Annotated in this window: 210 protein-coding genes, 1 other RNA gene, 3 pseudogenes and 1 riboswitch (2 of these 215 only partly in view); of the genes and pseudogenes, 105 read left to right on the top strand and 109 right to left on the bottom strand. The window is 72.0% G+C overall.

Annotated elements, in window-relative coordinates; genetic code table 11:
- The 5 genes in view from SMD20_RS01600 to SMD20_RS01580 are tightly spaced (at most 26 nt apart) and all read left to right on the top strand, a layout consistent with a single transcriptional unit that may run on beyond the window.
- On the top strand, positions 1-631 hold the 3' portion of the coding sequence (locus SMD20_RS01600) for a DUF418 domain-containing protein (RefSeq protein ID WP_329574087.1). 299 nt of this gene lie to the left of the window's left edge; 631 of the gene's 930 nt are visible here — the last part of the coding sequence; the start codon falls outside the window, past its left edge; it ends in the stop codon at positions 629-631.
- Positions 591-1,367 (top strand): carbon-nitrogen hydrolase family protein, encoded by a 777-nt coding sequence (locus SMD20_RS01595; RefSeq protein WP_329574084.1) that lies wholly within the window; start codon positions 591-593, stop codon positions 1,365-1,367. The genes SMD20_RS01600 and SMD20_RS01595 overlap by 41 nt, the downstream gene beginning before the upstream one ends.
- Positions 1,368-1,393: 26 nt before the next feature.
- On the top strand, positions 1,394-1,840 hold the full coding sequence (locus tag SMD20_RS01590) for a hypothetical protein (protein WP_329574083.1): 447 nt from the start codon (positions 1,394-1,396) through the stop codon (positions 1,838-1,840).
- Complete coding sequence (locus SMD20_RS01585; RefSeq protein ID WP_329574081.1) at positions 1,837-2,232, top strand: hypothetical protein; 396 nt, start codon at positions 1,837-1,839, stop codon at positions 2,230-2,232. Before SMD20_RS01590 ends, SMD20_RS01585 begins: the two co-directional genes overlap by 4 nt.
- Entirely contained in the window at positions 2,229-2,789 is a 561-nt protein-coding gene (locus SMD20_RS01580; protein ID WP_329574079.1) for a GNAT family N-acetyltransferase, read from the top strand. Before SMD20_RS01585 ends, SMD20_RS01580 begins: the two co-directional genes overlap by 4 nt.
- Positions 2,790-2,832: 43 nt before the next feature.
- On the opposite strand, the gene SMD20_RS01575 is transcribed toward SMD20_RS01580, so the two are convergent.
- Both SMD20_RS01575 and SMD20_RS01570 read right to left on the bottom strand, forming a co-directional pair.
- Positions 2,833-4,320 (bottom strand): carboxyl transferase domain-containing protein, encoded by a 1,488-nt coding sequence (locus SMD20_RS01575; RefSeq protein ID WP_329574078.1) that lies wholly within the window; start codon positions 4,318-4,320, stop codon positions 2,833-2,835.
- Positions 4,321-4,420: 100 nt separating this feature from the next.
- Positions 4,421-5,614, bottom strand: a complete 1,194-nt coding sequence (locus SMD20_RS01570) for a CaiB/BaiF CoA transferase family protein (RefSeq protein WP_442942434.1) — start codon at positions 5,612-5,614, stop codon at positions 4,421-4,423.
- Positions 5,615-5,653: 39 nt separating this feature from the next.
- Between SMD20_RS01570 and SMD20_RS01565 the strand changes: the two genes are divergently transcribed.
- Positions 5,654-6,184: a uridine kinase family protein gene (locus SMD20_RS01565; RefSeq protein ID WP_329574074.1), complete on the top strand. Its 531-nt coding sequence runs from the start codon at positions 5,654-5,656 to the stop codon at positions 6,182-6,184.
- Between the two features lie 4 nt (positions 6,185-6,188).
- On the opposite strand, the gene SMD20_RS01560 is transcribed toward SMD20_RS01565, so the two are convergent.
- From SMD20_RS01560 to SMD20_RS01545, 4 genes are read right to left on the bottom strand one after another with little or no spacing between them, the layout of a single operon-like run.
- The gene (locus SMD20_RS01560; RefSeq protein ID WP_329574073.1) at positions 6,189-6,857 is read right to left on the bottom strand and encodes a histidine phosphatase family protein; all 669 of its coding nucleotides are present in this window, start codon (positions 6,855-6,857) and stop codon (positions 6,189-6,191) included.
- A 2-nt stretch (positions 6,858-6,859) separates the two neighbouring features.
- Positions 6,860-8,668: a hydantoinase B/oxoprolinase family protein gene (locus tag SMD20_RS01555; RefSeq protein ID WP_329574071.1), complete on the bottom strand. Its 1,809-nt coding sequence runs from the start codon at positions 8,666-8,668 to the stop codon at positions 6,860-6,862.
- A complete protein-coding gene (locus tag SMD20_RS01550; protein WP_329574069.1) occupies positions 8,661-10,679 on the bottom strand; it encodes a hydantoinase/oxoprolinase family protein in 2,019 nt (672 codons plus the stop codon). The genes SMD20_RS01555 and SMD20_RS01550 overlap by 8 nt, the downstream gene beginning before the upstream one ends.
- Before the next feature lie 7 nt (positions 10,680-10,686).
- Positions 10,687-11,058 carry a hypothetical protein gene (locus SMD20_RS01545; protein WP_329574067.1) on the bottom strand — a complete coding sequence of 124 codons (372 nt, stop codon included), beginning with the start codon at positions 11,056-11,058 and terminating at the stop codon, positions 10,687-10,689.
- Positions 11,059-11,133: 75 nt separating this feature from the next.
- Here SMD20_RS01545 and SMD20_RS01540 point away from each other — a divergent pair, with 75 nt between their 5' ends.
- The gene (locus SMD20_RS01540; RefSeq protein ID WP_329574065.1) at positions 11,134-11,862 is read left to right on the top strand and encodes a thymidine kinase; all 729 of its coding nucleotides are present in this window, start codon (positions 11,134-11,136) and stop codon (positions 11,860-11,862) included.
- 8 nt (positions 11,863-11,870) lie between these two features.
- Here SMD20_RS01540 and SMD20_RS01535 read toward each other — a convergent pair whose 3' ends face one another.
- The 3 genes from SMD20_RS01535 to SMD20_RS01525 all read right to left on the bottom strand — a co-directional run bounded on the left by SMD20_RS01535 (position 11,871) and on the right by SMD20_RS01525 (position 14,222).
- Positions 11,871-12,542 (bottom strand): DsbA family oxidoreductase, encoded by a 672-nt coding sequence (locus tag SMD20_RS01535; protein ID WP_329574064.1) that lies wholly within the window; start codon positions 12,540-12,542, stop codon positions 11,871-11,873.
- Between the two features lie 53 nt (positions 12,543-12,595).
- Complete coding sequence (locus tag SMD20_RS01530; protein ID WP_329574063.1) at positions 12,596-13,492, bottom strand: hypothetical protein; 897 nt, start codon at positions 13,490-13,492, stop codon at positions 12,596-12,598.
- Positions 13,493-13,559: 67 nt separating this feature from the next.
- Positions 13,560-14,222 (bottom strand): SRPBCC family protein, encoded by a 663-nt coding sequence (locus tag SMD20_RS01525; RefSeq protein WP_329574061.1) that lies wholly within the window; start codon positions 14,220-14,222, stop codon positions 13,560-13,562.
- Between the two features lie 136 nt (positions 14,223-14,358).
- Here SMD20_RS01525 and SMD20_RS01520 point away from each other — a divergent pair, with 136 nt between their 5' ends.
- The 3 genes from SMD20_RS01520 to cydB all read left to right on the top strand — a co-directional run bounded on the left by SMD20_RS01520 (position 14,359) and on the right by cydB (position 17,654).
- Positions 14,359-15,207 carry a polysaccharide deacetylase family protein gene (locus SMD20_RS01520; RefSeq protein WP_329574059.1) on the top strand — a complete coding sequence of 283 codons (849 nt, stop codon included), beginning with the start codon at positions 14,359-14,361 and terminating at the stop codon, positions 15,205-15,207.
- A gap of 204 nt (positions 15,208-15,411) precedes the next feature.
- Positions 15,412-16,758 (top strand): cytochrome ubiquinol oxidase subunit I, encoded by a 1,347-nt coding sequence (locus SMD20_RS01515; RefSeq protein ID WP_329574057.1) that lies wholly within the window; start codon positions 15,412-15,414, stop codon positions 16,756-16,758.
- Positions 16,759-16,775: 17 nt separating this feature from the next.
- Positions 16,776-17,654, top strand: a complete 879-nt coding sequence (gene cydB, locus SMD20_RS01510; protein ID WP_329574056.1) for a cytochrome d ubiquinol oxidase subunit II — start codon at positions 16,776-16,778, stop codon at positions 17,652-17,654.
- 8 nt (positions 17,655-17,662) lie between these two features.
- On the opposite strand, the gene SMD20_RS01505 is transcribed toward cydB, so the two are convergent.
- From SMD20_RS01505 to cutA, 4 genes are read right to left on the bottom strand one after another with little or no spacing between them, the layout of a single operon-like run.
- Positions 17,663-18,085: a hypothetical protein gene (locus SMD20_RS01505; RefSeq protein ID WP_329574055.1), complete on the bottom strand. Its 423-nt coding sequence runs from the start codon at positions 18,083-18,085 to the stop codon at positions 17,663-17,665.
- Positions 18,086-18,138: 53 nt separating this feature from the next.
- Entirely contained in the window at positions 18,139-18,564 is a 426-nt protein-coding gene (locus tag SMD20_RS01500; RefSeq protein ID WP_329574053.1) for a hypothetical protein, read from the bottom strand.
- 32 nt (positions 18,565-18,596) lie between these two features.
- The gene (locus SMD20_RS01495) at positions 18,597-19,613 is read right to left on the bottom strand and encodes a leucine-rich repeat domain-containing protein (RefSeq protein ID WP_329574051.1); all 1,017 of its coding nucleotides are present in this window, start codon (positions 19,611-19,613) and stop codon (positions 18,597-18,599) included.
- Between the two features lie 10 nt (positions 19,614-19,623).
- The gene (cutA, locus tag SMD20_RS01490) at positions 19,624-21,975 is read right to left on the bottom strand and encodes an aerobic carbon-monoxide dehydrogenase large subunit (RefSeq protein WP_329574049.1); all 2,352 of its coding nucleotides are present in this window, start codon (positions 21,973-21,975) and stop codon (positions 19,624-19,626) included.
- Positions 21,976-22,127: 152 nt separating this feature from the next.
- Here cutA and SMD20_RS01485 point away from each other — a divergent pair.
- A pseudogene (locus SMD20_RS01485) lies at positions 22,128-23,326 on the top strand (RNA-guided endonuclease InsQ/TnpB family protein); the annotation flags it as partial.
- Between the two features lie 35 nt (positions 23,327-23,361).
- Here SMD20_RS01485 and SMD20_RS01480 read toward each other — a convergent pair.
- The 4 genes from SMD20_RS01480 to SMD20_RS01465 form a co-directional block, all read right to left on the bottom strand.
- Entirely contained in the window at positions 23,362-23,838 is a 477-nt protein-coding gene (locus tag SMD20_RS01480; protein WP_329574046.1) for a (2Fe-2S)-binding protein, read from the bottom strand.
- Positions 23,828-24,667, bottom strand: a complete 840-nt coding sequence (locus SMD20_RS01475) for an FAD binding domain-containing protein (protein ID WP_329574044.1) — start codon at positions 24,665-24,667, stop codon at positions 23,828-23,830. Before SMD20_RS01475 ends, SMD20_RS01480 begins: the two co-directional genes overlap by 11 nt.
- Positions 24,664-26,085, bottom strand: a complete 1,422-nt coding sequence (locus tag SMD20_RS01470; RefSeq protein WP_329574042.1) for a uracil-xanthine permease family protein — start codon at positions 26,083-26,085, stop codon at positions 24,664-24,666. The genes SMD20_RS01475 and SMD20_RS01470 overlap by 4 nt, the downstream gene beginning before the upstream one ends.
- Before the next feature lie 288 nt (positions 26,086-26,373).
- Positions 26,374-26,853 carry an ATP-binding protein gene (locus SMD20_RS01465; RefSeq protein ID WP_329574040.1) on the bottom strand — a complete coding sequence of 160 codons (480 nt, stop codon included), beginning with the start codon at positions 26,851-26,853 and terminating at the stop codon, positions 26,374-26,376.
- 148 nt (positions 26,854-27,001) lie between these two features.
- On the opposite strand from SMD20_RS01465, the gene SMD20_RS01460 reads away from it, so the two are divergent.
- A complete protein-coding gene (locus tag SMD20_RS01460; protein ID WP_329574038.1) occupies positions 27,002-28,273 on the top strand; it encodes a helix-turn-helix transcriptional regulator in 1,272 nt (423 codons plus the stop codon).
- Between the two features lie 219 nt (positions 28,274-28,492).
- Here SMD20_RS01460 and SMD20_RS01455 read toward each other — a convergent pair whose 3' ends face one another.
- The 3 genes from SMD20_RS01455 to SMD20_RS01445 form a co-directional block, all read right to left on the bottom strand.
- On the bottom strand, positions 28,493-28,960 hold the full coding sequence (locus SMD20_RS01455) for a hypothetical protein (RefSeq protein ID WP_329574036.1): 468 nt from the start codon (positions 28,958-28,960) through the stop codon (positions 28,493-28,495).
- Positions 28,961-29,044: 84 nt separating this feature from the next.
- Positions 29,045-29,254 (bottom strand): RNA-binding S4 domain-containing protein, encoded by a 210-nt coding sequence (locus SMD20_RS01450; protein WP_020540721.1) that lies wholly within the window; start codon positions 29,252-29,254, stop codon positions 29,045-29,047.
- A gap of 10 nt (positions 29,255-29,264) precedes the next feature.
- Positions 29,265-30,890, bottom strand: coding sequence for a PucR family transcriptional regulator (locus SMD20_RS01445; RefSeq protein ID WP_329574033.1), 1,626 nt, complete (start codon positions 30,888-30,890; stop codon positions 29,265-29,267).
- A gap of 131 nt (positions 30,891-31,021) precedes the next feature.
- On the opposite strand from SMD20_RS01445, the gene SMD20_RS01440 reads away from it, so the two are divergent.
- From SMD20_RS01440 to SMD20_RS01405, 8 genes are all read left to right on the top strand, one after another.
- A complete protein-coding gene (locus SMD20_RS01440) occupies positions 31,022-31,906 on the top strand; it encodes a DUF2877 domain-containing protein (RefSeq protein WP_329574031.1) in 885 nt (294 codons plus the stop codon).
- On the top strand, positions 31,903-33,252 hold the full coding sequence (locus SMD20_RS01435; RefSeq protein ID WP_329574028.1) for an FdrA family protein: 1,350 nt from the start codon (positions 31,903-31,905) through the stop codon (positions 33,250-33,252). Before SMD20_RS01440 ends, SMD20_RS01435 begins: the two co-directional genes overlap by 4 nt.
- A complete protein-coding gene (locus SMD20_RS01430) occupies positions 33,249-34,658 on the top strand; it encodes a DUF1116 domain-containing protein (RefSeq protein ID WP_329574026.1) in 1,410 nt (469 codons plus the stop codon). The genes SMD20_RS01435 and SMD20_RS01430 overlap by 4 nt, the downstream gene beginning before the upstream one ends.
- A gap of 144 nt (positions 34,659-34,802) precedes the next feature.
- The gene (locus SMD20_RS01425; protein WP_329574023.1) at positions 34,803-36,851 is read left to right on the top strand and encodes a serine/threonine-protein kinase; all 2,049 of its coding nucleotides are present in this window, start codon (positions 34,803-34,805) and stop codon (positions 36,849-36,851) included.
- Between the two features lie 44 nt (positions 36,852-36,895).
- Complete coding sequence (locus tag SMD20_RS01420) at positions 36,896-37,468, top strand: TetR/AcrR family transcriptional regulator (RefSeq protein WP_329574022.1); 573 nt, start codon at positions 36,896-36,898, stop codon at positions 37,466-37,468.
- 51 nt (positions 37,469-37,519) lie between these two features.
- Entirely contained in the window at positions 37,520-38,722 is a 1,203-nt protein-coding gene (locus tag SMD20_RS01415; RefSeq protein ID WP_329574020.1) for a Cmx/CmrA family chloramphenicol efflux MFS transporter, read from the top strand.
- The gene (locus SMD20_RS01410) at positions 38,719-39,531 is read left to right on the top strand and encodes an MOSC domain-containing protein (RefSeq protein ID WP_329574018.1); all 813 of its coding nucleotides are present in this window, start codon (positions 38,719-38,721) and stop codon (positions 39,529-39,531) included. Before SMD20_RS01415 ends, SMD20_RS01410 begins: the two co-directional genes overlap by 4 nt.
- A gap of 99 nt (positions 39,532-39,630) precedes the next feature.
- Positions 39,631-40,893, top strand: coding sequence for an MFS transporter (locus tag SMD20_RS01405; RefSeq protein WP_329574016.1), 1,263 nt, complete (start codon positions 39,631-39,633; stop codon positions 40,891-40,893).
- 9 nt (positions 40,894-40,902) lie between these two features.
- On the opposite strand, the gene SMD20_RS01400 is transcribed toward SMD20_RS01405, so the two are convergent.
- Both SMD20_RS01400 and SMD20_RS01395 read right to left on the bottom strand, forming a co-directional pair.
- Entirely contained in the window at positions 40,903-42,471 is a 1,569-nt protein-coding gene (locus SMD20_RS01400; protein ID WP_442942433.1) for a bifunctional 3'-5' exonuclease/DNA polymerase, read from the bottom strand.
- 21 nt (positions 42,472-42,492) lie between these two features.
- A complete protein-coding gene (locus SMD20_RS01395) occupies positions 42,493-43,899 on the bottom strand; it encodes a metallophosphoesterase family protein (RefSeq protein ID WP_329574014.1) in 1,407 nt (468 codons plus the stop codon).
- 211 nt (positions 43,900-44,110) lie between these two features.
- Here SMD20_RS01395 and SMD20_RS01390 point away from each other — a divergent pair, with 211 nt between their 5' ends.
- Positions 44,111-44,524 (top strand): hypothetical protein, encoded by a 414-nt coding sequence (locus tag SMD20_RS01390; RefSeq protein WP_329574011.1) that lies wholly within the window; start codon positions 44,111-44,113, stop codon positions 44,522-44,524.
- Between the two features lie 4 nt (positions 44,525-44,528).
- Here SMD20_RS01390 and SMD20_RS01385 read toward each other — a convergent pair whose 3' ends face one another.
- A complete protein-coding gene (locus SMD20_RS01385) occupies positions 44,529-46,097 on the bottom strand; it encodes an FAD-binding oxidoreductase (RefSeq protein WP_329592389.1) in 1,569 nt (522 codons plus the stop codon).
- A 31-nt stretch (positions 46,098-46,128) separates the two neighbouring features.
- Here SMD20_RS01385 and SMD20_RS01380 point away from each other — a divergent pair, with 31 nt between their 5' ends.
- The 5 genes from SMD20_RS01380 to SMD20_RS01360 all read left to right on the top strand — a co-directional run bounded on the left by SMD20_RS01380 (position 46,129) and on the right by SMD20_RS01360 (position 50,475).
- Complete coding sequence (locus SMD20_RS01380; RefSeq protein ID WP_329574009.1) at positions 46,129-46,668, top strand: TetR/AcrR family transcriptional regulator; 540 nt, start codon at positions 46,129-46,131, stop codon at positions 46,666-46,668.
- Positions 46,631-48,169, top strand: a complete 1,539-nt coding sequence (locus SMD20_RS01375) for a glycerol-3-phosphate dehydrogenase/oxidase (protein WP_329574007.1) — start codon at positions 46,631-46,633, stop codon at positions 48,167-48,169. The genes SMD20_RS01380 and SMD20_RS01375 overlap by 38 nt, the downstream gene beginning before the upstream one ends.
- Before the next feature lie 60 nt (positions 48,170-48,229).
- Entirely contained in the window at positions 48,230-49,159 is a 930-nt protein-coding gene (locus SMD20_RS01370; protein ID WP_329574005.1) for a sucrase ferredoxin, read from the top strand.
- A 100-nt stretch (positions 49,160-49,259) separates the two neighbouring features.
- Entirely contained in the window at positions 49,260-49,571 is a 312-nt protein-coding gene (locus tag SMD20_RS01365; protein WP_080036407.1) for a WhiB family transcriptional regulator, read from the top strand.
- A 262-nt stretch (positions 49,572-49,833) separates the two neighbouring features.
- Positions 49,834-50,475, top strand: a complete 642-nt coding sequence (locus SMD20_RS01360; RefSeq protein ID WP_329574004.1) for a maleylpyruvate isomerase N-terminal domain-containing protein — start codon at positions 49,834-49,836, stop codon at positions 50,473-50,475.
- A gap of 15 nt (positions 50,476-50,490) precedes the next feature.
- Here SMD20_RS01360 and SMD20_RS01355 read toward each other — a convergent pair whose 3' ends face one another.
- Both SMD20_RS01355 and SMD20_RS01350 read right to left on the bottom strand, forming a co-directional pair.
- Positions 50,491-50,724, bottom strand: a complete 234-nt coding sequence (locus SMD20_RS01355) for a DUF397 domain-containing protein (RefSeq protein WP_020540739.1) — start codon at positions 50,722-50,724, stop codon at positions 50,491-50,493.
- Between the two features lie 134 nt (positions 50,725-50,858).
- Positions 50,859-51,737: a helix-turn-helix domain-containing protein gene (locus SMD20_RS01350; RefSeq protein WP_329574000.1), complete on the bottom strand. Its 879-nt coding sequence runs from the start codon at positions 51,735-51,737 to the stop codon at positions 50,859-50,861.
- Between the two features lie 129 nt (positions 51,738-51,866).
- Between SMD20_RS01350 and SMD20_RS01345 the strand changes: the two genes are divergently transcribed.
- Positions 51,867-52,340 (top strand): ATP-binding protein, encoded by a 474-nt coding sequence (locus SMD20_RS01345; protein WP_329573998.1) that lies wholly within the window; start codon positions 51,867-51,869, stop codon positions 52,338-52,340.
- 15 nt (positions 52,341-52,355) lie between these two features.
- On the opposite strand, the gene SMD20_RS01340 is transcribed toward SMD20_RS01345, so the two are convergent.
- Both SMD20_RS01340 and rsgA read right to left on the bottom strand, forming a co-directional pair.
- Positions 52,356-52,982, bottom strand: a complete 627-nt coding sequence (locus SMD20_RS01340; protein ID WP_329573996.1) for a phosphoribosyltransferase — start codon at positions 52,980-52,982, stop codon at positions 52,356-52,358.
- Positions 52,983-53,063: 81 nt separating this feature from the next.
- The gene (gene rsgA, locus SMD20_RS01335; protein WP_329573994.1) at positions 53,064-54,164 is read right to left on the bottom strand and encodes a ribosome small subunit-dependent GTPase A; all 1,101 of its coding nucleotides are present in this window, start codon (positions 54,162-54,164) and stop codon (positions 53,064-53,066) included.
- A gap of 247 nt (positions 54,165-54,411) precedes the next feature.
- Between rsgA and SMD20_RS01330 the strand changes: the two genes are divergently transcribed.
- From SMD20_RS01330 to SMD20_RS01320, 3 genes are read left to right on the top strand one after another with little or no spacing between them, the layout of a single operon-like run.
- Positions 54,412-55,023 carry a sigma-70 family RNA polymerase sigma factor gene (locus SMD20_RS01330; RefSeq protein ID WP_442942432.1) on the top strand — a complete coding sequence of 204 codons (612 nt, stop codon included), beginning with the start codon at positions 54,412-54,414 and terminating at the stop codon, positions 55,021-55,023.
- A complete protein-coding gene (locus SMD20_RS01325; protein ID WP_329573992.1) occupies positions 55,020-55,751 on the top strand; it encodes an anti-sigma factor family protein in 732 nt (243 codons plus the stop codon). Before SMD20_RS01330 ends, SMD20_RS01325 begins: the two co-directional genes overlap by 4 nt.
- 15 nt (positions 55,752-55,766) lie before the next feature.
- Complete coding sequence (locus SMD20_RS01320; protein WP_442942431.1) at positions 55,767-56,333, top strand: DUF3455 domain-containing protein; 567 nt, start codon at positions 55,767-55,769, stop codon at positions 56,331-56,333.
- 180 nt (positions 56,334-56,513) lie between these two features.
- Here SMD20_RS01320 and glyA read toward each other — a convergent pair whose 3' ends face one another.
- From glyA to SMD20_RS01295, 5 genes are all read right to left on the bottom strand, one after another.
- Complete coding sequence (gene glyA / locus SMD20_RS01315) at positions 56,514-57,764, bottom strand: serine hydroxymethyltransferase (RefSeq protein ID WP_329573988.1); 1,251 nt, start codon at positions 57,762-57,764, stop codon at positions 56,514-56,516.
- A 24-nt stretch (positions 57,765-57,788) separates the two neighbouring features.
- Positions 57,789-57,871, bottom strand: a riboswitch (ZMP/ZTP riboswitch).
- 66 nt (positions 57,872-57,937) lie between these two features.
- Positions 57,938-59,041, bottom strand: coding sequence for a serine/threonine-protein kinase (locus tag SMD20_RS01310; RefSeq protein ID WP_329573986.1), 1,104 nt, complete (start codon positions 59,039-59,041; stop codon positions 57,938-57,940).
- Positions 59,042-59,047: 6 nt separating this feature from the next.
- Entirely contained in the window at positions 59,048-59,908 is an 861-nt protein-coding gene (locus tag SMD20_RS01305; RefSeq protein ID WP_329573984.1) for a YihY/virulence factor BrkB family protein, read from the bottom strand.
- Positions 59,909-60,047: 139 nt separating this feature from the next.
- Entirely contained in the window at positions 60,048-60,422 is a 375-nt protein-coding gene (locus SMD20_RS01300) for a YccF domain-containing protein (RefSeq protein WP_329573982.1), read from the bottom strand.
- Positions 60,423-60,496: 74 nt separating this feature from the next.
- Positions 60,497-61,270: a TIGR03084 family metal-binding protein gene (locus tag SMD20_RS01295; protein ID WP_329573980.1), complete on the bottom strand. Its 774-nt coding sequence runs from the start codon at positions 61,268-61,270 to the stop codon at positions 60,497-60,499.
- On the opposite strand from SMD20_RS01295, the gene SMD20_RS48310 reads away from it, so the two are divergent.
- The 5 genes from SMD20_RS48310 (at position 61,260) to SMD20_RS01275 (ending at position 65,038) form a co-directional block, all read left to right on the top strand.
- Entirely contained in the window at positions 61,260-61,613 is a 354-nt protein-coding gene (locus SMD20_RS48310; protein WP_442942430.1) for a putative leader peptide, read from the top strand. The two genes, SMD20_RS01295 and SMD20_RS48310, sit on opposite strands and share 11 nt — an antisense overlap.
- Positions 61,614-61,726: 113 nt before the next feature.
- Complete coding sequence (locus tag SMD20_RS01290; protein WP_329573978.1) at positions 61,727-63,415, top strand: nitrite/sulfite reductase; 1,689 nt, start codon at positions 61,727-61,729, stop codon at positions 63,413-63,415.
- Complete coding sequence (locus SMD20_RS01285; protein ID WP_329573976.1) at positions 63,412-63,555, top strand: Insertion element protein; 144 nt, start codon at positions 63,412-63,414, stop codon at positions 63,553-63,555. The genes SMD20_RS01290 and SMD20_RS01285 overlap by 4 nt, the downstream gene beginning before the upstream one ends.
- Positions 63,552-64,280 (top strand): phosphoadenylyl-sulfate reductase, encoded by a 729-nt coding sequence (locus SMD20_RS01280; protein WP_020540752.1) that lies wholly within the window; start codon positions 63,552-63,554, stop codon positions 64,278-64,280. Before SMD20_RS01285 ends, SMD20_RS01280 begins: the two co-directional genes overlap by 4 nt.
- Positions 64,262-65,038: a sirohydrochlorin chelatase gene (locus SMD20_RS01275; RefSeq protein WP_442942428.1), complete on the top strand. Its 777-nt coding sequence runs from the start codon at positions 64,262-64,264 to the stop codon at positions 65,036-65,038. The genes SMD20_RS01280 and SMD20_RS01275 overlap by 19 nt, the downstream gene beginning before the upstream one ends.
- Before the next feature lie 19 nt (positions 65,039-65,057).
- Here SMD20_RS01275 and SMD20_RS01270 read toward each other — a convergent pair whose 3' ends face one another.
- A complete protein-coding gene (locus SMD20_RS01270) occupies positions 65,058-65,798 on the bottom strand; it encodes a DUF1707 SHOCT-like domain-containing protein (protein ID WP_329573971.1) in 741 nt (246 codons plus the stop codon).
- Positions 65,799-65,940: 142 nt separating this feature from the next.
- Here SMD20_RS01270 and SMD20_RS01265 point away from each other — a divergent pair, with 142 nt between their 5' ends.
- Positions 65,941-67,284, top strand: a complete 1,344-nt coding sequence (locus tag SMD20_RS01265) for an ankyrin repeat domain-containing protein (RefSeq protein WP_329573969.1) — start codon at positions 65,941-65,943, stop codon at positions 67,282-67,284.
- Positions 67,285-67,314: 30 nt separating this feature from the next.
- On the opposite strand, the gene SMD20_RS01260 is transcribed toward SMD20_RS01265, so the two are convergent.
- The 3 genes from SMD20_RS01260 to SMD20_RS01250 all read right to left on the bottom strand — a co-directional run bounded on the left by SMD20_RS01260 (position 67,315) and on the right by SMD20_RS01250 (position 69,426).
- Positions 67,315-67,899, bottom strand: a complete 585-nt coding sequence (locus SMD20_RS01260; protein WP_329573967.1) for an HD domain-containing protein — start codon at positions 67,897-67,899, stop codon at positions 67,315-67,317.
- An 85-nt stretch (positions 67,900-67,984) separates the two neighbouring features.
- A complete protein-coding gene (locus SMD20_RS01255; RefSeq protein ID WP_329573965.1) occupies positions 67,985-68,875 on the bottom strand; it encodes a maleylpyruvate isomerase family mycothiol-dependent enzyme in 891 nt (296 codons plus the stop codon).
- Positions 68,875-69,426 carry a sigma-70 family RNA polymerase sigma factor gene (locus tag SMD20_RS01250; protein WP_329573964.1) on the bottom strand — a complete coding sequence of 184 codons (552 nt, stop codon included), beginning with the start codon at positions 69,424-69,426 and terminating at the stop codon, positions 68,875-68,877. Before SMD20_RS01250 ends, SMD20_RS01255 begins: the two co-directional genes overlap by 1 nt.
- A 175-nt stretch (positions 69,427-69,601) precedes the next feature.
- On the opposite strand from SMD20_RS01250, the gene SMD20_RS01245 reads away from it, so the two are divergent.
- Both SMD20_RS01245 and glgX read left to right on the top strand, forming a co-directional pair.
- Positions 69,602-70,027 (top strand): OsmC family protein, encoded by a 426-nt coding sequence (locus tag SMD20_RS01245; protein ID WP_329573962.1) that lies wholly within the window; start codon positions 69,602-69,604, stop codon positions 70,025-70,027.
- A gap of 100 nt (positions 70,028-70,127) precedes the next feature.
- Entirely contained in the window at positions 70,128-72,251 is a 2,124-nt protein-coding gene (gene glgX, locus SMD20_RS01240; protein WP_329573958.1) for a glycogen debranching protein GlgX, read from the top strand.
- Positions 72,252-72,261: 10 nt separating this feature from the next.
- Here glgX and SMD20_RS01235 read toward each other — a convergent pair whose 3' ends face one another.
- Positions 72,262-72,657, bottom strand: coding sequence for a hypothetical protein (locus tag SMD20_RS01235; protein WP_329573956.1), 396 nt, complete (start codon positions 72,655-72,657; stop codon positions 72,262-72,264).
- 177 nt (positions 72,658-72,834) lie between these two features.
- On the opposite strand from SMD20_RS01235, the gene SMD20_RS01230 reads away from it, so the two are divergent.
- From SMD20_RS01230 to SMD20_RS01220, 3 genes are read left to right on the top strand one after another with little or no spacing between them, the layout of a single operon-like run.
- Positions 72,835-73,563 (top strand): pyrimidine reductase family protein, encoded by a 729-nt coding sequence (locus tag SMD20_RS01230; RefSeq protein ID WP_329573955.1) that lies wholly within the window; start codon positions 72,835-72,837, stop codon positions 73,561-73,563.
- Positions 73,560-74,720: an ATP-dependent DNA ligase gene (locus tag SMD20_RS01225; protein WP_329573953.1), complete on the top strand. Its 1,161-nt coding sequence runs from the start codon at positions 73,560-73,562 to the stop codon at positions 74,718-74,720. Before SMD20_RS01230 ends, SMD20_RS01225 begins: the two co-directional genes overlap by 4 nt.
- A 26-nt stretch (positions 74,721-74,746) precedes the next feature.
- Positions 74,747-75,088, top strand: a complete 342-nt coding sequence (locus SMD20_RS01220; RefSeq protein WP_329573952.1) for a hypothetical protein — start codon at positions 74,747-74,749, stop codon at positions 75,086-75,088.
- Positions 75,089-75,107: 19 nt separating this feature from the next.
- On the opposite strand, the gene pgeF is transcribed toward SMD20_RS01220, so the two are convergent.
- Entirely contained in the window at positions 75,108-75,815 is a 708-nt protein-coding gene (gene pgeF, locus SMD20_RS01215) for a peptidoglycan editing factor PgeF (protein WP_329573950.1), read from the bottom strand.
- Between the two features lie 77 nt (positions 75,816-75,892).
- On the opposite strand from pgeF, the gene SMD20_RS01210 reads away from it, so the two are divergent.
- Positions 75,893-77,326: an aldehyde dehydrogenase family protein gene (locus SMD20_RS01210; protein ID WP_329573948.1), complete on the top strand. Its 1,434-nt coding sequence runs from the start codon at positions 75,893-75,895 to the stop codon at positions 77,324-77,326.
- A gap of 18 nt (positions 77,327-77,344) precedes the next feature.
- Positions 77,345-78,226, top strand: a complete 882-nt coding sequence (locus SMD20_RS01205; RefSeq protein WP_329573946.1) for a tetratricopeptide repeat protein — start codon at positions 77,345-77,347, stop codon at positions 78,224-78,226.
- 116 nt (positions 78,227-78,342) lie between these two features.
- Here the strand turns inward: SMD20_RS01205 and SMD20_RS01200 are convergent, their stop codons facing one another.
- Positions 78,343-78,753, bottom strand: a complete 411-nt coding sequence (locus tag SMD20_RS01200; protein WP_329573944.1) for an RNHCP domain-containing protein — start codon at positions 78,751-78,753, stop codon at positions 78,343-78,345.
- Between the two features lies 1 nt (position 78,754).
- Positions 78,755-79,123, bottom strand: a complete 369-nt coding sequence (locus tag SMD20_RS01195; protein ID WP_329573943.1) for an RNHCP domain-containing protein — start codon at positions 79,121-79,123, stop codon at positions 78,755-78,757.
- A gap of 358 nt (positions 79,124-79,481) precedes the next feature.
- Between SMD20_RS01195 and SMD20_RS01190 the strand changes: the two genes are divergently transcribed.
- A complete protein-coding gene (locus SMD20_RS01190; RefSeq protein WP_329573941.1) occupies positions 79,482-81,587 on the top strand; it encodes an acyl-CoA dehydrogenase in 2,106 nt (701 codons plus the stop codon).
- A gap of 4 nt (positions 81,588-81,591) precedes the next feature.
- Here SMD20_RS01190 and SMD20_RS01185 read toward each other — a convergent pair whose 3' ends face one another.
- Together SMD20_RS01185 and SMD20_RS01180 are read right to left on the bottom strand one after the other, a co-directional pair.
- Positions 81,592-82,326 (bottom strand): class F sortase, encoded by a 735-nt coding sequence (locus SMD20_RS01185; RefSeq protein WP_329573939.1) that lies wholly within the window; start codon positions 82,324-82,326, stop codon positions 81,592-81,594.
- Positions 82,316-82,918, bottom strand: a complete 603-nt coding sequence (locus SMD20_RS01180; protein ID WP_329573937.1) for a hypothetical protein — start codon at positions 82,916-82,918, stop codon at positions 82,316-82,318. Before SMD20_RS01180 ends, SMD20_RS01185 begins: the two co-directional genes overlap by 11 nt.
- Before the next feature lie 183 nt (positions 82,919-83,101).
- On the opposite strand from SMD20_RS01180, the gene SMD20_RS01175 reads away from it, so the two are divergent.
- Together SMD20_RS01175 and SMD20_RS01170 are read left to right on the top strand one after the other, a co-directional pair.
- Entirely contained in the window at positions 83,102-83,296 is a 195-nt protein-coding gene (locus SMD20_RS01175) for a hypothetical protein (RefSeq protein ID WP_329573936.1), read from the top strand.
- A 9-nt stretch (positions 83,297-83,305) separates the two neighbouring features.
- Entirely contained in the window at positions 83,306-84,118 is an 813-nt protein-coding gene (locus tag SMD20_RS01170; RefSeq protein WP_329573935.1) for an MBL fold metallo-hydrolase, read from the top strand.
- Positions 84,119-84,141: 23 nt separating this feature from the next.
- Here the strand turns inward: SMD20_RS01170 and ligD are convergent, their stop codons facing one another.
- Complete coding sequence (ligD, locus tag SMD20_RS01165; protein WP_329573933.1) at positions 84,142-85,146, bottom strand: non-homologous end-joining DNA ligase; 1,005 nt, start codon at positions 85,144-85,146, stop codon at positions 84,142-84,144.
- A 367-nt stretch (positions 85,147-85,513) separates the two neighbouring features.
- Between ligD and msrB the strand changes: the two genes are divergently transcribed.
- Complete coding sequence (gene msrB, locus SMD20_RS01160; RefSeq protein ID WP_020542927.1) at positions 85,514-85,915, top strand: peptide-methionine (R)-S-oxide reductase MsrB; 402 nt, start codon at positions 85,514-85,516, stop codon at positions 85,913-85,915.
- A gap of 163 nt (positions 85,916-86,078) precedes the next feature.
- Here the strand turns inward: msrB and SMD20_RS01155 are convergent, their stop codons facing one another.
- Entirely contained in the window at positions 86,079-87,230 is a 1,152-nt protein-coding gene (locus SMD20_RS01155; protein WP_329573930.1) for a hypothetical protein, read from the bottom strand.
- A 73-nt stretch (positions 87,231-87,303) separates the two neighbouring features.
- Here SMD20_RS01155 and SMD20_RS01150 point away from each other — a divergent pair, with 73 nt between their 5' ends.
- Genes SMD20_RS01150 through SMD20_RS01140 form a run of 3 tightly spaced genes read left to right on the top strand, consistent with a single transcriptional unit; the run spans position 87,304 to position 90,543 of the window.
- Positions 87,304-88,242: an ABC transporter ATP-binding protein gene (locus tag SMD20_RS01150; RefSeq protein WP_329573929.1), complete on the top strand. Its 939-nt coding sequence runs from the start codon at positions 87,304-87,306 to the stop codon at positions 88,240-88,242.
- Between the two features lies 1 nt (position 88,243).
- Complete coding sequence (locus tag SMD20_RS01145; RefSeq protein ID WP_329573927.1) at positions 88,244-89,383, top strand: ABC transporter permease; 1,140 nt, start codon at positions 88,244-88,246, stop codon at positions 89,381-89,383.
- On the top strand, positions 89,380-90,543 hold the full coding sequence (locus tag SMD20_RS01140) for an ABC transporter permease (RefSeq protein WP_329573925.1): 1,164 nt from the start codon (positions 89,380-89,382) through the stop codon (positions 90,541-90,543). The genes SMD20_RS01145 and SMD20_RS01140 overlap by 4 nt, the downstream gene beginning before the upstream one ends.
- Positions 90,544-90,549: 6 nt before the next feature.
- Here the strand turns inward: SMD20_RS01140 and hemQ are convergent, their stop codons facing one another.
- Positions 90,550-91,251, bottom strand: coding sequence for a hydrogen peroxide-dependent heme synthase (hemQ, locus tag SMD20_RS01135; RefSeq protein WP_329573923.1), 702 nt, complete (start codon positions 91,249-91,251; stop codon positions 90,550-90,552).
- Between the two features lie 152 nt (positions 91,252-91,403).
- Here hemQ and SMD20_RS01130 point away from each other — a divergent pair.
- A pseudogene (locus SMD20_RS01130) lies at positions 91,404-92,600 on the top strand (RNA-guided endonuclease InsQ/TnpB family protein); the annotation flags it as partial.
- Positions 92,601-92,634: 34 nt separating this feature from the next.
- Here the strand turns inward: SMD20_RS01130 and hemG are convergent.
- Positions 92,635-94,047 carry a protoporphyrinogen oxidase gene (hemG, locus tag SMD20_RS01125; protein ID WP_329573921.1) on the bottom strand — a complete coding sequence of 471 codons (1,413 nt, stop codon included), beginning with the start codon at positions 94,045-94,047 and terminating at the stop codon, positions 92,635-92,637.
- A gap of 107 nt (positions 94,048-94,154) precedes the next feature.
- On the opposite strand from hemG, the gene SMD20_RS01120 reads away from it, so the two are divergent.
- Complete coding sequence (locus SMD20_RS01120) at positions 94,155-95,231, top strand: DUF4349 domain-containing protein (RefSeq protein WP_329573919.1); 1,077 nt, start codon at positions 94,155-94,157, stop codon at positions 95,229-95,231.
- 6 nt (positions 95,232-95,237) lie between these two features.
- Here the strand turns inward: SMD20_RS01120 and hemE are convergent, their stop codons facing one another.
- Positions 95,238-96,236, bottom strand: coding sequence for a uroporphyrinogen decarboxylase (hemE, locus tag SMD20_RS01115; RefSeq protein ID WP_329592385.1), 999 nt, complete (start codon positions 96,234-96,236; stop codon positions 95,238-95,240).
- 620 nt (positions 96,237-96,856) lie between these two features.
- Between hemE and SMD20_RS01110 the strand changes: the two genes are divergently transcribed.
- From SMD20_RS01110 to SMD20_RS01085, 6 genes are all read left to right on the top strand, one after another.
- Positions 96,857-97,453: a DUF3000 domain-containing protein gene (locus SMD20_RS01110; protein WP_329573918.1), complete on the top strand. Its 597-nt coding sequence runs from the start codon at positions 96,857-96,859 to the stop codon at positions 97,451-97,453.
- A 45-nt stretch (positions 97,454-97,498) separates the two neighbouring features.
- A complete protein-coding gene (locus SMD20_RS01105; RefSeq protein ID WP_329573916.1) occupies positions 97,499-98,725 on the top strand; it encodes a ribonuclease D in 1,227 nt (408 codons plus the stop codon).
- 77 nt (positions 98,726-98,802) lie between these two features.
- Positions 98,803-99,294 carry a DUF5946 family protein gene (locus SMD20_RS01100; RefSeq protein WP_329573914.1) on the top strand — a complete coding sequence of 164 codons (492 nt, stop codon included), beginning with the start codon at positions 98,803-98,805 and terminating at the stop codon, positions 99,292-99,294.
- A gap of 78 nt (positions 99,295-99,372) precedes the next feature.
- The gene (locus SMD20_RS01095; protein ID WP_329573912.1) at positions 99,373-100,518 is read left to right on the top strand and encodes a Gfo/Idh/MocA family protein; all 1,146 of its coding nucleotides are present in this window, start codon (positions 99,373-99,375) and stop codon (positions 100,516-100,518) included.
- A complete protein-coding gene (locus SMD20_RS01090; RefSeq protein ID WP_442942427.1) occupies positions 100,515-101,666 on the top strand; it encodes a dihydrodipicolinate synthase family protein in 1,152 nt (383 codons plus the stop codon). Before SMD20_RS01095 ends, SMD20_RS01090 begins: the two co-directional genes overlap by 4 nt.
- On the top strand, positions 101,663-102,505 hold the full coding sequence (locus SMD20_RS01085) for a sugar phosphate isomerase/epimerase family protein (RefSeq protein ID WP_329573910.1): 843 nt from the start codon (positions 101,663-101,665) through the stop codon (positions 102,503-102,505). Before SMD20_RS01090 ends, SMD20_RS01085 begins: the two co-directional genes overlap by 4 nt.
- Here SMD20_RS01085 and SMD20_RS01080 read toward each other — a convergent pair.
- From SMD20_RS01080 to SMD20_RS01055, 6 genes are all read right to left on the bottom strand, one after another.
- Complete coding sequence (locus SMD20_RS01080) at positions 102,481-105,087, bottom strand: PEP/pyruvate-binding domain-containing protein (RefSeq protein WP_329573909.1); 2,607 nt, start codon at positions 105,085-105,087, stop codon at positions 102,481-102,483. The two genes, SMD20_RS01085 and SMD20_RS01080, sit on opposite strands and share 25 nt — an antisense overlap.
- Before the next feature lie 80 nt (positions 105,088-105,167).
- Positions 105,168-106,115, bottom strand: coding sequence for an alkaline phosphatase family protein (locus tag SMD20_RS01075; protein WP_329573908.1), 948 nt, complete (start codon positions 106,113-106,115; stop codon positions 105,168-105,170).
- A 46-nt stretch (positions 106,116-106,161) separates the two neighbouring features.
- Positions 106,162-106,935: a sugar phosphate isomerase/epimerase family protein gene (locus SMD20_RS01070; protein ID WP_329573906.1), complete on the bottom strand. Its 774-nt coding sequence runs from the start codon at positions 106,933-106,935 to the stop codon at positions 106,162-106,164.
- A 22-nt stretch (positions 106,936-106,957) separates the two neighbouring features.
- Complete coding sequence (locus SMD20_RS01065; protein WP_245774834.1) at positions 106,958-107,953, bottom strand: LacI family DNA-binding transcriptional regulator; 996 nt, start codon at positions 107,951-107,953, stop codon at positions 106,958-106,960.
- Positions 107,954-108,071: 118 nt separating this feature from the next.
- Positions 108,072-109,271: a hypothetical protein gene (locus SMD20_RS01060; RefSeq protein WP_329573902.1), complete on the bottom strand. Its 1,200-nt coding sequence runs from the start codon at positions 109,269-109,271 to the stop codon at positions 108,072-108,074.
- A gap of 149 nt (positions 109,272-109,420) precedes the next feature.
- The gene (locus tag SMD20_RS01055) at positions 109,421-110,806 is read right to left on the bottom strand and encodes an LCP family protein (protein WP_329573900.1); all 1,386 of its coding nucleotides are present in this window, start codon (positions 110,804-110,806) and stop codon (positions 109,421-109,423) included.
- A gap of 374 nt (positions 110,807-111,180) precedes the next feature.
- Here SMD20_RS01055 and SMD20_RS01050 point away from each other — a divergent pair, with 374 nt between their 5' ends.
- From SMD20_RS01050 to SMD20_RS01035, 4 genes are all read left to right on the top strand, one after another.
- Entirely contained in the window at positions 111,181-111,906 is a 726-nt protein-coding gene (locus tag SMD20_RS01050) for a hypothetical protein (protein ID WP_329573898.1), read from the top strand.
- Between the two features lie 60 nt (positions 111,907-111,966).
- Positions 111,967-113,130, top strand: a complete 1,164-nt coding sequence (locus SMD20_RS01045; RefSeq protein ID WP_218155836.1) for a thiolase family protein — start codon at positions 111,967-111,969, stop codon at positions 113,128-113,130.
- On the top strand, positions 113,127-115,214 hold the full coding sequence (locus tag SMD20_RS01040) for a 3-hydroxyacyl-CoA dehydrogenase NAD-binding domain-containing protein (RefSeq protein WP_329573896.1): 2,088 nt from the start codon (positions 113,127-113,129) through the stop codon (positions 115,212-115,214). Before SMD20_RS01045 ends, SMD20_RS01040 begins: the two co-directional genes overlap by 4 nt.
- Positions 115,215-115,313: 99 nt before the next feature.
- On the top strand, positions 115,314-115,697 hold the full coding sequence (locus SMD20_RS01035) for an SSI family serine proteinase inhibitor (RefSeq protein ID WP_329573895.1): 384 nt from the start codon (positions 115,314-115,316) through the stop codon (positions 115,695-115,697).
- A gap of 48 nt (positions 115,698-115,745) precedes the next feature.
- On the opposite strand, the gene SMD20_RS01030 is transcribed toward SMD20_RS01035, so the two are convergent.
- On the bottom strand, positions 115,746-117,212 hold the full coding sequence (locus SMD20_RS01030; RefSeq protein WP_329573894.1) for an amino acid permease: 1,467 nt from the start codon (positions 117,210-117,212) through the stop codon (positions 115,746-115,748).
- A gap of 82 nt (positions 117,213-117,294) precedes the next feature.
- Complete coding sequence (gene dxs, locus SMD20_RS01025) at positions 117,295-119,178, bottom strand: 1-deoxy-D-xylulose-5-phosphate synthase (RefSeq protein ID WP_329592378.1); 1,884 nt, start codon at positions 119,176-119,178, stop codon at positions 117,295-117,297.
- A gap of 159 nt (positions 119,179-119,337) precedes the next feature.
- On the opposite strand from dxs, the gene SMD20_RS01020 reads away from it, so the two are divergent.
- The 3 genes from SMD20_RS01020 to SMD20_RS01010 are packed head-to-tail and all read left to right on the top strand — an operon-like array spanning position 119,338 to position 121,831.
- Complete coding sequence (locus SMD20_RS01020; RefSeq protein ID WP_329573892.1) at positions 119,338-120,195, top strand: neutral zinc metallopeptidase; 858 nt, start codon at positions 119,338-119,340, stop codon at positions 120,193-120,195.
- Between the two features lie 45 nt (positions 120,196-120,240).
- Positions 120,241-121,041, top strand: coding sequence for a neutral zinc metallopeptidase (locus SMD20_RS01015; protein ID WP_329573890.1), 801 nt, complete (start codon positions 120,241-120,243; stop codon positions 121,039-121,041).
- Positions 121,042-121,075: 34 nt separating this feature from the next.
- Positions 121,076-121,831, top strand: coding sequence for a neutral zinc metallopeptidase (locus SMD20_RS01010; RefSeq protein WP_329573888.1), 756 nt, complete (start codon positions 121,076-121,078; stop codon positions 121,829-121,831).
- Between the two features lie 8 nt (positions 121,832-121,839).
- Here SMD20_RS01010 and SMD20_RS01005 read toward each other — a convergent pair whose 3' ends face one another.
- The 5 genes from SMD20_RS01005 to SMD20_RS00985 form a co-directional block, all read right to left on the bottom strand.
- Positions 121,840-123,045: an ROK family transcriptional regulator gene (locus SMD20_RS01005; RefSeq protein ID WP_329573886.1), complete on the bottom strand. Its 1,206-nt coding sequence runs from the start codon at positions 123,043-123,045 to the stop codon at positions 121,840-121,842.
- Between the two features lie 35 nt (positions 123,046-123,080).
- Positions 123,081-124,343 (bottom strand): sugar ABC transporter permease, encoded by a 1,263-nt coding sequence (locus tag SMD20_RS01000; RefSeq protein ID WP_329573884.1) that lies wholly within the window; start codon positions 124,341-124,343, stop codon positions 123,081-123,083.
- Positions 124,340-125,104 carry an ATP-binding cassette domain-containing protein gene (locus SMD20_RS00995; RefSeq protein ID WP_329573882.1) on the bottom strand — a complete coding sequence of 255 codons (765 nt, stop codon included), beginning with the start codon at positions 125,102-125,104 and terminating at the stop codon, positions 124,340-124,342. Before SMD20_RS00995 ends, SMD20_RS01000 begins: the two co-directional genes overlap by 4 nt.
- A gap of 63 nt (positions 125,105-125,167) precedes the next feature.
- Entirely contained in the window at positions 125,168-126,283 is a 1,116-nt protein-coding gene (locus SMD20_RS00990) for a sugar ABC transporter substrate-binding protein (protein WP_329573880.1), read from the bottom strand.
- Positions 126,284-126,491: 208 nt separating this feature from the next.
- The gene (locus SMD20_RS00985; RefSeq protein ID WP_329573878.1) at positions 126,492-127,232 is read right to left on the bottom strand and encodes a sulfite exporter TauE/SafE family protein; all 741 of its coding nucleotides are present in this window, start codon (positions 127,230-127,232) and stop codon (positions 126,492-126,494) included.
- Between the two features lie 107 nt (positions 127,233-127,339).
- On the opposite strand from SMD20_RS00985, the gene SMD20_RS00980 reads away from it, so the two are divergent.
- From SMD20_RS00980 to SMD20_RS00970, 3 genes are all read left to right on the top strand, one after another.
- On the top strand, positions 127,340-127,663 hold the full coding sequence (locus SMD20_RS00980; RefSeq protein WP_329573877.1) for a hypothetical protein: 324 nt from the start codon (positions 127,340-127,342) through the stop codon (positions 127,661-127,663).
- Positions 127,629-127,958: a type II toxin-antitoxin system PemK/MazF family toxin gene (locus SMD20_RS00975; RefSeq protein ID WP_329573875.1), complete on the top strand. Its 330-nt coding sequence runs from the start codon at positions 127,629-127,631 to the stop codon at positions 127,956-127,958. The genes SMD20_RS00980 and SMD20_RS00975 overlap by 35 nt, the downstream gene beginning before the upstream one ends.
- An 82-nt stretch (positions 127,959-128,040) precedes the next feature.
- Positions 128,041-128,784 carry a neutral zinc metallopeptidase gene (locus SMD20_RS00970; RefSeq protein ID WP_329573873.1) on the top strand — a complete coding sequence of 248 codons (744 nt, stop codon included), beginning with the start codon at positions 128,041-128,043 and terminating at the stop codon, positions 128,782-128,784.
- Between the two features lie 148 nt (positions 128,785-128,932).
- On the opposite strand, the gene acnA is transcribed toward SMD20_RS00970, so the two are convergent.
- Positions 128,933-131,689 (bottom strand): aconitate hydratase AcnA, encoded by a 2,757-nt coding sequence (gene acnA, locus SMD20_RS00965; RefSeq protein ID WP_442942580.1) that lies wholly within the window; start codon positions 131,687-131,689, stop codon positions 128,933-128,935.
- A gap of 136 nt (positions 131,690-131,825) precedes the next feature.
- Positions 131,826-132,554: a metal-dependent hydrolase gene (locus tag SMD20_RS00960; protein WP_329573870.1), complete on the bottom strand. Its 729-nt coding sequence runs from the start codon at positions 132,552-132,554 to the stop codon at positions 131,826-131,828.
- Between the two features lie 410 nt (positions 132,555-132,964).
- Between SMD20_RS00960 and SMD20_RS00955 the strand changes: the two genes are divergently transcribed.
- The 3 genes from SMD20_RS00955 to SMD20_RS00945 all read left to right on the top strand — a co-directional run bounded on the left by SMD20_RS00955 (position 132,965) and on the right by SMD20_RS00945 (position 135,076).
- Positions 132,965-133,714 carry a PadR family transcriptional regulator gene (locus tag SMD20_RS00955; protein ID WP_329573868.1) on the top strand — a complete coding sequence of 250 codons (750 nt, stop codon included), beginning with the start codon at positions 132,965-132,967 and terminating at the stop codon, positions 133,712-133,714.
- A gap of 32 nt (positions 133,715-133,746) precedes the next feature.
- The gene (locus SMD20_RS00950) at positions 133,747-134,268 is read left to right on the top strand and encodes a DUF1707 SHOCT-like domain-containing protein (RefSeq protein ID WP_329573865.1); all 522 of its coding nucleotides are present in this window, start codon (positions 133,747-133,749) and stop codon (positions 134,266-134,268) included.
- A 91-nt stretch (positions 134,269-134,359) separates the two neighbouring features.
- Positions 134,360-135,076 (top strand): DUF6879 family protein, encoded by a 717-nt coding sequence (locus SMD20_RS00945; RefSeq protein WP_329573863.1) that lies wholly within the window; start codon positions 134,360-134,362, stop codon positions 135,074-135,076.
- Here SMD20_RS00945 and SMD20_RS00940 read toward each other — a convergent pair.
- From SMD20_RS00940 to SMD20_RS00915, 6 genes are all read right to left on the bottom strand, one after another.
- Positions 135,066-137,438: a glycosyl hydrolase 2 galactose-binding domain-containing protein gene (locus SMD20_RS00940; RefSeq protein WP_329573861.1), complete on the bottom strand. Its 2,373-nt coding sequence runs from the start codon at positions 137,436-137,438 to the stop codon at positions 135,066-135,068. The two genes, SMD20_RS00945 and SMD20_RS00940, sit on opposite strands and share 11 nt — an antisense overlap.
- 4 nt (positions 137,439-137,442) lie before the next feature.
- Complete coding sequence (locus SMD20_RS00935; RefSeq protein ID WP_329592376.1) at positions 137,443-138,318, bottom strand: ABC transporter ATP-binding protein; 876 nt, start codon at positions 138,316-138,318, stop codon at positions 137,443-137,445.
- Complete coding sequence (locus tag SMD20_RS00930; RefSeq protein ID WP_329573859.1) at positions 138,318-139,259, bottom strand: ABC transporter ATP-binding protein; 942 nt, start codon at positions 139,257-139,259, stop codon at positions 138,318-138,320. The genes SMD20_RS00935 and SMD20_RS00930 overlap by 1 nt, the downstream gene beginning before the upstream one ends.
- Complete coding sequence (locus tag SMD20_RS00925; protein WP_329573857.1) at positions 139,256-140,140, bottom strand: ABC transporter permease; 885 nt, start codon at positions 140,138-140,140, stop codon at positions 139,256-139,258. Before SMD20_RS00925 ends, SMD20_RS00930 begins: the two co-directional genes overlap by 4 nt.
- Complete coding sequence (locus tag SMD20_RS00920; protein ID WP_329573855.1) at positions 140,137-141,132, bottom strand: ABC transporter permease; 996 nt, start codon at positions 141,130-141,132, stop codon at positions 140,137-140,139. The genes SMD20_RS00925 and SMD20_RS00920 overlap by 4 nt, the downstream gene beginning before the upstream one ends.
- A 63-nt stretch (positions 141,133-141,195) precedes the next feature.
- A complete protein-coding gene (locus tag SMD20_RS00915; protein WP_329573853.1) occupies positions 141,196-142,962 on the bottom strand; it encodes an ABC transporter substrate-binding protein in 1,767 nt (588 codons plus the stop codon).
- Positions 142,963-143,396: 434 nt separating this feature from the next.
- Between SMD20_RS00915 and SMD20_RS00910 the strand changes: the two genes are divergently transcribed.
- Positions 143,397-144,266, top strand: coding sequence for a CAP domain-containing protein (locus SMD20_RS00910; protein ID WP_329573851.1), 870 nt, complete (start codon positions 143,397-143,399; stop codon positions 144,264-144,266).
- Here SMD20_RS00910 and mug read toward each other — a convergent pair.
- The 5 genes from mug to SMD20_RS00885 form a co-directional block, all read right to left on the bottom strand.
- Positions 144,263-144,766: a G/U mismatch-specific DNA glycosylase gene (gene mug / locus SMD20_RS00905; RefSeq protein WP_329573849.1), complete on the bottom strand. Its 504-nt coding sequence runs from the start codon at positions 144,764-144,766 to the stop codon at positions 144,263-144,265. The two genes, SMD20_RS00910 and mug, sit on opposite strands and share 4 nt — an antisense overlap.
- Before the next feature lie 8 nt (positions 144,767-144,774).
- Entirely contained in the window at positions 144,775-146,178 is a 1,404-nt protein-coding gene (locus tag SMD20_RS00900; RefSeq protein ID WP_329573847.1) for a sugar porter family MFS transporter, read from the bottom strand.
- 68 nt (positions 146,179-146,246) lie between these two features.
- On the bottom strand, positions 146,247-148,709 hold the full coding sequence (locus SMD20_RS00895) for a polynucleotide kinase-phosphatase (RefSeq protein WP_329573845.1): 2,463 nt from the start codon (positions 148,707-148,709) through the stop codon (positions 146,247-146,249).
- Entirely contained in the window at positions 148,693-150,279 is a 1,587-nt protein-coding gene (locus SMD20_RS00890) for a 3' terminal RNA ribose 2'-O-methyltransferase Hen1 (RefSeq protein ID WP_329573844.1), read from the bottom strand. Before SMD20_RS00890 ends, SMD20_RS00895 begins: the two co-directional genes overlap by 17 nt.
- Positions 150,280-150,325: 46 nt before the next feature.
- Positions 150,326-151,240: an LLM class F420-dependent oxidoreductase gene (locus SMD20_RS00885; RefSeq protein ID WP_329573842.1), complete on the bottom strand. Its 915-nt coding sequence runs from the start codon at positions 151,238-151,240 to the stop codon at positions 150,326-150,328.
- A 117-nt stretch (positions 151,241-151,357) separates the two neighbouring features.
- Here SMD20_RS00885 and SMD20_RS00880 point away from each other — a divergent pair, with 117 nt between their 5' ends.
- Genes SMD20_RS00880 through SMD20_RS00865 form a run of 4 tightly spaced genes read left to right on the top strand, consistent with a single transcriptional unit; the run spans position 151,358 to position 155,461 of the window.
- Positions 151,358-152,458, top strand: coding sequence for a hypothetical protein (locus SMD20_RS00880; RefSeq protein ID WP_329573840.1), 1,101 nt, complete (start codon positions 151,358-151,360; stop codon positions 152,456-152,458).
- Positions 152,459-152,506: 48 nt separating this feature from the next.
- On the top strand, positions 152,507-153,664 hold the full coding sequence (locus SMD20_RS00875) for a sensor histidine kinase (protein WP_329573838.1): 1,158 nt from the start codon (positions 152,507-152,509) through the stop codon (positions 153,662-153,664).
- Complete coding sequence (locus tag SMD20_RS00870; protein ID WP_329573836.1) at positions 153,661-154,845, top strand: sensor histidine kinase; 1,185 nt, start codon at positions 153,661-153,663, stop codon at positions 154,843-154,845. Before SMD20_RS00875 ends, SMD20_RS00870 begins: the two co-directional genes overlap by 4 nt.
- 16 nt (positions 154,846-154,861) lie before the next feature.
- Positions 154,862-155,461 (top strand): response regulator transcription factor, encoded by a 600-nt coding sequence (locus tag SMD20_RS00865; RefSeq protein ID WP_329573834.1) that lies wholly within the window; start codon positions 154,862-154,864, stop codon positions 155,459-155,461.
- 23 nt (positions 155,462-155,484) lie between these two features.
- Here the strand turns inward: SMD20_RS00865 and SMD20_RS00860 are convergent, their stop codons facing one another.
- A complete protein-coding gene (locus tag SMD20_RS00860; protein ID WP_091082015.1) occupies positions 155,485-156,144 on the bottom strand; it encodes a potassium channel family protein in 660 nt (219 codons plus the stop codon).
- On the bottom strand, positions 156,144-156,809 hold the full coding sequence (locus SMD20_RS00855; RefSeq protein ID WP_329573831.1) for a potassium channel family protein: 666 nt from the start codon (positions 156,807-156,809) through the stop codon (positions 156,144-156,146). The genes SMD20_RS00860 and SMD20_RS00855 overlap by 1 nt, the downstream gene beginning before the upstream one ends.
- A 102-nt stretch (positions 156,810-156,911) precedes the next feature.
- Here SMD20_RS00855 and SMD20_RS00850 point away from each other — a divergent pair, with 102 nt between their 5' ends.
- On the top strand, positions 156,912-158,948 hold the full coding sequence (locus SMD20_RS00850) for an APC family permease (protein WP_329573829.1): 2,037 nt from the start codon (positions 156,912-156,914) through the stop codon (positions 158,946-158,948).
- Here SMD20_RS00850 and SMD20_RS00845 read toward each other — a convergent pair.
- A complete protein-coding gene (locus SMD20_RS00845; protein ID WP_329573827.1) occupies positions 158,935-160,572 on the bottom strand; it encodes an alpha/beta hydrolase in 1,638 nt (545 codons plus the stop codon). The two genes, SMD20_RS00850 and SMD20_RS00845, sit on opposite strands and share 14 nt — an antisense overlap.
- 65 nt (positions 160,573-160,637) lie before the next feature.
- On the opposite strand from SMD20_RS00845, the gene SMD20_RS00840 reads away from it, so the two are divergent.
- On the top strand, positions 160,638-161,888 hold the full coding sequence (locus SMD20_RS00840; RefSeq protein ID WP_329573825.1) for a class I SAM-dependent RNA methyltransferase: 1,251 nt from the start codon (positions 160,638-160,640) through the stop codon (positions 161,886-161,888).
- Between the two features lie 31 nt (positions 161,889-161,919).
- On the opposite strand, the gene SMD20_RS00835 is transcribed toward SMD20_RS00840, so the two are convergent.
- The 6 genes from SMD20_RS00835 to SMD20_RS00810 are packed head-to-tail and all read right to left on the bottom strand — an operon-like array spanning position 161,920 to position 165,856.
- Positions 161,920-162,588, bottom strand: a complete 669-nt coding sequence (locus SMD20_RS00835) for a DUF3159 domain-containing protein (protein WP_329573823.1) — start codon at positions 162,586-162,588, stop codon at positions 161,920-161,922.
- A 4-nt stretch (positions 162,589-162,592) separates the two neighbouring features.
- Positions 162,593-162,979 carry an OB-fold nucleic acid binding domain-containing protein gene (locus SMD20_RS00830; RefSeq protein ID WP_026214276.1) on the bottom strand — a complete coding sequence of 129 codons (387 nt, stop codon included), beginning with the start codon at positions 162,977-162,979 and terminating at the stop codon, positions 162,593-162,595.
- Positions 162,980-163,007: 28 nt separating this feature from the next.
- Positions 163,008-163,649, bottom strand: coding sequence for a DUF3710 domain-containing protein (locus tag SMD20_RS00825; protein WP_329573820.1), 642 nt, complete (start codon positions 163,647-163,649; stop codon positions 163,008-163,010).
- A 40-nt stretch (positions 163,650-163,689) separates the two neighbouring features.
- The gene (gene dut / locus SMD20_RS00820) at positions 163,690-164,130 is read right to left on the bottom strand and encodes a dUTP diphosphatase (protein WP_329573818.1); all 441 of its coding nucleotides are present in this window, start codon (positions 164,128-164,130) and stop codon (positions 163,690-163,692) included.
- A complete protein-coding gene (locus tag SMD20_RS00815) occupies positions 164,127-164,681 on the bottom strand; it encodes a PaaI family thioesterase (RefSeq protein WP_329573816.1) in 555 nt (184 codons plus the stop codon). The genes dut and SMD20_RS00815 overlap by 4 nt, the downstream gene beginning before the upstream one ends.
- 11 nt (positions 164,682-164,692) lie before the next feature.
- Positions 164,693-165,856 (bottom strand): AI-2E family transporter, encoded by a 1,164-nt coding sequence (locus SMD20_RS00810; protein ID WP_329573814.1) that lies wholly within the window; start codon positions 165,854-165,856, stop codon positions 164,693-164,695.
- A 123-nt stretch (positions 165,857-165,979) separates the two neighbouring features.
- Here SMD20_RS00810 and SMD20_RS00805 point away from each other — a divergent pair, with 123 nt between their 5' ends.
- On the top strand, positions 165,980-168,136 hold the full coding sequence (locus tag SMD20_RS00805; RefSeq protein ID WP_329573813.1) for a DUF6351 family protein: 2,157 nt from the start codon (positions 165,980-165,982) through the stop codon (positions 168,134-168,136).
- Between the two features lie 43 nt (positions 168,137-168,179).
- Here SMD20_RS00805 and valS read toward each other — a convergent pair whose 3' ends face one another.
- Positions 168,180-170,693: a valine--tRNA ligase gene (gene valS, locus SMD20_RS00800; RefSeq protein ID WP_329573811.1), complete on the bottom strand. Its 2,514-nt coding sequence runs from the start codon at positions 170,691-170,693 to the stop codon at positions 168,180-168,182.
- A gap of 78 nt (positions 170,694-170,771) precedes the next feature.
- Here valS and SMD20_RS00795 point away from each other — a divergent pair, with 78 nt between their 5' ends.
- Entirely contained in the window at positions 170,772-171,056 is a 285-nt protein-coding gene (locus SMD20_RS00795; RefSeq protein WP_329573809.1) for a DUF4235 domain-containing protein, read from the top strand.
- On the opposite strand, the gene SMD20_RS00790 is transcribed toward SMD20_RS00795, so the two are convergent.
- From SMD20_RS00790 to paaN, 3 genes are read right to left on the bottom strand one after another with little or no spacing between them, the layout of a single operon-like run.
- Positions 170,989-172,422, bottom strand: coding sequence for an alpha,alpha-trehalose-phosphate synthase (UDP-forming) (locus SMD20_RS00790; protein ID WP_329573808.1), 1,434 nt, complete (start codon positions 172,420-172,422; stop codon positions 170,989-170,991). The two genes, SMD20_RS00795 and SMD20_RS00790, sit on opposite strands and share 68 nt — an antisense overlap.
- A gap of 21 nt (positions 172,423-172,443) precedes the next feature.
- Complete coding sequence (locus tag SMD20_RS00785; RefSeq protein ID WP_329573806.1) at positions 172,444-173,982, bottom strand: FAD-dependent monooxygenase; 1,539 nt, start codon at positions 173,980-173,982, stop codon at positions 172,444-172,446.
- A 14-nt stretch (positions 173,983-173,996) separates the two neighbouring features.
- A complete protein-coding gene (paaN, locus tag SMD20_RS00780; protein ID WP_329573804.1) occupies positions 173,997-175,655 on the bottom strand; it encodes a phenylacetic acid degradation protein PaaN in 1,659 nt (552 codons plus the stop codon).
- 83 nt (positions 175,656-175,738) lie between these two features.
- Between paaN and SMD20_RS00775 the strand changes: the two genes are divergently transcribed.
- Complete coding sequence (locus tag SMD20_RS00775; RefSeq protein ID WP_329573802.1) at positions 175,739-176,356, top strand: TetR/AcrR family transcriptional regulator; 618 nt, start codon at positions 175,739-175,741, stop codon at positions 176,354-176,356.
- A gap of 18 nt (positions 176,357-176,374) precedes the next feature.
- Here SMD20_RS00775 and SMD20_RS00770 read toward each other — a convergent pair whose 3' ends face one another.
- From SMD20_RS00770 to SMD20_RS00755, 4 genes are all read right to left on the bottom strand, one after another.
- Complete coding sequence (locus SMD20_RS00770; RefSeq protein WP_329573800.1) at positions 176,375-177,172, bottom strand: hypothetical protein; 798 nt, start codon at positions 177,170-177,172, stop codon at positions 176,375-176,377.
- A gap of 80 nt (positions 177,173-177,252) precedes the next feature.
- On the bottom strand, positions 177,253-177,552 hold the full coding sequence (locus SMD20_RS00765) for a DUF4193 domain-containing protein (protein ID WP_020542847.1): 300 nt from the start codon (positions 177,550-177,552) through the stop codon (positions 177,253-177,255).
- 308 nt (positions 177,553-177,860) lie between these two features.
- Positions 177,861-179,114, bottom strand: a complete 1,254-nt coding sequence (locus tag SMD20_RS00760; protein WP_442942579.1) for a sensor histidine kinase — start codon at positions 179,112-179,114, stop codon at positions 177,861-177,863.
- Positions 179,115-179,152: 38 nt separating this feature from the next.
- On the bottom strand, positions 179,153-179,806 hold the full coding sequence (locus SMD20_RS00755; RefSeq protein WP_091081992.1) for a response regulator transcription factor: 654 nt from the start codon (positions 179,804-179,806) through the stop codon (positions 179,153-179,155).
- A gap of 233 nt (positions 179,807-180,039) precedes the next feature.
- On the opposite strand from SMD20_RS00755, the gene SMD20_RS00750 reads away from it, so the two are divergent.
- Complete coding sequence (locus tag SMD20_RS00750) at positions 180,040-180,204, top strand: hypothetical protein (RefSeq protein ID WP_329573795.1); 165 nt, start codon at positions 180,040-180,042, stop codon at positions 180,202-180,204.
- Positions 180,205-180,266: 62 nt separating this feature from the next.
- On the opposite strand, the gene SMD20_RS00745 is transcribed toward SMD20_RS00750, so the two are convergent.
- Both SMD20_RS00745 and SMD20_RS00740 read right to left on the bottom strand, forming a co-directional pair.
- Complete coding sequence (locus SMD20_RS00745; protein ID WP_329573793.1) at positions 180,267-181,055, bottom strand: inositol monophosphatase family protein; 789 nt, start codon at positions 181,053-181,055, stop codon at positions 180,267-180,269.
- Positions 181,055-183,037 (bottom strand): S9 family peptidase, encoded by a 1,983-nt coding sequence (locus tag SMD20_RS00740; protein WP_329573791.1) that lies wholly within the window; start codon positions 183,035-183,037, stop codon positions 181,055-181,057. Before SMD20_RS00740 ends, SMD20_RS00745 begins: the two co-directional genes overlap by 1 nt.
- Positions 183,038-183,093: 56 nt before the next feature.
- Here SMD20_RS00740 and SMD20_RS00735 point away from each other — a divergent pair, with 56 nt between their 5' ends.
- Complete coding sequence (locus SMD20_RS00735) at positions 183,094-184,041, top strand: ferrochelatase (protein ID WP_329573789.1); 948 nt, start codon at positions 183,094-183,096, stop codon at positions 184,039-184,041.
- Here the strand turns inward: SMD20_RS00735 and SMD20_RS00730 are convergent.
- Positions 184,038-185,234 (bottom strand): lytic transglycosylase domain-containing protein, encoded by a 1,197-nt coding sequence (locus SMD20_RS00730; protein WP_329573787.1) that lies wholly within the window; start codon positions 185,232-185,234, stop codon positions 184,038-184,040. The two genes, SMD20_RS00735 and SMD20_RS00730, sit on opposite strands and share 4 nt — an antisense overlap.
- Before the next feature lie 94 nt (positions 185,235-185,328).
- Between SMD20_RS00730 and SMD20_RS00725 the strand changes: the two genes are divergently transcribed.
- From SMD20_RS00725 to SMD20_RS00715, 3 genes are all read left to right on the top strand, one after another.
- Positions 185,329-186,531: an MFS transporter gene (locus tag SMD20_RS00725; protein WP_329573785.1), complete on the top strand. Its 1,203-nt coding sequence runs from the start codon at positions 185,329-185,331 to the stop codon at positions 186,529-186,531.
- A gap of 55 nt (positions 186,532-186,586) precedes the next feature.
- A complete protein-coding gene (locus SMD20_RS00720) occupies positions 186,587-187,318 on the top strand; it encodes a polysaccharide deacetylase family protein (RefSeq protein WP_329573783.1) in 732 nt (243 codons plus the stop codon).
- Positions 187,319-187,381: 63 nt separating this feature from the next.
- The gene (locus tag SMD20_RS00715; RefSeq protein WP_329573780.1) at positions 187,382-188,659 is read left to right on the top strand and encodes a D-arabinono-1,4-lactone oxidase; all 1,278 of its coding nucleotides are present in this window, start codon (positions 187,382-187,384) and stop codon (positions 188,657-188,659) included.
- Here SMD20_RS00715 and SMD20_RS00710 read toward each other — a convergent pair.
- The gene (locus SMD20_RS00710; RefSeq protein WP_329573778.1) at positions 188,635-189,387 is read right to left on the bottom strand and encodes a hypothetical protein; all 753 of its coding nucleotides are present in this window, start codon (positions 189,385-189,387) and stop codon (positions 188,635-188,637) included. The genes SMD20_RS00715 and SMD20_RS00710 overlap by 25 nt on opposite strands.
- Before the next feature lie 113 nt (positions 189,388-189,500).
- Between SMD20_RS00710 and SMD20_RS00705 the strand changes: the two genes are divergently transcribed.
- Entirely contained in the window at positions 189,501-190,448 is a 948-nt protein-coding gene (locus SMD20_RS00705) for a S8 family serine peptidase (protein WP_329573776.1), read from the top strand.
- 160 nt (positions 190,449-190,608) lie between these two features.
- Positions 190,609-193,416 (top strand): septation protein SepH, encoded by a 2,808-nt coding sequence (gene sepH, locus SMD20_RS00700; RefSeq protein ID WP_329573774.1) that lies wholly within the window; start codon positions 190,609-190,611, stop codon positions 193,414-193,416.
- Positions 193,417-193,484: 68 nt separating this feature from the next.
- On the opposite strand, the gene SMD20_RS00695 is transcribed toward sepH, so the two are convergent.
- Together SMD20_RS00695 and SMD20_RS00690 are read right to left on the bottom strand one after the other, a co-directional pair.
- Entirely contained in the window at positions 193,485-195,089 is a 1,605-nt protein-coding gene (locus SMD20_RS00695) for a PH domain-containing protein (protein WP_329573772.1), read from the bottom strand.
- Positions 195,086-195,601, bottom strand: coding sequence for a PH domain-containing protein (locus SMD20_RS00690; RefSeq protein WP_329573770.1), 516 nt, complete (start codon positions 195,599-195,601; stop codon positions 195,086-195,088). The genes SMD20_RS00695 and SMD20_RS00690 overlap by 4 nt, the downstream gene beginning before the upstream one ends.
- 503 nt (positions 195,602-196,104) lie before the next feature.
- Here SMD20_RS00690 and SMD20_RS00685 point away from each other — a divergent pair.
- The 5 genes from SMD20_RS00685 (at position 196,105) to SMD20_RS00665 (ending at position 202,690) form a co-directional block, all read left to right on the top strand.
- Positions 196,105-196,626 carry a YbhB/YbcL family Raf kinase inhibitor-like protein gene (locus tag SMD20_RS00685; RefSeq protein ID WP_329573768.1) on the top strand — a complete coding sequence of 174 codons (522 nt, stop codon included), beginning with the start codon at positions 196,105-196,107 and terminating at the stop codon, positions 196,624-196,626.
- Between the two features lie 198 nt (positions 196,627-196,824).
- Complete coding sequence (locus tag SMD20_RS00680) at positions 196,825-198,462, top strand: hypothetical protein (RefSeq protein WP_329573767.1); 1,638 nt, start codon at positions 196,825-196,827, stop codon at positions 198,460-198,462.
- A gap of 152 nt (positions 198,463-198,614) precedes the next feature.
- The gene (locus SMD20_RS00675) at positions 198,615-200,870 is read left to right on the top strand and encodes a SulP family inorganic anion transporter (protein ID WP_329573765.1); all 2,256 of its coding nucleotides are present in this window, start codon (positions 198,615-198,617) and stop codon (positions 200,868-200,870) included.
- Complete coding sequence (locus SMD20_RS00670) at positions 200,867-201,883, top strand: NAD-dependent epimerase/dehydratase family protein (RefSeq protein WP_329573763.1); 1,017 nt, start codon at positions 200,867-200,869, stop codon at positions 201,881-201,883. The genes SMD20_RS00675 and SMD20_RS00670 overlap by 4 nt, the downstream gene beginning before the upstream one ends.
- Before the next feature lie 201 nt (positions 201,884-202,084).
- Positions 202,085-202,690 (top strand): dihydrofolate reductase family protein, encoded by a 606-nt coding sequence (locus SMD20_RS00665; protein ID WP_329573761.1) that lies wholly within the window; start codon positions 202,085-202,087, stop codon positions 202,688-202,690.
- A 21-nt stretch (positions 202,691-202,711) separates the two neighbouring features.
- On the opposite strand, the gene SMD20_RS00660 is transcribed toward SMD20_RS00665, so the two are convergent.
- The 3 genes from SMD20_RS00660 to SMD20_RS00650 all read right to left on the bottom strand — a co-directional run bounded on the left by SMD20_RS00660 (position 202,712) and on the right by SMD20_RS00650 (position 204,836).
- Complete coding sequence (locus SMD20_RS00660) at positions 202,712-203,269, bottom strand: NUDIX domain-containing protein (RefSeq protein WP_329573759.1); 558 nt, start codon at positions 203,267-203,269, stop codon at positions 202,712-202,714.
- Entirely contained in the window at positions 203,266-203,805 is a 540-nt protein-coding gene (locus SMD20_RS00655) for an NUDIX hydrolase (RefSeq protein WP_329573757.1), read from the bottom strand. Before SMD20_RS00655 ends, SMD20_RS00660 begins: the two co-directional genes overlap by 4 nt.
- A gap of 179 nt (positions 203,806-203,984) precedes the next feature.
- On the bottom strand, positions 203,985-204,836 hold the full coding sequence (locus tag SMD20_RS00650) for an alpha/beta hydrolase (protein WP_329592374.1): 852 nt from the start codon (positions 204,834-204,836) through the stop codon (positions 203,985-203,987).
- A gap of 113 nt (positions 204,837-204,949) precedes the next feature.
- Here SMD20_RS00650 and SMD20_RS00645 point away from each other — a divergent pair, with 113 nt between their 5' ends.
- The gene (locus SMD20_RS00645) at positions 204,950-206,125 is read left to right on the top strand and encodes a helix-turn-helix domain-containing protein (RefSeq protein ID WP_329573755.1); all 1,176 of its coding nucleotides are present in this window, start codon (positions 204,950-204,952) and stop codon (positions 206,123-206,125) included.
- Positions 206,126-206,200: 75 nt separating this feature from the next.
- The gene (locus tag SMD20_RS00640; protein ID WP_329573753.1) at positions 206,201-206,644 is read left to right on the top strand and encodes a hypothetical protein; all 444 of its coding nucleotides are present in this window, start codon (positions 206,201-206,203) and stop codon (positions 206,642-206,644) included.
- 797 nt (positions 206,645-207,441) lie between these two features.
- Here SMD20_RS00640 and SMD20_RS00635 read toward each other — a convergent pair.
- The 3 genes from SMD20_RS00635 to SMD20_RS00625 form a co-directional block, all read right to left on the bottom strand.
- Positions 207,442-207,939, bottom strand: a complete 498-nt coding sequence (locus tag SMD20_RS00635; RefSeq protein WP_329573751.1) for a topology modulation protein — start codon at positions 207,937-207,939, stop codon at positions 207,442-207,444.
- Positions 207,940-208,196: 257 nt separating this feature from the next.
- Positions 208,197-208,769: a hypothetical protein gene (locus SMD20_RS00630; RefSeq protein ID WP_329573749.1), complete on the bottom strand. Its 573-nt coding sequence runs from the start codon at positions 208,767-208,769 to the stop codon at positions 208,197-208,199.
- A 748-nt stretch (positions 208,770-209,517) separates the two neighbouring features.
- Positions 209,518-209,940 carry a hypothetical protein gene (locus SMD20_RS00625; protein WP_329573748.1) on the bottom strand — a complete coding sequence of 141 codons (423 nt, stop codon included), beginning with the start codon at positions 209,938-209,940 and terminating at the stop codon, positions 209,518-209,520.
- 332 nt (positions 209,941-210,272) lie between these two features.
- Here SMD20_RS00625 and SMD20_RS48305 point away from each other — a divergent pair.
- Positions 210,273-210,587 (top strand): annotated as a pseudogene (locus SMD20_RS48305) (transposase family protein); the annotation flags it as partial.
- Between the two features lie 386 nt (positions 210,588-210,973).
- On the top strand, positions 210,974-211,228 hold the full coding sequence (locus tag SMD20_RS00615) for a tyrosine-type recombinase/integrase (RefSeq protein ID WP_329573746.1): 255 nt from the start codon (positions 210,974-210,976) through the stop codon (positions 211,226-211,228).
- On the opposite strand, the gene rnpB is transcribed toward SMD20_RS00615, so the two are convergent.
- The 4 genes from rnpB to SMD20_RS00595 form a co-directional block, all read right to left on the bottom strand.
- Positions 211,225-211,615, bottom strand: an RNA gene (rnpB, locus tag SMD20_RS00610) — RNase P RNA component class A. The two genes, SMD20_RS00615 and rnpB, sit on opposite strands and share 4 nt — an antisense overlap.
- Positions 211,616-211,772: 157 nt before the next feature.
- A complete protein-coding gene (locus SMD20_RS00605) occupies positions 211,773-213,029 on the bottom strand; it encodes a bifunctional RNase H/acid phosphatase (protein WP_329573744.1) in 1,257 nt (418 codons plus the stop codon).
- Positions 213,026-213,766 carry a zinc ribbon domain-containing protein gene (locus SMD20_RS00600; RefSeq protein ID WP_329573743.1) on the bottom strand — a complete coding sequence of 247 codons (741 nt, stop codon included), beginning with the start codon at positions 213,764-213,766 and terminating at the stop codon, positions 213,026-213,028. The genes SMD20_RS00605 and SMD20_RS00600 overlap by 4 nt, the downstream gene beginning before the upstream one ends.
- A gap of 2 nt (positions 213,767-213,768) precedes the next feature.
- Positions 213,769-214,569 carry a Nif3-like dinuclear metal center hexameric protein gene (locus tag SMD20_RS00595; RefSeq protein ID WP_329573741.1) on the bottom strand — a complete coding sequence of 267 codons (801 nt, stop codon included), beginning with the start codon at positions 214,567-214,569 and terminating at the stop codon, positions 213,769-213,771.
- 94 nt (positions 214,570-214,663) lie between these two features.
- On the opposite strand from SMD20_RS00595, the gene SMD20_RS00590 reads away from it, so the two are divergent.
- From SMD20_RS00590 to SMD20_RS00570, 5 genes are all read left to right on the top strand, one after another.
- Positions 214,664-216,118 carry a flavin-containing monooxygenase gene (locus SMD20_RS00590; RefSeq protein ID WP_329573739.1) on the top strand — a complete coding sequence of 485 codons (1,455 nt, stop codon included), beginning with the start codon at positions 214,664-214,666 and terminating at the stop codon, positions 216,116-216,118.
- 9 nt (positions 216,119-216,127) lie between these two features.
- Positions 216,128-217,159 (top strand): dipeptidase, encoded by a 1,032-nt coding sequence (locus SMD20_RS00585; protein WP_329573737.1) that lies wholly within the window; start codon positions 216,128-216,130, stop codon positions 217,157-217,159.
- 4 nt (positions 217,160-217,163) lie between these two features.
- Positions 217,164-217,949 carry a GNAT family N-acetyltransferase gene (locus SMD20_RS00580; RefSeq protein ID WP_329573735.1) on the top strand — a complete coding sequence of 262 codons (786 nt, stop codon included), beginning with the start codon at positions 217,164-217,166 and terminating at the stop codon, positions 217,947-217,949.
- 66 nt (positions 217,950-218,015) lie between these two features.
- Positions 218,016-219,443, top strand: a complete 1,428-nt coding sequence (locus SMD20_RS00575) for an Nramp family divalent metal transporter (RefSeq protein WP_329573733.1) — start codon at positions 218,016-218,018, stop codon at positions 219,441-219,443.
- A 42-nt stretch (positions 219,444-219,485) separates the two neighbouring features.
- On the top strand, positions 219,486-220,493 hold the full coding sequence (locus SMD20_RS00570; RefSeq protein WP_329573731.1) for a helix-turn-helix transcriptional regulator: 1,008 nt from the start codon (positions 219,486-219,488) through the stop codon (positions 220,491-220,493).
- Here the strand turns inward: SMD20_RS00570 and SMD20_RS00565 are convergent.
- The 3 genes from SMD20_RS00565 to SMD20_RS00555 are packed head-to-tail and all read right to left on the bottom strand — an operon-like array spanning position 220,488 to position 224,175.
- On the bottom strand, positions 220,488-221,978 hold the full coding sequence (locus SMD20_RS00565; RefSeq protein WP_329573727.1) for an AMP-binding protein: 1,491 nt from the start codon (positions 221,976-221,978) through the stop codon (positions 220,488-220,490). The two genes, SMD20_RS00570 and SMD20_RS00565, sit on opposite strands and share 6 nt — an antisense overlap.
- Positions 221,978-223,012 (bottom strand): acyl-CoA dehydrogenase family protein, encoded by a 1,035-nt coding sequence (locus SMD20_RS00560; protein WP_329573725.1) that lies wholly within the window; start codon positions 223,010-223,012, stop codon positions 221,978-221,980. Before SMD20_RS00560 ends, SMD20_RS00565 begins: the two co-directional genes overlap by 1 nt.
- On the bottom strand, positions 223,009-224,175 hold the full coding sequence (locus SMD20_RS00555; protein ID WP_329573723.1) for an acyl-CoA dehydrogenase family protein: 1,167 nt from the start codon (positions 224,173-224,175) through the stop codon (positions 223,009-223,011). The genes SMD20_RS00560 and SMD20_RS00555 overlap by 4 nt, the downstream gene beginning before the upstream one ends.
- A gap of 204 nt (positions 224,176-224,379) precedes the next feature.
- Here SMD20_RS00555 and SMD20_RS00550 point away from each other — a divergent pair, with 204 nt between their 5' ends.
- From SMD20_RS00550 to SMD20_RS00540, 3 genes are all read left to right on the top strand, one after another.
- Complete coding sequence (locus SMD20_RS00550; protein WP_329573722.1) at positions 224,380-224,979, top strand: TetR/AcrR family transcriptional regulator; 600 nt, start codon at positions 224,380-224,382, stop codon at positions 224,977-224,979.
- 66 nt (positions 224,980-225,045) lie between these two features.
- Entirely contained in the window at positions 225,046-226,032 is a 987-nt protein-coding gene (locus tag SMD20_RS00545) for an AurF N-oxygenase family protein (protein ID WP_329573720.1), read from the top strand.
- Positions 226,029-226,242: the 5' end (the start) of an SDR family NAD(P)-dependent oxidoreductase gene (locus SMD20_RS00540; protein ID WP_329573718.1), read on the top strand. The gene runs 611 nt beyond the window's last position; only the first 214 of its 825 coding nucleotides appear in the window; it begins with the start codon at positions 226,029-226,031; its stop codon lies off the right edge, out of view. The genes SMD20_RS00545 and SMD20_RS00540 overlap by 4 nt, the downstream gene beginning before the upstream one ends.

Below are 226,242 nucleotides of genomic sequence, written 5' to 3'. Positions count from 1 at the left end.
GCTCTGGGGCGCGGTGGCGCTGCTGCCCGCCTCGTTCATCCCCGGCGGCTGGGCGCAGCTCGCGCTCGGCGTGGCCGGGCTGGCGTGGGGGCTGCTCGCCAAGGGCGGCGGCTCGTGGCTGATCCCCGGCCTGCTCCTGGTGGGCATGGGGCTGTGGCGGCTGGCGCCGCCCCGGTCGCTGCTGCTGCCGGGGTTCGCGGCGAGCGCCCTCGTCTCGGCGGTGCTCGGCTACGTCGCCTTCACCACCGGCGGCTGGAACGCCTACAGCGTGGCCGCGCTGGCGGGGGCGCTGGCGTACTCGCTGGGGCTGCTCCTGGTGCTGCGGCCGGGGCTCTCGGCGGTGCTGGAGCCGCTCGGCCGGATGGCGCTGACCAACTACGTGACCGGCACCGCGTTGATCGTGCTGACGCTACCGCTGGTCAGGGCCGACCCGACCCGCTGGGCGGTCGTGGGGCTCGCCGCCGTCACCATCGCCGCGCAGGCGCTGGGGAGCAGGTGGTGGCTGGCCCGCTACCGGTACGGGCCGCTGGAGTGGGTCTGGCGGTGCCTGACCTTGTTTCGGCGGGTGCCCAACCGGTTAGAGTCGGGCCGTGACCACAATCGCCCTCTGCCAGATTCCGGTCTCCACTGATCCCTCGACCAACCTCAAGAGGGCCAGGGAGGCGCTGTCCCGCGCCGAGGGGGCCGACCTCGCGATCTTCCCCGAGGCGACGCTGACCCGCTACGGCCGGCGCATCACGGGCCTCGCCGAGCCGCTGGACGGGCCGTTCGTGTCGGGCCTCGCCGAGGCGGCGCGCGAGCACGGCCTGGCGGTGATCGCCGGGACGTTCGAGCCGGGCGACGGCCGGGTCCGCAACACGGCCGTGGCGCTCGACGCCCAGGGGGAGCTGCGGGCGGCATACCGCAAGATCCACCTGTTCGACTCCTTCGGCGCGAAGGAGTCCGACCTGGTCGAGCCGGGCACCGAGCCGGCGGTGGTCGAGCTGGCCGGCCTCAGGATCGGGCTGATCACCTGCTACGACGTACGCTTCCCCGAGCTGGGCCGGGCGCTGGTCGACAGGGGCGCCGAGCTGTTCGCGGTGATCGCCGCCTGGGGGTCGGGGCCGCTCAAGGAGGACCACTGGACGACCCTGGTCCGCGCGCGGGCCCTGGAGAACACCATGTGGACCGCCGCCGTCGGCCAGGCGCCCAACCCGGGCGAGTCCTCCGACGGCTACGGCGTGGGCCGCAGCATGCTGGTCGACCCGCTCGGCGTGGTCCGCGCCGACCTGGGCACCGCGCCGGGGGTGCAGGTGGTCAGGGTCGACCGGGCGTACACCGAGTCGGCGCGGGCGACGCTGCCCTGCCTTCAACACCGGGTCTTGTAGGGGTCAACCGACCGTAAAGTAGTAGCGTGAGCGGAACGCAGATGCAGAAAGTGATCCCGCCGCGTCTGCTCGTCCCCTACCTGTCGGGCAAGCGGACGGTGATCTCCGGATATGTCTACCGGGTGCAGGACTGCGTCAGGCTGACCACCCCCGAGGCGCTCTACTGGGGCCTCGACCTGTCGTTCGACGGCTCGGAGCTGTTCCCGGAGGTGCCCGAGGTGTACGTGATGCGCTGGAATGCCCGCGACGTCGACACCTACGCGGTGCCGTACGGTCCGCACATGGGCGGTGACTGGAGCGACGCTCCACCGTTCGCCGGCAACGGCTTCACCACCTCGCCCGACCACGTCGTGCCGCAGTTCCACACCGTGCCGATGCCGATCCCCGCCGGGGCGGAGATCGTGCACGTCACGCGCGACGGCGAGCGGCCCTTCGCCGGCTACGACGGGCTGACCTGGCGGCCCGCCGCATGAGCGAGGAGATCACGCCGGTCGCCTCCGGCTTCGTCGCCCGTTTCGGTGAGCACACCCTGCCCGCCGCCGTGGGGCCGGACGACGGCCAGGTGGTGCTGTTCAGCGAGGCCGAGCTGCCGGGCTTCGAGCCGGCCAGCGGCTACTGGCGGCGGCAGGTGGCGCGGGCCGAGGTCGAGTGGCTGGTGCTCATCCGCACCGTGGGGGCCTTCGGCGGCGAGCCGTGCGTCATCCTCGACGAGGACGAGGACGGCCTGCACATCGCCTACACCGGGCACAGCGGGATGAAGGCGGAGGCGTTGGGTTACTGGATGGTGGATCACGGGGCCTACGAGGTCGTGGTGCCCCGCGAGGAGGTCTTCTCCATCAGGGTCGAGCGGATCCCGGTGCCATGAAGCAGCTCTTCGCGGTCGAGCTCGGTGACGACGGCGCGCTGCTGGCGGCCCTGGAGCCGTGGCGGGCGGAGGAGTTCCTGGCGCACATGGAGCGCGGCCGGGAGCACATCGGGCGCTACACCGGCCTCGCCGACGTCGTGACGGACCTGGAGTCCGCCCGCTCATACCTGGTGTCCTACGCCGACAAGGCCGCCACCGACACCGGCCGGCTCTACGGCATCTGGCTGGACGGGCTGCTGGTCGGCGGGGTGCTGTTCCGCACGATGGACGTCGGCGGCGGCCTCGCCGAGGCGGGCTGCTGGCTGGAGCCCGCGGCCGTGGGCAAGGGCCTGGTCACCCGGGCGGTGCGGGTGATCATCGACTGGGCGGTCGAGGAGCGCGGCATCCATCGCGTGGAGTGGTGGGCGGCGGCGGACAACACCGCGAGCCTCGCGGTGGCCCGGCGGCTCGGCATGTCCCGCGACGGGGTGCTGCGGGAGCACTATCTGCATCGGGGGCGGCGGCTCGACATGGAGATCTGGTCGGTGCTCGCGCCGGAGTGGCGCGCCACCCGCTGACCCCGGAGGCCGACGCCTCCAGGCGCCCAGGTAGTGGCGGCGGTCAGGTGCCGAGGTTGCGGTAGCGGGCCAGGCGGGTCGCGAGGCGGTCGGCCGGGTCCTGGCGCAGCAGCACGGCGATCTCGTGCTCCAGCGCCCGCCCCACCCGCTCGCAGAACTGCCGCGGCTCGTAGGCGGCGTCGGGCATCTCCGGGATGACCCGGTCCACGATGCCGTCGCGCCGCAGGTCGGTGGCGCGGACGCGCTGCAGCCGGGCGATCTCGGGCGCGAAGTCGACCGAACGGTAGAGGATCGCCGAGGCCCCCTCCGGCGGCAGCGGCGACAGCCAGGCGTGCTGGGCGCACAGCACCCGGTCGGCGGGCAGCAGGGCCAGCGCCGCGCCGCCCGCGCCCTCGCCGAGCAGCAGGCAGACGGTCGGCACGTCGAGCATGACCATCTCGGCCAGGCAGCGGGCGATCTCGGCGGCCAGCCCGCCCTCCTCGGCCGCCTTGGACAGGTCGGCGCCGCCGGTGTCGATGACGGTGACCAGCGGCAGGCCCAGCTCGCCGGCCAGTCGTACGCCGCGCCTGGCGACCCGCAGGGCGGCCGGGCCGAGCGGCGCGCTGACCCGCTGGATCCGCCGGTCCTGGCCGAGCACCACGGCCGGCGCGCTGCCGAACCTGGCCAGCGCGAGCAGCAGGCCGGGCTCGTTGTCGCCGGTGCCGGTGCCGCTCAGCGGGGTGGTCTCGGTGGCGGCGAGCTTGAGCAGGCTGCGTACGCCGGGCCGGTCGTCGCGCCGCGAGCGGGTGATCGCCTCCCACGCCTCGGCCGGGCGGAGGTCCTCCTCCGGCGGCTCGCCCGCCTCGACCGCGCTCATGTCGGCGGCGAGCACGCCGAGCGCGCGGATCGCGACGGGGCGCAGGGCGTCGGCCGACACCACGGCGTCGAGCAGGCCCTTGTGGAAGAGGTTCTCGGCGACCTGGACGCCCTCGGGGAACGGGTAGCCGTGCAGCGCCTCGAACACCCGCGGCCCCATGAACCCGATCAGCGCGCCCGGCTCGGCGGCCGTGACGTGCGCGAGCGACCCCCACGAGGCCAGCACGCCGCCGGTCGTCGGGTGGCGGAGGTAGACCAGGTAGGGCAGGCCGAGCGCGCGGTGCCCCTGGATCGCCGCGGTGATCTTCACCATCTGCACGAACGCCTGCGCGCCCTCCTGCATGCGGGTGCCGCCCGAGGCGGGGGCGGCCAGCAGCGGCAGGCGCTCGCGGCCGGCCCGCTCGATCGCGGCGGTGATCCGCTCGGCCGCGGCCACCCCGATGGAGCCCGCCATGAACGAGAACTCGGAGGCGACCACCGCCACCCGGCGGCCGTCGAGCAGGCCCTCACCGGTGATCACGGCCTCGTCGTAGCCGGACTTGACCCGGGCGGCGGCGAGCTCGTCGGCGTAGGGGGAGCCCGGCTCGGCCGGGTCGGCGGGCGGCGCGTCCCACGACTTCCACGACCCCCTGTCGAGGACCGTTTCGATCAGTGTGCGCGCGTCCGGACGGCTCACTCTCGCTCCCTCGTGGTCGGCCCTGCAGTGTTGACGCGCGAGCGCCCGCGCGGGTGGCATCGCGTGGCGGTCATCGCTCGCAGGTGGCATCGCGTGGCGGTCATCGTTCGCGCTCCTCCAGCCAGGCGAGCACCGCCTCGCCGTCCTGGCCGAGCATCGGGGGCGCGGTGTGCTCGCGGGCGGGCAGGCCGTCGAAGCGCAGCGGCGGCCCCGGCAGCTCGACCCGGCCGAGCACCGGGTGGTCGACCTCCACGACCAGGCCCTGGGAGCGGGTCTGGTCCCACGTGTAGACCTCGTCGATGGAGCGGATCGCGCCCGCGGGCACGCCGGCCGCGCCGAGCTCGGCCAGCCAGTGGGCGCGGTCGTGGGCGGCCAGCGCCTTCTCCATCTCGGCGACCAGCTCCTCGCGGTGGGCGCGGCGGTCGCGGTTGGTGCGGTAGCTCGGGGTGTCGGGGTCGATGCCGAGCAGCCCGGCGACCTTGCGCCACTGGCCGTCGTTGGCGGCGGCGATCTGCAGCATGCCGTCGGCGCAGCGGAACGAGCCGTAGGGGGTGATCGAGGCGTGGTGGTTGCCCGCGGCGCGGGAGACCTGGCCGCCGACCGTCCAGGCGGTGCCGTGGTAGGAGTGGACGCCGGTGACGGCGGCCAGCAGGGACGTACGCACGACGCGGCCCTTGCCGGTGTGTTCGCGCTCGTAGAGTGCGGCGGCGACGCCGTACGCGCCGTGGATGCCGGCCAGCAGGTCGGCGATCGAGGCGCCCACGCGGTAGGGCTCCTCGGGTGAGGGGCCGGTCAGCGACATCAGCCCGGCCTCGCCCTGGGCGATCTGGTCGTAGCCCGGCCGCCCGCCCTCGGGGCCGTCGTGGCCGAAGCCGGTGATCGACAGGACGACCAGGCGTGGGTTGAGCTCGTGCAGGCGCTCGACGGAGAAGCCGAGGCGGTCGAGCACGCCGGGGCGGAAGTTCTCGACGAGGACGTCGCTCTGGCGGACCAGGCGTTCGATGACGGCTTTGCCCTCGGCGGACTTGAGGTCGAGGGCGATGGACTGCTTGTTGCGATTGGCTGCCAGGAAATAAGTCGATATTTCGTGATCAGGACCTACGAACGGCGGGCCCCAGCCCCGCGACTCGTCGCCGCCGTCAGGATGCTCCACCTTGATCACCCGTGCGCCGAGGTCGCCCAGCATCTGCGCGGCGTGCGGCCCGGCCAGCGCCCTGGACAGGTCCAGCACGACGATGTCGCCGAGGGGTCCGAGCACGGTCAACCTCCTGCTTGCGTCCGGGTGAAAGAACATTCTCTCAGTTGCGGGTGATCCGTCACCTACCCTGGGTCGGTGAATTCGCTGGCCGCCCGCATCCGGAGCCTGCCGCCCTCGTGCGGCCCCGTCCGCCTGGTCGCCGTGGACGGGCCGGCGGGGTCGGGCAAGACCACGTTCGCCGGGCGGCTGGCGGGGGCGCTGGCCTGCCAGGTCGTCCACAGCGACGACTTCCCCGTGCCGTGGGAGGAGGGCCCCGGCGGCTGGTTCCACGCGCTGGAGGAGCAGGTCCTGAAGCCGCTGCGGGACGGGCGGCCCGGCGGGTTCCGCCGCTACGACTGGGTGCGGGGCGAGTACGCCGAGCAGGTGGCGGTGCCGCCCGCGCCGGTGCTCGTCGTCGAGGGCGTCGGCACCGCCCGCGCCTCGGCCGCGCATCTGGTGGCGTACACGGTGTGGGTGGAGGCGGCCGAGCCGGTGCGCCTCGCCCGCGTGCTGGAGCGGGACGGGCCCGAGCTGGCCCCGCGCTGGCGGGAGTGGTTCGCGGCCGAGCGCGAGTGGTTCGCCGCGGACGGCACCCGCGAGCGCGCCGACCTCGTCGTCCGCACCTGAGCGCTCACGCCAGGTGCCCGACGTCGTTGAAGCGCACCGGCTCGAAGGAGCCCTCCCCGGCGCGCCAGACCGACACCGAGGCGTTGAGCACCGGCGCGAGGGGCGGGCCGGTGCTCTGGACGCCCTCCAGGACGTGGCGGAGTGCCAGCACCACCGAGTCGTGCGCGACGATCAGCACCGGCCGGCCGCCGGCCCGCCCGTCCAGGTCCCGTACGAACGCCCGCACCCGCGCCACCACGTCCGCCAGCGACTCGCCGCCGGGCGGGCGGAAGGCGTAGACGCCCGCCGCCTCGCGCCGCGCCGCCTCCTCCGGGAAGCGCTCGCGGATCGCCGCCGCGTTGAGCCGGTCGAAGGCCCCCTGTTCCTGGTCCCTGAGCCGCTCGTCCACGGCGACCGGCAGCGTGTCACCCCAGGCGTCGCTCGCGACCTCCCACGTCTCGCGCGCCCGCAGGTAGGGCGAGCACCACACCGCCTCGGGCCGCTCGCCGCCGGGCAGCGCCGCGAGCAGCCGCCCGAGCGCCGCCGACTGCCGCCGGCCGAGCGCGGTGAGCCGTACCTCGTCGTCGCCCAGCCCGTAGACCAGCGGCCGGTCGCCCGCCTCCCGGTGCGCGAGGTTGGCCGCGCTCTCGCCGTGGCGTACCGCGATGATCCGCGAAGGTCCCGCGCCGGCCATGGTCAGAGCTCGTCCACGTCCGCCTGGGTCCGGCCGCCCGACAGCCTGGCGAAGCCCGGCCCGCGGTCGAAGAAGCGGTTCGACGGGGGCCGCAGCGTGGCCCGCAGCTCGGCGGTGCCCCGCTCGTCGATGCGGTCGCCGTCCAGCACCACGCCGTAGTCGCCGAGCGCGCCCGCGATCGAGACCTTCCCGTCGCGGACGTCGGCGGCGACGGCGCGCGGGTCGCGGTCGTAGGGGGAGCCCCAGCCGCCGCCCCCGGTGGTGCGGATGCGGATGATCTCGCCGGCGTGCACCGGGAAGTCGTCGACCAGGCCGTCCATCTCCTTGCCGTTGACCTCGACCCGGAACGGCCGCCCGGCCAGGCCGCCGTTGACGCCCCAGCACGACAGGATCGAACGGTCGGCGATCGACATGTACGAGGCGTCGCGCAGCATCCGGATGTGCTTGTCGTAGCCGAGCCCGCCGCGGAACGTGCCCGGCCCGCCGGAGTCGCAGGCGAGCCCCAGCCGCTCGACCCGGAACGGCCAGCGGGCCTCGGCGAACTCGACCGGGATGTTGCGCGAGTCGGGCACGACGTGGATGGTGTCCTCGCCGTCGGCGTACCAGCGTCCGCCGGAGCCGCCGCCCAGGACCTCGCGCATGAGGTAGGGCTGACCGTCGGCGTCGGTTCCGTACACGCCGGTGTAGCGGATCGTCTCCTGGTCGGCCGGCATGCGCCCGCCGGTGGCCTTGGCGAGCACGCCGGCGAGCACGCCGAGCAGGCGCAGGATGACGAACGTGCGGGCGTTAGTCGGGGCGGGGAAGACGGGCGTGAGCAGCGTGCCCTTCTCCGGGAAGACCATCTTGATGAGCGGCACGACGCCCTCGTTGACGTCCAGCTCGGCCATCCGCTCGGGCGTGTCGGCCAGGTTGCGCAGGATCGGGGCCAGCCACTTCTTGAGGAACACGCCGTCGGCGTAGTCGCCCGCGTGGTTGATCGGGCCCTTGGCCTGCGGCGAGGTGCCGGTGAAGTCGATGGTCAGCGGCGTCTCGGCCGCGTGGTCCACCGTGAGGGTGATCCGCTGGGCGTGCAGGCGGGGGTCGTCCACGCCGTCGTGCTCGGCGTAGTCCTCCCACACGTACGTCCCCTCGGGGATCTTCGACAGCAGCTCGCGGCGGAAGGTCTCGGTGGTCTTGCCGATGATGGCGTCGAAGCACTCCTGGACCGCCTCGCGGCCGTAGCGCTCGAACAGCTCGCCCAGCCGCCGCGCGCCCATCAGGCAGGCCGAGCACTCGGCGTCGAGGTCGCCGGCCAGCGAGTCGGGCATGCGGGAGTTGCGGGTCATGATGCGCAGCGCGGCCTCGTTCGGCACGCCCTGGTCCCACAGCTTGATCGGAGGGACCATCAGGCCCTCCTCGAACACCGAGCGCGCGTGCGAGGGCATCGACCCCGGCACGCTGCCGCCGATGTCGTCGTGGTGGCCGAACGCCTGCACGAACGCCACCACCTCGCCGTCGTGGAAGACCGGCACGGTGACGCACAGGTCGGGCAGGTGGCCGATGCCGCCCTCGGACAGGTAGACGTCGTTGTGGAAGTAGACGTCGCCGGGCCGCATCGTCTCGATCGGGAAGTCGCGCACGACCGGCTGGACCAGCGCGCTGTAGGAGCGGCCGGTCAGCTTGCGCAGGCGGGCGTCGTGGATGCCGGCGCGGAAGTCGTGCGCGTCGCGGATCATCGGCGAGCGGGCGGTGCGCGCGATCGCGGTCTCGACCTCCTTCTCGACCGACGCCAGCGTGCCCTCGACGATCTCGATGAGGATGGGATCAGTCACGCTTGACCTCCACGTTGCCGTACGCGTCCACCGTCGCCGTGAAGCCCGGATGGATGGGGATGGTCGAGCCGTACTCCTCGATGACCGCGGGGCCGGTCACCGTCGCGCCGGGGCCGAGCGCGGCGCGCTGGTGGATCGGCGTGTCGCGGGTCTCGTCGAAGTGCACGGCCCGTACGGAGGTCGCGCCCGCGCCCGGCTTGTCCAGGGGACGCAGGGCCGGGCGGGTGATGGGCCCGACGCCCGAGACGCGCAGGTTGACCCATTCGACCCCGTGGCGGGGGTCGTCGCGGTAGGCGTAGCCGTACAGCTTCTCGTGCGCCTCGTGGAAACGCTCGACGACCTGGGCCTGCCACCCGTCGTCGATCTCCCCCGCCGGAGCCGGGACCCGGACCTCGTAGCCCTGGCCGTAGTAACGCAGGTCGGCGCTGCGGATGTGGACGGGGTCGGCGAAGCCCTCGCGCTCCAGCGCCTCCGCCGCCTGATGCTCCAGGTCCTGGAAGATCTCCGCGGCCTTGCCGAGTGACAGGTCGCGGGTGACGTACGTGCGCACGTAGTCGTTCCTGACGTCCACCGTGAGCAGCCCGAACGCCGAGACGTTGCCCGGGTCGCGCGGGACGACGACCGAGGGCAGCCCCAGGATGTCGATGAGCCGGCAGGCCAGCAGCGGCCCCGAGCCACCGAAGGTCACCAGCGGGAAGTCCCGCACGTCCAGCCCCCGCTTGACGGTGAGCTGGCGGATCGCGTTGCTCTGGTTGAACGCGCTGATCTCCAGGATGCCCGTCGCGGTGCGCTCAGGGGTGAGGCCGAGCTTGTCGGCCAGGGCCTCGATGCCGGCGCGGGCGGCCTCGGCGTCCAGCGGGATCTCGCCGCCCAGCAGGTGCGGCGGCACCCGGCCGAGGAAGACGTGCGCGTCGGTGACCGTGACCTCGGTGCCGCCCCTGCCGTAGCAGATCGGGCCGGGGTCGGCTCCGGCGGAACGCGGGCCGACCTTGAGCGTGCCCTCCGGCGAGATCCACGCGACCGAGCCGCCGCCCGCGCCGACCGTCACGATGTCGATCATCGGGATCTTGCACGGGTAGCGCCCGATCGTGCCCTCGGTGGTGATGGACGGCTCGCCGTCGATCACCACGGCCACGTCGGTCGAGGTGCCGCCGCCGTCCAGGGTGATCACGGACTCGTGGCCGGCGGTGGAGGCGATGAGCGCCGCGCCGAGCGCCCCGGCCGCCGGGCCCGACAGGACGGTGGTGATCGGCTGGTTGACGACCTCGCGGGCCGACAGGATGCCGCCGTTGGACTTCATCACCGAGAACGGGCGGCCGAGCCGGGTGGACAGGTTGGCGAGGTAGCCGCGCATCGCGGGCTTGACGGCGGCGTCCACCAGCGTGGTCACCGAACGTTCGTACTCGCGGTACTCGCGCAGCACGTCGCTGGAGAGCGAGATCACCGCCTCCGGGTGCTCACGCCACAGCACCTCGCGCATGCGCCGCTCGTGCTCCGGGTTGGCGTAGGAGTGCAGGAAGCAGACGCCGATCGCGTTGATGCCCTTGCCGCGGAACCAGCGGGCCGCCTCGACGGCCTGCTCCTCCGAGAACGGCCGCACCTCCTCGCCCAGGTGGTCGAGCCGCCCGCCGACGGTGCGTACGTGGTGCACCGGGACGATCCGGGGCGGCTTGACCCAGAAGTAGGAGTTGCCGTAGCCGTCGGGGACGCTCTGCCGGGCGATCTCCAGGATGAACTCGAACCCCTCCGTCGTGATGAAGCCGAGCCCGGAGATGCGGTCCTCCAGGAGCTGGTTCGTGGCGACGGTCGTGCCGTGCACGATGCCGCCCACGTCGAAGCCGCCGCCGCCGTCGAGCTCGCTCAGCTTGGCGATGCCCGCGAGGAACCCGTCGGCCGGGTTCGCGGGCGTCGAGGGGGTCTTGGTGGTGAGGATCTCACCGGTCTGCTCGTCCACCGCGACGACGTCGGTGAACGTCCCCCCGGTGTCCACTCCGATTCGTACGCTTCGCATGGCTCCTCTAGCCCCGGCGCCGGCCGAGCACTTCGTCGACGACCCTGGGCGCGTTGGCCGTGCCGACGTGCGCGGCCAGGCGGATCGCCAGCTCCTGTGTCCTGGCCAGCTCGGCCTCCACCCTGGCCTTGCCCGATTGGCCGGCCTGCACTCCGAAGTACGCGCCGACGATCGTACCGATCACCCCCGCCACCCCGGCGAACAGCGACGCGAACTCGCGCGTGGCGAAGACCGCCGCGGCGAAGGCGATCAGGACCGCCACGATTCCCACCACGACCACATAGAAGCCGTAGCGCCATCGGGTGGCGTCGGCCTGCGCGGCGGTAAGGTCGTCCTGCTGCAACATCGCGTCGAGCGGGGACGGTTTGTCGGTGACCACAGTTCCTCCTGAAACCTCAGGGGGAAAATGTCCCACGAGGTCATGGAACAAGCCAAGCCACTAAGCTGGCGGCCCGTGACCCAATCGTCTGCCTTGTCGCCGGTGCCGTCCGGGGCGCGGGATGCCGTGCTGAAGTTCTACTTCGGCCCCATGGACTGTGGGAAGTCCACCCTCGCGCTTCAGATGAACTACAACCACGCGAGACAGGGCCGGCGCGGCCTGGTGCTCACCAAGCACGACCGCTCGGGCGAGCCCCAGGTGACCAGCCGCATCGGGCTCGGGCTGGAGGCCGTCGAGGTGGAGGACGGCCTCGACCTCGTCCGGCTGGTGACCTCGTACGACCGCGTCGACTACCTCATCTGCGACGAGGCGTGCTTCTACGACGTCGAGCAGATCGAGCAGCTCGCCGACCTGGTGGACGAGCACGGCGTGGACGTCTACGCCTTCGGTCTCGCCTCCGACTTCCGCTCGGTGATGTTCCCGGCCGCGCAGCGGCTGTTCGAGCTGGCCGACGAGGTGTGCCGGCTGCAGGTCGAGGTGCTGTGCTGGTGCGGGCGGCCCGGCCAGCTCAACGCGCGGGTGGTGGGCGGCGTGATGGCGCGGACCGGGGAGCAGGTGGTCATCGGCGACACCGACGACTCGCCGGTGCGCTACCAGGTGCTCTGCCGCCGCCACCACCGGTCCGGGCAGCTCGGCGAGGGCTCCCCCGCCGAGCGGCCCGGTCAGCTCGATGAGGGTTCCCCCGCCGACCGGTCCGGCCGGCTGGACGACGTCCTCGCGCCGGCCGCTCAGACGGCGCAGTAGCCGTCGTCTCAGACCGCGCAGTAGCCGTCGTCGTCGCAGCCTTCCGCGGGCGCGGCGAGCTGCGTGATCGGCTGTTGCCCGGTGCGCTCGGCCACCTCGTCGATGGCCGCGTCGAACGCCTCCTGCGGCTGCGCGCCCGACACCGCGAACTTGCCCTCGAACAGGAACAGCGGCACGCCCGTGATGCCGAGCGAGCGCGCCCGCGCGATCTGCTCGCGTACCTGCTCGGCGCCCTCCCCGGTGTCCTCGACGCCGGTCTCGGCGGCCAGCTCGGCGAGCACCGCGGGGTCGGCGACGTTGCGGCCCTCGGCGAAGTGCGCGCGGAACAGCCGCTCGGCCATCTCGCCGCCGCGGCCCTGCCGGGTGGCCAGCTCGATGAGGCGGTGCGCCTCGAACGTGTTCGCGCTCACGCCCTTGTCGTAGTCCATGGCCAGGCCGTCGGCGGCGGCCACGCCGGCCACCCGCTGCACCATCTGGGAGGCGTTCGGCCCGAACTTGCGCTCCAGCATCGGGATCATCGGCTCGCCCTCGTGCGAGGCATCCGGATCGAGCTGGAACGGGCGCATCGTCACCTCGATCGTGCCGCCCCTGGCCCGGAACCGCTCGGCCGACTTGAGGAACCTGGCATGCCCGATGTAACACCAGGGACACGCGACATCGGAGAATATTTCCACCTTCACGCCAGGGGACAACCCCGGCGACCCGCGGCCGATTCCTGCCCGCCGGCGGGGCGTCAGCCGGCGGCCAGCTCCTCCAGCCGGTACGGCAGGTACGCCGAGTCGTCCACCAGCGCCGACACCCCCCGCCACCACCCGAACCACTCGCCGCTGCGCCACATCCAGTCGACCCGTTCGATGGCCGCCACCACGTCGCCGACCGTCTCCCAGGTCTCGCCGAGCTGGGCGCGGGTGGCCCCGTGACGCAGCGCCCAGGCGCGCAGGATGCCGGAGGCCCGCGCGGGGACCTCGCGGGCGTACGGGTCGGGGTGCTCGCCGGGCAGCCGGTGCGGCCCGAGCCCGGCCGCCACGCCCCAGCTCCACTGGGCCTCGGCCGGACGGGAGTAGCGCAGGGACTGGAAGTCCAGGTTGGAGCCCAGGTCCTCGTCGGCCCGCCGGGTGACAACGGCGTCCAGCCGGCCGCCGGCGTCGAAGTGCACGACGAGCCGCTGCCCCGGCCGGACGCCGGGCGGCAGCGCGAAGCGGTCCTCCGCCTGCCAGGAGTTGAGGTCGACCTGGGCGACCGGCGTGCCCCAGAGCTGGTCGGCGGCGTCGTCGGCGATCCAGGCGGCGAGCATCTCCAGCGCGGTCAGGTCGGTCCACGGCTCGATCGCCACGGCGGTGCGGATCACCTCGTCGGGCGGCGGCAGCTTGCCGCCCCGCGAGCTGGTCCACCATTCGGCGCCCAGCTCGCGGGTGCCGACCAGCAGCGCGGCGAGGGCGGCCAGCTCGGCCGAGCGCCGGGTCAGCGCGGCGCCGATCGCCAGGTCGAGCGCGCGGCCGGTGCGCTCGTCCCCCAGCACCGGACGCACGGCGGCGATCAGGGTCTGGGCGGACGGCCGCTCCTCGCCCAGCAGGTCACGTACGATTTTCCTGGCTTCGGTCCGTGCGTCTTCAGCGTGTTCCTGCCGCATATCGCCACGTTACGCCGGGAGATCCTTTTCCGCGAGAGGCCGCCCGGCCCTCCAGGAGAGCGAACTCTCAGGCGCGGGAGCGGCCGAACCTGGAGAGCAGCCAGCCCACCGCGACGCCCGCGAGCGCCACGCCCGCGCCCGTGCCGAAGGAGGCGAGCATCACCCACGGACGGGTGGTGGTGTGGGTGTCCGGCTTGGGTGGCCGCTCGTAGACGGCTCCGGCCGCCGTCTCGGCCGCAGCCACCTCGGTGAGCACAGGGGCGGGCGCTTCGGAGGGTGCGGCGCAGAGGTGCTGCTCGACGGCCGAGAAGAACTCGCCCGCCGTCCGCTTGGCCACCGAGCCGAGCATGCGCTGCCCGACTCCGCCGATCATCCCGCCGATCACCGCCTCGGCGTCGTAGTCCACGCGGGTGCCGTCCGGGCCGCCCGCGCCGTCCGCCTCGCTGAGCCGGAGCTGTACGGTCGCCTCCACGGTGCCGGGCGCGCCCTGCCCCCGCGCCCTGAGCGTGAAGCCCTCGCCCGGCACGGGCTCGGTCAGCACGACCTCCCCTTGGTAGACGCCTTTGATGGAGGCCACCCCCGCGTTGACCGTCATCCGGTACGCCCCGGGCCCGGTCTCCTCCAGCCGTTCGCAGCCGGGGATGGTGCGCACCAGCACCGCCGGGTCCTGGAGCGCCGCCCACAGCCGTTCCTTCTGCACGCCGATCACGGCGCTGCCCGCCACTCGCATGCCGCCACTCTAGGCAGCGGAAGCCCGCCGGATAAGGGCAACACCTGCCAGACGGCGGCGGTGTCGCACCGACAAGGGTCGTCCCCCGAGAGCCCTCGGAGAGATGGCAGGATGGTCCCTCGTGCGTCCAAGATCCGTGTTACCAGCGTTCAGGCCCGCCTGCGTCGCGCTCGCGCTGCTGGCCGCCGCCTGCGCGCCGGGCGGCGACGCCACGCCCGACCAGGCCGGGCCCTCCGCCGCGCCCACGGGATCCGCGCCGCGCTCGTCCGCCCCGCCCCGCCCGCAGGGCCCGCCGGGCGCGCTCCCCCGCGCGGGCGAGGTACGCCCCCTCCGCACCGGCGCGCTCCCCCCGGTGATCAGCTCGATCCCCACCAAGCGCAAGGTCGTCTTCCTCACCATCGACGACGGCTGGGAGCAGGACCCCGGCCTCGTCCGCCAGGTACGCGACCAGCGCATCCCCCTCACCGTCTTCGCGATGCGCGACGCGGTGGAGGCGAAGGGCACCCCCGACCAGTCGGGCGGCCAGGCCCGCTACGTCGGCGCCGGCAAGTGGGACTACTTCCGCGAGCTGCGCGACGCCGGCGCCCCCGTCGAGAACCACACCCTCGCCCACCCCGACCTGCGCACCCTCCCCTACGCCGCCCAGCGCCGCGAGCTGTGCGGCGCCTCCCGGCTGATCGAGAAGGAGCTGGGGGCCCGCCCGGCCCTGTTCCGCCCGCCGTACGGCTCCTACAACACCGACACCCTGCGGGCCGCGAAGAGCTGCGGCATGTCGGCCGTGCTCCTCTGGACCGCCACCGTCCAGCCCGGCGGCAAGATCGCCTACCAGGTGCCCGACAAACAACTGCGTCCCGGCGACATCCTCCTCCTGCACTTCCGCCCCAACCTGGCGCGCGACTTCCGCGTCCTGGTCAAGAAGATCAAGCGCCGCGGCTACGAGCTCGGCAATCTCCAGGCCTACCTGGACGCCACTCTGGCCCGCTGACGCCAGGGTCCGCCGAGCGGGGTACCCCGGAATCAGCCCGGCGGGTGACGCCCCGGACCGCCCCTCGGCGGCATTCTCGATACTCGGCAACCAGCACGTACGTAAGCGGATGTGACCAACGTCGCATCGCGTTGCTCTACGGCCTGTAGTACTACTGAAGGTAGATGTACTACAGCGTGTAGAGCTCAGGAGTCGACGGGGAAGATGGACGCACTTGACCTGGCACGGTGGCAGTTCGGGGTCACCACCGTGTACCACTTTCTGTTCGTGCCCCTGACCATCGGTCTGGGGATCTTCGTGGCCGGGCTGCAGACCGCCTGGCACCGCACCGGCAAAGAGCACTACCTGAAGCTCACGAAGTTCTTCGGCAAGCTGTTCCTGATCAACTTCGCCATGGGCGTGGTCACGGGCATCGTGCAGGAGTTCCAGTTCGGGATGAACTGGAGCGAGTACTCCACCTTCGTCGGCGACGTCTTCGGGGCTCCGCTGGCGATGGAGGCGCTGCTCGCCTTCTTCATGGAGTCCACGTTCCTGGGCCTGTGGATCTTCGGCTGGGACCGGCTGCCGAAGAAGGTGCACCTGGCCTGCATCTGGGCCGCGGCCATCGGCTCCAACCTGTCGGCGTACTTCATCCTGGCCGCCAACGCCTGGATGAAGCACCCCGTCGGGTACGAGGTCGTGGACGGCAAGGCCCGCATGACCGACCTGTGGGCGGTGCTGACCAACTCCACGGCGCTCGCCCAGGTGCCGCACGTGGTCGGGGCGGCGTTCATCGTGGCGGGCGGGTTCGTGCTGGCCGTGTGCGGCTACTGGATGCTGCGGAACAACGCGCCCATGTGGCGCAGCGCGGCGCGGGGAGCGCTGGTCATGACGGCGATCGCGGGGGCGGTCGTCGCCGGCACGGGCGACATGTCGGGCAAGCTGCTGTACGAGCAGCAGCCCATGAAGCTGGCCGCCGCCGAAGGTCTCCAGCACGACACCGCGGGCGCCGGATTCAGCATCGTCCCCGGCATCGAGATCCCCCACGTCCTCAGCTTCCTCGCCACCAACGACCCCAACGCCACCGTCCAGGGCACCGAGGACCTGCAGCGCCGCTTCGAGCAGCAGTTCGGCCCCGGCGACTACCGCCCGGACCCGACCGTCGTCTTCTGGTCCTTCCGCGTGATGATCGGCTTCGGGATGGCCACCGTGGGCCTGTCGGTCCTCGGGCTCTGGCTGACCCGCCGCCGGCGCGAGTTCCCCCGATGGCTGTCGCGGGCGCTGGTCGCGGCCCTGCCGCTGCCGCTGCTCGCGGTGATCGCCGGCTGGCTGCTGAGCGAGATCGGCCGCCAGCCGTGGACGGTGGCCGGCGAGCTGCTGACCGCCGCCAGCGTCTCCCCCGGCGTGTCCCTGGCCGAGGTGGCGGTCTCGCTCGCCGTCTTCACCCTCCTGTACGGCGCGCTCGCCGTGGCCGAGGCCGTGCTGCTGACCCGGCACGTACGCGAGGGCGTCCCCGAGCCCCAGCCCGCCCCCCTGGCCGAGCAGCGGCGCGAGCCGTCGCTCATGTACTGAGCAGAGGCACACCGACCATGATCGATCTCTGGTTCGTCATCATCGCCTTCCTCTGGACGGGTTACTTCGTGCTGGAGGGCTTCGACTTCGGCGTCGGCCTGCTGGCGCCCCTCCTCAGCAGGAACGACGCCGAGCAGCGGCAGAGCCTGCAGACCATCGGCCCCGTGTGGGACGGCAACGAGGTGTGGCTGATCACCGCCGTGGGCGCGATGTTCGCCGCCTTCCCCGCCTGGTACTCGGGGGTGTTCAGCGCGTTCTACCTCCAGGTCACGCTGATCCTGGTGGGACTGATCCTGCGCGGCGTGGGCCTGGAGTGGCGCGGCAAGGTGCGCAACCCGGCCTGGTGCGACATGGCGGTCATGGTGGGCAGCGGGCTGCCGGCGTTCCTGTGGGGCGCGGTCTTCGCCGACCTGCTGTTCGGCAGCCCGGTCGCGGCGGTGCTGGGCGGCGCGTTCACGCTGGCCGTGTGCGTCCTGCACGGCGCGGTGTTCCTGGCGCTCAGGACCACCGGCGCGATCCGCCGGCGGGCCCGCCTCGCCGCCATGGCCGCCGGCGCCGCGGTCATCCCGGTCGCCGTGCTCGCGCTGTCCAACCTGGGGACGTTCCCCGCCCTCGTCGCCATGGCGGCGCTCGCCGCGGCGGCGGCACTGATCTGGCGGCGCAGGGAGGGCTGGGCGTTCACGGCCACGGCCGCCGCCATCGTGCTGTCCACGCTCGCGGTCTTCATGGAGCTACGGGTGCGTCCGCTGCCGGGGCTGACCCTGGCGGAGGCGGCCTCCGGGGCGTACACGCTGACGATGCTGAGCTGGATCGGGCTGATCGCGCTCCCGTTCGTCCTCGTCTACCAGGGCTGGACGTACTACGTGTTCAGGAAGCGGGTCCGGGTGACCGCCTGAGAGGCGGCTCAGCCGACCACCTTCATCTGCTTCGTGCGGTGGTCGGTCAGGTGGAGGTCGCCGCCGAGGCGTTCGCGCAGCAGGTCGAGCACCTGGCGGCCGGACAGCACCGTCCACAGGTTGCCGACCAGGTGCGGGTTGTACTCGGGTGCGGCGTCCATCCAGGCATCCTTGCCCGCCTGGGACGCGAACGTGGTCACGAAGAACTCGCCGTCGGGGGTCCTGCAGTAGCCCGTACGGAGCTCGGCGGCGTCGACCTGGATGCGCGGCTTGCAGCCGACCTTGGCGGCGAGCTGCTCGACGGAGGGCGGGGCGGCGGCGGCCCGGCCGCCCGCGCCGGCGGGGCCGCCGCCGCTCCCGCTGCCCTGGGAGCAGGCGACGGCCAGCCCGGCGAGCAGCACTACGGCCGCCAGACGTGGAAATGTCGTCATGTGCGGAGGTACGCAGCCCTCCCGGCCCCGGTTCGGCCCCATACCGGTTCGGGCTACTTGGGGGACGGCGTCTGCGAGACCCGGTGGTCCATGAGGTGCAGGTCCCCGCTGAGCGGCGACTTGAGCTGCTCCAGCACCTCCAGCGGGCCGAGCACGGTCCAGCGCGGGCCGACCAGGTGCGGGTTGTACTCCGGCGCCTGGTCCATCCACTGATCCTTCAGCTTCTCGGACTTGAAGGTGTTGACGAAGAACTCGCCGGCCTCGGTCTTGCAGTGGCCGGTGCGGATCTCCTCGCTGTCGACCTGCATCTTCGGCGTGCAGCCCACCTTGGCGGAGAGCTGTTCGACGGAGAGCGGGGTGGCGTTCGCCTGTTGCTGGTCGTTGCCCGCTGCGACGTAGCCGCCCCAGCCCCCTGAGGAGCATCCGGCGACCAGTCCGGCCAGCAGCGCGAAAGCGGCCAGACGTGGAAATGTCGTCATGTGCGGAGGTACGCAGGGATCGGGGGTCCGGTTCAGCGCAGGACGACGCAGCCGCGCCCGGCGAGCACCCGCAGCACCTCGGGGTCGCCGTCGAGCTTGTTCCAGCGCAGGTCCAGCTTCTCCAGCCCGGTCAGCCGGGCGAGGCCGGCGGGCAGCTCCCGCAGCCGGTTGGCGCGCAGGTCGAGATGGGTGAGGCGGGGCGGCAGGGCGTCCGGCAGCGCGCGGAGGTGGTTGCCGCGCAGGCCGAGCACGCGCAGCTCCGCGCAGGCGGCGAGGGCCGCGGGCAGGTGGGTGAGCCGGTTGCCCTGCAGGTGCAGCTCACGCAGCCGGCCCAGCCGGCCGAACGACTCCGGCAGCGCCTCCAGCCGGTTGTTGTAGAGGCGCAGCTCCACGAGCGCGGCCATGTCGCCGAGGGCGTCAGGGAGGCGGGTGAGCCGGTTGTCGGTGAGGTTGAGGTAGGCGAGCCGGTCCAGCCGCCCGAGGGCCGCCGGCACCTCCGTGAAGGCGTTGTCGCTGAGGTAGAGGTAGTCGGTGAGCGGCAGGTCACCCAGCTCGGGCGGGATCGTGGTGAGGCGGTTGTGGCCGAGGTCCAGCATGCGCAGCCGGGTCAGGCCGCCCACGGCCGCGGGGAGGTCCGTCAGGGCGTTCTCGGCCAGGTTGAGCGAGCGCAGCCCGGTCAGCTTCCACAGGGCGCCGGGGACGGCGGTCAGGCCGTTGGCGCCGGCGGCCAGGTGGCGGAGCGCGGACGGCAGGCGGTCCGGGAGCTCGCGGACGCGGTTGCCGTACAGGAAGAGCGTCTCCAGGCCGGGCGGGCAGGAGGGGAAGGCCGTGAGCCGGTTACCGTCCAGGTGCAGCGCCCGCAGCGCGCCGAGACCGGACAGGTCGGGCAGGGCGGTGAGGGCGTTGCCGTCGAGCCGCAGCTCCTCCAGCGCCGCGAGCTCGCCCACCCGGTCGGGCACCTCGGCGAGGTCGTTCCAGGCCAGATCGACCACCCGGACGTCGTCCGGCACCTCGGGGAACACGGTCAGCCCGGAGGCAGGCGCACGCATGCCGCCGATCTTATGTGCCGCGCAGGTGGAACAGGTCGGAGGGAGAGATGGGCATCCGGTCGATGGGGAAGCCCTCGGCGTCCTCGATGGCCGAGGCGATGACGGCGGAGACCGGGATCACGCCCGCCTCGCCGGCGCCCTTGATGCCGAGCGGGTTGAGCGGCGACGGCGTCTCCAGGTGGGCGGTCTCGACGTGCGGCACCTCGGTGGCGTACGGCATGAGGAAGTCCATGAAGGAGGCGTTGAGCAGCTGCCCGTGCGGGTCGTAGACCATCCGCTCGTAGAGCGCGCCCCCGATGCCCTGCGCCACTCCCCCGTGGATCTGCCCCTCCACGATCATGGGGTTGATGAGCCGCCCGCAGTCGTGCACCACGGCGTAGCGCAGCACGCGGATCTCGGCGGTGTCGGGGTCGGTCTCGACGACGGCGGCGTGCATCCCGGCCGCGAACGTGGACCGGATCGGCGAGTAGTAGTCGCGCCCCTCCAGCCCCGGCTCCTCGCCCTCGGCGACCGGCGGCCGGTCGGGCGCGGCGGCCCCGGCGAACTGGGTGGCCTTGGCGGTTTCCTCGTCGAAGGCGTAGCGCAGCGGGTTGGCCAGCACGGCGACCGTGGACAGGGGGACGGCCGCGTTCGGCGCCCCGGCCACGTGCACGATCCCGTCGGTGATCTCCAGGTCGGACGGGTCGGCCTCCAGCGCGTCGGCGGCGATGCGCAGCGCCTTCTCGCGCACCTTGCGGCAGGCGAGCGCGATGGCGTTGCCGCTGACGACGGCGGCGCGGGAGGCGAAGGTGCCGACCGCGTAGCCGAACCTGCGGGTGTCGCCGGTGACCACGCTGATCCGCTCGATGGGCACGCCCAGCTCGGTCGCGGCGATCTGGGCGAAGGCCGTCTCGTGGCCCTGCCCCTGGGAGGTGAGCCCGGTGGAGACGTGCACGCGCCCGTCGGAGGTGATCTGCACGTGCCCGCCCTCGTACGGCCCCACGCCCGTGCCCTCGACGTAGCAGCCGATGCCGATGCCGCGCCCCGGCACGCGCTCGAAGGAGTCCCAGCCGATGAGCTCCTTCAGCAGGCGCAGCATCTCGGGGTAATCGCCGCTGTCGTAGATGAGCGGCCGGCCGTCCTGGAAGGTCATCCCCTGGTCGTACGGGAACTCGCCGGGCCCGATGAAGTTGGCCGCGCGCACCTCGGCGCGGTCGCGCCCCAGGTGGCGGGCGATCTTGTCCATGGTGCGCTCCATGCAGAACACGCCCTGCGGGCGGCCCGCCCCGCGGTACGGCGTGACCTGCACGGTGTTGGTGTAGACGGCGCTGAACTCGACCCGGTACGCCCCGATCTTGTAAGGCCCGAGCAGCTGCGTCGAGGTGACGATCGGGACGATGATCCCGTACGGGGTGTAGGCGCCGTGGTCGTGCAGGATCGTCACGTCCAGCCCGAGCACGCGCCCGTCGTCGTCGAACCCGACGCGGACGTACTGCACCTGCCCGCGTTCGTGCGCGGAGGAGATGAAGTGCTCCCTGCGGTCCTCCGTCCACTTGATCTCGCGGCCGAGCGTCATCGCCGCCCACGGCACGAGGATCTCCTCCGGCCACGGGTGCACGATCTTGACGCCGAAGCCGCCGCCGACGTCCGGCGCGATGACCTCGACCTGCGGCAGCGGCAGGCCGAGCGCGGCGGCGACCGCCATGCGCACGCTGGTGGAGGTCTGGGTGCTGGAGTGGACGCGCAGGTCGCGGCCGTCCCAGCGGGCGTGCACGCCGCGGCCCTCCAGCGGCATGCTGGCGCTGCGCTCGATGTCGAGCCGGAAGGCGAGCGTGTGCGGCGCGGTCTCGATGGCCTCGCGGGCGCCGCGCCCGTCCGCGCCGGGCACCTCCTGGACGAGGTGCGCGCCGACGTTGCCGGGCACGTCCTCGTGGACGAGCGCCGCCCCCTGCACCGCCTCCTCCAGGCCGACGACCGGCTTCAGCACCTCGTAGTCGACCTCGATGAGCGCGCAGGCGTCCTCGGCGGCGTAGCGGTCGGCGGCCACCACCATGACCACCGGCTCGCCCACGTGCCTGACGACGTCCCTGGCCAGCGGGTAGGCGGTGCGGCCGTGGGTGAGAGCCGGGTGCGGGATGAGCAGCGGCAGCGGCCGGCCGACCCGTTCCGGCAGGTCCTCCCACGTGTAGATGGCGACCAGGCCCTCGACGTCGAGCGCCGGGCCGACGTCGATGTCGCGGATGCGGGCGTGCGCGTGCGGGGCCCGGACGAACGCGGCGGCGAGCGCATCGGGCCCGAGGTCGTCGAGGTAGCGGCCGCCTCCGGTCAGCAGCCGCGGGTCCTCGCGCCGCTGGACCGGCTCCCCGAACAGCCTCGTCGTCATCAAGAACCTCCGAGGAGACCCCCGCCTTCAGGCGGGGGAGGAATCGGACTCCTGCGGAGCAGGGCAGGAGCAGGCGGTGCGCCGTCAGGCGGACCGCCGTCGTCTTTCGGAATCGGCCGGTGCGCGAATGATCTCGCACCTAGGATCGAAAGGTGGCGCAGCTGGTGAAGCGGGGCTACAAGTACCGCTTCTATCCGACTCCTGGGCAGGCCGAGGAGCTTGTCCGGACGTTCGGTTGCGTGCGGTTGGTCTACAACAAGGCTCTGGAGGAGCGGTCCCGCGCCTACAAGCTGGAAGGCCGTGGCATCTCCTACGCCGAGTCGTCGGCTGCGCTGACCGCGTGGAAAAAGACACCGGAGCTGGCGTTTCTGTGTGAGGTGTCGTCGGTGCCGTTGCAGCAGGCGCTGCGGCATCTGCAGGCGGGGTTCGCGAACTTCTTCGCCCGCCGCGCGAAGTATCCGACGTTCAAGAGCAGGAAGAGGTCGCGAGCGTCCGCGGAGTACACCCGTTCGGCGTTCCGCTGGCGCGACGGCCGGCTCACCCTGGCGAAGATGGGCGCGCCGCTGGACATCGTGTGGTCGCGTCCGCTGCCAGAAGGGGCCGAGCCGTCCACGGTCACCGTGTCCAGGGACCCGGCCGGGCGGTGGTTCGTGTCCATTCTGGTGGAGGAGAAGATCGCGCCGTTGCCGCCGGTCGCGCAGTCCGTCGGTATGGACGCCGGTCTCACCACGCTGCTCACGCTGTCGTGCGGCGAGCAGATCGCCAACCCGCGTCACGAGCGTCGCGAGCGGCGCAGGCTGGCCAAGGCGCAGCGGACCCTGGCCCGTAAGGAGAAAGGGTCGAAGAACCGGGCCAAGGCCCGCCTGCGCGTGGCGAAGGTCTACGCCCGGATCGCCGACCGCAGGCGCGACTATCTGCACAAGGTCACCACACGGCTGGTTTCCGAGAATCAAGTGATCGCCGTGGAGGACCTGGCCGTCCGCAACCTGGTCAAGAACCGCAGACTGGCCCGCGCCATCTCGGATGCCGGCTGGCGGGAGCTGCGGCGCATGCTGGAGTACAAGACGGACTGGTACGGCCGCACGCTGGTGGTGGTGGATCGGTTCTTTCCCTCCTCCAAGTTGTGCTCGGTCTGCGGGGCGCTGCGGGAAGAGATGCCGTTGAGCGTCCGTGTGTGGGTTTGTGCGTGTGGCGCGGTGCATGACCGGGAGGTGAACGCGGCCCAGAACGTGCTGCTCGCCGCCGGGCCGGCGGAGAGCTGAAACGCCTGTGGAGCTGGTGTAAGACCTCAACGGGAGTCCTCCTCTCGGGCGGGCGACCGGCGGCGAAGCAGGAAGACCGACCGGCGACGGTCGGAATCCCCCTCGTTCACGCGGGGGGAGGAGGTCAAGCTTCCTCCGCGAGCAGCTCGGCGGCCCGGTGGACGGCCTTGACGATGTTCTGGTAGCCGGTGCAGCGGCACAGGTTGCCGGAGATGCCCTCCAGCACCTCCTCCTCCGTGGGGGCGGGGTTCGCCTCCAGGAACGCGGTCACCGTGCACAGGAAACCGGGGGTGCAGAAGCCGCACTGCAGGCCGTGGCACTCGGCGAAGGCCCGCTGCACCGGCGACAGCCCGCCCGGCCCGGCCAGCCCCTCGACGGTGGTGATCTCGCGGCCGTCCACGGTGACGGCGAACGTCAGGCACGAGCGCACCGGCTCGCCGTCGAGCAGCACCGTGCAGCAGCCGCAGACGCCGTGCTCGCAGCCGACATGGGTGCCGGTCAGCCCGAGGTCGTGGCGCAGGCAGTCGGACAGCAGCCGCCTGGCCGGGACGCTCACCCGCCGGGCGGCGCCGTTCACCATGAGCGTGATCTCATGCTCCACGATTCTCCGCCTCCTGTGCGGCCTCGCGCAGGGCCCGCTCGGCCAGCACGCCGACGAGGTGGCGGCGGTAGGCGGCCGTGGCGTGGATGTCGTCGTCGGGTTCGGTCTCCGCCCGCACGGCACTCGCCGCCGCCGCCCAGTCGGGGGCGAGGGCGCTCACGTCCACCACGACGGGGACGGGGCCGACGCCGACGCAGGCCACCCGGGCGGCGCCGTCCGGGCCGACGACGGCGCACACCCCGGCGAGCGCGTAGTCGCCGTGCCTGCGGGACACCTCGGCGAAGGCGCATCCCGCGCCCGGCGCGAGGTCCGGGAACCAGGCCGACACGGCCAGCTCGCCCGGCAGCACCGCCGACTCCATCGGCCCGGTGAAGAACGCGGCGGCCGGGATGTCACGCTCCACCGCGCCGCCGTCGTGCCAGCGGGCCACCCGTACGGACCCGCCGAGCACCGCCAGCACGGCGGGCAGCTCGGCGGCCGGGTCGGCGTGGACGAGGCTGCCCACCACGGTGCCGCGGTTGCGGATCACCGGGTGGGCGACCAGTTTGAGCGCCCGCGTGAGCAGCGGGTGCGCGCCGGAGCGCTCGGCCTCCGCGTGCCGGGCCAGCGCCCCGACCCGTACGCCGCCGGGCTCGCGCCCGATGCCGCCGAGCCCGGCCACCCGGTTGACGTCCACGAGGTGGGCGGGCGCGACCAGGCGCATGTTGAGCATGGGGATGAGGCTCTGCCCGCCGGCCAGCACCTTGCCCTCCGCCCCGACGTCCGCGAGGGTGCGGAGCGCCGCGGCGAGGTCGCGCGGTGCGTGGTAGTCGAACGGCGGCGGCTTCACCCGGCCTCGTTCCCCGCCGGCGTGGCCGGTTGGAGCGGCCGTCCGGCGATGGCCCGCAGCAGGTGGTAGCCGCCGAGCACGACGATGGTGCCGAGCGCGATGCCCTCCAGGGTGAGGTCGCCGCCGACGTAGTGGCTGACCGGGCCGATGGCGAGGATGATGCCGGCGCCGGTCGGCACCATGTTGACCGGGTCGGCGAAGTCCACCCGGTTCTCGATCCAGATCTTCGCGCCGAGCAGGCCGATCATGCCGTAGAGGATGACGGTGACGCCGCCGAGCACGCCGCCCGGCGTGGCCGCGACGAGCTGGCCGAACTTGGGGCACAGCCCGAACAGGATCGCGATCACGGCCGCGATGTAGTAGGCGGCCGTCGAGTAAACCTTGGTGGCGGCCATGACGCCGATGTTCTCGGCGTAGGTGGTGGTGGGCGAGCCGCCGACCGCGCTGACGACCACGGTGGCGACGCCGTCGGCGGCGACCGCGCGGCCGACGTAGGGATCGACGTCCGTCCCGGTCATCTCGCCGACGGCCTTGACGTGCCCGACGTTCTCCGCGACGAGCGCGATGACCGCGGGCAGCACCAGCAGCACCGCCGAGAAGCGGAAGTCCGGCCCGTGGAAGCTCGGCAGCCCGAACCAGTCGGCCTTGGCGACGCTGTCGAAGCTCACCCGGTCGTGCGGGAAGGCCGTGGCCAGGCAGTACGGGCCCTCGGGGGCGCACACGTTCCCGGCCGCGTCGCGCAGGTTGGCGCCGGGCAGCACGGAGGTGAGCGGCCCGGCCAGGCGGTCGAGCACCCACGACAGCACGAACCCGGCGACCAGCCCGATCAGCACCCCGATCCGCCCGATGAAGCCCTTGAAGGCCACGATCACCACGAACGTGATGAGCATCGTGAGCAGCGCCACCCAGTGGTCCTGGGGCCAGTAGACGTCGGCGACCACGTACGCCAGCCCGAACCCGATGAGCATGACCACCGCGCCGGTGACGACGGGCGGGAACACCCGGTGGATGATCTGCACGCCGAGGAAGTGGATGGCGACCCCGATGAGCGCCAGCACGAAGCCGACGATCAGGATCGCGCCGGTCACGACGGCGTCCGCGCCCGCGGTGTCGCCGCCCGCGACCGCGCGGATGGCGAGCACGCCGCCCACGAACGAGGCGCTGGTGCCGAGGTAGCTGGGCACCTTGCCCTTGACGATCAGCAGGAACAGGATCGTCGCCACGCCCGACATCATCACCGCGACGTTGGGGTCCAGCCCCATGACGAGGGGGAAGACGAACGTCGCGCCGAACATCGCGATGACGTGCTGAGCGCCGAACCCGATCATTCTGGGCCAGCTCAGGCGCTCGTCGGGCCTGACCACCTCGCCGGGCGCCAGATGCTTGCCGTCTCCGTGTCTGGTCCATCCCCAAACCATGAGCGCCCCTTTTGCGCTGGGCCTTGCCGGCGACCCGTTTACCGTTGCGGGCACATTAGGCCCGCCCCGGTAGTCCTACACGGGCATGATCTGCCAAATCTGCGCGGCCCACCAGTGGGAACCTCGCGCACATGCCGATCTAGGCGACGTGAATGGAGAAACCGTCACCGCTCATGACGCCCGAGGAAGTCGAGCTTCGACCGCCGGCATGCGCCGGTCGGTGGCGCGGGCCATGGTCTGAAGCTCCGCGAGGTCGGGCGGCGGCCCAGGTCATGAGGGGAGCTCGTACTAGCCGGTCAGCGTCGCCCAGACCCGGTGACCCACCTGGTCGTCCCCCTCATGACCGACGTCATCGGCGACCGCCGCGACGATGACCAGCCCTCTGCCCCGTACGGCATCGAACCGGCAGCGCCGTCCGAAGCGGGGAACACCGCCCCAGCCGCAGTCGTAGACGGCGACGGTGACCGCGGCCGTCGTCCGGGCCAGTTCCACGATGAACGTGCCCTTCGGGCGGCCACTGCCGGTGTGCCTGATCGCGTTCGCGGCCAGTTCGGCGACGACGAGCTCGGCATCGTCACAGCGGGACGAGTCGGCGAGGAGATAGCGGGCGAAGTGCCGGGCTCGCGGTACCTGATCCTCCGTCCCGGGGAACGTCCGCCGCCATATCAGGCCGCCCGGAGTGAGGTCGATCATCGCCTCGACGAGTACGGGCGCAACGGCATGCGATTCCCGTTGTGCGGGGATGAATGCGGTGATGACCTCGGGCATGGGAATTCTCCCTTCGCAGTGCTTTTCTCTTTCCACTCTCAGCGCGTACGAGTAGCGTGATCGATATGCGCGACCAGTCGCGCGCATTTCGCGTTCAGATCGTTCAGGGCTGTTCAGGGATCGCGAATCAGCGGAGGGGCGGCAGTCGATGGGAAGCAGATTCGGCCAGGTCATGCGGTGCCTGCGGGGCGACTCGACGGTGCGCGCGTTCGCGCGGCGCGCGAACATCAGCGCCAGCTACGTGTCCATGCTGGAAAAAGGCGACATAAACCCTTCCGTGAAGCTCGCCATATCTCTGGACAGAGACCTGGCCGCGAACGGCGGACTACTAACGGCATTTGTGGCAGATGCGATAGAAAACCGTAATGTCCCGTCCGACACGCCTATCCAGCAGAACGGTTTCGTGCCTACCCTGGTCACGGATAACGCGGGCGACGAGGACGGGGAGGACGCCACGAACCGCCGACGCATGCTGCAACTGGCCACCGCCGCCGCTGTGGGGACCGTCATCGACGACGAGGCGACCAGACGACGACTCAACGACGCCATGGGCGCACACCGCAGCCTCGACGAATGGAGCACCGCCCACGAGGACCACCTGCACGCCCTCCGGACCCGCCCACCCGTGCAGGTCGCCCACGACCTCTCCATCGACCTGGACACCCTCTCCCGGCAGATCGAGCTCGCCAAGGGCAGCGAACTCGTGGAGCTGCACCGGGTGACCGCGCTGCTCGCCGCCATCCAGGCCAACGCCTTCACCCGGATGGCCCAGCACGGCACGGCCCTGCGCTGGTGGGAGACCGCCCGCTGGGCGGCCGACGCGAGCCGCGACCTCGACATCCGCCTCCTGGTACGCGCAGAGGAAGCCGGCCACGGCCTGTACGGGCAACGGTCACCGCAGTCCGTCCTGCGCCTCCTGACCGAGGCCGAGCACCTCGCCGGTCAACGACCGATGCTGAAGCTGGCCGCGATCAGGGCCAAAGCGCTGTCCAAGGCGGGCCGCCACGCCGAGGCCGAGGAAGTGCTGAACAGGATGACCGACCTGGCCGATCGGGGCGTGCGCGGCGACGCACAGGGCTTCTGGACCCCGAACGAACTCTACTTCTCCCAGAGCTGGGTGTACGCCGCCATGGGCAGGGAGGAAGCAGCGGCACGAGCCCGCGAGGAACTGCTCCGCCGGACGCCCGACTATGTGTACGAGACCAACATCCAACTGCACGCGGCATGGGCCGCCGTCATCAGCAGCGGCGTGGAGCAAGGGGCGAGCCAGGCGGCCACGACCATAGCCGCCGTCCCCGAACAATTCCGCACCGTCCACGTCCTGGAGACCGCCAGGATGACCCTCAGGGCAGTGCCTGTCGAACACCGGACACGCCCAGCGGTGGGCGAACTGCGCGCGATCCTGGCCGACAGCGCATGACCACCGCCTGAGCTGGAAGATGCGGAAGCGTCGCGGCCGGACAGGAGATCCCGAATACGCTCCGCAACCACACGAGAGCCAAAAACGCGCGATTTCCCACCTAACTCTCGAGAGCCGCCAAAGTGCACGCCTTCCAGATCGCCTCCCAAATGCCGCCTCACCCCTGCCAACCCCTGACACTTCAACAACCGAGATCAGCCGTTGAGTTGAAACTCCTGTCTACGGCCAGAGTTGCAGCGTGAGAAGGGTGACCTCGTAGATGTCGCGGGGGAAGAGCGGTTCTCGATCGTTGTCGACGAATTTCGAGAGCAGGCGGGCACTCCACTGCGTCATCTCACGTCCGAGGTCGAATACCGGGAAGTAACCCTTCTCTCCCTGATTTTCCTGCACGGCGCAGACCCGCCCCGAGGCGAGGAAGAGCGGGCCGTTCCACACCATCTCCCATTCCGCATACGGGTCGGGCGGGCCGTCCCAACACTCGTAACGTACGAACACGCCGACGTCCGGAGCGACATCCACGATGATCGCGTTGGGTCCCACCGCGACCCGCCGGCCCCGGCCAGGCCCGCTGAGGTCCCAAATGCTCTGCTGACGGGGACGGAGATCCTTTACGGCCTCGACGTCCGCGAACCCGTGGAAACTCCTCATCTCTATACCGTCGGAGCGCTCAGCAATGATCTTTGTCATGACAGCTCTTCTTATCCGGGTCCAGCGGGGACCGCGGCCCCCTTCCTGGCTACGGGAAGCGGGCCGCGGCGGGCGTTAGGGCTGCTAGGCGACGTGGATGGAGAAACCGTCGCCGCTTACGACCTGGCCGGCCCGGATCTTGGCGGTCTTGCGCAGCTCCACCTCCCCGTCCACGAGGACCAGGCCCTCGGCGATGAGGTGCTTGGCCATGCCGCCGGTCTCGGTGACGCCGCAGTACTTCAGCAGGTCGCAGAGCGGGATGAAATCGGAGCGCAGTTCGAAGTCGAGGTCCACGGGGACAAGCCTAGATACCTCTCATGCGCAGGACGTGCAGGGCCAGCGTCAGGTTGAGTCGCAGGTGCGGGTCGTCGGTGAAGTTGCCGAGCATCCGCTCCAGCTTGCCGATGCGGTAGCGCAGCGTGTTGTAGTGGAAGTGCAGCCGGCGCGCGGTCTCGGCCACGTTGAGGTTGGTCTCCAGCAGCACGTGGAGGGTGCGGCGCAGGTCAGCGTTCTCGGCGTCGTCGTCGGCGGCCAGCGGGCCGAGCGTCTCGCGGACGAACGCGTACAGCTCGTCGGTGTCGTTGACCAGCGACAGCAGCCGGTAGACGCCGAGCTGGTCGAAGTGGGCGACCGCGCCGGGTCCGTGGAGCTGGCGGCCGACGCGGGCCGCCTTGAGCGCCTGCGCGTACGCCTCGGGCAGCGCGTCCGCCCCGGGGCTCGGCCGGGAGGTGCCGGTGGAGAACGTCGCGGGCGGCAGGTCGGCGAAGGCCGCGGCGGCGTCCTTGGCCACCCGCGCCGCGTCGAGCCCGGCGTCGATCACCGCCACCACCTCGTGCGAGAACCCGGCCACCGCGCCGCGCTGGTCGTGCCGCCGGACGGCCGCCGTCCAGCAGGCGACGAGCCGGTCCTGGGCGCTGCGCTCGTCGCCGTCGGGGTCGAGCTCGGCCACGAGCACGGTCACCGGCCGCGACAGGTCCCATCCGAACGCCCGCGCGCGGCCGTTGACCCGTTCGGCCGTGCCGGCCCGGCCGGTGAGCACGTCGCGCAGGAAGTCGGCGCGGTATTTGCTCTCGACGGCGTTGACCGCCTCCTGCCGGGTGACGACGAGCGCGGCCACGGTGGCGGCCCGCTCCAGGATGCCGACGTCGCTGTCCCTGATCGCGGTCGAGGCGCTGTAGGCGACGATGCGGCCGTGGTGGTGCCCGCCGGCCAGCACGGGCACGGAGGCGAACTCCCGGCCGCGCCCGCCGGTCCCGGCCCGCGTGGGCGCGCGGGCGGCCGTGGTGGGCGGCCCCTCGCGGGAGATCGACTCGCGCAGCGCGGCCACGTGCTCGGCGGGCCCCGCGGTGGCCAGCACGGCGCCGGCGCCGTCCACGACCGCCACCGACACGTCGAGGAGCTGCGCCACCTCGGCGGCCACCTCGCGCAGCCCGCCGCCCGCCAGCACGACCTGCACCAGGGCGCGGTGCGCCTCCTCGGCGCGGGCCAGCACGGCGGCCTGCCGGTTGAGAATGTCGGTGAGCACCTGGTTGAGGATGTCGTCGAAGCCCACGTCGTTGGGCAGCAGGATGAGCGGGAAGCCGAGCCGGTCGGCCTGCTCCACCATGTCGCCGGGCAGTTCGTCGACATACCTGCCGAGTTTGATCGCCAGGGCGGCGAGGCCGCGCTCGTCGAGGTCGGCGACCAGCCGGCCGAGCGACTGCGGGGTGTTGCGCAGCGGGTAGCCGGTGGTGAGCAGCAGCTCGTGCGGCTTGACCCAGGCCAGGATGTCGGGGACCTCCATGACGTTGAGCCGCTGCACGATGCGGCCGAGCCCGCTCTCCCCCGCGATGAGCCTGGCCTCCGCGAGGGTCGACACGCCCAGCACCTCCCCGACGGAGACACCGTGAATGATGGTGCCGGTGCTGGCGAGACGGACTGGGGGCTCCATGGGGAGATTGTGACCCCCGGAACGGTCTGTCAGGAAGAGCCAACCTTCCCGCGCACTGTTGGCAAATTTCTCCGTACGGAGGGTTCGCGGACCGTTCTACGGTCAGGTCCAAGGTCGGTCAGGGAGGTCCGGTGCCCGTCGGTGTCCATGTCAGCACGTCCGCGCGGCGCAACCGCGTCCGTGTCTCGGCCCACGTCTCGGGAGCGGCCAGCACCGCGGTCCGTCCGCTCCTGGAGGCGTCGCGGCGGCCCGCGCGGGTGCTCGCGGCGTTCCCCGCCGGGGTCTACCTGGAGGTGCGGACGGAGCTGGAGCCGACGGTGATCGCGGTCATCACCGGCGAGGCGGTCCGGCTCCCCAACTCGGTGCTGCTGGCGGGCGGACTGCCCAGGGTCGAGGTGGGCGAGGAGGCGTGGGTGGGCGACCGGGGCGTGGACCTCGGGCCGCTGAGCCTGCGCGTACGGCGCTGGTGGGATCCCGCCCCGCCGCTGGGCCAGGTGAACCTGGCGGACCTGGAGGGGGCCGCCGCGGTCCTGGCCCGGCCGGCGGAGCCCGCTCCCGGGCTGCCGGGCAACGGCGCGGTGGCCGCGCTCGCGGCGGCCTGCGGGCGCGGCTGGCTGCTGGGCATGGCGACGGCGGCCGAGCAACTGGTCGGGCTGGGTCCCGGGCTCACGCCGAGCGGCGACGACGTGCTGGCCGGGCTGCTGGTGACGCTCCGGCATCTCGGGACGGCGACGGGGACGGAGCGGGCGCTGTGGCTGGCGGGCTGGCTGGCGGCGACCGTGACGTTCGACGCGCGCACCCGTACCACTCCCCTGTCGGCGACGCTCCTGCACTGCGCGGCCAGAGGCGAGGCGAGCCCGGAGGTGACGGCGGTGCTGCGCGGCGTCGCCGGCGCGCAGCAGCTCGAACCGGCGCTGCGGCGGCTGCGCCGGGTCGGCCACACCTCGGGGGCCGACCTGGCGCAGGGGATCGCGATCGGCGTGGACGCGGTGCTCGCACTCGGCGGGCGTCCGTGAGCGGGGAGGTCGTCGTCGTCCGCAAGGGCGCCTACCACGACTCGGTACGGCTCATGCGGGTGAGCAGGGCGCTGTCGGCGACGCCCGGCGTCGAGGCGGCCATGGTCGCCATGGCGACGGAGCTGAACGTGGCGGTGCTCGGCGACCTCGGCTTCACCGTGCCGCCGTCCGGTCCGGGCGACCTGCTGATCGCCGTACGGGCCGACGATCCCGGCGCGGCCGTGGCGGAGGCGGACCGGCGGCTCGCCGAGCTCGAACGGCCCGGCGAGGCGGGGGCGGACGGGCAGCCGCCGCTGACGACCGGGTCGGCGATCCGCCGCGAGCCCGCCGGGCTGGCGCTGGTCTCGGTGCCGGGCGAGCACGCCTTCTGCGAGGCGTACGACGCGGTGGTGGCCGGGTTGCCGGTCATGATCTTCAGTGACGGCGTGCCGGTCGCGCTGGAGCGGCGGCTGAAGGAGCTGGCCGAGGAGCGGGACGTCCTGGTCATGGGCCCCGACTGCGGCACCGCCTCGATCGGCGGCGTGGGGCTCGGCTTCGCGAACGTGCTCGCGCCGGGGCCCGTCGGCGTGGTGGCGGCGTCCGGCACCGGCGCGCAGCAGGTCACCTCGCTGCTCGACTGGGCGGGGGCGGGCGTCAGCCACATCCTTGGGGTGGGAGGCAGGGACCTGTCGGCCGAGGTCGGCGGCCTGTCCACGCTGCGCGCGCTGCGCCTGCTGGACGACGATCCGGCCACCGAGCTGATCGTGCTGATCTCCAAGCCGCCCGCGCCGGAGGTGGCGCGGGCCGTGGCGGAGGCCATGGCGGGGCTGCGTACCCCGGTGATCAGCGCGCTGCTGGGGCGGGACGCCACCGACCTGACCGACGCGGCCGAGGCGGCGCTGCGGGCGCTCGGCCGGTCGGTGCCGGAGTGGCCGTCCTGGCCCGGCCCGGTGCGCGGCGGCGCGCGCAAAACGCTCAGGGGCCTCTACTCCGGCGGGACGCTGAGCGCGGAGGCCGCGCTGGTCGCCGGGCAGGGCGACTTCGTGGACTACGGCGACGACGCCTACACGCGGGGCCGCGCGCACCCGATGATCGACCCGGCGCTGCGCGTGGAGGCGCTGGCGCGGGCGGCGGATACGGACGTGGTGCTCATGGACGTCGTCCTCGGCCACACGGCCGACCCCGATCCGGCCGTGACGCTCGCTCCCGCCATCGCCCGTACGCCGGCCACCGTGGTCGTGGCGCTGGTCGGCACCCAGGGCGACCCGCAGGACCTGCACCGCCAGGCCGCGGCGCTGCGGGAGGCGGGCGCGGCCGTCTATCTCTCCAACGCCCAGGCCGCCCGGCACGCCAGGAGCCTTTTGTGACCGTCTCGCCGTTCCTGTCCGCCCCGTCCCGCGTCGTCACGACCGGGGCGGGCCTGCTCGACGAGTCCCTGACCGCGCAGGCCGTGGCCACCACGCCGGTGGACTGGCGCCCGCCGCTGCCGGGCACCGCCGAGGCGCTGGTCGCGGTGCTGTCCGACCCGCGCAGGCAGGCCGCGAACGAGCTGGCCGCCCGCCGCCTGACCGCCGCCAGGCCGCACCTGGTGGGCGTCCGGCGCGCCTCGGAGGTGCTGGGCGAGGCGCTGGCGGGCGGCGCGTTCCTGCACGCGGGGCCGCCGATCACCTGGGAGCGGGCGTCCGGGCCGCTGCGCGGCGCGCTGATCGGCGCGATGCTGCTGGAGGGCCGGGCGGGCGACGAGCGCGACGCGGAGCGCAGGCTGGCGGCCGGCGAGGCGGCGCTGCGGCCCTGCCACGAGCACGGCGCGGTGGGGCCGATGGCGGGCGTGGTGAGCCCGTCGATGTGGATGTTCGAGGTGCGCGACGAGGAGCACGGCGGCCTCGCGTACTGCTCGCTGAACGAGGGCCTGGGCAAGGTCCTGCGGTACGGCGCGTACGGCCCCGAGGTGCTGGAGCGGCTGCGCTGGATGGACGAGGTGCTCGGCCCGGTGCTCGCCGCGGCGCTGGCCGCGACCGGGCCGCTCGACCTGCGCGCTCTCGTCGCGCAGGCGCTGCAGATGGGCGACGAGCTGCACAACCGCAACCGCGCGGCCACCTCGCTGCTGCTGCGCGAGCTGGCCCCGGCCGTGGTCGAGGCCGCACCGGGGCGGGCGGCGGAGGTGCTGCGCTTCATGGGCGGCAACGACCACTTCTTCCTCAACGCGGGCATGGCCGCGGCGAAGGCCGCCACGGATGCCGCCCGCGACGTGCCCGGCTCGTCCATGGTCGTGGCGATGGCCCGCAACGGCACCGATTTCGGCGTGCAGGTGTCGGGGCTCGGCGGGCGCTGGTTCACCGGCCCCGCCGGGGTGCCCGACGGGCTCTACCTCGGCTCGTACGGCCCCCAGGACGCCAATCCCGACATCGGCGATTCCACGATCACCGAGACCGCGGGCCTCGGCGGTTTCGCGATGGCGGCCGCGCCGGCGATCGTGCGTTTCGTGGGCGGCGAGGTGGCCGACGCGGTGCGGGCCACCCGCTCGATGTACGAGATCACGCTCGCCGAACATCCGGCGTACCAGATTCCGGGGCTCGGCTTCCGCGGCACGCCGGTCGGCATCGACGTGGCGCTGGTCGCCAGGACGGGCGTGCTGCCGGTGGTCAACACCGGTATCGCGGGCCGCGTCGCGGGAACCGGCCAGGTCGGGGCAGGTCTGGTCGAACCACCCGCGCAGGCGTTCGTGGCCGCTTTGCTGGGATTGGCCGCAGCGGTAAATGATCCAAATTCTTGAAATTGACCATTTCTGCACGTCAAGCGGGATGTAACGACGTATCAGCTTCCCTTGCGCATTCGCCGCCGTTATTGTAACGAACCTCATAATCTGCAAGTAGCGTGATGAACGCACGTGACGGATGAGGGAGATGGGGGCGGGATCATGGCAGCCGACCGCTTGCTCAGCGGATCCGGCCAGGAAGGGGACGCCGTGAGCGGCGCCGCCCAGGGCCAGGGCCGGCTGGTCGGCCGGCGCTACCGCCTGATGTCCCCGGTCGGCAGGGGCGGCATGGGCATGGTGTGGCACGCCCACGACGTGCTGCTCGACCGGGACGTCGCGGTCAAGGAGCTCATGCTGCCCTACGGGCTCGACCACGCGGGCAAGCAGCTCGCGCACCGCCGGATGCTGCGCGAGGCGAGGTCGGCCGCCCGGCTGCAACATCCCGGCATCGTGACCGTCCACGACGTGGTCGAGGAGGACGGGCGGCCCTGGATCGTCATGGAGCTGGTCCGCGCGTGGTCGCTGGAGCAGGCGGTGCGCCAGAGCGGGCCGCTGCCGGTGATCCAGGCGGCCGAGATCGCCATCCGGGTGCTCGACGCGCTCATGCACGCGCACGCCGCCGGCATCCTGCACCGCGACATCAAACCCGGCAACGTGCTGCTGACCTCCGACCGCGTCGTCCTGACCGACTTCGGCATCGCGGCGATCGAGGGCGACGTGACGATCACCCAGACCGGGCTGCTCATGGGGTCGCCGGCGTACATCCCGCCGGAGCGGCTCTCGGGGCAGACGATCACGCAGGCGGCCGACCTGTGGTCGTTCGGCGCCACCCTGTACGCCGCCGTCGAGGGGCGGCCGCCGTACGAGGGGCCGGACCCGGTCGCGGTGCTCGGCCAGGTGCTCACCCAGCCGCCGATCACGCCGTCGCGCGCCGGCTCGCTCATGCCGGTGATCGAGGGCCTGCTGCGCAAGAACCCCGAGGAGCGGCTGACCGCCCCGCAGGTCGTCGAGATGCTGGAGGCGGTGCTGCGGGCGCACGGCTCGGTCCGGCCGCGTACGCCCGAGCCGCTGCCGAGCCCGGTGGAGCCGGTGCCCGCCGACCTGCTGCCGCCGCTGGACCCGCCGTCGGGGCCGATGCCCTCGCGGATCGTGGAGACGCCCTCGGGGCCGGTACGGATCCCCTACGACCCGCTCACCAGCCCGTCGGGCGGGCACGCGATGCCGTACGACGGGCTGGGCACGCCGTCCGGCAGCCACCGCACCGACCAGATCCCGCGCCCGCAGGGCTTCGGCGACCCCGCCCACCCCGGCGGGCCGCTCCCCGGCAGGTCCGCGGGCCCGTCCATGGGCCCGTCCATGGGCCCGGACGACGACCTGATCGACGGGTCCGGCCCGCATCCGCGCCCGATCCTGCCGCTGACCACGGACAGCCGCTCCGCCGGCCCGGCGGACACCCCGTGGCCGCTGGCCTCCCCCGACGACCTGCGCGAGCACTCGCGCGGCCTGACCGACGACCTGCGCCCCGGCCGCCTGACCCGGCTGCCCTCCGCCGCGCCGCGCACGGGCAGGAGCCGCCGGAGGACCGAGGACGACGACGGCCTGTGGATGCGCGACGGCCGGCCCACGCCGCTCACGATCGCCGGATCCCTGGTGGTGGTGGGCGGCGCCATCGTCGCGGCCGTCCTCGGCCTGTCGAGCGGCGGCTCCCCCACGCCGGTGGCCGAGCAGACCGCCGCCACGGCCACCGCCCGCACCCTGCAGAGCGAGCCGTCGGCGGCGCCCGACGGCTACCGGCAGCAGACCGCGGCCGGGTTCACGGTCGCGGTGCCCGAGGGCTGGAAGCTGGCGGCGGCGGGCGGCGTGGCGACGTTCACCGGGCCCAAGGACTCCGGCCTGCGCGCGGTGGTCGAGGAGGCCGGCCCGGAGGCCGACGGCGGCCTGGCGGAGCTGAGCCGCCGGGAGGCCGAGGGCGGGCGGGAGAGCTACATCCAGGTGCAGCTCCAGGGCGTGAAGTACCGGGGCTGGAAGGCGGCCGACTGGGAGTACACGTACACGACCGACGCGGGCGTCCCCATGCACGCCCTGACCCGGTACGTCACCGTGGACGACACCACCGCCTTCACGATCACCTTCGACGTGCCCGAGCTGAAGTGGGACGAGCAGGCCGACATGCGCAAAGTGTTCCTGGACACCTTCCGGCAGACCACCTGACCTGTTTTGCACTGATCGTTCCATAACGTGCTAGCGTGGCCGTCATGGCACGACCGAGGACGTTCGAGGAGGAGGCCGCGGTCGAGGCGGCGATGCGCGCGTTCTGGCGGGCGGGTTACGAGGCCACCTCGACGCAGGACCTCTGCGCGGCCACCGGGCTCGGGCGCAGCAGCGTCTACAACGCCTTCGCCGGCAAGCACGACCTGTTCCGCAGGGCGCTGCGCCGCTACATGGACCAGCGCGACGCCGCGCTCATCGAGCTGATGGACGGCGAGCTGCCCATCAGGGAGAAGATGGCCGTCGTGCTGGGCTGGGCGGTCGCGCCCGATCCCGACGACCCGGACGGCTGCCTGGTGGTCAACTCGATGATCGAGCTGGGGCCGCGTGACGCGGAGGTCGCCGAGATGTTGCGGCGCGACACCGAGCTGCGGGTGGGGATCATGCGCGCGGCGTTCGAGGACGCCAGGGCGCGGGGCGAGCTCGCGCCGGACAAGGACCCGCTGGAGCTCGCCAGGTTCGTGACCGCCACCGTCTCCGGGCTGCGCGTGCTGGCGCGCGGCGGAGCCGACCGGGCCGCGCTCGAGTCCGTCGCGCGAACCGCGCTGGGCGTGTTCTGATTTTTTCGTGCCCGAATTTTGTACTGAACGATCTAAAAAAGGGAGGCCGCCGTGCCCTTGGCGGTTTACGTACTGGGCCTGTCGATCTTCGCGCAGGGCACCTCGGAGCTGATGCTGGCCGGGCTGCTGCCCGAGCTGGCCGCCGACCTCGGGGTGTCCGTGCCGCGGGCCGGACTGCTGATCTCGGCGTTCGCGATGGGGATGCTGGTGGGCGCTCCGGTGCTGGCCGTGGTGACGCTCCGCTGGCCCAGGCGCACGGCGTTGCTGACGTTCCTGGTGATCTTCGCGCTCTCCCACGTGGTCGGCGCGCTGACCAGCGACTACACCACGCTCTTCGTCACCAGGGTGGCCGGCGCGTTCGTGTACGCCGGGTTCTGGGCCGTGGCGGCGGGCACCGTCATCAGCCTCGTGCCGGCCGGCGCCCGCGGCCGGGCGATGAGCGTGCTCGCGGGCGGGCTGACCGTCGCGACCGTGCTCGGGCTGTCCCTGGGCACCGTGCTCGGGCAGCACCTCGGCTGGCGGGCGGCGTTCTGGGCGGTGGCCGCGATGACGCTGCTCGCGGGCGCGGGCGTGCTCGCCACCATCCCGGGCGGCGGCGGGCGCGGGGACTCTGCGCCGCGGGTCGGGGCGGAGCTGCGCGCGCTGGTCAACCCCCGGCTCTGGCTCGCCTACGGCACCACCGCGCTCGCCACCGCCGCGCTGCTGGCCACCTTCAGCTACCTGAGCGCGCTGCTCACCGTCACCACCGGGCTGGCCCCCGCCTGGGTGCCCGCCGTGCTGGCCGGCTACGGCCTCGGAGCGCTCGCCGGCATCATGATCGGCGGCAGGACCGCCGACGCGCGGCCGTTCCCGACCCTGTTCCTCGGCGTCACGGGCGTGGTCGTCGTCTCGGCGGCGCTGGCGCTGGCCGCCCCGGTCCCGGTGCTCGCCGTCGTGCTGGTGGTCCTGCTCGGCGGGTTCGGCTTCGGCACCAACCCGGCGCTCCAAACCCGCGCCTTCGCGCTGGCGGAGGGCGCGCCGACGCTCGCCGCCGCGGGCAACGTCGCCGCCTTCAACGCCGGCATCACGATAGGCCCCTGGCTGGGCGGCCTGGTCATCGACGCGGGCCTCGGTTATCCGTCGGTCTCGTGGCTCGGCGCGGCGATCGGCGTCGCGGCCCTCGCCGCGGTCGCGCTGTCGGCGCGTCTGTCCCGCGGCGAGACTCCCGCGACCCAGGACCAGGCCGTGCCCGGTGCGGTACGGTCTGCGCTATGAGGCTGGCCAGCATCCACCGATACCCCATCAAATCGACTGCCGGGCACGACCTCACCGAGGCCGAGGTGCAGCCCTGGGGCCTGGCGGGCGACCGCCGCTACCTGATCATCGACGAGCGTGGAGACATGCTCACCGCCCGCGACGAGCCCCGGCTGCTGTCCTGCGTGGCCCGGCTCGACGGCGAACGGCTCACCCTGACCGGGCCGCACGCCGATCCGTTCCCCGTGGTCCCGGACGGCACGCTGTCCACGGTGGACGTGTGGGGCACCCCGGTGGAGCTGACCGACTGCGGCGACGCGGCCGCGCGCTGGCTGTCGGAGCTGGCCGGGCGGCCGGTCCGGCTGAAGTGGCTCGACGACCCCACGCGCCGCCGCATCGGCCCGCCGTACGGGAAGCCGGGCGACAGCGTGAGCCTGGCCGACGGCGCTCCGCTGCTGCTCACCACGACCGCCTCGCTGGCGCGGCTCGACGAGTGGGTCGCGGAGGGCGCGCTGGAGCGCGGCGAGGAGCCGCCCGCGCCCCTGTCCATGCGCCGGTTCCGGCCGAGCGTGGTCGTGGACGGCGCGACGGCCTTCGCCGAGGACGAGTGGAAGCGGCTCAGGATCGGCGACGTGACCTTCCGGGTCACCAAGGGCTGCGACCGCTGCGTGCTCACGACCATCGACCCGGAGACGCGCACGAAGGGCAAGGAGCCCATCCGCACCCTGTCCCGCCACCGCAAGTGGGACGGCAAGGTCTGGTTCGGCATCAACCTGATCCCGGACACGACCGGCTGGATCAAGGTGGGCGACGCGATCACCGTCCTCTGACCGCTGTTCCTGAAATATCGCAGAAAAAGGTCTTCCCAGCCGGAAAAGGGTTGCTGTCCTTCTTTGGGGTGTTGTTGGGGTACATGCGAGACTTCACAGGTGACCAGCGCCCCTACCACGCCCGCCCAATCCCCGCCTGACCGGATCCGGAGCATCCAACGCCGCACCTTGGGCGTGTTGTCGGCGGCCCAGATCATGGGCGGCGTGGGCGTCGCGGTCGGGCTCGCGCTCAGCTCGGTCGTCGTGGACGAGCTGTCGGGGTCCACGGTCATCAGCGGCTTCGCGGGGACCGCGACCACGCTCGGCGCGGCACTGCTGGCCCTGCCCACCGCCAAGGCCTCCGGCAGGGGCGGGCGCCGCGCGGGGCTCACCCTCGCGTACGCTGCCGCACTCACCGGCTGCGCGATCTCGGTGACCGCCATCAGCCTGCGCACCTGGCCGCTGCTCCTCGCCGGGCTGGTGCTGGTGGGCGGCGGCAGCGCGGGCGGCCTGGCGGCGCGTTACTCGGCCACCGACCTGTCGCCGAAGGGCCGCTCGGCCCGGCACCTGTCGCTGGTCGTCTGGGCCGCGACCATCGGCTCCGTCGCCGGCCCCAACCTGGCAGAACCCACCGACCTGATGGGCATCAGGCTGGGGCTGGTGGACAAGGCGGGCCCGTTCGCGTTCGCGGCGCTCGCCTTCACCGTGGCGATGATCATCATCCTCGGCCTGCTGCGCCCTGACCCGCTCCGGCTGGCCCGCCGCCTCGACGGCACGGCCGAGGACGGACCCGCCGGGAACCGGACGATCCGCACCGCCTGGGACACCCTGCGCACCACCCCGGCGGCCCGCCGCGCCCTGGTCATGATCGCGGTGAGCCACACGGCCATGGTGTCGGTCATGTCGATGACCCCGGTCAAGCTCCACCACGACGGCTCCACGCTGGACGTCATCGGCCTGGTGATCAGCCTGCACATCGCCGGGATGTACATGCTCTCGCCGCTCGTCGGCTGGCTGGCGGACAAGGTGGGCAAGGTGCCCGTGCTGCTGCTCGGCACGGCGCTGCTGGTGATCGCCGCCGCGCTCGCCGGCACCGCCGGGCACCGGGTCGGGCAGGTGACGGCGGCGCTGTTCCTGCTCGGCCTCGGCTGGTCGTGCGGGCTGGTCGCCGGCTCGGCGCTGGTCACCGAGTCGGTGCCGATCGAGCGCCGCCCCTCCGTCCAGGGACTGTCCGACCTGATCATGAACGTCTGCGGCGCGACCGGCACGATCGTCGCCGGCGCGATCGTCGGCGCGCTGTCCTACGGCGTCCTGGGCCTGGTCGTCGGCGTCATGGTCGCCCTCGCCGGGCTCTGGCTCCTGGCCGTGCGCTCCCGCCCGTGACCGGAAGGCTCATTTGGCGTCGCCGTAACAGGTGACGGCCACCGCCTCCATCGGAAAGCGGACCGGGGTGCCGCCGAACAGCAGGCGGGTGGCCTCGGCGGCGGCCGCCTGCACCGCCGCGATCACCTCGTCGGCCTGCTCGCGCGGGCAGTGCACCATCACCTCGTCGTGCTGGAAGAACACCAGCCTGGCCGGCTCGGGCAGCAGCCCCCGCAGCACCGCGAGCAGCGCGAGCGCCCACTCCGCCGCGGTGCCCTGCACCACGAAGTTGCGGGTGAAGCGGCCCCGGTCGCGGGCCGCGCGCCCGCCCTCGGGCCCCGACACGAGCTCACGCCAGCGCGCCGACGGCGGCGGGCTGGTGCGGCCCAGCCACGAGCGCACCAGCCGGCCCTCCTCCCCCGCCTTGGCGGCGTCCTCCACGAACTGGTAGGCCTTCGGGAAGCGCTGCCGCATCACGGCCAGCAGCTTGGAGGCGTCGCCGCTGGTGCCGCCGTACATCGCCGACAGCATGGCGATCTTGGCGTGGTCGCGCTGCCCGCCGAAGGACGTGGCGAGCGCCGAGTAGAGGTCGATCTCGCCCGCCGCCCTCGCCAGCCCGACGTCACCGGCCATGGCGGCGAGCACCCGGGGTTCGAGCTGGGCGGCGTCGGCCACGACCAGCGTCCAGCCCTCGTCGGCCACCACCACGCGGCGCATGACCTTGGGGATCTGCAGCGCGCCGCCGCCGCTGGTGGCCCACCGCCCGGACACCACGCCGCCCACCACGTATTCGGGGCGGAACCGCCCGCCGCGCACCCACTGGTCGGCCCACGCCCACCCGTGCGCGCTGAACAGCCTGGCCAGCTCCTTGTAGGCCAGCAGCGGCGTCACGGCGGGATGCTCGACCCGCTTGAGCTCCCACGAACGGGTGCTCTTGAGCTCGACCCCCGCGTCCTTGAACGCCTTGACGAGCTGGCGCACCGAATCGGGGTTGACCGGCCGGCCGAACGCCGCGGCCACCTCGTCGGCCAGCGCCTGCAGCCTGGCCGGCCGCATGCCGTGCACGGGACGCGGCCCGAGCAGGCCGGTCAGCAGCTCGTCGTGCAGGTCCTTGCGCCAGGGCATGCCCTCGTGCGCCATCTCGGCGGCCACCAGCGCGCCCGCCGACTCGGCGGCCACCAGCAGCCGGAACCTGCCGGGCTCGGGCAGCGCCGCGACGCGCCGGAGCTGGTCGGCCAGCACCTCGGCCACCGCCTCCGCCGCCATCGGCTCGGGCGCGAACAGCGTGCCGGGCGGGCTCGGCGGCTCCTCCGGCACGGGCAGCCCGCGCAGCCTCGCGTGGGCGGCCCTCGCCGTGCGGCTCTCGCCGTGGCGGCCCTCGTACGCGAGCAGCAGGCCCTCGGTGAGCGCGAGGTCGTGGCAACGGCCGACCCGCACCCCTGACTCCAGCAGCGCCGGATAGGTCTCGCGCGTGTCGGCCCACGCCCATCGGGGCCGCTCGGCCGCCTCGATCTCCCGCACGGCCGCGGCCAGGTCGGCGGGACGGCTCACCTCGCCCCCGACCGGGAGCACCGTCTCTCCGGCGACCACCACGTACACGTGCTCAAGGGTGCCAAACGGCTACGACAGACTGATGCGCACCTCGTCCTCGACGGGCGGCTCCAGCTCCTGGGCGAGGCAGCCGGTGACGGCGAAGCACCGCAGCGTCAGCTCCCGCGGCGTCACCGAGGCGTGCAGGAAGTGCTTGAAGAACGGCGGCGCGTCCCAGTCGGACAGCTCCGACAGGAAGCGGTGGTTGGTCTTGCCCACGGGCAGCCGCAGCGGCCACGGCCAGGCGCCGAGCAGCCGCGCCGCCCACCGCATCCGGCGGGTGACCTCGACCGGTCCCTCGGGCGTGCGGGGCGGCTCGTTCCCGATCCGCTCCGCCGAGATGCACACCGCCTCCCGCGGCCGCAGGTAGAGCCACCTCATGCGGAGCCTGCGGGCGTAGAGATGGCTGTAGTACGACAGCGAGTCGCCGCGCAGCGGATAGCACTTGAAGTCGTCCTCGGCCACCTCGGCCACGTCGACCCGGTCGATGGTGTGCGTGGCGTGCATGAACGCGCCGCCCCCGCCGGAGACGACGTACTGGATGACCCGGTCGCCCACCCGGACCGGGTAGCGCTGGTAGTTGTGCACGTCGCCGCCGATGGCCGCGACGTAGCGGTGCGCCGGGTCGCGGACGATGTCGTCGATCGTGCCGCCGCCCTCCAGCGCCGACGGTTTGTACGCGTTGTTGACGTAGATCGGCTTGCCGGTCACCAGGATCTTGGGGCGCGGGTCGAGCGAGACCCGGCGCAGCCAGGCGGTCTGGCCCTCGTCGATGACGTTCTTGATGCCGGTGTCCACGCCGACGATGAGCAGGCTGTCGGTCTCGATCGCCCAGTAGGGCCCCGGCTGGGCTCCCTGCTGGGACGGCCGGCCGCGCAGCGCGCGGGCCTCCTTCAGCAGGGTCTCGTCGATGGTCTCCGGCTTGCGCCAGAGCAGCCCGCGCAGGCCGCGGTCGGGCTTGGGCTTGAGCGGGGGCGCGTCGCAGAAGACGCGCATGAAGCCGCCGAGGCCGTCGTACCAGTCGTGGTTGCCCGGGATCGCGTAGATGGGGGCGTCGTAGTCTTTGTACGGGCGGAAGAATTTGGCGCCGTACTCGTTGCCGGATCCGGTCGGATAGATCACGTCGCTGGCGATGACGGCGAAAGCGGTGCCTGCGCCCACTTTCAGCATCGGGGGGACGACGGCGTACTGGGAGGCGTCGCCCTCGCCGGTGTCACCCAGCAGGAGGAAATCGAAATTTCCCTTTACGGGCGGCCTGATGCGAAATTCCGGATCGACCCCGCGGACTTCCTGTTCCGCCACCCACCGCGCCCGCACCTCGCCCGACGGATCCCCGAACAGCCCCGCCAGGATCTCGTTGCGCGAGCGCCATAATGTGCTCGCGTTGAGCCAGGTGAAGCCCCGGTCATCCGGTCTTAACGCCGCGAATGTGCCCATCTGTGAGCAGGCCCATCCCGCTCCTTCCTCAGACTCCCGCGAAGAGAGCCTTTTTCCACGCTCGGCCGCCGCTTCCACCATGAACACATCTTTACCTCACTCCACCCTTCACGCATCATGGACGCTCCGTGCCGTGAAGAACACAGAAGGTTCACAATGGTGTACCCTCACCCCCCAAGCAAGCGGTTGGGACCACCGAGGGGAGGCTCCCATGACGCGTAACGGCCCGGACGACGCGACCCGGAGGGGAACCGCGGAGACGGCCGAGATCGAGGGCCTGCTCGCCCTCGCCGCCACCCGTCCCAAGTGGGGCAGGGCGGCACTGAACGTCATGAGCGAGGCGATCGCCAAGTGCAGGGTCCTCCGGCGCAGGTTCCCCGGCGAGCACGACGCGCTGCTCGCCCGCTGCCTCTGGACGGCGTCCCTGATGCTGCTCGACCGGCGCCAGGCCGTCGAAGCCCTCCCGCTCGCCCAGGAGGCGGTGGCGCTCACGCGCGAACGCGGCGGCGCCCCGCTGGTCCAGGCGCTGCGTCACCTGGCGAGCGTCGAGGAGGCGCTCAACCGCTTCAGCGAGGCCGCCGCCACCCTGGAGGAGGCCGACCGGGACAACCGGCCGCCGGGCTGACGGCCTACGGAGCGGCGACCAGCGCGCCAGGGTTGAGTATCCCGGCGGGGTCGAGCCGGGCCTTGACCGCCTGGAGCACGGCGACGCCCAGCGGCCCGATCTCGGCGGCGTAGGCGTCGCGGTGGTCGCGGCCGACCCCGTGGTGGTGGGAGATCGTGCCGCCGGCGGCCACGATGGCGGCGTTCACCTCGGCCTTGGCCCGCTCCCACTGCGCCACCGGGTCGCCGTCCTGGGGGGTGACGACGGTGAAGTAGAGGGAGGCGCCGGTCTCGTACACGTGCGAGATGTGGCACATCACCAGCGGCGAGCCCAGCGCGCCGAGCAGCGCGAGCCGGACCGCGTCGTAGAGCCTGGGCAGGTCCGCCCAGAACCCGGCGGTCTCCAGCGTCTCGACGGTGGCCCCGGCGGCGAGCAGCGAGTCCCGCAGGTACGGCGCCGAGAAGCGCCCGTGCTCCCACGCCCGTCCCGGCTCCTCCCCCAGCGGCTCGCCGCCGAGCCGCGCCAGCACGGCCCCCGCGGCGTCCCGCCGCGCGGACACCGACGCGCCCTCGTAGCCCGCCACCAGCAGGCACCCGCCCGAGCCGCCCGAGCCGATCGCGTCCGGCTTCGCCAGCCCGATCATCGTCTCGGTCTCGTCCGACAGCCGCAGCACGGTGGGCGTCGGTCCGTCCTGGGCGAGCGCCCGCACGGCCGCCGACCCGGCCGTCCAGGACGGGAAGCGCCAGCCCTCGTAGACCCGCTCGGCGGGGGCCCGGCGCACGCGCAGCCGCAGCGCGGTGATGACGCCGAACGCGCCTTCCGAGCCGAGCACGAGCTGGCGCAGGTCGGGGCCGGCCGCCGACTTGGGCGCGCGGCCGAGTTCGAGCGTGCCGGAGGGCGTGGCCAGGGTGAGGCCGACCACCATGTCGTCGAAGCGGCCGTAGCCGGCGGATGCCTGGCCGCTGGAGCGGGCCGCGGCGAAGCCGCCGAGCGTGGCGTACTCGAAGGACTGGGGGAAGTGGCCGAGGGTCAGGCCGTGCGCGGCGAGCAGCCGCTCGGCGTCGGGGGCGCGCAGGCCCGGCTCGAACTCGGCGGTCATCGACTCGGCGTCCACCGAGCGCAGCCGGTCGAGCCGCGCCAGGTCGAGCGCGATCACGCCGGCGAAGCCGTCGCGGGCGCTCGCGGCGAGCCCGCCCACCACCGAGGTGCCGCCGCCGAAGGGCACGACCGCGACGCGTTCGCGCGCGCAGAGGGCGAGCAGGCCGGCGACCTCCTCGTGCGAGCCGGGCAGCACCACGGCGTCGGGCGCGTCGGAGCCGTCGCCGGCCCGGATGCGCAGCAGGTCGGGGGTGGACTTGCCGCGCGTGTGGCGGACCCGGTCCTCGTGCCCGGTCCGTACGTGCTCCGCCCCGACGACCCCGGCCAGCGCCTCCAGGTGGGCCGGGGTGAGGGCGACCGGTGGCAGCCGTACCGACTCCAGGGCGGCGGCGGGCGCGTCGGGGGCCCGCACGCCCAGGAGGTCGCGCAGCAGCCCGCGTACCTGTTCGGGCAGCTCGCGGGCCTTGGCGGGGTCGCCCCAGCCGCACCACAGCATCGGTTCTCGGGTCATGCGTACACTGTGACACATGACGGCTAATCGTCACAATGACGGCGTTCTGGACGCGGCTCGCGACTGCGTGCTGGCCTACGGCGTCCGCAGGACGACGCTCACGGACGTGGCGCGGCGGGCGGGCGTGTCCCGGATGACGCTGTACCGCCGCTGGCCGGACGTGCGCACCCTGGTCGCCGACCTGATGACGCGGGAGTGGGTGCGGGTGCTGTCCGGGCTCGACCTCGGCGACCCGGTCCCGGCGGTCGTCGAGGGCGTACGGAGCCTGCGCGCCCACCCCCTCTGGCGCAAGATCGTCGAGGCGGACCCCGACCTGCTGCTCCCCTACCTGCTCGACCGGCGCGGCGCCACCCACGAGGCCGTGCTGGAGCTCCTGGAGCCGGCCGTCGGCGACCCGGCGAGGGCGCGGGCCGTGCTGCTCGTGGCCCAGTCGTTCCTGCTGTCGGCGCCCACCATGCTCGACCCCGTCACCCTGGACGAGCTCGACGCCGAGCTCGCCGCCCTGCTGGAGGCCTATCTTGGACAGTTCGCTCAACGCCGCCCGCCGCGCCCGTGAGCTGCGCGGGGTCGCCGAGGAACGGCTCGACGTGCTGGTGGTCGGGCTGGGCGCGACCGGCGCGGGAGCCGCGCTGGACGCCGCCGCGCGCGGCCTGCGCGTGGCCGCGATCGACGCGCACGACCTGGCGTTCGGCACCTCGCGGTGGAGCTCCAAGCTGATCCACGGCGGGCTGCGCTACCTGGCGAAGGGCCAGGTGGGCGTGGCGCACGAGAGCGCCGTCGAGCGCGGGATCCTGCTGCGCAGGACGGCTCCGCACCTGGTCAGGGCGCACCCGTACGCGCTGCCGCTGACCCCCGCCGTCTCACGGAAGCAGGCCGCGCTGGTGATGTCCGGCTACCGGCTCGGCGACGCGCTGCGGGCCGCCGCCCGCACCCCGCGCCGCCTGCTGCCCGGCCCGTCCCGGCTGGACGCGGCGCGGGCGCACACGCTCGTCCCGGTCGCCCCCGCGGGGAGCCTGCGTGGCGCGCTGCTGTCCTGGGACGGCCGACTGCTCGACGACGCCCGCCTGGTGGTGGCGATCGCCAGGACCGCCGCCGCGCGCGGGGCCCGCGTGCTGACCCGCTGCCGCGCCCTGCGCATTACCGGCCCGGACGGCGGGATGACGGTCGCCGTACGCGACGAGCTGACCGGCGAGGAGTTCGAGATCCGCGCCCGCACGGTGATCAACGCCACCGGCGTGTGGGCCGGAACCCTGGACCCCCACGTACGGCTGCGCCCGTCCCGTGGCACGCACCTCGTGCTGCGGCCGGGGACGCTGCCCGGCCTGATCGCCGGCGTGCATCTGCCCCTTCCCGGCGAGACCAACCGGTTCGCCCTGGTTCTCCCCCAGCACGACGGCCGCGTGTACGTCGGCCTCACCGACGAACCCGTGGACGGGCCGGTGCCCGACGTTCCCGAGGCCCCCGAGGAGGACGTCACAGCGCTCCTGGAGGTGCTGAACGGGGTTCTCGGGACTCGGGTGGCCAGAGAGGCGGTCGCGGGCGCGTACGCGGGCCTGAGGCCGCTCCTGGCGACCGACGACGCCGGGGGTGACGCGGCGGGCGGGCGCACCGCCGACCTGTCCCGGCGGCACGCGGTGCTGTCGGAGGGCGGCCTCGTCACCGTCGTCGGCGGAAAACTCACCACATACCGTCGCATGGCGGAGGACGCGGTTGATCGTGCGGTTTCCTGCGGAAACCTGCGGGCAGGACGAAGCAGCACCCGGCGCATCCCGCTCGTGGGCGCGGAGCCACGTGCCGCGGCGGACGACGTGCCCGCCCGGCTGACCGAGCGCTACGGCGGCGAGGCGGCCGCCGTCCACGAGCTCGTACGGGCGCATCCGGAGGAGGTCGGCCTCGGCATCACCGTGGGCGAGCTCTTGTGGTCCGTCCGGCACGAGGGCGCGCTCGACGCGAGCGACCTGCTGGACCGGCGGACCAGAATCGGCCTGGTCAAAGAGGACAGGGAGCGCGCTCTGCCCGCGACACGTGACGTGCTTGCGCGAATCACCCACCTCTGATGTCGCCTATCCGTTAGGTTAGTCTTACCTAATTAACAGGCGACGGAGAGAGGACCGGCGTTGGCGAAGGGCTGCGACCATCCGTTCGGGTGCCACACCGGGGAGGTGCCCACGCTTGCCAGCGCCACCGTGGGCGCCCGGCTGTGGCTGCTCGTCGAGTATCCCGGCCCCTGGCCCTCCCACCTGGAAAGCTTCGAACTTGCTGAAGAAATTTCAGAACTGGTCCGCAGGGCGCTCGAACGCGGTATCAGGCCCCAGCTGATCCGCCGTCCCGGCCGCCGGACCCGCCCACGGGAGCAGGGGATCCGTGTGCTACTCGCGTACGCGGCAGGAGAGCGCCCCTGGCTCGCGAGCGGCATCGTCGCAGGTCCCGAAGATCTTGACCTGGACGCGCTGGTGGCCGGAGTGGTCCCAGGGTCCTGCATACTGGAAGACGAGCCGGTATTTCTGGTCTGCACGCACGCCAAGCGCAATGTGTGCTGCGCCCGCATTGGACTACCCCTCGCTCGGTCCCTGGCCGAAAACTTGCCGGACAGAGTATGGGAAACGTCACACGTTGGCGGCGATCGCTACGCCGCCAACCTCGTGTGCTTGCCACACGGAATTTTCTACGGCAGCATGTCTCAGGCTGCTGCACTGGCAGCGGCTAACGCGTACCGGTCGGGCGAGGTCATCCTCGACCGCTACCGGGGACGCGCGGGCATCCCTGAGCCATTGCAAGCCGTCGAGCACTTCGCCCGAGCCCATACGGGAGAGTGCTCCGTCGGCGCGGTGGCCGTGGAATCCTCCAGGACGGACGGCGACGTCACCGAAGCCATCGTGCGAGTGCGCACGAAGCGGCACGGTGACGTACGGTTCCAGGTTGTGGTTGAGCCATCGGCGTTCACGACGCCGTGTGGTACGGCTTGCGCCGAGACGATCATGACCTACCGGCTGGTTTCGCTGGACAGGCTCACGCCTGTGCGGTACGCCACGCCCGCCCTCGCCTGATCAGGGAACATCACGGCTCCTCCTTGCGTTGGAACAGTGACGCCAAAAGCGTCCAATGCGGCTCAATTACCGAAATACCTCTCACGAAGGTGGTTTTCTCATGTCTCAGGTACGTCGGCAGCTCGCCCGCCCGCGCCCCAGCTGGGGTTGGCAGGATGATGCCGCGTGCCGGGGTGAGGACCTCGTGCTCTTCTTCGGCCCCGACGGGGAGCGGCAGCCCGAGCGTGACGTACGTGAGCGGAAGGCCAAGGCGATCTGCGCCCAGTGCCCCGTCCGCAACGAGTGCCTTGACTACGCGCTGTCCCGGCCGGAGAAGTACGGCACGTGGGGCGGTCTCAACGAGGACGAGCGCGCCAGCGAGCGTCGCCGTCGCATGCGCCGCGCGGCCAGCGCCGGCATCTCCGCGGCCTGACACCTCACCCGGCAGCAACACCATCATCGCGTGATCGCGCAGTTGTCCCGATGAACCGGAGCCTGGCGTCCCACGACCAGGCTCCGGCGAACCCGGTCGGGGCAACTGCCTGATCAGGCGCACACGAACCACGAGGAACCCGACGCACGGCGGCCCCCACTAGCCGCCGGGCGCTCGGGTTCTCCTCGTCTTCGGCACCGAACGCGCGCGGCCGGTGACCCCCGATCGGGGGTCACCGGCCGCGCGCGTTAGAGTGCCCGGCATGGCACGGACGAAGCGGACTCCGGTGACGGCCGACGACCTGCTGCGGGTCGTCCATCTGGCCGTCGATCTGCTCGCCGGCGCGCCCGCGGGCGCGTGGGAGCGCAGGGCGGGCTCGCTGGAGTGGACGTGCCGCGAGACCGCCGACCACCTGGCCGACGACCTGTTCGCCTACGCGGCGCAGCTCGGCCCGCGACGCCCGCCGCTGGACGGCTACGTCCCCTTCGCGGTGAGCGCCCGCAGGGAGGGCGCGCCCGTGGAGACCATCCGCACCCGGCCCGAGGCCGGGCCGGAAGGGCTGCTGCAGGTGGTGGAGGCGTGCGGCGGGCTGCTGGCCGCGATGGTGCGCACCGCGCCGCCGGACGTGCTCGCCCATCACGGGTTCGGTGACGCCGATCCCGAGGGCTTCGCCGCGATGGGGCTCGTGGAGACGCTCGTGCACACCCACGACCTGGCCGAGGGGCTCGGCCTGACGTGGGAACCACCCGCGGAGGTGTGCGCGCGGGTGCTCGACCGGCTCTTCCCCGACGCCCCCGAGGACGCCGAGCCGTGGCCGGCGCTGCTGTGGGCGACGGGACGCGCCGAGCTCCCGGGGCGCCCGCGCCGCACGGAGTGGCGCTGGTACAGCGCGCCCCGGGACTGACCGGTAACCCCGGCCTCACACGATGAGGTCGTCGAACTCCCCGTCCTTGGCCCCGAGCACGAACGCGGCGATCTCCGCGGGGGTGTAGACCAGGGCCGGCCCTTCGGGAAAGCGTGAGTTGCGCATGGCGATCTCCCCGTTGGGCAGGGTCGCCACCTCGACGCAGTTGCCGTTGGGGTTGCTCCGCCTGCTCTTGCGCCAGACGACGGGAAGGCGGCCGGCGGGGGTTCCGTTCCGGAACTCGTGCATGGGGGCAGCTCCTCGCGATCTTACGGATGCACGTGCATCCGCGTTTGCGAAAGGACAATACGGCAGCACGAAGACCTCCATATACCGGACGACCAAAAATCCGGTATGGAGTGGATCACAGGGATATCAGCAGGTCATTGAATGAGACGTTCCAGGAAGCGCCGCGTCTCCTTCGGCGTCTCCGCCTGGACGCTGAGCCGGTCCATGACTTCCATGTAGTTGTCGGAGTCGGCAGGTTTGTCCAGGTAGAGGGCGCTGGTGAGCTGCTCCATGTAAACCACGTCGGGCAGCTCCCGCTCCGGGAAGCGCAGGATGCTGAACGGCCCGCCCGCCGCGGCGTGCCCGCCCCGGTCGAACGGCATGACCTGGACGGTGACGTTGCGCTCGGCCGTGACGTCCAGCAGGTGCGCGATCTGGGCCCGCATGATGTCGGGGCCGCCGAGCGTGCGCCGCACCACCGCCTCGTCGATGACCGCCCACAGCGTCAGGCCGCTCTCCAGCCGCCGCTGCCGGGTGGTGCGCAGCGCGACCCGGCGGTCCAGCTCGGCTCTCGTCGCCTTCTCGTGGGCGAGCTCGATGACCGCCCTCGCGTAGCCGGCGGTCTGCAGCAGGCCGGGGACGAACTGGTTCTCGTAGGTGCGGATGCTCGACGCCGCGCCCTCCAGGCCGATGTAGACCTCGAACCACGCGGGCAGCACGTCGCCGTACTTGTGCCACCAGCCAGGGGCGTTGGCCTGCTTGGCGAGGTCGAGGAGCTGCTGGCGCTCGCCGGGGTCGGTGACTCCGTACAGGGTGAGCAGGTCGGCCACGTCACGCTGCTTGAAGCTCACCTGACCGAGCTCCAGCCGGCTGATCTTGGCGTGAGAAGCGCGAATCGAGTATCCGGCGTCCTCGCGCGAGATACCCTTCTCCGTACGGAGCCGGCGAAGCTGGGTTCCGAGCAGGATCCGCAGCACCGTCGGGCTCCCCGGCGCATAGCTGAGAAGCTTCCCCTCCGCGCTCTCTGCGCTCACCGTACCGCTCCTAGATCATCTGCACGTGCAGATGCGATTCGCATCCGTAAACTACGAAAAGTCTTGCATTGGTAAGCGCTCCCCGTAAAGATGGGCATTGGATCACCAGACCGCGCTTCGGGGGCCAGAATGACGACTTTCGACGCTCGGCCGCAAGCCGCCATCGGTGCCCGGCCTCCCGGCTGGCTGTTCTCCATCTTGGTGGACGGCCTCCCCGGTGAGTGTGACGCCGTCTTCCCCTTTCACGAACGGACGGCGCTGGAGCCCGCCTGCGTCGCCACCGCCCGCCGCTTCGTCGACGGGACGCTGGGCTCGTGGGGCGTCGGCGACATCGCCTTCGAGTGCCAGCTCGTGGTCTCCGAGCTCGTGACCAACGCGATCCGGCACGGCGGCGGCGCCGCCCAGCTCCGGCTGCTGACCCACGGCCCCGAGCTCGCCTGCGTCGTGACCGACCACAGCCGCACCGTGCCGGTGGCCGCCACGCCCGACGTGTTCTCCGAGTTCGGGCGCGGGCTGCGGCTGGTCGACGCCCTCTGCAGCGGATGGGGCTGGCTCACGACCGGCACCAGCCGCAAGCTCGTCTGGGCCGTGCTCGCCAACTGATCGCGCGGCCCCGGCTCAGGCCTGCTCCAGCAGGTCCAGCACGTCGGCGTCGGTAAGTTGCTCGAAGTGCACGTACCACTGGCCAACCGCGCGGAAGTCCACCGGCGTGAGCAGCGCCACCACCTCGTCGGCCTCGTGGCGCAACGACTCCACCGTGCCGAGCGCCCCCACCGGCACCGCCAGCGTCACCCTCGCGGGCCCGGCCGCGGCCACCGCCCGCAGCGCCGCCCGCGCCGTGCCGCCCGTGGCCAGGCCGTCGTCCACGACGATCACCTCGCGGCCCGCCAGCGCGGGCAGCGGCCGGTCGCCACGGTAGACGCGCACCCGGCGGGCCAGCTCGCGCCGCTCCTGCTCCACCACGTCCGCGACCGACTCGGGCGTCATGCCGAGCCGGCGCAGCAAGGTCCGGTCGAACACCGGCTCGCCACCCTCGGCGACGGCGCCGACGCCCAGCTCGGGCTGCCGCGGATAGCCGATCTTCCTGGTCACGAGCACGTCCAGGGGCACGCCGAGCCGGCGCGCGATGGGGGCCGCCACCGCCACGCCGCCGCGCGGCAGCGCCAGCACCACGGGATCGTGGACGTCCAGCAGCCGCTCGGCCAGACGCCTGCCGGCCTCGGCCCGGTCCGCGAAGAGCTCCATGCTCTCTGCCCTACCCACCAGCCCCCGTCCCTCGCCCCTCCGGCCCTGGTCAAGGCCGGGAGGGCGGCGGAACGTCCGGCGTCAGGGCCGGCTACGGCCGGAGCGGCGCATCTCCTTCGTGATGATCTTCCACTTGTTCTGCTGCTCCTTGCGCAGCCGCGCGTCCGTCCTGGACGCCATCCAGGCCGCCTCCCGCTGCAGCTTGCGCCAGCTCTCCAGGCGCCGCTCCGGCAGCTCGCCGCTCTCCAAGGCGGCCACGACCGCGCAGCCCGGCTCGCCGTCGTGCCCGCAGTCGCCGAACCTGCACCGCTCAGCCAGCTCCTCGATGTCGGAGAAGACGAGGTCGACGCCCTGGTTCATGTCGTACAGGCCGATCCTGCGGATGCCCGGCGTGTCGATGACGATGCCGCCGCCGGTCAGCGGGATCAGCTCCCGGTGCACGGTGGTGTGCCGGCCGCGCCCGTCGGCGGCGCGTACCTGCTGGGTTTCCATGACCTCCGCGCCGGCCAGCGCGTTGACCAGGGTGGACTTGCCGGCCCCGGACGGGCCGAGGATGACCGCAGTGCGGGAGCCGCCGAGGTAGGAGCCAACCAGCTCGACCCCCTCGCCGCGGAGCGACGAGACGGCGTGCACGTCCACGCCGGGCGCGGCCGTGCGGACGTCGGCGAGCAGGTCGTCCAGGCCGTCGTCGAACAGGTCGGACTTGGTGACGAGCACGACCGGCGTGCCGCCGGACTCCCAGGCGAGCGCGACCAGCCGCTCGATACGGCCGAGGTCGGCGAAGTCGGTGGAGTGCATGGACGGCTCGGCGACGAAGACCACGTCCACGTTGGCGGCGAGCACCTGGCCCTGGCCGTCGCCGGACAGGCCACCGATCGAGTCGCGGCTCACGCCGCCACGGACGAAGGCGGTGCTGCGCGGCAGCACCGCGTCGAGCTCGTAGCGGCCCTCGGGCAGCAGCCGCAGCGCCGCCCAGTCGCCGACGCAGGGCAGCGCGACCGGGTCGGCCGCCGAGGCCCGGCGTACGGGCGCGGAGTAGCGGACGTGGTGCTGGCCGTCGGCCGCGATCACCTCGGCGGCGCCGCGGTCGACCCTGGCCACGCGGGCGGGGACGGTGCCGTCGGGCAGCTCGGCGGCGCGCGAATCGGTCCAGCCGAGCAGGGAAAGGTCAAAAGAAGACACTGGAGTGAGAACCTTTGATCGAGAAGGAAGAGAAGAGCCGGGGCGGCGTCAGCCGCGCACCCGGAGGTGGACGGACGGAACGCGGAACAGGGCGACCCGCATGGTCCTCACCTCCTCGATCGTTCGAACGGGACGACTCTACGCATCCCGCTTCCCGCAGGCAAACCTTTTTGGTCTGGCGTTTCGTTGAACCGCGCCAGGCCGGCTCCCCGTACCTCCTCGCGACGGACACGAGAAAGGGGAGCACATGCGGACGAGCACGTACCCCCCGCCCTCGGCCGACGGAGCCACCGCGCAGGGCAAGCCGCGCGCACGCCACTGGATCCGGCGCGTGCGACCGGAGCACGAGGTGCCCGACGACGAGGTGGCCGTGTCCGCGCTCTACCGGGAGTATCACGGCCCCCTGATGGGCTTCGTGATCCGGCTGACGGCGGGCGATCGGCAATGGGCGGAGGACGTGGTGCAGGAGACCATGATCCGGGCCTGGCGCAGCGCCGAGCGGCTCGATCCCGACGCGGTCTCGCTGATGCCCTGGCTCGCCACGGTGGCCAGGCGGATCGTGATCGACGACCGGCGCCGCAGGGACGCACGCCCGCGGGAGTCGGGCGACGGGCCGCTGGAGAGCATGCCCGTTCCTGACGAGATGGAGGGGCTGCTGCACCAGGTGGTCGTGACAGAGGCGCTGAAGGCGCTGTCGCCGGCCCACCGCGAGATCCTCAACGAGACGATCCTGCGGGACCGGTCGGTGAACGACGCCGCCGCGGCGCTCGGCATCCCGGTGGGCACCGTCAAGTCCCGCGTGTACTACGCCGTGCGCGCGCTGCGGATCGCGCTGGAGGAGAGGGGGGTGACGGCATGACGGCGGGAGTCGAGCACACGGACGTGGGCGTGTACGCGCTCGGCCTGCTCGAAGAGGAGGACAAAGCGGCGTTCGAGACCCATCTCCTGCACTGCGGCGGCTGCCGGGCCGAGCTCTCCGACCTGGCGGGGGTCGCCAGCGCGCTGGACGGCCTCGGGCCCGTGCGCGACCTGTTCCCGTCCGGCGACGACTCCGCGGCCGGCCCGGCCATCGACCTGATGCGCCGGAAAAGGGCCGCCGACCGGCGGACGCGCAGGGGGACGTTCATCATCGGGATGGCCGCCGCGGTCACGCTGGTGGCCGGCGGGCTGACCGTCGGCACGCAGCTCGCCGGGGGCAGCACCGCCCAGCTCGCGCGGGACCACTCCGGTCACGCCAGCCACATGGGCCCGGCCGAGCAGTTCTACGCCGACGGGCGGCCCATCGAGGGCAAGGGCGTGGACGGCGTCACCGGCGGGCTCGTGGTCGAGTCCAAGGGCTGGGGCACGCACGCCGCGCTCAGGCTGGCCGGCGTCAAAGGGCCGCTCCAGTGCGAGCTGGTCTCGGTCGGCCGGGCGGGCGAGCGGCGGGTGATGACCGGCTGGGCCGTGCCCACGGCCGGGTACGGAGTGCCGGGTTCGCCCGATCCGCTCTACATGCACGGTGGCAGCGCCACACCGTTGAAGGAGATCGACCACTTCGAGGTGGTGACCTCGACGGGCAAGCGGCTGCTGACCGTCCGGGTCTGAACGCGGGGGTTGTCCATGTCCGTACGAAGGTCAGCCGTTTCCTGCCTGATGCTGGCCGCCGCGCTGCTGACCGCGCCCGCGCCCGCCTCGGCGGACGACGGTCCTGCGGATCAGCGGGGACGAGATCGCCTTCGCCGCCCGCTGGAACGGCGTGCTGAACGGCCCGGACCAGGCCACCCTCACCGCGGCGACGACCCCGCAGGGACGGGCGACCTGGTGGCTGCAGCCCGCGGGCGCCGCCCTCGCGTACGCCGCGTCCTGGTCCGGCGCCCCCACGCCCGTGACCGGCGGTCTGGTGGCGCGCGAGGGCGTCACCAGACCGGCCGTGGCGACCCTGTTCGCGGGCGCCCTGCCGGAGAACGTGACCGGCGTCTCGGGGGTGACGCCGGTCCCGCCCGAGGTCCTGCGGCGGATCGCCGCCGCCCCCGCCCGCTACGAGGGGGCGCGGCCGAGGGGCTGCTCGCGCGGGCCGTACAGGTCCTGCGGGTCAACACCACGGGCGGCACGCCCCCGGCGGGGCCGTGCGAGCCCGGGACGGAGGTCAGGGCGCCCTACGGCGCCGACTACGTCTTCCTGAGCTGAGGCCCGGCGGGGGGCGACTCGGTCCCGTCCCCCGCCGGCCGTCCCCGGCCGCGTGGCGCTCCCCGGAGCATCGCGCGGCCACCGCGAGCGGGGCGATCCGGCCTGCTCCGCTCGCGCCGGGCGCCCCGCCGCACACGGAGCCCGTGCGGCGGGGCGTTCGCGGCTTGTTACAGGCCGGGTTTACAGGCCGGGGGCCGGGAACTGCGAGGTGAGCTCGCTGACCTCGCGGTGGACGCGGGCGATGACGTCCTCGGCGTCGCCCTTGGCGAGGGCGGTGACGACCTCGTCCATCCAGGCGCCGATCTGCCGCATCTCGGCCTCGCCCATGCCGCGCGAGGTGACCGACGGCGTGCCGATGCGGATGCCCGACGGGTCGAACGGCTTGCGCGGGTCGAACGGCACCGTGTTGTAGTTGGTCTCCAGCCCGGCCCGGTCGAGCGCCTGGGCGGCCGGCTTGCCGCCGATGCCCTTGGGCGTGAGGTCGAGCAGGATGAGGTGGTTGTCGGTGCCGCCGGAGACGAGGTCGAACCCGCGGCTGGCCAGCTCGTCGGCCAGGGCCTTGGCGTTGGCGACGATCTGGTGGGCGTAGTCGCGGAAGGCCGGCTGGGCGGCCTCGTGCAGCGCGACGGCGATGGCGGCGGTGGTGTGGTTGTGCGGGCCGCCCTGGAGGCCGGGGAAGACGGCCTTGTTGAGCGCCGTGGCGTGCTCGTCGCTGGTCGCCATGAGCATGGCGCCCCGCGGGCCGCGCAGCGTCTTGTGCGTGGTGGTGGAGATCACGTCGGCGTGGCCCACCGGGGAGGGGTGGGCGCCGCCCGCGACGAGGCCGGCGATGTGCGCGATGTCGGCCGCCAGCACGGCGCCGACCTCGCGGGCGATGGCCGCGAAGCCCTCGAAGTCGATGGTGCGCGGGATGGCGGTGCCGCCGCAGAAGATGAGCTTGGGCCGGTGCTCCAGGGCGAGCTCGCGGACCTCGTCGAGGTCGATGCGGCCGGTGTCCTTGCGCACGCCGTAGCGGACGGAGTTGAACCACTTGCCGGTGGCCGAGACCGACCAGCCGTGGGTGAGGTGGCCGCCGAAGGGCAGGCCCATGCCCATCACGGTGTCGCCCGGCTGCAGGAACGCCAGGTAGATGGCGAGGTTGGCGGGCGAGCCCGAGTAGGGCTGGACGTTGGCGTGGTTGACCCCGAACAGCGACTTGGCGCGATCGATGGCCAGCGTCTCGATCTGGTCGATGACCTGCTGGCCCTCGTAGTAACGCTTGCCCGCGTAGCCCTCGGAGTATTTGTTGGTCAGGACGGTGCCGGTGGCCTCCAGCACGGCCTTGGAGACGTAGTTCTCCGAGGCGATCAGCTTGACCGTGTCGGCCTGACGGCGCTCCTCGGCCTTGATGAGGTCGGCGATCTGCGGGTCGACGCTAGCGAGAGAACCCATGACTCCCCTGTCATCGTTGACGACTGCGAAGACCCAGGCGCCCGGCCTCCGCTCCTTTCGCTCCCTGGTGGTCGATCCCACCCAATGCGCCAGTCGCGTCTCGCTGTAGACGATAGCGGATGCGGCGGTGGGCTTTCCCCGCTCCTATCAGCGCATCCGCCCCGCTCGTACGGTCACGCCGGCGTGATCGGGACGTCGCGCAGGACGCCGAGCACCCTGAGGTCGACGTCGACCTTGTCCACGTCCTCGGGGACGTTCTCGAAGATCGCGTACATGCGCATCCGATCCCCGCCGCCGAACGACGCGGCCCCCATCTCGGTGCACTGGCAGGAGCCGATCTTGCGGGCGGGGTGGATCGGTTCCGCGACGCCGGGCGGGATGAGGTTGACCGCCGAGACGGAGAAGTCGAGCGCGCCGTTGCCGAGCCGGGTCAGCGCGTCGATCCGCACGCCGAGCCTGCTGCCCGCGGCGTCGAGGGTGGCCGCCACGGTGGGCTCGCCGGACCCGCCTCCCCGTTCCTCCCAGGGACGGAGCACCGCGAGCGTGGCGGCCACGCCGAGCACGGCCGCGGCGACGCCGACCAGGACGGTCGGCAGCAGGCGCCGCCCGGCCGGAGGGGGCGGCGGGGCCTGCCGCGTGGACGGGGTGACGACGGGCGTCCAGGTCTCGGAGACCGCCCTGGTGACGGCGTCCACCGGCACCGCCGAGCGCCCCATGAGCAGGTCCATGAGCTGCTGGGCGCTCGGCCGCCTGGCCGGGTCCTTGTCGAGCGCCCGCTCCACGAGCGGCCGGATGCGCTCGTCCAGCCCGTCCAGCGCGGGGGCATGGTGGATCACCCGGTAGACGACCTCCGCCACCCCGCCGGTGCCGAACGGCGGGCGGCCGGTGCCCGCGTACGCGACCAGCGAGCCCCAGGAGAAGACGTCGCTCGCGGGCGTGGCCTGCTCGCCTCTCGCCTGCTCGGGCGACATGTACGCGGGCGTCCCCATGCCCTGGGCCACGGTCGCGGGCGCGTCCCCGGAGGGCTCGGCGAGCTGGGCGATGCCGAAGTCGATGACCCGGGGCCCGACCGGGCTGAGCAGCACGTTCGACGGCTTGAGATCGCGGTGCACGACGCCCGCCTGGTGGATGGCGGTCAGCGCGGTGGCCACCCCGATGGCGAGCGCCTCCAGGTTCGCGCCGGTCAGCGGCGCCTGGCGGACCACGGCGGAGAGGTAGGGGCCCTCGACGTACTCGGTGGCGAGGTAGGCGACGCCGCCGTCGAACCCGGCGTCCAATCCGCGCTATTTGGTACGGCTTTCTCCCGGCCACAGCCGATCGACCTCGGCGTTGAGAATCGCCCCGATGAGCACGGCGAGAGCCGTGATGTAGAGCCACAGCAGCACCGCGATGGGGGCGGCCAGGGAGCCGTACACGGAGACGGGCGAGAACCAGGCGGCCAGCACGGCGCGCAGCACGGCGGCGCAGACGATCCAGAGGAACAGGGCGAGGATCGCGCCGGGCAGCTCGCGGAACCACCGGGTGCGCACCGGGACGCTGACGTGGTAGAGGACGGTCAGGAAGAGCACCGACCCGATGGTGACGACGGGCCAGTAGAGGATGTCGATCATGACGCCGTACTGCGCGGGGAGCGCGTCCTTGAGCAGCGTCGGGCCGACGACCAGGATCGGCATGATGATGATCGCGATGACCAGGCCCACGATGTAGAGGCCGAAGGACATGAGCCGGGTGCGGATGATGCCGCGCTCCTCGCCGAGGCCGTAGGCGACGGAGATGAGGTCCACGTAGACGTAGAGCGCCCGCGATCCGGACCACAACGACAGCAGGAAGCCCAGCGAGATGATCGACACCTTGCTCGCGTTGTCGCTGAGCACGTCGGTGATCAGCGGGTTGACGACCTTGTTGACCGCCTCCTGGGTGAACAGCAGGCCGGCCTGATGGATCACCCAGGTCTTGACCTCGTCGACCACGCCGCCGCCCACCCAGGTGCCGATCTTGCCGAGCACCCCGATCAGGCCGAGCACGAACGGCGGCAGCGACAGCAACGCGAAGAACGCCGCCTCGCCGGCCAGCCCGGTCACCCGGTAGGCGACGCCGGCGTTGGTCGACGCCCGGACGATCGCCCACGCGTTGGTGTCGAGCACCCAGCTCAGCGTGGCCCGGGCATGCCTGACCAACCCTTTTTTCGGCCGCTTTTTCAGCCGGGGAGGCGCATCGGTGGACGTCATGGCACCCAACGTTCGCAGTGGTTCTTCGGGACAGCTTACGTCCCTGGCCCCTGCCCTAGTCGATGTCCACGATGCGGGCTCCCAGCGGAAGAAGGGAGACGGGCACCAGCTTGAGGTTCGCCACGCCCATCGGGATGCCGATGATGGAGAGGAACAGCGGGATCGAGGTGACGACGTGCCCGATGGCGAGCCAGACGCCGGCGACCACGAACCAGATGATGTTGCCGATCAACGAGAACACCCCGGAGTCCGGGTCGCGCACGACGGTGCGGCCGAACGGCCAGAGCGCGTACGCCGCGATCCGGAACGAGGCGATGCCGAACGGGATGGTCACGATCAGGATGCAGCAGATGATCCCCGCCAGCGCGTAACCGATCGCCAGCCAGATCCCCGCGAACACCAGCCAGATGACGTTCAGCAGAGTGCGCATATCTCCAGCATGTCACCCCCTGGAGGGCCGCCGGCATCGGGGAACCACCCTGATCGCACCCTGAGGACCCCCGGTCAGGAGGAGCGCGGCGGCCGTCCCTCGCCAGGCGGTCCCGCGAACGCCTGGGCGATCTCCATCCAGGCCCGCGCCGGCTCGCCGACGAGCTCCAGACCGGTGTCCGACAGGTGGATGCGCTGGGTGACGGCGAGGCAGAAGTCGAGCATCGGGCCGCGTACGACGCTCGCGGCGTCCGCGGGGCCGGCCGTCCAGACGCCGCCGCCGGGCATGACGAGCTCCACCCGCACCGGCTCGGCCGGCGGGGGCAGGCCGCGCACGGCGAAGCCGTACGGCCGGGCGCGGTAGCCGATCGTGGCGACGTGCCTGAGCCGGTCCGTGGGCTCCCTGACGACGCCGAGCGCGTCGGCCACGTCCTGGCCGTGCGCCCAGGTCTCCATGAGGCGCGCGGTGACGAAGGAGGCGGCCGACATGGGAGGCCCGAACCAGGGCACCCGGTCGCGGGCGTCCAGTCCGGCGAAGACCTCCATGCTGCGCCCGCGCGCGGCGCGGAACCACTCGCGCAGCTCGGCCGGCGTCATGCCGCGCGCCTGGCGGGCGAGGTCGTCCACGGAGGTGACGCCGGACAGGCCGGCCGTGAAGCCGTCGGGGTCGGTGACGGCCCGGGTGGCGGCCTCGTCGAACCAGGCCAGATGGCTCACCTGGTCGCGGACGGCCCAGCCCGCGGCGGGCGTGGGAAGCTCCCAGTCGTCGTCCTGCAGCGGCTCCAGCAGCCGCTCCAGTGACGCGGTCTCGGCGCGCAGGTCGTCGAGCAGCTCGGCCATGAGGTCCACGCGCGCCAGCCTAACCCGAGCAACGTTCTGGGAGAATAATCGGAGACGTGATCTGCGAGAGCTGCAAGGACAAGCGCCACGAGGACTGCCGCGGCGGTTCCTGGTGCGACTGCCAGCACCAGAGCCCCGATCGGCCGGTGGAATCCGAGCTCGACTGGCCACGCCAGGGGTAGCCCCCGAAAGCGGCCCTGAACTCGGACAGTCCCACACTCTGGACCCGGTCTTGGACATCCCGGACCCCCAAGGTATCGTCGGAGACATGCCAGCGGACCCCATGCTCGTCGGTCGACGCCACGTCGACCTCCAGCGTGTCCGCAGTGCCATCTGTTGCGACGCCCGCTAACTCCTGCTTTTTCTCTGCCGCTGAGCGCGTCGCGACCCTCCTGGAACTTCCTGCCCCTCGATGACGAGGCCAGGTAGGGCCCTTGCGCGCGCCCATGAATCGAAGGACGCGCAATGAGCACCCCTGCCAGCCGCACACCCGCCAGCCGGCATCACAAGCGCCCGCGTGGCGAGGGCCAGTGGGCTCTCGGCTACCGGGAGCCGCTGAACAAGAACGAGGAGAACAAGAAGAACGACGACGGGCTCAACGTCCGCCAGCGCATCATCGACATCTACTCCAAGCGCGGGTTCGACTCGATCGACCCGGCCGACCTGCGCGGCCGGATGCGCTGGTACGGCCTCTACACCCAGCGCAGGCCCGGCATCGACGGCGGCAAGACCGCGGTGCTGGAGCCGGAGGAGCTCGACGACAGCTACTTCATGCTGCGGGTGCGCATCGACGGCGGCCAGCTCGACCTGGCCCAGCTCCGTACGATCGCCGACATCTCCAACGAGTACGGCCGCGGCACCGCCGACCTGACCGACCGCCAGAACATCCAGCTCCACTGGGTGGAGATCGAGTCGGTGCCGGACATCTGGGAGCGGCTGGAGGCCGTCGGCCTGTCCACGACGGAGGCGTGCGGTGACACGCCGCGCGTGATCCTGGGCTGCCCGCTGGCCGGCATCGACGTCGACGAGGTGCTGGACGCGAGCGAGCAGATCCGCGAGCTCCAGGAGCGGGTGATCGGCAACCCGGCGTACTCGAACCTGCCGCGCAAGTTCAAGTCCGCGGTGAGCGGCTGCCCGGCGCACTGCACGGTGCACGAGATCAACGACGTGGCCTTCGTCGGCGTGGTCAACGAGCACGGCGAGGCCGGCTACGACCTGTGGGTGGGCGGCGGCCTGTCCACGAACCCGATGCTCGGCAAGCGCCTCGGCGCGTTCGTCCGGCCCGAGCAGGTGGCCGACGTGTACGAGGGCGTGATCGGCATCTTCCGCGACTACGGCTACCGCAGGCTGCGGCACCGGGCGCGGATCAAGTTCCTGGTCAACGACTGGGGCGTGGAGAAGTTCCGCGAGATCCTGGAGACCGAATACCTGAAGGCGCCGCTGCCCGACGGGCCCGCCCCCGAGCAGCCGCGCGGCAGCCGCCGCGACCACGTGGGCGTCTTCCCGCAGAAGGACGGCAACTTCTACGTCGGCTTCGCCCCCAAGGTGGGCCGGCTGGACGGCGACGCGCTGCACAGGATCGCCGACATCGCCGAGCGGCACGGCTCCGGCCGGGTGCGCACGACCGTCGAGCAGAAGATGGTCATCCTCGACGTCGCGCCGGACCAGGTCGACTCGATCGTGGCCGAGCTGGAGGCGAGCGACCTTCAGGTGCGTCCCTCCACCTTCCGCCGCCAGACGATGGCGTGCACCGGCATCGAGTACTGCAAGCTGGCCATCGTCGAGACCAAGGCCACCGCGGCCCAGCTCATCGACGAGCTGGAGCGCCGGCTGCCCGAGTTCGCCGAGCCGCTGACCATCAACGTCAACGGCTGCCCCAACTCGTGCGCCCGCATCCAGGTCGCCGACATCGGGCTCAAGGGCCAGCTCGTCGTGGACGAGAACGGCGACCAGGTCGAGGGCTACCAGATCCACCTGGGCGGCTCGCTCGGCGTCAACGCCGGCTTCGGCCGCAAGGTGCGCGGGCTGAAGACCACCGCCAAGGCCCTGCCCGACTACGTCGAGCGGGTGGTGAAGAACTTCGACGCCCAGCGCAAGGAGGGCGAGTCGTTCGCCGACTGGGTGCAGCGGGCCGACGAGGCGGACCTGCGATGAGCGAGCGCGCGGTTCCCTTCCACTGCCCCTACTGCGGTGACGAGGACCTGGAGCCGTACGAGGGCGACGGCGGCTGGTACTGCCGGTCCTGCGCCCGCGCTTTCAAGCTGAAGTTCCTGGGAATCGGAGTGACGAGATGACGCTGGTGGACATCGAGGTCGGTTTAAGAGATCAGCGCGGCACGCTCGACCTGCAGGACATCGTCGAGTCCGCCGCCACGTTCCTGGAGGGCGCCACCGCCAGGGAGATCATCCGGTGGGCGGCGGCCACGTTCGGCGACCGGCTCTGCCTGACCTCCTCGATGAGCGACGCGCTGCTGATCGACCTGGTGAGCAGGGTGAAGCCGGGCGTGGACGTGTTGTTCATCGACACCGGCTACCACTTCGCCGAGACCGTCGGCACGCGGGACGCGGTGCGCCAGGTCTACGACGTCAACGTGATCGACGTGAAGCCGTCGCGTACGGTGGCCGAGCAGGACCGCGACCTCGGGCCGCGGCTGTTCGGGCGCAACCCCGACCTGTGCTGCTACCTGCGCAAGGTGGAGCCGCTGAACCGGGCGCTGGAGCCGTACCTCGCGTGGATCTCCGGCATCCGGCGGGACGAGTCGCCGGCCCGCAAGGACGCGCGGGTCGTCGAGTGGGACGCCAAGCGCCAGATGGTGAAGGTCAACCCGATCGCCGCCTGGACGCAGGAGGACGTCGACAACTACATCGCCGACAACGGGGTGCTCATCAACCCGTTGCACTACGACAACTATCCCTCGATCGGGTGCGCGCCCTGCACGCGGCAGGTCGCCGAGGGAGAGGATCCGCGCAGCGGGCGCTGGGCGGGCCTGGGGAAGGTCGAATGCGGCATTCACCTGTGATCCCCGGAAGGGGTCTCGTCCCGTTGGCAGGCGGGGCGGCCCCCGGCCGCGTGCCACTGGTGGCGGTGGCGCACGGGTCGCGTGACCCGCGCGCCGCCGCCACCGTGGCCGCGCTGCTCGACCAGGTGCCGCTGGACGTGCGGGTGGCGTACCTCGACCACTGCGCGCCGACGCTCGGGCAGGCCCTGCACGGCCTGGAGGAGGCCGTGGTGCTGCCGCTGCTGCTCACCGAGGCCTACCACAGCCGGGTGGACCTGCCGGCGGCGCTGAACGAGGCGCGGGCGCACCAGCCCCGGCTGCGCGTCCACTACGGGACGACGCTCGGGCCGCACCCGCTGCTGCGGGCCGCGCTGGAGCGGCGGCTGGCCGAGGCGGGCGTGCGCCCCGGCGACCCGGACACCGCCGTGGTGCTGGTGTCGGCCGGGTCCAGCGACGCGCGCGCGAACGCGGTCGTCTCGCGCATGGCGCGCGAGTGGCGGCGCGGCGGGTGGTGGACCGTACGGGCCGCGTACGCCTCGGCCGCCGGGCCCACGCCCGCGCAGGCCGTGGCGGAGCTGGTGCGGGCGGGCGCGCCCCGCGTGGTGGTGGCGCCGTATCTGCTGGCGCCCGGGTACTTCGCCGACAAGGTGCGGCGGGAGGCGCTGGAGGCGGGCGCCGCCGTGGTGGCCGACGTGCTCGGCGCCGCGCCCGAGCTGGTGGACGTGCTGCTGGAGCGGTACGAGGGCGCGCAACGCGACCCGGTGTCCCTGGTCGGCTGATCCCCGCCCTTGGGGTGTGTCAGTAGCCGCGCCCGAGGCCGTCACGTCCCATGCCGTCGCGCTCGCCGCCGAGCTGGCGGCGCAGCTCGCGGCCCTCGTGCCGGAGCTGGCGGCCGAGCTCGCGCCAGTCGTCGCCGTGCAGCTGCCGCCAGTGCTCGCGCCAGGCGGCGAACCCGCGCCGCAGCGGCTTGGCCCGCGAGTCGCCGACCACCTTGACGTCGCCCATCACGGCGTAGGCGTGCACCCGCACCACGGGGACGTTCATGCCGGGCGCGGCCTCCAGCACGTCGATCTTCTTGTCACCCATGATCGCCATGCCGTCGAGGTCGACGTGGACGCCGTCGGGGACGATGATCTTCACGTCGCCCATGACGGAGACGGCCGTGATCTCGACCATGTCGGTGCGCACCTCGGCCTCGCGCAGGTCGAGCAGCACGTCGCCCATCACGGCGACCGCGCCGAGCTCCTGGTCGATGCGCCACGAGCCGCGCCGCTTGGTGTCGCCCATCACCCCGACGAACCACCGCCGCTTGCGCTCCGGCCGCGCGGACGCGGGCGACGGCGCGGCCACGGCGCCGCCGGACGGGAGGTCCTGGGTGAGCAGCGCGAGCTCGGCATGCGTGGTGGCGGAGTAGGCGGCCTCCGTGCGGTCGGTCAGCTCGACCAGCGTGAGCCTGCCCTCCACCGAGGCGACGCGGAGTTGTTCGACAACGGCCTCGCGCTCGGCGTCGGACGCGCGGACCCCACCAGGATCGGTCATACTCGCAACATATCGCGTTTCGCCGGCGGCTGACTCCTCCCCCAGGAGGAGTTGCCGCCCCGCCGAAGGATGCACGCCCCCGCGCCGGGGACCCGTCGCGGCTTGGCCCGGTGTGTGGCCTCGCCAAGCTAGGGTCCGTGTCATGCATGAGGAACAGCTCTACCGCGCGGCGTTGAACGGCGAGACCGACACGGTGGCCAAGCTGCTCGCCGCCGGCGCCGACCCCAACAGGCCCAGCGAGGGCGAGGAAGAGGGCCTGCCGCTCTGCGCGGCCGCCGCATGGGACCGCGAAGAGGTCGCCGAGACGCTGCTCGCCGCCGGGGCCGAGGTGAACGGGCGGGAGGCCGGCGGCTGGACCGCGCTGCTCTGGGCGGCCGCCAACGGCCAGGCCGGCGTCGCCCGGCTGCTGGTGGAGGCGGGGGCCGACGTCGACGCCACCAACGACGACGGCGACACCCCGCTCACCCTGGCCGCCAGGCGCGGCGCGCTCGGCGTGACGCAGGTGCTGCTGGAGGCGGGCGCGGACGCCGGCAAGTACGACGGCGACGGCGACACGCCGCTGGAGATCGCCGCCGACTGGGTGGGCGTGCACCTGGAGAGCGCGCTGCTCGACCAGATCGAGCAGGACGGCTGGGAGTACGTCGTGGCCCGCCAGTACGCCAAGGACGGCACCGAGCTCGTCACCGTGGCCGGCCGCTCCCCCGACGGCGAGCGCAGCGAGCAGGTCCAGGCGCAGCGCGGCCACGCCGCGATCGCGACCCTGCTGGAGGAGGCCACGGAGGTCGAGACGCCGGTCGAGCGGCTGGTCGCGCGGGCGCTGGCGCACCGCGACGTCGACGAGGACGCCGAGACCTGGTGGGTCGTGGCCGACACGCTGGCCAAGCGGGCCGACGACGACACCTACGAGGCGCTGGCCCGGCTGTGCGTGAGCGAGGACGCGAGGGAGCGCGAGTTCGGGGTGGACGCGATCGCGCAGTTCGGCTTCGCCGACGGCGAGAAGCCCTACCTGGAGCGTACGCTGCCGCTGCTGCTCAAGATGGTCACCACGGAGAGCAACGAGCAGGTGCTGCGCTCGGTGCTGGCCGCGCTCGGCCACCAGGGCGATCCGCGGGCGCTGCCGGCGGTGCTCGACATCATCGGGCGCCCGGAGCACAAGCGCACGATGACCGACCCGATCGCGCTGGCCGACGTGCTGCCGCCCGACCACGAGGAGGGGCTGGCGCTGCTGATCGAGATGAGCGAGGACGACGAGGCCGAGGTGCGCGACTGGGCGACGGCCGGGCTGGCCGGGCTCGACGCCGACACGCCGCGCATCCGCGAGGCGCTGGCGGCCCGGCTGGGCGACGCCGACCTGCGTACGGTGGCCGAGGCCACGCGCGGGCTCGCCGTGCGCGGCGACGACCGCGCCGCCCAGGGGACCGCGCGGGTGCTCGCCGAGAGCGACGACGAGTACGCGCGCGACCTCGTCACCCAGCCCCTGGCCTGACCGGCTCCGCCGGAGACGGTCAGGGGACGGTCAGGGGACACCGCCGCCGTTGAGCACGCGCACCACCCAGTCGAGGGTGCCCGTGCTCAGCGCCTCCTCCGCCAGCCGCTTGCCGGTGGTGGTCGTGATCGCGGCCAGCGAGCTGTCGATCCACCCTTGCGTGTTGTGGTTGCCCTGCTCGCGGTACTCGACGGCCTGGAGGAGGCATTCCAGCTTGTCGGCGTCGCGCGCGCAGACGGCCTCGATGCTGGTCTTCTCCTCGTACTCGGCGACCGCGTCGCGCACCATGTCGGCCACCGGCCCGGCGACGTCACGCGTCTGGTCGGCGGTGACCTCCTCGTTGGAGGCCGCCTTGAGATAGCGCTTGCCGAGGTAGGGGATGTCGGTGACGCGCGTCTCCTGCGAGTCGTGGAACAGCGCCATGAACGCCGCCCGCTGCGGGTCGCCGCCCTCCAGTTGAGCGATCACGGCCGCGATGACCGCCGTGCGGAAGGAGTGGTCGGCCACGCTCTCCGGGTCGCGTACCCCGGCGACCAGCCATCCCGTGCGCTTGTAGCGCTTGAGCAGACCGAACTCGTACAGAAGGTCCGTCAGCCCTGTCACGTCGCTCGCCACGATGAGCCCCCTCTCGTCATGCGCCCGAGCCCGAACGTGCGCGGGGTGCAGATGTACCCAGCGAGGCGGCGGCTCACCCTCTCGGTCAGGGGCCGGAGAGCGTGGGGGCGGTGCGGAGGACGTCGGCGGCGAGGGCGCGGTCGCCGGTGACCGTCGCGGGGAACGTGGCGGGATCGCCGCGGCCGCCGAGGAGGAAGCAGAAGGCGCGGACGTCCGCCGTCAGGTGCGCGTCGGGCTCGCCCGGCGTGGTCTCCTCGACGCCTAGGGGCAGCAGCCACTCGCCCCCGCCGGCCCCGGTCAGCGTCAGCCGCAGCGTACGGCCCGAGCCGTCCAGCCCGGCGAAGAGCATCGTCCAGGGCAGCAGCCGGGCGCACAGGTCGGCGGTCGGCCGGATGTGCTCGGGGATCGGGTCGGGCAGCCGGACGCCGGCCGCGCGGGCCGCGTCGTCGGTGTGGATCCAGGTCTCCAGGCCGCGCGCGAGCACGTGGTCGCGCACCGGCACCTCCAGCCCGTCCAGGGTGGCGCGGTCGGTCTCCGGCAGCCCGGCGAGGTGCCGGCAGAGGGCGTCGGCCTGCGCCCGCCAGTCGCGCCGCGTCTGCTCGGGGCTGCGCGCCCGCTCGTACGCCTGGACGTCGCCGGTGCGCCCCGTCGAGTCGAGCGCCCGCAGCGGCGGGCCGAGGACGGGGGCGCCCACGGAGGCGGCCAGCAGCCCGTCCTTCGCGGCCAGGTGCGCGACGAGCTCCTGGAGCGTCCATCCTTCGACGACGACGCGCGCCCAGTCGTCGTCCCCGGCCGTGGCGAGCAGGGCGTCCATGGCGGCCACCCGGCCCGCGTACGGCGCCGCCCACGAGGCCGTGGCGGCCGCGGGCCTGCGCCGCGCCCGGGCCCCGGCCAGGAGCTGGGGCCGCAGTGAGTGGGCCGGCACCGCCGGCTCCTCCATCAGCGCGTCCAGGTAGAGACGCTCGACGGGGTCCATCACACCTCTTCCTCCGCCAGCGCGTCCGCCAGCCGCCTGAGTGCCAGCCGGATGCGCGATTTGGCCGTGCCCTCGGGCACGCCCAGTTCCTCGCCGACCTGCCGGTACGTCCTGCCACCGTAATAGGCCAGCTCGACCGCCTGGCGTAATCCGTCGGGCAGTTCGGTCACCGCCTGGCGTACGCGGTCGGCCTCGTCGGCGGCGAGCACGCCGTCCTCCAGCCGGGCCGGCTCGCGTTCGAAGAGCCGGGGGCCGAGCGCCGAGACCCGCCGCCGCTCCTCGGCGCGCACGTGGTCCACCGCCCTCCGGTGGGCGATGGTCGCCAGCCAGGCGCGCAGCGTGCCGCGGTCGGGGTCGTAGGCGAGCGGCCGCTCCCAGAAGACGAGGAACACCTCCTGCGTGATGTCCTCGGCGATCACCCGGTCCCTGGTGACCCGCAGGGCCAGGCCGAAGATCAGCGGGGAGAGCCGATCGTAGACCTCGCCCAGCGCGGACTCGTCGCCGCCGACCACCCGCTGGTGCAACAGGCGGTCGTCGTACGGTGCCTCCACTGGCACCACGCTCCCGTTGTATCCGGACCCAGGCGGCAGGTGCGCCGCGACCCGAGCATGTCATTATTCGCCGCAAAAGTAGAGACGGATGAGTGCCTCGCCGGATTCGCCGCTCCCAGGGGCAGGGTTCCTGACAGGGTAGGGTCGGAAGTCCGTACCGGAGGGAGCATTTCATATGGCCACCACCCGCACCGCGACCACGCAGTGGAAGGGCGCCCTGCTCGACGGGTCGGGCACCGTCTCGCTCGACACCTCGGGCGTGGGCACGTTCGAGGTCTCGTGGCCGTCGAGGGCGGAGGCGGCCAACGGCAAGACCTCCCCCGAGGAGCTGATCGCGGCGGCGCACTCGTCCTGCTTCTCGATGGCGCTCTCGCACGGCCTGGCCGGCGCGGGCACGCCGCCGGAGTCGCTGCGGACCAGCGCGGACGTCACCTTCCAGCCCGGCGAGGGCATCACGGGCATCGTGCTGAGCGTGCAGGGGCAGGTGCCGGGCATCACGGCCGAGCAGTTCCAGCAGGCCGCCGAGACGGCCAAGGCCAACTGCCCGGTGAGCAAGGCGCTGGCCGGCACCACGATCACGCTCAAGGCCGAGCTGCTCTGAAACGTCATCCACGGCGCCGGTATCCTTCCGGCGCCGTGCAGGTGAGGGCATCCGCACATTGAGAGACCAAAACCGGCTTCCCATGCGACAATTGGGCCACATGCGCGAGGTCTGGCCGGGGCAGCCCTATCCACTCGGCGCTACCTGGGACGGCGTTGGCACGAGCTTTGCGGTGTTCTCAGAGGTCGCCGAGCGGGTCGAGCTTTGCCTCTTTCACGATGACGGCTCCGAGGATCGGGTGGAGCTACCTGAGGTCGACGGGTTCGTCTGGCATGGCTACCTGCCGGGCATCCAGCCGGGCCAGCGGTACGGCTACCGCGTCCACGGCCCCTACGCCCCGCAGCACGGGCACCGGTGCAACCCGAGCAAGCTGCTGCTCGATCCCTACGCCAAGGCGATCGACGGCGAGCTGACCTGGAACCAGGCGCTGTTCCCCTATTACTTCACCGATCCCGGGCGGCGCAACACCGAGGACAGCGCCCCCTACATGCCGAAGAACGTGGTGATCAACCCGTTCTTCGAGTGGGGCAACGACCGGTCGCCGGGCATCCCCTACCACCAGACGGTGATCTACGAGGCGCACGTGCGCGGGCTGACGATGCGCCATCCCGACGTGCCGCCCGAGCTGCGCGGCACCTACGCCGGGATGGGCCATCCGGCGATCATCGACCATCTGCTGTCGCTGGGGGTCACGGCGGTCGAGCTGATGCCGGTGCACCACTACGTACCCGAGCACTTCCTGGTCGCCCGCGGGCTCACCAACTACTGGGGCTACAACACCATCGCCTACCTCGCCCCGCACGGCCGCTACTCCAGCAGCGGCACCCGCGGGCAGCAGGTCCTGGAGTTCAAGGCCATGGTGCGGGCGCTGCACGAGGCGGGCATCGAGGTCATTCTCGACGTGGTCTACAACCACACCGCCGAGGGCGACCACATGGGCCCGACGCTCGGCTTCCGCGGCATCGACAACGCCGCCTACTACCGCCTGCACGACGGCGACCGGCGCTACTACCTCGACTACACCGGGTGCGGCAATTCGCTCAACGTACGCTCTCCGCACGCCCTGCAGCTCATCATGGACTCGCTGCGCTACTGGGTGCTGGAGATGCACGTCGACGGGTTCCGCTTCGACCTGGCCTCGGCGCTGGCCCGTGAGCTGCACGACGTCGACCGGCTGAGCGCGTTCTTCGACCTCATCCAGCAGGATCCGGTAATCTCGCAGGTCAAGCTGATCGCCGAGCCGTGGGACGTGGGGCCGGGCGGCTACCAGGTGGGCAACTTCCCGCCGCTGTGGACGGAGTGGAACGGCAAATATCGCGATATCGTGCGCGATTTCTGGCGGGGCACGCACTCGGCGCTGCCCGAGTTCGCCTCCCGCCTGACCGGCTCGGCCGACCTCTACGAGTCCTCCGGCCGCCGCCCGGTCGCCTCCATCAACTTCGTGACCTGCCACGACGGGTTCACGCTGAGCGATCTGGTCTCGTACAACCACAAGCACAACGAGGCCAACGGCGAGGACAACCGCGACGGCACCAACGACAACCGCTCCTGGAACTGCGGCGCGGAGGGGCCGGTCGAGGACCCGGACATCGTGGCGCTGCGCCGCCGCCAGCGCCGCAACTTCCTGGCCACGCTGTTCCTGTCGCAGGGCGTGCCGATGCTCTCCCACGGCGACGAGATCGGCCGCACCCAGCACGGCAACAACAACGCCTACTGCCAGGACAACGAGCTGGCCTGGGTCGACTGGTCGAGGGTGCGCACCGAGTCCGACCTGCTGGAGTTCGTCCGCGCGCTGGCGAAGCTGCGCCGCGAGCACCCGGTCTTCCAGCGCCGCCGCTTCTTCCACGGCCGCCATCCCGACAACGGCGACCGCGACCTGGTGTGGCTCACGCCGGGCGGCTCGGAGATGACGGCCGGCGACTGGCACATCGGCTACGCCAAGTCGCTCATGGTCTATCTCAACGGCGAGGCGATCACCGAGCCGGGGCCGCGGGGCGAGCGCATCGTGGACGACTCGTTCCTGCTGCTGATCAACGCCCACCACGAGAACATGCCGTTCACGCTGCCGGGTCCGGAGTACGGCAGCGGCTGGCTGCCGGTGCTCGACACCGCCCACGACTCGATCGAGGACCTCGTCGCCGATCCGCGGCAGCCGGCGGGAGGCGTGGTGACGGTCACCTCGCGCTCGCTCCAGGTGCTCCGCCGTCCCCGCGAGGCCCAGTAGGCGGGGGCCGTCAGAAGACGCGGGCGGCGCTGGCCGTGAGGAACACCAGCGCGAACACGGTCACCCCGGCGAGGCCGTGCAGCGCCACCGCCAGCACGGGCAGCCCGGACACGGCGTCCCCGTGCCTCCCGCTGCCGAGCCACCTGGTGAACATCACGAACCCCAGCAGCGCCGCCGCCGCCAGCCCGGCCGTGGCGAGCCAGGCGAGGGCCCGGCTGCCGGTGGCCAGCGCGGCGGCCCAGCACGCCAGCGCCGACACCGCGAGCGCGGGGTGGGAGAGGACCAGCGCCAGCGGGAAGCGGGTGACCTTGGCCCGGCGGCCTCCGCCGCCCGCCAGCCAGCGGCGCAGCAGGTACGCCCCGGCGAGCGCGGCGATCGTCCACGTTCCGGCGGTGACCAGCCCCATGGGCCCTCCCCCTGTCCGTCCCATGCCTGCCTTGACGTCACTTGACGTTACTTGACGTTACTCGTCACGTTAAGCAGACCGTTGGCGTTATGTCTGCGGATACACAAAAGTGCGATATGAGGGAGACCGGCGGACGCCCCCGGACCGGTTGTCGGTGGCGTGTGCCAAGGTAGAGACGTGCGGCGCATCCTTCCCGACATTCACGACAATCCAGACATCGCCCAGGCGTACGCCTACCCCGAGGGCCGGCCATGGCTGCGGCTCAACATGGTCTCCAGCGCCGACGGCGCCGCCTGGCTCAAGGGCCGCTCCGGCGGCCTGTCCACCCGTGGCGACAAGCGCGTCTTCCAGGTCCTGCGCGGCCTCGCCGACGTCGTCATGGCGGGCGCGGCGACCGTGCGCACCGAGGGCTACCGCCCGATCGAGCCGCGCGCCTCCTGGGCGGACATCCGCGCGGGCCGCCCCGACGTGCCCCCGATCGCGGTCGTCTCCCGCACCCTCGACCTCGACCCCCGCCACCCGCTGTTCACCGGCGCGCCCAGCCGCACCCTCGTCATCACCTGCGAGGCCGCGCCCCGCGAGCGGCGCGCCGAGCTGGCCGAGGGCTGCGACGTCATCGTGGCCGGCGACGAGAGCGTCGACCTGCGCGAGGGCGTGGCGCGGCTGCACGAGCGCGGCCTCGGCCGCATCCTGTGCGAGGGCGGTCCGCTCATCAACGCCCAGCTCTCGGCCGCCGGCCTGGTCGACGAGCTGTGCCTGACGATCAGCCCGCTGCTGGTCGGCGGCGACGCGGCGCGCATCCAGAACGGCGAGGCCGCGCTGGTCGGCCTGGACCTCGTCCAGGTGCTGGAGGAGGACGGGGCCCTCTTCTGCAGATACGTCACGGGGAAGGAAGATCACGCATGACCACGGACCCGACAGTCAACGCGGCGCCGGCCGAGGAGCCCGAGCCGGAGCCGGTGCCCAACCTGGTCGTACGCCCGCCGGTGCCGCCCATGCTGGCCAAACCGGTCAAGGCCATGCCCAGGCAGGACGGCAACCTCTTCTACGAGCCCAAGTGGGACGGCTTCCGCTGCATCATCTTCCGCGACGGCGACGAGGTCTACCTCGGCAGCCGCAAGGAGCGGCCGTTCACCCGCTACTTCCCGGAGATCGTCGAGGCGGCGAAGGCCGAGCTGCCCGACAAGGTGGTGATCGACGGCGAGATCGTGCTGCCCAGGGGCTCGCAGCTCGACTTCGACGCGCTGCAGCAGCGCATCCATCCGGCCAAGTCGCGGGTGAAGCTGCTGTCGGAGGAGACGCCCGCCCAGTTCATCGCCTTCGACCTGCTGGCCGTGGGCGAGGAGTCGCTGATGGAGGCGCCGTTCGCCGAGCGCCGGGCCCGGCTGACCGAGCTGTTCACCAAGGAGGGCGGCTCGATCCGGCTGACGCCGGTGACGACCGACGACCGGCAGGCGGACGAGTGGTTCGAGACGTTCGAGGGGGCGGGGCTCGACGGCATCATCGTCAAGCCCGGCGACCAGCCGTACGTCCCGGACAAGCGCACGATGTTCAAGGTCAAGCACGAGCGCACGGCCGACGTCGTGGTGTGCGGCTACCGCGAGCACAAGTCGGGGCCGATCGTCGGCTCGCTGCTGCTCGGCCTCTACGGCGACGACGGGAAACTGCACCACGTCGGGGTGGCGGCGTCGTTCCCGATGGCGCGCCGGGCCGAGCTGGTGGAGGAACTGCGGCCGCTCATCGCCGACCTCGGCGAGCACCCGTGGGGGCACTGGGCCGAGGCGGCGCAGGCCAACATCGGGCAGCCGGCCGCCGGGCCGTCGCGGGGCGGGCAGCGCGTGCCGGGCGCGGTGTCGCGGTGGAACGCCAAGAAGGACCTGTCGTTCATCCCGCTGCGGCCGGAGCGGGTGATGGAGGTCGCCTACGACCAGATGGAGGGCGACCGGTTCCGGCACACGGCGCACTTCCGGCGGTGGCGGCCGGACCGCACGCCGGAGTCGTGCACGTACGAGCAGCTGGAGCGTCCGGTCAGCTACAACCTCGACGACATCCTTGCCCGCTGAGCGGAATGCCCCAATAGTCTCTAAGCATGAGCACTGGGGATGAGTTGAAGGCCGCTGTCTCGGCTCGCCGCGACTTAGGGCCCGATTTCGAGGACGCCATCGTCGAGTCGTTCCTCGACAAGATGGGCAAGGAGGTCGACCGGCGGGTGGACGAGCGCCTGGCCCAGGCCGCCCCGAAGGCGTCGGCCCAGCGCCGGTCGAACGACGGGCAGCGGCTCGCCCTGGCCATCGTCTCCCTGTCCCTGGGCACGGTCGCCACGCTGACGCTGGCGCTCGTGGGCGAGGGGCAGAGATTCCTCCTCATACCCGTCTGGGTCGGCATCATCATCGTGAACGTGGTCTTCAACAACGGCCGAGGCAAGGACTGAGCGCCGCCGGCCGCGGGCGTCAGTCGAGCCAGACGAGGCCCGCGAACCGGCCGCCCGGCTGCTCGCGGCGGTGGGAGTAGAGCTCCCGCGACTCGATCGTGCAGCGCGCGTCGTGCCGGATCTCCGCCAGCCCCGCCGCCCTGAGCTGGGCCTCGATGCCGGCCCGCAGGTCGAGCGCCGGGGTCTGCCACGACGTCGTGGACCACGTCTCCGGCACCTTCGCGGCGACGCGCTCGCGCAGCTCGGCGGGCACCTCGTAGCAGCGGCCGCACGCGCCGGGGCCGATCAGCGCGACCATCCGGCCCGGCTCGGCGCCCTTCGCCGCCATCGCCGTCACCAGCGCCGTCGCGATGCCCGCCTCGGTGCCGGGGCGGCCGGAGTGCGCGGCGCCCACCATGCGCGCGACCGGGTCGGCCACCAGCACCGCCGGGCAGTCGGCACCGAGCGAGGCCAGCGCCAGCCGGGGCTCGGTGGTGAACACGCCGTCGAGCGGCGGCGGGTCGTCGCCGAAGGGCTCGCTCACGTACGCCACGTCGGCGCTGTGGACCTGGCGCATGTAGACCACGGCCCGCACGCCCAGCTCGGCCGCGACACCCGCGCGGTTGGCGCGCACGGCGGCCGGGTCGTCGCCGACCATGCCGCCGAGGTTGCGCGAGCCGTAGGGCGGGGCGCTGACGCCCCCGTGCCGGTCGGTGACGGCGACGTGCACTCCAGGGGCCAGTTGCATACCTCGATCCTAGAACGCCCCCACGCCCGGATGGGTTCGCCTGGCTCCTTCTGTCAAGCAAGCATATGCTTGGTCGCGTGCCTGACTATCGTCATCTCATCGGCGGCGAGCTGGTCGCCGCGTCCCGCACGATGGAGTCGGTCGACCCGAGCACCGGCGAGGCGTGGGCGCGCGTCCCGGCCGGCGGCCCGGCGGAGGCCGAGGCGGCGGTGGCCGCGGCCGCCGCCGCCTTCCCCGCCTGGGCGGCGCTGCCCGCCCTGGCCCGCGCCCACCACCTGCGCAAGGTGTCGGAGATCTTCGGCCGGCACGCGGAGGAGCTGGCCAGGCTGGAGACCCGCGACAACGGCCGCATCCTGCGCGACACCCTGAAGAGGGACCTGCCGGGGATGGCGTTCCTGTGGCAGCTCGCGGCGGGGCAGTGCCTGGACGCGGTCACCGGCGACACCGTCATCCTGGGGCCGGACACGCTCGGGCTGACCCGGCGCGAGCCGTACGGGGTCGTGGTCTGCATCATCCCGTGGAACTCCCCCATCTCGACCTTCTCCGCCAAGGCCGCGTACGCGCTGGCGGCCGGCAACACCGTGGTCGTCAAGCCCGCCGAGCAGGCGAGCGCGTCGGTGCTGCGGCTGGGCGAGCTGCTGGCCGAGGTGTTCCCGCCCGGCGTGCTCAACATCGTCGGCGGGCTCGGCGAGGAGGTGGGCGACGCCCTCGTACGCCACCGCGACGTCGCCAAGATCAGCCTCACCGGCTCCACGGAGACCGGCCGGGCGATCACCCGGGCGTCGGCGGACGCGCTGAAGCCGATGACGTTCGAGCTGGGCGGCAAGTCGCCCAACATCGTCTTCCCCGACGCCGACCTCGACGCCGCCACCCAGGGCGTCACCGTCAACTCGATCTACACCGGCAACGCCGGGCAGGTGTGCGTCGCCGGCTCCCGCATCCTCATCCACCGCTCGATCTGGGACGAGATGCTCGGCCGGATCAGGGACACCTGCGCGGGACTGGTGCTGGGCGACCCCCAGGACCTGCGGACCACGATGGGGCCGATCGTGTCGGCCGGGCAGTTCGAGCGGGTGACCTCGTACCTGGAGCTGGCCGCGAAGGAGGGCGCCCGGCTGGTGTTCGGCGGGCGGAGCGGCGCGGAGGTGGTGCCGGAGCTGCCGGGCGGCTACTGGGTGGAGCCGACGCTCTTCGCGACCGAGGACAACGCGCTGCGGGTGTGCCAGGAGGAGATCTTCGGGCCGGTGGCGGTGGCGCTGCCGTTCGACAGCGACGAGGAGGCGCTGGAGATCGCCGACGATTCGCCGTACGGGCTGGCGGCCGGCGTCTGGACGCGCGACCTGGGGCGGGCGCACCGGTTCGTCCGGGATCTGCGGAGTGGGACGGTCTGGGTGAACACCTATCGGCAGATGCCGCCCGGCCTGCCGTTCGGCGGCGTGAAGGACAGCGGGTACGGCCACGATTCGGTCCTGGAGTTCACCCGGGAAAAGGCGGCCATTATCCAGATCTAGTGGATAGAGTTCCGCGTCATGAGCGAGGGGATCAAGGACCGGGCCGAGCCCGGAATGCCCGAGGCGGCGGCTCAGTCGCGGGCGTCGGTGCTGCGCAGCCGCGCCGAGTCATACATCGCCCTGTCGCGGTACGAGGCCGCGATCGCGGACCTCACCGAGTCGATCGCCCTGGTGCCCGACAACGCCCGCGCCTGGCGGCTGCGCGGCGAGAGCCACCGGATGATCGAGCGGTACGACGCCGCGCTGACGGACTTCGACGAGTCGCTGAAGCTGGAGCCCGACAGCGCGTACGCGCTGGGCTCACGGGGGCAGACGTACGCGGCGATGGGCCGCCTGGAGGAGGCCATGGCCGACTTCGAGCACGCCCTCACCCTGACGCCCGACTCGCTGTGGATCCTGGAGGCGAAGGCGGACGCCCTGGTGGACCTCGACCGCCTCGACGAGGCCCTGGACGAGCACGCCAAGATCATCAGGGTCAACGGCGAGCAGCCGTACCCGTGGGTGGCCCGCGGCGACCTCTACCAGCGGCTCAACCTCTACCCCGAGGCCATCGACGACTACGCCAAGGCCCTCGCCATCGACCCCGGCCACGTACGCGCCCTGAGCCGGCGCGGCGAGGCGCTGCGCATGATCGACCGCTACGAGGAGGCCCTGGAGGACCTCAACCGCGCCCTGGAGCTGGACCCGCACAACGACCGGGCGCTGGGCAGCAGGGGCGCGGTGCTGAGCGAGCTGGGCGACAACGAGGCGGCCCTGCACGACCTGGACCGGGCACTCGAACTGGACGACGAGTACGTCTGGGCCTACCGGGTGCGGGGCGAGATCCTTCAGGAGCTGGACCGCCACGAGGAGGCGGTGGCCGACTTCACGCGGGCGCTGCACCTCGAATTCGGCGATTGAGCCCCGCGGCGGGCGGTGGACACGATAGAAAAGCAGCGAAGCCCCCGGCATCGACGGGCGTGGTTGTGGTGGCCCTCCCGTTCGCCGGGGGCTTCGCTGTGTTGTGAAGTGCTGTCTCAGATCGCGAGCAGCGCCGTGGCCGGGAGCCGGCCGCCCGCGGACAGCGGGCGCATGGCGATGCGGAGCAGCGCCAGCGCGTTGTCGTCGCCGGCGATGCGGTTCGCGCTGAGCTCGTCGCACGACTGGCAGTGATGGATGATCAGCCACTCGCCGTCCGGCCGGACGGTGACGCTGAACGCCGCCATCCGGCCCCGGCAGCCCGCCCGGCGGTCCCCGGGCACCCGGCGATCGACGTGCAGGCTGGTCAGGCAGTGCGGGCAGTGGTTGCGGTGCGCGGTGCCGGGCGCGGACATGGGCACGTCCAGCCGGCAGCCGACACAGCGGAACGCGTCGCCGCGCTCGCCGTGCCGGACCGCGATCTTGCGCCGTTGCGGCCGTTCGTCACGGCCGGGGTTCCTCCTGGGCATGTCACAGATCACCGAACGCCTCAAGCGGGAACGGCGGCTGCGCGAGCGGGCGTACCGCCATGCGCATGAGGATGAGCTGGTTGTCGTCCCCGCAGATGGGGTTGGACGTGAGCTCGCCGCAGCGGGTGCAGCGGTGGATGAGCATCCAGTCGCCGGTGCGCAGGACCGCGATCGAGATCGGGATCATGCGCGCGCGGCACTCGGACGGGCCGCCCTCCACGCGGTCGAGCACGTGCAGCGAGTGCAGGCAGCTCGGGCAGTGGTTGCGGCGGGCGCCGTCGGGCGCGGCGGCGGTCACGGTGAGGCCGCAGCGCACGCAGGCGAACGTGTCGGTGGAGAGGGTGGATCGTGGTTTGCCGTTGCTGGACAACGCGGGTTGCTCCTTGCCGGAAGAAGAACGATGAGCGTCGACGAATGCGGCAAGGGTGCGCCTGGCGGGCCGTCGCGCGTACGGACGCGCGGGCACGCCGGTGCCGTGGGCTGTCGTCCTCCGGCCGGTCGGTGCGGGAAACGCGGATCAGCGGCAGGAGGGGCCGGCGGCACGTCGAGGCGCACGCCGCAGCGTGACGGTCATAAACGCACTCCCTCCAGGGGCGGCGGGTCGCCTGCCCGGGTCTTCCCTCGATCCGATGCTGATGGTTCGCAGAGTAGCCGGGACGGGTGGCGAGGGGCCAACCATTTTTTTCCTGGGCTGGAGGTACACCGAACAACGTTCTAGGTTCGGTGCCATGAGTATCGGATTGAGTGAGGAACACCGGGCGCTGGCCGCGTCCGTGCGCGGGCTCGCCGGGCGAGGCGCCGATCATCCGGCGCTGGCCGCGCAGGGGCTGCTGGGTCTGCACCTGCCGGAGCGCTGCGGCGGGCAGGGGTACGGGCTGCTGGAGCTGTGCGTCGCCCTGGAGGCGCTGGCCGAGCGGCGGGCCGGCGGGCCGTACCTGGCGAGCGTCGTGGCGTCGGCCGTCCTCGCGCGGAGCGGCGGGCACGACGACGTCGTGGCCGCCCTGGCGGACGGGTCGAGAACCGCCGCCGTCGCCCTCCGCCCGGCGGGTGAGACCGTCGGCGAGGCCCGCCACCCGGCCGGCGGGGCCGCCGGCGGCGCCCTCGGCCCGACGGCCGGCGGGGGCCTTTCGGTGCTCGCGCTCGGGGCGGCCGATGCCGACCACTTCCTCGTGCCGGCCGGTGACGGGTCCTGGGCCCTGCTGGGCCGGGACGCCGTCACCGCCACGCCCGCCGGCGGCGTCGACCTCGACCGGACCCTCTGCACCGTGACCCTGGAGCGGCCCCCGGCGGCGGAGGCGGTGCTGCGCGACGCCCCCGTACGGGAGATCGCCGCCGTCCTGCTGGGCGCGGACGCCTGCGGGGTCGCCGCCTGGGCGGTCGCGACGGCCGCCGAGTACGCCAAGGTACGCCAGCAGTTCGGCCGCCCGATCGGCCAGTTCCAGGCCGTCAAGCACCGGGTGGCCGCCGCCCTCGTGGCCCTGGAGCAGGCCCGCGCCGCCGTCTGGGACGCCGCCCGCGCCCTGGACGGGCCTGCGCTCGACGACGAGACCCGCCTGGCCGTGGCCGTCGCGGGCGTGCTGGGGCCGGACGCCGGCGTACGGTGCGCCGCCGACGCCATCCAGGTGCTCGGCGGCATCGGCTACACCTTCGAGCACGACGCCCACCGCTACTACCGCCGAGCGCTGTCCGACCGCATGCTCGCCGGCGACCCCGGCCCGTGGGCGGAGGAGGTGACCGGGCTGGCGGTGGCCGGCGTACGGCGGGCGATGGAGCCGGACCTGCCCGAGGAGGCCGCCGCCGTCAGGGACGCCGTCCGGGCCGAGGCGGAGTCGCTGCGCGCCGAGGAGCCGGAGGCCAGGAAGGCGAGGTTCGCCCGGGAGGGATGGATCACGCCGTACCTGCCGAGACCGTGGGGCCGGGGCGCGTCGCCGCTGGAGCAGGTGATCATCCACCAGGAGTTCCGCGACCTCAAGCGGCCAAACCTCGGCATCGGCGCCTGGGCGGCGCCGTCCATCGTCGCGTACGGCACCCCTGAGCAGCGGGAACGTTTCCTGCCGAAGACCTTCGCCCGCGAGATCGTGTGGTGCCAGCTCTTCAGCGAGCCCGGCGCGGGCTCGGACCTGGCGGGCCTGACGACGAAGGCCGTCCGCGTGGAGGGCGGCTGGTCGCTGACCGGGCAGAAGATCTGGACCTCGCTCGCCCAGTACGCCCACTGGGGCATCTGCCTGGCCCGCACCTCGCCCGACCGGCCGAAGCACGACGGCATCACGTACTTCCTGGTGGACATGTCCTCCCCCGGCGTCACCGTCCGGCCGCTCAAGGAGATCAACGGCGACGAGATCTTCAACGAGGTGTTCCTCGACGACGTGTTCGTCCCGGACGACCTGGTCGTCGGCGAGGTGGACCAGGGCTGGCGGGTCGCCAGGGACACCCTCTCCCACGAACGGGTCGCGCTCGGCGACTCCTGGGGCCCCGGGTCGCAGCACACCGACATGGCCGGCCTCATCGCCCGGCTGCCCGCGCTGGGGCAGGCGCGGCGCGAGCAGGCGGGCCGGCTGTGGGCGGAGGGGCAGGCCATCTCGGCCCTCGGGCTGCGGGTGACGCTGTCGAAGCTGTCCGGGGGCGACGCGGGGGCCGCCGCGAGCGTACGGAAGCTGCTCGGCATGCGGCACTCGCAGGCGATCTCCGAGTTCTGCTGGTCGCTCGCCCCGGACGACCCCTACTGGAGCCGCATGATCCTGACGACCCGGGCGTTCACGATCGGGGGCGGGACCACCGAGGTGCAGCTCAACATCATCGCCGAGCGGGCGCTCGGGCTGCCCCGCGACCCGTGACCGGTCAGCTCCCGGCCCCGGGATAGTACGGGGCCGCGAGGTGGGCGTACACGATCGTGTTGTCCCGGTAGCTGTGCGCCCGCCGGTCGAACGTCCCGCCGCAGGTCACCAGCCGCAGGCCCGGGTAGGAGAGCTTGCCGTAGACCTTCCGTGCGGGGAAGCCGGACTTCGGCGCGTGCTCGACCCGGTCGACGACGAAGACGGCCACCGAGCGGTCGGCGCGCAGCACCTGCACCTGGTCGCCGCGCCTGACGTCCTTGAGTCGGGCGAAGACGGCGGGGCCGCTCCTCGTGTCGAGGTGGCCGGTGATGACGGCGGCGCCGCGCTGGCCGGGGACGGGGGCGTAGCGGTACCAGCCGGCCAGGTTCGGATGGTCGAGCGGCGGGTTCTGGATCGCGCCACGGGCGTCCAGGCCCAGCTCCATCAGCGGGGCCGCCACGCCGACGGACGGGATGTAGACGGCGGTGGGGCGGGCGGCCCGCATCGGCCGGGCGACCACGCCCACGGGCAGGGGGCCGGTGACGGGCGCGGCTCCGGGCGGCGCCTGCCGCGCCGCCGTCGGGGACTCCGATCGGGCCGGGGCGCCGCCGACCGGCTCGCCGCCGTCCCCTGTCATGCCGCGCAGCCCGTACGCGATCAGCGCCAGCCCCGCCAGCGTGACCACGGCCGCCAGCCCCCAGATTCCCCACTGCCCGCCCCTGCCGGCCGTTCGCGCGGGGGGCGCCGGGTCAGTCGGCATCCCGGCGGCGGCGTACCGCGACGCCGGTCAGGCCCGCGCCCGTGATCAGGGCGAAGCCGCCGACCGCGAGCGCCCACACCGGCCCGTCCTGGACGAGCCCGCCGCCGCCGGTCTCGGGGTGGCCGCGAGGGACCCGGTGCTCGCGTTCGCGGGCCGGCCGCCAGGGCGCGTCCGACGCCTGCGGGGTGGGCGCCGAGGACCAGGAGTCCTGCGGGGCGGGGCCCCCGGACCAGGTGTCGCCCGGGGTCGGGACGCTGGACCAGGTGTCGCCGGGGGCCGGAGCGTCGGACCGGGTGTCGTCGGGGACCGGCGACCAGGAGTCGCCGGAGCCCGACCACGAGTCGTCCCCGCCGCTCGGCCGGGAGGCGGGCGGCCCGGTGTCGCGGCCCGTCCACGAGTTGTCGGCGGGTGCGTCGCAGCGGAGCGGCGGTGGTAGGACGCAGGCGGATCCCGTTCCCGGCACCTGGGGATCGGTGCGGGTGACGGCGGAGGCGGAGGCGGAGGCGGCGCCGTAACCGGCCGCCAGGCTCACTCCCGCCACCACGAAGGCCGTCACCGCTCCCGCAGCCGCGAGACGTCGCGCTCTTGCCATGGAAGGCTCCCGAAGGGTCGGCTGTCGCCCCCGATGCCCTAGAGAGCCTTGCGAACTATTAGACCGAGCGTCAAGTTATGTGACCGAAGTGAAACAGGCCGATACGTTCTGTTCGCGGTGTTTGGCTCTCCACCGAGGTGGCAGGGGACCTCGGACAAGCCGTACAAACAAGGACGAAACACCATGAGCAACCCACAGCAGCCTGAACTGCGCAGATCGGGCAAATCGGCTACCGAGTCCAAGTCCGCGAAGGAGATCCCCGAGACGAGGAGCGGCGAGAAGCGCTCGGCGCGGCCCCACGGCACCGACAAGGGCCGCAAAGGCGGCGGCAAGGGCGGCGGCGTGCCCCCTGGTCAGCAGCCGCCGTACCCGGAGTGAGGCGCCGCCGTGAAGGGGAGCATCCAGTTCATCGGGAACGCGACGACACTGATCCGCTACAACGGCTTCACGTTGCTGACGGATCCCAACTTCCTGCACCGTGGACAGCTTGCCTACCTGGGCCACGGCCTGGTCTCGCGCCGCCGTACGGACCCCGCCCTGGAGATCGAGGACCTGCCGACCCTGGACGCGGTCGTGCTCTCGCACATGCACGGCGACCACTGGGACCGGGTCACCCGCAGGGGCCTGGACCGCGACACGCCCATCGTGACCACCCTCTCCGCGGCCGGCAAGCTCCGCCGCCGGGGCTTCGGCCAGAGCGTCGGCCTGCGGCAGTGGCAGCAGCACGAGCTGCGGAACGCACAGGGCAGCGTCATGATCACCGCGCTGCCCGCAAGGCACGCGCCGGGGCCGCTGGAGCGGCTGCTGCCGCCGGTCATCGGGACGATGCTGGAGTTCTGTGACCGCGAGGGACGGGTGGAACTGCGCCTGCACATCAGCGGCGACACGCTGCTCGACCGCCGGCTCGACGCGATCCCGCGCCGCTTCCCGGAGATCGACGTGGCACTCGTCCACCTGGGCGGGACCAAGCTGCTCGGGACCGTGCTCGTGACCATGGACGGCAGCCAGGGCGCCTCGTGGGTGGACCAGCTCGATCCGCGTACGGTCGTGCCGATCCACTACGACGACTACACCGTCTTCACCTCGCCGCTGGACGACTTCCGGCACCACGTGGAGCAGGCGGGCCTGGGCGACCGGGTGGTCTATCTGGATCGGGGCGAAACGCGGGAGCTCGCCCCGCACCAGATCGCCCGCCACTGACCGCCACCATCCGCCTGGTGGCGTCAGTCTTCCTGGTGTCGGGCGCGGCTGGGCTGCACGCGCATCGGCTCGCCCGGCATCTTCGGATAGTTGGGCGGATAGGGCATGTCGCCGCGATCGTCCTTGGCGTACAGCTCCAGCAGCGGCTCGATCGAGTAGGCGTGGTCGTCGATGGTCGCGTGCACGTCGCCCAGCTCGGCGAAGCGGGCGGGCACGGTGCGGATGTCGAAGTCGCGCGGGTCGGCGTCGGCCAGCTCGTCCCAGGTCAGCGGGGTGGAGACGGGCGCGTGCGGCTGGGCACGCACGGAGTAGGCGCTGACGACGGTGCGGTCGCGGGCGTTCTGGTTGAAGTCGATGAAGACGCGCTGCCCGCGCTCCTCCTTCCACCAGGCGGTGGTGACCAGGCCCGGATCGCGCTCCTCGACCGCCCTGGCCAGGGCGATGCCGGCGTGACGGACCTGGATGAAGTCCCATCTCGGCTCGATGCGGACGGCGATGTGCGCGCCGCGGTTGCCCGAGGTCTTCACGAAGCCGGTCATGCCCAGCTCGCCGAGGACCTCCCTGGTCAGGAAGGCGGCCCGGCGCGCGGCGTCGAAGTCGAGCCCGGGCTGCGGGTCGAGATCGATGCGCAGCTCGTCGGGGTGCTCGACGTCGGAGGCCCGCACCTGCCAGGGGTGGAAGTCGATGGTGCCGAGATTGGCGCAGTAGGCCAGGGCGGCCACCTCGGTGACGCGCAGGGACTGCGCCGTGCGGCCGCTCGGGAAGGTGACGGTGACCGACTGGAGCCAGTCGGGGTGCTTGGGCGGCATGCGTTTCTGGTAGATGGCCTCGGTCTGCACGCCGTCGGGGTGGCGCTTGATGTTGGTCGGGCGGTCGCGCAGCGCCCGCAGCGCGCCCTCGCCGACGCTGACGTAATAGTCCACCAGCTCGCGCTTCGTGGCGCCGAGCTGCGGGAAGTAGACCTTGTCGGGGTTGGTCACCTTGACGGTGCGCTCCCCCACCTCTAGCTCGATGAACGGCGATGCCATGCCCAGGAACCTACAGCCCTTCTCCGACAGAAACGGGGTGGGAGGCCGGTCGCGGGCAGGGTGGGCCCGCCCCGGAGCACTTCTCGGTGGCGGGACCGAGGGCTCGACAGGGCGGGCCTGCAGATCGTCCGCCGCCGTTCCGGGCGCTGGCGCGCCACCCGGCCGGCCGTTCCGACCCCTTCAGCGGCGCCAGCACGGGCGTGGGCTGTGCCGCTCATCGGGTCCGCGGACGATCTCACCCCTTCGCAGGAGGCGATGACACCCCCTTACCGACAAAGACGCGAATTCTCCCCAGAATGGATGCTTCACCCTGCGGAGATCTCTTTTTGCCGGATCTCGCACTTCGGCCGTCTCGTACTCTGGGGGTATGGAAAAGGTCGTCAAGAGCGAGGCCGAATGGCGGTCGCAGCTCTCCCCGGAGGAGTACCACGTCCTCAGGGAGGCCGGGACCGAGCGCCCGTTCACGGGGGAGTACGTCGACACCAAGGTCGAGGGCGTCTACTCGTGCCGCGCCTGCGGTGCCGAGTTGTTCCGCTCCGACACGAAGTTCGAGTCGCACTGCGGGTGGCCGAGCTTCTACGCCCCCTCCGAGTCGGACGCGGTGAAGCTGATCGAGGACCGCAGCCTCGGCATGGTGCGCACCGAGGTGCGGTGCGAGAGGTGCGACTCGCACCTGGGGCACGTCTTCCACGGCGAGGGCTACCCCACGCCCACCGACGATCGTTACTGCATCAACTCGGTGTCGCTGCGCCTCGAACCCAAGGCGTGATCACTCAGCGACTCCGCGTACCAATCTTGGGCCACGGGTAAGCCTCCCCGCGTGCGGTTCATCCATCTCCGCCACCGGTGGGTGACGATCGAGACCATCGGCCGGGTCGTCACCCAGCGGTGCGAGGTGTGCTCGAAGACGCGCGTACGGGTGCGTTGACCCCTCATTCCGGGGCGCGGTGGGTGAGGGTGCAGCTGCGGTCGGAGGGGCCGAGGATGTTGGCGAGCACGGGGTTGCCGTTCCCGCCGAGCCGCGCGTGCACGAACACCACGCGCCTGGCCGCTCCGGCGGCGCGCAGGTAGTCCATGCCGCGTTCGCACAGGACGACGGCGGCGCGGGAGTTGCGCGCGGACTCCGGCAGGTTTGTGTAGATGCGTAAATATCCGCCGACGGAGCGGATGTCCGTGACGCGGCTCTGAGCCCGGTCGGCGGGGCTCCAGTGCGCGCGGAAGTAGTCCATCGCGCGGTGGTCGGTGTGCGAGGACGGGCCGTCGGCCCGATAGCCATCGGTGCTGTAGCTGTCAGTGCGGTAGTCGTCGATGCTGTGGTCGTCGGTGCTGTGGTCGTCGGCCGTGTCCGTGCCGGGGATGGCGAGCAGGCCCTCGTCCTGGGGTGGGGTGGCGCCGGGGATCGCGGCCTGGCCGGTGGCGGCGGTGCCCGGGACCGGCCCGGCCGTGGCGGCTCCGCCGTTGAGCGCGCCCGTCGCGGCGGCGGTCCGCCTGGGGGCGGCGGTTCCCCGGGAGGTGGCCGACGAGCCCGGACCCCCTGGGTCCGCAGTTCCCCCGGACGTGGCGGACGAGCCCGGACCCCCTGGGTCCGCCGGCCGGTCCGCGTCGCTCGCCGCGGACGGGACGCCCGCTCGCGGCCCCGTACCGTCCCCTCGCCCGGATGACGCCGGACCGTCCGGCAGCGTCCCGCCCGGCAGCGCGGCCGGTCCCGGACCGCTCGTCCCGCCGCCGGCCACCGCGCCGCCGAACACCCCGCCGCCGGCGAGCGCCCACGCCACTCCCCCGGCCAGCACGAGCGCCCCCACGACCATCGCGACCGCCGAACGCGCAGGAGCCGGACGGGCCGCATTTTTCCGCGCCCCACGGCCCCGCCGGCCGCGCTCCCGCAGGCCGCCCTCCCGCGCCCCACGCTCCCGCGCCTCGCCCTCCCGCAGCCCGCGCCACCACGGCCCGCGCCCCCACAGGCCGCGCGGGCGCCGGGCGGCGTGCCGGCCGGCCGCGTGCCTGCGGCTTCCCGGCCGCGGGATCTGTTCCCGCCGTGCCGGATCCAGGTCCGGCGTGTGGCGGGGCTTGCCGGATGGTCGCATCGCGGCCTCCTCACCCCCGTGGGCCCCGGATCGGGGCTTGCCGGTGTAGGACGCCTACGATCACACTACGGTTGTGGCCCAGGACGAGATCCTGAAATGTCATGAGTTACGCAAGACGTTCGGCGATCTCGTGGCGGTCGCCGACGTCAGCTTCGCCATCACCGCCGGCGAGACGTACGGACTGCTGGGCCCCAACGGCGCGGGCAAGACGACCACGATCTCGATGATCGCCGGGATCCTCGACCGCGACGGCGGCGAGGTGCTCGTCTGCGGCCGTCCGCATGGCCCGTCGAGCACCTGGGGCAAGCGCCGCATCGGCTACGTCCCCCAGGAGCTCGCCCTCTACCCCGACCTCACCGCCCGCGAGAACCTGCGCTTCTTCGCCCGCCTCCACGGCCTGGGCCGCGCCGAGGCCCGCCGCCGCATCGACGAGGTGCTGGCCGTCGTCGGCCTCACCGACCGGGCCGAGGACGCCGTCAAGAACTTCTCCGGCGGCATGAAGCGCCGGCTCAACATCGGCGTCGGCCTCCTGCACCGACCGCCCCTGCTGATCCTGGACGAGCCCACCGCGGGCGTCGATCCGCAGAGCCGCAACGCCATCCTGGAGAGCGTCGCCGCGCTCGCCGGCGAGGGCACCGCGATCCTCTACACCACCCACTACATGGAGGAGGCCGAACGCCTCTGCGATCGCATCGGCATCCTCGACCTCGGCCGGATCAGGGCCGAGGGCACCCGCAGGGAGCTGGTCGGCCTGGTGGGCGAGCTGGACCGGATCACGCTGACGGTCGAGGGACCGCGGGTGGTCCCGTCGCTGCTGGCGCTGCCCGAGGTGCGCGCGGCCACCGGGCACGAGGGCCGCGTCGAGGTGATGGTCGAGGACGCCGGCCGGGCGCTGCCCCGGGTGCTCGGCGCGGCCACGGACGCGGGCGTGACCGTACGCGCGGCCGAGGTGCACGAGCCGAACCTGGAGTCGGTGTTCCTGCACCTCACCGGCAAGGCGCTGCGGGACTGACATGCGCGCGACCCTCCTCGTCATGGCCAAGGACCTGCGCCAGCGGGTACGCGACCGCTCGCTGTTCCTGCTCGCGCTGGTGGTGCCGTTCGCCCTGGCGGCCGTGTTCAGCCTGGTGTTCAGGGGCATCGACGCCCAGCCGGCGCCGACGCTCGCGCTGGCCGACCGGGACGGCGGGCCGGTCGTCACCGCGTTCGCCGAGCAGGCGCTGCTCCCCCTGGAGCGGGGCGGCGTCATCAGGTTGCGCCCGGTCGCGGACGAGCGGGAGGCGCGCGCGGCGGTGGAGCGGGGCGAGGCGGACGCCGCCTACGTCGTCCCGCCCGGGTTCAGCGACGCGGTGACCGGCGGCCGGCCTACGACCCTCCAGGTCATCGGCGACTCCGGCCAGGGCGCGTACGTGGCCCGCGCGATCGCCGAGTCGTTCGCCGCCGAGGTCCGCTACGTGCAGGTGACGCTCGCGGTCGTGGACGGCGGGACGTTCGAGGGGGCGACGCTGGTCCCCCGCCCGGTCACGGTCGAGGACCTGGGGGCGGAGCGGCGGCAGCTCTCACTGGCGGAGGGGTTCGCGGCCGGGATGGCGGTGTTCTTCCTCTTCTTCACCGTGCAGTTCGGCTTCAGCTCGATCCTGGACGAGCGCCGCGACGGCACCCTGGCCCGGCTGCTGGCCGCGCCGGTCCCGCGGGCCGCGATCGCGCTGGCCAAGCTGCTGACGGGGTTCGTGGTGGGCGTCGCCGCCACGGCCGTCCTCATGAGCGCCGCCGCGCTGCTGCTGGGCGCGCGCTGGGGCCATCCGCTGGGCGTGGGGCTGCTCGTCGTGACGGGCGTGCTGGCCGCGACCGGGGTCATGGCGCTGGTGGCGACGGTGGCGAGGACCGCCGAGCAGGCGGGCAACCTGCAGAGCGTCGTCGCGGTGCTGTTCGGCGTGCTCGGCGGCGTGTTCGTGCCCGTGCAGCAGCTCGGCGGCGGGTTCGCCGCGCTCAGCCTGCTCACGCCGCACCGCTGGTTCCTGGAGGGCCTCGCCGACCTGCACGGGGAGCACGCGCCCGCGGTAGCGCCGGGGCCGACGCTGGCGCTGCTCGCCTTCGCGGCGGTCACGACCGGGGTCGCGCTCCTGCGGGCGGGAAGGATGCTGCGGCCATGACGATCGCGCGTGCCGCCGGGGCGATCGCCTGGGCGAACCTGGTCCGGCTCTTCCGCGACCGGACGAACGTCTTCTTCGTGATCATCTTCCCGATCGTGCTGATCATGGTGTTGGGGCTGTCGTTCGGCTCCGGCTTCCGTCCCCCGCTCGGCGTCGTGGACGCCGACGGCGGCCCGCGGGCGGCCGAGCTGGTACGGGCACTGGAGGCGACCGGGCACCGCATCGTGCCGGTGAGCGGCGACGCCGAGGCCCGCGACGCGGTCGAGCACGGCAGACTGGCCGGCGCGCTGATCGTCCCAGCCGGGTACGACCGCGCGCTGCGCTCCTACACCCCCGTCACGCTGGCGTTCATCGGCCGGGACGAGCCCGCGGCCCGCCGGCTCGGCGCCGCGCTGAACGCCGTGGTCGCGCGGGTGACGATGCCGGCGCGGGCCGCCGCGCACGCGCGGAGCGCCGGCGTCTCCGGCGGCTTCGACGAGCTGGTGGCGAAGGCGGAGGCCGCTCCCGCGCCCGGCGTCACGGTCGCCGTGAGCGCCGCCGGGGCGGCCGGCCCGCCCCCTCTGGGCGGCTACGACAGCGCCGCGACCTCGCAACTGCTCCTGTTCATGTTCCTGACCTCGCTGAACGCCGCCTCGGCGGTCATCGAGACGCGCCGGCTCGGGATCTCGCGCCGGATGTACGCCGCCCCGGTGCCGGTCCATGTCATCCTGCTCGGCGAGGCCGCGGGCCGGGTGGGCGTGGCCCTGCTCCAGGGCCTGGTCATCATGGCCGGGTCGGCGCTGCTGTTCGGGGTGCGCTGGGGTGACCCGGCCGGCGCGGCCGCGCTGCTGGTGGCGTTCGCGCTGGTGAGCGGTGGGGCCGCGATGCTGCTCGGGGCGGCGGCGCGCACCGAGCAGCAGGCGAGCGCGCTGGGCCTGCTGCTCGGCCTGGGCCTGGCCGCGATCGGCGGCGCGATGGCGCCGCTGGAGTTCTTCCCCGCACCCATGCGCCTGCTCGCGCACATCACCCCGCACGCCTGGGCCCTGGACGGCTTCGCCGAGCTGCTGCGCGGGGACGCCGGCCCGGCCGGCGTCCTGCCGCAGCTCGGCGTGCTGGCCTGCTACGCGGCGGCGCTCCTCACGCTCGGCGCGTGGCGCCTGCGCGCCGCCCTGTCGCGATGAAGCCCGCTAGGGAAGGGCTTCGACCAGCTCGCGCACCGGCTTGCGGGCGCCGGTGTAGAACGGGATCTCGACCCGGGTGTGGCGGCGGGCCGAGGCGCCGCGCAGCGTACGCATGAGGTCGACGATGCGGTGCAGCTCGTCGGCCTCGAAGGCGAGCATCCACTCGTAGTCGTTGAGCGAGAAGCAGGAGACGGTGTTGGCCCGCACGTCGGGGTAGTCGCGCGCCATCCGGCCGTGCTCGGCCAGCATCGCCCGCCGCTCGGAGTCCTCCAGGAGGTACCACTCGTAGGAGCGGACGAACGGGTAGACGCTGACGTAGGCGCGCGGCTCCTCCTCGGCGAGGAAGGCCGGGATGTGCGACTTGTTGAACTCGGCCGGCCGGTGCAGCGCCATCGCCGACCAGACGGGCCTGCTGTGCCGGCCGAGCGCCGTACGGCGGAAGCGGGAGTAGACGTCCTGCAGATCCTCCGGCGTCGGCGCGTGCCACCAGAACATGAAGTCGGCGTCGGCCCGCAGCCCGGAGACGTCGTAGACCCCCCTGGTCACGACGTCCTTGCCCGCGGCCTGCTCCAGCAGCTCCTCGACCTCGCCCGCCAGGCCGTCGCGGTCGGCGGGGCACGGCTCGGTCGCCTGGAAGACCGACCACATGGTGTAGCGGATCACCTGGTTGAGATCGCGGGCCTTCGGCCGCGGAGCTCCTTCTGTCATCAGATACCTCCGAGGAGACCCCCGCCTTCAGGCGGGGGAGAAATCGGACTCCTGCGCAGCAGGGCAGGAGCAGGCGATACGCCGTCAGGCGCACCGCCGTCGTCTTTCGCAATCGGCCGGTGCGCGAGTGACCTCGCACATACAATCGAAAGGTGGCGCAGCTCGTGAAGCGGGCCTACAAGTACCGCTTCTACCCGACCCCCGAACAGGCCGAACAGCTTGTCCGGACGTTCGGCTGCGTACGCCTGGTCTACAACAAAGCACTCGAAGAGCGGGCCCGCGCCTACATGGAAGGCCGCGGCGTCTCCTACACCGAGTCGTCTGCGACGCTGACCGCCTGGAAGAAGACACCCGAGCTGGCGTTTCTGAACGAGGTGTCGTCGGTGCCGCTGCAGCAGACGCTGCGGCATCTGCAGGCGGCGTTCGCGAACTTCTTCGCTAAACGGGCCAAATACCCGACGTTCAAGAGCAAGAAGCGGTCGCGGGCATCGGCGGAATACACCCGTTCGGCGTTCCGCTGGCGGGACGGCCGGCTCACCCTGGCCAAGATGAGCGCGCCGCTGGACATCGTGTGGTCGCGCCCGCTGCCCGAGGGGGCCGAGCCGTCCACGGTCACCGTGTCCAGGGACCCGGCCGGGCGGTGGTTCGTGTCCCTCCTGGTTGAGGAGAAGATCGCGCCCTTGCCGCCGGTCGAGCGGTCGACAGGTCTGGACGCGGGCCTGACCGCGCTGCTGACGCTGTCGTGCGGTGAGCAGATCGCCAACCCGCGTCATGAGCGGCGTGAGCGGCGCAGGCTGGCCAAGGCGCAGCGGGCGCTGGCCCGCAAGGAGAAGGGGTCGAAGAACCGGGCCAAGGCCCGGCTGAAGGTGGCACGGGTGCATGCCCGGATCGCCGACCGGCGCCGGGACTACCTGCACAAGGTCACCACACGGCTGGTACGCGAAAATCAAGTGATCGCCGTGGAGGACCTGACCGTCCGCAACCTGCTCAAGAACCATGCCCTGGCCCGCGCCATCTCCGACGCCGGCTGGCGGGAGCTGCGGCGCATGCTGGAGTACAAGACGGACTGGTACCGCCGCACACTGGCGGTCGCAGACCGCTTCTTCCCCTCCTCCAAGCTGTGCTCGCTCTGCGGGACGCTGCGGGAAGAGATGCCGTTGAGCGTCCGGGTGTGGGTCTGTGCGTGTGGCGCGGTGCATGACCGGGAGGTGAACGCGGCCCAGAACATGCTGCTCGCCGCCGGGCTGGCGGAGAGCTGAAACGCCTGTGGAGCTGGTGTAAGACCTCAACGGGAGTCCTCCTCTCGGGCGGGGCGACCGGCGGTGAAGCAGGAAGACCGACCGGTGACGGCCGGAATCCCCCTCGTTCACGAGGGGGAGGATGTCAACGTTCCTCTTCTCCTCGCTGGGACAACTGGTCCAAGATCCGGGCGGCCGCCGTACGGGCGGTGCCGATGCAGGCCGGGATGCCGATGCCGTCGTAGGCCGCCCCGCACACGGCGAGCCCCGGCTCGACCGCGACCGCCGCGCGCACCCGGGCCACCCGGTCGAGGTGGCCCACGTTGTATTGAGGCAGCCCGCCTCCCCAGCGGGTGACCCGGCTGTCGACCGGCAGGCCGCGCGCGCCCATCACCTCGGCCATCTCGGCGATGGCGAGCGACACCAGCTCGGCGTCCTCGCGCTGGAGCAGGTGCTCCTCGCCGAGGCGGCCGATCGAGCAGCGCAGGATCACCAGGTCCTTGGCCAGGTGGGGCCACTTCACGGAGCTGAACGTCACCGCCTTGACCGGGCGGCGCTCGACGGGCGGCACGAGGTAGCCGCTGCGGGCGGGCGGCTGTGGGAACGCCGACAGCGGGTAGGCGAGCGTGACGACGGCCATGCTGGCGTGCTCGATCCTGGCCAGCTCGGCCGCCGCCTTCGGCACCTCGTCCTGGAGCAGGCGGGCGGCGGCGGGGCTCGGCGCGGCGACGATCACGGCGTCGGCCTCGACGGTCTCGGGCCTCGGCACCGGCCCGGTCACCAGGCGCCAGCCCTGCCCGGCGCGGCGCAGCTCGCGTACGGTGACGCCGGTCCTGACGTCGGCCCCCGACGCCTTGGCGACCGCCTCGGGCAGCGTGCCGACGCCGCCGCGCAGCGTCGTGAAGACCGGCCCGGCGTTCTTGGGGGTCTCCTCGACCAGGTGGCGGGCGGCCGACAGCAGCGAGCGCTCGGCGCGGGCCGCGGCCGCCACGCGGGGCATCGTGGCCTCCAGCGAGAGCAGGTCGGCGCGGCCCGCGTAGACGCCGCCGAGCAGCGGCTCGACCAGCCGGTCGACGATCTCGCCGCCCATCCTGGCGCGGATGTAGGCGGCCACGGACACGTCGGTGCGTACGAGCGTCGCGGGCAGGATCTGGTCGAGCGGCACGCGCAGCAGCCCGGCGGGCGAGATGATGCCGGACTTCGCCAGCTCGGTCAGGTCGGCGGGCACGCCCATGACCTGGCCCTTCGGCATGGCGTGCAGGGCGCCCCTGGAGTAGATGGCCGAGCTGGTGGTGCCGGGGAAGACCAGCTCGTCGCCGAGGCCGACCGCCCTCGCCAGCTCGCCGCCCTCGGGGCGGCGGGCCAGCATGGCCTCCGCGCCGGCGTCCACGCTCACCCCGGCGACCTCGGAGGCGTGCAGCTTGCCGCCGATGCGCGGGCTCGACTCCAGCACGGTGACCTTGACCCGTTCGTCCGCGCCCTGGCGGATGTACCACGCCGCGGCGAGGCCGGAGATCCCTCCGCCGATCACGACGACGTGCGCTCGATTCCCTTCCACGCCTCCTGACGCTACCGTCTCGGCGCCCCGCCCACCTGCGCGGGGCGCGTGACCGGACCGTGATTCATGCCATCAAACCGATCGGCCCGCCGAACCGTCTTCAAGGCATGAGGAGAATCCGGTACGGCATCACGTCATCGCTCGCGGCAGCCGTTCTGCTCCTGGCGGGCTGCGGCGGGGGCGGAGCCACGATCCAGAGCGCGTCCGCGCCCGCGGTGGCGCAGCAGGACATGGCGGCAGAGGCCCGGCCGATGCCCACGGCGATGCCCACGGCCTCGAAGGCGATCCGGCGCGACGCCAAGGCCGATCAGGCGGGCCTGGTCTCCGACGTCAAGGTGACCAGCCAGGACCGCCAGGTCATCTACACCGGCAGCATGACCGTCCGGGTCAAGCAGGTCGGCGACGCCGTCGAGCAGGCCAAGCAGATCGTCACCGCGGCCGGCGGCTACCTGTCCAGCGAGCAGAGCAGCTCGGCCAGCAAGGCGCGGGAGACCGCGACGCTGGAGTTCAAGATCCCGCCGACCGGCTACAACGCCGCGCTCGGCCGGCTCGGCAAGGAGCTCGGCACCCAGATCTCCATGAAGCAGTCCACCCAGGACGTCACGCTCCAGGTCGCCGACGTCGAGAGCCGGCTCAAGTCGGCCGAGCGGTCGCTGGAGTCACTGCGTACGCTGCTGAAGCGGGCCGACACGATCGGCCAGGTGCTGGACGTCGAGCGCGAGATCGCCAGCCGCGAGGCGGACCTGGAGTCGTTGCAGGCGCAGCAGAAGGAGCTGGCCACGCAGGTCGCGATGGCCACGCTCACGCTGCGGCTGCTCGGGCCGGTGGCCGAGGCGGCGCAGCCCGAGGAGGAGTCCGACGGGTTCCTCGCCGGGCTGAAGAGCGGCTGGAAGGCGCTGCTCTCCAGCCTGGTGGTGCTGCTCACGCTGCTCGGCGCGGTGCTGCCGTGGCTGCTGATCTCGCTGCCGCTGGTGGCGCTGCTGGTCTACCTGGTACGCCGCGACCGCGCCCGGCGTGGCCGCGTGCCCGCCGCTCCCCCGTCCGGCCCGAGCGGTCCGAGCGGTCCGTCCGGCCCGAGCGGTCCGAGCGGTCCGAGCGGTCCGTCCGGCCCGAGCGGTCCGAGCGGTCCGAGGGGCCCGAGCGGTCCGGACCTCAAGGCCGGTCCGGACCCCAAGGCCGCGTGAGCCGGGTCAGGCGGTGTGCTCGTGGACCAGGTCGGTGAGGCGCTTGAGCTGGTCGGGGTCGGTCGAGGGCAGGACGCCGTGGCCGAGGTTGAACACGTGCCCCTCGGCGGCGCGCCCCTGCCGCAGCACCTCGCGCGCCTTGCGCTCGACGACCTCCCACGGGGCGAGCAGCACGGCCGGGTCGAGGTTGCCCTGCAGCGCCTTGCCCGGCCCCACGCGGCGGGCCGCCTCGTCGAGCGGCACCCGCCAGTCGACGCCCACGACGTCGGCGCCCGCCTCGCCGAGCAGGCCGAGCAGCTCGCCGGTGCCGACGCCGAAGTGGATGCGCGGGACGTCCGTGAGGCCCTCGAAGATGCGCCGGGTGTGCGGCAGGATGAACTCGCGGTAGTCGGCGGGGGCCACCGCGCCGACCCAGGAGTCGAAGAGCTGCACGGCCGAGGCGCCGGCCGCCACCTGGACGCGCAGGTGCGCAAGGACGATGCCGGTCAGCCGCTCCATGAGGTCGTGCCAGAGCTCGGGGGCGCCGTACATCATGGCCTTGGTGCGGTCGTGGTTCTTCGACGGGCCACCCTCGATCAGATAGGACCCCAGCGTGAACGGCGCTCCCGCGAACCCGATCAGCGGTGTGCCGCCCAGCTCGCCGGTGAGCGCCCGGATCGACTCGGTCACGAACGGCACGTCGTCCGGCTCCAGCGGCCGCAGCGCCGCGAGCCCCTTGGCGTCGCGGATGGGGTCGGCCACGACCGGCCCGACCCCCGGCTTGATGTCGAGGTCGATGCCGATGGCCTTGAGCGGCACCACGATGTCGCTGAAGTAGATGGCGGCGTCGACGCCGTAGCGGCGGACCGGCTGCATGGTGATCTCGACGATCAGCTCGGGGGTCGCGCACGCGGTGAGCATGGGGACGCCCTCACGCACCTTGAGGTATTCCGGCAGCGAGCGCCCCGCCTGGCGCATGTACCAGACCGGGGTGTGCGGAACGGGCTGGCGGCGGCAGGCACGCAGGAACGCGGAGTCGGCGAGATTCACCCATCAAGGGTGCCATGTCGGGGCACCGGTCCTGTCATCGGTGCGAGAAGACGCGCGGTGTCGGAAAAAGATGCATTGGACACCCAAAATCATGATCAGATAGCAAGATGAAGGTTTACCGGTCTGCTCGGCATCGGCGTCCCGCGCGAGTCGAGCACACCCCACGGCCGGGCAGAGAGCCGGTCCCGGCTGTGTCAAATGTTCGCCAACCCACCGCGCGGCACCGATTCAGCGACCACTTTCGGGACACGCCGAGCGCGTTGCGGGGAATTGTCAGCGGCTCGTGCCAACGTCGGAGCCACGACCCGAAGAAAGGCCCCGTTGCGATGTCCGCGTTGTGGAGTTCCCCAGAGCGCCGTAGTGAGCGCTGCGCTTCCTGCGGTGGCGATCGGCCCTTCGAGCAGCCCCCGTGCCTTGACGGGCACGAGCCGGGCGAGTGCCCCGAGTGGGCCTGCTCCGGCTGCGGCCACGCGATCATCCTCGGCTCCGCCGAGACCGCCCGACCGGTTCGCCAGCTTGTTACGGCTTTGGCTTGATCACCAAGGATGCGCACCCCCGTGGTCCCCTTCCGCCCGACATCGACCTACGCTTCGGCTATGCCACTCGGTGACCAGCCACCGCCTCCGGCCACGTTCCTGCGCGCGGCCCAGAGCCTCCGGCTGTCCGAGGTCCGGCCGGAGATCGAGCTGGAGGACCTGCCCGCACCCCAGCGGCTGGCCCCCTACTCGGCCGCCATCGGCGCGTCCGTCTACCGCGACGACGACGAGCTCGCGGTCGGCCGGCTGATCCTCCTCTACGACCCCGACGGCCAGCGCGGCTGGGAGGGGCCGTTCCGGCTGGTGGCCTACGTCAGGGCCGACATGGAGCCGGAGATCACCTCCGACCCGCTGCTCGGGCCGGTCGTGTGGAGCTGGCTCACCGAGACTCTGGAGTCCCATCAGGCCGACTACTCGGCCGCCGGCGGTACCGTGACTAGAGCCGTGTCCGAGGGGTTCGGCAACAAGGCCGAGGATCCGGTCACGACCGAGCTGGAGCTGAGAGCCTCCTGGTCTCCCGCACAGGAGGATCTGTCCGGCCATGTCGCCGCCTGGTGCGACCTGATGTGCCTGGCCGCGGGCATCCCGCCGCTCCCGCCGGACGTGGCCGCGCTGCCCCGGCGACGTGATGATCCGGAGAGTGACCGTACGAAGTGAGGGCACCAGTCGACACCGCACGAGCGTCATGAGGTCGGTGAACTCATGACAGAAGAACGAACCGTCGAGCCGCTGCTCGAACCCCGCGAGGGCATCCCGCCGGTGATCGCCGACGCGGACGGCCTGGCGCGGATGGTGGAGCGTTTCGCCGCGGGCGAAGGGCCCGTCGCCGTGGACGCCGAACGTGCCTCAGGCTACCGCTACGGCAACCGCGCCTACCTGGTGCAGCTCCGCCGGGCGGGATCGGGCACCGCGCTGATCGACCCGATCGCCTGCCCCGACCTGTCCGCGCTGGACGCCGCGGTGGCCGAGGCGGAGATCGTGCTGCACGCCGCCTCGCAGGACCTGCCGTGCCTGCTGGAGGTGGGCTTCCGGCCCCGGGAGATGTTCGACACCGAGCTCGCCGGGCGGCTGCTCGGCTACGAGCGGGTGGGGCTCGGCACGATGGTGGAGACCGTGCTCGGGCTGCGGCTGGAGAAGGGCCACTCGGCCGCCGACTGGTCCACCCGGCCGCTGCCGGAAGACTGGCTGCGCTACGCGGCGCTCGACGTCGAGGTGCTGGTCGAGCTCCGTGACGTGCTCCACGCGCAACTCGCCGAGAGCGGCAAGCTGGAGTGGGCGCGCGAGGAGTTCGCCGCCGTGCTCGGCACGCCGCCGCCCGTGCCGCGCTCCGACCCGTGGCGGCGCACCTCGGGCATCCACAAGGTACGCAACGTGCGGGCCCTCGCCATCGTGCGCGAGCTGTGGCTCATGCGTGACCGCATCGCCCGCGAGGCCGACCTCGCTCCGGGGCGGGTGCTCCCCGACGCGGCCATCGTCACGGCGGCGCTGGAAGGACCGCGCACCAAGAAGGCGCTGACCGAGATCTCCGCCTTCACCGGGCGCAGCGCCCGGCGGCACATGAGCGACTGGCTGGCCGCCGTCCACCGCGCCCGCAACCTGCCCGACAGCCAGCTCCCCGCCCCCAGCACGCCGGGCGACGGGCCGCCGCCGCCCAACCGCTGGGCCGACCGCGACCCGGCCGCCGCCAAGCGCCTGGCCGCGGCGCGGGCCGTCATCGCGGCGCTGGCCGACGAGCACCACATGCCGACCGAGAACCTGCTGCAGCCGGACGCGGTGCGCCGGCTCACCTGGGAGCCTCCCGACGATCTCGACGACGAGACCGTGGCCGGGCGGCTGCGCGCCCTGGGCGCACGGGAGTGGCAGATCTCCCTCACCGCTCACCTCATCGCCAAGGCGCTGTCCCGGTTGCGGATCCGCGGCGAACTCTGACCCCTCGCACAGAAGCGGTCTCGTGATCCTCTCTGTGATCATGAGACCGCTTCTGCCGGCCACCTAGGTTGCAGATCATGACAGAGAGCCCCGCCGGCGGCCGGTGCGACTGCGGCGCGGTCGCCGGCCCGCTGGGCCTGTGCGTGGACTACTACCACGCCGTCCTCTCCGAGGAGCAGGCCGATCCGCAGATGTACAGGTGGCACGCGCCCGTGGTCTGCGCGTATCTCCTGCAGCATCCTTCCGCAGCCCACGAGAAGTACCTTGACGGGCAGTTCCGCCAGTTGCAGCTCTACCTGGACCAGGGCCTTGACGCGCTCCTTCGCGTGGCGGCTCGTCAGGTGGCCAGGAACAGTCACAGGGCGCGGGCGGGCTACGACACGAGCCCCTTGGCGGCGTACGGGCCGCTCCCGCCCGGCGGGCCTCCCGGGCGCTTCCGCGCCTCGTTCTGCGGGTTGCCGTTCAGGGACGGCAGCTTCGTGTTCGACGGGCATCAGGCGTACGGACACCGCATCGAGCTCATCGCCGAGGCGACCGTGGAGTCCTGGAGATCCGTCCAGGCGCCGTGAGGGGGCTTGACGCGTTCGGGCGCGCAGCCGTACCGTTCGGGAAAGCGCTTTCCCCATTTTGTCCTTGAAGGGATCCCTATGAGCGTGCGCACCATCGGCGTCGTGATGAACGGCGTCACCGGACGGATGGGCTACCGCCAGCACCTGGTCCGTTCCGTCCTGGCCATCAACGAGCAGGGCGGTGTGACGCTCTCGGACGGCGAGCGGGTGAAGCTGCGGCCCGTCCTCGTCGGCAGGAGCGCCGGCAAGCTCGCGGACATCGCGGCCAGGCACGCGATCCCCGACTTCACCACCGACCTCGACGCCGCCCTCGCCGACGACGACAACCTGATCTACTTCGACGCCCAGGTGACCAGCGCCCGTGTGAAGGCCGTGCTGAAGGCCATCGAGGCGGGCAAGCACATCTACGCCGAGAAGCCCACGGCCGAGTCGGCGCAGGAGGCGGTCGCGCTGGCCGAGGCCGCCACCGCCAAGGGCGTCAAGAACGGCGTGGTGCAGGACAAGCTGTTCCTGCCCGGCCTGCTGAAGCTGAAGCGGCTGATCGACGGCGGCTTCTTCGGCCGGATCCTGTCGGTGCGCGGCGAGTTCGGCTACTGGGTGTTCGAGGGCGACTGGCAGGAGGCCCAGCGCCCGTCCTGGAACTACCGCGCCGAGGACGGCGGCGGCATCGTGCTCGACATGTTCCCGCACTGGCACTACGTGCTGGAGAACCTGTTCGGCCGGGTCGAGTCGGTCTACGCCCGCGCCGTGACGCACATCCCGTCCCGGGTGGACGAGCAGGGCGCGACCTACCAGGCCACCGCGGACGACGCCGCGTACGGTGTGTTCGAGCTCGAAGGCGGCGTCATCGCGCAGATCAACTCGTCCTGGACGGTCCGCGTGAACCGCGACGAGCTGGTGGAGTTCCAGGTGGACGGCACGCACGGCAGCGCCGTCGCGGGCCTGCGCAACTGCCGCGTCCAGCACCGCTCGGCCACGCCGAAGCCGGTCTGGAACCCCGACCTGCCGGTCACCGCGCGCTTCCGGGACGACTGGCAGGAGGTGCCGGACAACGGGGAGTTCGACAACGGGTTCAAGATCCAGTGGGAGGGGTTCGTCCGGCACGTGCTGGAGGACGCGCCCTTCCCCAACGACTTCGCCTCGGGGGCGCGGGGCGTCCAGCTCGCCGAGCTGGGGCTGCGCTCGTCGGCCGAGGGCCGCAGGATCGAGGTGCCGCAGCTGTGAGGATCGACCTGCCGGGGCACGGCGCGTACACGGTGCGGGAGCGTACGGACTGGGCGGTGTCGGCCGCGCCGGCCGCGAGCCGCGTCGCCTACGCCGCCGCCCACGTGGTGGCCGACCCGCTCGGCGACAACACGCCCGGCTCCCCCGCCGCCGTGGACTGGGACGCCACCCTCCGCTTCCGTCACCACCTGTGGGCGCACGGCCTGCGGATCGCTGACGCGATGGACACCGCGCAGCGCAACATGGGTCTGGACTGGGCGGCGACCGCCGAGCTGATCCGGCGCACCGCCGCCGAGGCCCGTACGCTCGGCGACCCGGCCACGCTGGTGTCGTGCGGCGCGGGCACCGACCACGCGCCGGACGCCGCCGATCTGGACGCGATCACCGCCGCCTACGCCGAGCAGATCGAGACCGTCCAGTCGGCGGGGGCGGGCGTGATCGTCATGGCCTCCCGCCAGCTCGCCAGGGTCGCCACGGGCCCCGCCGACTACCACCGCGTGTACGCCAAGCTCTTCGGCCTGGCCGGGCGCCCGGTGATCCTGCACTGGCTGGGCGAGATGTTCGATCCGCAGCTGGCCGGCTACTGGGGCTCGCGGGACGTGGCGGCGGCGACGGAGTCGTTCCTGGAGCTGGTGCACGCCCACGCCGCGATGGTGGACGGCGTCAAGGTGTCGCTGCTGGACGAGGAGCACGAGGTGCGGCTGCGCGCCGCGCTCCCCGAGGGCGTGCGGCTCTACACCGGCGACGACTTCAACTATCCGTCGCTGATCGCCGGCGGCTCGCACGCGCTGCTCGGCATCTTCGACGCCATCGCCCCCGCGGCCGCGGCCGCGCTGCGCGAGCTGGACGCCGCCGAGGCGGGCGACGAGGCCGCCAGGGCCCGCTACGAGGCGATCCTGGCCCCGACGGTCCCGCTGTCGCGCAAGATCTTCGAGTCGCCGACCTACCACTACAAGACCGGCATCGTCTTCCTGTCCTGGCTGAACGGCCACCAGGACGCCTTCGCCATGGTCAACGGCGCGCAGTCGGCCCGCTCGCTGCTCCACCTGGCCGAGGTGTTCCGCCTGGCCGACCAGGCGGGGCTGCTGGCCGATCCGGAGCTCGCGGTGCGCCGCATGTCGGCGCTGCTGGCGGTGAACGGCCGGTGAGCCTGTCACTCAACCAGTGGACGACGCGGCGCTGGTCCGTGGCCGAGGCCGTGGACGGCTGCGCGCGGCACGGCCTGGAGGCGATCGGGCTGTGGCGGGAGAAGGTGGCCGAGCAGGGCCTCGCGGCCAGCGCCAAGCTGGTACGTGACGCCGGCCTGCGGGTGTCGTCCCTGTGCAGGGGCGGCTTCCTGACGACGGGCGGCGAGGCGTTCGCCGCCGCGCTGGCCGACAACCGGCGGGCCATCGACGAGGCGGCCGAGCTGGAGGCGGCCTGCCTGGTGCTGGTGGTCGGCGGCCTGCCCGGGATCAAGCCGGGCGAGCCGCTGACGGAGACGGCCGGGCGGGACCTGGCGGGCGCGCGGGAGCGGGTGGCCGAGGCGCTGGCCGAGCTGGCGCCGTACGCCGGGGAGCGGGGCGTCAAGCTCGCCCTGGAGCCGCTGCACCCGATCTACTGCCCCGACCGGGCGGTGCTGTCCACGCTGGGCCAGGCGCTCGACCTGGCCCTGGCCTACCCGGAGGAGCAGGTCGGCGTGGTGGTGGACACCTTCCACGTGTGGTGGGACCCGCGCCTGTTCGCCGACGTGGCGCGGGCCGGCCGCCGGATCGCGAGCTACCAGGTGTGCGACTACCTGCATCCGCTGCCGGCGGACGTGCTGCTCGGGCGGGGCATGATGGGCGACGGGGTGATCGACTTCCCGCCGATCACCCGCGCGGTCCTGGACGCCGGCTACACCGGCGACGTCGAGGTGGAGATCTTCAACGCCGACGTCTGGGCCGCCGACCCTGACAAGGTGCTGGCCACCATGAAGGCCCGCTACGCGGAGGTCGTCCTGGCCTGATCCGGCCCCGGGCGGGCTGTCACGGTGCCGGCCGCGCCGTCGAGCTCGATCTCCTGCCCGGTCGTGATCCGGTGGGTGGCGTCGGCGACGCCCACGACGGCCGGGATGCCGTACTCGCGGGCCACCACCGCGCCGTGCGACATGGCCCCGCCCATCTCCATGACCAGCCCGCCCGCCGTCAGGAACAGCGGCGTCCAGCCCGGGTCGGTGGACGGGCAGACCAGGATCTCGCCCGGCTCCAGGTGCGCGCCGACGGGGTCGAGCACGACGCGGGCGCGGCCGGTGACCGTGCCGGCCGAGGCCGCGGTGCCGACGAGCGCGCCCTCGGGCGCCGGGGAGGCCAGCGCCTCGGGCTCGGTGCCGTCGGACAGCAGCATCCGGGGCACGTGGCGGCGGCGCGACTCCCGCTCGTGCTCCGCCCTGCGCCGCGCCACCAGCTCCCGCAGGTCGCCGCCGGCCAGCGCGGCCCTGGTCTCGCGCAGGTCGAGGAAGAACACGTCGCCGGGGGCGTCCAGCACGCCCAGCCCGGTCAGGTGCTCCCCGACGGCGAGCAGGCTGTGCCGGACCCCGGACAGCGCCTTGACGAGGTAGAACTTGGGCAGCTCGCGCAGCCCGGCATAGGTACGCGTGCGTCGCAGCGCGAACCGCGTCACCGGGGCCCGCCACCGGCCCCTGCCGCGGGCCGCGGCGGTCACGCGGGCCGCGGCCGCCCGCGCCTGGGCCTCGCCCTTGGCGAACAGCGCGGCGGGCGCGAGATCGGAGCCGGCGTCCATGCGCAGGTAGTTGGCCAGCGCGCCGAGGATGTGGGCGGGCTCCTCCGACCAGCGGGGCACGCCGAGGTCGATCTCGGCGACGCCGCGGTGGCCGTACTCGGCGAGGAACGCGGCGACGCCGCGCTGCGCGACCGGCGGCAGCTCGCCGGCCTCGTAGCGACGCACCAGCTCGGCGACCGTCAGCTCCGTGAACGGCTCCGGCTCGACGCGGGTGGCCAGGTCCCACAGCTTCAGGTCCATCTCGGTGGTGGGGTTGTGCGGGAGGCCGCGCAGCACGTCCTGCATCTCGGCCAGCGGCAGGCCGGAGAGCCGGCCGGCCAGCGCGAACAGGCCGTAGCCCGTGAGCACGATCGGCATCACGGAGACGATCGACGGGAACGTGGCGGCCAGCAGCCGCTCGGCGTGGTCCAGGCGTTGCGCGGGCGTGGCGGTGGCGGGCACCCGCAGCCGCCGGTCGAGCACCTCGCCGACCCGCCGGGTGTAGCCGAGCGCGCGTCGCGGTGAGGTGAGCGCCAGGAACACCCGCGAGGGCAGGTGGACGCGCCGGGCGAAGCGGGCCAGGCCACGCAGGAACGGGCGGCGCGAGGAGCGGGCGAGCTCCAGGCGCGGATCGTCGAACAGCCGCCGTACGAGGGCCACGCCGCGGGCCTCGCCGAGGGTGAGGGCGCGCGGCAGGATGGCCCGGCCGGGGCGGCTGCGCAGCGGGGTGGTGAGGTCGAGCCAGAGGCGCTGCCCGGAGACGGCCATGAAGGCCGGGCCGTCGAGCGGGTCGGCGGGGCCGTGGCCGACGATGCCCGCCGCTCCCCCGCCGATCACCCGGAACGCCGCCAGCCCCATCGGGGTGAGCGGGCCCATGACGCCCTGGATGACGTTGAGCGAGAAGTAGACGCGCAGGCCGGGCCGGGCCGGCTCGGGCAGCGGGTAGAGCGTGGTGATCGGCCTGGCCTGGGTGAGCCAGAGCTCGCCGCCGGCGTCGACGGCCCACTCGGTGTCCTGGGGGGCGCCGTAGTGGTCCTCGACGCGGCGGCCCAGCTCGGCCAGGCGCAGCACCTCGGCGTCGGTGAGGCAGAACTCGTCGTGAGAGGTTTCGACGCGTACGGTGCCGCCGCCGGGCAGCGGGCGGATGGCCACGCGCTTGTCGCCGGCCCGGCGCTCCAGGATCTCGCCGTCGTACGCCACGAAGCGGTCGGGGTTGACCGCGCCGGAGACGACGGCCTCGCCGAGCCCGGGGCTGGCGTCGATGACGGTCTCGCACCGCCGTCCGGTCACCGGGTTCGCGGTGAACATCACGCCCGCCACCCGCGCGTCCACCATGACCTGGACGACCACGGCGAGGCGGACGGCGGCGTGGTCGATGCCGTTGGCCTCGCGGTAGGCCACCGCCCGGTCGGTCCAGAGCGAGGCCCAGCAGCGGCGTACGGCCTCGACCACGGCCTCGGCCCCGACGACGTTGAGAAAGGTGTCCTGCTGCCCGGCGAAGCTGGCGAACGGCAGGTCCTCGGCGGTGGCCGACGAGCGCACGGCCACCGCCACGTCGGGGCCGAGCGCCGCGTAGTGCTTGACGATCGTCTCGTGGACGGCGTCGGGGACGGGGGCCTCCAACAGGTGCCGCCGGGCGCGCTCGGCGAGCGTGCCGTCCGGCGTGAGGTCGAGGCCGGTGGCGGCCAGGCCGTAGGCGTCGGTGGTCAGCACCCAGCCGGGCGGGACGGGCAGCCCCGCGCGGGTGAGCTCGCCGAGGTTGGCGGCCTTGCCGCCGACCTCGGCGAGCATGCCGCCGTCGATCTCGGAGAAGTCCAGTGCCGTGTTCATCGCGCGCACCCCTGCCGTTCAGCGTCGTGTCACCAGTGTCACGCCTGCCGGGCAGAAATTCAACACCCGATGAAAATCGATCACGGCTCCAGGGGCGCGCCGTCCAGGTCCCAGGCCGGCTCGATCGGCACGCCCAGCGCGGCCAGGGCCGTCGGGCCCACGTCCACCAGGCGCGGAGCGGCGAGCCGCCGCCCGCCGAGGTCCCGGCCGAGGTGGTGGGCGATGACGAAGACCGTGCGCTCCTCGTCCGAGACGCCGCCGTGGCCGCCCTCGTCCACGTGGCCGTGGTCGGTGGTGACGAGGACCGTCCAGTGCTCCTCGCGGTACGCCGGCCGGGCACGCACGGCGTCCAGCAGGCGGCCGAGGTGCGCGTCCTGGGTCTGGAGCGCGGCGGCGTACTCGGGGCAGTGGGGGCCGAGCTCGTGGGCGACCTCGTCGGTGTCGCCGAGGTAGACGAAGACCGCGTCGGGGTCGTCGTCGCCGAGGTGGCGCTCCGCGGCGGCGGTCACCCGCTCGTCGGCCGCGCTCCAGCCGCCCTCGCAGGTGTAGCCGTCGAGGACGAAACGGTGGTCGATGGCCGGGCCGAAGGCTCCGTGCTCGGCGAGCGCGGCCCAGGAGAAGAACGCCGAGGTCACCAGGTCGGGGCGGACGTTCTTCGCCCGCGTCAGGAAGTCCGGAAATTTCATGAATCGGGGGTCAGTGAAGGCGTTGTCCACGACGCCGTGCTTGTCGGGCCACACCCCGGTCGCGATGGACGACCAGCCGGGGCCCGAGTCGGTGCGCGAGCGGATCGCCCGGGCCACGACGCTGCCGCCGTCGCCCGGTTCGGGGCTCTTCGGCACGACCTCGCCGATCGACTCGGTACGCGGCGCGGCGGCCTCGCCGTACGGGAGCATGCTGGTGCCGTACGCGCCGGCGGACATCAGCGCGCTCAGGACGGGCGCGCCCGAGGCGGCCAGCAGGTCGAAGCGCAGCCCGTCCATGCCGACCACGAGGACCTTGTTCCTCGCCGTGTTGGATCTTGCCAAGTTAGATGCGGACATACCGCTATCTAAGCGGCACAATCCGGTCGGTTCACCCCGCGAAGCGCCGCACCCAGGCCGCCGCGCCCGGCAGGATCTCCTCGACCGGCGCGACGTGCGGATACCACGTCCGCTCCCACTCCAGCGACACCCAGCCGGTGTAGCCGGCCGCGCGCAGCAGGGCCCCCGCCTCCTCCAGCGGCACCGAGCCCGTCCCCAGGGGGACCGGCGTGGTGTCCTCGGCCGAGACCGCGTCCTTGATCTGCACGTACGCGAGGTGCGGGCCGAGCGCGGCCAGCGACTCGGCCGGCGGCTCACCGTGCCGCCAGGGGTGCAGCAGGTCCCAGATCGCGCCCGTGACGCCGGGGCGGGCAGCCGCGTCGAGCAGCCCGGCCACGGCCGCGCAGGTCGCCATCGCGTCGTGCGTCTCGACGAGCACCCGGACGCCGAGCCCGGCGGCGCTCTCGGCGACCGCCTGCAGCCGGCGCGCACCGATCGCCGGGTCCGCGCCGCGCGGGAACACCCGCACCCCGGGCGCGCCCAGGTCGGCGGCCAGGCGCAGGTCGGCGAGGAGGGCATCGGTGACCGGCTCGTCCGGCCCCGGCTCACAGATCCTGACATATCCCGCCAAGGCGGCGATCTCCAGGCCCGCGCCCGCCACCCTGGACCGCACCGCCCGCCGCTCCGCCGCGTCCAGCCCGGCGTGCACCCCGGTGTCCGGGTGCAGGCGCAGCTCCAGCCCCTCGCACCCGTGCCGCGCCGCGAGCTCCACGGCCCGGCCGAGCCCTTCGCCGGGCATCCCCAGCGTGCTGACCGCCAGTCTCACCAGGGCCTCCCGCCCGCGCGCGTCAACCGAGCCTCCGTACGCTCTCGCGCAGCACGACCTCGCCGGCGACCTGCTCGACCACTGGGGCGACGTCCTCGGCGAGCGCCAGCTCCAGCGCCCGCGCCCCCATGTCCTTGAGCGGCAGCCGTACGGTCGTCAGCGCCGGAACGTGATCACGGAGCGTGACGATGTCGTCGAAACCGGCCACCGACACGTCCTCCGGCACCCGCACCCCGGCCTCGCGGTAGGCGGCCAGCGCCCCCACGGCCATGACGTCGTTGACCGCGAACACGCACGTGACGTCCGGATCGACGCGCCGCGCGGCCTCATGGCCGCCGTCGCGGTCGAACGGCCCGGGGACGATCTGCGGCGCGGGCAGCCCCAGCTCCTCCAGCGCCCCGGCGAAGCCCGCGCACCGGTCGGCCGCCGTCACCAGGTGCGGCGGCCCGGCCAGCACCGCGAAGCGGGTGTGGCCGAGCCCGGCGAGCGCCCGCGCCAGCTCCGCCGCGCCCGCGCGGTTGGCCGGCGCGACGGTGTCGACGCCGAGGAGGTCCTGGCCGACGCAGGCGGCCCGGCCGCCGCCGGCCCGGTATCGGGCCAGCTCGTCGCGGAGCCGCCCGGTGACCTGGGGGTCGGCCACACGGGAGCCGACCAGCAGCACGGCGCGGACGCGCTGGGCGCTCAGCGTGGCGACGTAGGCGATCTCCTGCTCGGGGTCGCGGTGCGTGGTGCCCACCATGACCAGCAGGCCCTGGGTGGCCGCGGCCCGCATCGCGCCGTCGGCGAGGGCGGCGAAGTAGGGGTCGGTCAGGTCGTGCACGACGATGCCGATGACGTTCCCGGCTCCCCTGGCCAGCGTCTGGGCCGCGATGTTGGCGCGGTAGCCCAGCTCGTCGGCGGCCTGCTCGACGCGGGCCCGCAGGGCCGCGCCCACCTGGCGGGTGCTGCCGTTGAGCACCCGCGAGGCGGTCGCCAGCGAGACGCCCGCCTGCTTGGCGACGTCCTCAAGCGTGACCACGAGACCTCCCCCTTGGAAAGCGGTTTCCATTGTGCCCGAACAGCACCGTGATCCGCATCCTCGCACGGCCCCGACCCCGGGCGACACCACGGCCGGGGCCGTTTCCCTGACCGGAGGCTCAGGCCCAGGGGAAGAGGTAGTCGAACAGGCCCTTCCGCTCCTCCTGGGTCGGCGTCGGCGCGGGCTCCTGGGTGACGGGCTCCTCGGCCGGCTTCTCCTCCGCCTCCTTGCGCTGCTCGGTCTGCGTACGCTGCTGCTCCGTCTGCGAGTCGCGGACCGTCCCGGCCTGGTCGTCGGTGTCCCGCATCTCGGGCTCCTGCGAACGGGACGAGCGCGCGGTCGGCCGCGACGCCGGCTCCTCGCTCCGGGTGGCCGTGGGCCGGGCGGCCGGCTCACGGGTCGGCCGCGCCTGCGTGGTGGTCGGGGACGGGTCCGCCGTCGGGGTCTCGGCCGGCTCGGTGGTCTCCTCCTCGGCGGGCTCGGTGGTCTCCTCCTCGGCCTCGTCGTCGGAGGCGGCGGAGTCCGTGGGCGTGCTCACCTGGCCCGCGCTCGCGCACCGGCCGTCGGCGCACGGGTCGTCGGAGCCTCCGGTGAGCGCGAAGCCCGCCCCCACGCCGACCAGCACCACCGCGACGGCGGCCAGCACCAGCATCCGGGTACGGCCGCGCCCCTCGCGCTCGGAGCGCTCGGGGCGGTCGGCGTCCTCGGAGTCGTCGGTCCAGCCGGAGCCGAGGAAGCCGCGCCGGGGCCGCTCGTCGTCGGTCCCGCCGTCATAGGAGCTGTTGTCGTAGGAGCCGTTGTCGTAGGAGCCGTTGTCGTAGGCGCTGTTGTCGTAGGAGCGGGTGTCGTAGGCGCCGCTGTCGCGCGAGCCCCCGTCGTACGCGCCCTCGTCGTACGAGCCCGCCTCGTAGGAGGCGTTGCCGTACGCGCCCGCGTCGTACGAGCCGCCCTCGCGGACGTCGCCGTCGTACCCGCTCGCGGGCCGGTCGTCGTCGGACGGGCCGTCGTAGGCGCGGTCGAGCGGCAGGTACGCGGGCTCGCCGCCCTGCCCCTGACCGGCGGGCCCCTGACCGGCGGGCCCCTGACCGGCGGGCCCCTGACCGGCGGCGGAAAGGGCGTCCGGCGGGAGGTCGTCGAGCACGTCGCGGCCGGCCTCGGGCAGGATGTAGGGCTCACCGGCCGGCGAGACCTGGATGGCGGGCTGCTCGTCGGTGTCGTCCGTGCTCCACCGTGGGGACAGCACGTCGCCCGTCAGGTCCGGGTTGACCGGCCTCCCCTGGCCGTCCTCGTATGGCCTGTCGTTCTCGTCGCGCACCACGATGGGACCTCTCTAAGTACGTATTGTGACCGCGCCCTTTCTTAGCAGAGTCGAACCCGACTTGTCCGGAAATTCCACGCGTTTCTCTAAAATCACTCTAAGTAACATCCGTCGCTCGCGGCCCAGCACAGAAGGGACGCGGGACCGCCCTACTTGCAGGGATCGGTGGTGACGTCGACGACCTTGTCCTTGAGCGAGTCAGGGATCGCCGACAACACCCGCACCCCCGGCCAGTCGGCCCCGATGACGAGCTGCACGACCGGCCCGCCCTTCGGCGCGGGCACCTTCGACTGGTAGGCGTCGGTGTTCAGCGGCGCGACCTTGCCCGCCGTCGGCGTCCGCTTGTCCTTCGACAGGCGGGCGGCCACCGCGTCGGCGTACGCCGGCCCGTCCTGGGCGTCCTTCTTGGCGTAGCGGACGGCGGTGACGGGGGTGGCGGGCGCGTTGCCGACCTGGATGACCGCGAACCCCTGCGCGGCCAGTTCCTCGGCCACCTGCGTGGCCTTGCCCTGCTCGCCGGTGCCGTTGAGCACCTGCACCCGCACCTGGCCGTGCTCGATCTTCGGCGCGGCCGGCTTGCCGGGCGTGGGCGTGGCGGTGACCTCGACGTCGTTGCGCACGGCCTCGAAGAAGTTGCGCGCGGCCGGCTCGCTGAACTGCACCCGGTTCTTGTCCTGCGGGTACGCCTCCACCGGCACCGTGATGCCCTTGAGCTCCTTGGCCGTCAGCCCCTTGACGCTGTCGGCGATCTCCAGCATCCGGTCCGGAGTCAGCCCGCTGTCCACGGTGACGGCGGCGGCGGCCGAATGGAGGAAGCCGTTGAGCTTGACCGGGTTGGTGAGCAGGCCGCCGTCGGTGACCTTCGCCAGCACCTTGGTGAGGAAGACCTGCTGGCGCTGGATGCGGCTGAGGTCGCTGCCGTCGCCGAGCGCGTAACGGGTGCGGACGTACCCGAGGGCCTGCTCGCCGCTCACCACGTGCTTGCCCGCGCCGAGCACCAGCTTCGCCTTGGGGTCGTTGACCGGTTTGGGCAGGCAGATCTCGATGCCGCCGAGCGCGTCGATGATGCCCTTGAAGCCGGTGAAGTCGACCTTCACGAAGTGGTTGATCTTGATGTTGGTGAGCGATTCCAGCGTCTTGATCGTGCAGTTGATGCCGCCGTCGTTGAAGGCGGCGTTGATCTGCCGGATACCGGGCCCGATCACGGTGCCGTTGTGGCCCGTGCACTGGGGCACCTGCACCATCGAGTCACGCGGGAAGCTGATCATGGTGGCCTTGTCCCGGTTGGGGGAGATGTGCAGCAGCATGATCGTGTCGGTGCGCTCGCCCAGGCCCTGCGACTTGGGGCCGTACTTCTTGTTGTCGCCCTCGCGCGAGTCGGAGCCGACGAGCAGCACGTTGAGCGCACCGGTCTCGGGAGGCCGGGCCGCGTCGACCACGATCTCCTCCTGCTCGATGCCGGCGAGAATGCTGCGGTAGTAGGCGTAGCCGCCCAGTGTTCCCGCCACCAGCACCCCGGTCAGCCCCACGCTCACCCATCCCAGTGGCGTGAGGGACTTGCGCCGGGGGCGCGGATCGTCATCTCGTGACCGCCGCGAACCCGGGGCGACTGGGGAACCCGCAACCGTATTGCCAGGTCTTGCTCTCACACGGTCCATCCCTTGCGCCATGATCGCGCAGCTTAGTCACAAACAAGCAGCCACGACGACAAATCTCCGCTTCTTGACCCACCACGACCCCCGAAGGCCCCGTGACGCCGGCCCCTCACGCCAGTTCGCCCTCCGCAGGCTCCGCAGGCTATGGCCCGTCCGCCACTCCTTGCTCACCTTCGTCCAGCGGCAGGCAAGGGCTCCATCCGAACCGCGCGTACTCCGGCGTCACCGCGCGTGCTGCCGTCATCATGGCGTTCATGCTGCTGACCGAGATACCGCCGCCTCCCGGGGCCGCGGAGCTTGCCGCGCTGCGGGCCGGGGCCCGGGCCGCCCGCCACCGCGCCTGCATCGCGCTCGTCGCCTCCCTGGCCCTGCTGGCCGCCGCCCAGGTGCTCGCCGACCGGTCCGCGCGGGAGCACACGCCGGCGCTCGCCGTGGTCTCCCTGGCGATCTTCGCGGCCGCCCTGCCCGCGCTGGGGGTCACCCAGTGCATGTGGGGCCTGCGCGCCCGCCGGGTACGCCGCAAGGAGCGCGAGCTGTACGCCGTGTCCCGCTCGGGCCGGGCCCGGCCGCTCACCCGGCTGGCCGTCGCCGCCGGCTGGGCGGTCACGCTGCTGCTGGGCGGCAGCCTGCCGCAACTGCTGCGCCGGGCCGGGTTCGAATCCGTGGCGACCGTGCTGACCTGGGCGGTCGAGGCGTCGGTGATGATCGGCCTGGCGGCGGGGGTGTCGTTCCTCCTGTGGTGGGCACGGGACTCCACGGGGATGCCGGCGCGCGCCCCGCGCCCGGGAGGGTCACCTGGCGACCCGTGGGACCCGGGCCCCGGCGCGCGTCCGAGGACGGGCGCGGCGCTCTGGACCGGCGCGACCCTGGCGGTCGCCGCCCTGGTCGGGGCCCGCGCCCATCTCTGGGAGCCCGCGACGGGCTGGGTCTACACGTTGCTCACGGCCGCCCTCGTCTGCGGAGTAGTTACTGACGAGTAGCATAGGCACGGAATCCCATCCAGAACGAGGAGCGAATCCGTGCCTTCCTCTCGTGACGTCGTGTTCGTCGACGGCGTGCGCACGCCCTTCGGCCGGTCAGGGCCGAAGGGGCTGTACGCGGAGACCCGTGCGGACGACCTGGTCGTCCGGGTCATCCGCGAGCTCATGCGGCGCAACCCCAACCTTCCGCCGGAGCGCGTGGACGAGGTCGCCATCGCCGCGACCACCCAGATCGGCGACCAGGGCCTGACCATCGGCCGCTCGGCCGCGGTCCTGGCCGGGCTGCCGAAGACCGTGCCCGGCTACGCCATCGACCGCATGTGCGCGGGCGCGATGACCGCCGTCACCACGGTGGCGGGCGGCATCGCGTTCGGCGCGTACGACGTGGCGATCGCGGGCGGCGTCGAGCACATGGGCCGCCACCCGATGGGCGAGGGTGTCGACCCCAACCCGCGCTTCCTGTCCGAGAAGCTGGTCGACCCGAGCGCGCTCGTCATGGGCATGACCGCCGAGAACCTGCACGACCGCTACCCGGCGATCAGCAAGGAGCGCGCGGACGCGTACGCGGTGCTGTCGCAGGAGAAGGCGGCCAAGGCGTACGCCGACGGCCGGATCCAGCCCGATCTCGTCCCCACGGCGATCAGGACCGCGGAGAAGGGCTGGGGGCTCGCCGTCGAGGACGAGGCGCCGCGCCCCGGCACCACGATGGAGGGCCTGAGCGCGCTCAAGACGCCGTTCCGGCCGCACGGCCACGTCACGGCGGGCAACTCCTCCGGCATCAACGACGGCGCCACCGGCTGCGTCGTGGCGGCCCGCGAGGTGGCCGAGGAGCTGGGGCTCGGGCCGCGGATGCGGCTGGTGTCGTACGCGTTCGCGGGCGTGGACCCCGAGGTGATGGGCGTCGGCCCGATCCCGTCCACCGAGCGGGCGCTGCGCCTGGCCGGGCTCGACATCTCCGACATCGGACTGTTCGAGATCAACGAGGCGTTCGCCGTGCAGGTGCTGGCCTTCCTCGACCACTTCGGCATCGCCGACGACGACCCCCGCGTCAACCCCTACGGCGGCGCGATCGCCTACGGCCACCCGCTCGCCTCCTCGGGCGTGCGGCTGATGACGCAGCTCGCCCGGCAGTTCGGCGAGCGTCCCGACGTGCGCTACGGCATCACCACCATGTGCGTCGGCATGGGCATGGGCGGCACTGTGATCTGGGAGAACCTGGCATGAGCACGATCGAGAACTGGCGGGCGCTGCTGGGCGAGCGCAACCCCGACGAGGTCGTCACCAAGGCGCTGGTCCGCGACGTGCAGCTCCCCGGCGGCGCGGGCACGATGGCGCTGATCACCCTCGACAACGGCTTCGACCACACCAAGCCCAACACCTTCGGCCCGCTCGGCCTGTTCGCGCTGGACGAGGCGCTGACGGAGATCGCCGGGCGGAGCGACCTCGCCGCCGTCGGCGTGACCGGCAAGCCGTTCATCTTCGCCGTCGGCGCCGACCTCAAGGGCGCGGCGGCGCTGCGCACCCGCGAGGAGGCCCTCGCGATCGGCGCGCTCGGCCACCACGTCTTCCGGCGGCTGGGCGAGCTGGACGTCCCGTCGTTCGCGTTCGTCAACGGCGCGGCCATGGGCGGCGGCCTGGAGATCGCGCTGCACTGCACGTACCGGACGATCTCCTCCGGCGTGCCCGCCGTGGCGCTGCCGGAGTGCTTCCTCGGCCTGGTGCCGGGCTGGGGCGGCACGCAGCTCCTGCCGCGCCTCATCGGCCCGGCCGCCGCGATCAAGCTGATCATCGAGAACCCGCTCGCTCAGAACCGCGTGACGAAGGGCGCCGACGCCTTCGCGCTCGGCGTCGCCGACGCCATGTTCGAGCCGGCCGACTTCCTCGAGGAGTCGCTGCGCTGGGCGTCCCGGGTGCTCAAGGGCGAGGTGACGGTCGAGCGCGCCGCCCACGACGGCTGGGAGAAGGCGGTCGCCGACGCGCGCTTCCTCGTGGACATGAAGCTGCGCGGCGCCTCCCCCGCCCCCTACCGGGCCCTCGACCTCATCGCCAAGGCCGAGACCGCCTCGCGGGACGAGGGCTTCGCCGCCGAGGACGAGGCGCTGGCCGACCTGCTGACGGGCGACGAGCTGCGGGCCGGGCTCTACGCGTTCGACCTGGTGCAGCGCCGGGCCAAGCGGCCGGCGGGAGCGCCGGACAAGGCGCTGGCCCGCAAGGTCACCAAGGTCGGCGTGGTGGGTGCGGGGCTGATGGCCTCGCAGATGGCGCTGCTGTTCGCCCGCCGCCTGGAGGTGCCGGTCGTCCTCACCGACCTCGACCAGGCCCGGCTCGACAAGGGCGTCGGCTACGTCCACGCCGAGGCCGACAAGCTGCAGGCCAAGGGCCGCATCTCCGCCGACCAGGCCAACCGGCTGAAGTCGCTGGTCACCGGCTCGCTGACCAAGGACGCCTTCGCCGACGCCGACTTCGTCATCGAGGCCGTCTTCGAGGACATGGCGGTCAAGAAGCAGGTGTTCGCCGAGGTGGAGGCCGTGGTGACGGCCGAGTGCGTGCTCGCCACCAACACCTCCTCGCTGTCGCTGACCGAGATGGGCGCCGGCCTCGCGCACCCGGAGCGGCTGGTCGGCTTCCACTTCTTCAACCCGGTCGCGGTCATGCCGCTGCTGGAGATCATCAGGGGCGCCGCGACCGACGACGCCACGCTCGCCACGGCCTTCGCCGTCGGCAGGACGCTGAAGAAGTCGTCCGTGCTGGTCAAGGACGCCCCGGCGTTCGTGGTCAACCGGCTGCTGACCTGCTTCATGGGCGAGGTCGTGGCGGCCGTGGACGAGGGCACGCCGCTGGAGGTCGCCGAGCACGCGCTGGACGGCCTCGGGCTGCCGATGACGCCGTTCGCGCTGCTGCAGCTCGTCGGGCCGGCCGTCGGCCTGCACGTGGCCGAGACGCTGCACGAGGCATTCCCCGACCGCTTCGGCGTCTCGGCGAACCTGGCCAAGCTGGTGGCCGCCGGCAAGCCGGGCGTCTACCTGCCGGACTTCACCCTCGACCCGGAGGCGGTGGCCTTCTTCGCGGGCGGCGACCGGCCCTCCACGGCCGAGGAGGTCCGCGAGCGGGTGCTCAAGGCGCTGGCCGGGGAGATCCGGACCATGCTCGACGAGGGCGTGGTGGCCGCGCCGCAGGACATCGACCTGTGCATGATCCTCGGCGCCGGCTGGCCGTTCCATCTGGGGGGCATCACGCCTTATCTGGACAGGACCGGCATCGCCCAGCCGCGCTTCCTTCCTCCCGGTGTGGCCTCCGTACCGGCCTGACCCTGCCGACGTTCTTTACGGAGGCCCGGTCCGGGCCTCCGCATTTCATGACCTTCGCCGCCGTAGCGTTACGTCCCGCACGACGAACGGAGAGTAATCATGAAGCGAGCAATCGGCACGATGGCCCTGTGCGCGGCGTTCCTGGCGTGCGCGTCCCCCGCCCTCGCACAGGCGCCCCGCCCCGCCAAGGGCAAGCTCAAGATCGCCGTCGCGGTGAAGGGCTCCCCCACCAGAGGGGTCACCCTTCGCTGCAACCCCGACGGCGGCACGCACCCGCACGCCAAGGCGGCCTGCGACGTGCTGCGCAAGTACAAGGGCGACCTCAGCACGATGCACGTCCCGAAGAGCAACACCTGCGGCGCTGAGGTCCAGCCGTACGCGGTGGTCATCAAGGGCACCTGGGGCGGCAAGCAGGTGGAGTGGAGCAAGGGCTACCGCAACGCCTGCGTGATGAAGGCCGCCGGCGGGGCGCTGCTGTCCTGACCGTGGGCGGGAGGGGCGGACTGGGCTCGGTCCGCCCCTTTTCGCGTCTCAGCGGCGGGCCCCCGCGCCCCCGGTCCTGCTGTGCCGGTAGCCGTAGCCGAAGTAGACGAGCACGCCGACCGCCATCCAGATGACGAACCGCAGCCAGGTCTCCACCGGCAGGTTGAGCATCAGGTAGAGGCAGGCCAGCACGGACAGGATCGGCAGCAGCGGCACCAGCGGGACGCGGAAGGACCGCGGCAGGTCGGGACGGGTGCGCCGGAGCACCCACACGCCGATCGAGACCACCACGAACGCGAACAGCGTGCCGATGTTGACCAGCTCGGCCAGCTCCCCGAACGAGACGAACCCGGCCAGCGCCATCGTCACCACGCCGATGACGAGCGTCAGCCTGGCGGGCGTGCCGAAGCGGGGGTGCACCTGGGACAGTGAGCGCGGCACCAGCCCGTCGCGCGACATCGCGAACAGCACCCGCGTCTGGCCCAGCAGCAGCACCAGGACGACGGTGGTGAGGCCGGCCAGGGCGCCCAGGCTGATGATGGTGGCCAGCCAGTCCTGGCCGACGGAGATGAAGGCGTCGGAGAGCGGCGCCGCGGTGCTCAGCTGGGTGTAGTGCTGCATGCCGACGACCACGAGGGAGACGGCGACGTAGAGGACCGTGCAGATGGCCAGCGAGCCGAAGATGCCGCGGGGCACGTCTCTCTGCGGCGTGATGGTCTCCTCGGCGGCCGTCGCCACGACGTCGAAGCCGATGAAGGCGAAGAACACGACCGCCGCCGCCGAGAAGATGCCGAGCACCCCGAAGGCCACCGGCGTGATCCCGAACAGCACCTGGAACAGCGGCGCCTTCACCCCCTCCACGCGCGGCGTGCTCACCGCCTCGGGGATGAACGGCATGTAGTTGGCCGCCTTGACGAAGAACAGCCCCGCCACGATCACCACCAGCACCACGGCGACCTTGGTGATCACCAGGATCAGGTTGACCCGGGACGACAGCTTGATCCCGGCCACCAGCACCGCCGTGAGGATCGCGACGATGATCACCGCCGGCAGGTTGACCACGGCGGTGTCGCCGGCGATCGCGGCCGGCAGCGGCAGGCCGATGGACTCCAGCATCGACGCGAAGTAGCCCGACCAGCCGACCGCCACCACCGCCGCGGCCAGCGCCAGCTCCAGGATCAGGTCCCAGCCGATCACCCAGGCGGGGAACTCGCCCAGGGTGGCGAAGGCGAAGGTGTAGGCCGACCCGGCGACCGGGATCGTGGAGGCGAACTCGGCGTAGCAGAGGGCCGCCAGGCCGCACACCACGCCCGCCACGACGAACGACAGCGCCACCGCCGGCCCCGCCGTCTCCTTGGCCACCTGCCCGGTGAGCACGAAGATCCCGGTACCGATGATCACACCGATGCCGAAGACCGTGAGATCCAGCGCGGTCAGGCGCTTGCGCAGCTGATGCTCCGGATCCTCGGTGTCGCGGATCGACTGCTCGACGCTCTTCGTGCGAAAGATGTTCACGGCCGTTGGTCCTTCCCACACCCTGGGCGGTCATTCCCTCGCGTGGTGCGTACGGCGGCGCCGGATCCTCAGGGCCAGGTCGTCAGGGGCGGACGGCCTCCGCGGCGGAGGAGGTGCGCCTGGCGACGGCCTCGGTGATCCGGCGGGCGAGATCCTGGCCGGTCAGGCCGACGCGGCCGAGGATCGCCGCCCGCTTGGCGTGGTCGAGGAACTCCTGCGGGACGCCGAAGGTGCGTACGGGCACATCGACGTCCGCGTCGCGCAGCAGGCGGGCCACGGCGTCGCCCACGCCCCCCACGCGGCCGTTGTCCTCGACGACGGCGACCAGCTTGTGCACGGCGGCGGCCGGCGCCAGCGCCTCGTCCAGCGGCTTGACCCAGCGCGGGTCCACGACGGTGGCCGCGATGCCCTGCGCGTCGAGCAGCCGGGCGGCGTCGAGGCAGACCTGGGCCATCGGGCCCACGCCGACCAGCAGCACGTCGGGCTCGGCCGCCGGGGTCAGCAGCACGTCCATCTCGCCGAGCTTGCCGACCGCCTCGACGGGCTCGGCCACCGGGCCCTTGGGGAAGCGCAGCACGGTGGGGCCGTCGGTGACCTCGACGGCCTCGCGCAGCAGCTCGGCCAGGCGGTCGCCGTCGCGCGGCACCGCGATGCGCAGGCCGGGCACGACCTGGAGGATGGACAGGTCCCACATGCCGTTGTGGCTGGCGCCGTCGTCGCCGGTGACGCCCGCCCGGTCGAGCACGACGGTGACCGGCAGGCGGTGCAGCGCGACGTCCATGAGCAGCTGGTCGAAGGCCCGGTTGAGGAACGTGGCGTAGACGGCCACGACCGGGTGCAGGCCGCCTAGGGCGAGCCCGGCGGCGCTGGTCAGCGCGTGCTGCTCGGCGATGCCGACGTCGTAGATGCGCTCGGGGAAGTGCTCGGCGAAGGCGTTGAGCCCGGTCGGGTGGAGCATCGCGGCGGTGATGGCGACGAGGTCCTCGCGCTCTTTGCCGAGCCGGACGAGCTCCTCGCTGAAGGCGTTGGTCCAGATGCGGCCCTTGGGCTTCTCCGCGCCGGTGGCCCGGTCGAAGGCGCCCGGGGAGTGGAACTGGTCCTCGTCGTGGTTCTCGGCCGGGCTGTAGCCGCGGCCCTTCTGGGTGAGCGCGTGCACGATGACCGGCCCGCGGAAGCCGCGCGCCTTGCGCAGGGCCGCCTCCATGGCCTGCTCGTCGTGGCCGTCGATGGGGCCGACGTATTTGAGTCCGAGGTCCTCGAACATGGCCTGCGGCGCGAGGACGTCCTTGACGCCCTTCTTCACGCCGTGCAGGGCGTCGTAGAGCACGGGAACGTTCCCGATCTTGTCCTTGACGTAGCCGAGGAAGTCCTCGTAGCGGCGGTTGACCCGCAGCGAGGACAGGTGGGAGGCGAGGCCGCCGATCGTCGGGGAGTAGGAGCGGCCGTTGTCGTTGACCACGATGACGACCGGCAGGTCCTTGACGGCGGCGATGTTGTTGAGCGCCTCCCAGGCCATGCCGCCGGTCAGCGCGCCGTCGCCGATCACCGCGACCGCCGTGCGGTCGCGCTCGCCGCGCAGCTTGAACGCCTTGGCCAGGCCGTCGGCGTAGGACAGCGCGGTGGAGGCGTGGGAGTTCTCGACGAAGTCGTGCTCGGACTCGGCCTGGCTCGGATAGCCGGACAGGCCGCCCTCCTGCTTGAGCGCGGCGAAGCCGCCGGCCCTGCCGGTGAGCACCTTGTGCACGTAGGACTGGTGGCCGGTGTCCCAGATGATGGGGTCGCGCGGGGAGTCGAACACGCGGTGCAGCGCGATGGTGAGCTCCACCACGCCGAGGTTGGGGCCGAGGTGGCCGCCGAACCGGGCGCACGAGTCGACCAGCAGGTCACGGATCTCCCCCGCGAGCCGCGGCAGCTCCTCGGCGGCGAGCCGTTTGACGTCTTGCGGTCCTGCGATCGAACCCAGCAACCCGCTCACGGATTCGACTCCCCTCTGCTGTTGTCAGCCGACGCCCTGAGTCTAGTTCGCCGAGGCCTCACTGACTCCATCGAGTCAATTCCACCCACATATGTCCGATCTTGACCTAGTCTTTCGGTACCTATGAACTCCGCACAAACTGGCAAGATCGTGGCAATCGTCTCCGCCCTGCTGGCGCTGGTGCTCGCCGCGGCCGGTCTGGTGTTCGTACTCGCAGACTCCGCCACGACCTCGGCCAGGCCCGTGAACGAGGCGCAGCAGATCGTCTCCCCTCCCGTCAACGGCGCCGAGACCAAGAAGGTGCCGCTGCCCGGCAGGCGCCTCGCCACGGCCAGCCCGCTCTACGGCACCGGCCGGCTGACGGACGTGAACTGCTCGCCGGGAGAGCTGCCCGCGGGCAGCATGACGGCCTACCGGCGCTTCCTGCTGCGGGTGACGGCGTGCCTGAACAAGGCGTGGGCCGCGCAGTTCGCCAAGGCGGACATGCCCTTCAGCAAGCCGAAGCTGCGCATCATCACCGGCAAGGTCCGCACGCCCTGCGGGGCCTGGAACGCCGGCGCGGACGGCGTCTACTGCTCCACCGACCGCACCATGTACCTGATGATCAGCCGCGACCAGCTCCGCAACCCGTTCCCGCTCGGCATCACCCGGTTGATCGCCCACGAGTACGGCCACCACGTCCAGCAGATCTCCGGCATCTGGAGCTACTACTGGACGGCGCGTTCGAGCGCGGGCAAGGCCGGCCGGCTGCTGCTGTCGCGCCGGTCCGAGCTCCAGGCCGAGTGCTTCTCGGCGATCTTCATGAGCACCATGAAGGGCACCTCGCTGGTGACGGACGCGGACTGGTCGTACACGGTGGACTGGTTCCGCAAGAACGGCGCGAAGGGCTGGCCGCAGAACGACCACGGCAAGGGACCGACGCAGGCCGCGTGGATGACCCGGGGCTTCAACCGGGGCACTCCCGCCGCCTGCAACACCTGGGCCTCGGCGGCCCGGAACGTCACCTGAAAACGTTCTTTACCTGGAGCTCCGTCTTCACTAGGGTGCCGTCCCATGCGTATCCCTCGATCGACGCTCCTGGCGGGCGTCCTGACGAGCGTGCTGTTAGGCGGCACGGCTCACGCGGCGGCCGCTCCGGCATACAAGCCGGTGCTGACCGCCAACCCGGTCTACAAGACCGGTGAGCTCGACCTCGGGACGTGCCAGGAGGAGCAGGCCGCGCCAGGCGACCCGCAGGACGTGAAGAAGTACCTCACCGGCGTGCTCGACTGCCTCAACGAGGCCTGGGCGCCGAAGATCAGGAAGGCCGGCTACAAGTTCAGCAAGCCGTCGTTCCAGGTCATCACCAAGCTCGGCGCGAAGACGGGCTGCGGCCGCTTCCCCGCCGGCGCGCAGGCCCTCTACTGCACCCGCAACAACAAGATCACCTACTGGCTCTCCCCCGACTTCCTGCGCAACCCGGACGACCTGCGGCTCATGCTGGTGCTCGCGCACGAGTACGGCCACCACGTCCAGCAGCTCACCGGCATGCTCGACGCCGGCACCGAGTACACCGGCAAGAACACCCGGCGCGTCCTCGACGAGAGCCGCCGCTACGAGCTGCAGGCCGAGTGCCTGGGCGCGGCGTTCATCGGCGACGTGTGGCACTCGCTCGGCCGCTCCCACGACGACTGGTACTACCTCGTCAGGAACAACGGCAGCGGCTCCTTCCTGTCGGTCTTCGGGCTGAAGGAGCCCGGCGAGGAGACCCACGGCGGCGGCGCCAACGTCGGCTACTGGCTGGAGCGCGGCTTCGCCAAGGAGTCGGCGAGCGCCTGCAACACGTGGAAGGCCCCCAAGTCCAAGGTGTCCTAACAAAAAAGGACATATTGATTTATGATCCGCCATCGTGCGCACTGTTCTCGTGCCGGTGGCGGTGGCCGTGTCGATGGCAGCCAGTGTGGTCGCGAGTGAGCCCGCGCTGGCCGCGCCGCGCACCGGGCAGGGCTCGCTCTCCCACGTCATGGGCGGCGACCTGCCACGGCTGAGCTGCGCGGTGCCGGCGATCAAGGTGGGGTCGGCGGGCTCGCTGCGCGCCTTCCACCGGGCCATGGCGACGTGCGCGGACCGCTTCTGGGCGGAGCGGTTCGCGGCGGCCGGGCTGCCGTACAGTTCGCCCGAGGTGACGATCACGTCCGGCGCGGACTCGATCTGCGGGCGCCTCACGGGCGCGGGCGCGCACTACTGCCCGGAGCAGCGGGCGATCGTCGTCCGCATCACCCGGCACGACCTGCGCGACCCCTTCAGGATGAACGTCGCCCACTCGGTCGCCCACGAGTGGGGCCACCACGTCCAGCAGCTCACCGGGGTGCTGAAGGCGCACGAGGCGCTGTACCTGCCGGCCTCGGAGCGTGCGCGCACGGTGCTGAGCCACCGGCTGGAGATGCAGGCCGAGTGCTACGCGGGCGTCTTCTACAGCGCCGCGCTGAAGTCGATCGGGCCGGGCATCGCGTGGGACGACTGGCTCGACGCGGTACGGCAGGCGGAGGAGAGCGAGGTGCACGGCAAGCCGCGCAACCTGGCGTTCTGGCAGGACCGCGGCTACCGGGGCGGGGCCACCGGCTTCTGCAACACCTGGACGGCGGCGCGGGCGAAAGTGGGCTGAGCGGGCGGTCAGCCGTTCGCGCGGGCCAGGACCTCCAGAGGGTCGGCGAGGACGTGCGCGAAGGCCAGCTCCGCCGCGCCGACCAGGGTGGCGGAGTCGCCGAGCGCGGAGGTGCGCAGCCGCACCTGCTCGCGCTGCGCGGCCATGGCGTGCAGGGTGAGCTGCGTGCGCACCTGCGCGGCCGAGCCGAGATAGACCTCACGCAGCATGCCGCCGAAGATCACCATCTCGGGGTTGAAGATGTTGACGAGGTTGGCGACGCCGAGGCCGAGCCATTCGCCGGTGCGGCTCAGCGCCTCCTGGGCGACGATGTCGCCGCGGTCGGCCGCCTCGACCACGGCCCGGACCGCGTCGCGGCCCTGCTGCCCGGCGCCGAAGCGGCCGGCCGCCTCCAGCAGGGCGCGCTCCCCCACCTCGGCCTCCAGGCAGCCGTGCGAGCCGCAGCCGCAGGCCCGGCCGCCCGGGTTGACGACCATGTGGCCGACCTCGCCGCCGTAGCCGTCGTGGCCGCCGAGCAACTGGCCGCCGGCGATGATCCCGCCGCCGATGCCCACGTCGCCGTGCAGGTAGATGAGGTCCCTGACGGCGACGCCGACGCCGCGGCTGTGCTCGGCGAGCGCGGCCAGGTTGGCGTCGTTGCCGACGCTGACCGGCAGGCCCAGGCCGAGCTTGCGGCCCAGCTCCTCGCCGAACGGCACCTCCTCCGCCTTGAGGTTGGGGCCGAAGGTGACCACGCCGTCGGCCTTGCGCACCCCGCCGGACACGGCCGCCGCCGCGCCCACGCAGACGGTGTCGGCCCTGGTCTTGCGGCGCATCTGCCGGGCGAAACCGGCCAGCGCGCCGGTCAGCTCGTCCAGCTCGAACGTGTCGCGGCGGCGTACGGCCTCGCGCCGGTCGAGTATGACCCCGCCCAGCCCCACACGCGCGGCCGCGAGCCGGTCGGGCCCCACGTCGAAGGCGAACACGTAGACCCGCGACGACTCCGGCCGGACCACGAGCGAGGGGCGGCCGGCCCGGCCGGTCTCGCGGGGCAGCTCCTCGCGTACGAGCCCCGCCGCCGTCAGGTCGGAGGTCAGCGCCATGATCGTGCTGCGGTTGAGCCCCATCTTGGCGGTGAGCTCGGCACGCGAGGTCGGCCCGCCCAGGTGGACGTGGCGGAGCAGCGCGCCGAGGTTGTGGCGCCTGATGTCCTCCTGCGAGGGGCCGGCACGCATGATCTGGGGTTCCTTGGAAGGCTGCGGGTCGCTGATCACCTTAGACCAGCGGCAGCCGCCCGCCTGCGCGCCAGGGCGTCGACACCCGCGGCGAGGAGCAGCACGCACCCCGTGACCAGATACTTGACGCTGGCTCCGTAGCCCATGAGGCCCATGCCGTTCTCGATGACGGCCACCACGGCGCCGCCGAGCACGGCGTCGAGCACCCGGCCCTTGCCGCCGAACAGGCTCGTGCCGCCGATGACCGCCGCGCCGACCGCGTACAGCAGGACCGAGCTGCCGCCCGTGTTCGGGTCGACGGAGCTGGCGCGGGAGGCGGCCACGATGCCGCCGACGGCCGCCATCGCCGAGCAGATCACGAACGCGCTGATCTTGAGCCGGTCGACCGGGATGCCGGCCCGGCGGGCGGCCTCGGTGTTGCCGCCGACCGCGTACAGGTGGCGGCCGAACGCCGTGCGGCGCAGGATGACCGTCCACACGACCAGCAGCACCAGGATGACCGGCACCACGATCGGCACGCCGGTGAGCGAGACCAGCGCCGGGTTGCGGCTGCGCTCCAGGTTGAGCACGAACACCGCGACGCCGGCCAGCACCGCCAGCGCCCCCACGCGGAAGGCGATGAGCGACAGCGGGTCGGCGGTGAGCCCGCGCTTGGCGCGCCGCGCGGCCCGGATGAGCTGGATGGCCGCGAAGCCGCCCACGCAGACGGCGTAGAGCGCCCAGCCGAGCCACGGCTCCAGGTTCTTGTTCGCGATGGCGAGGATCACCGGGTCGCGGACCGAGATGTTCGTGCCCTCCTTCACCAGCACCAGGACCAGGCCCTGGAAGGCGAGGAAGGCGGCCAGCGTCACCACGAACGACGGGATGCCGACCTTGGCCACCAGCGCGCCGAGCACGACGCCGATGACCACGCCGGTGAGGATGGCGGCCAGCGCGCACACGTACCAGGGCAGGCCGAGACTGGCGAGGGTGACGGCCAGCACGGCCGCGCAGACGCCGCTCGCGTACCCGGCGGACAGGTCGATCTCGCCGAGCAGCAGCACGAACACCAGGCCCATCGCGATGAGCGTGATCGCGGCGCCCTGGGTGAAGAGGTTGGCGAAGTTGATCGCGGTGACGAACGAGGGACGGGCGATCGCGAACACCGCGCAGAGCACCACCAGGCCGAGGACGGCGGGCAGTGACCCCATGTCGCCGCCGCGCACGCGCTGGACGTACGCGCGGAAGCTGTTGCCGATGGACGGGGCCTGCGTCGCGGCGACGATGGCCTCGCCCGGCAGTTCCTTGACCTTGCTCATGGGGTGACCCCGTTCTTGAGACCGAGTTCCCCGCTGCGGCCTGCGGTGATCAGTTCGACGACCTGCGGGTGCGTCACGTCGGAGGTCTTGACCTGGGCGGCCATCCTGCCGAGGTAGAGCGCCGCGATCCGGTCGGAGACGGCGAACACGTCGTTCATGTTGTGCGAGATGAGGACGACGGCGAGGCCGGTGTCGGCCAGCCTGCGGACCAGTTCGAGCACCTGCGCGGTCTGGGCCACGCCCAGGGCGGCGGTGGGCTCGTCGAGGATGACGACCTTGCTGTTCCACAGCACGGCCTTGGCGATGGCGACGGTCTGCCGCTGCCCGCCGGACAGGCTGGAGACCTGCTGCCTGATGGACTTCACGGTGCGCACGGACAGGCTGCTGAGCGTCTTCTCGGCGAGCTCCTCCATGGTGTCCTCGTCGAGCAGGAGCCCGCTCCTGCGCTCCCGGCCGAGGAACATGTTCTGGACGATGTCCAGGTTGTCGCACAGGGCCAGGTCCTGGTAGACGATCTCGATGCCCAGCTCGCCGGCGTCGCGCGGGGTGTGGATGTGCACCGGCTTGCCGTCGAAGAAGATCTCGCCGGCGTCGATCGGATAGATGCCGCCGATGCACTTGACCAGGGTGGACTTGCCCGCCCCGTTGTCGCCGACCAGAGCGGTGACCTCGCCGGCGTAGGCGGAGAACTCTACGTTGTGCAGGACTTTGACCGGACCGAAGCTCTTGTCGATCCCGCGCACTTCAAGGAGGGGGGTCATGGGGCTCCCTAGAGGGGAGGGTACGGCCCCGCGCCGGTGACGCGGGCCGTACCCCTCTCGGTTCTACTGAATTCCGGCCTCGGTGCACTTCGCGGCGAAGTCACCGGTGCACAGTTCCTCCTTGGTCACGTAACCGTCGGCCACCACGTCCTTGACGTTGTCGAAGAAGATGCCCTGCGGTTCCATGAGCTCGGCGGGGACGTCCTGCCCGCTCTCCGGGTCCTTGACGCTGGAGCTCGCCGTGGGCTTCTCGCCCTTGGCCAGCGCCACCGCCAGCTTGGCCCCGGCGTCGGCCTCCTTCTTGACCGCCTTGTAGACGGTCATGCACTGGTCGCCGGCGAGGATGTTCTGCAGGCCCTGGACGGTCGCGTCCTGGCCGGTGACCGGGACCTTCCCGTTGAGGCCGTTCTTCTTCAGGATGGTGATGGCGGCGTTGCCGAGACCGTCGTTGGCGGCCAGGACGCCGGCGATCTTCGACTGCTCGGTCAGCATCTGCTCGAAGAGCGTGCCAGCCTTGGTGTTGTCCCAGTCGGGCACCGACTCCTCGGGGCCCTTGACGAATTCGCCGGAGTCGAACTTCGGCTTGAGCACACCGTCGTAGCCCTGCTTGAACAGCGTGGCGTTGTTGTCGGTGGGAGAGCCGTTGAGGTAGGCGACGATCGGCTTGTCCGCCTTCTTGTCCGCCAGGCACTTCGACAGGCCCTCACCCTGGAGGGTGCCGACCTTGGTGTTGTCGAAGCTGACGTAGTAGGCGGCGCCGCCGCCGAGCGTGAGCCGGTCGTAGTCGATCACGGCGACGCCCTGCGACTTGGCCTTGTCGATGACGGCCTTGCCGCTGCCGCTGTCCAGGTTGACGATCATGAGAACGGTGGCGCCGTTCGTGATCATCTGGTCGGCGATGGTCTGGAACGCCGTCTTGTCGTTCTGAGCGTTCTGGATGTCGTACTCGACGCCGGCGGCCTTGAACGCCTCTTCGAGATACTTACGGTCCGCCGTCTCCCAGCGGGCCGAGGACTTGCTGTCCGGCAGGATGACGCCGATCTTGCCGGCCTTGGCCGCCGCCGTGGCCGACTCGGAGGTGGTCGACGTGGTGGTCTGACCGCTGTCGCCCCCGCAGGCGGTGAGACCGAGGGCGAGCGCGGCTGCCGCGGCGGTCAGGCTGAGGATCCCCTTGCGCATGGTGCAGGGTCCTTTCTTCCGGAGGGGCCCGGATGAATGTTGTTTGCGGCAACGTATTCCCGGACGGCCTGCTTTGGAAGGGGGTCGGGGCCGGGAGTTTGTTGTTTCGGGTAACAATCCAGAAACGCAGCCTCAACCCGGCGGACTCCTGGGCGTAATGCTGCGGGCGCCAGTCGGCCCCGCGTGCCCACCAGGCCGGGGACGCCGCTCAGCGGGGCAGGACCTGCGTGATCACGTTCTGCGCGATGAGCCCGACGGCCGACACCGCGGCCACGACGAGCACGGCCGTCCGCACCTTGCCACCGTCGAGGTAGCGCCGCAGCGGGCCGGACACCAGGAATCCCAGCACCATGGGGACGAGCAGGGTCGCTCCCGCCGACAGGGCCCGCCCGGGCAGTTCCCCCACGATCGCCAGGATGGCCAGCGACTGCACCGCGCTCAGGAAGAAGAACATGGCGAGCGTGGCGCGGATCTGGGGCCCCTTGGCGGTCTGGTAGACCAGCGCGATGGGCGGCCCCCCGATGCCCGTGGCGGTCCCGGTCACGCCCGAGACGAAGCCCGCCGAGGTGATGGTCACACCGTTGCGCGGCATGCTCAGCGCCCTCGCGGTCAACGCCACCGCGACGAGCACCATGACCGCCACGAGGAGGCCACGGGTGTAGATGGAAACGTAGACAATGATGAACGCACCCAGGACGCTCCCCGGCACCCTGCCCAGCACTGCAAAGCCTAGCCCCCTCCAATCCACCCTGCGCCACTCGACCGCAAGCGTGAACAGCGGCAACGTCGCGTTGACGACCTGGATGGCGCCCGGCATGAGGTCGGGATCGAGCAGGGTGAGCACGGGAGCCGCCACCAACCCCAGGCCGAACCCGACGCTGCCCTGCACGATCGCACCGACGAATACCGCTGAACCACCAAGGAGCAGCACCAACGCCGTATCACTCATGCAGGAGAGTCAACCATCCTTACGCAGAGTTGCCGCACATGAAGCGAGCGTGACTGCGAGCATGTAGTGTCACCGGAAGACGCCGACGTAGTCTCAGGAGTATGGCCGTGAAGCCGAAAGCGACGACGATACGTGTCAGCGTCAAGACCCGGGACAGGATCGCAGCGCTAGCCAAGAAGGCAGGTGAGCCCATGACCGCGATCATCGACCAGGCCATCAGGGAGATGGAGAGGAAATACCGCTGGCAGCGGGTCGCGGAGCAGATGGAGGAGACACGACACGAGGACCCCCGGGCCTGGGCCGACTACCTCGGCGAGTCCGAGGCGGTCCAGGGCCCCCCACCGCGCTCTTCCCGCGTCGCGCCCGAATGGGAAGGGCTGATCCCCGAGGAGAGAGATGAGGGTGATCCAGGGCGAGATCTGGCTCGCTGACCTGGGCGATCCCATCGGCCGCGAGCAGGGTTTCCGCCGGCCGGTGCTGGTCGTGAGCAACGACGGATTCAACGCCGCCACACCCGTCAAGATCGTCGTGCCGCTGACCACGACGAATCGAGGATGGGACAACCACATCTCCGTCAGCTGTGACGGCACGGGCCTGGAGAAGCCCAGCTGGGCCATGGTCGAGCACGTACGGAGCGTGTCGGCGCAGCGGTTCGCCAGAAGGATCGGGATCGCTCCCGACGAGGTGGTCCGCGAGATCATCGACTGGCTCACGGACGCGCTGTAGGGGATGCCGCCCGGCGAAAGCGAACTTCGCCGGGTGGCTTCCCTCATCGTGCCACACGCGGTCGCTGGTTAAGCTGCCGATCGTGCGATTCCTCCCGATCAAGCGCGCCCTTGTCCTCGCCGCGGTCCTGGCGACCTCCCTGCCGCCCGCTCCGGCCGGGGCCGCCGTCCAGGATGCGTTCCGCGAGAAGGCGGGCAGGCTGCCGGTCACCTCGTGCCCGGAGCCGGCGATCAGCTCCGGGGGGATCCCGCGGACCCGGGAATACCTGCAGACGGTCGTGGGCTGCCTGGACGCCTCGTGGCGGACGTACTTCGCGAAGGCGGGGCGGGCGTTCGCGAAACCCGTGGTGCGGTACTTCGACGAGCCCGCCGACCGGGTGTGCGGCGGGGACTGGCCCGCGCAGGCGGCGGCGTTCTACTGCGTGGAGCGGCGTACGCTCGTCTTCCCGCTCACCGGCCCCTGGATCGAGAACCGCACGGACCTCTATCCGCTCAAGGTCGCCGCCCACGAGTACGGCCACCACGTGCAGCGCCTCATGGGCGTCGGCCTCCCCAAGGCGCGTGAGAGCGCGGCGCGGCGCCGCTACGAGTTGCAGGCCGACTGCCTCGCGGGAGTGTTCCTGGGCAGCGTGCAGGGCTCTCTGGGGCGCACCGGGCAGGACTGGGCGGCACTGGTGGAGGCCGCCAGGGCGAGCGGTGACGACTTCGACGGCGTCCGCAGCCACGGCAAGGGGGTCAACCGGGCCCGCTGGCTGGAGCGCGGCCACCGGGCCGGCTCCCCCGCCGCCTGCGACACCTGGTCCGCGCCGGCCGGGCGCGTCGCTTGAGCGGAGGAACGGCGAAGGCCGCCCGGCGGAGGGTGTTCCGCCGGACGGCCTTGTCGGTTCGGGTGGTTCCCCCGATGCGGGGCGCGTGAGGATCACGCCCCAACCCCCGGCCCCCGCCCGGCTCATGACCGGGCGGCGACCAGGAAGATCACTTGGCCAGCAGCGAGCGCAGGACGTACTGCATGATGCCACCGTGCCGGTAGTAGTCGGCCTCGCCCGGCGTGTCGATGCGCACGACGGCGTCGAACTCGACGCCGGCTCCGTGCGCGGACGACGCCGTGGCCCTGACGTGCACGGTCTGCGGGATGCCGCCCTTGTTGAGCTCCTCGACGCCGGTGATGTCGAACGTCTCCTCGCCGGTCAGGCCCAGCGACGCCGCCGTGGCGCCCTCCGGGAACTGCAGCGGCAGCACGCCCATGCCGATGAGGTTGGAGCGGTGGATGCGCTCGTAGGACTCGGCGATGACCGCGCGCACGCCCAGGAGCGCCGTGCCCTTGGCCGCCCAGTCGCGCGAGGAGCCGGAGCCGTATTCCTTGCCGGCCAGCACCACCAGCGGCGTGCCCGCGGCGGCGTAGTTGACCGAGGCGTCGTAGATGAACGACACCGGGCCGTCGGGCTGGGTGAAGTCGCGGGTGTAGCCGCCCTCGGTGCCCGGCGCGATCTGGTTGCGCAGGCGGATGTTGGCGAACGTGCCGCGGATCATCACCTCGTGGTTGCCGCGCCGCGAGCCGTAGGAGTTGAAGTCCTTGACCTCGACCCCGTTGGCCTGCAGGTATTGCGCGGCCGGGGTGCCGACCTTGATGGAGCCGGCCGGCGAGATGTGGTCGGTGGTGACCGAGTCTCCGACCTTGACCAGGACGCGGGCGCCGCTGATGTCGGTCACGGGCTCCGGCTTCGACGGCATGCCGTCGAAGTAGGGGGCCTTGCGGACGTAGGTGGAGTCGGGGTCCCACTCGAAGGTGTCGCCGGTCGGGATCGGCAGCGAGCGCCAGTGGTCGTCGCCCTTGAAGACGTCGGCGTAGTCGCGCTCGAACATCTCGCGGCCGATCGAGGAGTGGACGACCTCGGCGACCTCCTCCGGGGAGGGCCAGATGTCGCGCAGGTAGACCGGCTGCCCGTCGCTGCCGACGCCGAGCGGCTCGGTGTCGAGGTCGACGTCCATGGTGCCGGCCAGCGCGTACGCCACCACGAGCGGCGGCGAGGCCAGGTAGTTCATCTTGACGTCGGGGTTGATCCGGCCCTCGAAGTTGCGGTTGCCGGACAGCACGGCGGTGACCGCGAGGTCGTTGGCCTGGATGGCCTCGGAGATCTCCGGCAGCAGCGGGCCCGAGTTGCCGATGCAGGTGGTGCAGCCGTAGCCGACCAGGTTGAAGCCGATCTTGTCGAGGTAGGGCTGGAGGCCCGAGCGCTCGAAGTAGCCGGTGACGACCTGGGAGCCGGGCGCGAGCGAGGTCTTGACCCACGGCTTGCGGGTCAGGCCCTTGTCGACGGCGTTGCGGGCGAGCAGGGCCGCGCCGAGCATGACGTACGGGTTGGAGGTGTTGGTGCACGAGGTGATCGCGGCGATCGAGACGATGCCGTGGTCGATCTCGAACGACGTGCCGTCGGCCAGCGTGACGGGCACCGGCTTGTGCGGCCGGCCGCCGTTGGCGGTGGCGTTGGAGGCGGGCGCGTCGGAGGCCGGGAAGCTCTCCTCGACGGCCTCGTCCACGCCGTCGCTCACGTAGTTCTCGACGTCGCGGCGCCAGGCGTCCTTGGCGTTGGACAGCGCGATGCGGTCCTGCGGGCGCTTGGGCCCGGCGATGGACGGGACGACCGTGCCGAGGTCGAGCTCGATGTACTCGGAGAACGCCGGCTCGGGCGCCGACGGGTCGAGCCACAGGCCCTGGGTCTTGGCGTAGGTCTCGACGAGGGCGATCTGCTCCTCGGTGCGGCCGGTCAGGCGCAGGTAGTCGACGGTCTGGCCGTCGATCGGGAAGATCGCGCAGGTGGAGCCGAACTCGGGGCTCATGTTGCCGATGGTGGCCCGGTCGGCCAGCGGCACCGAGGAGACGCCCTCGCCGTAGAACTCGACGAACTTGCCGACCACGCCGTGCTTGCGCAGCATCTCGGTGATGGTCAGCACCAGGTCGGTGGCGGTGGCGCCGGCGGGCAGCTTGCCGTTGAGCTTGAAGCCGACCACGCGCGGGATGAGCATGGAGATCGGCTGGCCGAGCATCGCGGCCTCGGCCTCGATGCCGCCGACGCCCCAGCCGAGCACGCCGATGCCGTTCTCCATCGTGGTGTGGGAGTCGGTGCCGACGCAGGTGTCGGGGTAGGCCTTGCCGTCGCGGATCATGACGACCCTGGCCAGGTGCTCGATGTTGACCTGGTGGACGATGCCGGTGCCGGGCGGGACGACCTTGAACTCGTCGAAGGCGGTCTGGCCCCAGCGCAGGAACTGGTAGCGCTCGCGGTTGCGCTCGTACTCGCGCTCGACGTTGCGCTGGAAGGCGTCGGGGTGGCCGAAGTAGTCGACGATCACGGAGTGGTCGATGACCATCTCGGCCGGGGCGAGCGGGTTGATGCGCGCCGGGTCGCCGCCGAGGTCGCGGACGGCCTCGCGCATGGTGGCGAGGTCGACGACACACGGCACGCCGGTGAAGTCCTGCATGATGACGCGCGCCGGGGTGAACTGGATCTCGACACTGGGCGCGGCGTTGGGGTCCCAGGAGCCCAGCGCGCGGATGTGGTCGGCGGTGATGTTCGCGCCGTCCTCCGTGCGCAGGAGGTTCTCCAGGAGAATCTTCAGGCTGTACGGGAGGCGTGCGGCGCCCTCGACGGCATCCAGCCGGAAAATCTCATATGACGCGTCGCCGACGCGCAGCGTGTCACGGGCGCCGAAGCTGTTCGCGGACACGGTGATTCGCCTCCTCATCAGACCGGTGTTCACTCAAATCCTGCCGCACAGCCGGAACCACTCGTACGTTAGGTACGCCTAACTCCACGGCCGCAGCGGATGTCTCGACGTCAAGATATTACTAGGGTATCTCGACATCAAGTTAAACCGGCGCGAGGCGCCAGAAGAGCAGGCCGATGATCGCCACCGACAGGAGCGGGGCCAGGATCTTCTGCTCGAACTTCTTGCCGGTCTTGATACCGATCTTCCACGGCAGCACGAACTTCACCCCGAGCGGCCATAACACCGGGCAGCCGCGTTCGGTCATGCAGTCGCCGACGACGTGGATCAGGCAGCCGACGCCGACCGCCAGGCCGAGCCAGGCGTAGCCCACGCCGAGGGAGAGGAAGACGGCGTAGAGACCGGCGGTCATGCCGATGTTGACCATCGCCGAGCCCAGCTTGTTGCCCGGGATGCCGACGCCGATCGCGCGCAGCGCCAGGCCGATGAGCAGCACGACCATGATGTCGCGGCCGATGGGATAGGTGTTGGCCAGCCAGTGCGTGCCTAACCCGAGCGCGACCGCGAAGGCCAGCGAATGGGTCGCCCCCCGGTGGCCGCCGGCGAGCCAGGACACGCCCTTGCTCAGTAACCAGGTGACCGGGCCGAAGGTCTGGGCGATCGTCGCGCTGGGATGGTCGAGGTCGGGCAGCATCGCCGCGCCCGCGCAGATGATGGCTCCGGCGATCAGCTCGGCCGGACCGAGCGCGCCGGCCATGATGCCGGTCTCGATGAAGCGGGAGGATTCGCTCAGCAGCGGCAGGGCGGCCAGTGGCGGCGCCAGCCCCAGCCAGGCGATGGCCCCGGTCATCGCGTGCGTGTGCCCCATCATGATCGGGACTGTACCCGCGTTTAATGGCCCGCGCTCCGCGCGGGCGGCTCGGTCGCCGTGTTCCGGAAACTTCCCACGCTGCGCGTTGGGGATTGCGGGCGCTGCGCGCGTTCGGGATTGAGGACGCTGCGCGTTCGGGGGTTGCGACGGGTCTGAGCGACCGAGCCAGCCCGCGCGGAGCGCGGGCCATGAAAACGCAGACGAGGTCGTCTCCACGGCGACAGCACCCCCCAGCCCTGCCGACGCGGAACGACCTCGTCTGCTCTGTTCAACGGCTTCATCCCCGATCCTGTTCCCCGATTCCGCAACTTTTTCGTGATCTGGCTCACTTCGGACTGGGGCTTGCTGGCGACACAGTAGCGATATATCGTTGATGCATCGAGAAAGAATCACGATATAGGGGGAAACCTATGAGTTCCGCACAGGCAGCGTCCGGCCCCTGGCCCGGCGCGCACGAGTACAAGCGAGCCGCCCGCGAGGCGTTCAGGGCCATGGCCGACGCCTTCGAGGAGATGGGCGGCCACCGGCACCACAGGCACGAGCACCGGCACGAGCACAGGGAGCGCGGCAGGAGAGGCGGGCCCGGCGGGCCGTTCGGACCCGGTGGGCCTTTCGGCCTGGGGGGTCCGTTCGGGGGCGGAGGACCGTTCGGGCCCGGCGGGCCGTTCGGCGGCCACCACGGCTGGGGCGGCCGGGGCCGCAAGGCCAAGCGCGGCGACGTCCGCGCCGCCATCCTGGCCCTGCTCGCCGAGGAGCCGCGCAACGGCTACCAGATCATCCAGGAGATCGCCGAGCGCAGCGAGGGCGGCTGGAAGCCCAGCCCCGGCGCCGTCTACCCGGCGCTCCAGCAGCTCACCGACGAGGGCCTGGTGATCTCCGAGGAGAACGAGGGCCGCAAGAGCTTCCGTCTCACCGACGAGGGCCGCGCCTACATCGAGGCGCACCCCGACGAGGTCCGCACGCCGTGGGACGAGATGCGCCCCGACGTCGACGACAACGTCACCGAGCTGTGGCAGATCGGCCGCCAGTCGGCCTTCGCGATGATGCAGATTCTCCAGACCGGGAACGACGCACAAATCCGCGAAGCGCGTAAGACTTTGGTGGAGACCCGGCGCAAGCTCTACCAGATCTTGGCCGACGGCGACCCGGGCGACGAGTGACCCTGCGAGGCCAACGGAGCGAGGAGCCAGGCATGGACCCGAACGACCTCCGCATCGGCGACGCCGAGCGCGAGCAGACGATGGCCGCCCTGCGCGAGCACTTCGCCGAGGGCCGCCTGACCCGCGAGGAACTCGACGAGCGGCTGGACCACGCGCTGACCGCCAAGACCGCCCGTGACCTCGCCCGGGTCACGGCCGACCTCCCCGGCCCCCAGCCCGCGACCCGCCACCGGGTGCCGGAATTCCTGGAGCCTCCTCCGCTTCCCGGCCTGGGCGGCGACTGGCACGAGGCGATGCGCGCCCATCGCCACCAGCTGCACCAGATGCACCACGACATGCGCCAGGCCCGCAGGGAGATGCGCCACCAGTGGAAGCACGGCCTGGCGCGTCGCCACCGGCACCACGGACCGCACCCGTTCGTCGGGCTGCTGTTCGTGATCATGATCATCGGTCTCGCGGTGGGCGGCTTCGGCGTCTTCAAGGTGCTGTTCGGCGTGTGGCTGATGGTCATGCTCTTCAGCCTGGTCCGCCGGCGCATGCACCACCGCGGCTGAGCGAGCCCGCGCGGATCGTTTTTGGGCCTTGACCCTGTCAGGGACGCCATTGATGATCTGGGCGGGTTTTCCAGCCGGCGAAGGGAGCCGCATGACCGAGCACGGCGCGTCGCACACGGTCGACCACCCGGGCCATGATCCGGCCCAGGATCGCGCGGGCAACCCGTTCGCCGCCGTGGCGCACGCCGACGCCCTCGTCCTCGACGCGGAGGGCTACCACGCCGCCTTCGACCGCGACCACGCCGTGACCGCCGAGCCGATGTGGAAGCTGGAGCGGGCGCAGACCTTCTACGAGCCGGACGTCGCGAGCTGGCGGGCCATGATGGACGGCGACTGGGCGGGCTCCCTCGCGCTGGTGGCGGAGATGGCGGGCCCGCTGCGCCGCTACTTCACGAGCCGGGTGCCGGTCCGGCGGGTGCGGGTGACGGAGTTCCCCGTCACGGCGTACCTGCAGTGGGAGATGCACGTGCTGGCCGTCCGGGCCCGCGCGGGATCGCCGTGCAGGGTGCTGCCGGCCGCGCGGGTCGCGCACCTCGACCCGCTGCCCGAGCTGGTCGTCTTCGGCCCGTCCCTCATGTACGAGGTGCTCTACGACGAGTACGGCGGCTGCCGCGGCGGCCGCCGGATCACCGACGCCCGCGTCGTGGGCCCCTGCCTGGCGGCGGTGCGCGAGCTCTACGCCGTCGGCGAGGACGTGCTCGCCTTCCACGAGCGCGAGATCGCGCCGCTGCCGCCGCCCGCCGTCACCGACGCGATGCGGGCCGCGGTGCCCGGCTACGGGCACCGCACCGAGGAGTTCAGGGTCTGAACAGCGCGCCGCCCGGCTCGTTGACGCACCGCAGCACCGGGAAGCCGGTCAGCGCGGCGGCGTCCAGCTCCTTCACCGTGGTGACGTGGAAGACCGCGCTCTCGCCGGGCAGCAGGGTGACGAGCTGGTCGTCCACGCCAGCGGCCGGGTCCAGCCGGTCGGGGAAGAGCGCCAGCTCGCGCAGCACGGTGCGGGCGGTGACGGTCACCCGGTAGCCGTCCTGCGCGGGCGCGGCCTCGGCGTCCCAGTCCGCCGGGGGGAAGGCGACGGCCGGATCCTCGGCGTAGAAACGGACCAGGCGGACCGAGCCGAGCCGGGCCGACAGCAGCTCGCGCGCCGGGTCGTCGGCGGCGGCCACCGGCGGCGGCAGCGCCACCCGGGTCACCGCGCGCGGCGCCACGTGCACGGCGACGACCTCCTTGGCCAGCGGCTCGCCGGTCAACCGGCGCCGGACCAGCTCCAGCTCGCCCGACCACGCCTGTGGGGCGTCGTTGACCACGGCCAGCTCGCCGTCCAGCATCGTGATCAGCCGGTCGGCGTAGGCGCGGCGCAGCGCGTGCCAGAGCGGCTTGCGCCGCCCGTCACCGTCCACCGCCGCCCACGACGTCACCGGCCAGCAGTCGTTGAGCTGCCAGACGATCGTCCCCATGGTGTGCGGCATGAGCGCGCGGAAGCGCTCCACGCCGAACGCCACCGCCCGCGCCTGGTTGAGCTGGGTCAGGTAGTGCCAGTCGTCGAACGTGCCCGGCCGCGGCAGGTGCGCGCCGAGCCCGCGCAGCAGCTTCTCCTGGCCGTCCACGGCCTTCTGGTGCGAGGAGCGTGGGGTCAGCGGCTCGTCGGAGGAGGCCCGGCGCAGGGTCGCGTACGCCGGCGGCCCCTGGAAGCCGAACTCGGCGACGAAGCGCGGCCGGTAGGCGGCGTACCGGGTGTAGTCCTCGCGGTTCCAGACGTCCCAGATGTGGACGGTGCCGCGGGCGGGGTCGTTCGGCGGCAGGCCGGGCGCGCCCGAGTAGGGGCTGCCCGGCCAGTACGGCCGCGTCGGGTCCAGCTCGGCCACGATGCCGGGCAGCAGGTCGTGGTAGAAGCCCGCGCCCCAGCTCCGCCCCTGGAGCCGGTCGCGCCAGCCCCAGTCGGCGTGGCCCTCCAGGTTCTCGTTGTTGCCGCACCACAGCACCAGGCTGGGATGGGGGGCCAGGCGGGTGACGTTCTCGCGCGCCTCGGCGGCGACCTCCGACCGGAACGGCTCCTCCTCCGGGTAGGCGGAGCAGGCGAACGGGAAGTCCTGCCAGACCATCAGGCCGAGCTCGTCGGCGAGGTCGTAGAAGTCGTCGCTCTCGTACAGGCCGCCGCCCCAGACCCGCAGCAGGTTGACGCCGGCGTCGAGGGCCTGCCCGAACCGCTCGGCCAGCCGCTCCCTCGTGACGCGGGACGGGAAGCAGTCGTCGGGGATCCAGTTGACGCCCCTGACGTAGACGGGGCTGCCGTTGACCTTGAACCGGAACGCCTCCCGTTCCAGCTCCACCGAGCGGAAGCCGATCCTGCCGTGCCACGCGTCCTCGCCGAGCCGTACCGTCAGGTCGTAGAGCGGCTGGTCGCCGTGGCCGCGCGGCCACCACAGGTCGGGACGGGGCACCTTGAGCGCGAGCACGGCGGAGCGGCCGTCGATGCGCCGCTCGGCGGTGACCCCGGCGACCTCGGCCGACAGCGTGAGCGGTCCCTCGGCGGTGCGCTCGACCCGGACGTGCACCCGCACCGTCCCGTCGGCGCCCGCCAGGGGGCGCACCTCGGCCAGCCGGGCGCCGCTCCAGCTCTCCAGCCCGATCGGCCGCCAGATGCCGGCGGTGACCAGCGTGGGGCCCCAGTCCCAGCCGAAGTTGCAGGCCATCTTGCGGATGAACGCGTACGGCTCGTCGTAGGCGCCGGGCCGCTCCCCGAGCGCCGCCCGCTGCTCCTCGGCGTGGGCGTAGGCGGAGCGGAAGGTGACCGTCAGCTCGTTGGCCCCGTGGCGCAGCAGGTGGCGGACGGGGAAACGGTAGGAGCGGTGCTGGTTGGCGGTGCCGCCGACGCGCACCCCGTTGAGCGTGACCTCGGCGACCGTGTCGAGCCCACGGCAGACGAGGTCCGTACGCTCGTGCTCGTCCGGCGACCAGGCGAACGTGGTGCGGTAGGTCCAGTCCCTGCGGCCGATCCAGGCCAGCCGGCGCTCGTTGTCGTCGAGGTAGGGATCGTCGATGAGCCCGGCGGCGAGCAGATCGGTGTGCACGCAGCCGGGCACGGTGGCCGGGACCCCGGTGATGAGATCCGCGGCGTCCCGCGACGAGAGGGTCCAGCCGTCGTGCAGCGGACGGTGGTTCAAGGACATCTCCTTAACAGGTCTTCGACCGGGCGCACGCGACGAAGTGGCCCGGAGCGGCCTCCAGCAGGCCGCCGGAGGCCCCGCGCTCGTGGTAGAGGCAGGTGCCCGCGTCCTCGGCGTCGGCCCAATCCTCGTGCAGGCGCGGCACCGCCGACAGCAGCTCGCGCGTGTAGGCATGGAGCGGGTCGCCGAAGACCTCGCCGGTCGGGCCCATCTCCACCACCGCGCCCTCGCGCAGCACGATCGTCCGCTCGGCCAGGTAGTTGCCGAGCGACAGGTCGTGCGTGATGTAGAGCACGCCGAGGCCGCGCGTCTTCAGCTCGGCCAGCAGGTTGAGCACGTCGATGCGGGTGGAGGCGTCCAGCATGCTGGTGATCTCGTCGGCCACCAGCAGGCGGATCTCCAGCAGCAGCGCGCGGGCGATGAGCAGGCGCTGGAGCTGGCCGCCGCTGAGCTGGTGGGGAAACTTGCCGAGCACCTGGTCGGGGTTGAGCCGCACGTCGCGCAGAGCCGTACGGACCCGCTCGGCCCACTCCCCCTCGGGCACGCCGGGATGGTACGACTCCTTGATCATCGCGAACACCCGGTCGGCCTTGAACACCGGGTTGAACGAGCTGAACGGGTCCTGGAAGATCCCCTGGACGTCGCGGTAGTAGTCCTTGCCCGCCCGCGCCGGCCGCCCGTCGAAGGTGATCGTGCCGCTGGTGGCCCTGCTGAGCCCGAGGATCAGGCGGCCGAGCGTGCTCTTGCCGCTGCCGCTCTCCCCGATGAGGGAGACGACCTCACCGGGCGCGACGTCGAAGCTGACGTCCCTGACGGCGGTGACGGTACGGCCGCCGAAGGCGCCGATCCTGAACACCTTGGTGACGTGGTCGAGTCTCAGCATCATGCCTTCCAGCAGGCGACGTGGTGGCCGGGCGCGACCTCGGCCACGGGCGGCTCCTCGGCGCACTCGTCCCCGGCGAGCGGGCAGCGGGCGCGGAAGCGGCAGCCGGCGGGCGGGTCGAGCAGCGACGGCGGGCTGCCGGCGATGCCCTCCAGCCGCCGATCGGCGTAGCGGACGCCGACCTCGGGCAGCGAGTCGATGAGGAGCCTGGTGTACGGATGCCGGGGCGTCTTGACGAGCGCGTCGGCGGGGGCCTTCTCGGCGAGGCGGCCCGCGTACATGACCATGATCGTGTCGGCGATGTGGTGGGTGAGCGCGATGTCGTGCGTGACGAAGATCATGCTCGTGACGTAGCCGCTGTCGCGGAAGCCGAGCAGCGCGCGGGCGACGGCCTTCTGGGTGGAGACGTCGAGCGCGGAGGTGACCTCGTCGGCGATGAGCAGCGACGGGTCGAGCAGCGTGGAGATGACCATGACCATGCGCTGCTTCATGCCGCCGGACAGCTCGATCGGGTAGCGGTCGAGCACCTCGCGCGGCAGCCCGACCTGGTCCATGCGCCGCTCCAGCTCGGCGGCGTCGAGCGTGACGCCGCGCGAGCGCAGCAGCTCGCCGACCATCTTGCGGATCTTGCGGGTGGGGTTGAGCGCGCTCATCGCGTACTGCGGGATGAGGGAGACCTCCTTGAAGCGGAAGCCGTTCATCGCCCGGTCGTCGGCGATCGGCAGCTCGCGCCCGTCGAGCACGACCCGGCCGCCGACGTGCCGCATGCGGCCGTCCATGCGGATGAGGGACTTGCCCAGGGTGCTCTTGCCGCAGCCGGACTCGCCGACCAGGCCGAGGATCTCGCCGTCGCCGAGCTCGAAGGACATGCCGTCGAGCGCGCGCACGTCGCCCCTGAGCGTCCTGTAGTGGACCCTCAGCTCGCTGACCTGCAGGCTCATGTCTCCCTCAGTTTCGGGTTGAAGACCTCGTCGAGGCCGACGTTGGCCACGTACAGGGCGCCGACGATGGCGGTGATGGCGGCGCCCGGCGGCACGAACCACCACCACATGCCGAGCTGGAGCGCGCTCCACTGGTTGGCGTTCTGCAGCATCAGGCCCAGCGAGACGCCCTCGGTGGGGCCGAGGCCGATGAAGTCCAGCGAGGAGGCGATGAGCACCGAGCCGCCGAACAGCAGGATGAACGTCATGAACAGGTAGGAGCTCATGTTCGGGGCGATCTCCCTGGCGATGATCCGCCCGGTGCCGGACCCGCTCATCCTGGCCAGGTCCACGAACTCGCGGGTGCGCAGCGAGAACGTCTGCGCCCGGATCGCCCGCGCCGCCCACGGCCACTGCGTCAGCCCGATGAACAGGCCCTGCACGGCCACGCTGCGGATGCCCAGGTAGGCGTTGACGATCAGCAGGACGGCCAGGCTGGGGATGACCAGGATGATGTTGGTCAGCATGTTGAGCACCTCGTCCACCAGGCCGCCGACGTAGCCGGCCACGAAGCCGACGACCATCCCGATGACCGCGGCGATGCCGCCGCCGACCACGCCGACGGCGAAGGTGGCGCGCAGGCCGTGCACGAACTGGGCGAAGATGTCCTGGCCGAAGGTGGTGGTGCCGAGCCAGTGCTCGCCGGTGGGCGGGCTCATCGCCTGGACGCTGTACTCGTTGGGCGCGGCGGCCACGAACAGCGGGCCGATCAGGCCCAGCAGGAGCAGCGCCAGGACGATCGTCAGGCCGGTCATGAGCTTGCCGTTGCGCACCGCGAAGTAGAGGGCCTCGCGCCGGACCGCGGCCCGCTCGCGCGGCACGGCTTCCTGGATCGTCGTCATGCCTGCGCACCCGCCATTCCCGCCCTGGTCCGGGGGTCGACCACGACGTAGACGATGTCGATGATGAAGTTGGCGATCAGCACGCCGAGCACGATGAACAGGAACGCCCCCTGGAGGAGGAAGAAGTCCTTGTTCTGGATGGCCTTGAGTATGAGGCTGCCGAGGCCCGGGTAGGCGAAGACGATCTCGGTGACCAGCGCGCCGGCCACGAGCACGCCGAGCTGCAGGGCGAGACCGGTGATCTGGGGCAGGACGGCGTTGCGGAAGGCATATCTGCGGATGAGCCGGGCGGGCGCGCCGAGCGCCGACAGGTAGGTCGAGTAGTCCGACTCCAGCTCGTAGATGATCATGTTGCGCATGCCGATCGCCCAGCCGCCCAGCGCCACCAGGAACAGCGACAGGAACGGCAGCGTCCAGTGGTGCAGCAGGTCGAGGAAGAACGTCCACGACAGGTTGGGGCGCATGGAGAAGCTGTAGCCGCCGGCCACCGGGAAGAGCCCGGCGATCACGCCGAGCGACCAGGCCAGCAGCACCGCCAGCCACATGTACGGCATCGCCGTCAGCACGTAGCCGACCGGCAGGACGGTGTTGTCGAGCAGCTTGCGGCGGGCCGCGTACGCGCCGAACTGGTTGCCGACGACCCAGCTCAGCAGCACCGACGGGACGACCAGCGCCAGCGTGTACGGCACCGCGCCGCCGATCACCTGGCTCACCGGGGTCGGGAACAGCCAGATGCTGGTGCCGAAGTCGCCGCGCAGCAGCGCGCCCCAGAAGTTGGCGTACTGCGTGAGCAGCGGCTGGTCCAGGCCGAAGAGGTTGTTGTAGTAGGCCCGCATCGCCTCGACGGCCTCGGGCTTGGTGACGTTGGCCCGCGCGACCATGCTGGCGACCGGGTCGCCGGGCATGAAGCGCGGGATCATCCAGTTGACCGTGACGGCGACGAAGAACGTCAGCCCGTAGATGAGCAGTTTCCTGCCGAAGTATCGACGCACGTGATCTGTCTCCGTGAGGGCCCCGCTCCCCAGCGCCGGGGAGCGGGGGCTTCGAGGGTCCGGCTAGGAGGCGGCGGGCTGGATCTGGGTGAGGGTCTCGAACCCGCCCAGCTCCAGCCAGTTGCGCCACATCACGGCGGGGGTCTTCGGCGCGCTCCCGGCCGCGGCCGGCCAGTTCTTCCACACCGAGGTGCTGGACTGCGCCCAGAGGCCGTTGTACCAGAGCGGGATCACCGGCAGGTCGTCCAGGTGGATCTGCTGGAGCTGGGAGATGATCTTCTGCATGCCGGCGGTGTCGTCGGTCTTGACCTGATCGAGCTGCTGGACGAGGTCCCAGGCCTTCTTGTTCTCGTAGCGGCCGAAGTTCACCGTGTTCTGCTGCTTCTGGATCGGCAGCTGGAACAGGTACTCGTAGTACGTGTACGGCGAGTTCGACAGCTGCCGCTCGTTGTTGATCACCAGGTCGAAGTCACCCTTGGTGCGCTTCTCCACCAGGGCGTTGAAGTCGGGGAAGTCGGGGGTGATCTGGATGCCGGCGGCCTTGGCGCTGGCGGCGATCGAGCGGGCCGACTCCATCCAGTCGGTCCAGCCGGACGGGACGATGAGGGACAGGCTGATCTTGGAGCCGTCCTTGTTCTCGACGTACCCGTCGCCGTCGCCGTCCTTGTAACCGGCGTCGGCCAGCAGCTTCTTGGCCTTGGCGGCGTCGAAGGAGAAGCCCGACTTCGCGACCACGTCCTGGTCGACGTACTTGTCCCACTGCGGCAGCAGGCCGGTCGGGCTGGCGGCCTTGACGAGGTTGCCGTAGACGCCTTCGACGATCTTCTTGACGTCGATCGAGGAGGCGAGGGCCTTGCGGAAGGCGGGGTCGTCCATCGGCTTCTTGGTGGTGTTGGGCACCAGCCAGGCGGTGTTGGCCGACAGCATGTACGGCGGCTCGGTGTAGAAGGTGGTCAGCCCGAAGTTGCCCTGGACCAGGTTGGCCACGCCGGGCAGGAAGTTGTTGCTGAGGTCGAGGCCCTTCTGCAGCAGCAGGCCCATCGCGACCTCGTTGCTCGGGGTGGCGATGTCGACGATGTAGCGGGGCTTGGGCTCCATGTTGAGCGCGGTCTTGCCCCACCAGTCGTCGCGGCGCTGCAGGGTCACGCGGTCCTGGTCCTTGCTCAGGAACTTGTACGCGCCCGTGCCGACCGGGTTCTCGTTGAGCCCGTCCAGGACCTCCTTCTCGGACCGGTCCTTCCAGATGTGCTCGGGGACCATCGTGCGCGAGTAGAGCATGAAGTCCCACTCCTGGTAGTTGGCCGTGGAGAAGGTGAAGCGCGCGGTCTGGTCGTCGACCGCCTCCGCCTTCTGCAGCCAGTTCCACAGGTTGTGGTACGGGATCGTCTCCATCTTGCCGAGCTCGAAGGAGAAGACGACGTCCTTGGCCGTGAACGGCTGCCCGTCGGACCACTTGACGCCGGGACGCAGCTTGATCTCGTAGGTGGTGTCGTCCGTCCACGAGCCGCTCTCCGCCAGCCAGGGGGTGAGCTTGGCGGCGGTGGTGTCGTAGTGGAACAGCGACTCGTACACCAGGCCCTTGGTGCCGACGGCCGAGTCCCACTCCCTGATCGGGTTGAAGTTGGCCGGCGGGCCCCACTGGGTGCCGGTGGTGTAGAGCGTCTCGCCGCGAGGGAGCTGGTTCGGGTCGGCGTCGGCCGGCGCGCCCTGGCTCTGGCCCTGGCTGGGGGCGGGGCCGGTCGGGGTGGAGGGGCCGCCGCTGCAGGCCGTGGCGGCGAGCAGCAGGCCCGCCGCGAGGAGCGGGATGATCTTCCTGGGCCGGTTACGCATCGCTTCTCTCCTTCCTTCGCGTGGGGGCGCGAAAGTTCCTACGAGCACGTACCTGTGGGAGCGCTCCCAAGGCCGATGCCGAACGGGCTCCCGCCACGAGCGCTGGGGTTTGCTGAACCGGATAAGTACCGCGAACGTAAATTCCTGGTGTCGCTCCCGTCAAGAGCCGTGACATTTTCGAGACGTCAGCGCCGGGAGCGCTCTCAACGGTCACCTAACCGGTTCGGTGACCGGATTTCGGGCGGCCGGAACGGGCATGGAGCGGAAGCGCCCCGCCATGCGCCCGGGGGGCGAATGCCACCTCTGACGCACCAGGAGACGCTTTGGTTTACCTGCGACATCACAGAAATGTTGCGAAATGGGAGACAAATAGGTTGCTGCCCCGACAGAATGCCTTGCGATCCAGCGTCCATCGCAACTGGAGGAACCCCCCTATGCGTAGACCCCTTGGGGTCCTTGCCGGCCTGGTGAGCGTCGCGGCCCTGTGCGCGCCGACCACCGCGGCCGAGGCCGCGACCGCATCGCAGGCGGCCTGCCGGGTGACCGTCACCAAGCCCAGGCTCAGCGGGAACGCCCTGAAGATCGTCTCCTCGGCCGCCCGCCGCGGCTGTTTCTCCCCCTCCCTGGTGCGCGTCCGCATCCTGCGGGCCGTGCCCGGCAAGGACCCGGTCGTCAAGAGCGGCGCCACCAGGAGCGGCCGCGTCAGCCTGGCCATGGACTGCCGGCCCGGCACGTACTACGCGACCGCCACCGACTACCGCGGCCGCACGGTCAAGTCGCGGGCGGTCCGGCTCACCTGCTCCCCGGACTCGGGCACCCCCACCCCGACGCCCACGAGCTCCCCCTCCGGTTCGCCCACCGCGACGCCGACCCCCTCAACCTCTCCGACGACCGGCCCGACCGGTGGCGCCGTGGGCACCGCTGAGGAGAACGAGGTCGTCAGGCTGGTCAACGACGAGCGCGCCAAGGCCGGCTGCGGCCCCCTGACGCACAACGCCCAACTACGCGCGGCGGCCTTCGGCCACTCCGACGACATGGCGAAGCAGAACTACTTCAGCCACACCTCGAAGGACGGCAGGAGCTTCACCGACCGCATCCGCGCGGCCGGCTTCACCGGCGGCTCCGCCTGGGCCGAGAACATCGCCTTCGGCCAGTCCTCGCCCGCCTCCGTCATGCAGTCGTGGATGAACAGCGCCGGGCACAAGGCCAACATTCTCAACTGCCGCTACAACCTCATCGGGGTCGGCGCCGCCAAGAACGCCCAGGGCCGCATCTACTGGACGCAGGACTTCGCCGCCCGTTAGGACTGGGCGAGTGAGGATCGCAGGCGGCTCATCTCGTCCGCGATCCCGGCCAGGGTCCAATGGGCGTTGAGCCCGCTCGGGTTGGGCAGCACCCACACCCTGGCCCCGCCCACCGTCTCCTCCTGCGGCCCGATCCGCGCCTTGGGCCGCAGGAAGGCGGTGCGGTAGGCCGACACGCCCAGCACCGCGAGCGCCTTCGGCCCCAGCCCGGCCACCTTCGCCGCCAGCGCGGCCCCGCCCTCGACCAGCTCCTCCTTCGTCAGCTCCGACGCCTTGGCGCTGGCGCGGGGGGCGAGGTTGGTGATGCCGAGCCCGTACGCGGGCAGCAGGTGCTGCTCGGCGGGCGCGAGCAGCCGGGGCGTGAACCCGGACAGGTGCAGCGCGGGCCAGAACCGGTTGCCGGGCCGGGCGAAGTGGTGACCGGTGGCGGCGGACATGAGGCCGGGGTTGATGCCGCAGAACAACACGTCGAGCGAGGGACCAAGGACGTCGTCGAGCACGCCACAGGCTAGCCCATGTCCTCCAGTTTGCGGCCCTTCGTCTCCTTGATCCGCCGGAGCACGAAGACGAACGACAGCGCCGCGAAGACCGCGTACGCCGCATAAGTGAGCGGCAGGTTCCAGGCGGCGAGCGCCGGGAACGACACCGTGACCGCCCAGTTGGCCAGCCACTGCGCCGCGGCGGCGACGCCGAGCGCGGCGGCCCGGATCCGGTTGGGGAACATCTCCCCCAGCAGCACCCAGACCACCACACCCCAGGACAGGGCGAAGAACAGCACGAACAGGTTGGCCGCCACGAGCGCGATCGGCCCCTGCGGATCGGGCAGCGTGGCCACGCCGCCCCTGTTCACACGGGGGGCGCTGAACGCCCACGCCGTCGTGGCCAGCGAGAGCGCCATGCCGGCCGAGCCGATCAGCAGCAGCGGCCGCCGCCCGATCCGGTCCACGAGCGAGATCGCGATGAACGTGCCGATGATGTTGATGATCGAGCTGGAGAAGCTGATCAGCAGCGAGTCGCTCTGGTTGATGCCCACCGACTGCCACAGGACCGACGAGTAGTAGAAGATCACGTTGATGCCGACGAGCTGCTGGAAGGCCGACAGGACGATGCCGGCCCACACGATCGGCAGCAACCCGAGCGCGGGCCCGCGCAGGTCGCGCAGCCCCGGCACCCGCTGGGTGCGCACCACGTGCTGGATCTCGGCGATGCGCGCGTCGAGGTCGACGTCCTCGCCCTCGACCTCGGCCAGCACCTCCCGCGCCCGCCGGGCCTTGCCCGCCATGATGAGGTAGCGCGGCGACTCGGGGATGACCAGCGCGAACATCAGGTAGAGCAGCGCCGGGACCGCGCACGCGCCCAGCATCCACTGCCACGCCTGCAGCACCCAGAGCTGGTTGTTGACCGCGCCGCCCGCCAGCCGCGCGATCACGTAGTTGACGAGCTGCGAGACCGCGATGCCGAGCACGATGGCGAGCTGCTGGAACGAGCCGAGCCGCCCGCGGTAGGCGGGCGGCGCGACCTCGGCGATGTACGCCGGCCCGAGCACCGACGCCATGCCGATGGCGAAACCCGCGATCACCCGCCACAACGCGAGGTCCCAGATGGCGAACGGCAGCATCTGCCCGATCGAGCTGACCGCGAACAGCAGCGCCGCCACCTGCATCGACCGGGTACGGCCCCACCGGTCGGCCAGCCCGCCGCCGATCCAGGCGCCGACGGCGGAGCCCAGCAGCGCGATCGCCACCACGATGCCCGTCTCCACCGGCCCCACCCGGAAGTACCGCTGGATCCCGACCACCGCGCCGTTGATGACGGAGCTGTCATAGCCGAACAGGAACCCGCCGATGGCAGCGGCGGCCGTGATGAACACGACGTAGCTCAGGTGCTCCTGATGCGTGTGCTGAGTGGCCATGCAGGTCCTTTCCCCGTCACCGGGGCATACCCGCACGTCAGGGACCCATCGGACCCCTTACCCAACCTTTAGAGGCGCGGGTCCACCGGCTCGGACTCCAGCGCCAGCACCGCGAAGACCGGCTCGTGCACCCGCCAGGCCGCCTCGCCGTCCGCCAGCCGCGTCAGCGCCTCCAGGCCGAGCGCGTACTCGCGGAGGGCGAGCGAGCGCTTCTTGCCGAGGAAGCGCCTGCGCAGCACGTCCAGCGACTCGGTGTAGTCGGGGCCGTAAATGATCCGCAGGTACTCGCGCCCGCGCACCTTGATCCCCGGCTGCACCCGGCCCGGCGTGTGGACCGCGGGCTTGACCACCATGCCCTCGCCGCCGGCCGCCGTCAGCGACTCCCACCACTCGGTGGCCGCCGCCCGCGACGCGGGCGAGCCGAGGTCGGCGAACACGTGCCGGGTCGGGGCGATCAGCGGCGCGTCCAGCTTGCCGAGCGTGGCCAGGTGCCAGGCGTGCGGCTCCAGCGCCGTGGCCCGTCCCTCGCAGGCCAGGATCTGGAACGGGGCCACCTTCACCCCTTCCAGGCCGTCCACCGGCCAGCAGTAGCGCGCATACGCCTCGCGGAACAGGGCAGCGTTGGAGGAGCGGCGCCGGGTGCGGATCAACAGCTCGCCCACATCCAGTCCGCGCCCGGCCGCCGCTTCCAGGGCCGCGACCGCCTCCGGCAGGGCCGCGCGGGCGGCCGCGCCCACCGAGGCGTACTGGCGTCTGATCAGCTCGCCCGCCTTGGCCGACCAGGGCAGCAGCTCGCAGTCGAGCACCACCCAGTCGGAGCCGAGCTCGTCCCACAGCGGCGCGCAGGCCGCCCGCAGCCGCTCGGTCAGCGGGCCGGTGTCGGCGAAGAACGGCCGCCCGGTCCGGGTGTAGACCGCGCCGCACGTGCCGTCGCGCACGCCGAAGCGGGCCTCGGCGGCCTCCGGCGTCCGCGCCAGGACCGCCACCGCCCGCGAGCCCATGTGCTTCTCCTCGCACACGACCTCGCGCACGCCTGCGGCGGCCAGCTCCTCGAACGCCTCGTGCGGGTGCTCCAGGTAGCCGTCGAGACGGGAGGTCTCCGGCGGCGCCATCGTCGGCGGCAGGTAGACCAGCCAGCGCGGATCGACCGCGAAGCGGCTCATGATCTCCAGTGCGGCGGCCGCGTTCGCCTCGTCGATCTTGATCCGGCCGCCGTGGCGGGTCTCGACGTGCCGGGTGCCGATCACGTCGCCGATGTCCAGCGTGCCGGGGTCGCGGCCGAGTCCGGTGCCGAGCGGCTTGACCGGCTCGTACCACATCTTCTCCGCCTGGACCTGGACGATTTCCCGCTCCGGGTAGCGCAGCGCGGTCAGGTGGCCGCCGAAGACGCAGCCGGTGTCGAGACAGATCGTGTTGTTGACCCACTCGGGCCGCGTCGTGGGCGTGTGCCCGTAGACGACCATGGCACGGCCGCGGTAGTCCTCGGCCCACGGCAGGCGGACGGGCAGGCCGTACTCGTCGGTCTCGCCGGTCGTCTCGCCGTACAGGGCGAACTCGCGCACCCGCTTGGAGGCCCGCCCGTGGTAGGACTCCTTCAGCCCGGCGTGCGCGACCACGAGCCGGCCGCCGTCCAGCCGGTAGTGGCTGAGCAGGCCGTCCATGAACGTCTTCGCCCGCGCCACGAACTCCGGCGGCTGCGCGGCGAGCTGGTCCAGCGACTCCTGCAGGCCGTGGGCGATCCTGACCTTGCGGCCGTCGAGCGCGCGCACCAGCTTCTGCTCGTGGTTGCCGGCCACGCAGATCGCGGTGCCGGCCTCGACCATGTCCATGACCAGGCGCAGCACGCCCGGCGTGTCCGGGCCGCGGTCCACCAGGTCACCGACGAACACCGCCGTACGGCCCTCGGGATGCCGCAGGCCCTGCCAGCCCAGCCGGGCCAGCAGCGTCTCCAGCTCGGCCCGGCAGCCGTGCACGTCGCCGATGACGTCGAACGGCCCGGTGAGGTGAGTGAGGTCGGACCACGCCTTCTCGTAGCCGATGACCGCCGCGTCGATCTCCTCGGGGCCGCGCAGCACGTGCACCTTCCTGAACCCCTCGCGGGCGATCCTGCCCATCGAGCGGCGCAGGTCCTTGCGCTGGCGGATCACCACGCCAGGGCCGAAGTCGCGGTCGGGGCGGACGGCGTTGCGCTCGATCGCCACCTGCTCCGGCACGTCCAGGACGATCGCGTCGGCCAGCACGTGATGTCTCCTGGCCAGCGCGACGAGGCTCTCGCGCGCGGCCTGCTGGACGTTGGTGGCGTCGACGACGGTGAGCAGCCCGCGGGCCAGCCGTACGCCCACGATGTGGTGCAGCAGGTCGAACGCCGCCGGCGTGGCCGTCTGGTCGTTCTCGTCGTCGGCGACCAGGCCGCGGCAGAAGTCGGAGGAGATCACCTGCGTCGGCTTGAAGTGCCGGCGCGCGAACGTCGACTTGCCGCTGCCGGAGACGCCGACGAGCACCACGAGCGACAGCTCAGGAACGCTGATCACGGGTGAACACTCCCATCTGGGTCGGCGGGCCGACCTCGGGGTCGTCGTCGCCGACCGGCTCGAACGCCACCGCGTAGCCGTGCTCGGCCGCCACCCGGCAGGCCCAGGCGGCGAACTCGGCGCGGGTCCACTCGAAGCGGTGGTCGGGGTGGCGCAGGCCGGTCAGGAACGCGTAGCGGACGTTGTACTCGATGTTGGGCGTGGTGATGACGACGTGCCGGGGGCGGGCGTGGCCGAACACGACGCGCTCCAGCGCCGCCAGGCGGGGCGGGTCGACGTGCTCGATCACCTCCATGAGCACGGCGGCGTCGTAGCCGGACAGGCGCTTGTCGGTGTAGGTGAGCGCGCCCTGGAAGAGGGTGAGGCGGGCCCGCTTGGCCTCGGGCATGCGGTCGAGGCGCAGCCGGCGGGCGGCGATGGTGAGGGCCAGCGGGGAGACGTCCATGCCGGCGACCCGCGTGAACGCCGGACGCGACAGCAGCGCGCCGACCAGCTCCCCCTGGCCGCAGCCCAGGTCGATGACGCTCGTCGCGCCCAGCTCGGTCAGCTTGCCCAGCACCGCCTCCCGCCGCCGCACGCTCAGCGACCTGACCTTGACCTCCGGCTCCCCGGCGACCTCCGGCTCCCCGGCCTTCTCGCCGCCGCCCGCACCCGGCTCGCCGGCCTTCCCGGCCCCCGCCTCCGCGGCCCCCGCCTCCGCGGCCCCCGCCTCCGCGGCCCCCGCCTCCGCGGCCTCGCTCGCCGCCGCCTCCGCGGCGGCGGCCTCGTCGGCGGCGGTCTCCTCGGGCGGGGCGTCCTCGGCGAGCGCCGGCTCCAGGTGCTCCTCGGTATCGTCGCCCAGCTCGGCCAGCCGGGTCAGCGCCGTACGCGCCAGTGACCAGCGCCGCCCCAGGTAGCGGCGGGTGATCAGGCCCCGCTCCGGATGCCCGCGCAGCCAGCCCTCCCCCGCCCGGATCAGCTTGTCCACCTCGTCGGGGGCGATCCAGTAGTGCTTGCCGTCGTCGAGCACCGGCAGCAGCACGTACAGGTGGTTGAGCGCGTCGGCGACGCGTACGGTGCCGCGCAGCGCGAGACGGACGTAACGGGACTCGCCCCACTCGGGGAAGCCCTCGTCGAGCGGCAGCACCCGCGCCTCGACCTCCCACCCCAGCGGCTCGAACAGCCTCCGGGCCAGGTCGGGCCCGCCGCGGCAGGGCAGCGCGGGCAGCGTCAGCTCCAGCGGCAGCGCCGTGCCCGGCAGCTCAGGCCGGGCCGCGCACCGCCCCGCCCGCGCGGTGCGGAACACTTCGCCGAGCGCCACGGCGAGCAGCGAGGAGGCCGCGTAGGGGCGGTCGTTGACGTACTGCGACAGGCTGAAGTCGGGCGAGCCCTTGCCGCGCGCCCTGGCCAGCGCGACCGGGTCGATCTCCAGCAGCAGCGCCGCCGTGCAGCGCTCCTCGTCCGCCTCCGGATAGAACACCGTGGCCGTGCCGGACGACTGGCGGAACTCCTGCACGCGCTCGGGATGCTTGTGCAGGAGGAAACCCAGGTCGGTGGCGGGCCTCGCGGTGTTCGTGATCGTCAGCAGCACCTTCCCAAGTGTGCAGGAACGCCGCGAAAACCCGCCATCCGTTTACCTACACGTGCGGCAGCACCTCGGCCGCGATCAGCTCCAGGTGCTCCAGGTCGCCGAGGTCGAGGACCTGCAGGTAGAACCGCTCGGCGCCGAGCCCGCCGAACTGCCCGATCCGCTCGACGACCTCGGCGGGCGTGCCGCACAGGCCGTTCTGGCGCAGCCTGTCCGGGTCCTCGCCGATGGCCGCCGCGCGCCGCTCGATCTCCGCCCGGTCCGCGCCGACCACCGTGGTCTGCGCGGCCGACAGCACGATCTCGCGCCCGGCCTCCTCGCACGCCTGGCGCACCCGGTCGTAGGCCGCCCCGGTGTCGGACAGCGAGCGGAACGGCACGTTGTACTCGTCGGCGTACGCCGCCGCGAGGCGCGGCGTGCGCTTGGCGCCGACCCCGCCGATGATGATCGGCGGCCGGGGCCGCTGCACCGGCTTGGGCAGCGCGGGCGAGTCGGCGAGCCGGTAGTAGCTGCCCTCGAAGGAGTAGCTCTTCTCCGCCGTCCACAGGCCGGTGATGATCTCCAGCTGCTCCTCGAAACGGGCGAAGCGCTCGCCGACGGGCGGGAACGGGATGCCGTACGAGGTGTGCTCGGCGTCGAACCACCCGGTGCCGAGACCCAGCTCCACCCGGCCGCCGCTCATCTGGTCGACCTGCGCCACGCTGATCGCCAGCGGCCCGGGCAGCCGGAACGTGGCCGGCGACACCAGCGTGCCCAGCCTGATGGCCGAGGTCTCCCTCGCCAGGCCCGCCAGCGTGACCCACGCGTCGGTCGAGCCGACGCCGGGGTCGCCCGCGCCGATGCGCTGGTAATGGTCGGACCGGAAGAACGCGTCGAAGCCCAGCCGCTCGGCGGCCTGGGCGACATTGAGCAGGTCGTCATAGGTGGCGCCCTGCTGGGGCTCGGTGAAGATCCGCAGCTTCATGTCAGCCATTATCGGCGCACATCGGACGCGAACCGGAAAGGGGTCACGTCGCGTCGCCGGGCTTGCTAGCGTTCAACCCAGCGCCCTAGGTAGCCGATCGAACACGGGGAGTGCTCTATGCCGCGGCACCAGAGGGAGCCGGGCCTGCTCCCCCGTCCTCTCGCCGTCCTCGCCGGGCTGGCGCTCGTGGCCGCCACCGTCGTCGCGGTCCGGCTGCTGCCGCCCGCGAGCGCCGTCGCCACGTCCCCGCCGCCCGCGCCGCCCGCCTCCCGGGCCGCGCCCCTCGACCTGCGCACGCCCGCGCTCTCCGCCGCGGTGGCCGAGTCGCCGCTGCCCGGCTTCATGCGGCCCGGCCTCGTGGGGCCCGGTTCCGTGGGGCCCGGCTTCGTGGGGTACGTCGACACCGCCGCCGACCCCGCGTTCGACCTGCCGGCCACGGCCCTGCGCAGCGGCGTGCTCCACTACCTGCTCGGCCACCTCGTCGCGGGCGGCGCCGACGGCTGCTCCCCCGCCTGGGCGGGCGCGGGCGGCACGCTCATCGACCCCGGTGTCAACCAGGTGGCCAACAGGATCGGGCGGCTCAGGGCGCTCGGCGGCGACGCCGCGCCGTCGTTCGGCGGCGGGGGCGGGGGCGCGGGCGGCGCCGACCCGGCCGCCCGCTGCACGGAGCCGCGCGCGCTCGCCGCGGCCTACCGGCGGGTGGTGGGCGCCTTCGACGTCTCGGCCGTCGACTTCGAGCTGCCGGCCGGGGGCGAGAGCGCCGCGACGGCGGCGCGCCGGGCCCGCGCGCTCCGGGTCCTGCAGCGGGAGCGGGAGCTGCAGGTCAGCTTCACCGCGCCGCTCACGGCGTCGGGGCTGGAGGCGTCCTGCGTCGCGGCGCTGCGGGCCGCCCGCCTGGCCGGGGCCGAGGTCGGCACCGTCAACCTGCTGGCCGGGCTGGAGCCGCGCACGGCCCCCTCCGGCCGGCTGTCCCGGCTCGCCGCCGCCGTGCGGCTGGCCGAGGCGCAGATCGCCCGCGCCCAGTCGCTGCCGGAGCAGGAGGACGCCTGGCGGCGCGTCGCGCTGACGCTCGTGCTCGCCGACGGGTCCGAGCTGAGCGAGCAGGACGCCCGCACCCTCTCCGCGTACGCCGTCCGCCACGGCCTCGCCTGGCTGTCCCTGCGCGGGGCCGAGCCCGATGAGGGGGCTGCGACCGTTCTGCACGGATCCGTACCCTGACTATAGGATTCCCTTACCGTCACCACATCCAGGCGAGGGGGAGGGGCGATGGCGGCTCGTCCCGAGACGGCCAGGAAGATCCTGATTTACTGGATGGACGGCGTCGTGGCGCTGATGGCCGTCATCACCGTGGCGTTCACCGTCGGCCGGAGCACGGCGGGCGCGATCTCGCCCCTCCACGCCGCGGTCACCGTGACCTGCCAGCTCGGGCTGTGCGTGCTGTTCCCCATCCTCCTCAGGGAGGCCTTCGACCACCGGCCGCGCCCCACCTGGAAGCTGGCGCTCGCGGGGGCGTTCGCGCTGGCCGCGACGCTGCTGCGCCCGACCACCCTCGACAACTCCTCGCCGTGGATCGAGGTGGGCACGCTGTGGCTCGCCGCAGCCGCCCTCTACCTGTCGCCCCGGGCGATCGTCTGCGTGGCGACGGCGGTGGCCGGGCTGCTCACCGTCCACGGCGCGCTGGTGCACGACCAGAGCTGGCCCGGCGTCCTGATCAGCTTGCTGATCAACTTCGCCTTCATGATCCCTGCCATGCTCCTGTGGCGCTGGCTCTGGTGGATCATCAGGGACGCCTCCAACGCGCGCGAGGCGCGGGCCCGGCTGGCGGTCGCCGAGGAACGGCTGCGCTTCGCCCGCGACCTGCACGACCTGCTCGGCCACAGCCTGGCGGTGATCACGCTCAAGAGCGAGCTGGCCGCCAAGCTCGCCACCAAGGACGCCGCGCGGGCGCTGACGGAGATGACCGAGGTCAGGGAGCTGGCCGGCGACTCGCTGGCCGAGGTCCAGCAGGCCGTGCACGGCTACCAGCATCTCGACCTCGACGAGGAGGTGGCCGGGGTGCGGGCCGCGCTGGAGGCGTCCGGCACGCGCTGCGTCGTCCACGTACGGGCCGACGGGCTCGGACCGGCCGCGCGGGCGCTGCTCGCGTGGGTGGTGCGCGAGGGCGGCACCAACGTGCTCAAGCACAGCAGGGCCACGCGCTGCGCCATCACGATCGACGGCGGTCTGCTGGAGATGCGCAACGACGGGGTGGCGCGAGGCGCGGCGCAGCCGTCGCCGGGCAGCGGCCTGCGCGGGCTGGCCGAGCGGCTGGTCGCCGCGGGCGGCACCCTGTCGGCCGCGCCCACGGCGACGGGCGAGTTCCTGCTGCGCGCGACGGTGCCGGTCGTGGGCGAACTGCCGGCCCGGGAGGCGGTGCCGGCATGACACCGACCACAGAGGCCGGCCCGACGAACCCAGAGGCGGGCGCGACGACCGGGGACGGGGTGCGCATGTGGCCGCTGCGGCGGCTGCGTACCGCGACCAAGCTCGACAAGGTCCGCTGGCTGATCGTCTACTCCACCGATCTCGTGCCGCTGGTCAGCCTGATCGGCCTCTACGCGCTCTACCTCCAGTGGCAGGCGGGCATGCCCCCCGCCCTGGCGGGCGGCGCCGCCGTCCTGCTGGTGGTCTTCGCCGCGCTCTGCACGCGGCCGTTCCGGGTCGCGGTGCGCGGCGGGCCGCGGCCCACGGCGCTGCTGGCGGTGAGCGGGGCGCTCGCGCTGCTGCTGGCCGTCGTGGCCGTCGTGTGGGCGCTCCCGTCCTGGCTGGGGGCGCTGACGCCGTTCGTCCGCATGCGCACGATCGTCGCCGTCTCGACCGGCTCGATCGTGCTCCTCGCCCTCATCGGCGCGCTGTCCGGGGCGCGGCTCACGGACATGCTGGCGCTGGTGGCGGCGATGACGTTCCTGACGGTGGTCGCGGTCGGCGCGACGGGGGCGAACCTGAAGCTGTGGCGGCTGGCCCACGAGGCGCACGAGGGCGAGGAGGCGCTGGCCAGGCTCGCGGTCTCGGAGGAGCGGCTGCGCTTCGCCCGCGACCTCAACGACCTGCTCGGCCAGAGCCTCACCGACGTGGCCGCCCGCGCCGGGCACGCCGAGGAGCGGCTGGGCGTCGATCCGGAGGCGGCCGCGGCCGAGATGTTCGAGGTGCGCGACCTCGCCCGGCGGTCGCTGCGCGAGGTGCGCGCGGTCGTCCAGAACTACCGCGCCGTCGACCTCGACGAGGTCCTCGCCAGCGTACGGGCGGTGCTGGAGGCGGCGGGCGTGCGCTGCGCCGTACGCGCCGACACGGCGGCGCTGTCCCCCGAGAGCCGCACGCTGCTGGCCACGGTCGTCCGCGAGGGCGCCACCAACGTGCTCAAGCACAGCCGGGCCGAGCGCTGCGAGATCAGGATCGAGGACGGCGTGCTGGAGATGTCCAACGACGGGGTGAGCGGCCCGGTGGGCCGGCACGCGCCCAACGGCCTGGCGGGACTGGCCGAACGGGTGCGCGCGGCGGGCGGCAGCCTGGAGGCGGCGCCCACGCCCGAGGGCCGTTACCTGTTGCGGGCGACGGTGCCCGCGTGAGCTCTGGGGAGAGACCATGACCATCCGCGTGCTGCTCGCCGACGACGAGCACCTCGTCCGCGGCGCCATCGCGGCCCTGCTGGACCTGGAGGAGGGCATCCAGGTGATCGCCCAGGTCGGCCGGGGTGACGAGGTGGTCGCCGCCGTGTCCGAGCACCGGCCCGACGTGGCCGTGCTCGACATCGAGATGCCCGGCATGGACGGCCTGAGCGCGGCCGAGCAGATCAGCGCCCAGTGCAAGATCGTCATACTGACCAGCCTGGGCCGGCCCGGCTACCTGCGCCGGGCCATGGCGGCGGGCGTGGGCGGCTTCCTCGGCAAGGACGCCTCCGCCGAGGAGCTCGCCATGGCGATCCGCAAGGTCCAGGGCGGCGGGCGCTACCTCGACGCCGAGCTGGCCGCGGCGGCCATGGCGGCCGGCGACAGCCCGCTGACCGACCGCGAGCGCGACGCGCTGCGGCTGGCCGGCGACGGCGCGACGATCTCCAGGATCGCGGGCGAGCTGCACCTGACCGAGGGCACCGTGCGCAACTACCTGTCGAGCGCGATGACCAAGCTCAACGCCCAGAACCGGCTGGAGGCCATCCGTACGGCCCAGCGCATGGGCTGGCTCTGACCCCGGCCCGCCGGGAGCGGGGGTCAGTGCTGGGAGAGCAGGTGGGCGAGCTCCTGCTCGACCTCCTGGTTGGCCACGAAGAGCAGCTCGTCGCCCGCCTCCAGCGGGTCGTCCGCCGACGGCACCAGCACCCGCCCCTCGCGCAGGATCGCGACCAGCGCGGAGTCGACCGGCCACGGCACCGCGCCGGCCCGCTGCCCGACGACGGGGGCGTCCTCGGCCAGGGTGAGCTCGACGAGGTTGGCCTGGCCCTGGCGGAACGTCATGAGCCGCACCAGGTCGCCGACGCTCACCGCCTCCTCCACCAGGGCGCTCAGCAGGCGCGGGGTGGAGACGGCGACGTCGACGCCCCACGACTCGTTGAACAGCCACTCGTTGTTGGGGTGGTTGATGCGGGCCACGACGCGCGGCACGCCGTACTCGGTCTTGGCCAGCAGCGACACCACGAGGTTGACCTTGTCGTCGCCGGAGGAGGCGACCACGACGTTGCAGTTGTTGAGCCCGGCCTCGTCGAGCGATGCGATCTCGCACGCGTCGGCGAGCAGCCATTCGGCCCGCGGCACGCTGTCGATCTTGATGGCGCGGGGGTCCACGTCGATGAGCAGGACCTCGTGGCCGTTCTCCAGCAGCTCCGCGGCGATGGAACGCCCGACCGCGCCCGCTCCGGCGATGGCGACGCGCATCAGTCATCCTCTTCCGGCGCCCCGGCGAGCGCCTTGTTGATCCGGTCCATGTCGTTCTCGGCGGCGATGACGTGCAGCACGTCGCCCTCCTGCACCACCAGGTCCCGGGTGACGGTGTGGGCCTCGCCCATGCGGTTGACGAACGCGGCGCGGGCGCCGACGCGCCTCTCCACGTCGATGACGCGGGTGCCGATCCAGGCGGGGTTGACGGCCACCTCGGCGAGCACGACGGTGCCCGTGGGGTCGCGCCACAGCGGCTCGGCGCCCTCCGGCAGGATGCGGCGCATGATCTGGTCGGCGGTCCAGCGGACGGTGGCCACCGTGGGGATGCCCAGGCGCTGGTAGACCTCGGCCCGGCGGGGGTCGTAGATGCGGGCCACGACGTTGTCGACGCCGAAGGTCTCGCGGGCCACCCGCGCGGAGATGATGTTGGAGTTGTCGCCGCTGGAGACGGCCACGAACGCCGCCGCCGACTCGACGCCGGCGTCGGTGAGCACGTCGCGATCGAAGCCGACCCCGGTCACCCGGCGGCCCCGGAACCCGGCCCGCAGCCTCCGGAACGCCTGCGGGTCGCGGTCGATGATGGCGACGGAATGGCCGTTGTCCTCGAGGATGTGCGCGAGGGTCGATCCCACACGGCCACACCCCATGATCACAATATGCATGTTCCCCCGCATGTTCGCGGCCGGCGGTTGTTCAGCCTCCAGTATGGCGCTAGGGGGGAGCACCTCGTTTAGGCCGTACGTCTGGGGCTAGCATCTCGTTACGTGGCGAAGGTAACGGATCTTGTCAAACGCTTGCTCGTGGGGCGCGCCCTGCGCAGCGGGCAGCTCCATGAGCAATTGCTCCCCAAACGCGTTGCTCTGCCGGTCTTCGCCAGCGACGCGCTCTCCTCCGTGGCCTACGCGCCCCAGGAGATCCTGGTCATCCTGTCGCTGGCCGGCGTCTCCTTCTACGCCTACAGCCCGTGGATCGCCGCCGCCGTCGTCGTCGTGATGCTCACGGTGGTCGCCTCCTACCGGCAGAACGTGCACGCCTATCCCAGCGGGGGCGGCGACTACGAGGTGGCGACCACCAACCTCGGCAAGAACGCCGGTCTCACGGTGGCCAGCGCGCTGATGGTCGACTACGTGCTGACCGTCGCGGTCTCCGTCGCCAACGGCGTCGACTACGTGGGCGCCACCATCCCGCTCGTGGGCCAGCACAAGCCGGCCGTCGCCATCGCCATCGTCGTCCTGCTCACCGTGGTCAACCTGCGCGGCATCCGCGAGTCCGGAGTCGCCTTCGCCATCCCCACGTACGCGTTCATGATCGGCGTGCTGGGGCTGATCGTCGTGGGCGGGTTCCGGCTGCTGGTGCTGGGCGACGAGCTGCACGCCCCGAGCGCGGACTTCACCGTACGGCCCGAGCAGACCGACCTGACGGCCTTCGCCGCGGCCTTCCTCATCCTGCGGGCCTTCTCCACCGGCTGCGCGGCCCTCACCGGCGTCGAGGCCATCAGCAACGGCGTGCCCGCCTTCCGCAAGCCCAAGAGCAAGAACGCCGCCACGACGCTGCTCATGATGGGCCTCGTGGCCATCACGATGTTCGGCGGCATCATCGCGCTCGGGCTGGCCTCGGGCGTGAAGGTGGCCGAGCCGTCCGTGGTGGCCGAGGACCTGATCCGGCCGGACGGCACGCCGGTCGGCCCCGGCTACTACCAACAGCCGATCATCTCGCAGGTGGCGGACGCGGTGTTCGGCGGCGGGTCGCTGATGTTCGTGCTGATCTCGGCGGTGACCGCGCTCATCCTGTTCCTGGCGGCCAACACGGCCTTCAACGGCTTCCCGGTGCTGGGCTCGATCCTGGCCCAGGACCGCTACCTGCCGCGCCAGCTCCACACCCGGGGCGACCGCCTGGCCTTCTCCAACGGCATCATCATCCTGGCGGCGGGCGCGTGCCTGCTGCTGTGGGGGTTCAACGCCGACGTCAGCCGCCTGCTCAACCTCTACATCGTCGGCGTCTTCGTCTCGTTCACGCTCAGCCAGACCGGCATGGTCATCCACTGGACCCGCCACCTGCGGACCGAGCGCGACCTCAGGCTCCGCCACCAGATGCACCGCTCCCGGGTGATCAACTTCTTCGGCGCGGTCATGACCGGGCTGGTGCTCATCGTCGTGCTGCTGACGAAGTTCATGGTCGGGGCGTGGATCGTCGTGATCGCGATGCCGATCCTGTTCCTCATGATGAAGGGCATCCGGCGCCACTACGACAACGTGGCGGCCGAGCTGGAGCTCGACGAGGACTACGAGCCGGCCATGCTGCCCGCCCGCAACCACGCGGTGGTGCTCGTCTCGAAGATCCACAAGCCGACGATGCGGGCGCTGGCCTACGCCCGCGCCACCCGGCCGTCCACCCTGGAGGCCGTCACCGTGGGCGTGGAGGGCGAGGAGGCCCGCCAGCTCCGGGAGGAGTGGGAGCGGCGCGGCATCCCGGTGCCGCTGAAGATGCTCGACTCGCCCTACCGGGAGATCACCCAGCCGATCCTCGACTACGTGAAGACGCTGCGGCGGCGCTCGCCGCGCGACGTCGTGACGGTGTTCATCCCCGAGTACGTCGTCGGCCACTGGTGGGAGCACCTGCTGCACAACCAGAGCGCGCTGCGGCTGAAGGCGCGGCTGCTGTTCAAGCCGGGCGTCATGGTGACCAGCGTGCCGTGGCAGCTCCACTCCTCCGACCGGCTGACGGGCCGGCGGGAGCCGTACGCGCCGGGCGCGGTCCGCCGCCCCGGGCAGGTCAAGGACGACGAGATCACGACGAGCTGAGCAGCGCCCGCAGCCGTACGTTGTCCGCGGCGTCCCAGCCGGGCGGCGCGGCCACGGCCGCCCAGGCGTCGACGACGTTGGCGTTGTAGCGGTGCCCGTGGCCGGGCGGCACCGACAGCGCCGAGGTCATGTCCACCAGCACCTGCCAGAACGTCACCAGCGGGAACCAGTTCATCTCCGGGTTCACGCCGGGCCCCCGCTCGCCCTCCAGCCAGGCGGGCCGGCGCAGGATCAGCGCGGGCGTCCACCAGACGACGGGGTCGGAGGCGTTCTGCAGGTAGACCACGCGCGGCCTGGCCCAGGGGCCGGGCGGGAGGTCGAGGTCGCCGGGCGTCTGGGCGAAGCGGACGGTGCGGCCCGCCTCGTACACCGGCCGCCACACCGGGCTGCCCGGCTCCCTGCCGACGGTGACGTGGTGCCAGATGGGGTTGGCGTTGGGCGGGCCGACGAAGACGGCGCCGTCGGTGCGGGCCGCCAGGTCGTCGAGGTCGCGGAAGGCGTGCTCCAGCGCGTAGGAGCCGAGGCTCTCCCCCGCCAGCACCAGCTTCGGCCGGCTGCCCGCGGGCAGCTCGGCCCAGCGGGCGCGCACCGCCTCGAACAGCGCCCGCCCCGCCCTGGCCGCCCGATCCCTGTCCACCATGAACGACACCCAGCTCGGCAGGTACGAGTACTGCACGGCGACCGTGGCCGAGCGGCCGTCGTACATGTGCTCCAGGGCGGCGGGGATGCTCGGGTCCACCCATCCGGTGCCGGTGGTGCCGAGCACGGCGAGCACCGGCCGCCGGAAGGCCCCGGTGCGTTCCAGCTCGCGCACCGCGAGGGCCGCCTGCGTCTCCGGGGTGGGGGCGGCTTCGAGGCCGACGTACACCCGGATGGGCTCGGTGGCGGGCTCGCCGGAGAAGGCGGTGAGGCGGGCGGGGGTGGGGGCGGTGGCGACGAAGGTGCGCCCCTCCTTGCCGAGCGTGTCCCATGGGACGAGCGAGCCGGGGCCGCCGGACACCAGGCTCGTCGAGGGCCGCCTTACGCCCGGATCGGTGCCCTGGTTGGCGACCGAGGACACGTCGCTCACCCGGGCGACGAACGCCGAGAACAGCACGTCGTCGGCGAACACCGCGACGAGGACGGCGACGAGCACCACGCCGATCGCCTGCCCCACGTAGATCGGCACGAACCGGCCGAGCCAGCCGATGAGCTTGCGGCCGCCGAGGCGTATCAGCCGGGCGAGCAGCAGCCCCAGCACGAACAGCACCACCGCCACGGCCAGGATGAGCGGCGAGAACCAGGTGATGCGGGTGTCCATGCCCATGAGCGCGCGCAGGTCGCGCTGCCAGTCGTGGCTGTACCAGAGCGCCACCAGGCTCAGGGCCGCGCTGCCGCCGATCAGGACCTGCCAGGCGAGGCGGCGCCCGCGTTCCGGCGGGCGGTAGGCGATCAGCGCACGGCCGAGCGCGCCGATCGTGGCGCCGACCGCGTAGCCGATCAGGGCGGTGACCGCGGCCATCACCCCCTGGTACATCCAGGTGCGCGGCAGCAGCGAAGGCGTGAGCGAGGCGCAGGCGAACAGGGTGCCCAGCAGGACTCCCCCGAAGCCGGGCCACCGCCGTACCACCCGAGCCGTGTCCACGACGACCAACAGTAGTGGATCAATTCCGAAAGTAGTTGGCCAGGTCAGGGCATAGGGTGTGGCATGTGGAACAGGCATCTCTGGAGCTGACGGTGGGTCCGGTCGCGCACGGCGGCTGGTGTGTGGCGCGACACGAAGGACGGGTGGTGTTCGTCCGGCACGCGCTGCCGGGTGAGCGGGTGATCGCCGAGGTCACCGAGGAGAGCGCCAAGTTCCTGCGCGCCGACGCGGTGAAGATCCTGGACCCCTCGCCCGACCGCGTGGTCCCGCCCTGCCCGTACGCGGGGCCGGGCCGCTGCGGCGGCTGCGACTGGCAGCACGCCACGCCGGCCGCCCAGCGGCGGCTCAAGGCGCAGGTGGTGGCCGAGCAGCTCCAGCGGCTGGCGGGCATCGAGCGTGAGGTCGTGGTCGAGGAGGTGCCGGGCGCGCCCGACGGCCTCGGCTGGCGCACCCGCGTGCAGTTCGCCGCGCTGCCCGGCGGCGAGCTGGGCTTCCGCCGGCACCGCTCGCACGAGATCGAGCCGGTCGACGCCTGCCTGATCGCCCATCCCGAGGTGGAGGCGGTCGGCGCCGAGGCCCACACCTGGCCGGGGGCGGCGGGGGTCGAGGTGATCGCCTCCTCCGGCGGCGAGCGGGCCGTGGTCGTCAGGCCCCGGCCGCGGCGCAGCGTGACCGTGCCCGACCTCGACGCGCCCGCCTCGATCCTGCTCGACCAGGGCAAGGGCCGCACCGAGCCGCGGCGCGGCTCAGGGGTGCTGCACGAGCAGGTGGGCGAGCGCGGCTTCCGGGTGATGGGCAGCGGCTTCTGGCAGGTGCATCCGGGCGCGGCGGAGACCCTGCTGGACGCGGTGCTGGCGTACGCGGCGCCGGAGCCCGGCGAATGGGCGCTCGACCTCTACTGCGGGGTGGGCCTGTTCGCGGCGGGCCTGGCCGAGGCGGTGGGGCCCGAGGGCGCCGTGTTCGGCCTGGAGTCCGAGGCCGCGGCCGTCCGTGACGCCCGCGCCAACCTCCGCGACCTGCCGCAGGCCCGGGTGGAGCGCGGGCGGGTGGAGGAGGCCCTGGACCGTTTCCAGATCGAGCGGGCCGACCTCGTCGTGGTGGACCCGCCGCGGGCGGGTCTCGGCCGCGAGGTGGTGGAGCGCGTCGCCGCCCTGAAGGCCACGCGCATCGTCTATGTCTCCTGCGACCCGGCGACCTTCGCCCGCGACCTCAAGTGGCTGGCCGAGCGCGGCTACACGCTGTCGGCCCTGCGGGCGTTCGACGCCTTCCCGATGACCCACCACGTGGAGTGCGTGGGCCTGCTGCTGCCCGCCTGACCGGGCGGGCCGGCCTGACCAGGCGGGCTGGTCAGGCCGCGGCCGGGGGTTTGATGGGGGTGCGTCCGCGGCCGAGTACCCAGAGCATCGCGCCCAGCGCCGCGACCTGCAGCGGCCACCCCATGACGATCTTGGCGAAGCCGAGCGCCGCCACCGCCTCGTCGCCGCCGCCGAACAGGTAGACCGGCCCCTGCACCGCCACCCGCACCGCGCACGGCAGCATGAGCAGCCAGGTGAGCCGGGTGCAGAGCCGGACGATGCCGGGGTCCCTGTGCCAGGCGGTGGGATCGCCGGTGACGGAGCCGATGAGGAAGCCCACCACCGGCCACCGGGCGACGATGGAGACGAGCATGCCCACCATGTAGCCGGCGTTCCACAGGATGCCGGGCAGGAAGTAGTCCTTCGCGTCGCCGGTGCGGCTGGCGAAGAACGCCCCGATCGCGATGCCGATCAGGCTGTTGATGACGAACTGCGGCGTGGACCGCTGCACGATCCGGGCCACCAGCAGCAGCACCGCCAGCGCGATGCTGACGATGAGCGACGTCTTCAGCTCCTCGGTGACGATCCAGCACACCGTGAAGGCGATCGTCGGGACCGCCGCCTCGATGATGCCGCGCACGCCGCCGAACGCCTTGGCGAGCTGCGCTCGCACCGCCGCTTCCACCGTGTCGTGGGCGACCTCTTGCGCCTCAGCACTCACCTGATCAACTCCCTGGCCGGAGCTCGTATCGCGGATTGAACATCACCTTGCGGCCGTCCTGCATGCTGACCAGCCCCTCGGCCTTGACCGTGCGGCCCGGCTCGATGCCGGCGATCTTGCGGCGGCCGAGCCAGACCAGGTCGATCACGTCGGACCCGTCGTAGAGCTCGGCCTCCAGCGCGGGGGCGCCGCCTCTCGGACGCAACGTCACGGTACGTAGCGTACCCGCCACGCAGAAGCGCCTGCGCCCGCCGCACGACACGATCGGAGTCGCGCCGACCTCGTCGGCGTCCTCCCGTAGTTCCTGGGCCTCGATCTCCGACTGGGGGGATGCCAGTCGTGCGAAGAACCCACGCAATCCCCCGCGTTTCGCGGGCTCTGCCGTACTCATGATGACTCAGCCTACGTGATGTCAGCTCTCAGCGAATCTCACTGATCTCCGGTCCCCGCTTGAACGGGTTGAGTCCGGGGCGGTCGTCCGTCTGGTCGCCGCTCGCCTGCTCGTTGGGCCGGCGCAGCGGGATGGGCTCCTCGCGGGCCATCGGCTCGTCGCCGCGCACCACGACGACGTCCTTGACGAACTCGACGAACGCGCCGGCGACGGCCTCGTCGTACGCGCCCGGCCCGGAGATCACCGCGAGCAGGAACCAGCGCGGCCCGTCGATGCCGAGGTAGCGGGCCGGGCGGCTGGCGCCGTCGACCTTGAGCTCGCCGGCCAGCTCGGTGCCGAACGGGCCCTCGCGCTCCTCCAGGTCCTTCGCCTGCGCGCGGATCTTGGTCTTGACCTCGTCCCACAGGCCGGAGCTGCGCGGCGCGGCCAGCGCCTGCAGCTGCAGCGTGCTCTCCCCGCTGATGACGACGACACCGACGTGCTGGTCGCCGACCGAGGCCAGGCGCACCTCGAAGTCGGGGTTGTGCGGCAGCCGGAGGCCGCCGAGGTCGATGCGTTCGCTGTCCGGATGGGGCTCGTCGGCGTCCCATGGACCGGACTCGCGCGTGGGGGCGGCCTGCTCCTGCTCGGCCACCGTATCCGGCTGCTCACGACGACGACGTCGGAACACGTTCCTCACTCTCCCTGATAGTGCTGCTGAAAGGGGGCCGTCAGCGCCCCGTCGAACCGAATCCGTTGGCGCCGCGCACCGAGCCGGGCAGCCGCTCGACCTCGTAGAAGGCGGCACGCTCGACCCGCTGGATCACCAGCTGGGCCACCCGGTCGCCCCTGCGGAGCCGGAACGGCTCCTTGACGTCGGTGTTGATCAGCGTGACCCTGATCTCGCCGCGGTAGCCGGCGTCGACCGTGCCGGGCGCGTTGACCAGGGTGACGCCGTGCCGGGCCGCGAGGCCGGAGCGCGGGTGCACGAAGGCCGCGTAGCCGTCGGGCAGGGCGATCGCCACTCCCGTGCCGACCACGGTCCGCTCGCCCGGCGCCAGCTCGACGTCCTCGGCCGCGTAGAGGTCGGCCCCCGCGTCGCCCGGGTGGGCGTAGGAGGGCGGCGGCAGCTCGGCGTCGAGCCGCTGGATCAGAACCTCCACCTTGCTCACGGATTCACCTCGAAGTCCTGGTGTTCGGCGGCGATGGCGGCCAGGTCGCCGTGCTCGGCGAAGTGCTCCATGCTCACCTCGATGAACAGCGCCGCCGCCCGGACGGCGACCGGCCCGTCTGGGGCTCCGATGCGCCCCTCAGCCTCAAGGTACGCCTTCCGCCCCGCGATGCCGTTGCACCAGGCACGCAGGTGGAGTGTCGTGCCCACAGGAACGGGCTGAAGGTAGTCGGTCTCCAACCGTCCCGTGACATACGGCTTGTGGAACAGGTAGACCGACATTCCGATGACCTCGTCCATGGCGGCGGCCAGGACGCCGCCGTGCGCCAGCCCGGGCGCGCCCTGGTGCGCCTCGCCCACCGTGAACTCGGCCTCGACGGTGGCGCCGTCGGGGGTCCTGGCCTTGAGGTGCAGGCCGGTGGGGTGCTCGGTGCCGCAGCCGAAGCAGCGGCCGTAGTGGGAGCCGAGGACGGCGCCGGGCCGCGGGGCTCCCGGCGGCGCCGCGGGCGCGGCGGCGCCGGGCGGCGGGGTGGTCAGGGAGGAACGGGTCACGGGTGACGAGGTTACTCGGTGTCCGCGCTCCGCTCGTCCGCCTCGGGGGCGGCGGCCCGGCCGGGGCCTGGCTCGCCGTCCGGTTCGCCCCGTTCGTGCACTGATGGAGGCGGCGGCAGGGCCGGCTGCTGGTGCCGCAGCTCGGGCAGCGCCCGGTAGATGACGGCCGCGACCGGCACCGCCACCGCGGCCCCCGCGATGCCCGCCAGGATGCCGCCGATGGCCAGCACCAGGATGATCGCCAGCGGGTGGAAGTTGAGCGCCCGGCCGACGATCAGCGGCTGCAGGACGTGGTTCTCCAGCTGCTGCTCGACGATGAGGATGCCGAGGAAGACCAGCGCGAGCACGAGGCCCTTGGCGCCGAGCGTGACCAGCGTGGCCACGGTGCCGGCGAAGAAGATGCCGACGATCGGGATGAAGCTGGCGAAGAAGATCAGCACCGCGAGCGGCGCCCACAGCGGCACGCCCATGCCGGCCAGCACGATGCCCATGATCACGCCGTGCACGGCGGCCACCGCGACCGTGCCCTGCACGTAGTGCGAGAGCGTGGTCCACGCCGCCCGCCCGGCCCGGTCGATCCGGGGCGCGACGTCGCCGAAGCCCTTGAGCACCCACGCCCAGATGCGGTCGCCGTCCTTCAGCAGGAAGAACGTCACGAACAGCAGCAGCACGATGGACGCCAGCACCTCGAAGGCCACCGCGCCCGCGCTCAGGACGGTCGTCGTGATCGCCTGCCGCTGGGTGTTGACCATGGTGGCGATCTCGTCGACGTAGGCGGTGATCTGCGCCTGCTGCAGGTGCAGCGGGCCGGTGATCAGCCAGTCCTGGACGTCTCTCGCGGTCGCCTGGACCTGCTGGACCAGGTTGGGGAACTCCTCGCTGGCCCGCGCGCCGACCAGCCAGCCGGTGCCGGCCAGCACGGCCAGCGCGACCAGCATGGTGACCCACGTGGCGTAGATCGGCCGCATGCCCGCCTGGCGCAGGCTGTTGGTGAGCGGGTAGAGCAGCGCGGTCAGCAGCAGCGCGACGGCCACCGGCAGGGCCACGAACGTGAGCCTGGCGATGATCAGCGCGAAGAAGTAGACGACCACGCCGACGAGGATCAGGCACACGCACCAGGCGGCCATCTTGGCCAGCGTGGGCGGCACGAGCTTGGTGGGGCGGTCGGGCAGCACGTGTTCAAGACTGTCACGTCCGGGCGGCGAGTGCGCGCCCACCGCGTCTCCGGATCGGCCCCCCAGGTGGATCGTGGAGATCGGGCCTGGGCAAGCGCCGGGGCGCGTGCCACCGTCATGGGCATGAAGGCCGTGGCGATTCTCACCCTGGCTCTGCTCGCGCCCCTCACCGCCGCGCCCGCCCCCGCGCGGGCCGCCGCTCACGGCGCGCTGGAGCTGGAGGTGCTCTCCAGCCGTCCCGACCAGGTGAGCGGCGGTGACGCCCTGGTCAGGGTACGCCGCCCGAAGGGCGTGAAGGTCAAGGTCCTGCGCAACGGCGAGGACGTGACCAGGGCGTTCACCGAGACCCGCGACGGCCTGACCGGCCTGGTGACCGGCCTGGCCGTCGGCGCGAACACCGTCACGGCCGTGGCCGGGCCGCTGCGCCGTACGCTGACGGTCCGCGACCACCCGATCGGCGGCCCGATCTTCTCGGGGCCGCACCAGTACCCGTTCCTGTGCAAGACCGAGCGCGCCGGGCTCGGCCCGCCGGTGGCCGACAACCAGGACGGCCAGGGCATGCGGACCACGGGCGGCTGGAGCAGGGACTGCTTCGCGCCGGTCGTGACGGACCGGCTCTACCGCTCGACGGACGGCACGTACAAGCCGATGCCCGCGGAGCGGCCCGCCGACCTGGCGACGACCACCCTGCTGGACGGCCGCACGGTCGACTTCGTGGTACGCCGCGAGCGCGGCGTCATCAACCGCTTCCTCTACTCGATCGCGATGCTGGAGGACGGCTGGAACGGCCGGGCCATCTACCGCTTCGACGGCGGCGTGGCGATCGGCCACGACCAGGGCACGCTCGGCGGCGGCGCGCTGGACCCGTACGGGCTCGGCAAGGGCTACGCGATCCTCCACTCCTCGGGCACCCGCACCTCGACCCACTACAACCTGATCCTGGGCGGCGAGACGGCCCTCATGGTCAAGGAGCGCTTCATCGAGCGCCACGGACCGCCGCTCTACACGGTGGGCGTCGGCGGCTCGGGCGGGGCGATCCAGCAGTACATCTACGGCCAGAACTATGGCAACCGGGTGATCGACGCCGCGATCCCGCAGTATTCCTATCCGGACATGGTCACCCAGACCATCCACGTGGGCGACTGCGAGCTGCTCGAACGCTACATGGACCACAACCCGCGCTGGGCCCGCTGGGACGACCGCACGGCGCTCATCGGCATGAACGCCAGTGACACGGTGGCCAACCCGTACACCGGCTCGCCGGGCTCGGACGAGTGCGTCACCGGCTGGCGCGGCCTCACCCCGCTCACCATGAACCCGCTGTGGACGTCCAACAACGACCCGGAATGGGCGCTGATGGACCCGCCGGGCGTCAAGGACACCGTCAGGTGGACGCACTGGGACGACCTGCGCGAGGTCTACGGCGTGGACGAGCGCGGCCACGCCCGCTCCACCTGGGACAACGTCGGTGTCCAGTACGGGCTGAAGGCGCTGGTGGACGGGGTCATCACCCCCGCGGAGTTCCTGGACGTCAACGCCAAGGCCGGTTCGTGGAAGGAGGCGGACGACATGGTGCAGGAGGGCTGCCCGTTCGTACGGACCGCCTGCCCCGGTGACCTCGACCCGTGGAGCGCCCGCAACATGAACCTCGGCGACCCGGCGCACCGGCGCACCGGCGACCCGGTCGCGATCAGGAACGTCGAGCGCAGCGGCCTGGTCTTCCGCGGCGACATCGACATCCCGGTCATCGACTGGCGGCCGTACCTGGAGGACCAGCTCGACATGCACAACGCGCACCAGTCGTTCGCCTCGCGCCGGCGCATGCTCGACCACGACGGCAGCGCCGGCAACCAGGTCATCTGGTTCACCGACGCGCGCCCGGACGGCCCCAAGTTCGACCAGACGCCGGAGGCGCTGCGGGTGATGGACGAGTGGATGGCCAACCTCCGGGCGCGGCCGGGGCGCGGCGTCGCGGGCAACCGGCCGCCGCTCGCCGTGGACCGCTGCTTCGCCACCGACGGCACGCAGCTCGCGGCGGGCCCGCACGTGTGGGACGGCGTACTGGACCGCCGCCCGCAGGGCGCGTGCACCCGGCTCTTCCCGCTGTACGGGACCTCCCGCACGGTGGCGGGCGGCCCGCTCGCGGGCGGCGTGTACAAGTGCCGGCTGCAGCCGGTCGGCCGGGCGATCGTCCGCGGACTGTACGGCTCGTGGCGGCCGACGCCGCAGGAGCGGGCACGGCTGGAGCAGATCTTCCCCACGGGCGTGTGCGACTACTGATCAGTCGTGGCAGGAGACGGCGCCTCCTGCCACGACATCCCGGTCAGCCCAGGTGGACCTCGACGGCGAGCTCGTCACCGTGGCCGAGCACGAACTCCTCGACGTTGCCGGCCGCGCACAGGTCGTCCTGCGCCTGCCGCACCAGCTCCGCCTCGGGCCCGGTCACGGTCAGCCGCGCCACCTCGGCCCGCATCGACAGCTTGGCCTCGGACTTGGCCTTGCGCACCCGCCCGAGCACCTCGGAGGCCACGGCCAGCACCGCCGGGTTGCCGTCGCCGGGCTCGGGGGCGGGCCACGGCGCGCGGTGCACCGAGCCCTCCCGCCACCACGACCAGACCTCCTCGGTCACGAACGGCAGGAACGGCGCGAACAGCCGCAGCAGCACGTCCAGCGCCTGCCGCAGCGCCGCGTGCGCCGAGCCCGCCCCCGGCCCGCTCTCCTCGTACGCGCGGGCCTTGACCAGCTCCAGGTAGTCGTCGCAGAACGCCCAGAAGAAGCGCTCCACGCTCTCCAGCGCCCGGCTGTGCTCGTAGGCGTCGAACGCCTCGGTGGCCTCGCGCACCACGCCCGCCAGCGCCGCCAGCATGGACCGGTCGAGCGGCTCGCTCACCTCGCCGCCGCCGTCGCCGGCCAGGCCGAGCACGAACCGGGAGGCGTTGAGGATCTTGATGGCGAGCCGCCGGCCGATCTTGAGCTGCCCCGGCTCGAAGGCGAAGTCGACGCCGTAGCGCCCGCCGGCCGCCCAGTAGCGCACCGCGTCGGAGCCGTGCTGCTCCAGCAGGTCGAGCGGGGTGACCACGTTGCCCTTGGACTTCGACATCTTCTTGCGGTCGGGGTCGAGGATCCACCCCGAGATCGCGACGTCGCTCCACGGCAGCCGGTCGGACTCCAGGTGGGAGCGCGTCACCGTCGAGAACAGCCAGGTGCGGATGATCTCGTGCGACTGGGGCCGCAGGTCGGCCGGGTAGACCCGCTGGAACAGGTCGTCGTCGCGTTCCCAGCGCCCGGCGATCTGCGGCGTCAGCGACGAGGTCGCCCAGGTGTCCATGACGTCCGGGTCGGCCATGAACCCGCCGGGCACGCCGCGCTGCTCCTCGGTGTAGCCGGGCGGCACGTCGCTGGACGGGTCGACCGGGAGCGTGTCCTCGGCGGGCAGGATGGGCGCGTCGTGGACCGGCTGCCCGGCCTCGTCGATCGGGTACCAGACCGGGAAGGGCACGCCGAAGAAGCGCTGGCGGGAGATCAGCCAGTCGCCGGTGAGCCCTTCGACCCAGTTGTCGTAGCGCACCTTCATGTGCGGCGGGTGCCAGCGCAGCTCGCCGCCGCGCCGCAGCAGCCGCTCGCGCAGCTCCTCGTCGCGGCCGCCGTTGCGGATGTACCACTGGCGGGTGGTGACGATCTCCAGCGGCTTGTCGCCGCGCTCGTAGAACTTCACCGTGCGGCTGACCGGCCGGGGCTCGCCGTCGAGGTCGCCGGAGGCGCGCAGCAGCTCGACGATGCGCTCGCGGGCGCTGTGCACGGTCTTGCCCGCCAGCTCTTTGTACGGCTCCGCGTCCACGCCCTCGGGCGGCTCGGGCAGCAGCCGGCCGTCCCAGCCGATGATCGGCCGGGTGGGCAGGCGCAGCTCCCGCCACCAGGTGACGTCGGTGATGTCGCCGAAGGTGCAGATCATCGCGATGCCCGAGCCCTTGTCCGGCTCGGCCAGGTGGTGGGCGAGCACCGGCACCTCGACCCCGAACAGCGGCGTCAGCACGGTGCTGCCGACCAGCGCGCGGTAACGCTCGTCGTCGGGGTGGGCGACCAGCGCCACGCACGCCGGGATCAGCTCCGGCCTGGTCGTCTCGATCCAGACCGGCCCCTGCTCGCCGTAGAAGGAGACGCGGTGGAACGCGCCGGGGTGCTCGCGGTCCTCCAGCTCGGCCTGGGCCACGGCGGTGCGGAAGGTGACGTCCCAGAGCGTCGGCGCCTCGGCGAGGTAGGCCTCACCGCGCCGCAGGTTGCGCAGGAACGCCCGCTGCGAGACCGCCCGCGCCTCGTCGCTGATCGTCGTGTAGAGCAGCGACCAGTCGACCGACAGGCCGACCCGCCGCCACACCTCCTCGAACGCCCGCTCGTCGACGGCGGTCAGCTCGTGGCACAGCTCCACGAAGTTGCGCCGGGAGATCGGAATCTCGCGTTTGCCCGGCTTCTCCGGTGGAACGAACTCCGGGTCGTAGGGCAGCGAAGGGTCGCAGCGCACGCCGTAGACGTGCTGGACCCGCCGCTCCGTGGGCAGGCCGTTGTCGTCCCAGCCGATCGGGTAGAAGACCTCTTTGCCGATCATCCGCTGGTAGCGGGCCATGATGTCGGTGTGGGTGAAGGAGAAGACGTGACCGACGTGCAGGGAGCCGGAGACGGTCGGCGGCGGCGTGTCGATGGAGTAGACCTGCTCGCGCGGCTTGGACCGGTCGAAGCGGTAGGTGCCGTCGGCATCCCAGCGGGCTACCCATACCTGCTCCAGGCCGTCGAGAGTGGGTTTCTCGGGCATGGAGGTATGGCGTAGCCGCTGTTCAGTCATGCCACCTTATGGTACGGCTTCGCGGCTCCCGCCAACGGTACAGACTAGTGTTCGTTACATATGGGGAAGGAGATCGGCATGGCGGATGACAAGCCGGACGTTGCCTGGCGGATCATCGGCGGCCTGGTGGGGCTCGCCACGGGTTGGGCGGCCCGCAAGCTGCTCACCTTCGTGTGGGTGAAGGCGACCGGCAAGGAGCCGCCCGTCGACACCGAGGCACCGGAGGTCACCCTGGCCGAGGCGATCGGCTACGCGGTCCTCATGGGCGTCGGCATGTCCGTGGCTCAGATCGTGGTCAACCGGACCGCCAGGAAGCGCTATGACGCGTGGCGGGCTCTGAAGCAGGTGACTCCAGGGCAGTGAGAAACTCGCTCGCCCAGCGGTCCACGTCGTAGGTGGCGACCCGGCGGCGCATCGTACGCATCCGCCGGGCCAGCTCGTGCGGCGTGGCCCGCATCGCGGCCAGCATCTGACGCTTGACGTCCTCCACGTCGTACGGATTGACCAGATAAGCCTGGCGCAGCTCGTCGGCGGCCCCGGCGAACTCGCTCAGCACGAGCGCCCCGTTGAGGTCGTGGTGGCAGGAGATGTACTCCTTGGCCACCAGGTTCATGCCGTCGCGCAGCGGGGTGACCACCATGACGTCGGCGGCCAGGTAGAGCGCGGCGAGCTCCTCCTGGTTGTACGACTGGTGGAAATACCAGATCGGCTGGTAGCCGAGGGTGGCGTGCTCGCCGTTGATCCGCCCGACTTGCAGCTCGATGTCGTCGCGCAGCCGGCGGTATTCGTCCACCCGTTCGCGGCTCGGGGTGGCGATCTGCACGAACACCGCCTCGCCGGTGCGCAGCCGCCCGTCCTTCAGCAGCTCGCCGAAGCCCTCCAGGCGCTGGCCGATGCCCTTGGTGTAGTCGAGCCGGTCCACGCCGAGCAGCACGTGCTCGGGCTCGCCCAGCTCGGACCTGATCTCCTTGGCCCGCGCCACGATGTGCGGCTCGCGCACCAGCGAGTCGAGCTGCCCGAAGTCCACGGAGATCGGGAACGCCTGGGTGCGCACGACGCGGTCGTCGAGGAAGATCTCGTTCCCCTTGTACGGCAGCCCGAGCAGCCTGCGGCACAGCCGCCGGAAGTTGGAGGCCCCGCCGGGGAGCTGGAAGCCGACCAGGTCGGCGCCGAGCAGCCCTTCCACGAGGTCCTTGCGCCACGGCAGCCGCCAGAACAGCTCGACCGGCGGGAACGGGATGTGCAGGAAGAACCCGATCCGCAGGTCGGGCCGCAGTTTGCGCAGCATTGAGGGCACGAGCTGGAGCTGGTAGTCCTGCACCCAGACGACCGCGCCCTCCTCGGCGATCTCGGCGGCGGCGACCGCGAACCGCTCGTTGACCGCCCGGTAGGCGTCCCACATCGAGCGGTGGTAGACCGGCGGCGCGACGGCGTCGTGGTAGAGCGGCCAGAGGGTGGCGTTGGAGAAGCCCTCGTAGTAGAGCTCCACCTCCTCCGCCGACAGGGCCACGGGGATCAGGTTCATGCCGTCCTGCTCGAACGGCTCCAGCTTCTCGTCCGGTGCCCCGTGCCACCCGGCCCAGGCTCCGTGACGGCGCTGCATCACCGGCGCGATCGCGGTGACGAGCCCGCCGGGGCTCCTGCGCCACGAGGCCGTTCCGTCGGGATCGACCGTCCTGTCCACCGGCAACCGGTTGGCGACGATCAGAAACGAACTCCGGCCAGCCACGCAGTCCCTCCTCTTGTGGGGTCAAGTTTCGGTAGAACCGCCGAGAGCGCGGCTCACGGCGACCGCCACCGACTCCGGACCCGCATGGGGGATGATGGCGGCGATGTGCGCATCCGGCCTGATGAGCCATGCCTCATCCGGCCCGGCGCCGAGTCTCTCAGCGAGCGAGCCGGTTCCGTCCATCTCCACGAGCCCGCGTACGGCGAGCGGCGCCGTAGTGACCTTGCCCAAGACCTGCGCAAACAAACTCGAATCGCACATATCACCCAGCAGTACGAGGAAACCATCCCGGCAGCTTTCACGCAATCGCCCGCCCGCCAGAACGGCGTCGGGCAGGATCACGCCCGGCGCGGGCGGGCACGCCGCGCCCCTCGGCGGGCGGCCGGCGAACGGGCGGGACGGCTCCGGCGTGGTGAGGGGCGAGTCGACGTACCAGAAGGGCTCGGCGAAGCGGCCTGAGTCCACCTGGTCCACCAGCCCGCCCTCCAGCACCGCCCGTCTGCGCACCCGCTCCTCGACGCTCCTCGGCGCGAGGAAGCGCATGGTGGCGCCGGTCACCTCCAGGTTCTCGCGCGCCGCCGCGTGCCGCTCGGCGTGGTAGGACTCCAGCAGCTCCGGCCCCGCCCACCCGTTGAGCGCGAACGCCAGCTTCCAGGCGGCGTTCTCGGCGTCGGGGACGCCGGAGTTGAGGCCGCGCGCCCCGAACGGGGCCAGCAGATGCGCGCAGTCGCCCGCCAGCAGCACCCGCCCGGCCCGCATGCGGTCGGCCAGGCGGTGGTGGAAGCGGTAGGTGCCGTGCCAGAGCAGCTCGTAGGGCCGCTCGCCGACGATCCACCTGATCTTCCGTTCGATGTCCTCCCGTGTCGGGACGAAGTCGGGCGCGATCTGCCAGTCGATCCTGAACGTCCCGCCGGGGCACGGATGGATGAGCACCTGCCGGCCGGGGTTCCAGACGGGGTCGAAGTAGAAGCGCCGCTCGTCCTCCCAGCCGGGCAGGTCGGTCCTGACGTCGCAGATCAGGAACTGGTCGTCGAACGTCTCGCCGCCGAAGCGCACGCCGAGCGCCCGCCGCAGCGGCTCGGCCCGCGCACCGGCGCACAGCAGCGCGTACGCCGCCCGCAGCCGCCGCTGCCCGCAGTGCACGGTGACGCCGGAGGAGTCCTGCGTGAACCCGGTGACCTCGTGGTTCCAGCGCACCTCGACGAGCGGCTGCGCGGCGGCGGCATCGTCCAGGATCTGCTCGGTGCGGGCCTGCGAGAGGTTCACGAACGGCGGCAGCGGCCCCTCCCGCTCGAACGAGCACGACAGCAGCTCGCGGTCGCGGTAGTAGGTGCGGGCCGTGGTCCAGGTCACGCCCTCCTCGGCGATCCGCCCCGCGCCGGCGGCCGCCCAGATGTCGAGCACGTCGCGCTGCTGACAGATCGAGCGCGACCCGGCCGCCTCCCGCTCCGGCCGCCGGTCCAGCACCAGCGTGCCGATGCCCCAACGGGCCAGCAGCAAGGCGGCCGTCAGCCCCACGGGCCCGGCCCCGACCACGATGACCTGCGCGTCGTCGCTCATGACCGGAGCCCGTCTCAGACCTCGCGGACGGGGTGGCGGGACTGGACGACGTGGAAGCGGCCCGCGACGTAGCCGGGGTCGGTGAGCGAGGCGGTGGCGGCCGGGTTGGCGCCGGTGCCGTGGTAGTCGCTGAAGGCGGCCGACTGGTTGACGTACACGCCGTCCGTCAGGTTGCACGACAGGTTGACCCCCGCGTCCAGCGCGGCCCGCTCGGCGTCGTCGAGCACCCGCGGCGAGGTGGAGTAGACGGAGGCGGTGAGCGCGCCCCGGACCTTCACCGTGCGCCGCAGCAGGTCGAGGCTCTCCCCCGTGGAGCCGGTGGGGATGAGGAACGACACAGGCCCGAAGTGCTCGCGCCCGTAGACGTCGTCGGCGGAGGCGTGCACCCGGACGATCGCGGGCGTGCGCACCACCGCGTCGGGGAACGACGGATGCCGGATCGCCCGCGACTCCAGCACCACTTCGCCCAGTTCCTCCGCCCCCTCGACGCGGGCGAGCACGTCGGGGTTGACGATCGCGCCGGTCAGCTCGACCGCCCGCGCGTCGTCGCCCAGCAGCCGACTGACGGCGGCGGCCAGCCCGTCCGCGACCTCCTCGAAGCTCTTGTGCCCCTCGTCGGTCTCGACGCCGGCCGCCGGGACGAAGATGTTCTGCGGCGCGGTGCACATCTGCCCGCTGTAGAGCGACAGCGAGAACGCGAGGTTGGCGAGCATCCCGCGCCACGAGTCGGTCGAGTCCACGACGACGGCGTTGACCCCGGCCTTCTCGGTGTGCACGAGCGCCTGGCGGGCGTTGCGCTCCAGCCAGTCGCCGAACTCGGTGGAGCCGGTGAAGTCCACGATCCGCACGCGGGGGTGGGTGGCGAGGGTCGTGGCCAGCCCCTGCCCCTCCTCGGCGGCCAGCGACACCAGCGCGGGGTCGAACCCGGCCTCGGCCAGCACCTCGCGCGCCACCAGCACGGTGATCGCGAGCGGCAGGATCGCCCGGGGATGCGGCTTGACGATCACCGGGTTGCCGGTGACGAGCGAGGCGAACAGCCCCGGGTAGGCGTTCCAGGTGGGGAAGGTGTTGCAGCCGATCACCACGGCCACGCCCCGGGGCACGACGGTGAAGCGCTTGGTCATGACCAGCGGCTCGCCCTTGGCCGGCTTCTCCCAGCGGGCGCTCGCCGCCGAGGAGGTCATGGCCTCCAGCCCGTACGCGACCGCCTCCAGCGCGCGGTCCTGCGCGTGCGGCCCACCGGCCTGGAACGCCATGACGAACGGCTGCCCGGTGGTGTGCTGCACCGCGTACGCGATCTCGAAGCTGCGCCGGTGGAGCCGCTGGATGATCTCGGCGCAGACGAGGGCGCGGGCCTCCGGGCCCGCGTCGCGCCAGGCGGGCAGGGCCGCCGCGGCCGCCGCGATCAGCTCCTCGGCGATGGGCTCGGGGTAGGTGACCCCGAGGTCGATCCCGTACGGCGAGCGCTCTGCGCCGATCCACGACCCGGTGCCGCCCGCCTGCTCCAGCGGGAACGGCTTGCCCAGGTAGGACTCGAACGCCGCCTTGCCCCGCTCGGCCGCCCCCTCGCCGTGGACACGGGGGCTCGGCGACTCGGGGTAGGCGCTCCAGTGGCCGCGCCCGGCGATGGCGGCCCGCGCCTGCTCCAGGGTGCCACGGTGCTGTTCGTACATGTTTGCTCACCCTCTTGACAGCAATCTGCCGGACGGTGAAGTGTTTACCGAACATTCGGTCAGTTAAACAAGGAAGACCTGCCGTGGCCTTAGACGTCTCCGCCTCATCAGACAGGTCCACCCGGCCCCGCCGGCGCGGGCACGACCCCGAGTCCGTCCTGTCGGTCGCCGTGGCCGTCTTCAACGAGCGCGGCTACGACGGCACCAGCATGGAGGACCTCGCGCGGGCGCTCGGCGTCACCAAGTCGGCGATCTATCACCACGTCCCCGGCAAGGAGCAGCTCCTCGCGCGGGCTCTCGACCGGGCTCTCGACGGGCTGTCCGAGCTGGCCGCCGACGAGCGCGCGGCGCGCGGCCCGGCCATCGACCGGCTGGAGTGGGTGGTCAGGCAGAGCGTGCGGGTGCTGACCGAGCGGCTGCCGTACGTGACGCTGCTGCTGCGGGTGCGCGGCAACAGCGCCACCGAGCGGGCGGCGCTGGCGCGGCGCGCGGAGCTGGAGGCGTTCGTCGGTCACCTGGTGGAGGAGGCGGCGGCGGAGGGCGCCATCCGCCCCGGACTGGACCCGGCGCTGGTGACGCGGCTGCTGTTCGGGGCGGTGGGCTCGATCGCCGAGTGGCACCGCCCCGAGCGTGACGCGCCGGCAGCGGACGTGGCCGACGCGCTGGTGAGGATGACGTTCGACGGCCTGAGGAGGGCCTGAAAGGGGGATGGAAGGGGGTCAGGTGGGCAGCTCGCCCCGGCTCGGGCCACTCGGCAGTTTGCCGCGCAGGTCCGCGCGGATGGCCTCGCCCAGCTTCTTGGTCGCCATCCGGTTGAGCGCGCCGCCGGCGACGGCTCCGGTGAGGAAGGGGCCCAGCGTCGTGAGGTGCCGGCCCAGCGTCCGCATGAGGCGGTTGCGCAGGGCGGTCTTGGTGGCGGCGCCGAGGGCGAGCGTCACGGACGCGGGGGCGAGGGGGTCGATCCCGCGTTGTTTCGCCCAGGCGGCCGTGAAGGCGATCGCGCGCTGGGCTCCGGTGCCGTGCACCCGCACGCCGTAGACCTCGTGCAGCTCGGCCAGCAGTTTGACCTCGATGGCGGCCACGACGATCGTCTCGGCGACGAGCTGCGCGGGCGCGGAGAGAAGGAGGGGCGGTGCGGCGAACTCGGCCGCGGCGAGCGCTCCGCCGATGGCGCCGACCGTCATCGTCGCCTTCTGGGCGGTGCGGATCAGGTCGTCGCCCAGTTGCTCGCCGGTCAGGCCGTGGTGGTGCTCGGAGAGGGTGTGCAGGTCGCGGATGGGGATGCGCGGCGCGATGTTGAGGAACACGTCGGCCAGCCAGCGGCCACGCCCCGCGCCGGACTCCTTGGCCTTCTTGGCGCCCGCGGACAACGCCTTGGCAAGGCGGCCGAGCAGCCTGCGCCGCTCGGCCGGCTCCAGCTCACCGGGCTCGGTGAGCCTGCCCACGAGCTCGCCGACCTCCTTTTCGGGGTCGGCGATCTCGTCTCCTGCTCGACGGTCTTTCTCTGGTACGGCCACGCGATGCCTCCGTCCTCATGGTCGTGACCTTCAGGGTTCGTCGGCTCGATGTCCCGCTCTCGTACCCTGAGGCACGGCGATCAGGCGGCGCACTCCCGGCAGACCTGCTGACCGTTCTTCTCGGAGGCCAGCTGGCTGCGGTGATGCACCAGGAAGCACCGCGAGCAGGTGAACTCGTCGGCCTGGCGGGGGATGACCCGCAGGGAGAGTTCTTCGTTCGACAGGTCGGCGCCGGGCAGCTCCAGCGACTCGGCGAGATCGGTCTCGTCGATGTCGATGCTGCCGGACGACTTGTCCGTGCGCCGCGCCTGGAGCTCTTGGAGGCTGTCCTCCCCCAGGTCGTCGTCCGTCTTGCGCGGGCTGTCGTAGTCGGTAGCCATTGTGCTTACTCCATCCCCCTCATCAATATGTCGGCGCGCTCGGTCGCGCGTCTTCTAACGTCCGGGAGGTCCATCTTGTGCCCGTTCCGCCGGGGAGATTTCCCATCGGTACCCCGGGGGAACGGACCACGAACCTCCCGACACGCCAGGGCGTGCTGCCGACGGCAATGGTTAGCCAAATATGGCGAAACCCACAGCCTTGGCGTCATGCTCCACCGTGTTCGACGGCACATCCAACCACATGTGCGGCGCGAACGAGACGCCCCCCGTGCATCAACACGCGGACGAACGTCCCGGAGCATCACACGTCAGCCCTTCGGCAGTCGAATGGTCACCACGAGCCCTCCGCCGTCTCGCGGCACGGCGGCCACATTTCCGCCGTGCGCCTGCACCACCGCACGGACGATGGACAACCCGAGACCCGCTCCCTTGCCGGAGTCCACGCGGTCCGCGTGGAGCCTCCTGAACGGCTCGAACAGGCTGTTCACCTCGTACGCCGGGACGTGTTGTCCCGTGTTGGCCACCTGAACAACGACGGCGTCGTCCACCATTCCCGCCCGGACCCATACTTTTCCGTTTTGGGGAATGTTGTACTTCACCGCGTTCTCCACCAGGTTGCTCACGCAACGCTCCAGGAGCACGGGATCGCCGACGGTAGGCGCGCTGACCAGTTCGGTGCTGACGGTTACGCCGTGTTCCTCGGCGAACGGCGCGAGCTGTTCCACGGCGGTCTGCGCGACGTCCCGTACGTCGAGCGGTTTGCGCACCGCGAGTTCGCGTTCGCTGCGCGCCAGCAACAGCAGTCCCTCGATGAGCTTCTCGTTACGCGCGTTCACTTCCAGAAGCGTGCGCCCGAGCGCTTTGAGGTCTTCCGAAGCCTCCGGATCCGACAGGGCGATCTCCAGGACCGTCCGGTTGATGGTGAGAGGAGTGCGCAATTCATGAGAGGCGTTCGCCACGAATCTGCGCTGGGTGTCGAAGGCCACGTTGAGCCGGGCGAGCATGGCGTCGAAGGTGTCGGCCAGCTCCTTCAGCTCGTCGTTGGGTCCCTCCAGGGCGATGCGCTGGTGGGCCAGCGTGCTCTCGGAGAGCCGACGGGCGGTGGCCGTCATCCTGGCCACCGGCCGCAGCGCCCGGTCGGCCACGAAGTAGCCGATGATGAGCGACAGGATGCCTACCCCGACCAGCGCCATCACGCTGCTGCGCAGCAGGGCGTCCTGCGCCGCCGCGACCGCGTCCTGCCTGGACTGGCGCCAGATCAGCTCGTCGCGGGCGTTCCACCAGCTCAGCGCGGGCCAGTTGCGGTCGATGGCCTGCGCGACGATCGAGTAGACCGAGAACAGCAGCACCGCCGAGGCCACGAAGACGAGCGCGCCGTAGGTGAGCGTCAGCCGCCAGCGGATGCTCACCTTGCCGGGGAGCGCCCGCATCCACTCCATCGTCGTGCGCTGGACGGGAGGGTACTCAGGAGGAGGCGGGCCGTCCCAGGCCGGCGGGCCGCTCGGCGGCGGCGGGGCCTCCTGGACCCGCGTCGCCTTGCGTGCCGAGTGCGGGCTGATCATGGGATGCGTCGGCTCCGCCTGGTGCTTCGGCCCTTCAGTCACAGTTTGTACCCAACCCCGGGCACAGTCTCGATCACCTGAGGCTCGCCCAGCTTCTTCCGCAGCGTCATCATGGTCACCCGGACCACGTTGGTGAAGGGATCGATGTTCTCGTCCCACGCCTTGTCCAGCAGGTCCTCCTGGCTGACGACGGCGCCCTCGGCGCGCATCAGCTCCTCCAGGACCGCGAACTCCTTCTTGGTCAGCACGACCTCCCTGCCGTCGCGCTCCACCAGGCGCTTGCCCGGGTCGAGCCGGATCCCGGACCGCTCCAGCACGGGCGGCAGGGCGGGCGCGGAGCGGCGGCCGAGCGCGCGCACCCGCGCGACCAGCTCGATGAAGACGAACGGCTTGGCGAGGTAGTCGTCGGCGCCGAGGCCGAGGCCCTCCACCTTGTCGTCGACGTCGCCCGAGGCGGTCAGCATGAGGATGCGCGAGGCGGAGCGCTGCTCCACGAGCCGGCGGCACACCTCGTCGCCGTGCACCACCGGAAGGTCCCGGTCCAGGACGATCACGTCGTAGTCGATGTAGGAGGTCCGTTCGAGGGCGCCGCCGCCGTCGTAGGCGACGTCGACGGCCATGGCCTCGCGGCGCAGGCCCGTCGCGATCGCGTCGGCGAGCACCCGCTCGTCCTCCACCACCAGCACTCGCACGCTGGAACACCTCTCTCCGTCTCCGGCCCCTCATTGTCCCCCCGGGGGCGATAAGCGCACGGTAAGGCATGTTCGGGCGTTGGCCATCCACAGGTGAGGCGGACCACGGAGAAATTCATGTTTCGGAGGGGGACATCGCGGGGTATGCCTGCGGGACACCCTTTGCCAGGACATCGACCTGCAATGGGCGTACATCGCCCTTACGCGGCACGAACCCCTAGAGAGTAGGTGAGATGGGCGAGTTCACCACCACGATCGAACACCGCCTCGACCAGGCTTACAGGGGCCTCCGGGAGGCCCGCAGCGCCGGCGACGAATATCTCGCCGACACGCTCACCGCCGAGATCGAGGACCTCCGCCGGCTGGCGGACGACCACGGCATCGCCCTGCCCGGCTGACCGCCCGGCTGATCGTAGGCGGACGGCCGGAGCGGGGCTCCGGCCGTCCGCGCGTTCACGGATCAGGCGCCGCGCTCGGGGTCCAGCGGCGCGAGCAGGTCGTGCAGTTCCTCGAACAGCCCGGGAGCCGCGCAGATCGCGAAGTCCGGGCTCACCGGCCGGCCGTTGAGCCCGGCGAGCCTCGCCCCCGACTCGGTCGCCACCAGACCGGCGGCGCCGTAGTCCCAGGGGTTGATGCCCCGCTCGTAGTAGGCGTCCACCCGGCCGGCGGCGAGCGAGCACAGGTCGATGGCGCACGAGCCGCCCCGCCTGATGTCGCGCACCCGCGGCAGCACCTTCGCCACCACCTCGCCCTGCACGGCCCGGCCGGCCTGGGAGTAGCCGAACCCGGTCGCGACCAGCGCCTGCGGCAGCGGCACCCCGGTGTTGCAGCGCAGCCGCGCGCCGCCGAGCCAGGCGCCCTCGCCCAGCGCGGCGGTGAAGACCTCGCCGCGCGTCGGGATGTTGACCACGCCGGCCACCACCCGCCCGCCGACCTCGACGGCGATCGACACCGCCCAGTCGGGCAGGCCGTAGAGGAAGTTGACGGTGCCGTCGATCGGATCGACGATCCAGCGCACGTCCGACTCGCCCGGCGCCTCTCCGCCCTCCTCGCCGAGGATGCGGTCGCCGGGGCGGGCGGTCTCGATGCGCTCGCGGATGAGCAGCTCCGACGCCTTGTCCAGCGCGGTGACCACGTCGGTGGGGCTGGACTTGGTCTCGATCTCCGCGGACATCGTGGGCCGCTTGGCCAGCAGCATGTCGCCGGCCTCGCGGGCGATGTCCTCGGCGAGCGTCAGGAAGTCGGTCATCAGGCCACCGAGTCCGGGCGCTTCCACTCCTCGCCGAGCACGTGCTGGGCGAGGAAGGCGAGGACGGTCTCGTACCAGGCGACGGTGTTGCCGGGCTTGAGAATCCAGTGGTTCTCGTCGGGGAAGTACAGGAACTTGGCGTCGACCTCGCTGCGGCGCAGGTCCCACCACAGGCGCAGCCCCTCGCCGATCGGCACCCGGTAGTCCTTGTCGCCGTGGATGACGAGCATCGGGGTGGTGATCTTGTCGAGCGAGCGGTGCGGCGACAGCCGATCGTAGCGCTCGGAGCCGGGCGCGCCGAACTCCCGCTGCCAGTAGTGGGCGGCGTCGGTGGTGCCGGCGAACTGGTCGAGGTTCCACAGCGAGGCGTGGGTGACGATGGCGCGGTAGCGGTCGGTGTGCCCGGCCAGCCAGTTGGCCATGTAGCCGCCGAACGAGCCGCCCATGGCGGCGATGCGCTCGCTGTCGATGTCGTCCCTGGCCAGGGCGACGTCCACGATCGCGTCGAGGTCGGCCTGGGTGCGCGGGCCCCAGTCGCCCCAGCCGCGATCGATCATGTGCTGACCGTAACCCGTGGACAGGCTCGGGTCGGGGAGCAACACGGCGTAACCGTGCTCGGCCATGATCCACGACTGCCAGCGCCACTGCCAGTCGTTCCAGGAGGCCACCGGGCCGCCGTGGATCCACAGCAGGAACGGCGCGGGGTCGTCGGCGGAGGCGCCCTCGGGCAGCACGAGCCAGCCGCGGATGGTCTGGCCGTCGTCGGCGGTGGCGGTGATCTCGGTGAGCGTGCCGCGCACCTCGGGGCGGGGCGCGGGCGAGGGCAGGTCGGTGATCTCGCCGGTGGCGAGCTCGATCCGGGCCGGGCCGGGGGCCAGGTTGACGGCGCTGCGCACGACGTAGAGGAAGCGGCCGTCGGCGGTGACGTCCGGCTGCGCGTACGCGGCGTCGTCGGCGGTGACCCTGCGGACCTCGCCGTCGAGCGGCACGTGGAAGACCGGGCGGCGGCCCTGGTGGTCGGCCACGATGTAGACGGAGGCGGAGTCGGGCGCCCATTCGACGCCGGAGGGGAACAGGTCGGGCGCGTACGCCCGGCCCTCGCCGGTGGCGAGGTCGGCGATCCACAGCTCGCTCCTGGCCGAGACCTCCAGCGAGGTGAACCGGCTGCGGGAGCAGGCCACGCGGGCGCCGTCAGGGGAGATCGCGAGCGGGCCCTCGAAGTCCTGGCCCTCCTCGGTGAGCAGCGTGCGCCGCTCGCCGGTGGCCAGGTCGATGACCACCAGGTCCGTACGCACCTCACCGCGCGGCAGCTCCACCTGCCAGGTGGTGACCACGCGCGTGCCGTCGGGCGTCAGCTCGAAGGAGGCGTTGCGCAGCGCGTTCCCGGCGTCGGGGGTGAGCTCGCGCACGTCCTCCAGCCGGTCGGCGCCGAGCCTGGCGGCGAACAGGCGGGGGCGGCCGGGGCCGAGGTCGTGGTCCCAGAAACGGACCGCCGCGCTCTCGTGCAGGATCGCGCTGATCCCGGCGTCCTTGCGGGCCTTGCGCCGCTCCTCGTCGCCGGCCTCCTCGCCGTCGAGCACGTCGGAGACGAAGACGACCACGTCGCCGGCGGTGCGCACCCCGCCGATCCCGCCCGGCCTGGTGGCGACCTGGCGGGCCTCGCCGCCCGCGCGCGGCAGCAGCCAGAGCGCCGGGACCTCCTCGCCGGCGTCCTTCACGGTGGGGTCGGGGCGGGCGGAGGTGAACAGCACGTCGCCGGCGTCGGTGAACACGGCGGCCGACTCGCCCTTGGCCGAGCGGGTCAGGCGGAAGGGCTCGCCTCGGCCGTCCAGGGGGATCTCCCAGAGCGCGGTGCCGTACGACTTTCCGTCGGGGTTGAGTGACTGGACGATGGAGACGAGCCGGGAGCCGTCGGGCGAGAGCTGAGCCGAGAGAACCCGGGGGATGGCCACATAGTCGCGAATGTCATTGAATGCGCTCACTCGACCGAACCTACCTCGCGAGAGGACCACCGGCGCTCGCCAATAGGCTGGTTCACGTGGCTGATTACGACGCTCTGCTGCTCCTGTCGTTCGGCGGCCCGGAGGGCCCCGACGACGTGATGCCGTTCCTGGAGAACGTGGTGCGAGGGCGCGGCGTGCCGCGCGAACGGCTGCTGGAGGTCGCCGAGCACTACCAGGGCTTCGGCGGGGTCAGCCCGATCAACCGGCAGAACCGCGAGCTCCTGGAGGCGCTGCGCCCGGTCCTCGACGTGCCCGTCTACTGGGGCAACCGCAACTGGCACCCGTTCGGCGAGGACACCGTCCGGCGGATGAAGGACGACGGCGTGCGCAAGGCGGCCGTCCTCGCCACCTCCGCCTTCGCCGGCTACTCCAGCTGCCGCCAGTACTACGAGGACATCAAGCGCATCTCGATCGAGGGCGGCCCCGAGCTGATCAAGATGCGGCACTTCGGCGACCACCCCGGCTTCGTGGCCGCCATGGCCGACCACATCCGCGAGGCGCTGGAGCGGCTCGGCCGCGACGACGCCCGCCTGGTGTTCACCGCCCACAGCATCCCGGTCTCCATGGCCGAGACCGCCGGCCCGTCAGGCGGCCTGTACGAGGCCCAGATCCGCCGCAGCGCCGAGCTGGTCAACCAGGCGCTCGGCCGCGACGAGCCGTGGGACCTCGTGTGGCAGTCGCGCAGCGGCCCGCCGCAGGTGCCGTGGCTGGAGCCCGACGTCTGCGACTTCCTGCACAAGACGGACGCCCCGGCGGTCGTGCTGGTGCCGATCGGGTTCGTCTCCGACCACATGGAGGTCGTCTACGACCTCGACACCGAGGCCAGGGACGTCGCCGCCGAGCGCGGCCTGCCCCTGGAGCGGGCGGCCACCGTGGGCACGCACCCACGCTTCGTGCGGATGGTGCGCGAGCTGATGGCCGAGCCCGAGCCGGTGCCCTGCCCGCTCACCTGCTGCCCGGCGCCCCGCCGGCACCGGTCCTAGGCATAGGTCCTGGCGTACGCCTCGGCGATCCCCATGACCTTGTTCACGTAGTCCCACGAGTGGTTGTAGAACCAGATCGCCTTGCGCAGCTTCTCGCCGCCCTTGCCCGCGCCGTTGGCGCACAGGTAGCCGGCCGCGCTCGGCACGGCGTCGTACGGGCTCCAGATGTCGGCCTTGCCGTCGCCGTCGCCGTCCACGCCGTAGTGCTTCCACGTCGCGGGCATGAACTGCATGGGCCCGAGCGCGCCCGCGCTCGACGGGCCGTTGTTGCGGCCGTGCCCGCTCTCGACCTGCCCGATCGCGGCCAGCACCGTCCATGACAGGCCGGGGCAGCGGGCCGCGGCGAGCCGGTAGAGCTCCAGGTAGGAGCCAGGGCGGCCGACGCTGACGCGCTGCGGGGTCTGCTGGGCGGCCGCCGTCGGCCGCTGCTTCTCGACGCGGGCGGCGGCGTCCAGCAGGGCGACCTGGACGCCCTTGCCGAGCAGCTTGCGCACCCCGGCCGCGCTGATCCGGCCGGGTTTGCCGTGCAGCAGCACCGCCACGCCCGGCGCGAAGCCCAGCGAGCGGCCGAGGTCCACGCCGACCAGGCCGTCCACGCCGGTGAGCCCGAGCGGCGCCGAGGCCGCCAGGCGCAGCTTGGGTCCGCCGTCCACCTGGTAGTACGCGCCGGGCACCATGCCGTACCTGCGGGCCGCGTCCGACTCCGCGACCAGCTCTCCCCTGGCCAGGGCGCTCCACACGGCGGGCTGGTCGGCGACGGCCTGCGGCGTCCAGGAGCGGAAGTGCGCCGGGTCCACGGCCAGCAGGTTGAGCGGCGTGCCGGTGAGCTTGACCCGGCCCGCGTCCACGACGATCACCTTCTCCACGTTCTTCAGCGCGCCCAGCTTGAACCTGGTCTCCTTGGGCACCTCCGACCCGGCGATCGCGAGCACCCGCGGCGGGGTGACGGTCACGCCGGGGCCGCCCTCGCCGAACTCCCGCCGCTCGCCCGCGGGCTCCGTGGTCGGCACGAGCTGGTCGAGGCGGGGCGCCGCCGTGGGCGAGCGGGCGGGCTCCGGCTCGCCGGAGCGCTGCCGCGTGCCGCTGACCAGGTCACCGTCCAGCAGGACGATGACGCCGCCGGTCGCCACCGTGGCCACGACCACCGCGATGACCATGAGCATGACCGCACGGAAGGAGGGAAGACCGGACACGCGGGACACGTTAGCCCAGCCGACGGGGAAATCACTTGCAATCCGGACATCGGGTACGCAAAGGTTGGCCGGGCGCAAGTAAGGGGGAAACGGGGTGGTCGGGCCTTACCGGGGGCTGTTCGACGGGCCTGGCATCAAGGCGTTCGTGCTGGCCGGGTTCGCCGGCCGGATGCCGATGTCCATGCTGGGGATCGGCGTCGTCTTACTCATCTCCGGCGTCACCGGCTCCTACGCCACCGCGGGCGGCGTCGCCGCCGCCAGCAACCTCGCCTTCGCCATCGGCGCCCCCATGTCGGGGCGGCTGGTGGACCGGTTCGGGCAGAGCCGCGTCATCCCGCCGTTCGCCGTGCTCAACGCGCTCGCGCTGACCGCGCTCATGATCTGCGCGTTCCTCGGGCTGCCCGAGTGGACCCTGTACCTGTCCGGCCTGGTCGTCGGCGGCACCTCGCTGTCGGTGGGCTCGCTCGTACGGGCCCGCTGGTCGGCCATCCACGGCGGCTCGCCCCGGCTGCACACGGCCTTCGCCTTCGAGTCCGTCGTGGACGAGGTCGTCTTCGTCACCGGGCCCGCGCTGGTCACGCTGCTGGCCACGCGGTTCAACCCGTACATGGGGCTGGTGGTCGCGCTGGTCTTCATGCTGGCCGGCTGCCTGACGCTGGCGGCGCAGCGGCGCACCCAGCCCCCGGTGGCCGAGGTCCGGGCGGCGGGCGGCACGCCCATCCTGATCCCCGGCATCGCGCTGCTGTCGTGCGTCTACGTGGCGATGGGGTCGGTGTTCGGGTCCGTGGACCTGGTCACGGTGGCCTTCGCCGAGGAGCAGGGGGTCAAGGGCGCCGCGGGGCTGCTGCTGGCCTCGTTCGCGGGCGGGTCGATGATCTCGGGGCTGTGGTTCGGGTCACGGCACTGGAAGATCTCGCTGCGGGGGCGGTTCGTGCGGGCGCTGATGGTGTTCGCGCTGGGGCTGCTGCCGATCTCGTTCATCGAGAACGCGTGGGTCATGGCCGCCGCGCTCTTCCTGGCCGGCTTCGCCATCTCGCCCACCCTGATCACCGGCTTCTCGCTGGTCGAACGGCTGGCGCCGCCGTCGCTGCTCACCGAGGGCATGGCGTGGTGCTCCACGGCGATCGGCATCGGCGTGGCGCTCGGAGCCTGGGCGGGCGGGCACCTCACCGAGGCCGCCGGCGCGTCCGCCGCGTACGTCGTCGCGCCGGGCGCCGCCGTGCTCGCGCTCGTCGTCGGGATCGGAGGTTCGGGTTTGCTGAGACTTCCCGAGGCGGCTTCACCCGCCGGAGGCTGATCGGCTACCGTCGGGACATCCCTCGCAACATCCATCACAAATGGAAGCTTTTCTGATGTCCCGACAACTCACCTCACTCCTGACCATCGCGGCAGTCTGCGTCACCGTGGCCTCAGCCCCGGCGCAGGCCGCCGCCAAACCGGCCGAGAAGTCCGCCCCGGTGGACTGCGCGAAGGTCAAGTGCATCGCGCTGACCTTCGACGACGGCCCGGGCAAGTACGCGGGCACTCTGCTGGACACCCTGAAGAAGTACGACGCCAAGGCGACGTTCTTCCTTGAGGGCCAGTACGCCAAGAGCCGCCCCCAGTACGTCAAGCGCATGGTCGCCGAGGGGCACGAGCTCGGCAACCACAGCTACAGCCACCCCGACTTCACCAAACTCGAACCTGGGGCCATCAGGAACGAGATCCAGAAGACCCAGGACGCCGTCAAGAAGGCGGCGGGCGTGGAGCCGAAGCTGCTGCGGCCCCCGTACGGGCTGGCGGACCTGCAGGTCTCCGACATCGCGGACGAGTTCAACATGCCGATCATCCTCTGGACCGCGGGTTCGGAGGACTGGGCGAGCAAGAACGTCGAGGCGATCAAGAAGAAGACCCTTGAGGTGGCCAAGCCCAACGGCATCATCCTCATGCACGACTGGGTGAAGCAGACCGTCGACGCCATGCCGTCCATCGTCAAGAGCCTGCAGGCCAAGGGCTACCACCTGGTGACGGTCTCCGACGTCATCAAGGACGAGGGCCTGGAGGCGGGCGACGTCTTCCCGCTTCCCGCGGGCTGGCAGAACTGAGTATCGTTCACGTTTGACGTCGGAGGTGCCCGGGCTCCTGCCCGCTCGCGGAGGTGCTGCTCAATGGTCTTCACGAACTGGGCGGGGAACCAGACCGGCGAGCCCGCCGAGGTCCGGGCACCGGCCTCCGTCGCGGACGTCGTATGTGCCGTGCGCGACGCCGCCGCCTCCGGGCGGCGCGTCCGCATGGTCGGCACCGGGCACTCCTTCACCGGCGTGGCGCTCACCGACGGCGTCATGCTGCGGCCCCACGCGCTGACCGGCGTCGTCTCCTGGGACGAGGACCGCGTCACCGTCCTCGCCGGCACCCCGCTGCGCGAGCTCAACGAGCTGCTCCACCGGCGCGGCCTCGCCCTCGCCAACATGGGCGACATCACCGAGCAGACCGTCGCCGGCGCCATCCAGACCGGCACGCACGGGACCGGCCGCGACAGCGGCGGCCTCGCCGACCAGGTCACCGGGCTGGAGCTGGTGCTCGCCGACGGCACGGTGGCGAGCGCCGTTCCCGGGGACGAGCTGTTCGACGCGGCCAGGGTGGGGCTCGGCGCGCTCGGCGTGCTGACCTCGGTCACCCTCCGGGTGGAGCCCGCGTTCCTGCTGCACAACCGGCGGCGCAGGATAGCGCTCAGCGACATCCTCGCCTCGCTCGACGAGCTGACCGCCGGCAACGAGCACCTCGACTTCTTCTGGCTGCCGCACACCGACGCCTGCCTGGTCAAGACCAACAACCGCCACCCCGGACCGGCCCGGCCGCGCAGCGCCGCGCGGCACTGGATGGACGACGTCCTGCTGGAGAACACCGTGTTCGGGGCCGCCTGCGCGCTCGGCGCCCGCGTCCCCGGGCTGATCCCGCGGATCAACGCGGTCAGTGCGGCGGCGCTCGGGGACTCCGAGTCGGTGGACGCCTCGTACAAGGTCTTCACGGCCCGGCGCGACGTGCGTTTCCTGGAGATGGAGTACGCGGTGCCGCGCGAGCGGCTGGCGCAGGCGCTGCGCGAGACCCGCGACCTGGTCGAGCGCATGGACTGGAAGATCACGTTCCCGGTGGAGGTGCGGGTGACGCCGCCGAGCGACGCCTGGCTGTCCACGGCGTACGGGCGGGCGTCGGCGTACGTCGCCTGCCACATCTACCGGCCCACGCCGAACCCGGCGTACTTCGAGGGCGTCGAGGAGATCATGACGCGGCTGGACGGGCGGCCGCACTGGGGCAAGCTGCACACGCGGGACGCGGCCTACCTCGCCAAGGTCTATCCCCGTTTCGCCGACTTCACCGCGCTCCGCGACCGGCTCGACCCCGGCCGGCTGTTCGGCAACGCCTACCTGGACCAGGTGCTCGGCTGAGCCTCGGCCTCCGGGTGGTCCGGCTCGGGAGCCGGGTCGACCGGGGTGGGCTCCGGCTCGGCCGGAGCGGTGGCGCTCTGCTGCGGCTCGGCCGGCTCCTGGCCGGCGGTGGCGGTGGGAGCGGCCGGGACCGTGGGCGTGGCGGTGACCGTGGTCGTCACGGTCGGCGTGGCACTCGGCGTCGGCTCCGGCGTCCGGGTGACACCGGCCTCCGGCGTGGCGACGGGCACGGCGGGAACGCTCGCCCGGACGGTGGGCCCGGACGGCGTCCGGCGGTCGCCGGTCGCGGGCTTGTGCCGCGTCGTCCCGCCGGTGACCTGCTCGTGCACCGTCTGATGGGCGGCCGCCTGGTAGACGAGGATGCCGCCCATGCTGACCGCGAACACCAGCCCCGCGGCCAGCGCCACCCGCCCCCAGGGCAGCCTCCTGCGTGGCTCTCCGGCCTCGACGACGGGCAGCACCAGCGTGTCGCCGCCCGCGCCGGATGCGAGCGTTTCCTCCTCGCGTGCGGGAGACCCGGCCCGCAGCCGCACCCGCTCCCCCGTCCGCTTCAGGTAGTGCGTGTAGACGGCGGTGCCCACCGTGCTCCCGACGCTCATGACCGCCGCGCCGATCACCGTGCCGGCCACGCCCAGGAAGGACGCGGCCACGGCGGCCGTCACCGCCGCCAGGGCGCCCCCCAGGATCTGCGGCACACTCAGCTCGAAGGTCCGCTGCTCGCCGCCCATCCCCCGGATCAGTCCTCTCTCATCATGCGCTCGGTAAAGACCTGTCCCGTGAATAGACGTGACGGCGTGTCCCGATGTTGGTGTGACATGGCTGACAGGCACCCTCGTGGCTCGTGCCCCGACGACTCGGCCTGCCCTCCGTGTATCTGGCCGCGGCCGCGGCGACGGCCGCCGCGACCGCCGTACCCCTGGCCATGACGCCCGCCTCCGGCCTCACCGCGCGCCCCGCCGTCACCGAGCCCACGCGGCCCTACATCGTCGTCGCGCGCGGCCGGGCCGCCGCCCGCGACCTCGTGGGCGAGGTGCGCTGGCGGGTGCGGCGCTACTACACGGCGGCGCTGCCCGGCTTCGCCACGTATCTCACCGCCGCCGAGCTGGCGTCGCTGCGCTCCGACCCCCGAGTGCGCGCCGTCGAGCCCGACCGGCAGATCCACCCTATGCCCGTACGGCGTCCCGCCCACCCTCTGACCGGGCCCGCGACCGGGGCCGGAACCACGATCTACCTGGTGGACAGCGGTGTCGACACGGGACGCGCCGAGTTCGGCGACCGGGCGTGGCGGGCCTACGACGCCACCGGGGGCTCCGGCCGCGACTGCACCGGCCACGGCACCCAGGTCGCCGGCCGGGCCCACGCCGCCGCGCCAGGGGCCGGGATCACCTCGATCCGGGCGCTCGGCTGCGGCGGGCCCGGGTCGCTGGCCGACGTACTGGCGGGGCTGGAATGGATCCGCCGACACGCCCGGGGGCCGTCCGTCGCCGCGCTCCCCGTGGACGGCGCGGGCTCCCCCGCTCTCGGCGAGGCCGTGCGCTCCCTGGTGGGCGCCGGCGTGTTCGTCGTGGGGGCCGCGGACGCCGACGGGTGCCGGATCGGGCCGGGCGGGGCCGCGTACACGGGGGCCGTGCCGCACCTCGCGGCGGCCGCCGCGCGGCTCATGGAACGCACTCCCGACGCGAACCCGGCGATCCTCGCGTCTCTGCTCAACTGCGCCTTTGCCCGCGACGCGATTCGCCAGAACCCGTCGAGGGCCCTTAACCTCCTCATGCATAGCGGCAGGCTCTAGAGGGATGGATTCGACGAATGTGACCGGCGTCACATCGCCCCTTGGCTATCCCAGGAAGGCGATGTTCGGACATGCCGGGTACGGTGCTGGCAGGCAACCGGCACACGCGAGAGACTCAAGGGTCCGGGGGAAGAATGGCGACGCTGACGAAGGGACTCGCATGCAGGAGCTCCGACTCGTCGCGGTGAGTGAGGACGGCACCTATCTCGTACTGGCCACGGCCGGACGGGGAACCCGCTTCACTCTTCCCGTGGACGACCGGCTCCGTGCTGCCGTCCGCGGCAATTTCTCCCGTCTCGGCCAGTACGAGATCGAAGTGGAGAGTCCGTTGCGTCCCAAGGAGATCCAGGCTCGCATCCGCGCCGGGGAGACCGCCGAGGAGATCGCGGCGACCGCCGGGATCCCCGTCGAGCGCGTGCGCTGGTTCGAGGGGCCCGTCCTGCAGGAGCGGGAATACGTCGCCCAGCAGGCGCAGCGCGTCGCCGTACGCATGCCGGGCGAGTCCGCCCCCGGCCCCACACTCGGCGACCTCGTCGCCGAGCGGCTGACCAGGCGCGGCGTCCCCACGGACGAGATCGACTGGGACTCCGCCAAGCGCGACGACGGCCTGTGGCGGGTCAAGCTCGGCTACGTCTGGAACGGTCACACGCGCCACGCCGAGTGGCTGTTCGACCCGCGCAAGCGCCACGTGACGCCGCACGACGACGAGGCCGTCCGGCTGTCGGCGGCCGACTTCGACCCCGAGCCGCCCGTGGTGGAGGACACCACGGTGACGCCGTTCGCGCCGCGCGTGGCCAAGCTGCAGCCGGTGCCGCCGCTCGCCTCCGACGCGCTGCCGTTCCCTTCGGTGGTGCGGCGCGAGCCGGAGGAGCCCGCCGTCGGCTACAACCCGCCCCCGCGCCCCACCGACACCCCGGCCCGCGACCACACCGGGACCTCCTCCCGCGAGTCGGCCTACCTCGCTGACCCGCCTTCGCGCGAGTCGGCCTACCGTGCCGACCCGCCTTCTCGTGAGTCCGCCTACGGCAGTGACCCGTCCTCTCGCGAGTCGGCCTACCGCGCTGACCCGCCTTCCCGTGAGTCGGCCTACCGCGCTGACCCGCCTTCCCGCGAGTCCGCTTACCTCAGTGACCCGTCCTCTCGCGAGTCCGCCTACCGTCAGCCGAGCGACGCCACCCGCGACCAGTCCCCGGCGGCCCGCGACCCGCTGCGCCCCGACTCTCCGTCCCACGAGGCCGGATCCCGCGAGCACGGCCACGCCCGCCCCGGCGACAACTCGTCCCGCCGTGGCGGGACTTCGCCGTGGCTGCCCGACTTCAGCTCGGGCCGCCCAGCCGACCGCGACAACGACACCATCTACGCCCCCTCCGCACGCGCCTCCACGCCGGACGCCCCAGCCACCCACGAGCCTCCGGCTGCCGAGATCCGCACCACCCCGCAGCCGACGCCGCCGTTCGCCGAGAGCGCCACACCTGGTCAGCCGACACCGTCGCCCGTCCAGGACACCGCGCCCGCCGAGCCGGCCTGGCAGGCGTCTCCGTCGGCCCATGCGACTCCAGACGCCGACCCTGCCCCCTCCACCACGGAGCCGTCCGCCGCCACCGAGCTCCCCGCTGCCGGGGGGCAGTCCACCACCGAGCAGCCGTCGTCGGCCGACGAGCCGACGTCCGCCGGCGTGGCAACGCCCGGTGACGCGGCGTCGATCGAGGTGGCCCAGCCGGGCGAGGAGTCCACGTCCGCCGACCCGGCGGCGTCCGCGCAGGTGACCCCTGCGGCTCAGGTGGCGCCGTCCGCCGAGCCCTCTGCCACCACCGATGCCGCCGCCACTCCGGAGGCGGCCACCGGCTCCACCACCGCGCAAGAGCCCGCCTCCGCGGATACGGCCTCCGACAACGCCGCCGAAGCGCAGCCGGCCACTGACGCGAGCGTCACAGCGGGCTCCTCGGCCGAGCCGTCGTCGGACGCCACTGCCACCATCAAGCCGGCCGTTCCCGCAGTCCAGACACCCAGCGGGACGGCCATCGCCGACGCGGCGGCACCGGCCGCCGAAGCCGCGCCCACCGACGCCTCCACCACGGCCACGACGACCTCGCCTGCCCCCGAGGCGAGCACCGGCGCCGACGCTGCACCCGTTCAGCCGACGACCAGCGACGACAGCAAGTCCGAGCGCGCGCCGAGCCAGGCCGCGCCCGTCGCGGCGGAAGCCCCGGCTGCGGAGACAGAGCCGAGCACGGAGACCCCGGAGCCCGAGAAGACCGCCACCGCCGAGCCGGCCGCTGCCGAAACCGCCGTCACCGAGCCGCCCACCGTCACCGAGCCCGCCGTTACCGAGCCCGCCGCCACGGAGCCTTCGGCCACCGAGCGCGCCGCTGGTACAGCAGCCGCTACTGCCACCGCAGGACCCGCCACCGCCCAGCAGTCCGACACCGCTGAGCCCGCCGCCGCAGGACCTGCCACCGCAGAGCCTGCCGCCGCAGAGCCCGCCGTGGCCGAGCCCGCAACCGCAGGACCCGCCGTCGCAGAGCCCGCAACCGCAGAGTCCGCCGTCGCCGAGCAGTCGGCCACCACGCCGCCGCCCGCTCCCAGCGCCGAGGCGCCTGCTGTCGAGCAGCCGGTCGCCGAGGACGCTGCTCCCGCGACTGAGCAGCCCAAGCCCGAGCAGCCCAAGCCCGAGCAGCCGAAGGCGAACGAGCAGCCGAAGCCTCAGCAGCCGGAGGCAGTCAAGGAGGAGGCGGTCAAGGAGGAGGCCAAGCCTCCGGCGCCCAAGCCGAAGCCCGCCCCTGGCGCCGAGCCCAAGGTTCCGGCCGCTCGGCCGGGAGGCAAGGACGCCAAGGAGGAGCCGCCGGTGCCGGTTCCGTCCCCGCCGCCCGCGCCCGCCGCCCGGCAGGCGCGCAAGGGTTCTCGGGGCCGCCGCGCCTCCGTCCCGACCTGGGACGAGATCATGTTCGGCGCCCGCCGCCAGGACTGACCGGCGAAGAAGAAACACCGGGACAGCTCTCCTCCGAGCGGCGAGGCGCTGGTCGAGTCCCCGGCCTTTCAGGCCGGGGAGCTGCCCTCAGTGCCACCGAGGAACGGAGTGAGCCATTCCGGCGTCACCTCCGTCGGAAAAGCCACCCCCTGCGCCTCGGAGACGTCGATCGCCTCGTAGCCGCCCGTACCGGCCCCCACCCCGGCGATCAGGGTGAGCACCCCGGCGCGCCGCTGGAACCAGGTCTGCCGCAGCCGCCACCCCACCACGGCCCGCCGTTCGATCACGGCCTGGGACCGGCGCAGCGACCCCGACCGTACGCTGAGCCGCGCCCCGTCGTAGCCGTGCCCCAGCGACGCGTACCGGTCGAGCCCCAGGGGAATGCCCACGCCGGCGAGCAGCAACGCGACCACGGCCAGGATCCACCCCAGCGTCACCCCGGTGACCACCGCGGTCACGGCGCTGAGCAGGGCCAGCACCGCCCAGGGGAAGATCGCGCGGAAGAGGCGGCGGTCGCGGGCCACAGGCGGGTGGGCGCGCAGGGCGGCGTCGTACGGCCCGACGGCCTCGCCCGTGACCGCGTACGCGACCGGCCGTGGCACGTCGGGGAGGAGCTGGCCGCGTGTCCGCGAGTCGCCGAGGCCGGTCACGATGGCCCAGGCGCGTACGACACCCGCCCACCGCTCGGCCAGCCCGTCCACGATCTCGTAGCCGCGTACCCGCTGGGACTCCAGCGACACGCTCCGCCGGTTGACCAGCCCGCGCTCGGCCACCAGGTAGCCGTCCCGCCGCTTGAGCACGAAGTCCCAGTTGAAGACGGCGTACATGACCCCGCCGAGCACCGGCATCAGCAGGACGAGCAGCACCGCCACGGCGAGCAGCAGGTAGGGGCGCTCCCAGAGCCACTCCCCCGCGTGCCAGGCGACGTCGCGGCCCACTCCGAGGTCGTCGCCCCATTGGAACGCCAGCCCGATCGCGCCGCCCGCGAACGCGAACGGCGTGAGCAGGTAAGCCCCGGACAGCGGCCCGTACAGCAGCCACCGCTTCGGCACCCTGACGATCTCCCGCTCGGCGTGCCCGGCGACGTGCGCGGGAGCCGGGCCGGCGGGCGCGGAATGCGCGGCGTGCGCGGGGTCCAGGGGATACGCGGGGGCGGTGCGGCGCAGCAGGACGGTCTTGAGGCGTTCGGCCTCGGTGAGCGTCACCCCGTCGAGCCCGGCCTCCTCGTTCCCGCCGCTCGCCCCGGTGTCGATCTTGAGAACGGCCAGGCCCAGCAGCCGGTGCATGGGAGGGGTGGAGACGTCGACGCCGCGGATCCGTTCCAGCGGGATCGTACGGACCGACCGGCTGATGAGCGCGCGCTTGGTCTCCAGGCGGTCGCCCACGAGCTCGTACGTGAACGTGGCCCAGCGAACGACCGCGAACACCACCGTGCCGACGACGCCGAGAGCGGCCCAGATGTACGACCTGGCCGAGAACCCGCCCACGAACAGCACGCCCACCAGGGGGAGGAGGAGGGAGGGCAGCATCCGCACCGGGTCGATGAGCAGCACCTTCGGGCTCAACCGCAACGGCACGGAAACAGGCATCGGCGGCGCGACCGGAGGACCGCTGGAAGGCGGACCCGGCTCCCCCGGGCCGGACTCGCTCTGGTAGGGACGGGGATCGGTCATGTCGCGTCGTCCCTCAGCACCTCGGCCCGCCGCGCGAGCTGCTCGGCCAGCCCCGCCGCCACCCCGTACTCCAGCCCCTGGATCGTGGACGACCCGGCGTGCGACGCGGTACGGATCTCCAGGGTGGCCAGCCCGAGCATCCGCTCGAACCAGCCTTGCCCCTTGTCGACGGTCTGGATGCGGCTCACGGGCACGAAGACCCATTCCCGGGTCAGGAACCCCGACCTGGCGTAGACGACGTCGCCTGAGAGCTCCCAGCGGTGCACGGCGTAGCGTACGAACGGTTCGGCCGCCAGGAACGGCAGCCCCAGCACCACGACCGCGACGGGCAGCAGCCAGGAGTGCTCCGAGAGCCAGTCGGGCAGCCACCCCCATCCGCCGACCAGCCGCGCCACCAGCAGCGAGCCTCCCAGCATGAGGACGAACGCCACCAGTGACTGGAGCAGCCACAGGCGTACGGCCTTGGGCGAGACGCGGTTGGCGGGATCGCGTAGCGGGCCTTGAGAGGTCACAAGGCCAGCTTAGGACCGAAGGCGAGGCAGGCCGCCGGGCCGGTAAAGATCGACGTTCCGCGCGGCGTGTCCGCCTGCCGGCCCGCGCCGCCGGTGCCATGCTCGATGGCGGCCCGGCCGCAGGCTGTCGTGCCTGGCCACCGGCGGCGCCACGTTCGTGCCAGCCAGGCCCAGGGCCAGCGCCAGGCCGCACCCGGAGCGCGATCGCCCCCACGCAACGTGGCAGCCGCCGTCCCCTCCATCCCTCACCTCGCCGACCGAAGATCCCGGAAGGCGGCTCCCTGTGCGTCCTTCCTCATGTCGCGATACCGGCAGGGGGTTGCAACCAGAGGGGCAGGTGTGGCGAACTTCACTACCCGGATCCCGCGATTCCGGCTGGTTTCGGTTCCTTTACCGGGCACCGACCATCGAGAAACGGTCTGCGCATCGCCGAGAGCCGCGTAGCATCGTCCGGCATGGGGCTGTGTAACACGGCAACGCGTCTGCGACGCATCACCGTCACTGTGACGGCTGTGGTCGCCGCGTTCGCGCTGACGGGTTGCGGCAGTCTCATCGGCAGATCACAGGCCAAGGACATCGCGGAGATCAACGTCTCGAGCCCTGAGCTGCGCGACGGCAAACCGCTGCCGCGCGAATACTCCTGCCAGGGAGGCCAGGGCAGCCCGCCGCTGCGCTGGTCGAGTCAGCCGCAGTCGGAGGCCAAGTCGATCGCCATCGTGGTCGACTCGCACACCTCCTCGGACGCGGCCGTGCACTGGGTGCTCTACAACATCCCGGCGACCACGACCGAGCTGGGCCCCAACGCCGCCGAGGACCCGCCGGAGGGCAGCGGTCAGGCGAAGGTGACCAGCGGGAAAACGGGTTACGACCCCCCATGCAGGACCCCGGGGAGCTACCGCTTCACGGTCTACACGTTGAACGGCAAGGTCGATCCCGCAGCGGGGAGCACCCTCCCCGAGATCCTCAAACAGATCGCGGACCAGACCATCGCCCGCGGCAGGCTGACAGCGGTCGACATCGAGTGACAGGGCGAACACCCCAGGTAATGGGGTGTACCAATTCTTCACGTAGGGTGTGACAACGCTCATAGTGGTCCGACACAATCAGATCCAATCGTTAGGCATTGGTGATCAAAGGGGGCAGATCGCGTCGATGGCCGCGCGATCTCACCAGTGCCAGAGGGAGGCCATGGCTTTGAGGGTGGTGCAATGACAGCGGTCGTCGTGAGCTTGGTCGCTATCGTGCTCCTCGTGCTCGTCGTCGTGGCACTGGGCATGCGTTCGATGAGTCGGCGAGAGAGCTCGTTGCCTCCTGAGCGGCTGAAGGAGATGGCCGAGAAGGAGGAGAAGACCCATGCGCGCTCCACGGACGAGTTCGCGTCCCACGAGCCGCGGATGGCGAACTTCAGCCCCGACTTCAGCCCCATAGACGCGCCCAAACAGCCCAAGCCGGTCCGTACGGGCCAGCGCGGCAAACGCGGCGTGGACGAGTGGGGCAACCCCGCCGTCAACGACGAGGATGACGAGGAGTTCTGGGCCAGCATCCGCAGCGACGCCGAGCAGGGCGGCTTCGGCGCGGGCGGCACCGTGGCGGCCAGGAAGGCCGCCAGCCGCCCCGGCGACCCCGCGTCCGAGCGTCCCGCCGCCGAACGCCCCGCCGAGCGTCCGGCCGAGCGGCAGCCGCAGCGCGCCGCCGAGCGCCCCGGCCGCCAGGACCGCCCCGCGGAACGTCCCGCCGACCGCCCCAGTGAGCGGCGCACCGAGCGCAAGGCCAAGCCGCGCCCCGTGGCCGCGAGCGTCGATCCCGACGCGACCACCATCCAGGCCCCTCTGCCGCAACGCCCGGCCCCGGCTCCGGCCGCCGCTGCCGCCAACCTCGCCGACCTCGTCGAGCCCGGCCGGCGCGCTCCCTCCCAGGCCGAGCTCGCCGAGCAGCGCACCGTGACCTTCGCCGCCCCGACGCCCGACGTGATGAGCATCCTCGGCGCGGGCGCGCAGCCGGTGCCCGCCTCCCGGCCCGAGCCGTCCCCGGCGCCCCGTTCCTCCTCGCGCTCCTCCCGGTCCCGCTCCCGCGCCGCGGCGAGCCCGGCCGCCGCGAGCCCGGCCGCCGCGGCCCCGGCCGCCGCCGGTCCCGCCGCCACGAGCAGCGGCTCCTACCCGGCTATCTCCTCCAACAGCGCCACCACCAGCGGCTCGTTCCCCGCCGCCACGCCCACCTCCAGCGGCTCGTTCCCGATCGCGCACCCGGCGCCCATCCACGGCGCGCCGACGAGCGACCCGTTCCCCGCCGCCTACAACGGCGCCCCGGCCGACGCCCTGGACTCCACGTGGACGACGCCCGCGCCGACCGCGTCCGGCTCCTGGCCCGCGGGGCCGGTGGCCGACATCCTCGACGACGCGGCTCCGGCCGCCGCTTCCTACCCCGGTCCGGCGAGTTCCTGGCCGGCGTTCGAGCAGCCCGCGTCCCGCTCGTCCTACCCCGCCTCCTACGAGGTGCGTCCCGGCTGGGCGGTGGCCGACGACTCCGACCCGGTGACCGGGCCGAGCCCCGCCACGGGCACCCCGACGATGCCTAACCGCGCGGTCTCGGCGTCCGCCTCCTACCCGGACGTGTTGTCGACCCCGACGCCGGCCTCGCCGCCGTCCGCGTACCCCGCGTACGAGACCGGCGACATCACCAGCCTCCCCGCCGCAGCCTGGCCCGAGCCGCCCGCCGCGGGCGCCGCCCAGGCCCCGTGGCCCGGCTACGGCGCCCAGCCGCAGCCGGCCGCCCCTCAGGTGGCTCCCAACGCCGCCGACGGCACCACCTCCGGTGGCCGCAGGCGCCGCGAGCAGGACTACCCGCACGACTACTACCGCTGAGGACGCCGGCCGGCGCCCCCCTGAAGGACACACCTGTTGAGCGCCGCCGCCGCGCGGCGCATCTCACCGGGCCGTCGGCCGTCCTCATTACTCGGTAAAACCCACGCGAAGCGCAGCCAAAGCGCGGAAGCCCGCGCACTAGGGTTTGCTGCATGTTCCGCGACACGCAGGGTCGCCTGCTGAACACCCTCCGTCATGACGTGCCTGCCTCGCTGGTGGTCTCCCTCGTGGCGGTGCCCCTCTCCCTCGGCATCGCGCTGGCCTCGGGGGCCCCGCTCGCGTCCGGACTGATCGCCGCCGTGGTGGGCGGCGTGGTCGCGGGCGCGCTGGGCGGCTCGTCGATGCAGGTGAGCGGGCCGGCCGCGGGACTGTCGCTGGTCGTCGTGGATCTGGTGCAGACCTACGGCTGGCGCGCCACCTGCATGATCACGCTGCTGGCCGGCGCGGTGCAGCTCGTGCTGGGCGTGCTCAAGGCGGCCAGGGCGGCGCTCGCGGTCTCGCCGGCCGTCATCCACGGCATGCTGGCGGCGGTGGGCGTGATCATCGCGCTGTCCCAGCTCCACGTGGTGCTGGGCGGCTCGCCGCAGCAGTCGGCGGTGGCGAACCTGATCCAGCTTCCCGGCCAGCTCGCCGACGTGCACGGCCACAAGGTCATGGTGGGCCTCGTGACGATCGGGGTGCTCGCGCTGTGGACGCGGCTGCCCCAGCGGGTCAGGGCCGTCCCCGCGCCGCTGGCCGCGCTGCTGGCCGCGGCGGTGACGGCGTGGGTGTTCGACTGGGACGTCACCCGCATCGACCTGTCCGGCAGCGGCGTCGAGTGGGCCTTCCCCGTGCTGCCGCAGGGCGACTGGCACCTGGTGGTGGCCGCGGTGCTGCTGGTGGCGCTGCTGGCCGGCTGCGAGTCGCTGCTGTGCTGCGTGGCCGTGGACGGCCGGCACACCGGCCGGCGCGCCGACCTCGACCAGGAGCTGACCGGGCAGGGCGTCGCCAACATGGTGTCGGGGGCGCTCGGCGGCCTGCCGGTGGCCGGAGTGATCGTCCGCAGCACCGCGAACGTGGTGGCGGGGGCGCGCACCCGCTGCTCGACCATCCTGCACGGGGTGTGGGTGCTGGTGTTCGCGCTCGGGTTCGGCTGGTCGCTCGCGCTGATCCCGATGGAGGCGCTGGCGGCGCTGCTGGTGTTCATCGGCGTACAGATGGTGAACCTCGGCCACATCAGGAAGGTGCACGGCCACGGCGAGGTCCCCGTGTACGTCGTGACCATGATCACCGTGATCCTCCTGGGCCTGGCCGAGGGCGTGCTGGCCGGGCTCGGGCTGGCCGCGCTGCTCGCGCTGCGCCGGCTGACCTGGGTCACGGTGCACAAGCGCGGCGGCAGGGACGGCCGGCTGCACGTGACGGTGTCGGGGTCGCTGACGTTCCTCGGCGTGCCGCGGCTGACCCGCGAGCTGCGTACGATCGCCACGGGCACACCGGTCGACCTCGACCTCAACATCGACTTCATGGACAACGCCGCGTTCGACGCGTTGCACTCCTGGCGGCTGGACCATGAGCGGACGGGCGGCACGGTCGACATCGACGAACTGCACGACGAGTGGTACGCGCTGACGGCGAGCGGCGCCCGGTCCCGCCCGACGAAGAAGTCGCTGCCGCTGGAGCCGGACCGCTGGTGGCTCCCGTGGGACCAGCGGCGCCGCGGCCCCGGCCGGCGTACCGTGATCTCAAACGGCGGGTCCGTCCAGGTGGACTGCCAGCTCACGGCGGGGGCGCACGAATACCACCGGCGTACGGCCGCGCTGGTGCGCCCGATCTTCACCGAGCTGGCGCGCAAACAGCAGCCGTCGCACCTGTTCATCACGTGCGCCGACTCCCGGATCGTGCCCAGTCTGATCACCGCGAGCGGCCCTGGCGACCTGTTCACCGTACGCAACATCGGCAACCTGGTGCCGCGCCGCGGTGCCGAGCCGCGCGACGACTCCGTGGTGGCCGCCATCGAGTACGCCACCCAGGTGCTGGGCGTGCACACGATCACCGTGTGCGGCCACTCGGGGTGCGGCGCGATGGCCGGGGTGCTGAGCGCGGGCGTACGGGCGGGCAGCCTGCCGGGGCTGCGGCGCTGGCTGCGGCACGGCCGTCACAGCCTGGCCAGGTTCATCGAGACCGAGGGCGACCGGCTGCACTCCGGAGCGCTGGACGTGCTGTGCCGGGTCAACGTGCAGCAGCAGCTGGAGAACCTGCGGACGTACCGGAAGGTCGACGAGCAGGTCAGGGCCGGGAAGCTGGAGCTGGTGGGGTTGTTCTTCGACATCGCGACGGCCAGGGTGCACCTGGTGCCGCCGCTGCGGTCTACGCCCTCGGTGAAGATGTCCGATGGCGGGGTGCTCGCGGGCGAAGAATGGGGCGCATGAAGGTTCTTGTCATCGGTGGTTCGGGGTTCCTGGGGCGTGCCGTCGTGGAGGAGGCACTGGCCCGGGGCCATGAGGTCACGACGTTCAACAGGGGGCGCAGCGGCGCCGACGTGCCCGGGGTGGAGGCCGTGCGCGGCGACCGCGAGTCGCCGGCCGACCTGGAGCGGCTGGCCGAGGGCCGCAAGTGGGACTACGTGGTCGACACCTCCGGCTATGTCCCCCGCGTGGTGGGCGCATCGGCGCGGGCGCTGACCGGGCACGCGGGCACCTACGCGTTCATCTCCACGATCTCGGCGCTCGCCGGGTTCCCCGCCGAGCCCGCCGGCGACGACGCCGAGCTCTGGCCGTGCGCGCCCGACGCCGGCCCCGAGGACGGCAACTACGGCGTGCTGAAGGCGGGCTGCGAGCGGGCGGTCGAGCAGGGCTTCGACGGCGACGTGCTGATCGTGCAGCCGGGCATCATCCTGGGCCCGTACGAAGACGTCGCCCGGCTGCCGTGGTGGCTCACCAGGATCGCGCGCGGCGGGAAGGTGCTCGCGCCGGGCGCGCCGGACGAGCCGCTGCAGTTCGTGGACGCCCGCGACCTGGCGATCTTCACGCTCGACCAGGCCGAGCGCGGCGGGAACGGCCGGTTCGTGGTGACGGGGCCGGTGGGCCAGACCACCTACGGGGAGTGGCTGGAGGCGTGCAAGGAGGCCACCGGGTCCGACGCCGAGTTCGTGTGGGTGGACAGCGAGTTCCTGATCGAGCAGGGTGCCGGGGAGTTCGTGGAGCTGCCGCTCTGGCCCGGCCCTCCGTCGCCCGAGAACACGCATTTCTGGACCGTCCCGACCGACCGGGCTCAGGCCGCCGGGCTGCGGATCCGCCCGGTGGCCGAGACCGTGCGCGACACGTGGGCGTGGCTGCGGGAGATCCCGGAGCAGGAACGCACGTTCGGCAAGAGGAGCACGCACGGCATCGCGCCGGAGAAGGAGGAGGCGATCCTCGCCGCCTGGGCGGCCCGTTCTGCATAATCTTCCGCAGACCGGGCGCGTCCGCCGAGCTAGTGTCCCCCTCGTGGAGCCGGTCCTCACTCCCAGGGGCCGGAGGGGCGGAGACCTGCGGCGTCTCCGCCCCTCGCGCGCCCCGAAAATAATGTCGGCCGGCATGTAGAGAATCCGTCGCCCGCTCCGACTCCTTCGTGAGAACCGCTCCACTGCGAAGGAGAATGCGAGATGAGCAAGGTCACCTGCGACATGGCGATGTCACTGGACGGCTTCACGGCCGGCCCGAACCAGAGCCTGCGCAACCCGTTCGGCGAGGGCGAGGACGGGCGGCTGACCCGCTGGATGGTCGACGAGCCGGAGGCGCACGCCGAGGTCATGGCGGGCATCACGGACGCGGGGGCGTTCATCATGGGCCGCAACATGTTCAGCCCCGGGCGCGGGGCGTGGGACCTCGGCTGGACCGGCTGGTGGGGCGAGGAGCCTCCCTACCACGCGCCGGTCTTCGTCCTCACCCACCACCCGCGCGAGCCGCTGACGATGAAGGGCGGGACGACGTTCCACTTCGTCACCGACGGTATCGAGGCCGCCCTGGAGCGGGCGCGGGAGGCGGCGGGCGACCGTTCGGTCGCCATCGCCGGCGGGGCGCACACGGTCAACCAGTATCTGGCGGCGGGGCTGATCGACGAGCTGCGCCTGCACGTCGCGCCGGTCTTCCTGGAGCGGGGCGAACGGTTGCTCGCCGGGATGGACAACCTCGACCTCGAACCGGCCGGCGAGCCGTGGGGCACCGCCCTCGTCACGCACCTGACGTACCGGCTGCCCCGCCGCGCCTGAACCCCCGGCCGGCTGTTCGACTCAGGGCCGCGGGCGCGCGGCGCCCTCTCGGTTGAAGGCGGCGCCCTCCCCGCTGCTGAAGGCGGCGCCCTGTCCGCTGAAGTACTCCGTCACCACCCGCGTGTGCAGCGAGAACGCCAGCTCCCGCGGCCCGTCGATCAGCAGCCACTCCGACGTCTCCGCGGTCGCCACCACCGGCGGAAGCGCGTCGGCGGCCACCCGCGGCCCGACCCCGAACACCAGCAGCGTCCCGTCGGGCGCGCTGATCACGTCGAACAGCCGCACCTCCCCCGCGTCGACGACCACCCCGGTCTCCTCGCGCAACTCGCGTACGGCCGCCTCCTGCCATGACTCCCCCAGGTCGATGAAGCCACCCGGCAGCGCGAGCTCCCCGCGCCGCGGCTCGACGGCCCGCCGCACCACCAGCACCCGCCCGCCCTCGACGGGCAGCACCAGCACGGCGACGGGGAGCGGGTTGAGATAGCTGGTGTTCCCGCACGCGGCGCAGGTGCGCGGCCACGGCTGCCCGCCCGCGAAGGCCGCCCCGCAGAAGGAGCAGTGCGTGTTCCTGGTCGTCATCGGCCCAGCCGTTCCATGAGTTTCCCGGCGAACCGGTGCATATGGGGATCAAGGTGCTCGCCGGGCTCGTCGAGCAGCCGCCTCGGCGCCACCCACCTGATCGCGGAGAACTCCCGCCGGTCGTAGGTGGTGACGGTGGCGACGTCCAGGACGTACCAGAGCGAGACATCGGTGTGCGCCCCCTCACCCCGCGTCCGCGCCGAGGTGACGAAGAAGGGCCGATCACCACTGACAGCACTCGGAACCGCCGCCGTGTGCAACTCCTCCTGGCACTCCCGGACGACGGTGTCCCAGGGATCCTCCTCCGGCTCCACATGCCCACCACTGGGCAACCACAGCCCGGCCTTCCGGTGCGCCACCAGCAGCAGCTCCTCGTCCGGGTTGAGCGCCACGAAGTAGCTCACCAGGTGCGGATCGGGAACGTCTGGCTTCCTGGTCCGATACAGCGGCGCCCCACCGGCGATCCAGGCCAGCGCGCCGGCCGCCTGCTCCTCCTCCGTACGGTCCCAGGGCGTGATCGCCTGGATCCGTTCCATGAGCCGGACCCGCGCGGACGCGGCTTTCGAAGATCCCTCGGCGACCATGCAGAGCAATCTAGTGCTGTGGCCGGAATCCGATCACCGGATTGGCGTCCGAAGCGAGAAGGGCGTCCGCTGGGGCGGCCGACCCCCGACGTCCGCAGCCTGAGTCCCGCGTCGGCTTGGCGCCGATGCTGTCAGGAACTACTCGCGGTGCCAGGGCTGCCCAGGTGCCGAGCGAAAAATCGGATCGAGCTGTCGATTTCGAAGGACGGGACTCGAAAGTGGCTGCCGGGGTTGGCGTGCAGGGTTTTCTCGGCGGAGCCGAGTGCGTCGAACAGCTTCATGACTGAGTCCCGCGGATTGCCTTCATCGTCCCACTGCAGCACGAACTCGACCGGGATCGTGATCCGCGCCGCGGTGTCGGTCAGCCAGTCGCTTCCGATGAGGCCGAGGACGGCAGCTGTGATCCGAGGTTCGGCCGCGACGAGGCGGATGCCCATCTCACCGGCCTGGGACAGGCCGTAGTACCCGACGGGCTGGTTGTCGCCGACGGAGTCCAGTTTCTGGAGCGCGTCCAGGGTGGTCTGCCAGTCGGGTATGAGCTGCGCCGCCACGGTTTCGTTGAGGGCGGGCCACGCCGGGCCGAAGGGCTCGCCCGCGGCCTCTCGTTCCTGTATGAGCGCGACGAGCCGCCGGATTTGCGGGTGCTCCGGCCTGTCGCCGGTACCTGGAGCATCGATCGCGGCGACCGCGAAGCCGCAGGAGGTGACGTAGGGGAAGGCCCGGGAAACGACCTCCCATCCCTTCTTGTGCTGGCCGCCGCCGTGCCCGATCAAGACCAGCGGACGGGGACCGGAGCCCTCGGCGGGCGTCCAAAGCACCCCGGGGATGTCTCCGATAGTGAAGAGCTGTTCGCGGATGCCGTCAGCGACGGTTTCCGAGACGATGCGCATGGCAGGATTACATCGGCATTCCCGCTGACGCGGCGAGTCATTTATCCGGGCGGCCAGGCCGGCGACGGTGGTGCCCGCCGCCAGGCTGTCCATGATCACGCCGGCGGAGCGCCCTACGCGCCAACCCGGTGATTGTTTCCGGTTACAGCACTAGCCATACGGCCGTACCCACGGCAGGGGCAGCGATTTGGCCTCAAGATGGGAACATGCTCGGAGAGCGCTTGCAGTCCTACCGGAAGCTGCGCGGCCTCAGCCAGCGCGAGCTGGCCGCACGGTCCGGTGTCACCCAGTCCCTGATCCGGAAGGTGGAGCAAGGCGAGCGCAAGAGCGTACGTATCGAAACCGTTCGAGCCTGGGCCACAGCGCTGGACGTCACCACTACTGCGCTACTCGGCCCCGTTCCGGAGACCGAACAGCAGAACGGAAACGGGGATCGCCTCGCGCCGCTACGGCAAGCACTACAGGGTGCGGACCCGGCCGATGTTGAGGACGTGCCGACCGCTGACGGCTTGCGGTCCGCCATCGCAAGCGCCGTACGGCTGTACCACGACGACGCATACGCCGAGCTGACTACGATCCTGCCCGTCCTGGTCAAGGAAGCACAAACCCTCGTTGAGCAGGGCGGGCCGGAAGCCCTGGCCATCCGCGCCAGAGTTCTGCAACTGGTCGGCTCACTGGCTACGCAGACGCGAGTGTTCGACGTGGCCGAGACAGCCCTGGAAGGCGCCGTGGCGGACGCGATCGAGACCGGCGACCGCATAGAGGCTGCGTCCGCCGTCATCACCCTGTGCTGGCTGCTCCTGCGCCAGCGTCGCCTTGATGAGGCACGTTCTCGTGCCGTCGATTGGGCGGACGAGATCGAGCCGCGCATGTCGCGAGCGACCACCACGGAACTCTCCGCCTGGGGATGGCTGCTGCTGCGTGGCAGCGCGGCAGCCATCCGAGACAACCGGACGGACGAAGCGGACGAGATGATGCGACTGGCCCTGTCGGGCGCGGTTCGCATGGGACGAGAACACGGCTCGTACCACGAATACTTCACGACATTCGGACCGGCCACGGTTCAGATGAAGCGGGTGGAGAACGCCATCATCGAGCATCAGCCAGAGCGGGCCCTACGGCTCGCACGCGAGGTACCCCCAGGATTGAGACCTACCAGCGACAATCGAAACCGACATCTTTTGGACGTGGCCAACGCTCACGTCATGCTGCGCGAGTACGACAAAGCCCTAGATATCCTGTCGCAGCTTGCACGCGAAGCGCCCGCATGGCTGCCGAATCAGCGTTACGCCAAGGATCTGCTCCAGACGATCGTCGGCCGCCGTCGCACGCTGACACCGGAGATGCGGAAACTGGCGGACGCGGTGGGTCTGGAACCTTAGGCGTGTGGCACTTCACGGTACGGCTCGCCGAAAGTGCCACAGACAGCTTGACCTCGGTCTTTCTACCTTGTGGTCATGCGCTCTCGAAACATATCCGCACAGCTCGAAGGACTAGAGCCAGGCAAGCCCGTCACAAAGGCAGAAGCCGATCGGCAACGTGCCGCACTGGACCGCGTTCTGGAGCCCATGACAGAAACGGTAGGCGTACATGCTGAGCTGATCACGCGGATTGCTCTCGACTGCGAGAGGCGACCTGAACCGAGCGCCGAGAAACGCCGGCATCCGCCAACGCTGCTTGTCTACGCGGACGCTGGGCGGAGAGTCGCCACGGTCACCATCGGGGAGCGCTCCGGTAGCTATCTGATCGAGTTGGCGCGCATCGCCAACCGAGCCGAAACAGACGTGTTTTTCGCGGCGCCGGCCGCAGACATGCACCGTGACTGGATCGCGGTCGTCCCCGCGCACCTCCCCGATCAGGCAGCGCTAGTGATCGCACAGCACGCGGGGGTGCACAGATGAATGAAGACCTAACCCCGCAGCCAACGGCGCCCCATCGTGCCACCGCCGAGGATCTGCGAGTCCAGTACGGCGATCACTGGGAGATAGCATCGAATTTGGCTGTCGGTGTAGCCGCCTGGCGGAAGACATACCTTTCCCCAGCCCAACTCACAGGCGACTTGCTCAATGTCCTGCACGCATCCGATCTGGACGCGCTCGCCGTAAGAATCGCAGAACAAGAGGCCCAGCATGCGAGTGGTCGTTCCCGCCTTAGTCTGGCGTTCAGGCAACGCCCTTGGACTCGAATACGGGATGATGGGAAGCGTTAAGGCTTTCTCAACCCCGCCTCCATAAGGCGGAAGGTGTGCCCTACCCGGTTGAGGAATTCCGCTCGCCCGAGCAAGCCCGGCGGCGCGCGGAGGAGATCCGCGAAGAATGGCGTCAAGCTCTCGCCAGGCCGTACGACGGCCCGTAGATGCGGGCGTCATCGATGCCCCGGTAGAGGTATGAAACTGACGGCCCCTCTATCGGGATGCTGGCGGCCTCCGATTGGAGGGGAGTTGGTCCTTCCTGGCGCGTAGAAGCCGCCCGCCTTCTCGCGCCTCTCCGGTCGGAGGGCTATGAGATGCCCCACAATTACAGAAAAGTTCCGTGAGGGGTTGCCGGCATCCCCGACCGACGTGCTCGTCGGCGCTGTCCTCGGCTCATTGCCGGACACCACCCCGACCTGCGTGCCCGAGACAGTCTGCCCGGCACGGTACGGCTGGCCGACAACACTCTGGGACGGCTGCTTCCTCGCCTGAACGGCGACTCCGTCACTAGCCGACCTGCCCCAGCCAGCGGCGCGTCTCGGCGCGGCTGGTCAGGAACACCACCGGCTTGCCCGCAGCGAGTTCGTGGATCTTCGCCAGCACTTTGGGACGCATGCGCCGACGGTAGGTGGCCACGTAAGTGATCACGCCCCAGTGGATGCGGTTGTAGACGCCGGATGCGTGTTGGCCGGCGCCGTGCCGGAGCTGGCGGGAGAGAATCCCCCACAGGGCGACTCGGGTAGGCACGTCCATCATCACCACGGTGTCGCACGCTTGCAGCCGGACGTGCAGTGAGGAGTTGTAGTTGCCGTCGATCACCCAGCGCGGTGCCGCGACCAGCTCCCGCTGGGCCGCCTCGAACTTCTCCGGCGGCAGCGGGTTCCATTCGTCGTCGTAGTAGACCGCGTCGAGGTGCGTGACCGGCGCATCGAGCAGGCGGCCGAGTTCGCGGGCAACGTAGGATTTGCCGCTTCCACCGGACCCGACAACGGCGACTCGACACATCTGCACGGTGCTCCACCGTAGTAAAGAACGGGCCTGGTCAGAACGATGATGTGAGATGTAGAACCTCGGGCGCAGAGCAATCGCCGCTGAGGGCGCTCGGGACAGCCGCCGTGTGCAACAGCGCCCACTGGAGATCCACTCCAGCACCCCGCGCGCATTCGCGAAGAACAGGAATCACGTTGAGGCATGCCTTGGTTCTCGGGGGTTCAAGCTCTTCCAGTCATGCCGACTCGTCATCAGGCCAGGTCCGGTGAGCGCTAGCAGCACTGCCATAAGAAGCGGCCTTCCTGCTCGTCCGGGCTGAGGAAGCCGTAGCCGACCCCTGCATCCCCAAAGTTGACGTCGTTGCCCAGGCGACCGACCGAGTCGAGTTGGAACAGGAAGTCCCACGCGCCGGGAGGGTATTCCTCGAACTGCAGCCACGTCGGGAGTCCGCCGATCCGGCTGTCGTAGACGTCGTCGAGTTCGCCGGGGTTGGCGACATCGAATTCGGCTGCGTATTCGGAGATGGTCGGACCGTCGGCATCAGTGCGCACCTCGATGAACGGTGGCACCCGGCCGGGCTGGACGATCAGCGCATTCTCCCCCGCCTCGCTCTCGTAGGTACAGTCAATGCCTTCGTCGGTCATGAACAGGTACGCCATCCGCAGCTCCGGGCCCGGGAGACGGAACTGGCCGATGAACATCATCGGCCGCTCCAGGCGCAGCGACAGCGGCCATTGCGGCTCGTTCACCCACACCGGCGCACCGCCGAACTTGGTCACATGCTCGCGGATCGGCTTCTCAGCGGGGGTGAGGAGGAGCCGGTACGGCGGGTTCTCGATCGTCATGCCGGGCACCCTAACCATCGCGACCGACATCGTCTGGACGTTACGGCCGCCCTCTGATCGAAGGGTGGAAGTGACAAGTCGGCCTGTGGGCCGGTTCTGATCCGGCAGCGGTGCGATGTGCACTGGAAGTGCTCTGCGAGGAGGCTCAGCCTGCCCCAGCCGCGTGCTCGGTACCAGGACCGCGATGGAGTTTTCTGCTTCGATCACAGCCATGAAACATGAAGCGGCAACCTACGAGCCGATGACTCAGGCGCATCACGCCGTGGAGCACGGCGACCTGGCGGAGCTGACTCGGTTGCTCGACGCCGGTATCGATCCGAATGAGGTGTCGTCCAACATGACCTTGCTCTTGCATGCGATCGACATGGAAGCTGACGGAGCAGCCCAAACCGGGCAGCCACTGGACGCTGTGCATGTACCGCCGTGCTTCTGGCCTATGGGGCTGACCCCGAACGTCCGGGCCCTCACGGGGAGGTCCCGCTGCTCTTCGCCTTCCACTATGGTCACGGACTGGCCGTCCGGTTACTTGAGGCTCACATCGCTCGTCGTCATGGCGGCACGGTGCCGAGCCCCTGTCCCGAACTTCCTCCGGCGGAACCACGTCCCTGGTCGATGTGAACCTGCGACTTCTTGCTCCCAAAGCAGTCAGATGGATCGAGCCTTTCCAACCGCGTTGATCGAAGCTCCGCGCCCTGATCCCGTCCGCCGAAAGGCCGCGGGTCGGTCTTCTGCGGCCTCTCTGAGATCGTCACCGTTGGTCGCTGGCTTCCGTTCGTACGATGGGCAGATCTCTACATGCCGTCAGGAACTTCTCGAGATACCAGCCCAGATCGACGAACTCCGGCATGTGCGCGATGGTGCGGTAATCCAGCAGAGGGATCAGGGAGACCGACGTCCTTTCCTCATGGAAGAGTACGTTTGCGAAGGTCTCCTCGCCGGGCAGCTTGGTGGTTATGCCTACCGCCTCTCCGGCCTCATAGGAGGTGCGCATGTCGCGCTTCGCCTCGGCCAGGTCGTCCAGCGGCAGGATCTTCCAGTCGTAGTCGGTCATGTACCAGATGGCGTCTTCTTCGCGGAGCAACTCCCAGCCCATGCGGGCGAGCCGATCGAGGACCTCCATGAAATCGATGTTGTGGTGGAACTCCAAGTCGATCGCAACGTCGCGGCTCATATCTCCTCGTGCCAGATCGATGAAAAGGGGGCGCTCCCGACGAGCCACCTCGCGGCGAATCGCTGAGCTTCCTCAAGGATGGCGCAGGTCAGTAGCGGCAGACGCTGGGGCAGGTCGGCGTTGAGGCCTCTATAACCCGACCGTGCAGGTCGTCACGGGTTCGTACAGGAGCAGGTTGGCATGGCAAGAGGATCCCGGTAAGACAGCAGTCGACGAAGATCCAATGCCCCAACCGGGAGCCTCGTTGCTGTCCTACCGTGCCGCGATTCCCCTGTCCAACCACACCCTGACCCATCTGGCCGAACTCATCCGCAGGCAGCGGGCTGAACGCCGTTGCCGCCGCCGTTGAGCGCGCATCCAGGCTGGCCTACATCATCCTGGACGGCACCCTCATTCCCATCGACCGCCTTGCCGAGGAGCGACCGTACTACAGCGGCAAACACAAACAACATGCGATGAACGTGCAAGTGCTGGCCGATTCCGTGGGTCGTCTGGTGTGGGCGTCACCTGCGCTGCCGGGCGCCGTCCATGACCTGACCGCCGCTCGGACAGTCGGCCTGATCGATGCCCTGACTGGCGTCGGCGTCAAGACCTTCGCGGACAAGGGCTGTCAAGGAGCGGGCGGAACAATCCGCACGCCGTTCAAGCGGCATCGCCATCGTCCCCTGCTGTCGCGCGGACAGCTGGATCAGTGCGCGAAGTACCCCTGCCGGAGACCAAGCTGCGCTGTTGCCCCATCGTGCGACTGCGCTCGTGCGCGCGATCCTTGTCCTGCAACTCGTCGAAGAGGGCCGCTACTCAGGATGAAAGGGCTCATCTATTGAGCAGGTTGTCGCGCTGTATCGAGCAATGGTCCCGGAGTACCGCGCACTCGTTCTGGTTGGCGCCGGCTCAGGGCTTCGGCAAGGGGAAGCGTTCGGACTGGCTGGCGATCGGCTCGACTTCGACAGGGGCATGATCATGGTCGACCAACACTCGGCCCATCGTTAGGACGCTCAAGAGCCCTGTATCAGTGCGCGAAGTACCCCTGCCGATGTTCCTCGCTGAGGCTCTGGCCAAGCCGACGCCCGACACGACCTTTCACGACCTCAGGCACACCTTCGCCAGCACCGCTCTCGCCTCCGGCGTCCCAATCTCGGAGGTCTCCAAGTGGCTCGGTCATGAGTCGATCACAACCACTGTGGACCTGTACGGCCACCTCGTCCCCGAAGCCTCCGCCAGGGCCGGAGAACGTGCCCTGATCTTGAAGGGCGCCCGTTCCCTTCCAGGTCAGAGAGGGAATGGGTGACGAGTCGGCCTGTAGGCCGGGTTCTGTCCTTCGTGTGAAGGGGCGACCATCCATCTAGGGCCGTCGTTGCCGGCGGCCTCGAGCGGTCTACCCGCGCGGCTCGGGCGGGCAGCCCTCGAACGTCGCGCGCGGAACGCTCCGAAAAGCGTTCCTTCTTGACCTTGCTCCGGGTGGGGTTTACCTAGCCGCCCACGTCGCCGTGGGCGCTGGTGGTCTCTTACACCACCCTTTCACCCTTACCTCCCGGCGTGCGGGAGGCGGTTTGCTTTCTGTGGCACTGTCCCGCGGGTCACCCCGGGTCGGTGTTACCGACCACCCTGCCCTGTGGAGCCCGGACCTTCCTCGGCGGGCCCGCTGGGAGCCCGACGCGGTCGCCCGGCCGACTCGTCTGGCAAAGGGTATCAGTTTCAAGCCGTTCTCAACTCAGCCGCAAGATCACTCCGATGGAATGAGCAGGTCATCGCCTGAGGGGGGCGATGCGCAGGCGGCCGTGCCGGGGCCTTGGCGGACCCCGGCACGGCCACAGCACCGCGTAAGCGTGATGTCAGCGCAGGTGGGCGGTGTCGTTGAAGGACTTCACGACGGCAGGGCCGTCGGCGTAGTACTCGATCAGGCTCAGGCAGGCCAGGTCGAGGTGCATGCGGTAGAGAGACTCCAGCGGGGCCATGAGCGCCAGGCGCAGGAGCATCTTGATGGGGGTGACGTGGGAGACGGCGAGGACGGTCTTGCCCTCGTACCGCTCCACCAGGCGCTCCCCCGCCGCCCGCACGCGGCGGGCGGCCACGGCGAAGCTCTCGCCGCCGGGCGGGGCGGTCTCGGGGTCGGCGAGCCAGGCGGCGAGTTCGGCCGGCCAGCGGCGCTGGACCTCTGTGAAGGTGTGTCCCTCCCACTCGCCGAAGTCGACCTCCCTGAGCTCGTCGTCCACCTCGACGTCGAGGCCGGTGCGGGCGGCGATGGCGGCGGAGGTCTGGCGGGCGCGCTTCAGCGGGGAGGAGACGATCACGTCGGGCCGGTACGGCTCCCGCGACAGGCGTGCGGCGGCTGCCTCCGCCTGGGCCAGGCCGTTGGGCGTGAGTTCGGGGTCGCCGAGGCCGGAGAAGCGGCGTTCGAGGGAGAGCTCGGTCTCGCCGTGGCGGAGGAGGAGCAGGGAGGTGGCGACGCGGGTGGGGGGACGCCACCCAGTGCCCGTCTCCACCTTTTTCCCGGCGGCCCGGGTGCGCTGCTGGGCGGCGGCCACGGAGGCTGTAGGCGCGGAGAGGTCCGACGAGCCACGGGCTGGGGCGGAGATGCTGCTGACGTCCAGGAGATCGGTTTGCGAAGGCGAAGGCGAAGGGGGCAATCCCGGTTCTTCGCCATCGCTTGTGCCGCCGGCCTTCCACCGCAGCCCCTGGGCGGCGGCGTCCATGGCCTCGTTGGCCAGGCGGTCGGCGTGCTGGTTGCGTTCGCGCGGGATCCAGGTCCACTCCGTGACCCGCAGCCGCCGCACCAGCGCCCCGGCCTCCGAGGCGAGTGGCCGCAGCCCTTCGTTCTTGATCTTCCAGCGGCCGGCCATCTGCTCGACGACCAGCTTGGAGTCCATCCTGACCGCGACCGCCGCGCCCTCGCCGCCCACTCGCAGCACGGCCTGCAGCCCGGCGATGAGCCCGCGGTATTCGGCGACGTTGTTGGTGGCGACGCCGATCGCCTCGGCGGACTCGGCGAGCACCTGGCCGCTCGCCGCGTCCTTGACGACCGCGCCGTAGCCGGCGGGGCCGGGGTTGCCGCGCGAGCCGCCGTCTGCCTCGATGACGTAACGGGTCACAGGCCGGACTCTGGGGTGCGGACGAGGATCCGCCGGCACTCCTCGCACCGGAGCACCTCGTCGTGGGGTGCGGCCTTGATGCGGTTCATCTCGGCGATGGACAGGGCGACCTTGCAGCCCTGGCAGCGCCCGTGGCGGAGCATGGCCGCGCCGACGCCGTACTGCTCCCTGAGCTTCTCGTAGAGCTTGAGCAGGTCGGCGGGGATCTCGGCGGCGACGCCGGTGCGGCGGCCCTGGACGTCGGCCGCCTCCTTGTCGATCTCCTTCAGCGCGGCGTCGCGGCGGTCCTCGGCGGCCGACCGCGCGGCGGCGGTCTCGTCGCGCTTGGCCACCAGGTCGCGCACCTTGCTGTCGGCGGCCTCGCGCCGCTCCATGATCTCCAGCACGACCTCCTCCAGGTCGCCCTGCCGCTTGTGCAGCGAGGCGATCTCGGACTGCAGGCTCGCCAGGTCGCGGGGGGAGGTCACGGCGCCGGAGTCGAGGCGCTTCTGGTCGCGGTCGGCGCGGGTGCGTACGGCGTCGACGTCGCTCTCGGCCTTGGTCTGCTCGCGGGCGAGGTCGCCGGCCTCGGTCTCGGCCTCGATGACCTGGGTGGCGAGCCTGGCGTACTGCTTGGAGCTCTCGTCGATCTCGGCCAGCTCGGGCAGGGTGCGGCGGCGATGGGCCAGCCGGTCCGCCACGGAGTCGAGCTCTGCCAGGTCGAGCAATCTCTTCTGGGCGTCAGGCGCAGCTTTCATGATCAATATCCTCTTGTCCAAGCATCGGTGACCGTGGCGGAGACACGCGTCTCAACGGTAACGCCACTGGCGTGCAGGATGGACGCCGCGCTCTCCAGCCACGGCCACTCGGTCGCCCAGTGCGCGGCGTCGATGAGCGCGGGCCCGCCCGACTCGACGAACTCGCTGGCCGGATGGTGCCGCAGGTCGGCGGTCAGGAACACGTCGACGCCGGCCTCGGCGGCGGCGCCGAGCAGGGAGTCGCCCGCTCCCCCGCTGACCGCGACCCGGCGCACCGGCCGGGAGAGGTCGCCCGCCACCCTGATGCCCCACGCCGTGCGGGGCAGCCCCTCGGCCGCCCGCGCCGCGAACTCGCCCAGCGTCGTCGGCTCGGCCGGCTCGCCGATGCGGCCGAGGCCGCGCCACGGGTCGTCGGGGAAGGGCCGCAGCGGCACGAGGTCGCCGGTCAGGCCGACGGCGCGGGCCAGCGCGTCGGAGACGCCGGGGTTGGCGACGTCAGCGTTGGTGTGGGCGGTGTAGAGGGCGACGCCGCGCCTGATCAGGGTGTGGATCAGCCGGCCTTTGGGTGTGGTGGCGGCCACGCTCGTGGTGCCGCGCAGGTAGAGGGGGTGGTGGACGACGATGAGATCGGCGCCCCACTCCAGGGCCTCCTCGGCCACGGCCGCGACGGGGTCGACGGCGAGCAGCACTCGCCGCACCTCCTGGCCGGGATCGCCGGTGACCAGCCCCACCGCGTCCCACGACTCGGCCCGGGCGGGCGGGTAGGCCGCCTCGAGCACTCCGATCACGTCCGTCAACGTCACAGCAGCCACCTGCGAAGACTATCGGCCTCCGGGAGGGTCGCGGCGAAACGACGTCCGGCGTAATGTAAGTGGACACTGACAGGCGGAGGGTGGCATGGCACCAAGCGTCGCGATCATCGGAGCCGGCTTCGGCGGACTGTGCATGGCGATCCGGTTGGAAAGGGCCGGGATCCGCTCGTACACGATCTTCGAGAAGGCGGACGACCTCGGCGGGACCTGGCGCGACAACAGTTATCCGGGGGCGGGCTGCGACATCCCGTCCCACCTGTACTCCTACTCCTTCGAGAAGTACGCGAGCTGGACCCGTCGCTACCCGGACCAGCCGGAGATCCTGGGCTATCTGGAGCACTGCGCCGACAAGTACGAGGTACGGCGAAAAATCAGGTTCCGCAACGAGGTCAGGAGCGCGGCGTTCGACGGCCGCCAGTGGCAGATCACCGCCGCCGGGCCGGACGGGGACGAGCACACGGAGGCGTTCGACGTCATGGTGGTGAGCGTCGGCCAGCTCAACCGCCCCCACCTCCCCGACATCCCCGGAATGTCGGACTTCACGGGTGTCTCCTTCCACTCCGCCCGCTGGAACCACGACCACGACCTCACCGGCAGGCAGGTCGCCGTAATCGGCACCGGCTCGTCGGCGGCCCAGCTCATCCCGCCCGTCGCCGAGCGGGCCGCGCGGCTGCACGTCTTCCAGCGCACCCCCAACTGGGTGATCCCGAAGCCGGACGCCACGTTCGGCCCGCTGACCAAGCTCGCCCTCCACTATGTCCCCGGCCTGCAGCGGGCCTACCGCGAGTGGATCTACCGGTACGCCGAGGCCACCCTCTACCCCGCGCTGGCCCAGGGCTGGAGCACCGGCCTGCTGAGGAAGCGGGCGCTCGGCCACCTGTACGAGCAGGTGCCGGAGCCGGAGCTGCGTGCCAGGCTCACCCCCGACTACCCGCCGGGCTGCAAGCGGGTCGTCATCGACAGCCGCTTCTACCCTGCCCTCACCAGGGACAACGTGGACGTGATCACCGACAAGATCGTCCGCATCGGCCCGAGCGGCGTCGAGACCGCCGAGGGGCTGCGCGAGGTCGACACGATCGTCTACGCGACCGGGTTCAAGAGCACGGAGTTCCTGACCCCGATGGAGATCACCGGCCGCTCCGGCCGTTCACTGAGCGAGCGCTGGGCGAACGGCGCGGAGGCCTATCTCGGCATCTCGGTGCCGGAGTTCCCCAACATGTTCCTGCTGTACGGCCCCAACACCAACCTCGGCCACAACTCGATCATCTTCATGCTCGAATGCCAGGTCGGCCACATCATGGCCTGCCTGCCCCGGCTGGCCGAGCAGGGCCCGATCGAGGTGCGCCCCGAGGTGATGGCGGCCTGGACCCGGCAGCTCGACGCCGCCATGGAGCGCATGGTGTGGGGCGGCGGCTGCCAGAGCTGGTACAAAACAGCCGAAGGCCGCGTCACCAACAACTGGCCGGGCTCGACGCCGCTCTACCGCAGGCTCACGGGCAAGGCGCCGGGCGGCGCCTACCGGCCGAGCCCGGCACGGTAACGTCCGAGCATGACGCTTCACCCCTTGCACCAGCGTGCCGTCGTCGCCGACACCCACAACGACCTGCTGATGGCCGTCTCCGCCCGCCCGCCGCACGTATGGTCGTCGTTCTTCCGCGAGCGCTGGCTGCCGCAGCTCACGGCGGGCGGCGTCGACCTGCAGGTCCTGCCGGTCTTCATCGACGACCAGTACCGTCCCGAGGGCGCGCTGCGGCAGACGCTGCGGATGATCGAGTGCGCCCACGTGATCGCCGAGGGCAACGCCGACCGGGTCGCGCTCTGCCGCGACGCCCGCGAGATCGACGCGGCGCTGGAGTCGGGCAGGATCGCGCTGGTGCTGGCGCTGGAGAGCATGCCGGGCCTGGACGCCAGCGTCGAGCTGATCCCGACGGTGCACCGGCTGGGCGTACGGGTGGCGTCCATCGCGCACTTCGGCCGCACGCCGCTGGCCGACGGCAGCGCGGAGGACGCCACCGGCAGCGGCCTGACCTCGCACGGCGTCGCCGCGCTGGCGGAGATGGAGCGGCTCGGCATCATCTTCGACGTCTCCCACCTCGGCGCCTCGGGCGTCGCGCACGTCCTGGAGCTGGCCACCAGGCCGGTCATGGCCACCCACTCCTCGGCCCGCGCGCTGCGCGACCACCACCGCAACCTCACCGACGAGCAGTTGCGCGGGGTGGCCGCGACCGGTGGCGTGATCTGCGTCAACTTCTTCGCCCCCTTCCTGGCCGAGCAGCCGGCCGGCTACACGCTCGACCGCCTGCTCGACCACATCGAGCACATCGCCGGCGTGGCCGGCGTCGACCACGTCGGCCTCGGCCCCGACTTCGTCAAGGAGGTCTACGACGACCTGATGCCGCCGTTCTGCGAGGGCGAGAACGACCGCGGCGTGGACCCGAAGGCCACGGTGCCCGGCCTGGCGGGGCCGGAGGGCCTGCCCCTGGTCACCGAGGGGCTGCTCGCCCGCGGCCTGCCGGAGAAGGACGTCGAGAAGATCATCGGCGGCAACGTGCACCGGCTCTTCAGCGAACTGCTGGCCTGAGAACATGACACCCGCGAGCGAGCAGGCGGCGGCCAAGGCCGGCGTCGTGATCAGGGAGCTGTCGGAGATCGACGAGTTCCAGCAGGTCAACCGGCTGTTCGACGACATCTGGCATCCGGAACCGCGCAACGTGCCCGTCCCCCTGGAGCTGATGATCGGTTTCGCGCACGGCGGCGGCTACGTGGCCGGGGCCTACGAAGGCGACACGCTGGTCGGCGCGTCCGTCGGGTTCCTGGCGGCGGACCGTACGCTGCACTCGCACGTCACGGGCGCGGCGGCGGGCCGCGGCATCGGCTACGCGCTGAAGCTCCACCAGCGCGACTGGTGCAGGAAGCGCGGGCTGAGGCGGATCACCTGGACCTTCGACCCGCTCGTCCGCCGCAACGCCCGCTTCAACCTGGTCAAGCTGGGCGCCCGCCCGGAGGAGTACCTGGAGGACTTCTACGGGACGATGGCGGACGCGATCAACGAGGGCGACGCCTCCGACCGGCTGCTCGCGGTGTGGCCGGTGGACCAGGACCGCCGGGCGACGGCGGGCCCGCCCGCCGGAGACGAGCCGCCGCGCGCGCTCCTGGCCTGCGAGGACGGCCGCCCGGTCTTCCACCTCGCGGGCGGCGAGGTCGTGCTCGTCGGCACCCCGCCCGACATCGAGGAGCTGCGCCGCACCGACCCCGGCACGGCCGCGGAGTGGCGTGCGGCGGTCCGTACGGCGCTCGGCGGGCTCATGGCCGCGGGCGGCGAGGTCATCGGGTTCACCGACCGGGGCGAGTACGAAGTCTGGGTTCACTAGCCATTTCATGACAGTTGGGGATCTTTGTAAGGTGAGCGGTGAGGCACGCCGAGCAAGGAGATCCGCATGGCGGAGTTCACCCCCACCGTTCCTGCGCGAGTCCTACCCCCCGTCACCGTCCGCGACCTGCCCGAACCACCCCGATCGACCTGGCGCGTCATCGGCCCCGGCCTCGTGGGCGCGGGCGTCGGCCTGGCGTCGGGCGAGTTCATCCTCTGGCCGTACATCGCCTCCCAAGTCGGATTGATCTTCGTCTGGGGCGCGGCGATCGGCATCATCACGCAGTGGTTCATCAACATGGAGATCGAGCGCTACACGCTGGCCACCGGCGAGACCGCGCTCACCGGCTTCAGCCGCATGTGGCGGCACTGGGGCCTGGTCTTCGTCCTCATGACGCTCTGCTCCAACCTGTGGCCGGGCTGGGTGACCAGCTCGGCCACCATGGTCACGTACCTCACCGGGACGGGCCAGGGCAGCATCCGGTGGATCGCGATCGGCATGCTGCTCCTGATCGCGCTCGGCCTGACCCTGGCGCCGGTGATCTACACGATGCTGGAACGGGTGATCTTCCTCAAGATCGCCCTGGTCGTGACGCTGATCGTGGTGGCGGTGCTGTTCGCCATCACCGCCGACAGCTGGGTCGAGCTGGGCAAGGGCATGACCGTGAACGCCGGGTTCCCGGTGCCCGAGCTGGAGTTCGCGGTGCTCATGGGCGCCATCGCGTACGCGGGCGCGGGCGGCGGCCAGAACCTGTGCCAGAGCAACTGGATCCGCGACAAGGGCTTCGGCATGGGCCTGTACGTCCCCCGCCTGGTCAGCCCGGTCACCGGCCAGGAGGAGGCGGCCCCCACGACGGGCTTCCAGTTCGCCCCGACCGAGGGCAACCTCGCCCGCTGGCGGCGGTGGTGGCGATTCGCCAACGTCGAGCAGGCGTGGACGTTCGCCCTGGTGTCGTTCGTGACGATCGCCCTGATGTCGATGCTGGCGTACTCGACCGTCTTCGGCCGGGAGGGGCTGCAGAACAGCATCGGCTTCCTGGAGGTGGAGGGCCGGGCGCTGCAGGAGGCCGTCGGCGCGTGGTTCGGCGTGCTGTTCTGGGTGATCGGCGCGCTGGCGCTGTTCGCCTCGGCGATGGGCATCGTCGACTACACCTCGCGCCTCGCCTCCGACACGATCAAGACCGTCTACCTCCGCGACCGGCCGGTGTCGGTCAACCGCGTCTACTTCCTGACCGTGTGGGCGCTGGTGCTGGTCGGCATCGTGATCCTGCTGCTGGGCTTCGACCAGCCGCTGATCCTGCTGGTGTTCTCGGCGAGCTTCGCGGCCGTGATGATGTTCGTGTACTCGATCCTGCTGATCGTGCTCAACCGGCGGGCCCTGCCCAGGGAGATCAGGGTGCGGTCGTACCGGCTGGGGGCGCTGGTCTGGTCGGTGGCGTTCTTCGGCTCGCTCACCGTGCTGACCGTCGTGCAGCAGGCGCAGAAGCTGTTCTGACGAGGAACGGTTCCTGCCGCGAGGGCGGGCAGACTGGGCGTCATGCTGGAAACCTCCGCCCGCCTGCTCAAGCTGCTCTCGCTCCTCCAGGCGCACCGCGAGTGGTCCGGCCCCGAGCTGGCCTCCCGGCTCGGGGTCTCGACCCGGACCATCCGCAACGACGTGGAGCGGCTGCGCACGCTCGGCTACCCGGTGCACGCCACGCCGGGCGTCGCGGGCGGCTACCGGCTCGGCGCGGGCGCCGCGCTGCCGCCGCTGCTGCTCGACGACGAGGAGGCGGTGGCGGTGGCCGTCGGGCTGGGCCGGGCGGCGGGCGGCGGCGTCGAGGGCATCGAGGAGACGTCGGTACGCGCGCTGGCCAAGCTGGAGCAGGTGCTGCCGGCGCGGCTGCGCCGCCGGGTGCAGGCGCTCAACTCCTACACCGTGCAGGCCCCGTACCGGATTCCCGACGCGCCCGCCGTGCCGCCCGAGCTGCTGACCACGATCGCGAACGAGGCCCGCGACCACGAGCGCCTGCGCTTCGACTACACCGGCCACGACGGCGACGACACGGTCCGCGACGTCGAGCCGCACCGGCTGGTGCACCGGCGGGGCCGCTGGTACCTGGTGGCGTACGACGTCGAGCGGCGCGGCTGGCGTACGTTCCGGGTGGACCGGATCCGGCCCCGCACCCCCGGCGGCCCCCGGTTCGTCCCGCGCGAGCTGCCGGCCGACGGCGACGTGGCGGCCTACGTGGAGCGCGGCATCACCACGGCGTTGGTGCGCCACCGGGCGACGCTGCTCGTGCACGCCCCCGCCGGGCGGCTCGGCCACCTCGCCAGGTTCGGCATGGAGGCGCGGCCGCGCGACGAGGCGAGCTGCCTGGTGGAGGTCGGCGCCGACGACCTGGAGGGCCTGGCGGTCTGGGTCGGGTTCATCGGCGAGGACTTCGAGGTGCTCGACCCGCCGGAGCTGGCCGAGGCCGTGGCGCGGCTGGCGGAGCGCTACCGCCGCGCGGCCGGCGGCCGGTCCGGGCCCGGCGAGCGGCCGGGCCCGGACCAGGGCCTATGACGTGGTGTCCAGGTACTCGGCGCGCACCTTCGAGCGCGACAGCTTGCCCGTGGGGGTGCGGGGCAGCAGCTCGCGGTACTCGACGACCTTGGGGTGCTTGAACCTGGCGATGCGCGGCCCGCAGTGCTCCAGCAGCTCGGCGGTCAGCTCCGGCCCCGCCTCGACGCCCTCGGCCGGCTGGACGAGCGCGACCACGTTGTGCCCCCACTCCTCGTCGGGCACCCCGATGACGGCCACGTCGGCCACGGCGGGGTGCTCCAGGAGCGCGGCCTCGATCTCGGCCGGGTAGATGTTCACCCCGCCGGAGACGATGAGGTCGGTGCGCCGGTCGCACAGGAACAGGAAGCCGTCCTCGTCGAGATAGCCGATGTCGCCCGGTGTGTACCACTCGCCGCGCATGCTGGCGGCGGTCTTCGCCGGGTCCTTGCGGTACTCGAAGCTGCCCATGGTGGACTTGACGTAGATCATGCCGGGCTCGCCCGGCGGCAGCTCCTCGCCGTCCTCGTCGAGGATCTTCGCCTCGAACGTGGGCGCGGGCCGGCCGACCGTCCCCGGCCTGGCCAGCCAGTCGTGCGGCTTGACGGAGAAGGCGATCGTGGACTCGGTGGAGCCGTAGTACTCGTAGAGCACCGGCCCCCACCAGTCCATGATCTGCAGCTTGACCGCGACCGGGCAGGCCGCCGCGGTGTGGATGACCTGGCGCAGGCTGGAGACGTCGTACTTGGCGCGTACGTCCTCCGGGAGCTGGAGCATCCGGTGGAACATGGTCGGGACCATCATCGCGTTGGTCACCCGGTAACGCTGGACCAGCTCCAGGATGTTCTCCGGGTCGAACCGCGGGGTGATCACCACGGTGTGCCCGAAGTGCAGCGCGAACTGGGTGTGCGCGCACGGCGCGGAGTGGTACATCGGCGAGGTCACGAGATGGGTCTCGTCGCCCGGCTTGAGGTCCACGACCTCGCCGAAGAACCACGCGTACAGCGGCACGATCGCCTCAGGCTCGGCGCCCGGCAGCGACCGCTGGACGCCCTTCGGGAAGCCGGTGGTGCCGGAGGTGTACCACATGACCGCGCCGCTGGTCCGGTCAGTGGGCGTGTCGCCGGGCTGCCCCTCGGCGAGCCCGGCCGTGCCGACCTCGGCGCCGGGCACCTGGTGGTCGGGGCCGGTGACGACGACCTTGGCGTCGCAGTCACGCAGGATGTACGCCACCTCGGCCTCGGTCAGGTGCCAGTTGATCGGCACGTAGTAGAGGCCGAGCTGGCCCGTGGCCATGAGCATGACGACCGCGTCGATGCCGTTGGGCAGCACGCCCGCCACCACGTCGCCGACGCCGAGCCCGCGGGCGCGCAGGCCGTGCGAGACCTGGTTGACGCGGGTGAGCAGCTCGCCGTAGGTGGTGCGGGTGCCGTCGGTGTCGATGACGGCCAGGCGGTCGGGGTGTGCGGCGGCGATGGCGTAGAAACCGGGAGTCTTGTCGAAGTCCATCACAGCTCCAGGAGCTCCGCGAGTCGGGCACGGTGGATCCGGGGCGGGCCGAGCAGCACTTCGTCGGTCTTGGCCCGCTTGTAGAACAGGTGAGCGTCGTGCTCCCATGTGTATCCGATGCCGCCGTACAGCAACAGGTGGTCGCGGGCGACCTCGAAGCAGGCGCGGCCGATGTATGCCTGGGCGAGCGCGGCGGCCTCCGGCAGTTCGTCGGGGGCCTCGTCGGCGGCCCAGGCGGCGTACCTGACGATGGACTCGGCCTGTTCGAGCTTGTTGTGCATGTCGGCGAGCTTGTGCTTGACCCCCTGGTAGGAGCCGATGTAGCGGCCGAAGGCGACGCGGATCTTGGCGTAGGCGACGATGGCGTCGAGCGCGGCCCGCATGACGCCGAGCTGCTCGGCGGCGAGCGCGACGCACACCCGGTCCATGACGCCGTCGTCCCGGCGGGGGCCGAGCACCCGGCAGGGCGCGCCGTCGAGGACGATCTCGGCCTGGCCGCGCGTGAGGTCGAGGGCGTCCAGGGCGGTCCTGGTGACGCCGGGGGCGGTCAGCTCGACGGCGACCATGACCGCGCCGCCGTCGGCGGCGGTGGCGGGCGTGACCAGCACGTCGGCCTCCATGCCGCTCAGCACCTGCGCGAGCCGCCCGCTGACGGACGTGCCGTCGCAGGTGAGCTCGTCGCCGGCGGGCAGGCCCAGGGTGGCGGCGAGGCGGCCGTCGGCGATGCCGGACAGCAGCTCCTTGTCGGGCGTCGCGGTCAGGGCGATCGCGGCGAACGCGGTGGCGAGGAACGGTCCCGGCAGCAGCGCGGCGCCGGTCTCCTCCAGCGCGACCGACAGCTCGGTGAGGCCGGCGCCGGCACCGCCGTACTCCTCGGGGATGATCAGGCCGGACAGGCCCAGCTCACCGTTCAGCCGGGCGTAGACCTGCGGGTCGTAGCCCTCGCGGGCCTTGCGCAGCGGCGCGGCCGACCCCAGGAAGGACCTGACGGACTCCTGGAGCTGCCGCTGCTCCTCGCCGAGTACGAGCTTCACGCCTGCGTCCCCACCTTCAGGTCCTTGAACGGCACGTTCTTGTCCACCCGCGGCTCCGGCGGCAGCCCGAGCACGCGGTCGCCCACGATGTTGCGCATGATCTCGTTGGTGCCGCCGCCGAGCGCCAGGCCGGGCGCGATGGACAGGGCCTGGGCGAGCGGATGGTCGGCCAGCGCCGTCTCCGGCCCGACGAGCTGGGTCGCGAGGTCCGCCTGGAACATCGTGAGCTCGGCCAGCAGCAGCTTGGCGCCGCTGCCCCGCGCGCCGGGGAAGATGCCGGCCTTGGTCTCCTGGGACAGGCGCTGGTTGAACAGGGCCAGCGCGCGGCTGCGGATGTGCAGCTCGACGAGCTGGTCGCGGACCAGCGGGTCGCTCGTGTCGAGGACCTTGCGCAGCGCCTCCACGGAGGCCGGGTGGTCCTTCGAGCCGCCCATGCCGACGCCCGCGGAGATCGACAGCCGCTCGTGCAGCAGCGTCGTGACGGCCACGCTCCAGCCGTCGTTGACCTCGCCGACGCGGTGCTCGTCGGGGATGATCACGTTGTCGAAGTAGATCTCGTTGAAGTTGGACCGGCCGGACATGTCCTTGAGCGGGCGGACGGTCACCCCCGGGTGGTGCATGTCCACCACGAACATGGTGAGGCCCTTGTGCTTGGGCACCTCCACGTCGGTGCGGGCCAGCAGCAGCCCCCAGTCGGCGTGGTGGGCCACCGAGGTCCACACCTTCTGGCCGTTGACCACCCAGTGGTCGCCGTCGCGCTCGGCCTTGGTCTGCAGGCTGGCGACGTCGCTGCCCGCGCCCGGCTCGGAGAAGAGCTGGCACCAGATCTCCTCGCCGCGCAGGAGCGGGCGGACGAACCGTTCGCGCTGGGCGTCGGTGCCCCGGTCGACGAGGGTCGGGCCGGTCATCCCGAGGCCGATCGAGAAGACGTACGTGGGCAGGGTGTAGTCGCGGGCCTCGGCGGCGAAGGCGCGCTCCTCCGCCTGCGTCAGCCCCTGGCCGCCCCATTGCGCGGGCCAGGTGATGCCGGAGTAGCCGGCGTCGTAGAGCTTGGCCATGAACTCCTTGGCCCTGGAGATGGCGTCCGTCCCGGGCGGATCGTCGTGCGGAGCGTTCTCCTCCAGCCAGGCCCTGGCTGCACGCCGATAGTCAGCAAGGTTCACTTCGACTCCTCGGTATCAGTGCTCACTTACTCTAATCAGGCGAACGCGGGACGCATAGAGCATTGCTCTGCCGAGGCCGCACGCCCGGGGGTGAAGGCGCAGGCGAGCGGGTAAGGGATGGTTTCCGGCCCTGATCGACTACGGGCGAGGACCGGCCGATACCATGATCATGAAGATATTCAGCTTGGAAAAGAGTTACCCGTTGTGACATCTGGTTTCAGCCGATTACGGCGTGAGGATCTCCTGAAGACCGCCTGCGAGGTGATCGCGGAACAGGGCTTCGGCCACACCAGGACCGTCGACATCGCCCGCGCGGCGGGCGTCAGCCAGGCCCTGCTCTTCTACCACTTCGAGAGCAAGGAACGGCTGTTCGCCCAGGCTTTCATGTACGCCGCCCGGCAGCACCTGACCACGCTGGAGGACATCGAGCAGTCCAAGGCCGCGCCCCTCGACCGGCTGCGCCGGCTGTTGCGCGTGTGCGCCCCCACCATGCAGCCGGAGGGCTGGCGCCTGTGGATCGACGCGTGGGCGGAGGCGATGCGCAACGCGGAGCTGGAGCAGATCTCCCGCCGCATCGACACCCACGGCCGCCTGCTGCTGCGCGTGATCATCGAGGACGGCGCCGCGGCGGGCGAGTTCACCTGTCCCGACCCCGACGGGGCGGCCTGGCGGATCTTCGCGCTCATCGACGGGCTGGCCATCCAGACCAACGTGCATCCCAAGGTGCTCTCGCGGCGGCGGATCAACACGCTGATCCGTACGTCGGCGGCGAACGAGCTCGGCATATCCCTCGAAAAGCTGTGAAACACCCCTCTTCCCGAGTTATTGGACAGTTCGTACAATTACTTGGCGAGGAGAGGAGTGCATGCGATGACACGCGCACCGAGCTCTATCACCGCCAGGGAAGCCGACGAGCAGGTGGCCGGCCGCGCCGCCTACCGGGCGGTCATCGACCGCCTGTCGAAGGCGTCGGTGGACAAGCACTGGGAGCCCTACCGCGACATCCCCTGGGACGACCCCGAGTACCGGGTGGACCCCGCCGACCCCCGGTGGGAGCTGCCCGAGGTGGACAAGCTGGGCGGGCACCCCTGGTACCGCGCCCGGACCCCGGAGACGCGCGCCGCGATCGGGCTGTGGCGGGTGGCCACCGCCATGAAGATCGGCCTGCAGTTCGAGAACCTGCTCAAGCGCGGGCTGCTCAACTACGCCTACCGGCTGCCGAACGGGTCGCCGGAGTTCCGGTACGTCTACCACGAGACCATCGAAGAGGGACATCACGGGATGATGTTCCAGGAGTTCGTGAACCGTACCGGGATGCCGATCCGGGGCATGCCGCGGCCGCTGTCGTTAGTCGCGCAGGTCGCGCCGTTGATCCCGCTGATCTCGACCGAACTGTTCTTCGTGTTCGTGCTGGGCGGCGAGGACCCCATCGACCACGTACAGCGCAAGGTGCTCAAGGACGACCGGCCGCACCACCCGCTGGAGGAGACGATCATGCGCATCCACATCGCCGAGGAGGCCAGGCACATCTCCTTCGCCCGGCACTACCTGCGTAACCGGGTGCCGCGCATGCCCGCGTACCGGCGGTTCATGCTCGGCGTCGCCGCGCCGCTGATCCTCGGCGTGATGGCCCGCATCATGCTCGCGCCGCCCGGCGCGATGATCCGGCACTTCCGCATCCCCCCGAACGTCGTCGCCGAGGTCTACCTGCGCAACCCCGAGGCGCGGCGCGAGATCCGCGACTCGGTGGGCAAGACCCGTGAGCTCTGCGTCGAGCTGGGGCTGGTCAACCGGTTCACCCGGCGGCTCTGGAGGGGCATGGGCATCTGGGCGGAGCCAGGGACGGCGGGCCGGTGAAGACCGCGATCGTCACCGGAGGGGCGTCCGGGATCGGGCGGGCGCTGGCGCGGGCGCTCGCCGCGCGCGGCGTCGCCGTCACGGTCGCCGACCTGAACGAGCCCGCCGACCTCGCCGGCTGGGGCAAGGGCGAGCTGGAGTACGCGCGGGTGGACGTCACCGACGCCGAGGCCGTGGCCGCGCTCGTCGAGCGGGTGGCCGGCGAGCGCG

It is taken from the genome of Nonomuraea sp. LP-02, assembly GCF_036289125.1.
In the GTDB taxonomy this organism is placed as follows: Bacteria; Actinomycetota; Actinomycetes; order Streptosporangiales; family Streptosporangiaceae; genus Nonomuraea; species Nonomuraea bangladeshensis.
Note: the sequence above shows the minus strand (reverse complement) of the source record. Positions and strands in the feature narration are given on the sequence as shown.

What these genes read in the sequence shown, in the direction of transcription:
- SMD20_RS01560 (WP_329574073.1), bottom strand. Translation starts at nt 6,857, where the DNA reads ATGGCCGGCGCGGGACCTTCGCGGATCATCGCGGTACGCCACGGCGAG.
- SMD20_RS01110 (WP_329573918.1), top strand. Translation starts at nt 96,857, where the DNA reads ATGCCACTCGGTGACCAGCCACCGCCTCCGGCCACGTTCCTGCGCGCG.
- SMD20_RS00930 (WP_329573859.1), bottom strand. Translation starts at nt 139,259, where the DNA reads ATGAGCCTGCAGGTCAGCGAGCTGAGGGTCCACTACAGGACGCTCAGG.
- SMD20_RS00585 (WP_329573737.1), top strand. Translation starts at nt 216,128, where the DNA reads ATGACGCTTCACCCCTTGCACCAGCGTGCCGTCGTCGCCGACACCCAC.
- SMD20_RS00570 (WP_329573731.1), top strand. Translation starts at nt 219,486, where the DNA reads ATGCTGGAAACCTCCGCCCGCCTGCTCAAGCTGCTCTCGCTCCTCCAG.
- SMD20_RS00580 (WP_329573735.1), top strand. Translation starts at nt 217,164, where the DNA reads ATGACACCCGCGAGCGAGCAGGCGGCGGCCAAGGCCGGCGTCGTGATC.
- SMD20_RS01120 (WP_329573919.1), top strand. Translation starts at nt 94,155, where the DNA reads ATGAGGAGAATCCGGTACGGCATCACGTCATCGCTCGCGGCAGCCGTT.
- SMD20_RS01255 (WP_329573965.1), bottom strand. Translation starts at nt 68,875, where the DNA reads ATGGACCCCGTCGAGCGTCTCTACCTGGACGCGCTGATGGAGGAGCCG.
- SMD20_RS01175 (WP_329573936.1), top strand. Translation starts at nt 83,102, where the DNA reads ATGAGCAACCCACAGCAGCCTGAACTGCGCAGATCGGGCAAATCGGCT.
- SMD20_RS01360 (WP_329574004.1), top strand. Translation starts at nt 49,834, where the DNA reads ATGGCACGGACGAAGCGGACTCCGGTGACGGCCGACGACCTGCTGCGG.
- SMD20_RS01500 (WP_329574053.1), bottom strand. Translation starts at nt 18,564, where the DNA reads ATGACGACATTTCCACGTCTGGCCGCTTTCGCGCTGCTGGCCGGACTG.
- SMD20_RS01525 (WP_329574061.1), bottom strand. Translation starts at nt 14,222, where the DNA reads ATGCGAGTGGCGGGCAGCGCCGTGATCGGCGTGCAGAAGGAACGGCTG.
- SMD20_RS00935 (WP_329592376.1), bottom strand. Translation starts at nt 138,318, where the DNA reads ATGCTGAGACTCGACCACGTCACCAAGGTGTTCAGGATCGGCGCCTTC.
- SMD20_RS01530 (WP_329574063.1), bottom strand. Translation starts at nt 13,492, where the DNA reads ATGCGGCAGGAACACGCTGAAGACGCACGGACCGAAGCCAGGAAAATC.
- SMD20_RS01185 (WP_329573939.1), bottom strand. Translation starts at nt 82,326, where the DNA reads ATGCCGACTGACCCGGCGCCCCCCGCGCGAACGGCCGGCAGGGGCGGG.
- SMD20_RS01265 (WP_329573969.1), top strand. Translation starts at nt 65,941, where the DNA reads ATGCATGAGGAACAGCTCTACCGCGCGGCGTTGAACGGCGAGACCGAC.
- SMD20_RS01380 (WP_329574009.1), top strand. Translation starts at nt 46,129, where the DNA reads ATGACGGCTAATCGTCACAATGACGGCGTTCTGGACGCGGCTCGCGAC.
- SMD20_RS01140 (WP_329573925.1), top strand. Translation starts at nt 89,380, where the DNA reads ATGACGATCGCGCGTGCCGCCGGGGCGATCGCCTGGGCGAACCTGGTC.
- SMD20_RS00545 (WP_329573720.1), top strand. Translation starts at nt 225,046, where the DNA reads ATGACACGCGCACCGAGCTCTATCACCGCCAGGGAAGCCGACGAGCAG.
- SMD20_RS00675 (WP_329573765.1), top strand. Translation starts at nt 198,615, where the DNA reads ATGTTCCGCGACACGCAGGGTCGCCTGCTGAACACCCTCCGTCATGAC.
- SMD20_RS00990 (WP_329573880.1), bottom strand. Translation starts at nt 126,283, where the DNA reads ATGCGCAAGGGGATCCTCAGCCTGACCGCCGCGGCAGCCGCGCTCGCC.
- SMD20_RS48310 (WP_442942430.1), top strand. Translation starts at nt 61,260, where the DNA reads ATGAGGTCCACGCGCGCCAGCCTAACCCGAGCAACGTTCTGGGAGAAT.
- SMD20_RS00625 (WP_329573748.1), bottom strand. Translation starts at nt 209,940, where the DNA reads ATGAGCCGCGACGTTGCGATCGACTTGGAGTTCCACCACAACATCGAT.
- SMD20_RS01570 (WP_442942434.1), bottom strand. Translation starts at nt 5,614, where the DNA reads ATGTTCTTTCACCCGGACGCAAGCAGGAGGTTGACCGTGCTCGGACCC.
- SMD20_RS01445 (WP_329574033.1), bottom strand. Translation starts at nt 30,890, where the DNA reads ATGGAGCCCCCAGTCCGTCTCGCCAGCACCGGCACCATCATTCACGGT.
- SMD20_RS00710 (WP_329573778.1), bottom strand. Translation starts at nt 189,387, where the DNA reads ATGGGCGGCGAGCAGCGGACCTTCGAGCTGAGTGTGCCGCAGATCCTG.
- SMD20_RS01290 (WP_329573978.1), top strand. Translation starts at nt 61,727, where the DNA reads ATGAGCACCCCTGCCAGCCGCACACCCGCCAGCCGGCATCACAAGCGC.
- SMD20_RS00940 (WP_329573861.1), bottom strand. Translation starts at nt 137,438, where the DNA reads ATGTCCTTGAACCACCGTCCGCTGCACGACGGCTGGACCCTCTCGTCG.
- SMD20_RS00950 (WP_329573865.1), top strand. Translation starts at nt 133,747, where the DNA reads ATGGACCCGAACGACCTCCGCATCGGCGACGCCGAGCGCGAGCAGACG.
- SMD20_RS01225 (WP_329573953.1), top strand. Translation starts at nt 73,560, where the DNA reads ATGACCACGGACCCGACAGTCAACGCGGCGCCGGCCGAGGAGCCCGAG.
- pgeF (WP_329573950.1), bottom strand. Translation starts at nt 75,815, where the DNA reads ATGCAACTGGCCCCTGGAGTGCACGTCGCCGTCACCGACCGGCACGGG.
- SMD20_RS01285 (WP_329573976.1), top strand. Translation starts at nt 63,412, where the DNA reads ATGAGCGAGCGCGCGGTTCCCTTCCACTGCCCCTACTGCGGTGACGAG.
- SMD20_RS00575 (WP_329573733.1), top strand. Translation starts at nt 218,016, where the DNA reads ATGGCGGAGTTCACCCCCACCGTTCCTGCGCGAGTCCTACCCCCCGTC.
- SMD20_RS01325 (WP_329573992.1), top strand. Translation starts at nt 55,020, where the DNA reads ATGACGGCGGGAGTCGAGCACACGGACGTGGGCGTGTACGCGCTCGGC.
- SMD20_RS00860 (WP_091082015.1), bottom strand. Translation starts at nt 156,144, where the DNA reads ATGCGCGTCGCCATCGCCGGAGCGGGCGCGGTCGGGCGTTCCATCGCC.
- SMD20_RS00765 (WP_020542847.1), bottom strand. Translation starts at nt 177,552, where the DNA reads ATGGCTACCGACTACGACAGCCCGCGCAAGACGGACGACGACCTGGGG.
- SMD20_RS01080 (WP_329573909.1), bottom strand. Translation starts at nt 105,087, where the DNA reads ATGAACACGGCACTGGACTTCTCCGAGATCGACGGCGGCATGCTCGCC.
- SMD20_RS00600 (WP_329573743.1), bottom strand. Translation starts at nt 213,766, where the DNA reads ATGAAAGCTGCGCCTGACGCCCAGAAGAGATTGCTCGACCTGGCAGAG.
- SMD20_RS01470 (WP_329574042.1), bottom strand. Translation starts at nt 26,085, where the DNA reads ATGGTTTGGGGATGGACCAGACACGGAGACGGCAAGCATCTGGCGCCC.
- SMD20_RS01585 (WP_329574081.1), top strand. Translation starts at nt 1,837, where the DNA reads ATGAGCGAGGAGATCACGCCGGTCGCCTCCGGCTTCGTCGCCCGTTTC.
- SMD20_RS00590 (WP_329573739.1), top strand. Translation starts at nt 214,664, where the DNA reads ATGGCACCAAGCGTCGCGATCATCGGAGCCGGCTTCGGCGGACTGTGC.
- SMD20_RS00875 (WP_329573838.1), top strand. Translation starts at nt 152,507, where the DNA reads ATGGCGGCTCGTCCCGAGACGGCCAGGAAGATCCTGATTTACTGGATG.
- SMD20_RS01245 (WP_329573962.1), top strand. Translation starts at nt 69,602, where the DNA reads ATGGCCACCACCCGCACCGCGACCACGCAGTGGAAGGGCGCCCTGCTC.
- glyA (WP_329573988.1), bottom strand. Translation starts at nt 57,764, where the DNA reads ATGGGTTCTCTCGCTAGCGTCGACCCGCAGATCGCCGACCTCATCAAG.
- SMD20_RS01340 (WP_329573996.1), bottom strand. Translation starts at nt 52,982, where the DNA reads ATGGAGCTCTTCGCGGACCGGGCCGAGGCCGGCAGGCGTCTGGCCGAG.
- SMD20_RS00615 (WP_329573746.1), top strand. Translation starts at nt 210,974, where the DNA reads ATGTTCCTCGCTGAGGCTCTGGCCAAGCCGACGCCCGACACGACCTTT.
- SMD20_RS01145 (WP_329573927.1), top strand. Translation starts at nt 88,244, where the DNA reads ATGCGCGCGACCCTCCTCGTCATGGCCAAGGACCTGCGCCAGCGGGTA.
- SMD20_RS01505 (WP_329574055.1), bottom strand. Translation starts at nt 18,085, where the DNA reads ATGACGACATTTCCACGTCTGGCGGCCGTAGTGCTGCTCGCCGGGCTG.
- SMD20_RS00760 (WP_442942579.1), bottom strand. Translation starts at nt 179,114, where the DNA reads ATGATCAGCCCGCACTCGGCACGCAAGGCGACGCGGGTCCAGGAGGCC.
- SMD20_RS01550 (WP_329574069.1), bottom strand. Translation starts at nt 10,679, where the DNA reads ATGCGAAGCGTACGAATCGGAGTGGACACCGGGGGGACGTTCACCGAC.
- SMD20_RS00720 (WP_329573783.1), top strand. Translation starts at nt 186,587, where the DNA reads ATGTCCCGACAACTCACCTCACTCCTGACCATCGCGGCAGTCTGCGTC.
- SMD20_RS01280 (WP_020540752.1), top strand. Translation starts at nt 63,552, where the DNA reads ATGACGCTGGTGGACATCGAGGTCGGTTTAAGAGATCAGCGCGGCACG.
- paaN (WP_329573804.1), bottom strand. Translation starts at nt 175,655, where the DNA reads ATGTACGAACAGCACCGTGGCACCCTGGAGCAGGCGCGGGCCGCCATC.
- SMD20_RS00715 (WP_329573780.1), top strand. Translation starts at nt 187,382, where the DNA reads ATGGTCTTCACGAACTGGGCGGGGAACCAGACCGGCGAGCCCGCCGAG.
- SMD20_RS00945 (WP_329573863.1), top strand. Translation starts at nt 134,360, where the DNA reads ATGACCGAGCACGGCGCGTCGCACACGGTCGACCACCCGGGCCATGAT.
- SMD20_RS01220 (WP_329573952.1), top strand. Translation starts at nt 74,747, where the DNA reads ATGAGCACTGGGGATGAGTTGAAGGCCGCTGTCTCGGCTCGCCGCGAC.
- SMD20_RS00795 (WP_329573809.1), top strand. Translation starts at nt 170,772, where the DNA reads ATGGCGGATGACAAGCCGGACGTTGCCTGGCGGATCATCGGCGGCCTG.
- SMD20_RS00635 (WP_329573751.1), bottom strand. Translation starts at nt 207,939, where the DNA reads ATGTGTCGAGTCGCCGTTGTCGGGTCCGGTGGAAGCGGCAAATCCTAC.
- SMD20_RS00900 (WP_329573847.1), bottom strand. Translation starts at nt 146,178, where the DNA reads ATGGCCACTCAGCACACGCATCAGGAGCACCTGAGCTACGTCGTGTTC.
- SMD20_RS01190 (WP_329573941.1), top strand. Translation starts at nt 79,482, where the DNA reads ATGAGTATCGGATTGAGTGAGGAACACCGGGCGCTGGCCGCGTCCGTG.
- msrB (WP_020542927.1), top strand. Translation starts at nt 85,514, where the DNA reads ATGGAAAAGGTCGTCAAGAGCGAGGCCGAATGGCGGTCGCAGCTCTCC.
- hemQ (WP_329573923.1), bottom strand. Translation starts at nt 91,251, where the DNA reads ATGACAGAAGGAGCTCCGCGGCCGAAGGCCCGCGATCTCAACCAGGTG.
- SMD20_RS01000 (WP_329573884.1), bottom strand. Translation starts at nt 124,343, where the DNA reads ATGAGCAAGGTCAAGGAACTGCCGGGCGAGGCCATCGTCGCCGCGACG.
- SMD20_RS00880 (WP_329573840.1), top strand. Translation starts at nt 151,358, where the DNA reads ATGCCGCGGCACCAGAGGGAGCCGGGCCTGCTCCCCCGTCCTCTCGCC.
- SMD20_RS01455 (WP_329574036.1), bottom strand. Translation starts at nt 28,960, where the DNA reads ATGACAAAGATCATTGCTGAGCGCTCCGACGGTATAGAGATGAGGAGT.
- glgX (WP_329573958.1), top strand. Translation starts at nt 70,128, where the DNA reads ATGCGCGAGGTCTGGCCGGGGCAGCCCTATCCACTCGGCGCTACCTGG.
- SMD20_RS00870 (WP_329573836.1), top strand. Translation starts at nt 153,661, where the DNA reads ATGACACCGACCACAGAGGCCGGCCCGACGAACCCAGAGGCGGGCGCG.
- cydB (WP_329574056.1), top strand. Translation starts at nt 16,776, where the DNA reads ATGATCGATCTCTGGTTCGTCATCATCGCCTTCCTCTGGACGGGTTAC.
- SMD20_RS01235 (WP_329573956.1), bottom strand. Translation starts at nt 72,657, where the DNA reads ATGGGGCTGGTCACCGCCGGAACGTGGACGATCGCCGCGCTCGCCGGG.
- SMD20_RS01395 (WP_329574014.1), bottom strand. Translation starts at nt 43,899, where the DNA reads ATGGGCACATTCGCGGCGTTAAGACCGGATGACCGGGGCTTCACCTGG.
- SMD20_RS00695 (WP_329573772.1), bottom strand. Translation starts at nt 195,089, where the DNA reads ATGACCGATCCCCGTCCCTACCAGAGCGAGTCCGGCCCGGGGGAGCCG.
- cutA (WP_329574049.1), bottom strand. Translation starts at nt 21,975, where the DNA reads ATGACGACGAGGCTGTTCGGGGAGCCGGTCCAGCGGCGCGAGGACCCG.
- SMD20_RS00745 (WP_329573793.1), bottom strand. Translation starts at nt 181,055, where the DNA reads ATGACCGACTTCCTGACGCTCGCCGAGGACATCGCCCGCGAGGCCGGC.
- SMD20_RS00925 (WP_329573857.1), bottom strand. Translation starts at nt 140,140, where the DNA reads ATGACGACGATCCAGGAAGCCGTGCCGCGCGAGCGGGCCGCGGTCCGG.
- SMD20_RS01320 (WP_442942431.1), top strand. Translation starts at nt 55,767, where the DNA reads ATGTCCGTACGAAGGTCAGCCGTTTCCTGCCTGATGCTGGCCGCCGCG.
- SMD20_RS01385 (WP_329592389.1), bottom strand. Translation starts at nt 46,097, where the DNA reads ATGCTGTGGTGCGGCTGGGGCGACCCCGCCAAGGCCCGCGAGCTGCCC.
- SMD20_RS00915 (WP_329573853.1), bottom strand. Translation starts at nt 142,962, where the DNA reads ATGCGTAACCGGCCCAGGAAGATCATCCCGCTCCTCGCGGCGGGCCTG.
- SMD20_RS01460 (WP_329574038.1), top strand. Translation starts at nt 27,002, where the DNA reads ATGGGAAGCAGATTCGGCCAGGTCATGCGGTGCCTGCGGGGCGACTCG.
- SMD20_RS01050 (WP_329573898.1), top strand. Translation starts at nt 111,181, where the DNA reads ATGCTGCTGACCGAGATACCGCCGCCTCCCGGGGCCGCGGAGCTTGCC.
- SMD20_RS00855 (WP_329573831.1), bottom strand. Translation starts at nt 156,809, where the DNA reads ATGCATATTGTGATCATGGGGTGTGGCCGTGTGGGATCGACCCTCGCG.
- SMD20_RS00805 (WP_329573813.1), top strand. Translation starts at nt 165,980, where the DNA reads ATGAAGGCCGTGGCGATTCTCACCCTGGCTCTGCTCGCGCCCCTCACC.
- SMD20_RS00640 (WP_329573753.1), top strand. Translation starts at nt 206,201, where the DNA reads ATGCGCTCTCGAAACATATCCGCACAGCTCGAAGGACTAGAGCCAGGC.
- SMD20_RS00665 (WP_329573761.1), top strand. Translation starts at nt 202,085, where the DNA reads ATGAGCAAGGTCACCTGCGACATGGCGATGTCACTGGACGGCTTCACG.
- valS (WP_329573811.1), bottom strand. Translation starts at nt 170,693, where the DNA reads ATGACTGAACAGCGGCTACGCCATACCTCCATGCCCGAGAAACCCACT.
- SMD20_RS01270 (WP_329573971.1), bottom strand. Translation starts at nt 65,798, where the DNA reads ATGACCGATCCTGGTGGGGTCCGCGCGTCCGACGCCGAGCGCGAGGCC.
- ligD (WP_329573933.1), bottom strand. Translation starts at nt 85,146, where the DNA reads ATGGCATCGCCGTTCATCGAGCTAGAGGTGGGGGAGCGCACCGTCAAG.
- SMD20_RS01100 (WP_329573914.1), top strand. Translation starts at nt 98,803, where the DNA reads ATGACAGAGAGCCCCGCCGGCGGCCGGTGCGACTGCGGCGCGGTCGCC.
- SMD20_RS01495 (WP_329574051.1), bottom strand. Translation starts at nt 19,613, where the DNA reads ATGCGTGCGCCTGCCTCCGGGCTGACCGTGTTCCCCGAGGTGCCGGAC.
- SMD20_RS00830 (WP_026214276.1), bottom strand. Translation starts at nt 162,979, where the DNA reads ATGAGTACGGCAGAGCCCGCGAAACGCGGGGGATTGCGTGGGTTCTTC.
- SMD20_RS01180 (WP_329573937.1), bottom strand. Translation starts at nt 82,918, where the DNA reads ATGGCAAGAGCGCGACGTCTCGCGGCTGCGGGAGCGGTGACGGCCTTC.
- SMD20_RS01330 (WP_442942432.1), top strand. Translation starts at nt 54,412, where the DNA reads ATGCGGACGAGCACGTACCCCCCGCCCTCGGCCGACGGAGCCACCGCG.
- SMD20_RS00885 (WP_329573842.1), bottom strand. Translation starts at nt 151,240, where the DNA reads ATGAAGCTGCGGATCTTCACCGAGCCCCAGCAGGGCGCCACCTATGAC.
- SMD20_RS00650 (WP_329592374.1), bottom strand. Translation starts at nt 204,836, where the DNA reads ATGGACAGCCTGGCGGCGGGCACCACCGTCGCCGGCCTGGCCGCCCGG.
- SMD20_RS00910 (WP_329573851.1), top strand. Translation starts at nt 143,397, where the DNA reads ATGCGTAGACCCCTTGGGGTCCTTGCCGGCCTGGTGAGCGTCGCGGCC.
- SMD20_RS00645 (WP_329573755.1), top strand. Translation starts at nt 204,950, where the DNA reads ATGCTCGGAGAGCGCTTGCAGTCCTACCGGAAGCTGCGCGGCCTCAGC.
- SMD20_RS00655 (WP_329573757.1), bottom strand. Translation starts at nt 203,805, where the DNA reads ATGGAACGGATCCAGGCGATCACGCCCTGGGACCGTACGGAGGAGGAG.
- SMD20_RS01515 (WP_329574057.1), top strand. Translation starts at nt 15,412, where the DNA reads ATGGACGCACTTGACCTGGCACGGTGGCAGTTCGGGGTCACCACCGTG.
- SMD20_RS01040 (WP_329573896.1), top strand. Translation starts at nt 113,127, where the DNA reads ATGAGCACGATCGAGAACTGGCGGGCGCTGCTGGGCGAGCGCAACCCC.
- SMD20_RS01155 (WP_329573930.1), bottom strand. Translation starts at nt 87,230, where the DNA reads ATGCGACCATCCGGCAAGCCCCGCCACACGCCGGACCTGGATCCGGCA.
- SMD20_RS01300 (WP_329573982.1), bottom strand. Translation starts at nt 60,422, where the DNA reads ATGCGCACTCTGCTGAACGTCATCTGGCTGGTGTTCGCGGGGATCTGG.
- SMD20_RS00865 (WP_329573834.1), top strand. Translation starts at nt 154,862, where the DNA reads ATGACCATCCGCGTGCTGCTCGCCGACGACGAGCACCTCGTCCGCGGC.
- SMD20_RS01200 (WP_329573944.1), bottom strand. Translation starts at nt 78,753, where the DNA reads ATGCCCAGGAGGAACCCCGGCCGTGACGAACGGCCGCAACGGCGCAAG.
- SMD20_RS00785 (WP_329573806.1), bottom strand. Translation starts at nt 173,982, where the DNA reads ATGAGCGACGACGCGCAGGTCATCGTGGTCGGGGCCGGGCCCGTGGGG.
- SMD20_RS01275 (WP_442942428.1), top strand. Translation starts at nt 64,262, where the DNA reads ATGCGGCATTCACCTGTGATCCCCGGAAGGGGTCTCGTCCCGTTGGCA.
- SMD20_RS00630 (WP_329573749.1), bottom strand. Translation starts at nt 208,769, where the DNA reads ATGACGATCGAGAACCCGCCGTACCGGCTCCTCCTCACCCCCGCTGAG.
- SMD20_RS01365 (WP_080036407.1), top strand. Translation starts at nt 49,260, where the DNA reads ATGTCTCAGGTACGTCGGCAGCTCGCCCGCCCGCGCCCCAGCTGGGGT.
- SMD20_RS00670 (WP_329573763.1), top strand. Translation starts at nt 200,867, where the DNA reads ATGAAGGTTCTTGTCATCGGTGGTTCGGGGTTCCTGGGGCGTGCCGTC.
- SMD20_RS01465 (WP_329574040.1), bottom strand. Translation starts at nt 26,853, where the DNA reads ATGCCCGAGGTCATCACCGCATTCATCCCCGCACAACGGGAATCGCAT.
- SMD20_RS01095 (WP_329573912.1), top strand. Translation starts at nt 99,373, where the DNA reads ATGAGCGTGCGCACCATCGGCGTCGTGATGAACGGCGTCACCGGACGG.
- SMD20_RS00660 (WP_329573759.1), bottom strand. Translation starts at nt 203,269, where the DNA reads ATGACGACCAGGAACACGCACTGCTCCTTCTGCGGGGCGGCCTTCGCG.
- SMD20_RS01105 (WP_329573916.1), top strand. Translation starts at nt 97,499, where the DNA reads ATGACAGAAGAACGAACCGTCGAGCCGCTGCTCGAACCCCGCGAGGGC.
- SMD20_RS00975 (WP_329573875.1), top strand. Translation starts at nt 127,629, where the DNA reads ATGAGGGTGATCCAGGGCGAGATCTGGCTCGCTGACCTGGGCGATCCC.
- SMD20_RS00565 (WP_329573727.1), bottom strand. Translation starts at nt 221,978, where the DNA reads ATGGACTTCGACAAGACTCCCGGTTTCTACGCCATCGCCGCCGCACAC.
- SMD20_RS01005 (WP_329573886.1), bottom strand. Translation starts at nt 123,045, where the DNA reads ATGCGTGCCGGCCCCTCGCAGGAGGACATCAGGCGCCACAACCTCGGC.
- SMD20_RS00960 (WP_329573870.1), bottom strand. Translation starts at nt 132,554, where the DNA reads ATGATGGGGCACACGCACGCGATGACCGGGGCCATCGCCTGGCTGGGG.
- sepH (WP_329573774.1), top strand. Translation starts at nt 190,609, where the DNA reads ATGCAGGAGCTCCGACTCGTCGCGGTGAGTGAGGACGGCACCTATCTC.
- SMD20_RS01420 (WP_329574022.1), top strand. Translation starts at nt 36,896, where the DNA reads ATGGCACGACCGAGGACGTTCGAGGAGGAGGCCGCGGTCGAGGCGGCG.
- SMD20_RS00985 (WP_329573878.1), bottom strand. Translation starts at nt 127,232, where the DNA reads ATGAGTGATACGGCGTTGGTGCTGCTCCTTGGTGGTTCAGCGGTATTC.
- SMD20_RS01345 (WP_329573998.1), top strand. Translation starts at nt 51,867, where the DNA reads ATGACGACTTTCGACGCTCGGCCGCAAGCCGCCATCGGTGCCCGGCCT.
- SMD20_RS00995 (WP_329573882.1), bottom strand. Translation starts at nt 125,104, where the DNA reads ATGACCCCCCTCCTTGAAGTGCGCGGGATCGACAAGAGCTTCGGTCCG.
- SMD20_RS01355 (WP_020540739.1), bottom strand. Translation starts at nt 50,724, where the DNA reads ATGCACGAGTTCCGGAACGGAACCCCCGCCGGCCGCCTTCCCGTCGTC.
- SMD20_RS00955 (WP_329573868.1), top strand. Translation starts at nt 132,965, where the DNA reads ATGAGTTCCGCACAGGCAGCGTCCGGCCCCTGGCCCGGCGCGCACGAG.
- SMD20_RS01410 (WP_329574018.1), top strand. Translation starts at nt 38,719, where the DNA reads ATGAGGCTGGCCAGCATCCACCGATACCCCATCAAATCGACTGCCGGG.
- SMD20_RS00750 (WP_329573795.1), top strand. Translation starts at nt 180,040, where the DNA reads ATGGGCGAGTTCACCACCACGATCGAACACCGCCTCGACCAGGCTTAC.
- SMD20_RS01035 (WP_329573895.1), top strand. Translation starts at nt 115,314, where the DNA reads ATGAAGCGAGCAATCGGCACGATGGCCCTGTGCGCGGCGTTCCTGGCG.
- SMD20_RS01390 (WP_329574011.1), top strand. Translation starts at nt 44,111, where the DNA reads ATGACGCGTAACGGCCCGGACGACGCGACCCGGAGGGGAACCGCGGAG.
- SMD20_RS01205 (WP_329573946.1), top strand. Translation starts at nt 77,345, where the DNA reads ATGAGCGAGGGGATCAAGGACCGGGCCGAGCCCGGAATGCCCGAGGCG.
- SMD20_RS01580 (WP_329574079.1), top strand. Translation starts at nt 2,229, where the DNA reads ATGAAGCAGCTCTTCGCGGTCGAGCTCGGTGACGACGGCGCGCTGCTG.
- SMD20_RS01015 (WP_329573890.1), top strand. Translation starts at nt 120,241, where the DNA reads ATGCGTATCCCTCGATCGACGCTCCTGGCGGGCGTCCTGACGAGCGTG.
- SMD20_RS01425 (WP_329574023.1), top strand. Translation starts at nt 34,803, where the DNA reads ATGGCAGCCGACCGCTTGCTCAGCGGATCCGGCCAGGAAGGGGACGCC.